Consider the following 230,686-nt stretch of genomic DNA (forward strand, 5'->3'; position numbering starts at 1 on the left):
CTGCAGGTGCACGCCGCTCATCACGCCGTTCTCATCGCCGTCGCGACCGATCGCCAGGAGGTAATCGTCGCTTAAGGGGTGCAGGTAGCTGGAGAAGCCGGTGATCTTCAGCTCACCGAGCACTTTGGGGTCGTTGGGGTCGGAGAGATCCAGGGTGTAGAGGGGGTCGGTCTCGCGGAAGGTCACGATGTAGCCGCGGTCGCCCATCATGCGCGAGCTGTAGATGCGCTCGGTCGGGGCGAGGTTGCGCACCGAGCCGGTCTCCACGAGTTCACCGTTCTCTTCTTTGACGACGATGACGTGGTTGCCTCCCGCGTCGGTCTGCTCGCCAGTCTCCTGGTCCCAGTCCCAGCGGTTATCGGTGGTCGCCACGCGCAGGTGACCTTCGTACTCGCTGAACGAGAACTGGTTGAGCAACCAGCCATCGACCTTGCCGCTGGCGCGGTACTCGGGCTGACCGTCGGAATGCAGCGCGAATTTGTGGATATGCGACTCATTCTGGCGACCGTTGCCACCCCACCACCACCACCAGCGGCTGCTCATCGCCACGTAGAGGTTGTCCTGGGAGGCGTAGACCTGCCAGCCATTGGCCAGCAGACCGGTGGAGTCGATGGAGGTCTTGGTATCGAGATCGAAGCTGGAGATCGAGAGCACGCCAAGCTGGTTGGCGTTATCGGTCATGTAGATCTCATTGCACTCATAGAGAGGCTCTTCGAGCAGCACCGCACCGTCGTGGTCGAGGATGCGCTGGCGGGGGAACCAGCTCTGCACATCTTCATCAGCGAGCTGCTCGGTGAGGAAGGCTTTCACCAGGGGACGGGCCTCATCGCGCATCACCTCGAGCTCTTCGAGCGTCGTCTCATAGTCGCGCTCGGGCAGCCCGGGGATCTCGTCGTTGTACATGTACTGCCAGATGTTGATGTTGCGCATCCCGCCGTTGCTGACCACGTAGACCTTATCGTCGATCATGCGGCCGTTGGTGTAGTTGCCCTCGATGTCGACCTGCTTCTCGATGACCGGGTTGGTGCGGTCACTGACATCCAGGATCGTCAGGCGGGTACCGTAGAAGGGCTCCACGTACTCGCCAGGCTCGCTCGGCTCGCGATCTTCGCCGGGCTCAACGCCGTCCTCGGAGCCGACCTCGTCGTAGTAGTAATCGTTGTGCTGCCAGACGTAGCTGAAGACGGCGACGCGATCGCCCTTCAGAAAGAGGCTGTGCGGGTAGGCCTGCTCCGGGAAATCGAAGCGACCGACGCGGTCGGTGTCCTCCGGCGGCCAGCTCTTGAGGATCTGAAGCGAGCCGTCGGCCACCGTGTAGATGTAGTCCCCGTCGGTCTTGACGATATCGGGCTCATCGACCCCCTCCTCCTGCACGTTGGTCTCGGTAAACTCCGAGGGGCTCTCGCCGCGGTCGCCGCCGGCGCTGTCGTCACCGGCTTCGGGCGCGCCGGGCTCGGGCTCGCCGGCATCAAAATCGACATCGCCCCACCAGTGCTGGCTGTAGCGGTTCTGAAGCACCTGTTCGGTGAGCGAGTCGACCACATCGTCGCGCACATCCTCACAGCCCTGGGCGGGCATCAGCCGGTAGCTGGCGCTGGAGGTAGTATCGCGGCGAGGAGTGTCGTCTCCCTCACCACAGGCGGCGACCATGGTTACGGCGCCGACCGTGGCGGCAACGCGCGGCAGCCATCGATGCCATCGTTCAGAATTTTGAGACTTTTTCATCGCAGACCTCTCAGATTTTTTGGGGGTTAGCGTCATGGTGTCGTCGTCGAAGTGCGTCAATCGCCTTATTTCATGCCACGTTGCGACGATTTGGGGCGTTTCGTATCGAGCATCGTCGCGGTGATGGCCCCAGACTAGAGCAATCTCGATGCCAGGATCGCCTAAACGCACAAAATAGATCGTATTTTTCGACTATTCTTCGTCTGAATGACGTCGCTCGCTGCCTCAGTCGTGAGGAGTTTCGCGACTTCCCGGGCTTTCAATAGCGATGGCCTTTGATGACCCTGGGTTGAGCCCGGGGCAGGTTTTATGCGGGTGCCAGGTGACCCCGGGTCGACTTGAATCATAACCCACGGTCACCTCCACAGTCGACCCACGGTCAACTCCACAGACGACCCACGGTCATTTTTTGCGATGACCCTCGGTCACCCGTAAGACGGTTTTTTCGCGCCCGTAAAATGACCCTCGGTCACCTCCACAGACGACCCTCGGTCATTTTTTGCGATGACCCTCGGTCACCCGTGAGACTGGTTTTTCGCGCCGGTAAAATGACCCTCGGTCACCTCCACAGACGACCCTCGGTCAACTCCACAGACGACCCTCGGTCAACTCCACAGACGACCCACGGTCATTTTTTGCGATGACCCTCGGTCACCCGTGAGACTGGTTTTTCGCGCCGGTAAAATGACCCTCGGTCACCTCCACAGACGACCTACGGTAACCTCCACAGACGACCCTCGGTCGCACCTGGGCCTGTAGGTATGCGCCCGAGAGGTGACCCCGGGTTATCCGCTCCGGGGCAAACGTATGGCGAGGCCGCGCTCAGCGACGGCAGTTCTCGTTGTCGGGCTCGCGGTTGGCGAGGACTTCGGAAAAGGTGGGTGCGGCCTCGGCGCAGGAGATGGTGCCGTCGGCATTTTCATCCAGGTTGATGGCCCCGCCCAGCCCGTCGATGCGCACCATCGTGAAGGCGCTGTAGGCGTCGTTGGGCTCCACATCCGGCGCGATGGCACAGAGGGAGGCCGAGGCGCCGTAGACCTCCATGCGCGTGGTCGTGGCGCTGCCGCCTTCAATGCGGTTGGGAGCGGTGAGCTGGCCTGTGTAACGCACGATCTGGCGCTGGGCCATGTAGCGTCGGCAACCGCTGCCGGCGATCTCGAGCGTGACCCCGGGTTGGCCGTCGTTGTCGGCGTCGACCACCGCCGGGTTGTCGGCTTCGGCGGGAATGGAATCGCCGGTCGGGTCATCGAGCTCAAGGCCCCACAGCCCCACCTCGGTCGCCGAGGTGTAGGCCCCGCCGGTGGTGGGGCGCGTCACAAATCCCTGGTCGATGTGCGGGGTGGCGATGCTCTCAATCACCGCGGGAGGGACCACGGGGCGAAGCCCCAGCACGGGGCTGAGCTCCAGCTCACAGAGGGCGCGCTGCTCATCGAGGAGCTCGCCATCTTCGGCGATGGTGACGATGTAATAGCCCATCGAAACCTGCTCCTGACCCAGCACGCAGCTCGACGCGCGGTGAGCCTGAAGCCAGATTCCACCCAGGGTGCCCGCGCCACTGCCATCGCCCGGACCTACATCTGCGGAGGGCCCGACCTCGGGAAGCCCCGCATCTTCAAAGACCTGCGCCTCAAAGTCGCTGTCGCCCCGCTCCACCTGGCAGCCCGTGACACCTGCCAGGAGCATGCACGCCACGCCCACCAACCTCTTTCTCTGCGCTCTTTTTCTCATCGACCTGCCTCGACCACGACGAACCCGGGCACACACAACGCCAAATACACCTGCAAAACCAACACCTTACAAACCCATCCACACCGAAAACGCGCACCTGCGCTCAATAATGAAGCTCAAAGCCCACCGCGCCGAGCCAGCCCCCGGAGCTGAAGCCGGGAAACCCGGGGTTTCCCGTCTGCAGGCCCTGAGCCTCGGCGTAGGGCTGGCCGGTGCGGGGGTCTCGGGTAGCGTCGGGGACCTCATCGCAGAGTCGGGTTTCACCCGGGGTGCAGGCCGGGTAGGCGTCGAGCTGCGCTTTGTCGGTGGTGCGGTAGAGCAGGTGTTGGGCCTGCACGTACCAGGCAGCCACGACCTCGCGCTTCCAGAGGGCGAAGCGATGCTCCGCGCCGATCGACGCCAGGGCGCGGTGGTTGTCGACGTAGTTGGTGCGACCGGTCTGTGCGGGCACCGGCGAGGGCACAAAACCCAGGCCGGCACGAAGACGCGTATCGGCAGCGCCCTGCCACTCGGCGCCCAGACGAGCTTCCAGGGTGTCGTGGAAGCCGGCATCCTGGCCCTGCGTATCGAGGTGCCCCGACCAGAAGGTCAACCGGGCGTCGGCGGTGAGCACGATATCGCCGGGCGACCAGGCCAGCCCCAGGCGCAGCGAGGCCGGCGTGGAGGTAGGAATCCAGCCGATGACCTGGCGGGTGTCTTCACCGGAGCCCGCCCCGCGCACCTGCACCTCGTTGCCCCCCTCGATCGCAAAGGCTACAGGTCCCCGGTAGACGAGCCCCAGACGAAGATCAGCGGGCAAATCCAGCGTCGCGCCGGCCAGCAGGCCCCAGGCGTTGGTGGTCTGAATATCGGCGTTGAGGCCCACATCGGATTGATCGGCCGGATCGCGCACGTACGCCTCGGTGGTGGCGCGCGCGCCGGGCAGGTAGGTGCCGCCGATGCCAAAGCTAAGCCAGTCGGTGAGCTTCCGCGCGATCCCGGCCTCGATCACCGGACGTCGAAGGCGCTCGCCAATCAGCTCAACATGAAGCTGGTTGCTAAACGCCCGCTCCCGCTCATCGGCAAAATGGGTCTGCATGCTCAAGAGCCCGTTGGTCGGCAGCATCACCAGCGCCCCGCCGCGGGTGCGCTCGGTGCCAAAGTCGGTCACCGCGCCGATCATCACCCCGTAGAGCGGCGCAAGCCCGGTGGTATCGGAGCGCTCTCTCCGCGTCTGCTCGGAGGGGAGCGCCGGGGAGTTGCCATCGAGGTCGGGCACGTCATAGCCCGCCGGGCGATCTTTGAGCAGGATCTGGACCTGGCCCAGGGTCGCAAACGCTCCCAGGCGAATGCCCGGACGCGCAGAGGCCAGCTCGGCCACGTTGTCGTACACGGCAGCCGGCCCCTCCGCCGAGGCCACCTGAGCGCCGGCCATCGCGGCGGAGCGCGCCCCGGAGCCATACACATCAAAGGGGTTGGCACCGGCGACAGAAGGAACCGTCAACAACGCCAGCCCGACAAGCGCCGAAGGCAACGCACGACGCGCCCGGGATATCTTCGTTTTCAACGCGCCCTCACATGCACACCACAAACCACTGAAACCAAAGGATTTTCCGCTACACAAACCAGCTCCAATCGCCGAGCCGCTCTCACTGCGTGGCGAGCGCGCGCCGTGGCGAGATTCCACCCGCCCTCTCGCATCCCGGAGGGGCTTGATGCGTCGAACCTACCCCACACCGGCGCCCGTCTCCAGCGCTCAGCGTGGCCGGGAGTCAGGTACCACGCATCAGGGCCAAAAGGCTCGCCAGCATCCGTCCGAGAGACAGGCCTCGACCGCATCTTTACCGGGCGAGCGGTCAATCCCCAACAGACATCGACCTCGCCGCACACGCCGTACCCGACCCGGGGTCAGGCGACCGACCCCGTCCGTGGGAAAAAAAATGCCCCCGCGACCACACGTCGCGGGGGCATATCAAGCATGCACGCTCGGCATCGGCTCTCAGCGCGAGGAGCCCACCTCACGCTTGAGCACAACCTGGTCGCTGGGGGCGAGCACCGTGCTGTGCGACTCGGCGGTAACGATCATCGAGAAGCTGGGGAAGGGGGTGGTGAAGGTGACCGCACCGGTGCGATCTTCAGCCAGGCGAAGCTGCCCCATATTGTAGTTGTAGTTGGTGCCCTCCGGCGAGATCCACACCACGAAGGTGGCCATGGAATCGTCGAGTTGACCGGGACGCGGGAGGTGCGCAACCGAGAGGGCCACCACGCGGTTTCCGTTCTCATCGGAGCTCACAGCCACCATACCTTCAGCGCCGGCGGTACGCTCGCCAGATTCCATACGGTACTCATTGGCTCCCGAACACGCGCTGAGCACCAGGCCAAGAGCCATCACCACCATCAGCACCGTTGAATGCACGTTTTGAATCTTCATGACATCACTCCTTCAAGGTAAGAGTTTTCAGCGCGTCGGAGAGCCATACGCCGCGCGCCACAGCATGTGCGTCAGCAGAACTACAGCCCATGTGTACGCCCCATATACGGCATCATCCACCAGGGCGAGGATCCATTCCAGAGTTGCCGACGAGCAACGTTAAATCAGCGTTATCGTGCCACAGGACGCGGCGCAGGTCGACCCGAAGCGCGTCGTGGGAAGAGGAAGTATGTCCGGCCTCGCGGGTTCGCAACCGGCAGTGAGCGTGATAACCTTTTGCGACCAATGGCCCCTGCCCCCTCCACCATCCCCCGGTCACTCGCCTATGGCACGCCCCCAGTCTGCAACGTCGCCCGAACTCACCCCGATTCTCTGGTCCAACGAGAACTTCGATCCCGCACTCTGGGAGGATCTTGCGCCGGGACGTCGCGCGCCGCTCGATGCGGTGGAGCGGGACGAGGGCTACATCAGCACCCCCGATCATCAGCAGCTCTACTGGCAGAGCTGGCGCGCCACCGAGGTGCCACCGCGCGCGGTGGTGGCGCTGATGCATGGCTACGCCGAGCACAGCGCCCGCTACGATCATGTGGGCATCGCCCTGGCCCGGGCGGGCTATGCGGTGATGGCGATCGATGCACGCGGCCACGGGCGCAGCACCGGGCGACGCGGCCATGTGGAGCGTTATGCGGCTTACGTCGACGACTTCGAACTCTTGATTCGCCGCGCCACCCAGCGCTGGCCCGACCTTCCCCTCTTTGTTTTGGGACACTCCAACGGCGGGCTCATCTCGCTTCGCCTGGCGCTGCGCAAACCTCAAAACGTGCGCGCCTTTGTCGTCACAAGCCCCCTGCTCGGGGTCGCCCCCGACCTCTCTCCGATCATGCAGAAGGTGGGGCTGGTCGCCGCGCGTATGATGCCGACGCTCTCGATCGCCTCCGGCATCGATCCGGGCGCGCTGACGCATCTTCAGGAGGTGATTGATCACCACGCGCGCGACCCACTCAACTTCCCCACCGCCACCGCCGGGTGGTTCTCCGAGGCGGTCGGGGCAATGAAGGATCTGCACCGGCGCGCCGGCGAACTTGAGCACCCGGCGTTGCTGCTGGTGGCGGGCGATGATCGCCTCGTCAACGCTCGCGAAACCGAGCGCTTTTTCCACCAGATGGGCTCTCACGATCGCCAACTTGAGCTTTTGCCCGGGCTCTACCACGAGGTGCTCAACGAGGAGCCCTGGCGCGAACTTCTGGCGCGGGCCCTCTTCTTTATGGAAGCACGCCGCGCCCCCGCCAACGATTGAGGCCGCTTTGAACGCTGTGTCCACTCGCTATTCTGTGCTCCTGCGCACCCTGATCGTGATGGGGCTCGCCGTAGTGATGGCGTGCAGCCCCGAAAGCCTGCGCGAAGGTGAGAAGGAGACCATCGACGCCATCCTGCGCAGCGGGCTGGAGATGGGCGATGATCCCTTTGTGCGCGCCGAGACGCTACGCGCGCTCGAGCTCATCGATGATGCGCGCGTCGTGGAGCTGGCCGAACCCCTGCTCGATGATTCCTCGCCGATGGTGCGGGTTGCGGCGCTTCGGCTGATGATCCTTCACGATCATCCCCGCGCCCGCCAGGAGGCGATGGCCAGCTACAATCGCGCCGACGACGCCGAGAAACGTCTGATCGTGGCCACCGCCCTGGAGTTGGGCAGCGACACCCTGAGGCGCACGATGATCGGCCGGGCACTGCGCGCCGAAGATCCCCGCCAGCGTCGGATGGCCTTTGAGGCCGGACCTTACGCCACGGTGGAGGCGCTTCAGCAAGCCGGCGATGAGACCACCTTAAGGCGCACCGCGCTGCCGGAGCTCGGAGGGTTTGTCGAAGATCCCGATCCGGATATTGCCGCGATGGCTCTGGCCCGCCTCACCGAGGCCGGCCAACCCGACCGGGCCCACGCGTTCATTGAGCGCTTCGCCGACGCAAAGCAGCCCCTTGAGGCACGCCTGGACGCCGGGCGTATTCTGGTGCGCTCACGCTCGCAGATGGCCCGCGAAACCTTTGCCGAGTTGCTGGAGCGCGCCGGCGTCTATGACGCCGAGACGCTGGGGCTGCCTCAGCGTCGTATCGATCCGCAACTTGTGCGCGTGGCCGCGCTGGGGCTGACCGCTCTGGGCGATGAGACCTACGTGGCCAATGCCCAGGAGTATCTGCGCGGTGCCGAGGTCGAACCCACCATCGAGGTCCTCAGCGCGCTGGCAACCAACCCCTCGGATGACGCCGCGGTAAGCCTGCGCATCGCCATGCGCGATGCGCGTGAGCCGGTGCGGCGCGCGGCGATCAACCTCTACGCCGCACGCGACGATGCCCAGCCCGACGCGCTGATCAGCGCGATGCGCATCGATGATTTTGAGAGCCGGAAGCTCATCGCCGGCCAGCTCGTGGAGCGTTTCGCCCAGGCCTGGCAAGAAACGCTGAGCGCGCGCCTGCAAAACGAGGAACAGGCCGCCGAGACGCTGCGCACCCTGCAGATGGTGCTTCGCACCGAAAATGAGCTTGAGCTTATCGTCGCCCCTCTCACCCCGCGCCTGGAGGCACTGGCAGCCTCAAGCAACGCCGAGGTCGCCGCGCTGGCTGCCTACCTTTTGCTGCGCGTCGACGCCGACGGCGAGCTGCCGGAGGCCATCCGCGCGAGCACTGACCCACAGACCCGACAGGCCTACCTGGAGTATCTGGCCACCAGTGAGACTCCAGCCCGGTACCTGGATGAGCTTCGGGCCAACCTCTTTGAAGATCTTTTCGTGCTGCGCCTTTTCGCCGCCGCCGGCATGTGGCGTGCCTTCCCGGACCAGGCCCGGACGTCGGCGACAGCCGGTGCAGATCAGGCTGCATCTGGCGAGGCGTCCCCCGCGCAGGCAGCGGAGGCAGGCAGCAAATAAGCCCGCGTTCAGCGGGCGTTGATGGCCCAGTCGTACTCCGAAAAGCTCACCGGAGCCCCTGCCTCCAACGCCTCTCGAAGCTCGGTGTTGCGCACGTAGCGCAAGAGGTAGGCCTGCACTGAGCCGGCCGACTTCACAAAGTCTTCGGCAAACCAGTTAAAGAGCTGGCTCGTTTCCACACCGGCCTCGGTGCGACGCGTGGCGGCCGGAACAAACTCACGGGCGGCCGCGTCGAGCTGACGTTCCAGGGTGGCTGCGCGCATCGGATCCTGACGCAGTCGCGGGCAACTTTTGGCCGCGCATACCAGTACAAAGTGAATGCGCGGCTCGTTAAACTGCGCGCGGATCACCCGGCTGTGCTCCAGCTCATCGAGGGTGAGCGACTGGCCGGCGACGCGGTGTTTGGCCGTGTCGAAGAATCCCTCGGCCTTCATCACGCTTTCCACCGGCCAGCGCTCCAGCACGGCGTTGAGCACCAGTGCGTTGTAGGCGTTGATGTAGAAAGCCAGACGCGCGTCAGCGCTCTTACCCTCCACGTTCGCCTGACCAATGGACTCGACCACCTGGCTCAAGCGCCGACGACCCTCCTCACTGGCATGCCAGCGGGCGTAGTCGACCTGGCCACGGGCATCGACATAACGCTCCAGCAGAGCCTTAAAAGGTGCCGGGTCGATAACCTCGACCCCGGCCTCCGAGGCGCTCTTCTGCGATACTTCGCCCTCGGTCGCATGCGGAGCGCGCTCCTGGGCGAGCGCGGGCGGCATGGCGAAAAGAAAAGCCGCGGCTGCGGCGCTGATCATGATCGGGTGCTTCATCGGCGACTCCGGTTTCGGAATGTCGGGAGGGCAACTCGCACAGCATACGCGCAACGGCCCTCCACGCCCAACATCCTCAGAGACGTCATGCTTCCCGCAGGCATTCATTCGGATGCGCATTCGAGAGCTTCGACCGACCTCGACGAGGTTGGCTCGGCGCGCGGGCTTCAGCGCGCCCCACTGCGTTGGAGATGAGCGCTTCCGGGCAAAAAAAAACGCCCTCGCCCCGAGTTTCGGGGCGAGGGCGATGTCGGTCCTGCGCCGTCAACAAGCGCCGCCCGAAGGGCGGCGCGGCGTCGATTAGCGAAGCTCGAACTTGTACTGGGTGGCGCGCGCCAGGTTCTCGGCGACGTTTTCCCAGTTGACCACGTTCCACCACTGGTCAACGTACTGACCGCGGGCGTTCTGGTACTTCAGGTAGTAGGCGTGCTCCCACACATCGAGGGCCAGCACCGGGATGGCGGTGAACTGGGTCTGCTTCTGGTGGTTTTCCGCAGCCAGCGTCACCAGCTGCTCACCGGCGGGCTGCCAGCACAGAAGGCCCCAGCCGCTGCCTTCCACGGCCTTGGCCGCCGCGCCGAACTGCGCTTTAAGGCCATCGAGGCTACCGAAATCTTTGTTGATCTGCTTGATCAGATCGCCGGAGGGATCTTTGTAGTTATCGGCCGGGGTCATGTTCTGCCAGAAGAGGCAGTGGTTGAAGTGACCCGATCCGTGGAAGGCCGCCAGGCGCTCGAGATCGCGAATTTTACCGAAGTCGCCGCTCTCACGAGCTTCTTTAAGCCCCTTCTCCGCAGCGTTGAGGCCGTTGACGTAGCCCATATGGTGCTTGCTGTGGTGCAGACGCATCGTCTGCTCGTCGATGAAGGGCTCCAGCGCGTCGTAGGCGTAGTTAAGCTCGGGAAGGGTGTGGTTTCCAGCCATGAAGAACCTCCTTAAAATGGGGTCATTGCGGTCAGTAAAAGGTGCATTTTCAGCGCCATCATGTGCCGGCTGCAGCGTCGCCCGCGCCGCAAAAAAGCGAGCCCGGGAGCGGCGGATCGCCTCGATTCATCGGTGCGATAGGCCGGGAGCCGGCGTCAAAGCAAGCGCGAAGATAAACCGCCACCGAGTGAAGTCAAGCAGCCCCTTTTGAGGCGATCGTCAGGATGATGTGAGAGCGCCCTCTCAGGGCAGCGCGCAGTAGCGCGTGCTCACTTCCACAATACCCTCAAGGCCCCGGCGTTTGAGCGAGAGCGCGCCATTGTCGCAGCCCTCCACCGGCCCCAGAAAGACAAAGCCCGAGCCAAAGCCGATCACCTTTTCCTGGCCCTCGTCGGTCAGCCCAAGCACCTCCAGAGGCTCATGAGCCATCGGCTCGGAGGCGCATAAGGTCACCGAGCCTGTCAGCGCGAGCCTGTCGGCGATGCGATCGAGTTGATCGAAGAAGTCCAGGGTGCAGGCGCTTGTGAAGACGCCGCGCTCCCCGAAGGCTTCCACCGTCTGGTAGAGGCGATTACCGGGGTAGGCCGCTCCAAGCGTACTGCGGCAGACCGAACGCACCACCTCGCCATCCTCATAGCTCACGCCGGAGGGCGGGCCGCTGATCACGGCAAAAGAGATGCCCTCGGGGCTCTCCGCGCTGGCGAGCAGCTCCTCGACCAGCGGGACGATCTCGCGTCGATCCTCGGCGTTCCAGGCGCAGACATCGCGGCTGGCGCCCTCTCCGCCCGGAGTGGGGCCGGAGCAATCATCTTCGTTGCTCACGACCAGAATGAGCAGGCGCGCCTCCTCGCGGCGAAACGCGCGCAGCGTCGAGGCCTGGCCAAGGACGTTGGTCTCAATCACGTCGAGGGCCTGCTGAAACCCATCGCCCCCCTCGCCCTGCTGCACGTTGCAGGCAGCCGCGCGCACCCAGCCCTCGGTGCCGGAGTAGGCCACCTGAAGGGTGTTGCTTTCACAGCCCTCCACATCGCGTACGATCGGCGCCAGACCCGCCCCGTCACGCGCATCGGTAGTGACCACGCCCACCTGCACATCGAGGCGGCCCTCGCCCTCCAGTCGCTCCAGAAAGCCCGGCATCGCCTCGGCCAGCGCGCGCTGATACGCCTGCATCTCGCCGGCGTTATCCATCACCACGAGCACATCGAGGAGCTCCGGGCGCTCAAAACGATCGAAGAGTTCGCTGCGCTCAATGCCGGCCCGACAGTCCTCGGGCAAAAGCGGATCGCCCTGGTAGGCGGGGTTAGGCTCGGTACACCCGAGCACGCTCAACGCCAGGGTGAAGGCGGCGACGATCGAGGAGCGTTTCCGATGTCGTCGGCTGACCATGGTTGCTCCTCCAAAACGTCGGCTGAGCCTGAATGGCTCAGCGGCGGATGCTGTCCGCGACCTGCGCGAGTTTGCGACGCCCTTCCACCACAGCGAGCATCTTTGAGAAGACGCGGGCCTCCTCGCCCTGAAGCCGCATCGCGACGGCTTCCCAGGACTCAAAGTCCCACATCATCGGCACGACCTCCGGGGTGCGCTCCAGCTCCTCAACAAAGGTGGCTGAAAACTCGCGCGAAAGCTCTTCTTCCCCGGCGATCGAAGCGCACACAAAGCTGAGCATCGCGCGCACCGACAACCAGCGGTCGTCGCCGCTATACGCCTTCTGCAAAAAAGCCCTGGCCGGGGTGCCACCTTCGAGCTTCAAAAGCTCTTCGGCAAACGCTCCCAGCCACTCAGCGTCTACACCCAGACGCTGGGCCTCCTCGATATGTTCAAACGCCGCGGCCCGCTGCCCGTCAATCAGCTCCGCGACGGCCAGCGCACCGACGGCCGAGGAGCTGTCCGGCGGCTCCTGCTCCAGCAGTTGCTCCAGGACCAGGCGCGCCTCTTTGACCCGGCGGCGCTCCAGAAGCAGCACACCCAGGTTGTACTGCGCCTCCATGTTCTCCGGACCAACCTCGATGGCGCGGCGAGCCCAACGCTCGGCCGCTTCGGTGTCTCCGCTCTGGTAGGCAGCCATGGTAGCGCCGTTGAGCATGGTGACGTCATCGCCTGCGTGTTTGACGCCTTCCTCAAAGCTGCGCAACGCCTGCTCAAGTTGACCCAGCAGAAGATGGGACTGACCAAGCTGCCCCCAGCCCACCGCACTCTCCGGCTCCAGCTCGACGTACTCCTCAAAGGCGTCGACGGCGTCTTCAAAGTCCTGATTCACCTGATGGCAGAGCCCCAGGTAGAGCCAGGCCGAGGTGTTTTCGGGATCTTCCTGAAGCACGCGTTTAAAGGCGTAGGCCGCATCTTCAACGCGCCCGGCCTCGAAGTAGGCCGTGGCAGCCATCTCCCAGACCATGGGATTGTCGACGGCCTGGCGCGCGGCGATGCCAAAGTAGTGCGCCGCCTCATCGAACTCCTCGCGATCAAAGAGCAGATGCCCCAGCCGGAACGCCACATCGACGGCCTCCACGCCGCGGTCGACGGCCTGGCGGTAGCAGTCCATCGCCTCGTCTTCCGAGCCCATATCCAGGTACATATCCCCCATAAAGGCGTGATGGCGAGGCTCTGCGGTGCTCACCGAGCCCATCGCGTCGAGCAGAGCGGTGGCCGCATCAAACTCGCCCATCACAATCAGGGCCTCGACCTGGCTGAGCTGCAGAGAGACGTCCTGAGCATGGTGGGTCAGCGCGCGGCGAATCACCCCGAGCGCCTCATCGCAGAGCTGGCGACCGACCAGCAAGACGGCATAGGTCAGCGCCGCCTCCAGATCGGTGGCGCCCTGCTCGGCGTAGCGCGCGTTGGCGACCTTGAGCGCCTCCGAATAGTTGTCACGCTCCAGAGCGCGGCGCAGCTCGCGGGTCAAGCCCTCAAGGCCGCGGGGCAAAAGCGCCTCCAGGGTCATCAGCGCCGGGGTGGTCTGGCCGTCTTCTTCCAGGTCGAATTCGTCTCGCATCGTCCACATCGTGGTAGGGCCTGTTTCAAGCGATCTTCCAAGGGTGCCCCGCCCCGGCACAGGGCCGGTCGGCGCACAACTGGCAGGCTTACCCTAAGTTTTGCACAACATAAAGCGCGAGCGGCCCGGTGACGGGACCGCTCGCGCACACGTTTCGCTATCTTATCACGCCCTGAGGCCGGGGTGACGCCTTTGCATGCGACGCAACACTCCGCTCCCCCTCTCAACGTCTCGACGCTCAGAATCCCGGAGGGCGCTCCACAATAAAGTAGTTGAGGCACATCTCATCGTAGGTCCCCTCGCCCCAGCGCACCTCCTGAGGAGGCCGCCCATCGGGCTGGTTGGCCGGGGAGTTGTCGTAACGGCACTCCAGGCGCGGGGTCACCGGATAGCGCAGCACCTGCGGCTCCTCATAGAGATAAAAGCCCTGCCAGTTGAAATCCCACGCCGGGATATCCATCAAACACACCTCGCCGGTGCCCGTCTGCGCGGTGACGTTGATGCTCTTACCCAGAAGATGCATATGCGGAGCGACCCCGTGCAACGTCAGCGAGATGGGGATCTCCGGGCCCTCCTCAACAGCCACCGCGTCCGGGTCGCCCGCTTCGATCTGCAGACCGAGCTCAGCCAGGGGGATGATCACAAGCTCGGTGACCCGGGAGGTCTCATCCTGGTCGACAAAATAAAGATCGAAGAGGGAGCGATCGCTGCCCTCGGTGTCGTTGACCGTGTTGTAGTGCATCTGCACCACGATCTTTGAGCCCGCCTCAATGCGCACCCCGTGGCCTTCTTCAAACTCCAGGGGCATGGTGCCGGGCACCCAGCCCGAGAGCAGCCAGGGATCGGAGGTTCGCGGACCACCGAAGCAGGTGTAGCCGGGGCGCTCATCCTCGGCTTCGAGCTGCGCCAGGCGCGCGGCCTGATCTTCGGAGACCGAGTAGACCAGCGCGTGGTGCACCACCCGGGTGTTTCCGGGGCGAGTGCGCACGGCGTTGAGGAATTGGTCCTCATGAAGTTCGGGATCGATGACAAAGCAGCGGTAGTCGTCGACCGCCTCGGCCAGCGGAGGCTCGGGCGTGTACTCAAAGCCCCAATCCAGAGTCAGGTCGGGCGTGCCGCGCTCAAATACCGGCGCATTCTCATCACCCTCAAGCTCAGGGGCATCGCCCGACTCACCCTCGGGGTAACCCGCCTCGACCCACTCACGAAAGAGCGCGATCTCCTCCTCGCTGATATGTCGGCGGTTCTTGAGCGGCGGACCACACTCCTCCGACGGCGGCCAGGGCGGCATCACGCCGGTCTCCATCGCCCCGAGCGCCAGCCGCCCCATCTCTTTGATCCCCTCGTAGGTGTCCAACGCCATCGGAGCGATGGCGTCTTCGACGTGACACTCGTTGCAGCGCGCCGCCATCATCGGACGAATATGCGCGTAGTACGTCGGTCCGCTCAGCCCCGCATCATCTTCGGAATGTGCGTCTGTATCGGCATCACCGGTGCCGTCTTCGCCGGCATCATCGCCGAGCACCACATCGGCGTCTTCGGCCTCCGGTGATTCGGTGCCGCAGGACGCAGCGCTTAGCAGCAGGGCCACTGCGGCCGCTCGCCAGAGAGGGTTGTGCCAGATCGTCATCGCCGCGCTCCTCGCTCATATAGGGTCAGGGGAAGTCTCAGTGTGACGCGCCATAAAGGGCGCGACAATGCCTATCCAGGGTGATGCAGCGCTTTGATCGGACGCGATCTGTAGGGCCCGATGGACACAACTCAAACGCTCAAAACGCGAACATATCCAGGTCGTACTCCACCGGCGCCTCCGCGCTGATCGCCAGGAAATACGTGCCTGCCTCGGCGGCCACAAAGTCAAAGTCCACCGAGCGAGTGCCTGCCTCTCCCACCGCCACACGACCGCCTCCCTCATTGAAGACATCAAGCAGCACATCCTGTGCGCTGCCGCGGTTGACGACCATCTGCCCCAGCACGCTCTGGCCGGCCTCCACCTCAATGGAGAACCAGTCTTCCAGATCGTTGCAGAGCTGCAGATTGGCCTCCGAGACGTCCAGCACCAGGGCGGCCGCCTCGGGCAGCCCGTGATTGCCGGAGAACGCATCCACATCGTTGCAGATGCGCTCCACGGCCAGATCGTAGGTGTTGGGGCCGTTCACACTCTCCACGCGCAGATAATAAAAGCCCGAGGCCTCCGCCGTGTAGCTGAACGCTTCATCGTCGTCGCTCGACCAGGCACCGGCCACGCCCTCTTCCCCCAGGGTGGCCAGGGTGGATTGCTCAGGCGCGTAGAGCGTCAGGTCGATGTCACCCTGGGCGTGAACAAAGGACGCAAACACCTCCAGATCGTCGCCGCCAAAAAGCTCCACGGCGTAGATGTCCACATCATCGGCCTCGCAGATGGCCAGCTCACTCAACCCCACAAACGACTCGGTCAGAAGCGTAGCCATCGCCGCGGCGTCGTTGGGCTCGTAGGCCGCATCAGGGCAGATGTTTTGCTCCAGGCTGTAGGCACCGATGTGGTAGGCGGCCTCATCGCCGCGGGCGCGCACCACGTAGGTGCCCGGGGTATCCAGGATGGCTACCGCCAGCCCGTCGCAGCCCTCGCGCTCAAACGTTGCGCTTCCTTCCACAAAACTCAGCTCCAGGTCGGTCCCTGGCGAGTGCGCAACCACGACTTCGAGAACTTCGCCCTCCCCCACCTCCACGCGATGATGCTTATCGGCGCTCCGACAGAGGCGATGGTCACTGTAATCCTCGCGCACCATCGGGGCAGCCTGCGACGCAGTACTCAGATCGACGCCGTCATCACGACACACGGCATCATCGGGGGAGTAGGCCGCAAAGCGCCAGTAGGTGTAGGGCGGCGCGCAGACCACGGCCTCGTCCTCGGAGGCAGGCTCGGCCTCCACCGCGCAAATCGTATACGAGATCATGGCCGACTCCCCGGGCGCGGGCAGCGGGTTGCCAATCGAGGCCCGGGCGACCTTGCCTTCGAGCGTCATCGGACGGCTCTCAAAGTCGGCGCTCTCGCTGAATGGATCGTCGAGCGTCCAGTAGAGCACCACCTCCGAGAAGCGGGTGGAGCCCCCGGCAATGTCGGCCTCAATCCCATAATCGCCCACGCCTCGCCGCGTGCTCAGGGCGGTGTGCACGATGGGGCCCTCCACCTCGCAGCGATCTTCAGAGGGAGGGGTCGGCGAGGTCCCGGAGCGCTGCACGATGATCGTAACGATGAATTCCACCGGCTCATGCACAAAATCCTCCGCCACGAAGGTCACCGTGTGCGCGCGCTGCTGCAGCTGGGCCGGGGTCGGAAGCCAGGAGAAGACCCCCTCAAAAGCCTCCACCTGCTCAAAACTCGCGCCCTGCGGGGCGCTCGCTGCCGGCATCGAGAGGCTGACCTGGTTGGAGTCGTCATCGCGCACCCGCACCTCCAGACGCAGGGGCTGACCGCCGCGCGGGTCATAAAGTTCGCTCTGCGAGCTCACAAAACGGGGCTGGCCGTTGCCCGAGAGGATGCGCACATGCACCACCCGCTCGGCGACCTTGCCCACGCTGTTCGTCGCCGAAAACACCAGCCGCCGGGTGCCTTCACCAGTCGCGTCACTGGCAATCGGATCCCAGGTGAAGACCGCCGCGTTGCTAAAGGTCTGAAACCTCGCCCGCTCCGGCATATCGGCCACCGCGAAGGTGAGATCCAGCCCCGACGGATCGCTGCCGGTGAGGTTGATCTGAATGACATCTTCGCCAACGGTGTAGGTCTCCTCCGAGCGCACATCGAGGGTGAGCAGCGGCGAGCCGGCCTCCACCAGAGGCTCGGTGCAGCCCCCGAGAAGCAGCGCGGCGGGCAGGGTGGTGGCGAAGATTAAAAAAGAAGCGAATATTTGCCGAAGGTTCATCGTCTACCATCTCGAGAAGCAGGACTTTCTGCGCAGAGGGTTTACGCTAGCAGATGCGCCCCGCGCCCAAAAGAAAAGGGGCTACCGGGGCGCTTGTTCTTCGCCAGAAGACTCTTACACTGGCCAGCCGTTGAACGGGCGCCAGGCGCATCACCGCCCCCTCCGGCTCATGTGTGACTCTGGCGCGAGACGTCGCCCGCGACCGACCCCACGATGATGGTTGCCCCTAAAAGGATGAGACGCCGTGAAGACTTCTACCCTCCGCCTCCTTCGACTGCCGCTCCTCTCGGTGCTCGTAATCGCCACGCTCAGCGCCTGCGGAAGCCCGCAGTATGTGCGCGACACCGAGGAGCCCCGCATCGACGAGTACACGATGAGCCTTCGTTTTGATCGCGAAGACCTCAACCGTCTCTACGATGAGAACATCGACCAGCTGATGCGCAGCTCCATCGTGCGCCAGTGGGACCGCGGGGATTCGCCGGTGGTGGCGATCTTCCCGATGCGCAACGAGACCAGCGAGCATATCGGACCGCAGCTCGACACCCTGCTCTCGAAGTTTGAGACCGACCTGGTCAACCAGACCGCCGCCGCGGTGGTGAGCTGGGAGAGCCAGCCCGATCTTCTCAATGAGGTGCGCCGCCAGCAGTCCGACGCCTACGACCCCACGCGCCTTGCCGCCTACGGTCGTCAGCTCGGTGCGCAGTACTTTGTCACCGGCAAGGTCTACGACGTGGCCGAGCGCATCAACGATGAGCGACGCGTGCAGTACTTTATGTTCGTGCAGGTCATCAATGTGAGCACCGGTCAGATTCATTTTCAAAATGAGTCGGCCATCACCAAGGGCTTGATCCGCTGAGGCGTCGCGCCGACCGCCTCGCCGCCTACCTTGCCTCGCCACCCCGGGCGCACCTTCCGGTGTCCGGGGCGGCGGCGCTTGTCCCTCCTCGTCTTGACCTCGCCAGTACTGGCTTGCGGCCTTCTATGAGCGTCTTCAGCTCCCTGACAGCCCGGATCCACCGCGCGCATCGCGCCAGCTTCCAACGCTGGTGCCGTGTGGCGGCGTGTGTCTGCGTCATCGTCGCAAGCGGATGCGCTTCCTACACCGAGACGCTCCAACCCACCCGCCAGGCCCTCACGATCGGCGACGCCGAGGGGGCGATCGCCGAGCTCAACGCCCGCCTGGACGTCGAAGATGCGAGCGAACTTCCCGAAAACCTCAACGAAAACCGCGCGTTGATGCTTCTTGAGCGCGCCACACTCCTGCAGGCCGCCGGCCACTACGAGCAGGCCGCCCGCGATCTGATGCACGTCGACGATCACCTGGAGTGGGTCGACCTCTCCGGTGAGGGCGCAGCCCGGGTGATGCGTTTTATCTACAGCGATGATGCCGGTCAGTACCGCGCCCCGGCGCATGAGCGCCTGCTGCTCAACACCCAGAACATGATCAACTTTCTGGCCGCCGGCCGCCTGGGCTCGGCCCGGGTGGAGGCCCGGCGTTTTTATGTACTGGCGCGCTTCTTCGTCGACGAGGGCACCCGCGAGCTCGTGCCGGGCATCCTGGGGCTGGGCTACTACTTAAGCGGTGTCACCTACGAGGCCTCTGGCGAATACGAAAGCGCCGCGCGTTTTTATGCACGGGCCTACCTCTCGGGAGTATGGCCGGAGGCCGGGCCGGAGCGCCTCGAAGACCTGATCGCACTGACGGGCTACCGCGGACGCGATCTTCAGGACTTCGGCATCGCAGACGATCACCCCCTCTTTGCCTCGGTGCGCAGTGGCGAGCGCCTGAGCGGAGTGGAGTACCGCGCGCGTCATCAGCAGGGCGATGTGCTGGTGGTGGTGCAGAGCGGGCTGTCGCCCTACCGCCAGGCCGAGCGTGTCGGTATGGACTGGGCGCTTCGCTACTCCCAGTACTCACCCTACTCCGGGGTGTATTTGAGCAGCGATCAGCGCAACAAAGCACTGAGCCTGCACGCCAGCGGAGTCTTCAACACCCTGAACTTCCCGGTGCTCACCACCGCGGGGCTGCCTCCCCGGCGGCAGGTCCGGCTGAGCGTGGACGGTCGCGCAGCGCAGCGATCGGCACGTGTGAACGTGGCCGATCAGGTGCACGCCAGCTGGACGATGGTCGGGGCCACCGCGGCTGCCGCCGCCATCTCGCGCGCGGTGGTGCGGGCGGTGGCCGGCGAGGCCAGCCGCCAGGCCACCGACGCCGCGCTTCGCCAGGGCGGCACCGAGGCGGCCGCCGCCGGCGCCATCGGGTTTCTGGCCGGCCTGGCCGTCAAAGGCACCTTAAGCGCGCTGGATACGCCCGACACCCGAAGCTGGACCACTCTGGCCGCCGACATCGATTTATTTCGCATAAAATTGCCCGCCGGACGTCATACCCTCGCCGCCGACGTAGGATCCCACGCCGACAAGCGCGTGGTCGACGTGCTCAGTGACGACTTTATCCTGCTTAACTTCTCAGCGCTGCGCTGACCCTCTCTCGGGATCACCTGCTGCAACAGCGCCCAACTCCTTTGCGAGGTCTTGTGATGCGACGCACCCTGCCCCTCTTACTGGCCATGGCGATCTTCCTGGTGAGCGCTCCGGCGATGGCCCTCGACGGCTATAAAGATCGACGAGGCTCCTACTTCGGTCTGGGTCTGGGTGGCGGCATCGGCTCGGTCTTTGTCGAAGACGAGACCTTCTCCACCGGCCTCGATGAGGGCGGCGATCTGGGCCTGCACCTGCACGCCGCGTTCGGCGGCGGGGTCACCAACAACCTGCTCTTTGGCGCGGAGCTCAACTCCTGGATTCGCACCACCGACGTCTACGGGCAGGAGCTCAACCACCAGCACTGGTCGCTCAACGCAGCCAGCACCCTCTTTATCGTCAGCGGCCTCTTTGCCGAGGCCGGCGTGGGTCTGGCCTACGGCATCAGTGAGGCCTCCAACCCCGCCGGCGATCATCGGCGCTACCAGGAGATGGGCCTGGCCCTAAAAGGCGGTCTGGGCTTTGAGTACTTCGTCAACGGCACCGTCGCCCCGGGCTTTCGCCTGGGGTATACCCGCCACTTCTACTCCACCAGCGACTTCGAGACCTTCCACGGCGCGATCACCCTGCGTTGGTACTGATCTTTTTAATCAGGGGGCTGGCTGCACATAAAGCTGTTGCACACCCGCTTCCGCTCTCGCTCAGCATCAAAAAAACCTCGCCAGTGGCGAGGTTTTTTTGTGGGCCGCAGGTGTCGAAGAGCGGGCGACGAGTCTCGCTCTCTCGTTGTAGCAAAGCCTGCTGAGCTGACCCACGGTCACCTTCCAGCATGACCCACGGTCACCTTCTTCTGCGACCCACGGTCACCTTCCAGAATGACCCACGGTCGTTGCTCAGCCTGTTTTCATGCGCTCGAGACCTGACCCACGGTCACCTTCCAGCACGACCCACGGTCACCTTCCAGCATGACCCACGGTCACCTCCCAGCATGACCCACGGTCACCTTCCAGCATGACCCACGGTCACCTTCCAGCATGACCCACGGTCGTCGCTCAGCCTGTTTTCATGCGCTCGAGACCTGACCCACGGTCACCTTCCAGAATGACCCACGGTCATCGCTCAGCCTGATGTCATGCGCTCGAGACCTGACCCACGGTCACCTTCTTCTGCGACCCACGGTCACCTCCCAGCATGACCCACGGTCACCTTCCAGCATGACCCACGGTCACCTTCCAGCATGACCCACGGTCACCTTCCAGCACGACCTACGCTTGTCACTCGGCCTCCTGGCACGCCTTCAAAACGCGACCTACGCAAACATGTTCCGCAGTGGAGCAGACGCCATCCAGCCGCCGGCCTCATCAGCCCCCCGTCTCGGCCTGATCGCCCCCGAGATCGCCGGTGCCCATCGTCAAATTCCCCCTCTCTGGTGACCGGACACACGCCCACCGGCTCCGCTGATCGCAAAACATCGCAACATAAAGCGCCGTCGCCCCCTCTCTCCTAACTGCCCGTGAACACTAAAAAATCGGCGTCAATGCAGGCGATCGCCGCCCTCATTCCTCCCGAATCCAATGCAAAGGAAAGTAGACGGCCCCCCGAAATCGACTATATTTAAAGTAGAACCTCGGCAGCGGGTCGGAGCAGCCACACTGTAATTTTCTCCGGCACGTTGAATATGGAACGCTTCCTGCACGTTAAAGACTGTGAAGGGCAGCCCGGCATGTCAGGGCAGTACGCGAGGCCAGTTGTCTGGATAACTCACGCTCTTCGAGCGCAGGTGTCCCCAGCCCAAGGATGAAGACCATGCTGCCGGATTACATCATCTACGATCAGCTCAAAAAAGAACGGGCGCGCCAGCAGGAACAGGCTGACCAGCGCCCCCAGCTGGAGATCCCCCGGCCGCTTCCCTACTGGCCGGAGCAGGAGCGCGAGAGCCCCAAACCCTCTGAAGATCGCGCCGAGCGCGGCGTCGAGATCTTTCAGATGTGAGGAGCGTCCCTGCCGGGACGCCTCCCCCCTCGAAGCTTCTTCGAACACGAGATCTTCAAAGCGCGTCAAAACGCCCGGGAGCCAACGCTCCCGGGCGTTTTTGCTCCAGGTGTACGCGCCACGACACGACGCAAAATCACGTCTTGACGTGACCCTGGGTCACCCCACATACCCCGCGACACCTGACCCTGGGTCACCCCACATACCCCGCGACACCTGACCCTGGGTCACCCCACATACCCCGCGACACCTGACCCTGGGTCACCCCACATACCCCTCAGCATGCGACCCTGGGCCACCCTTCTCCCGCATCGAATCTCATTGTTCCTCAACCCTGGGTCACCTCATATACCCCGTGAAACGCGACCCTGGGTCACCCCACATACCCCGATGGCCACGCCCCACGGTCACCCCATATACCCCTCGGCAACGCGACGCTCGCTTCAGAGCGAGCGCAAAAACGCCAGCAGGTCGTCGCGCTCGGCTTTTGAGAGATGCCGAAACCCCTCGCGTGACGCTTCGGCCTCACCGCCGTGCCACAGGATCGCCTCGGCGATGGTGCGTGCGCGCCCGTCATGCAGGTAGCCCGAGCCGGGCAAAACCGTCTGCGCAAGCCCCAGCCCCCACAGAGGAGCTGTGCGCCACTCCTGCCCCGTGGCCTCAAAGTCCGGGCGGCCATCAGCCAGCTCCTCGCCCATATCGTGCAAAAGCAGGTCGGTGTAGGGCGCAAAACGCTGGTAGGCCAGCGAAGGATGATCGGCAGGGCCGCTCTCAAGCTCCGAGACATGGCAACCCGTGCAGTTCAACTCCTCAAAGAGCACCTCGCCACGGGCAATCGCCTCCCGCCGCTCGGGCTCAGCCGGCACAAAACGCTCCGGGATCGCCAGCGACTGCGTATAAAAGACCGTCGCCTCAAAAAACGCCGCGTCGATCTCAGCGTGCACACCATCACCGTAGGGCGTGAGCACGCCCATATCGTTCACAAAGGCATCGGCCGTCTGCTGGGTGAGGTTGGGTTCATTGGCCTTAAGACCAAAGCGCCCCAGCACAGCCCGCTGCGCGCGCACATCCCAGACGCGGTTGGGCCGCCCGCTGATGCCATCGCCGTCGGCATCGTCCGGGTCAGCCAGAGCCAGCAGGGTTGCCTCGGGCACCGCCTCCAGCAGTCCCAACCCCACGATCGGCGGCGACTGACGAAGCGATCGTTGCACCTCATCGGGAAGCTCCGTGCCATCGGCCAGAGTGATCGTCATCGTCGGGCGGCGCAGCTCATACGCAGTGCCATCGGCATAGCTCCCCGGCACACTCTCCCACTGAAGATCGATCGAAGCCTCCGGCTCCGCGCCACCGATGGCGTGATCCTGAAGCTGCACACCGAGCTCCCCCACCGGCACCGCCCCGCCGGGCACCAGGGGCTCCCCCTCGGCAAGACTCACCCGCACCAGCATCGAGGAGCGAAGCGAGGGGTGACCCACCACCGGCATCCCTCGCCCGTTTCGGATATGGCAGGCCGCGCAGGCATTGTTATTAAACCCCGGCCCCAGCCCGGCGTTCTTCGGTGATCCCGGGCTGACAAACTGCGACTCAAAGGCCAGATCGCCCTCCAGATGCAGCTCCAACTCTTCGGTGTTGAGGTTGGGGGCCGGCTTGGTGAACGCATGCGAGGTGCGATCGATGATCGTCAACTCACCGCCTGAAGCCAACCTCGACGCCGGCCCCTCATCCTGACCACAACCTGCGCCCAGCGCGAGTGAGGCCGCCGCATACACAACTGCCCGGAGATCCGTTCTCGAAGGTGTTGGAATCATCTCTTCCTCAACGCCACAGACATCGTGTTAATCTCAGACCCGCAAAGCTCGGCCCCCGCACCACCCTCCCCGTTGAGGGCGGTGCGGAGCCCGAAAGCAAACATCCTTACTGGCCGAGGACCAGCGGCTTAACTTCGCCATCCAGGGTGTTCATCAGCTGCAAGATCGCCGCCTGAGCCGCCTCAATGTGGGTGGCCTGCGCCTCATCGGTGATGGAGTCACGGAAGGGCTCGGCGATCTGATCCAGCGCGTCGATCGTGGCCTGAATCTCGACCTTGACCTTGTCGTCAAGCTCAGAGTCTTTGGCCGACACGAACACCGTCAGGCCGCTGCCGCTGGTGCTGGCCGCTTCGACTCGCCCCAGGTAGGCGTTCTGCACGCTGCGCATGTTGTCTTTGAAGTCCGACAGTGAGTTGAAGGCAAACTGGCTCTCCACCAGCAGGGTGTCCTGCTCGGTGTAGGGATCGCCGATCTTGCCGTTGGCAACTTCATCGAGGATGCCCACAAGCCCTTCGACGATCTCCTGAGCGGCCGCGGCGCGCGAGGGGTAGACGGCGTTATCGGCGTCACCCGCGCTCACGAAGATATCGCGGTAGGCCGGCTGCCCGTCGACGCCTTCGGTCCAGGCGTCGGCCAGGTATTCGGTGTTGGCCTGCAGCTCGTTGGCGCTGGCGACCAGGTAGTCAAACTCGCGCTCGGTGAAGTCGGCTGCGCTCTTGGTGCTACTCTGCCCGAAGAGCAGGTACTCCACCGCGTGAAAACCCTTCTTATTCACATCAAGCGAAGCCACGTAGGTCTCGGTGAGCTCATCGTCGCTCGCGAGCACGCCGTCGAGCTCGGCTTTCTCCACCGGCCAGCTGTCGAGCGCCGGATCGATACCGGCAGCATCCACCGGACCGAACAAAAAGCCTTCGCTCTGCTCCCAGGGCTCGCGGGTGGCCTTCCAGGCATCCTGCGCCGCTTCCAGGGTGATGTCGGTCGGGGCGAGCACAAAGGCATCGACGGCGACGACGAGCGCGGAGGCGCGGGTGTTGAGAAGTTCGTAGGTGGGAACGATCACCTGGTCGGCGGTGTCGATGAGGATCTGCTCGTTGTCGAAGGCTTCGCCCTCCACAACCGTATCGCCACCATCGTCGCCGCAGCCCATCATCAGGCCGGCACCCAGGGTCATCATCGCGATGGAAGACTTCTTGAATAACATCATGGTCGTACTCCTGTTCGTTTTCTCGGGCTGATCCGGGCCCCTTCGCACATCGAAGGGAGGTCAGAAGACAAATCCCGCCATCAGCTCCAGCGTGTTCTCCTTATGGAGATCCGTGTTTCCAAAGGTGCGATGGCTCAGGTCGAGCTTGAGCACCATCGCGTTGAGCAGGGTGTAGGACACCCCACCGGTCCACAGCGTGCGCTCAAATCGCGGGTTAGCCGCAATCTCGGGCGCGGTGCGAAACATCGTGTTGTAATGATCAAGGCGTACAAAGGGCTCCAGGCGATGCGCGCTGGAGAGCCCCAGCCAGGGCGCCACGTTGAGGCCCACCTCTCCCCAGGTCGCGAGCGCCTGATCGGCGACCTCGCTGCGCAGGGTGCCCAGGTTGTTGGAGAGGCGCTTATTCAAGCGCGAGATCTCGGTGGCGTTCTCCAGCTGCCCCCACATCACCATCCCCTGCGCGCGCACCGGCCCCAGGTGGAGGTTGAGGTGGGCGTCGACGATCAGAAGCGGCGCTTTGACGTAGCCACAGGGCGCAACCTGACGCTCGCGCCCCTCGCTGCCATCGGCGCAGGCCGCCGCAAAGTCGGGCTTGGGGCGGTTGCGGGTGGTGTTGCCGTAGTAGACCGAGCCGCCCAGCTCCACCCCTTCGATGATCGTCCAGTCGGCCCGAAAGACGCCGGCAAGATCACTGGCGCGAATCAACTCAAAGCGCCCCTGATGCCCCGAGGCCACCCAGCGTTGGGAGCTAAAGCCTGTGGAATCGAGCCCGTTGACCGCCTGGGCGGTCAGCGCCACCGGCCCCATATCAAGCTCAGCCGAGAGCCCCATCTCATCCCAGACCGCCGGCAACACCGTGGTCTCGGCCTCCGAGCGCCGCCCGGCCAGATAGTCTGTGGGGCGGTAGTTGCTGGAGAGCTGCCCCACAGCCACATAGAAGCGCCCCAGCTTCAGCTTGAGCCGCTCCTTGAAGAAGGTCTTGCTCACGTAGAGCTCTTCAACGAGCACCTCCCCGCCCTTCTCCACCTCGTGCTCGTACTCGCCGAACTCCTCCCACTCCAGCTCCAGCGCGCTGCCGGTGCCCCCGTGCTCAAACTCGATCTCCGCCTCCAGCCCAAAGCCGTAGGGCATCTCGCCATCGATCTTGGTCACAAAACGCGACTGCTCGAAGACCGCGCGCAGATCCTCGCGCGAGCCCCCCGGGCGAGTGGGATCGGGCCCAAAATCATGGCCGGCGAAACGCAGCTCGCCATAGCCTGAGAGCTCAAAACGAAAGGGTGAGCCTTCGCTCAGGCGAAAGACCGGCTCCACGCTCTCCAGGGAGTCGGCCGACGCCTCAAGGGCCGGCTCCTCGTCTGGCGAGGCCTCCTGCGCCTGTGCGCTCGCTGCGCTCATCACGAGCGCGGCGAAGGCTCCCATCACCACGATTTTACCCTGCGGGCCCACCTGTCTCGGCGTCATTTGAATTGGCATCGCGTGTCCTGCACCTGAGCGTGTTCACCAAAAGAAATTGAAAAGCGTTTTCAATTTCAACGCCGAAGTAAGGCAGATCACGAGCGCCGTCAACCCCCCGTTTTGTTCAACCCCGCTGCAACCCTCCAAAAAAACACCATAAAACCATTAAAAATCGCCAACTTACGGATCCAGGAATTCCCAAAACCTCGCTCTCGTGCAGCGAAAACATTGAAATTGAAACTGATTTTCATTTACAAAACAAAGAGCAGCACGTTAGGAGGCCCCTCGATCTTCCGGGGTGTGCCACCACAGCGCCCCCTTGTCTGCTCGCCACCGGCGTCGCCAACGACGCCGCATATCGATGGAGTTTTTGATGTCGACGTATCTCTCAAAATCCCTGCCCCTCTGCGGCGCGCTCATCATACTACTGGGCGCCTGCACCTCCGATGAGACCCCCGATCCGGTTGATGCCCCCCTGCCCACGCAGGCACCGGGCGTGGCCATCGCGTCACCCGACAACGGTGCGGAGCTCAACGACGCGACCGTCGACGTGACGCTCGCGTTGAGCGGAGACGTGGCCGCGCTGCGCTACGCGCTCAATGACACCACGCCGGCGGAGATCCTCCTCGACAGGGTCGTCGCCGACTACACCTTCGAGCTCAACGCGAAGCCCGGAAGCAACGTGCTCTGGGCCGAGGCGATCGCCTCCGACGGTCGCACCGCTCGCGATGAGATCGCCTTCTGGCTGAGCGAAGACCTCGCCCCGGAGATCGTCTTTGAGACCTCCGCCACCGCCCCGATCCTGGAAGACGAGGTTTTGCTGATCGCCACGATCACAAGCCCCGGCGGCGAGCTCGACGCGGTGGAGCTTCGCGTCAACGAAAACGACGTTGCCTTCAGCGAAGACGCCCTCACCCTGCTCGACGAAAACGCCTACACCTACAGCTTCGAGACGACGCTGACCCTGGGTGATGGCGAAAACCTCATTGAACTCAGCGCGCACCATGGCGAGGCCAGCGTCACCGAGACGCTCCTTCTGACGCGTGGTCAGGACACCGAGGCTCCGACCCTGGCCGGGATCAATCTGCCGGACGGTGCCAGCGTGGAGAGCCGCCAGCCCTGGTTGAGCGGACGCGTCACCGACAACGTTGAGGTGGCCGAGCTTCGCCTGCTCAAAGAGGGCGCCGATGCGGCGATCCTCACGGTGAACGAGGACGGCACCTTCGGCGCTCCGATCGATCTTCTCCCCGGCTCCAACGCCTTCACCCTGGAGGCCGAAGACGTTTTTGGTAACACCACCTCGCTTGAGCGTTCGCTCTACTTCGGGGCGCGCACCTCCGCCGGCGGCTCGCACACCGGGGTGATCCTCAACGGGCAGATCTTTGCCTGGGGCCGCAACAACAAGGGCCAGGCAGGTGTGGGCTACACCTCCCGCCTCGGCGACAGCGACCCGGCCCACCCCGATGCCCCGATGCCCGTGAGCCTGGGTGAAGGCGAAGAGGCCGTCGCGCTGGCCTTCGGCCAGAACAGCTCCCTTGCGCTCAGCGCCTCGGGCCAGGTCTACGCCTGGGGCGACAACGGAGACGGCCAGCTCTGCGTGGGCACCCCCGGCAGCGCCGAGCTCGACGAAGAGGACCGCCTTGAACCCACGCTCGTCACTCTTAATGAGCCAGCCATCGCCATCTTCCGTGGCAACAGCCACTCGCTGATCCTGGGCGCCTCGGGCCAGGTCTACGCCTGCGGTGATAACGGAAGCGGCCAGCTTGGCGACGGCACCACCGAGAGCCGCGACCTCCCCACTCCGGTTGAAGGTCTGGAGGATGTCATCGCCATCCGCGCCGGATCGGCCTCCTCCTACGCCCTGACCGCCTCAGGCCAGGTCTACGCCTGGGGTCGCAACAGCTACGGCAACCTCGCCAGCGGCACCGACGACAGCGATGCCCACCCCACCCCCGCGCTCATCGAAGGGCTCGAAGAGGTTGTGGATCTTGCCAACGGCCGCGATCACGTCGTCGCGCTGACGCGCACCGGCGAGCTCTTTGGCTGGGGCCTCAACGCCTCGAATCAGCTCGGCGAACACCCCGACTGGGACGATGGCGAAGTTCATCAGGTTGAACCGCTCACCACCATCAACGCCTCGCTCAACCTTGCGCGCGTGGGCGCCGGCGGAAACCAGAGCTTTGTCATCACCGCCGAGGGCCTGGCCTACGGCTGGGGTCAGAACGGCTTTGGCAACCTGGGCACCCCCACCGAAGACGATCTTAACCATGCTCAAGACCCTGTCTTCGGCCTTGTGGGGCTCGACGATCTGGGCGTGGGCGCGCTGCACTCGGTGGCGCTTCGCAACGACGGCCGCATCTTCACCTGGGGCTGGAGCTTCCAGGGATCGCTGGGTGCTGGCGAGAGCGCGATCAACGCCTGGAGCTACCGGGTGCCGGTGCTTGTGGACGTGGAGGCACCCTGATGCGTGTTTCGTTTTTTGTTTCCGCGCTGCTGCTGGCCGGGGGGGCCAGCGCGGCGTGTTCTTCGCCCGAGGTTGATCACCTTCCCCATGATGTAGATGTGGATGCGGAAGACTCCGGCGACGATGTTGATGCCGCCGCGGACCCGGGGTGGGGCGATGCCAGCGATGCCGACGTGAACACGACCGATGCCGATCGCCCCCTGGAGGAGGCAGACTGGATCGTCGCGCTTTTTGACGAGGGCGCCCCCCTCGGCGGGCCCCTCACCAGCGCTCCGGGTGAGAACTTCGCCTTTCTGGAGATCGCCGACGCCATCCCCGTCGAGTTGACTCAAAACTTCTCGGTGGGGCGAGAGTTGTTTATGGCGGATTGGGACCCGGCACCGGGGCCGAGGGCGGTGCTCGACGGGCTGGGTCCGCATTTTCATGAGACCGCGTGTGTCGGCTGCCACCCCACCTCGGCCGGCCGCCCGCCCACCCTGCTCGATGACGGCGACGTCGCGCCGGGGCTTTTGATCCGACTGCGCCGCCCCGACGATGGCCACTGGGTCGGCGATCCGCATTATGGCGAGCAGTTTCAGCCCCGCGCCCTCGCCGGCGTCGCCCCGGAAGGAGCTGTTCACTGGCAGCCTCATCCCGACGATCGGGGACTCATCTCGCCAGAAATCGTGCTCACGACCTCCGAGGATGCCCCCACGCTGCACTCCGAGACCCGCGCCTCCGCGCGAAACTCCCCGCAGATTGTGGGCATGGGGCTTCTGGAGGCCATCGCCGACGACGATCTTCGCGCGCTGGCCAACGCGCAGTCCGAAGGCGGTCGGGTGAGCGGTCGCGTGCACGTTCGCCCCGATGGTCGGGTGGGCCGCTTTGGCTGGAAATCCCTGCACACCACCGTGCTCGCCCAGAGCGCCGCAGCGTTTGCCGAAGACATCGGCATCACCTCAGCGCTGCACCCCGATCAGAGCTGCACCCCCACCCAGCTCGATTGCCTTGATGCCCCCTCCGGCGGCTCGCCCGAGCTCGCCGACTCCGGCCTGGAAGCCGTCGCCGAATTTCAGCGCTACATAGGCGTGCCCGCCTTTCGCGCCACCACCGACGACGCGCAGGCCCGAGAAGGTGCCCGCCACTTTGACGCCATCGGCTGCGCCGACTGCCACACCCCGCGCCAGCACACCTCCCCGGACGCCGCCGAGCTTCTGGCCAATCAGACCTTCTTCCCCTTCACCGATCTTCTCCTCCACGACATGGGGCCGGAGCTCGCCGATGCGGTAGGCGAAGGCGATGCAACGCCCTCGGAGTGGCGCACCCCACCTCTGTGGGGGCTGGGCCTTGTCCTGCAACGCTCCGACGACGCGCGCCTTCTGCACGATGGTCGCGCCTCCACCTTTCATGAGGCCATCCTCTGGCACGGCGGCGAAGCCCTCGACGCTCGCCGGAGCTACGAGGCGCTCTCACCAGCCGAGCAAGAAGCGTTGGTTCACTTTCTGGGGCGGCTTTAAATGGTGACCCACGGTCACCCTTCTGCCTGGCGGCAGGTGACCGTGGGTCACAGATCCCACCGACCGAAAACGGAACCTTCCGCCCTTGGAGCCAAAAATTTACCCCGTGGGGCGGAACCTTCCGCCCTTTGAGCCAAAAATTTCACCCGTAGGGCGGAACCTTCCGCCCTTTGAGCCAAAAATTTTCACCGATGGGGCGGAACCTTCCGGCATGTGCCGCAAAATTTTCACCGATGGGGCGGAACCTTCCGGCATGTGCCGCAAAATTTTCACCGATGGGGCGGAACCTTCCGGCATGTGCCGCAAAATTTTCACCGATGGGGCGGAACTTTCCGGCCATAGCGCCAAAAATTTACCCCGTGGGGCGGAACCTTCCGCCCTTGGAGCCAAAAATTTCACCCCTGAGGCGGAACCTTCCGCCCGGCCAGACAAACGTTTGTGGCGACCGAGGATTGAACCCGGGCCATTTTTCTTTCAGCGATGTGAACCCCAATCAGCCCCTGCGGCATCCTGACGCAGCGCATCATTTAAATGTGACCCGCGCGAAAATTTCCTCGTATCTTTCCGTTGACACAAGAATGTGCGCTTTTATCATCCCGTGCCTAACGCTCGTTAAGCTAACGGACGTTAAACAAGGCCCGCCCCATCCCTCTCTGTCGTACCGGCTTTGCTTCATGAGTGCCCCCTCCCCTCCCGAACCGCCCTCCGCATTGATGGAGACCCTTGTTGAGAGCGGTCTCAACGAGAACGCCGCGCGCATCCTCATCGCCGCCGCACGTCTCTTCAGTCAGAAGGGCTACGCCGCCACCAGCGTGCGCGAGATCGTGCAGGAGGCCGAGGTCACAAACCCCATGCTCTACTACTACTTTGAGAGCAAAGAAGGGGTCTTTCAGCGCCTGCTCACCTTTGTCGTCGACGCACTTCATCAAGCGATTGAAGACGCCATCGCCAACCACACCACGACCTATGCGCGCCTCGACGCCATCGCCCACACCTTCTTCGACGGGGTGGAGATCGCCCCGGAGCTTGTGCGCTTTGTCTACGCGGTGCTTTTTGGGCCGGTGCAGAGCCGGCCGGTGGCCGACATCGTCTGTGTGCAGCAGAAGACCCACGGTCTTCTGCGCCAGGTCTTCGACGATGGAATTGCCCATGGCGAGTTGGTACTGCACCCGGGTCGAAACACCCACTTCTTGAGCGATCAATTTATCGGGATGGTCAACAACCAGATGATGATCGCTTTTGGCATCCTCGAATTTATCGACGACGCCACCGAGTGTCGCCGGTCGCTCGACACCTATATCGGAGCAGGTGCCCGCGCGCGCCTGTTGGATTTCTTTTTTCACGGCGCGGGAACACTCGCCGCTCAGGAGACACCATGACCCCGATTGCCTCGACTTCCCCTCTTCGACGCGCGCTGATGGCGCTGGCGCTCGCCATGCTGGTGGGCGCGTGCAACTCCGAGGCCGCCGACACGCCGGAGCAGGCCCGTGTGGAGCTTCCGCCCACCCCGGTCAACGCGCTCACGCTTGAGGCGACTGAGTTTACCGACACCTTCGATGTGCTGGGTACGGCCGAGCCGGTCGACGCGGTGCGCCTGATGGCGGAGGTTCCCGGCCGCATCCTTAACGCCTATGCGGAGGAGGGCGAGGAGGTGAAGCGCGGTCAAAACATCTTCCGCATTGATGTGGAGCTGGATGCCGCACGCATCGACCTTATGAACACCCAGGTCGACGCAGCCGATCGTGAACTACGCCGCCTCCAGCGCCTGCGCTCCGAGGGTCTGGCCACCCCGCAGCAGATCGACCAGGCGACCACAAGTCTGGAGAGCGCCCGCCAAAACCTGCGTCAGACGCGCATCGGTGTATCCAAAAACCGTGTGAAGAGCCCCCTGGACGGCTACCTGGTCAACCGCACCGCCGAGCCCGGCGAATTTGCCAACCCCGGGGTGGCCCTGGCCGAAGTCATTGTCTACGACACCATCGTGGTGCACGCCCAGGTGCCCGAGTCGGAGCTTCGCCACTTAAGCGACAGCGAGACCATCGAGGTGCACTTCCCCGCCCTGCAGAAGTCCTTTGAAGGCACCATCCACCGCGTGGGCCTGCGCCCCCTGGGCGCTACCAGCACCTACCCGGTGGAAATCCGCATCGCCAACGAAGAGCTCGAGATTCGCCCCGGGATGCGCGCCAGCCTGCGCTTTGAGCGCGAGCATTATGAGCAGGTCATCATGGTCCCGCGCGAGGCCGTGCTCGAAGGCTACAACGCCCGCGAGACGATGGTCGTTGCCGAAGACGGCACCGCCGAGCTTCGCCGCGTGGAGATCGGCCCGGGTAACGCCACCAACATCATGATCACCGAGGGCCTCAACCCCGGCGACCGCCTCATTGTGCGCGGCCACCGCGCGCTGGTTGCCGGCACCCGCGTCGATATCGTCGATGATCCCCACGCATCGGCTTCGCAGGCCAAGGAGACGCTGTGAGACTGACTCGTTTTGCCATCGATCACGCCGTCGCAGTCTATGTGTTGATCGTCTGCATCATCCTCGGCGGCCTGCTCAGCTACCGCAGCCTCCCCAGGGAGGCTGCCCCCGACATCGCCATCCCTATCGTCATGGTTTCCACCCCCTACTTCGGGGTCTCGCCGGCCGATATTGAGACGCTGGTCACCCAGCCGATGGAGCGCCAGTTTAAAAACCTGCGCGATCTCAAAGAGATGACCTCCACCAGCGCGGAGAGCGCCTCGCTCATCGTGCTGGAGTTCGATCCGGAGGTCGATATCGACGAGGTCCTCCAGCGCATTCGCGTGGAGGTCGACAAAGCCAAACCCGATCTTCCCCCGGACGCCGAAGATACCGAGGTCATGGAGATCAACTCCAGCGACTGGCCGATCCTTGTGGCCAACGTCGCCGGCGATCTCGACCCGGTGCGCCTCAAGGCGCTGGCTGAAGACATGCAGGAAGATCTCGAAGCGCTCCCCGGCGTGCTGCGCGTCAGCCTGGCCGGCGGAGTCGAGCGCGAGATCCACGTGCTCCTCAACCCCGAGCGCATGCGCCAGCTTGGCGTCTCGGCCAACGACGTCAGTCAGGCGCTGCAGAGTGAGAACATCAACCTGCCCGGCGGCTCCATCGACATCGGCTCGATGAAGTACACCGTGCGCGTCGCCGGCGAGTTTGAAGAGCTCGAGTCGATGCGCCACATCGTGGTCAAATCGCCCGACGGAAACCCGATTTACCTGCGGGATGTCGCCGAGATCGAAGATGGCTTTGAAGATCCCACCACGTTTAGCCGGCTGACCGTCTGGAAAGAAAACGCCGCTGGCGAGCGCGTGCCGGTGACCAAGACCAACGTCAGCCTGGCCATCGTCAAGCGCAGCGGTGAGAACATCGTGGCGATCGCCGAGGCCGCCAAAGAGGTCATCGACCGCTACGATCAGCAGGCCGGCGAGAGCGTGCAGATCACGATCGTCAACGACATGTCCAAAAATATCGCGGCGACGGTGCGCGAGCTTGAGAACAACATCATCAGCGGCATGATCCTGGTGCTGCTGGTGCTCTTCTTCTTTATGGGCGGCGCGCGCAACGCGCTCTTCGTGGCGGTGAGTGTGCCGATGAGCATGCTCATCACCTTCCTGGTGCTCTCGATGCTGGGCATCACGCTGAACATGGTCGTGCTCTTCAGCCTGCTGCTCGCGCTGGGGATGCTCGTCGATAACGCCATCGTCATCGTCGAGAACATCTACCGCCACGCCTCCAGCGGCAAAGATCGGGTCACGGCAGCCTACGAAGGCACCAAAGAGGTGGGCTGGGCGGTCATCGCTTCGACCGCCACCACGGTCGCCGCCTTCTTCCCGATGCTCTTCTGGCCGGGGGTAATGGGCGAGTTCATGGGCTTTTTGCCCCTGACGGTCATCATCACGCTTCTGAGCTCGCTCTTTGTGGCGCTGGTCATCAACCCCACCCTCTGCGCCACCCTGCTCAAGGTTCAGGACGGCGTCTCTTTCGATGAAGACTCAGTGCCCGATCTGTGGCTCTACCGCGCCTACCGCAGCACTCTGGAGTTCGCGCTCAACCACCGCATCATTGTGGCGTTGATCGCGGTGGGGGTCTTTGTGGGCACGTTTATGATCTTTGGCGCGACCTCGCGCGGGGTGGAGTTCTTCCCGAAGACCACCCCGGAGCAGTTCAGCGTGCAGGTTACGCTTCCCGACGGCACCAACATCGAGGAGACCCGCAACACGCTTGAAAGCCTGCAGGGTCCGCTGGCCACCGCCCCCGATCTGGTGACGGCCTGGATCACCGATACCGGCACCCAGGGTGGCGGTCAGGCTGGAGGCGGCGGTGAAGCGCCGCATTACGGCCAGATCACCGTCGAGCTCAAGTCGATCGAAGAGCAGCCCGGCGATCCCAACGTCTTTATTGAGAAGCTGCGCCAGCTCTTCTCAAAAGTCCCCGGTGCCGAGATCATCATGGCGACCCAGAACATGGGTCCGCCCACCGGCGCTCCGGTCTCCATTGAGATCGCCGGCGAAGATCTTTCCACCCTGGCCAGCATCTCTCAGCAGGTCTTGCAGGAAGTTCGCACCATCGAAGGCGTCATCGACCTGACCGACAACCTGGAGCTGACTCGCCCCGAGATCCATGTCGAGATCAACCGGGCGCGCGCCGCCGTCCTCGGTCTGAGCACGCATTCGGTGGCGCAGACCGTGCGTACGGCCATCAACGGCAGCGAGGCTGGCGTCTTCCGCGAGGCCGATGAGGAGTACGATATCCTGGTGCGTCTTCCCGAAGATCGTCGCCGGGCCATCGCTGACATCAGCCAGCTGACCGTCGTCAACAAAGACGGCGTGCACATCCCGCTTGTGGAAGTTGCCGAGGTCGTGGTGCGCGGTGGCAGCGGATCGATTCGACGTAAAGATCAGGAGCGCGTGGTCACCGTCAGCGGCAACGTCGCCGACGGCTACCTGCCGGCGGTGGCGCTGGCCGAGGCTCAAGAGCGTCTGGCCGACCTCAAACTCCCGGCTGGCTACGAGATCCGCTACACCGGCGAGAGCCAGGATCAGGAAGAAGCTGCGGCCTTTTTGGGGAACGCCCTGCTGGCCGCCGTCTTCTTGATCCTGTTGATCCTGGTGACGCAGTTCAACTCCATCGCCCAGCCTTTCATCATCATGTTCACCGTCTTCTTGAGCCTCATCGGCGTGCTCTGGAGCCTGATCGTCACCCAGGCCCCCTTCGGCATCATTATGACCGGCATCGGCATCATCAGCCTGGCCGGGGTCGTGGTGAACAACGCCATCGTGCTCATTGACTACATCAACCAGCTGCGCGCCCGCGGCTGGGACCGCCGCGATGCGCTGATCCAGGCCGGTCTGGTGCGCTTCCGCCCGGTCATGCTCACCGCCATCACCACGATTCTGGGACTTCTGCCCATTGTCCTCGGTGTGAGCATCGACTTTATCGACCAGTCGGTGACCTTCGGCGGGGCATCGGTGGAGATGTGGGGCCCGATGGGCGTGGCGGTCACCGGCGGCCTGCTGGTGGCCACACTGCTGACCCTTGTGGTGGTGCCGGTGCTCTACTCCATGTTCGATAGCCTCTCCGACCTCTCGCGACGCCTCTTTACGCGGGTGGCGGCGGCCGGGCTTGTGCTCTCACTGGTGATGCTGGTGCTGCCGGCCCTCGCCACCGCCCAGGATGCCCCGGCCGGAGACGATGCGTCCGCGCAGACGCAGTCCGACGATGAGGCAGAGCTCTTCCCCGAAGTCGACGATCCCGGTCAGATCGAGCGTCGCTCCCTGGACGACGCCGAGATCGAGAGCGCGGTCAGCATTGAGGTTGCCCGCACGCTGACACTCGATGAAGCCCGCCAACGTGTGCGCGAGCAGTCCTTCGATGTGCGCCTGGCGCAGAACCAGGTCGACTCGGCCAACACGGTGATTCGCCAGGCGTACAGCGCGCTCTTTCCCCGCTTTACGGCCAGTGGCGAGTACACCGTCAACCAGGAAGAGGTGGTGCTGGACTTCGGTGAGGGCCTTCCCCCGGGCATTGAGGTGCCCCCCTCGGTGATTCGGCCCAAGACCGACTACCGCTGGAACGTGGCGGCGTCGATGCGGGTGAACTTCCGCTCCTGGCCCCTGATTCGCCAGGCTTACGCCCAGCGTGATCTGGCTCAGGCCCAGGTCGAGATGACCCGCGAAGCGCTGGATCAGGCCGCCGTCTCGACCTACTTCAACCTGGTGATGGTGCGGCGCATGATCGACATCAGCGTGCAGCAGGCGCGCTCCGCCCAGACCGTACTCGGCTTTACCGAGGCGCAGGTTGCCGCGGGCACCGCCACCGAGTTTGAGCTCACCCGCGCGCAACTTCGCGCGGTGCAAACCCAGAAAGAAGTCGACCGCGCCCGCCAGCAGTACATCCAGGTGCGCAAAGCCTTTGCCGAACTTCTTCAGACCGGGGACGACTTCGACGTCGAGGTGCCCGAGCGCCCCGAGGAGGTGCAGGGCGACGATCTTGTGGAGCGCGCCGAGGAAAACCGCGCCGCCTTTGAGGTCAACCGCCTGGCCATGGAAGTCGCCGACCTGGGCATCGAAGATATCTACTACCAGTACCTGCCCTCGCTCTCGGCGACCTTTAGCTACGGCGGCGGAAAATCGACGGCGCTGGCGCCCGGCGACCCGCGCTGGGTGCTGATCCTGGGCGCCGAGTGGACGCTGTGGGACGGGGGGCTGCGCGAAGCGCAGCTCAAGCAGGCCCGCGCCCAGCGCGTCGCCGCCGAGCTGCGCCAGGAGCAGACGCGCCACCAGATCGCCTCGGAGATCGACCAGGCCCGCGCCGACGTCGAAGCCGCGCGCATTCAGCTCGACAGCGGCGTCACCGAGCTGGAGCTCGCCCAACGCGGCGTGGAGCAGGCCGAGACGGCCTTTCGCTACGGCGTCGCCACCCAGCTCGACGTCATCAACGCGCAAGATCAGCTCCGCCTGGCCCAGCTCGCCCGAGTTCAAGATGAGCTGCAGCTGGAGATGGCTGTCTACAACCTTCAGACCCTGGTCGAGGGGCTTGACCCCTGATCGTTGCCCCCGCACGACGCAGGTCGTGCGGGCAGAAATTCCCCCGAAAGGGGGAGCAATCTTTGACCTCTATCCCACATGTAATTACAGTGTGGGAGAGCAACCGCCTCTCTCAACATCAAACCCCTTAGAGATGGAATGCCTCCGGACGGCCATGACGTTTACCCGGCGTGTCTCGTTGGCGGATCCGAACCAATCTTAGCAAGGCGTTACTTGAACCTGAGAGCAGGTGATCAGACAAACGGAAGCTGATGAAGCCGGGGTTGGGGAAGATTCGTTATCAGCTCACCCCAAGAACTTCTCGCCACGAAGCGACAGCCTGTCGCACCGGCGAGGCCCGTCCCCCTATCAAGCCTGCTAACTTCGCGTTGTGGGCCTTCTCGCCATAGATTGTAGATGTACGATTCCTTCCACCTTCGCCAGACTTTGTGCGATCTGGGGTCTTACCACTACTTATCCGCTCCAAGGCGATATCTTCTCCAACCCCGGCTTCATCAGCAGGTTCGCTAACCCGGCCCCTCGTAGGTACCTCGTTTCATGTATGGAGGATGACATGCGCATCACTGCAGTGCTGAAATCGTCTCTTATGTTCGCCCTGGCCCTTCCCCTCTTCAGCTGCGGAGAGCCCTCGCGCGAGGACTACCGCGATGAGGCGGCCGATACCTTCTGCGATCGCAGCGACGAGTGCGGCGACATTGGAGAAGGGCGTGACTATGCGACCTACTCCGATTGCGTCATCGATCAAAAAGACCGCTTCAACGACATCTGGCCGGCCGATGATTGCGGCAATGGTCGCATCAACGAATCGCAATTTGACCGCTGCCTCAGTCGCCTTGAGATCGCCGCCTGTGACGGCAACTGGCTCGACCAGCTCTCGGCGCTGGATGAGTGCCGCAAAGGCAACGTCTGCACCAACTAAGCGCATGCTCAACGCGGGGCCGTAGGTCTTCACATATGAGTCCGTGCGTGACGAGAAAAGCCCGCGCCACCTGATGAGGTGGCGCGGGCTTTTCTGATCTGTACCGCCCTGCCCCGATACCTGCACACTCCCGGGCCGAACGATGAAGGCTTTGAGGCCTCGCGATCCACTGCTTAGAGCGCAGCCTGGCGTGTGGAACGCTGCCGAAGGTCTCTTCTTTGCCGCCCCATACACGAGGAGGCTCCCGAGAGGAATCTGTGCCCTGCGGCGGTCAACCGACGGCTCCGGAGGCTGTGCGCGGAGTGCGAAACGCCATCGGAAGTCTCCAGATGCCTGCGCACACATGAAGCGGGGCTCGGGAGACTCCTGATGCCGACACGCGGTACCCGGGAGCGTTCAGGACACTTCCGCTCGCAGCTCCGGTGCCTTGAGCTCTTATCGGGAGGCTTCCGAACGCATTTTTCAAAACGTACGACCCGATCGGAAGCGCATAAACACAGGCGGATCGCCTTGCAGAGACGATTTTGGTCCGCCGAGCGCTGACACGCGTCAACGGCCCACCAGAGCTCTCGCGCGGAGGGCAAGCGCCACGGGCCCATTACCGAGCGGCCCGTGGACCACTCAGCCCTCTACCACCCCCGGGCTGTCGTAGAGCGCGCGGCAGAGCGCCAGCGCGCGCGGGGAGCGAATACGCCAGTCCATGAAGTTCATTGCATAGCCGATGGCGATCTCTTCAACCGGGTCGGCCCAGCCCAGCGCGCCGCCCATCCCCGGGTGGCCAAAGGATTCGGGGTTTGGCGAGAAGAGGTGGCGCTCCTCTTTGCAGAACCCGTGCGACCAGCCGATGGGTTTTTGCAGCACGAGATCGTTAGGCGACCAGCCCTGGCGAGCATACACCGGCTTGAGCGAGGTGGCCTTGAGGAAGCGCCGCCCCTCGAACTTACCCTTCGACGCGAAAGGCAGGTACGCGCGGGCCACACCGTGGGCGCTGCCGGTGGCCGAGGCCCAGCCCAGGACAGCGCGGCGCGCCGGCGGCTGATTGTAAACGGTCACGTCATCGCCGGGGACCTGCGGGTTCAAGAAGGCGCGGCGCATCGGCGAGCCCCGACGCACGAACTGGCCGAGCACGCGGGCTTCGGTCGATTGAGGCTGGGTGAGCGCGTTGGTGAGCATCTTCGCCACCCGTGCCGGTTTGGCCGGCGGATAGAGCGTGGCGATGTCCCGGTCGAATTCGGCCGGTGTGCCCAGGTACACATCGGAGCCCAGCGGCTCAAAGAGCTCCCGGCGCAAAAACTCCCCGAGATCCTCGCCGGGGCAGATGCGCTCAAAAAGCTCGCGGGCATACATTCCAAAGGTGATGGCGTGGTAGCCCTGATCGGCGCCGACCTCCCACAGGGGCGACTGCGACTCAAGGGCCTCCAGGAGCACCGCGGCACGCGCCGGGCTGGTGACGTCATCCATCGTCAGCGGGGTATCCAGGCCGGCCAGCCCGCCTCGGTGGCCGAGCAATGTGGCGACGGTCATGCCTTCTTTGCCATTTCGAGCAAAGCCGGGCCAGTACGTCTCGACCGGCGCCTCCCAGTCGAGCAAGCCCCGGCTTGCCAGAAGATGCAGCGCCATGGCCACAAAACCTTTGGTCACCGAAAAGAGCACCACGCGGGTATCTTCACGCCAGGGTGCCTGCGACGCCACATCGGCCATGCCTCCCCAGAGATCGACCACACATTCGCCGCGCCGATACACCGTGAACCCGGCGCCGACCTCCTCGCCGCGCTCCAACTGGCCGGCGAAAGCACGGGCGACGGGTTCGTAACCATCCGCATAACTACCCCGTGCAGGGTACGGGGCGAGGTTGGGGAGTTTGTCGTACATATCAGACCTGTGAGGCGAGGAGGGTCAGGGGGTGAAATCGTGCGGCGACAGCCTAACCCCGGCCCCTCCCGTAGGAAAGTCACATCCGATGGTTGCCCCCTTGAAGACGATAAAACGCATGAAGAGCTCGCGTCTGGTGGCGCTCACGCCCTCCTGAAACGCCTCACCCCTGCCTCGTTTAAGATGACCGTGGGTCAGCTTTTCGCTCCTGTCTATGCGCCCCTGACCTGACCCACGGTCATCCCACTCACGACCCACTGTCATACCAATCACCCCTGACAACGCCGGTAACGTGCCCCCTCAACTCAGTGCTCGTCCGCGCCCAGATCAGGAGCCGTACCTCGATCGCGAGGCTCCCCATCGATATCCAGCCCGGCCTCCTCAAGCTCGACTCCCTGGTCGATGGCATCGCTGGCCGAGGCGCGTAAGTGGAAGTTCCGGCCGGTAGCGTCTTCAAAAAGCTCCGCGCCGATGCCCTCCAAATTATGATCCACCTCTCCGACTGCCTCGTTTCGGCGAGTGATACGGCCGACGAGGTTATTGCGAATCTCCACAGACGAGTTGGGGAAACGGTAGTCGATGGAGCTGAAACGGTTCGCTGCGTCAGCATCAAAGATGGTGTTGTGGATCACGCGCGCCCCGTGGGCCTGCGCAAGCTCGATGCCCGTGTCGTAATAGTCGATGTCGGCAACGATCACGTTGTTGCGAACCACCCCATCGATATGCCCCATATATCCGCTAACCTGCGGGTAAGGGTCGTCGGCGTAGGCGCGATCGCCCCCGCTTTGAAGAAGGCCAAAGCCGACGCCGCGTGCGCAATTTTCGATGAGGTTGCGCTCCACTACCGTGTCGCGCGAGGCCGACCAGAAGTGCACCGCGTGCTCCGCAAGCCCCTCGCCGGCGCAGTAGATATCTTTAAAGTGGTTGTCGCGCACCACCCAGCCGCGTGCGGCGTGGGCGTCAACGCCGCCGGTGTAACAGCCGGTTCCACTACGATCGACGCGGGGACGACCGGCATCGGTGAGCTCAAAATACGAGCAGGCCACAAGCCCATCGTCCACAAACGCGCTGCGCGCGCCATTGGGGTTGATCTTGATGAACTGCTGGGCTCCATCGACGATGCGTACCCCGTAGATTCGCGTGCCGGTGATCGTTTCCGGCGCGTCGCCGCCTCCCGGGGAGACATGAATCGGGTGGTGCAGGGCCCGCGTCAGCGTGAGATGGGCCACGGTCACCTCACTGGCCTGGATCAGGAGCAGAGAGTTGACGTTGTAGCCGCCATCGATCACCACGCTCTCGGCATCATCGTTGGCCGAGCGCAGGGTGGTGCCCTCGGCGCGCACATGCAGCGTGTCGGCGATCGCGTAGGTGCCCGCGGCCAGCACGAAGGCCGTATTGGCCTGGGCCTGACGCACAAGCTGCGGAAGCTGCGCGGCCATGGAGGGATCGACCTCCACGATCGTGCCTCCGCTCTCGGGCAGCGGCGCACAGTCCACCGCGCCCGGCGTATCGGGCTCTTCGGGGTCGACGCCCCCATCGACCTCCGCGTCGCGCTCACCGCCGGCGTCATCGGTCGAGGTGTCGGGGTCATCGAGGCTCCCATCGTTGGAGGTATCCTCCAAAGAAGCATCCGGAGCGCCGGCGTCGATGCCCGCGTCCAACGCGCGTCGGGCGTCCGAGTCGCCATCCCCGCAGGCCAACCCGGTGCTGGCGATCATCACGACGATCAAGGTCCTTTGAAACACGGCGCTCCACGGCAACATCGTATCTCCTCATCTCGGAGTGGTTATCGTCCCCCGGTGACGAGGACATCGGCATTCCTTCGGTGCGATGAGGATGCGCAAAGCAGCGCAATTTCTCCAGCGTCCCGGTGTATCGATTCGCAACATCAGGAGGCGTTTCCAACCCCATCATGCTCCTCGCCGCCCCCCCTCCCGAACGACCGTGGGTTGAGCTTCAGCCACGATCGACGCGGGGTAGCGATGACCCTGGGTCGTTCACAGGCAGCGCAATTCCGTGACCCTGGGTCGTTCACAGGCAACGCGATTCCGTGACCCTGGGTCGTTCACAGGCAACGCGATTCTGTGACCCTGGGTCGTTCACAGGCAGCGCAATTCCGTGACCCTGGGTCGTTCACAGGCAACGCAATTCTGTGACCCTGGGTCGTGCACAGGCAACGCGATTCTTTGACCCTGGGTCGTGCACAGGCAACGCGATTCTGTGACCCTGGGTCGTTCACAGGCAGCGCAATTCCGTGACCCTGGGTCATCTCAACATACCGGCATACAGCCTCAGATCTCCCACTCCCAAAACGACCCTGGGTTGTCTCTCAACCAACATGGATGCGGGTGATCGACGACCCAGGGTCGTTTGATTTCCCCGTAGCGTCTTGGGGAATGAGGCTCCCCCTCCTGCGCCGAATACGCTTCCGCCGGCGCGCAAGGTTCTATCTGGTTGAACCTATCAGGAGACGCTCTCGCTCTCGGCCCCGTCAGGCGGAAGGTTCTGGGCCGGCCGCGCATCGCCGCGCACCGAGGGGCCACGGCGCTGGTAGGGGGTTCCCAGGATACGGCTCAGCGCGGTGCGGGTACGCGTGGAGAGGTAGCAGCTCACAAAATCCACCGAGGTGCGTGGGTCGAGATAAGGGTTCTGGGTTTTGCCCAGCTTCACGAGCATCAGAACCTGCTCGGCCACGCTGACCGGGCAGCCGGCGATGCGCATCACATCGCTTTTGCGCGCGCCCAGGAACTTCTGCTCCACCTTGAGCATCTTTTTGAAAATGTCGTCGACTTTATAGGTCTCCGGGTTGAGCTCAGAGCGGTCGCGATAAAGGCTGTCGATCTGCACCTGCTGGCCACCGATCTCTCCCTGATAGGTCGCGCAATCGCCCATAAAGACGACCTTCTCGCCAGGTTTGGCGTCGATCTCCCCTTCGTAGGCGCCGAAGACGATATGCATCGGGGGCATTTTTTCGTCGGTGGACGCGTCGTAGACCCTCAGGATCTCGATGGCCTCCTCCAGCGCGCCGGGGCAGCCGCCCCAGCAGTAATCATCGGTCTGGCTGGGGGGCCGACCGGAGTAGGCGCGGATGTTGGTGCCCTTGAAGTACTCTTCGACGCGGATCAGCCCGACTTCAAAGTTTGCTGCGCGCTCCTTTGCCTCATCCAGCGAGACGTCACCGATGATGCGGATCTGCGCCAGGTCCACCGGTCCAAAACCGCGCTCATGGGCCAGGCGAATATGATCGACCGTCATCGGATCGACGCCGATGATGTGGCAGCAGACCGCATCAAAAGCCACCTGGTTGTTGCCCATCAGCATCATATCCAGCCGATAGGGCAGCGGCGTGAGCATGCGCCCCTCCCCGGCGATGATCGCATCGGTGGCGATGAACTGCGGCTGGGTGATGTACTGCAGGTCGGCGACTTTATAATTGAGCGCATGATCGTGATCGATGAGGCGATGACGATCATCCTGGATGCCGATGTAGTTCTTCATACTGAAGGTGACCGTCGTCCAGGGATGCGCCTTGAACTTGGGGCAGTTCACAAAAAAGTCGGCCTGCGCCACCGGCTCCGGCGTATAAAAGGACTCGCGCAGCCGGCCCTGATGGTAGAGGGGAATCTCCACCTGGGTGGACTCCTCAAAATGGTAGAGCTTCACGTCGCCCACGCGCCTGGCCATCTCGTAATACCCCGCGTTTTTGAAGGTATAACGGGTGGGCACGGTGATGCCGCTGCGCTCCCCGACGGCGAGTTCTTTGATGTTGGAGCCACGCTTCTTGAGGGCGCGTAGGATGCCCTCCACAAACTCCGCGCGGGTGTAGGCATGCGGGAACATCTCGCCAGACGCCACCACGTTGGGTTTGACCAGCGTGCGACCGTGGGGTTGCAGGCCCAGCGTATCGAGCCCCTCCACCGCCAGGCGCTCAATGCGCTCGGGCTCATAGTCGGGGCAATGCCTTAAAATCACGGTGGGCATAGGGTCGGTCATCGCATCACTCCATCAGGGTTGAAGGCAAAGGCGCAGGCTGCACGTAGTGTAAACGGTCGGGCGCCGGGGTCCAATCCCGCTGCCTTTTCGGTCGTGAATCACCCGCATGCAACGCGCCCTCCTCGCGCTTGCGACGGGGTCATTTAATGACCGTGGGTGGCACCTCAAGCGCATGGATACTGGCGAAGGTCCAACCCCGGGTCATGTTCGGCGAGTGAGGTATGAGACGGAGGCGGGGGGAGATGGCGTTTGGCGATGCGTTGGGGACGCGACCCACGGTCACCTCTCATAACGACCGTAGGTCTCGCCGATCCATGACCCACGGTCACCTCGAAGCCGCATAAACACAGGCGATGGTGGAACCTACGGTCACCTCTTCCACCTGACCCACGGTCACCTCTCACAACGACCGTAGGTCTCGCCGGCCCATGACCCACGGTCGCCTCGAAGCCGCATAAACACACACGATGATGCAACCCACGGTCGTCTCTCCCTCCTGACCCACGGTCACCTCTCACAACGACCGTAGGTCTCGCCGACCCATGACCCACGGTCACCTCGAAGCCATGACCCACGGTCACCTCGAAGGCGCATAAACACACACGATGGTGCAACCCACGGTGATCTATCAGGCGCTGACCTATGGTCCTTTGCGGCACGCTGGATAGCCTGCCGCCAGCCGGCACACTGGCCGGCATTCAACCGGTCATTTTGTCGCGACAGCCCCCTCTGTACCTTCCCCAACTCCCGTTGTATGCTCCCGCGAAATTGGCCCATCGCCGCCTCGTATGTGTTGGATTGAAGGCGGCGCGCTCACTGAATCATGTCGTTTGCAGGACCTACTTTATGGTGATGGATATCACCTCCAGCAACGCCCCGACCTCCCGGGCGGATGCACCTCCGGCGCCGGCCTTTGCTCCGGCGCAGCTTCGCGAGGCGGCCCTCCGGGTGCGCGAGACTGCCTATATCGTGCGTGAGCCCTCCGGGGGACGCATCGGCGTGAGCTTTGATGTGCGTCACCTTGATGCCACAGGCGGCTACGAACATCTGGCGACTCTGCCGCCGATGTACCCGGAGTGGCTCGGCGACCGCGCCTTCTGCGAGACCCACGGACTGCGCTTTCCTTACGTGGGCGGCGCGATGGCCAACGGCATCACCAGCCCCGAGATGGTGATTCGTCTGGCGCACGCCGGCATGCTCGGTTTTCTGGGCACCGCCGGCCTCTCGCTTGAGCGTATGATCGATTATATCGACCGCACCGCCGCAGCCCTCCATCCTCAGAGACTGCCCTTCGGTGCCAACCTGATCCACTCCCCCCAGGAGCCCGGGCTGGAGATGGCCACCGTTGAGCTCTTTTTGAGCCGCGGGGTGCGCCGGGTCTCCGCCTCGGCCTTTATGCGCCTGACCCCGGCGGTGGTGCGCTATGCGGTGAGCGGACTTTTTCGCGACGCTCACGGTCGTGTGCAGCGCTCCAACTTTCTCTTTGCCAAAATCTCGCGGCCGGAAGTCGCCGAGCCTTTTCTGAAGCCCGCTCCGCAGAAAATGCTGGAGCAGCTGGTCTCCGAGCGGAAGATCACGGCCGAAGAAGCAGCGCTGGCCCGGGAAGTTCCCGTGGCCAGCGATATCACCGTGGAGTCGGACTCCGGCGGTCACACCGACCGCCGCCCGCTGGGGCCGCTTTTCTCGGTGATCGCCCGACTGCGCGACGATCTTCAGCGCGCGCACGGCTTTACCACCCCGGTGCGCCTGGGCGCGGCCGGCGGCCTGGGCACCCCGCAGGCGGTGGCTGCGGCATTTGGGCTGGGCGCGGCCTTTGTGCTCACCGGCTCCATCAACCAGGCCAGCGTCGAGGCCAATCAGTCGCCGACAGTCAAAGCCATGCTCGCCCAGGCCCGCTTCGCCGATGTCACGATGTGCCCGGCCGGCGATATGTTTGAGATGGGCGTCGAAGTTCAGGTCTTAAAGCGCGGTAACTTCTTTGCGGCCCGCGCCAAACGGCTTTTTGAGGTGTACTCGACCTACCCCTCCATCGAGGCGATCGAGCCGGAGGTTCGCGAGAAGCTCGAGCGCGAGATCTTCCAGCAACCCATGGAAGAGGTCTGGCAGAAGACGCGCGAGTTCTTTACGCGCCGCGATCCGCAGGAGATCGAACGCGCCGAGCGTGACCCACGCCATCGTCTGGCGCTGGTCTGCCGCTGGTACCTGGGGCTCTCCAGCCGCTGGGCAATTGAGGGGGTGGAGGGGCGCCAGCTCGACTACCAGGTGTGGATGGGCCCGGCCCAGGGCGCCTTTAATGACTGGGCGCGCGGCACCTTCCTGGAACCTCTGGAGGCGCGCCACGTCGACCAGATGGCGCTCAACCTGATGGAGGGTGCCGCTCGCCACACGCGCGCCTCCCAGCTGCGCGCCTTCGGCGCGGCCATCCCCCCCGATGCCTTTGATCATCGGCCGCTCCCCCTGGCTTGACCAGGCCTGCCCGGCGTCCACACTCCCGACGCTCGGATCCCGTCGTTTCGAACTCGAGTCTCGCTGACCCCCGGTCGGCGCTTTTGACGCAGTAGGATTTATGCCTCTTATCCCCACGTCTTCTTCGGCCCCCTCCTTGCCAGATGCCGGCACCTCGCAGGATGAAAACCTGCACCACGGCGGCGACCACCCGCCGGTGGCCATCGTTGGCTTGAGTGCGCTCTTCCCGGCCTCGGCCTCCCCGGGGCGTTTCTGGCAAAACATCATGGAGGGCAACGACCTCATCACCGAGGTGCCGCCGTCGCACTGGCTGATTGAGGACTATTTCGATCCGGAGCCGGGCGACGCCGATAAGACCTACTGCAAACGCGGCGGATTTTTGCCCGATGTGGACTTCGATCCGGTGGCCTTTGGCATCCCGCCGACGATGATCCCGGCCACCGACACCACCCAGCTCCTCGCGCTTATCGTGGCGCGCCAGGTGCTCGACGACGCCTTTAAAGGCCAGTTCGAGTCGATGGATAAGGAGCGCATGAGCATCATCTTAGGGGTGACCGCCGGTCAGGAGCTCTTGATTCAGGCGGCCTCGCGTCTGCAGCGCCCGCAGTGGCTGCGTGCACTGCGCGAGCAGGGCATTGGCGAGTCCAAAGCCCAGGCGATCTGCGACCGCATCGCCGCGCAGTACACCCCCTGGCAGGAGAGCACCTTCCCGGGTCTTCTGGGCAATGTGGTGGCCGGGCGCATCGCCAACCGCTTCGACCTTGGCGGCACCAACTGCATCACCGATGCGGCGTGTGCGTCCTCGCTCTCGGCGATGGCGATGGGGCTCAACGAGCTTTACCTCGGCCACTCCGATGTCGTGATCACAGGCGGGGTGGACTGCTTTAACGACATCTTCATGTACATGTGTTTCTCCAAAACCCCGGCGCTCTCCCCCAGCGGCGACTGCCGCCCCTTCGCCGACGGTGCCGACGGGACGTTGATGGGCGAGGGCATGGGGATGTTTGCGATGAAGCGCCTGGAGGATGCGGAGCGCGATGGGGATAAGGTCTACGCGGTGATCCGCGGGCTGGGATCTGCGTCCGACGGTCGTTCTTTGTCGGTGTACGCCCCCCTTCCCGAAGGCCAGGCCAAAGCGTTGCGTCGCGCCCATGAGCGCGCCGGCTTTGCGCCCGAGACGATTGAGCTTGTCGAGGCCCACGGCACCGGCACCCGCGCCGGCGATGCCGCCGAGTTTGAGGGGCTTCGCCTGGCCTTTGGCGGCAAAGACACCTCGGAAGACGTTGAAAACACTCAAGAAACAACCCCAATGCCCTGGTGTGCGTTGGGGTCGGTCAAAAGCCAGATCGGCCACACCAAGGCCGCTGCCGGCGCCGCCGGGCTCTTTAAAGTTGTGATGGCGCTGCATCACAAGGTGCTCCCGCCCACCATCAAGGTCGGCCAGCCCAACCCGAAGATGGGCATCGAAGAGAGCCCCTTCTACCTCAATACCGAAGCGCGGCCCTGGGTACGCGGTGAGGATCATCCGCGACGCGCCGGTTTGAGTTCGTTTGGATTTGGCGGCAGCAACTTCCATGTGGCGCTGGAGGAGTACTGCGGGCCGGCCGCAAAACCCGATCGCCTGCGCGCGCTCAAAACCGAGCTTTTTGTCTACGGCGCCGAGGATCTCGGCTCGCTCAAAACCACGCTGACTTCGCTTCAAAAGAACCTTGAGGTGCGGCCGGACGATGAGGGCGACAAACGCGAGCTGCTGGCCTTTGAGGCGCATGCCTCGCAGTCGAAGTTCAACCCACGGTCATCGCATCGCCTGGCGCTGGTCGCCGCATCGCTCGACGATCTCGGCAAGAAGATCGCCCAGGCGCTGGCGAACTTCGACGCCGAAAAGATCGACTTCGATCTTCCCGGGATGTGGGCGCGCGCCGGCGAGCCTGTGAAGGGCAAGGTCGCCTTTTTGTACCCGGGTCAGGGAAGTCAGTACGTGGGCATGGGAGCCGATCTGGCGATGGCCTTCGACCGCGCCCGCAAGGTCTGGGATACGGCCGCACCGCTGGGGCTGCATCATAAGGTGTTTCCGCCCCCGGCGTTTGGCAAAGACGACAAAGAGGCCCAGGAGCTTGCGCTGCGCGAGACCGAATGGGCTCAGCCAGCCATCGGTGCCGACAGCCTGGCGCGTCAGGCGATGTTGCAAGCGCTGGGGCTTAAGCCCGAGATGGTCGGTGGTCACTCCTACGGAGAGGTCAGCGCGCTGCAGGCCGCCGGAGCCTTCGACGCCACCACCATGCTGAACATCGCCGCGCGCCGCGGCCAGCTGATGGCCGAGGCCGCCACCACCACAAGTGGCGCGATGTGCGCGGTGCGCATGTCGGCCGACGAGCTTCGCGATGTTCTGAGCACCTGCGACGCCGACGTCGTGATTGCCAACGACAACAGCCCCACTCAGGTGGTGATCTCGGGCTCGGTGAAGGCGATTGAGGCGGCCGAGAACTTCCTCGACGAGCAGCTCATCACCTTCATTCGCCTGCCGGTGGCCACCGCCTTCCACTCCCCGATTGTGGCGGAGGCGGCGCCGGCGTTCGGCGAGTTTCTTGGCGAGCAGGCGATTGGGGAGCTGAGCTGCCAGGCCTTCGCCAATGTGAGCGCAGAGGCCTACACCCCCGACGACGCCGACGCGATCCGCCAGAGTCTCCAGAATCAGATCAGCTCGCCGGTGCGCTTTGTGGAGATGATCCGCGCGATGCACACGCAAGGCGCTCGCTGCTTTGTGGAGGTCGGCCCCCAGGGAGTGCTCAGCGGGCTGGTCAAACGCATCTTAAGCGGGGAGGAGTTCGAGGCGATCGCGCTCGACGCCCGCGGCAAAGATGACGTCACGGCGCTTTTTGAAGCGCTCGGAAAGCTGAGCGCACTGGGCATCACGCTTGATTTTGCAGCGCTCTGGGAAGGCTACGCCCTCCCGAGCGACCCGCGTGAGCGCCCGCGCTCGAAGTTTACGATCAAGCTCAACGGCGCCAACTACGGCCGGCCCTACCCGCCCGAAGGTGGCGCGGCGGCGTTGCCGGCGCCCAACCCCGATGTTGCGGATCGCCCCGAGTTTTCAACGTCTTCGGGCACTTCAGATATCTCAAACACTTCGAACACTTCGAACACTTCGAACACCTCGACCGTTCGAAGCGACGTTGCTCCGGCGGCGCATTCCACCCGCGACGCGAGCCACAACTCTACCAGGGACAACACGACGATGAGTGAGCAGCAGTATACGAATGGTCAGCCGACCGCACCGGGTCAGGCGGCAGCGCCCACGCAGCAGACTTATCGCAGTGGGCAGGCGGCAGCTGCCGGTCAACCGGGAGCTACGGCGTCGGCACAGGCGTTTGCGGAGTATCAGCGTGCGATGGCCGACAGCCATATGGCCTACCTCCAGCTGATGGAGCGCTCGGTGGCCCAGGCGCAGATGGCATACATGCAGGCCATGGAAACCTCCTTTGCGCAGTGGTGCCAGGCTGGCGGACAGACGGCGACCACCCCTTCGATTCCCGCGCAGCATGCGACTCCGGTGCAACCCCCGGTCATGCAGCAGGCCCCGATGAATGGCTACCACGCGCCCGTCCACACCCAACCGCCGGTCATGCAGCAGGCCCCGGTGAATGGCTACCAGGCCCCGGTTGCACCGACGTTTTACAGCGCTCCCAACGGGCCTGGCGCCAGCCTCAATGGCCACGCGACCACCCCTGCCTCACCCGCACAGAATAAGGCGTTGGCGCAACCCACGGTCATGTCGCAACCGCCGGCGCCCTCCCAACACATGGCACCTCCGGCGCCTTCGGCTGACCTTACCGGCACCTTTATGGACGTCGTCGCCGACAAGACCGGCTACCCCGCCGAGATGCTCGACCCCTCCATGGCTCTTGAGGCCGACCTGGGCATCGACTCCATCAAACGCGTCGAGATCCTCTCGGCCGTCCAGGAGACGTTGCCCGGGCTTCCCGAGCTCGACCCCTCGAAGATGGCCTCGCTCAAAACACTCGGCGATATCGTCGCCTATTTGCAGAGCACCGCGCCGGCGCAGAGTGGTGGATCACCCGCACAACACAACGCTCAGGCGCAACCTACGGTCACCCGGGTGACCTCGGCGAGCACGCCTGCGACCGACCTGACCTCCACCTTTATGGGCGTCGTCGCCGATAAGACCGGCTACCCCGCCGAGATGCTCGACCCCTCCATGGCTCTTGAGGCCGACCTGGGCATCGACTCCATCAAACGCGTCGAGATCCTCTCGGCCGTTCAGGATAAAGTGCCCGAGCTTCCCGAGCTCGACCCCTCGAAGATGGCCTCGCTCAAGACCCTCGGCGATATCGTCGCCTATTTGCAGAGCACCGCGCCGGCGCAGAGTGGCGGATCACCCGCACAACACAACGCTCAAGCGCAACCTACGGTCACCCAGGTGACCTCGGCGAGCGCACCTGCGGCCGACCTGACCTCCACCTTTATGGACGTCGTCGCCGATAAGACCGGCTACCCCGCCGAGATGCTCGACGCCTCCATGGCTCTTGAGGCCGACCTGGGCATCGACTCCATCAAACGCGTCGAGATCCTCTCGGCCGTCCAGGATAAAGTGCCCGAGCTCCCCGAGCTCGACCCCTCGAAGATGGCCTCGCTCAAAACCCTCGGCGATATCGTCGGGTATATGAACACGCTCGGCACCACCACCGTTGCGGAGGGTAAAAGCCTGGGAAAATCTGAACCGTCGGCGGTGACCGTCCCGCTCCCCACCCGCTATGCGGTGGAGCGTGTGGCTGCGCCGTCGGCGGGTTTGACCTTTTTGAGCAACGCCCCGATCACGCTGATCGACGATCAGGGAGGCGTGGCCTCGGCGCTTGCCGAACTTCTCGGCGAGCGAGGCTATGAGGCGGAGGTGGTCAACGACCTCGCTGAAGACCGCGTGGTTGCGCAACTTCTCGACCTTCGGGGGCTGCGCGAAACCCCGAGCGTTGACAGCGCGCTGCAGCTCCAGCGCGACGCCTTCGCCTGCGCGCGATTCGCCGCCCGGACGGGCGCGTTGCAGACCTACGCGCTCATCCAGGACACCGGCGGCTCGTTCGGGCTGAGCGATGCCCCGCAGGGCCCCCGCGCCTGGCTCGGAGGCTTAAGCGCGCTGGCCAAAACGGCAGCGCTGGAGTGGCCCTCCACGCTCGTCAAGTCGATCGACATCGCCTCCCAGGGTCGCGCTCCGCAGGCGGTGGCGCGCCGCCTGGCTGATGAGCTTTTGGGCGGAGGCCCGGAGCTTGAAGTGGCTCTGGCCGCCAACCTCTTGCGCTACACGCTGCGTGCGACACCGACCGATGCCCCCACCGAGGGTCCCCTGACCCTGGGCACCTCCGACATTCTCATCGCTTCGGGCGGCGCCCGCGGTGTTACGGCGCACTGCCTCATTGAGCTCGCGAAGGTGGCGCAACCGACCATCATCCTGCTCGGGCGCACCGCGCTTGACGAGGAGCCCGCAGCGCTGCAAGCGGCCCGGACCGACGCCGACATCAAACGCATCCTTCTGGAGCAGGCGCGTGCCCGCGGCGAGTCGCCTTCGTTGAAGGAGATCGGCCGCAAAGCCTCCAGAACGCTTGCACAGCGCGAAGTTCGCCAGACGCTTGCCGCCATGGAAGCCGCCGGCGCTCGCGCCCGCTACCTGGTCGCCGATGTGCGTGATCGCGACGCGCTGCACCGGGCCTTTGAGACGGTTCGCAAGGACCTTGGAGCCCCCACCGCCCTTTTGCACGCTGCCGGAGTGCTGGCCGATAAGACCATCGAGCAGAAGTCCGATGACGATTTTAACTTCGTCTTCGACACCAAAGTCGACGGTCTGCGCGCCCTTCTGGAAGTCAGCACCGACGACCCGCTGCGCTTTGTCGGCGCATTCTCTTCGGTGGCCGCTCGCACCGGTAACGTCGGTCAGGTCGACTACGCCATGGCCAACGAGACACTCAACAAAGTCGTCGCATCTCTGGCCGCCGAAGGGGCCAACAACCACCCGGACCGCCCCGCCCTCTTGACCCGCTCGCTGGGCTGGGGCCCCTGGGACGGTGGCATGGTCGACGCCTCGTTGCGCGCCCACTTCGAGTCGCGCGGCGTCTCGTTGATCGATCTTCAGGCCGGCGCCCGCGCCTTCGTCTGCGAACTTCGAGACGATTCGGCGGGCACCGAAATCGTGCTCGGCGACGGCCTTCTTGACGATGCGCTGCGCGCTCGCGCCATCACCTTCGTCAGCGCGCGCACCCACGGATTCTTGAGCGGCCACAGCGTCCAGGGCCACCCCGTGCTCCCGGCGGCGGTCGCCCTGGACTGGCTGCAATCCATCGCGCGCCAGGCTCTACCGCACGCCGACGCGCTCTGCCTGCGCGACTTCAAGGTGCTGCGCGGCCTCACCCTGGAGCACTTCGAGGCGGCCGATGCGTGCTGGCGCTTTGAACTTCGCGCAACCTCACAACCCGGCACCGAAGACCTCCTTCTGGAAGTCCTCGACGATCAGGGCAACCGCCGCTTCAGCGCGAAAACAAAGGCGGAGACGCAACCCACGGTCACGCCGCTGAGCATCCCCACGCGTTTTGAAGACGCCACCCTGGGCGTGGATGCGATCTATGAGCGCTGCCTCTTTCACACCGGAGCGTTTCGCCTGATTCGCGCCGCCGATGGCCTGGGGCACCCCGAGGCCTGCGCCACGCTCTTGCGGGCCATCGACGCCGGCTGGCAGACCGCCGTCTGGGCCGGCGATCCGGCACTGGTCGACGGAGCATTGCAGCTGGCGCTGACCCAGGCGGCCCTCTCCGACGGTCGCGCCAACCTGCCGACGGCCATCGCTGAGTTTGTGGATCTGGGTTTAAGCCAGTGCGACGGTCCGGTGGAACTTCTGGCAAAGACCCGCGAGGTCAACGCCCACCGCGCCATCTTCGATCTGGATCTTCGCTGCGCCGACGGCCAGCTCGCCGCAACCATTCGCGGCCTTGAGATGTACTTTCGCTCCGAGCAGCTCCTATGAGTCGCCCCACCCCTGTGGCCATCGTCGGCCAGTCCTGCGTCTTCCCTGGCTCTCTGTCGCCGGAGACCTTCTGGCAAAATCTGCTGGCGGGCCGCGACCTGCTCAGCCCTCCCGACCCTGAGCGCTGGCGTGCTGAGCCCGCCGTCGCAATGGGCAAACCCGGCTGGAGAAACCCCGGGGGCTACGTCACGGGCTTTGACGAGGTCTTTGAGCCTCAAGACTACGCGCTTGACGCTGACCTCCTGCGCCATCTCGACCCGCTGGTGCAGTGGTCGGTGCATTGCGCGAAGCAGGCCTACCTTCAGGCGCAGAAGGGCGATGAAGGCCGCCTGGCGATCTTTTTGGGCAACCTCTCGCTTCCCAGCGAGGGGATGGCAATGCGTGTCGAGGATGGCCGTCTCCCCGAGGCGGTGCGCGACGCCCGCCAGGCTTCGCGCAGCGAGGCGGCGAACCTCGCAGGGCAGCTCGACCGCCATATGAGCGGACTTCCCGCCCATCTCATCGCCCGAGCCCTCGGACGGCCCGAAGCACCCGCGACCGCGCTGGATGCGGCCTGCGCCTCGTCGCTCTACGCCATCAAACTTGGCATCGAGCGGCTGCGCGCCCATCAGAGCGATCTGGTGCTGGCCGGCGCCGTCAACCGGGCCGATCCTCTCTTCTTGAACATCGGTTTTCAGGCCCTTCAGGCCCTCAGCCCCACGGGACAAAGCCGCCCCTTTCACCGCGACGCCAACGGGCTTGTGCCCACCGAGGGTTGCGCCTTCGTCGCGCTCAAACGCCTCGACGACGCGCTGGCCTGCGGCGACACCATCCTGGGCGTGATTCACGAGGTGGGCCTCTCCAACGACGGGCGCTCCGACGGATTGCTCGTGCCCAGCAGCGAGGGGCAGGTGCGCGCACTTCGCGCAGCCTACCGCGGCCTCGATCTTCGCCCCGCCGACATCGGCTATATCGAGTGCCACGCCACCGGCACCGCACTCGGAGACGGTCGCGAGCTCAAAAGCCTGCAGGCCCTCTTCCCCGATCGCCACGACGAATCGCTGCCCATCGGCTCGCTCAAATCGAATATGGGCCACGCCATCACCGCCGCCGGCATGGCCGGGCTGCTCAAAATCCTGGCGTCGATGCAGGCCAACCAGCTCGCGCCCACCATCCACTGCGACGCGCCGATCGACGCCCTCGATACGAGCGCGTTTCGCGTGGTGCGCACCCCGGAGCCCTGGGAGCCCGCCCGCCAGGTGGCCGCCCTCTCGGCCTTCGGATTCGGGGGCAACAACAGCCACCTGATCGTCGAGTCCTGGCCCTCGTACGCCCGTGCCTACCCCGAGGCAATCGCCGGAAACACCTCGAACACCCGCATAAAATCTGGACATTCCTCAACCCTGGGTCACACTCCCGCCCCACAGAATGCCGAGCCTGTAGAGGTCGCGGTGGTCGCCCTGGCCACGCTTTTGCCCGACGCCCGCACCACCGGCGAATGGGCTGCCACCCTGCTCAACGCCCCATCCGGGGGAGAGCGTACGGGAGGCAAGGGCGGCAAACTCCACACGCTGACCCTGCCCTTCAAAGGACTGCGCTTTCCGCCCCGCGACCTCGAAGTATCGGTGCCGCAGCAGATCGCAATGCTTCAGGTCGCGCAAGAGGCCGCCGCCTTTGTCGGAGGGCTGCCCCGGGATCGCACCGGCGTGTTTGTCGGCATGCAGACCGATCCGGACGTGGTACGCCACGGGGTTCGCGCCCGCCAGGCGCACCTCTCGAACGCCGAGAAAGACGCCATCGCCCCTCCTCTCTCGGCGGCCGCCGTCATCGGGGGGCTTCCCAATATCGTGGCCAACCGCATCAACGCGCACCTCGACCTGGGCGGCTATTCGCTGACTATGAGCGCCGAAGAACATTCAGGCATTGTGGCGCTTGAGGAGGCCGTGCAGGCGATTCGCCGAGGCGAACTCGACGCGGCGGTGGTGGGTGCCGTCGAAGTTGCTGATGATCTTCCTGAAGATGCCGCCGTGGCCCTCGTCATCAAGCGCGCCGACCTTGCGCGCGACCAGGGCGACACCATCCTGGCCACGCTTCCGGCTGAGACCGACCTGCGTGACGCCGTCTCTCTCGACGCGCATCTTCCCGACTGCGGCAGCGCCCGGGGGCTGCTGGCCATCGCCGCGGCCATTGCGCTCCCGGAGTTTGCCTTAAAGCGAGGCGGAGAGGCTACCGGCCTGCGCGCCACCGCCGTCGTGGCGACCTCCGCTGCGCAGGCCTCACCGCGACGCACCGCCCTGAGGCGCGCCCCCCTCCCCGTGGCCCTTGATGCTCCGAAGGTCCACCGCATCGACGCCCCCATCCCCGCCTTCGTCGTCGCATCCAGCCCCGAAGAACTCGCCGAAAAACAAACCCGTCTGACCCGTTTTGCAGCGGGCGGCGAAGCCCCGGGCGAAGGCATCTACCCCCTCGACGCGATCGACGGCGAGGTCGCCCAGGTCTTCACCGGGGCTGCAGCCGCCTACCACGGCATGGGACAGGGACTTTTGCTGGCCTTCCCCGATCTTCTCGACGATCTGCGCGGGCGTTTTGCGCGCGTCGACGCAGCCACCCGCTGGATGACCCACCCCGATGCGCAGGCACAAGCAACCCCGCTCGATAAGCTCTTTGCTGCGTCTACCCTGGCCCAACTTCATAGCGATCTGACAACCGAGTTTCTGGGCATCGACTTCGACGCCGCCATCGGCTTCAGCAGCGGGGAGACCAACGCGCTCTTTGCCACCGGCGTCTGGCGCGACTTCGACGCGCTCTACGACCAGTTCTCCAGCAGTGGCACCTTCACCCGCGCGCTTGGCGGCACCTTTGATGTGCTCAAAAAAGCCTGGGCCGAGCACCTGAACGAAGACGAAGCGCCGCAGTGGGAGACCTGGCGGGTGGTCGGCCCGCGCCAACCCCTCGAAGATGCGCTGGCCGAGGAGCCCCTGGTCCACCTCACCCTCATCAACGCCCCCGACGACCTGACCATCGGGGGGCATGCCCCGGCGATCGCCCGCGTCCTTGAGCGACTTCCCCGACATCGCGCAAGCCACCTGGACTACGACATCGCCGTGCACATCCCCGAGGTCGCCGGCTTTCAGGAGCGCTGGCTTAAGTTGCACACCCGCCAGAGCTTTCCGAGCACACGTCGTCTCTACAGTCACGCCTTCTTAAGCCACTACGAGCCGACCAGCATCACCGTGGCACAGGCGCTGCTGGGCCAGGCGTTGCGCACCGTCAACTTCCCGGCGCTGATCAACGCCGCCTACAATGACGGAGTACGCATCTTTGTGGAGCACGGAGCTCGCACCACGCTCGGCCCCTGGATTCGCCAGATTCTCGGCGAACGCCCCCACCTCTGCGTCTCCCTCGACTCGGCGGCCGACTCCGGACTTCGCCCCCTGGCCAACGCCATCGCTCGCCTGGCCGCTGCGGGCGTCTCCGTCGATCTCGACGCGTACAACGCTCGCATGGAGCACGCGCAAAACCACCCGCTCTTCATGACCGTGGGTCGCGCGACCAGCAGCAACGACGCCACCTTGAGCTTCCCGGCCCACTGGCCCTCCTACCAGATCTCGCCAGCAGCGCCCCCCTCCCGCGCCGCTGCACGTGCGCCTGAATCCGCTCCCTCTTCTGCCCCCGAGCAGCCGATGTCTCAGATCACCATTCTGCCCCCGGCCCCCGCGCTTCCCCGGGTCACCGACGCGGCGATCAATGCCCCTGCCCGGGTGCAGCCGACCTTCGACGCGCCGACACATGCGAAGCAGCACCCGCCGACACAACCTCCGGTAGCGACACACCCCGTGGCGAGCCAACCAGGGGGTGGGGCGCAGCATGACACGTTGCATGCAGTCGTCCCCTTGTCCCCGGTGCAGCCTCGGAGCACCTCGACCGCGGCATTGCCCCCCTACTTCGAGCTGCAACGCCAGGCGTATGAGCGCTACCTGGGCGTGCTGGCCACGCAGGCCGAGGTTCATAAGGCCTTCCTGGCCCACTCTCAGCGCGCCTGGCAGATGGCGAACCAGCCGGGGCATACTCCCGGGCATCCCTCGAACCCCATGACCCAGGGTCGGCCTTTCGCAAGCAATGACGCCGACTTTTCGACGTCGGGGGTCGTTCTGGAGTCTCACACCTACCCCGCGACGCCCAACGCTTCGAGCATGACCCAGGGTCATCACGGTGTGACCCACCGTCACGGTGTGACCCACGGTCACCCGAACATGACCCTCGGTCACCCCACAGAAACGACCCTGGGTCACCCGAACACGACCCTCGGTCACCTCAACAACACGACCCTCGGTCACCTCAACAACACGACCCTCGGTCACCCCACAGAAACGACCCTGGGTCACCCCGGCAACACGACCCACGGTCAGAAAAACACGACCCTGGGTCACCCCGGCAACACGACCCACGGTCAGAAAAACACGACCCTGGGTCATCCTCGAGAGACGACCCAGGGTCACTCAAACACAAGCAATAGCGTCGAATTATCGACCTCTCCCCCCGCTCCCACCCCCGTCGGCCCCACCTTCGATCGTGCCGATCTGGAGGTGCTGGCCAGCGGCAACATCTCGCAGGTCTTCGGCCCTCTTTTTAGCATCCAGGACGACTTCCCCCGCCAGGTGCGCATGCCCGAGCCGCCGCTCTTGCTCGCGGACCGTGTCACCGGCATCGACGCCGAGCCCGGGGTCGTGGGCACCGGCACCATCTGGACGGAGACCGATCTCACCCCCGACGCCTGGTACCTGCACCGTGGACACATCCCGGCGGGCATCATGATCGAGGCCGGCCAGGCCGACCTTTTGCTCATCTCCTGGATGGGCGCCGACTTCCAAAACTGTGGCAAACGCATCTACCGCCTGCTCGGTTGCGAACTCACCTACCGCGGCGGTCTCCCGCAGGCCGGCGACACGTTAAGCTACGACATCCACATCGACGGCCACGCCAACCAGGGCCCGATCCGCATCTTCTTCTTCCATTACGACTGCCGCGTCGGCCAGGACATTCGTCTCTCGGTGCGCGAGGGTCAGGCGGGCTTTTTCTCGGACGCCGAGTTGGCCGAGTCGATGGGCGTGCTCTGGACGCCTGAGAAAGAAGCGCTCGACGAGGCTCCCGCTCACATCAGAAGCCTCATCGATACCGAGCTTGTCCCCTCGAGTTTCAGCGCCGCGCAGGTCCAGGCTTTTGCCGACGGCGATCCTGCCGCCTGCTTTGGGCCGGGCTACGAGCGCCTGCTCACCCACACCCGCACCCCCTCAATCCACGAGGGACGCATGTGTTTGATGGGCGAGGTTGAAGAACTTAACCCGAGCGGCGGTCCGTGGGGACGCGGCTATCTGCGTAGCCGCCTCGACATCACCCCGGACCACTGGTTCTTCGATGGTCACTTTAAAAACGATCCCTGCATGCCCGGCACCTTGATGTTCGAGGCCGGCATGCAGGCGATGAGCTTCTATATGGCCGCCTGCGGCCTGACGCTTGCTCGCGACGGCTGGCGCTTTGAACCTGCCCCTGACATCCCCTACCAGCTTCGCTGCCGCGGCCAGGTCACCCCCACCTCAAGGGTGCTCACCTACGAGATCTTTGTCGAAGAGCTCAACGACGCCACCTCCGGCGGCCGCCCCGCCCTTCGCGCGCATATTCTGGCGACGGTCGACGGTCTCAAAGCCTTCCACTGCCGCTCGATGGTCATGCATCTCGTCCCCGACACCCCGATGGGTGAGCGTATTGCGTGTGAGGGGATGCCCGAAGATCGCGATTCGAGGGCGGTAGAGTGTGGTGGCGTGATCCATGACCGCTTCGCCCTGGAGGCCACCGGCATCGGCCCGGCGACCGCCTGCATGGGCCCGGCCTACCAGCGTTTTGAAGACGCCGGGCGCATGCCGCGTCTGCCCGGCGATCCCTTCCAATTTATGACCCGCGTGACCGACTTCAGCTCCCAGCCCGGCCAGAGCGCACCGGGCGATGAGGTCGTCGTCGAGTACGACCTTCCCGAGGATGCCTGGTACTTCGATCATAACGATCGCGCAGTCGTCCCCTACGCCGTACTGCTGGAGGCGGCGCTGCAGCCCTGCGGGTGGCTCTCGCTGACTTCCATGGCTTTTGCGGAGGCAGCGCAGCCCCTTTATTACCGCAACCTCGACGGGCAGGCGACGCTTCTGCAGGAGCTGCTGCCGGCCGGCGGCACGTTGCGCACGCACACGCGCATGACCAACCAGTCGATCTCCGGCTCCATGATCATTCAGAGCTTCGAGGTGCAGTGCACCATCGACACCGTGCCGGTCTACGAGCTGACGACGACGTTTGGGTTCTTCCCCCACGCCGCGTTGCAAAACCAGGTCGGACTGCCGCTCACCGACCTCGACCGTGAGCGGCTGCAGGCAGCCCCCGAAGTCACGATCAACCCCGAACTGCGCGCCTCATGGTCAACCCAGGGTCGGAGTGAGACGGGTCGGAGTGAGGCGCTGGAGTTACCCCCGGTGGTCGACCTCACGACACCTCCCGACCCCGAGCACCCCGAGCTCTGGCCCGACGCAATGCTGCGCATGATCGATCGCCTCACCTCCTGGGAGGAGTCGGCCACCGGCGTGCGCGTTCGCGCCGAAAAAGACGTCAATCCGGCCGAGTGGTTCTTTAAAGCCCACTTCTTCCAGGATCCCGTCCAGCCCGGCTCGCTCGGAGTCGAGGCGATGATCCAGACGCTGCGCTACGCCCTGCTGCGCCTGGGGCTTCATCGCCGCTTTGAGCGCCCGCTGATTGAACCTCTGGCATTGAACCAGGCTCTAACCTGGAAGTATCGCGGCCAGGTCATCCCCGAAAATCAGAAGATCACCATCCTCCTCGATCTTCACACCGTTGAGGAAAACGACCACGACACGCTCCTCATCAGTGATGCCTGGCTTCTGGTCGACGGACTGAAGATCTACCATACCTCCAACCTGGCGCTGCGCGTGCGCGAGGAACGATCATGACGCAGCCCGCATCTTCCCTCACTCGTGTGCTCACCGGCGAGTTTCGTCGAGTGGCGATTCTCAACCGCGGCGAAGCAGCGATGCGTTTTATTCGTGGCGCCAAGACCTGGAGTCGTCGCGAACGTGTGCCGCTGGAAACCATCGCACTCTACACCTCCATCGACGCTGACGCGCCCTTTGTGCAAGCAGCCACCCACGCCGTCGCGCTGCCCGACCCGTCCCCGGGCGAAGCCTCGCCCTACGTTAACATCGATCTTTTGCTGGATACCGCCCAGGCTGCCGGTGCCGACGCCATCTGGCCTGGCTGGGGCTTTGTCTCCGAAGATCCCGCGCTGGCGGATGCCTGCCATAAGCGGGGCCTGATCTTTCTAGGCCCCCCGGCCTCAGCCACCCTCCAGGTGGCCGACAAGATCCACGCCAAACAACTCGCCGAGCGCTGCGACGTGCCGGTGGCGCCCTGGTCAAAAGAGCCCGTTTCCGACTCAAAAGCTGCGCTGGAGGTCCTGCACACCATCGGGTACCCGGCCCTCCTCAAGTCCGCAGCCGGAGGCGGGGGCCGGGGCATCCGCCTGGTTCATGCCCCCGATCAGGTCGAAGATGCCTTTAAGAGCGCCTCAACCGAAGCCCTGATCAGCAGCGGCAACCCCGCCCTATTCATCGAGCGCTACATCACCGAAGCCCGCCACGTCGAAGTCCAGGTGCTCGCTGACACCCATGGCAACGTCTGGACGCTGGGCACTCGCGACTGCTCGGTACAACGTCGCAACCAGAAACTTCTTGAAGAAGCTCCGGCCCCGGGACTCCCCACAGAACTCAGCCAACGCCTGGAAGCCTGCGCCCGCCGCATTGCCCGGGCCTGCGCTTACGTCGGCGTGGGCACTGTCGAATACCTCGTACTTCCCACAACCCTGGGTCATGCTTCGGCACATGATTCTGCGGCGACTCAAACGACCCTGGGTCATGCTTCGGCACATGATTCTGCGGCGACCCAAACGACCCTGGGTCATGCTTCGGCACATGATTCTGCGGCGACTCAAACGACCCTGGGTCACTCCGCGCAACCAACCCAGGGTCATCGATCCCCCTCACAACAAGAGGGCGATCTCACCTTCGTCTTCCTCGAAATGAACACCCGACTTCAGGTCGAACACACCGTCACCGAAGCGATCTTCGGCATCGATCTTGTTGCCGCTCAGATCGATGTCGCGCGTGGCCTGGACCTGAGTTCCAGAGCTCGCCCGGAGCCGCGTGGGGTGGCTGTAGAGGCGCGCCTCAACGCCGAAGATCCCGACGACGGCTTCGCTCCGCGCACCGGGCAAATCCTGCGCTTCGTCGCCCCCGATGGCCCCTGGATCCGCGTGGATAGCGGATACGCCGAGGGCAACACCATCCCCTCGGCCTTCGACTCGAATGTCGCCAAAATCATCACCTGGGGCATTAACCGCCGGGACGCGCTGGCCCGCCTCCACAGCGCCCTCGATGACACCGTGCTGGCCCTGGAGACCGGCCTCTCCAACCGCGCCCTTTTGCGCGAACTCGTCGCCGACTCCGATTACCACGATGGCCCGGTCACCACCGCGTGGCTCGACGCATTTCTTGCGCACAGGCCCCGCGCCCACCAGCGTCACGAACTCGCCGTCGCGCTGGCAGCAGCGGCGATCGGCGATCACCTGGCGACCCGTCGTCAGGAGCTGCGCCTCTTCTTTGCCCAGGCTCTTACCGGCCTCCCGCGGCGCCTCTCTGCGCCGGGCCCCCGAGAACTCAGCTACCGCGTCGACGGCACTCCCATCGACATCACCATCGCCACCCTTGCTCCGATGACCTACCTGGCCTCCTGCGGTCCCTGGGAAGCGATCCTTGAGGCACGCCCCACCGGCAACGCCCATATGGTGTTGACTATCGGCAACGACACCTACCAGGTCATCCGCGTCGCCCGCCCCGATCATGTCGTCCTTGAGGTCAACGGGGTAGCTCATCGTCTTGAAAAACGCTCCGACGGCAACATCACCGCCCCCATCCCGGCAGCCATCAACCAGATTCACGTCGAGCCCGGTCAACGCGTAAGCTCCGGCCAGCGCCTCATTACGCTGGAGGCGATGAAGATGGAGTTTCCCGTCGTCGCCCCTCTCGATGGCGTGGTCGAGAGCATTCTCACCGCGCGCTCATCCTCGGTCGAAGCTGGCCAACCTCTTCTTCGACTGCAACCCGACAGCGATGCCACTTCCGAAGGCGCTCCCGTCGTCTCGCTCTCACTTCCAGGTCTAAGCCGCCGCGCACTGAACACCGCCGAAGTCCTGCACGCCCAACTTCTCGGCTACGACGTCGACCCGGACCTGGCTACCACCGCGCTCGACACCCTGCTCGATTCCCCCGAACGCCTGCAGCGTGATGAGCTCCTCGACCTCTTTGCGACCTACTGTGCCGGCGAGTCCCTCTTCTGGCACGGTCGCGAAGACGACGCGGCGAACTCTGCCGGCGACTCCAGCGCCGAACAGCTCGCCCGCTTTCTGCGTCAACGCCACCTCGACGACGAACGTCTCTCGGAGCGTTTTACTGCCAAACTCCGCCTCTATCTGGCCTCGCACGGCCTCAAACGCGACCATGAATGTCGGCCTGGCGAGCGCCTCGATCACGCGCTGATGCGCCTGTTACAGGCGCGTAAGGAGCGCAAACTTCGCGACCGCCTCGCCACCGAAGTGCTGCGCGCCCTTCTTAGTTCAACGCGCAACGCCGAACACCTCGCATCACCTTCGTCGCTTCAGCAGCACTTCGGCCCCTTGCACACCACGCTCCCCACCCTTCTGGAAGCCCTGGCCGGCGACACCACACGCAGACGTCGCTGGGAGCTGGCCGCATTGGTCTGGCAGCTTCGCCACGCCCTGGAGTCTACCGCGAGCGCAGCGCCCGCGCCGCCCCGCCCGACCTTCTGGGACAACCCCACCCCATCGCTCACCCCCACCCCATTTTGCCTCACTCCCACACAACCGGGGGTTGAGCCATCGTCAGATATGGCGCTGCGATCGTGGGCACTCACCACGACCGACGATCCCGATGACAGCCGTCTCTGGGTCGAGGTCTGCGTGGCCCCCAAAGGTGATGACGATCTCGATCTACTCTCTCTTAAACGCGCCTTTTTGCAGGCCGCTACAACTCTGCGTCATCACATCGCAAAGACCACTGCGACGCCCTCATTCAACCGCATCATCCTCAGCTATATCGGCGAGCTCAACGCCACCAACGCCTCGATCACCGAGCTCGCCGAACAGCTCAACGCCCAGAGCGCCGACCTCGCTCTCGAACTTACACTTCTCCGCTCCAGCGCCGGGCTGACGCTCAACAAACGCCCCTGCAACGCGATTATCTTCGGTCCGGCAACCGGCCTCGGCGCCTCTTTTGCCGGTGTCGAGACTCTTCCCCCTGCGCCTCCACTATCCTCAGCCGACCGCGGTGCACTGCAGGCCCACCGCCGAGGCCTCTTCCACCCCTCGGAGGTCATCGCCTGGCTAACCGGGGGTCAGACCTCACCCATTGTTCATGCAGCGATCGCGACATCATCGCCTTACACAGGCACCTTTCAGGAGTGGGATTTTGACGCCCAAAACAACTTCGCCCCCACCTCCCGGGCTCCGGGCCAACATCAGGCCAACCTGGTCGTTGGGCTCATCACCAACTCACTGCCCGACGCCTCCACGCTGACCCGGGTTCTCATCATCGGCGATGCCACCCGTACGATGGGCTCACTGGGCGAGGCCGAGTGCCGCCGTATTTGCCTGGCACTGGACCTGGCCCGCGAGCGAGACCTGCCGGTGGAGTGGGTTGCGCTGAGTTCCGGCGCGCGCATCGCCATGGACTCCGGCACCGAGAACCTCGACTGGACCGCGCGTGTGCTGCGCCGCATCGTCGAGATGACGCAAAACGGACACCCTATCCACGTCATCGTCGATGGCCCCTGCGTCGGCGCCCAGTCCTACTGGAACGCCGAAGCCACCATGCTCATGCACTGCAAGGGCGCACTCATCATGACCCATCGCGGCTACATGATCCTTACCGGTCGCAAAGCCCTGGAGTTCTCCGGCTCGGTCAGCGCCGAGAGCAACACCGCGCTGGGCGGAGCTCCGATCATGTTCCCCAATGGCGAGGCTCAGTACGAAGCCAATGACCTTATCGACGCCTACCGACTGCTCTTTACGCACTATCGCCTGACTCGCCCCAGGGGCGTAGATCACCGCATATTTGCGCCGCCATCCTCAACCCTCGGTCATGCATCACAGGCCGAAAACTCGCCGCCATCTTCAACCCTGGGTCATCCCGCTCAGGCCGAAACTCGTGGCAACTTCACCCATTCTCCCCCTTCCTCGAACGGGTCCTCTGCCGAGCTCAACGCGATCTTCGATCCCGACCTGAACCCCGGCAAAAAGAAGCCCTTTGCGATTCGCACCTTGATGCAAGCAGTCCTCGACTCGGGCGCGCCCACCCTGGAGCGGTGGTCTGCGCTACAGGGGGGCGAATCGGCGGTGGTGTGGCTGGGAGAGCTCGGCGGGCAATCGGTCACGATGATCGGCGTTGAGTCGCAACCCATCCAGCGTCGCGGACCGGCCCCGGTCGACGGTCCCGATACCTGGATGAGCGGCACCCTCTTTCCCCACTCCTCGCGCAAAATCGCGCGCGCCATTCATGCCGCAAGCGGGGTGCACCCCCTGGTGATCCTCGCCAATCTAAGCGGCTTCGACGGCTCTCCAGAATCATTGCGCGAGCGTCAGCTTGAATGGGGCGCAGAAATCGCCCGCGCCGTCATCAACTTCGAAGGGCCCATCCTCTTCAACGTCGTGGCGCGCTATCACGGCGGGGCGTTTGTCGTCTTCTCCCAGGCTCTCAACGAAAACCTCCATGCCACCGCCCTTGAGCACACCTTTGCCAGCGTCATCGGGGGCGCCCCGGCTGCGGCAGTCGTATTTCCCGGTCTCGTTCAACGCCGCCTGATCGCGCACCCCGACTATCCGCAGGCCGATGCCAACGCGAACCCCGCTCAACGCCGCGCCGATCTCCAGTCCCTGCGCGCTCGCATTCAGGCCGAACTCGCCAGCGAGTTCGACCACATTCACAATGTCCACCGTGCCCGCGAGGTCGGCTCGATTCACGACATCATCACCCCCGGACGACTGCGCGAGCATCTGATCAATCGCCTGGTCGACCCGATAAAATAACGACTCTCCCATTGACCCAGGGTCAGCGATCGCCCGGTAAATCCAGGCCGATCCGACCTCTTTCTTCCGTCCCCTGTCACAAGCGAGTCAATTTCCAGACAACACTGGCAGCGATCCATCGATAATAGAACGTCGTGGTACCACACTGACCTACACCACGGAGTCCATCGATGACGCTTCCTCGCCGCCAACTGCCCAATGAAGTCGTCTCCCTTGTCCGTCACACCCACCAACACGAGCACACGCTCACCCCGTGCGACACGACCAACGAAATCATCGCGTATCAGATGGCCTGCGCCGCAACGGAGCACAACCAGAGCGTCCACACGGTCGTAGCGATGTGCGATCACATCCACACCATCGTCCACGACCACAACGCTGTCCGAAGCGACTTCATGCGCGACCTCAACGCCGGCATTGCCCGCGCCATGAATCACTCACGGGGAACTCGCGGCGGTTTCTGGGACCGCACCCCCTTCAACGAGGTGCTCCTGCTCAACCTCAACGCCATTGAGCAGCAGATCGTCTACACCTGCCTCAATCCCGTCGCTACCGGCGAGGTTGACTCCCTCGACGCATGGCCCGGATTCGTCATTCGCCCCCGAGACTGGGGCAAACCCATGCGTGTCCCAAAACCAGAGTGCTTCTACGGCGATGACCGACCCGACGTCGTCGAGTTCATCCCTCAACCACCTCCCGGCTACGAGAAACTCTCGCTCGAAGAGGTGATTGAGCACTTTGAGAACCTGATCGAAGAAGGCCGGCAAACATTGCTGGCCGCGAGGCCTGCCGCTCAGCCCAAACCCAACATGTTCGTCCCTCCGGCTCCCCAGGAAGATCCCAGAACGCCTGTACTGCGCAAGCGAACTCGTCCGCGCTTTGCAGCCGGTGACCCGGCACTTATCGCGCAAGCCAGAGAGCAATATCGAAGCTTTTTAGAGGTGTACCGCCGCCAACGTAAGAAGTGGCTTAACGGGGCCAAACCTCGACGTTGCACCTTTCCTGCCGGGACGGTCTGGCTGCGCAAAAACTCTCCCGTGCTCTGTGCGCCTCCCCCGGCAGTCTCACTGGGTGTCTTTCTCCCCCGCTCAGCAGCGGAACCGCCGGTGGCAGCCTGATCGCCAGAAATCTGAGTTTCCGACGACAGTCTGATAACTGGCATCGCTCTTCAAAAGCGAACACACGCTCACAACGCCCCCCCCCAATATGCGAGCCTGTGATTACGCGCTCAACCTGGCACAACGATCGCCACGTTTCAGACGCGTGAAAGATAACGGCCCCGGTATCCCCGAGGATATCCAACTCCGACGATCCGAGCCTTTTTCACACGCGAGCTGATCAGCAGGCCGCCCGTCTCGGGCTGACCTCCAAGGCGTTGTGGCATTGAGCGTCGGGGCACCGTCGACGATGGCACCTCTCTGGTGTCCCCCATCCCCAGCCGAGCCAGGCATGCCCTGGCGCACTTCAACGGGCCATTTCACGGCACGATATCTCAGCCTGGCTCGACCGACGGTTATCCAACAACCTACGGTCATTCTTCCTGGCTCGACCTACGGTTATCCAACAACCTACGGTTATCCAACAACCTACGGTTATTCCGCGACCCACGGTCATTCTGCAACCGCGACCCACGGTCATTCTGCAACCCACGATCAAACACACACCGCGGTCATTTTCCCCTACATCAACCCGGATCACACACGCCATCGCAAAACCGCTCTACCCTCCCGCTCTCTAAAAACTCCCCGACCTGCGCCCGATACGACTCCAGCAGACGCACATCGTTATGCACGTCATTCTCCTCGGCAGCCACGTTGCCGGGAGGATGCGCCTCTACCCCCAAATCGTAGATCTCATACCCCACACGCACATCTCCCTCGACAAGCGACGACGCCTCCACCCGAGGCACTTCCCAGACTTCCTCCACCCCTGGCAGCACCTGGGGCACTCCTGCCGCACCGGCCACCCAACGTGAGACCATATTGGCCACCTGGGAATCATGCAGCGCCTCCACCACCAGCAACTCCGGCCTGGCATCCATCCCCTCAAGACGCTCCTCGAGCAATAGCTCGGCGTAATTCAACGAATCCACCGGATCGAAGATCTGCTGCAACATCGAGACCCCCAGCTGCAACTCCGCCCGGTTGCGATAGCGTCGCGTAAAAAGTCCTCCCAACGTCGGCCACTGCGCAGCCCGTTGCAGCATATGCGACCATCCCCCGCCGGGCACAATCAACGCCCCCCGCTTGAACGCTGGCGATGTACTCATCATCACAAAACCCTGCGTACCCCCGTTACTGATCCCCATATAGGAGATCGCGTCGCCGTCCAGCGGCTGATACGCCCCCTCCCCGAAATCAACCTCCAGCTCGGCCGCCAGATGATCACGGAGCATGTTATGCACCACCGTAAAGTTCGCCTGCGACTGACGCTGCAAGTCAATCACCCCGACCAATCCCTGCAACGAATCCGCTGCGAGCACCCCGGCGGTATCTGCCAGATCGGCCTCCGCAAACCCGTAAAAACGCGTCGTCACCGCTGCCATCTCCCACTGCTCAAGCCCCCCGAAGAGATTTCCCCAGGTTGATTCTTCAATCGCGCTGAAAAACCCGTGGCCAAAAAGCACCACCGGACGCCGTCGATCGACGCTGCGCGGCACCGTCACTAAAAACTCCACAAAGCGCCGCTCGACCACCTGCGGCGTCCCCGCCTCATCGAGCACAACCCGATCCTCCCCATCGAGGAACCAGGGCACCTCCACCTCTCCGTAAACCAGAGCCCGATCCTCTTCATACACAACATCTTCCAGGCGGTAGTTCGAGGCGTCCGCCTCGTTCGCGATACGCTGCATCGCGATGAGAGCCGAGACGACTTCATCGCGATCCCTCACCCGGAAACTCCACGCCTGCACAAGCCCCTCCACATCCTCCCCCATCAGCCCCAGCGCCGCCCGCATGGCATCGGCACCACGCACAACCCAGGCCTCCTCGGCCTCATCGGCAGGCTCCCCGCCCACTACGCGTGCCAGCGCCTCCGAGCTCCCATGCTCCACACATGCCTCCGAGCCCTCATCGTCCACACACGCATATGTTCGTAACCCGCGCCGAAGCCCCACCACCACCTGCGCACCAGCCGGGAAAGGCCGATGCGGCCGAATCAAGAGCGTCGCCTCGCCGGGCTCCCTTGCGGTCAAATCCATCTCAGCCAGCACCGGCCAGCGCCGTGGTTCTTGCCCCTCTTCCACAACAACCACCTGCACCAGACTCTCCTCGCCAAGCGTCGCCCCCCAGTCATCAGCGTCCGGCAAACCCCGCGGATCGATCCCTCCCTCCAACCAGGTCACCATCGGGGCAACTCGACTCGCTCCGCTTCCTCCGAGGAGCTCCCCGTCAAACCCCGCCGGAATCAACGCCTGGGCCACGCGCACCTCAACGCCATCCTCACCCGCCTCCTGGTACTGAGCCGCCGGCCAGGGCAACAACACATGCCCCCCCTGCCCCATCGCATTGGCCATCGCAGAGGGATCTTCGACGACCTCGCCAGTATCACCAGCGTCCCCGCCATCGGCGACATCCCCCGCATCCTCCCCGACCTCCACATCGACGGGCTCCAAAGGCTCATCCCCCCGGCATCCCGACAACGCCAGCATCAACCCCAATCCGCTGTAAATCTTTGAAAATCGTCCCATCGCTCCACTCCCAAATCTTTCAGCAGCGCGATCCGATCATCGATTCACGCCGACATACCAACCACTTAGCACTACTCCAAGCCCGACCCACTAACGACCGTCGACAGTTGGAGTCCCTCTTGCGAACCCGGCGACTTCCAGCCAGAGTTCAAGAGGTCGTGAACGCCACATCCTTTGCTCCTATCTCACCACCGGACACGCCATGAGTCCAGCCCGCTCCCTCGACGCCCCCGAAAAACCTCGCCTCCGCGGCCACATCCACTACGCATCGGCCTTCGCCGCCCTCGGCGCCGGCATCATGCTCGTACTCTTCGCCTCAAGCCCCCAGGCGCGCCTGGCCACGGCCATCTACGCCACAAGCCTGGTCAACCTTCTGGCCACAAGCGCCACCTACCACATCATCAACTGGCCCCCGAAAGCGCGCGCCCACATGCGCAAACTCGACCACGCCGCCATCTTTATCCTCATCGCCGGCACCTTCACCCCCATCTGTCTGCTGGCCATGAGCGCCGCCGGCGGCAAAGCCCTGCTCATCCTCGTATGGTCGGGCGCCGTCCTGGGCACCCTCAAAGAATTTCTGTGGCCACGCGCCCCCAAGTTCATCACTGCCCTGATCTGCGTCCTGCTCGGCTGGACCAGCGTCCCGGCCGTCCCCCGCATCTACGCCGACTACGGCTTAACGACGGTCCTTCTGATGCTCGGCGGTGGCGTCGCCTTCACGCTCGGCGCCCTTGCCTACGCCCTTAAACGCCCCAACCCCGCCCCGGCCACCTTCGGCTACCACGAGGTCTTCCACACCCTGGTCGTCATCGCCGCCGCCATGCATTTTGCCATGGTCACTATCGTTGCGACCTGACCCATGGTCACTCGAGCACCCCACTAAAAAACCACCTCGTGCGCCCCACGGTCACGTAAGCACCCCGTAGATGTTGCTTCACAACCAACCCTCGGTCATCGTCGCGCCCCCTCATAAACACACGACTTCGACCGACCCACGGTCACCTTTTCTACCGCCCCACGCTCACCCGAACACCGCGCAACGACTGCCCCACAACCAACCCTCGGTCATCGCTGCGCACCCTCATAAACCCACGACTTCGACCGACCCACGGTCACCGAAACACCAACCCACGGTCACCGCAACACCGCATAAATACTGCCCCACGACCAACCCTCGGTCGCCGCTTCACCAGAGCAGCCCCCCCCCCTTTCATCCTCCCTTAACACATCTTCATCTCCCCGAATTTGACGATCCCCTCGACGAATCCTACCCTTCTGTCGGCCCGCAAAACAGCTCTTCCGACCACGCCGCTGATAGACGTGGTCCCCCTTTGTTGCTGATTTCCCTGTTTGCCCGATGAGGACACGCATGATGTTGGCTCCGCGGACCCCACTCGCCATTGCTCTGACCCTCGCCACCCTCAGCGCCACTGCTTGCGGCACCGACCCCTACATCTCTCCCTACACTGAACCCCTTCCCGAAGACGCCAACGAAGAAGATGCCGCGCTGGCCTCTCCGGAGCTCACCAGGGAGGGACACGTCATCCTGGGCGATACCCGTTATCGCTCCGTGGCCGACTTCCACCAATCCGATGAGTTCCGCAACAGCGGCCGCCGCTGCGCCACCGCCCACGATGTCAGCGCGGCACAACTTCCGCTGAGCAACCGCTCGGCAGCCTCGTGCGGTTATAACTACACCTCCATAAACCCCCTCTACGCCCCCGACGAGATCCTTGAGATCCCGGTGGTCTTCCACGTCATCCAGCGCACTGACGGCACCGGCTATATATCCGACGCTCTGATCCGAAGCCAGATCGACGTCCTCAACGAAGACTTCCGCGCGCTGCCAGCCACCCCGGGCCGCAACGGCGTCGACGCCCGCATCCAGTTTATGCTTGCCAGCCAGGCCCCCGACGGAAGCGCCACCAACGGCATCAACTACCACACCAACAACTCCTGGTTTGTCGACCCGGGCTACGGCGTCACCCCGATGAAAGCCGCCCTGGCCTGGGACCCGGATCGCTACCTCAACATCTACACCAACGACGCCAGCGGCGCTCTCGGCTACGCCACCTTCCCCCAGACCTCGGCTGGCGACGGCGAAGATGGCGTCGTACTCGCCTGGAACGTCGTGGGCCGCAATGCCCCCCAGGCCGGTATGTTCAACCAGGGGCGCACCGCCACCCACGAGGTCGGCCACTACCTGGGCCTCTTCCACACCTTCCAGGACGGCTGCGGGAGCGCCTCCAGCCCCTACTCCACCGGCGACCTCATCGCCGACACGGTCGCCCACCGCGGCCCCGACTACGAATGTCAGGTCCGCTCCAGCAGCTGCGGAGGCGGCACCAACCCCATCCGCAACTTCATGAATTATACCCCCGACAGCTGCATGACCGGCTTCTCCGAAGAGCAGGTCAACCGTATGCGCTGCTCGCTCATCAACTTCCGCAATGGACTCTTCACCACCGTCGGCAACACCCCGGCACTTCCCCCCGATGCCGACTTCACCGGCAACGTCAACGGGCTCACCGTCTCCTTCTCCGATCAAAGCTCGGCGGGCGACTCCGCCATCACCTCCTGGCTGTGGAACTTCGGCGACGGGCAGTCCTCCAACCAGTCCTCCCCCACCCACACCTACGCCACCGCTGGCCAGTACACCGTCACACTCACCGTCACCGACACCGATGGCGACACCAACTCCGCCTCGGCCACCGTCACAGTCAGCGTCTCCAACCAGCCCCAACCCTCAGACGCCCTGATCGACGGAGAACCCCGCACCAACGTAAGCGGCGCCGCCGGCTCCCAACGCTTCTATTACATCGACGTCCCCGAGGGCACCGAAAACCTCCGCATCGAATCGGCCTCCGGCTCCGGCGACGCCGACCTCTACCTGCGCTTTGGCAGCCGCCCCACCGAGTCGACCTACGACTGCCGGCCCTATGAATCCGGCAACAATGAAGTCTGCTCCATCAACACCCCACAGGCCGGCCGCTGGTATATTATGCTCAACGCCTACCAACCCTACCAGGGCCTCACCCTTAGCGCGGAACTGACCGAAGGGGCTGTCCAGCGCCCCTCGCCCCAGCCCACCGTCGCCGAACTCACCGACCTCTCCGCCGGCTCCGGCCAGCAGCTCCGATACACCATCGCTCTCCCCCAGGGACTGCACTCAGCCACCTTCGAAACCATCGGTGAAAACGGCGACGCCGACCTCTACCTGCGCCTCGGTCAGGCTCCCACCACATCCACATTCGACTACCGCCCCTTCCGCTACGGCAGTAACGAATCGATCACCCTCGAAAACCCGCAAAGCGGCGAGTGGCATATCCTGATCAACGCTTACGAGGGCTTTAGCGGTCTCACACTGCGTGTAACCTACGAATAATCCCGCGCTATCGCCTCACACACCGAGAGCCACTTCCCCGGGAAGTGGCTCTTCCTCATTTCTTGCCCGCTGAAACACCCGCCGCTCAACCTTAGATGAACCCTCCTCAAAACGACCCACGGTCACATCTCAACCGCATCATTCCTCGGCCTCCATCAACCCACGGTCACACATCAACTGCATAGTTCCTTGGCCTCCATCAACCCACGGTCACATCTCAACCGCATAATTCCTCGGCCTCCATCAACCCATGGTCACATCTCAACCGCATAATTCCTCGGCCTCCATCAACCCACGGTCACACATCAACCGCATAATTCCTCGGCCTCCATCAACCCACGGTCACACATCAACCGCATAATTCCTCGGCCTCCATCAACCCTGGGTCGGCCTCCACGGCATCAATAGCCACATTCTCAAATCCCTCCGATCACCTCCCCCTCTCGGTCACCTCCCCCTCCTCCCCGCCCCAAGCATCTCTTTTTGCGTTACAACACCTTACGCCTGCTCCTCTTGAGATCTCCCGAAACTTCCGCCACCATCGTCACCAGACTTTTCGTCTCACAACTCGCCGATTTCCCAACCTGATCGATGAACGGGCAGGAGCCATGTATGTTGAACTCTCGCGCTCTCCTTACCTTATGCGCGGTGCTCTCACTCACCCTCATCCCCCTGGGATGCTCCGATGACGTGACCGACACCGACACCGACATCCCCGCAGACTCCGGAGACCCGAACGACTCTGGAAACCCGAACGACTCCGGAACCCCCGACGCCACCCCCGATGACTCCGGAACCCCTGACGCCGACGCCGATGACTCCGGAAACCCTGACGCCGACACCGGTCCCACCAATCCGACCGAACCCGTCGAGGATCCCGATCGCTTTGCCTGTGCTGGCGAGTACCAGCTGATCTGCGACGAGGTCTGCACCAGCCCCAAGGTCGACCCGGATAACTGCGGCGGATGCGGCAACGTCTGCGGCGAAAACGAAGCCTGCTCCGGCGGCTTCTGCATGCAAGAGTGCCGCCCCGGCGAAAACATCTGCGATCGCGCCTGCGTCGACTTCCAGACCGATAACAACAACTGCGGCGGATGCGGTATCGCATGCGGCGAAGGCGAAGGCTGCGTCGAAAGCGCCTGCGTCCCCGCCCTCACCTTTGACGAGCCCGACTTCTGTGCTGGTGGAGGCCCCCCGATCCGCTTCGATGAAGTTGACGGTGATCTCTGCGCCGGCGACGTCGCCGAAGAGACCTTCCGCTGGGCCATGTGCACCTGCAGCGACTCCCGCTTCACCGCCGGCCTGACCACCGACGCCTTCGACAGCCGCGAAGGTCCCTACCTGCCCGGCTCCCTGGGCGGAAGCGTCGGCTCCAACGGCGACTTCAACACCAACAGCTTCGTCGACATCGGCGGCTCGGTCTGGTTGGGCCCCAACGGCTCCATGGGCTTTAACGCCGCCCAAAACACCATCCGCGGCGAGCTGCACGTAGGCGGACCGGACGCCACCAGCTCCGCGCTCACCACCGTCAACGAAGACGCCTTCATCGCCCGCTCGATCGGGGGCTCCATCGCCATCGAAAAGCGCCTGACCATCCCCCAATCCGGCATCATCGGCGGCGGCGTCTCCTACAACGATCTCGTCCGCGCGCCCGTCTCGGTCCCCGACCCCTGTGGCTGCGCCGAAGATGAGCGCGTGCCGGTCGAAGCGCTGGTCGCCCAACGCTCCACCTTCAATGACAACGACGTCATCGGCCTGCAGCCCAACGCGCTGATGGGCAGCAATTACAACCGCCTGGAGCTCCCCTGCGGTCAGTACTACCTCGACGGCATCAGCGTCGGCGGTGAGCTGGTCATCCACGCCACCGGACGCACCGCGCTCTTCATCGGCGGCGATGTCGACGCCGGCCGCCTGGTGATCAAAGCCGCCCCCGACGCCGAACTCGACGTCTTTATCGACGGCGCCATCAACGCCAGCGGCATGGAGCTGGGCTCGGCCAACTACCCGGCCAACACCCGCTTCTACATCAGCGGAGAGCGTCTCCAGATCACCAGCGATGTGCTCGTCGGCGGCTTCATCTACGCCTACCCGGGCCGCATCCAGATCGTCGACAACGTCGAGATCTTCGGGGGCCTCTTCGCCAACGAGATTCAGATCACCGCGCCGGTTGCCATCCACTATGACCGCCAGGTCCAGCGCTCCGGCGATGTTTGCGAGATCCCCGTCGTAGATCCCGACCCTGATCCCGATCCTGCCGACCCTAACCCGGATGCCGGTGACACCGATCCCGACCCCGACGCCGGTGATACCGATCCCAACCCGGATGCCGGTGATACCGATCCCGAGCCCGAGCCGGTCTGCTCCAGCCTTGATGAGGCCTGCTCCTCCAGCGGCGACTGCTGCGCCCCGCTGAGCTGCGAAGAAGGCTTCTGCGGAACCGCCTCCTGTCGCACTACCACCCAGCCCTGCGTCTACAACAGTGACTGCTGCAGCGGCATGTGCGCTCGTTCCGGCGACAGCGGCATCTGTATCGTCGGTTAACCCCTACCGCACGCCATACACACACCGCCTTCACCACGAGCCGGGCTCCCTCAGGGAGCCCGGCTCGTGGCGTTTTGCGTCCACAGATTACCTCACCCCCGGATAACCCACGGTCGTCTCTCGACCGCATAAAACCTCGTCCTTCCGCAACCCCGGGTCAGCCTCAGACATCACACGCCACAGGCTCAAGATACCCCACAGTCATTTCTCACCAGACGCCCCATCATCACCGCTCGATCGACACACATCCCTACGTCCTGCCCCAACGACCAAAAATCACCTCCCGACTGCATAGCCCCTGAACATCGCCCAACCCGCGGTCGTGCATCCCCCCCTCCAACTCCCCGGCAACAAAAAACCCACGTCCAATTCTAGACGTGGGTTCAGCTTCAAACCATCTGCACTTTAGTTATGAGATATCTCAAAGGCGGTTGCCATTTGCTGTCAACGTGAGCATCCCGCCGGGTCCCGAGAGCGTCGCATTCATCGCAAACACATTGCCCACGACCGTGCCATTCCCCTGGGCAGTTACCGTATATGCATTGCCGTTACGATCGGTCATGGGCAAACTCTGAGAGTCGATCGTAAATGTTGTATCACCCTGAACCGTCGCCCGAATATTGCGAAGATCATCCACCGAAATCAGCAAGTCCGCCGTTGTTCCCGCCGTCACAATAATGTTGGACGTGAAGGTTTGAGACCCCGAACCACTCAGCGTCGCCGACCCCTGATAGGTTCCGACGAAATGATCGGTATCAGGCTCACCTAACTCGCCACATCCCGACATGCACACACATACCGCCATCATAAACAGCACATAAAAATGCCCCTGCCTCACATCCATACGCATAACTTTCCCCACTTAAAGTTGCGCCGACCGCACAGCAGCGGCTGACATGGTTAACCCACATTGGTTTTGCGATGCCTTAGAGTTAGCGAAGTGAGCCGGCGACGTCAACACGCACCGCGGCGACCTCTCAGCCCACCGTCATCACACAACAGCCAACCAACGGTCTTCCTATGGCTCACATCGGCCCCTTGACCGCACGAAGCCATAACGTCGTGAGCCCATGTTGACGCCGAAGGCTACGAAGCCGAGAGCGTCTCGGGCATGGCGAGAAACAAAAGGCGATGCTCTCGCATCGTCGAGACGTTGCAACGCACTCCGCTGTGTTTTTGATGCAGCAGACATGACGTCAACGCTGGCTCACGGCTTGATACCAGCCCTCAGCCATGCGAGTCCCACGCGCGTTGACCCCCCAGCTCGACCACCGCGCCCCCTCCCTCGCCCTCTCGACCTCCCCCGCCAGCATGCTACATTGGCGCTCCGACCCCACGCGCTCCTTTTGTCTTCGCATGTCGGGCTCGCTGCCTTCGCCTTCCCCTGACTCGCCACGATGATGCCAAACATGCCCTCTCCTCGCCCACGCGCCGCCCTCCTGGCATTGCTCGCCAGCATCGGCCTGCTCTCCTCCTGCGAGCGCAAGGGCATCGACTCCACCGACGCGCCCCCACGCCCCGCCACCTCCCTCTTTCTGATGTCCGCGGAGCACGCCTGCGCGCTCGGCTCCGACGGAAAGGTCTGGTGCGCCGGTGCCAACGCCGCCGGGCAACTCGGCGACAACACCCACACGACGCGCGGCGAGCTCCAACCGGTCGAAGGCCTCCAGAACGCCGCCGGCGTCGCTCTCTCCCCCGTCCACAACAGCTGCGCCTGGGACACCGAGGGCGCTCTGTGGTGCTGGGGCGGCAACGAAAGTGGCCTGCTCGGCGCGACCACCGACGCCGACAACAGCCCGATGCCCGTACGCATCGCCGACCTTCCCCCGGTCACGGCCGCCGCGCTCGGCGCCTACCACGCCTGCGCCCTGAGCGCCGACGGCCGGGTCTTCTGCTGGGGCGAAAACCGTCGTGGACAGCTCGGACGGGGCTCCGCCTCCTCACCCGACCCCACCCCACAACCGGTTGAACTCAACAAAAAAGCCATCGCCCTGACCGCCGGCCTTGAGCACACCTGCGCGCTCACCGAGACCGGTGACGTCTTCTGCTGGGGTCATAATCGCCACGGTGCCCTGGGCACCAGCACCGAAGGCGACATCGCCCCGGCCCCTCTTCAACTGAAACTCTCCGAGCCCGCTCACGCCATCGCCGCCGCCGGCTACCACACCTGCACCGTAACTGGCCCGGAGCGCACCCTGACCTGCTGGGGCGACAACTCCTTCGGCCAGCTCGGCCTGGGCGACCGCCTTCCCCGCGCCGAGCCCACCCCCATCCCCGGCGCCCTGGCACTCGCGGAGCTCGCCACATCCGGGGCAGCAATCTGCTTCCGAACCATCGACGCCACGGTCTTCTGCGCCGGCGGTCCGCCCGACGCCCCCGCAGACACTGCAACCCGCTTCAACGCCACTCCTCTCCTCTCCCGAACCCGAGCCATGCACGGCGCAATGGGCGGCATCTGCGGCATCCAGGACGACCACCAGATCGCCTGCCGCAAACTCGAGAATGCCACCGACTAAAACACCTCATGCTGCCCCCCTTCGGGCAACCGTAGGTCACCCCTCAACCGCATCATGGCCTCACCTGGGACGACCCTCGGTCATCCTCACACCATGACCGTAGGTCGCCTCTCAACCGCATCATGGCCTCACCTGTGACGACCCTCGGTCATCCTCACACCATGACCGTAGGTCACCTCTCAACCGCATTATTGCCTCACCCGTGACGACCCTCGGTCATCCTCACACCATGACCGTAGGTCACCTCTCAACCGCATCATGGCCTCACCTGTGACGACCCTCGGTCATCCTCACACCATGACCGTAGGTCACCTCTCAACCGCATCATGGCCTCACCTGTGACGACCCTCGGTCATCCTCACGAACTGCCAGAACTCACCCAACCACCATGACCGTAGGTCACCTCTCAACCGCACAACTAACTCACCTGCGACGATCCACGGTCATCCCCACACCTCGCGACATCCCCTTAAAGCCCCCCTCACCTCCCGCACTTGCCCCCGTCTCGATTCGTCCCCACGTTCAACGCGCTCACCCTCCTCTCGACCCCGGAGCGCTCCGATGCACCCTCTTCACCTCCTGCGAAATATCTTCGTCTCAAGCGTGTTTCTTGTCTCCGCGGGAGCCTGCGCCTCTACCTCCCGTGCCGATGAGGAGCCCGCCCCCCCTCCTCCCTACACCGACCCCTGGGAGGGAGTCCCTCAACCCGACGTCGACGAAGACCCCGCCGATCAAGAGCCCGAACCCGACCCCGACCACCCCATAGAGGTCGAGCCCCTTGAGGGCCCATAACGCCTCACAATCCTCCCCACCAGGCCTGCCGATGTACCGCTCGCCATACCCCTCCCTCGCCATGCTTTTGCCCCTGGCGATGCTGTTCATGAGCCCCACCCTGGGAGCCTGCGCTACAGCCTCAACGACCGGCGCCCAGGCCGAAAAGCAAGCCGAAGAGCCCACGAGAAAACGTCGGCGCTTCTACGACCCCTGGGGCCAGCCCTTTGAGGAAAACACCCCCGACGACTCTCCGCCTCAGATCGAGTACGAAGAGCCCGACGAGCTCTAAGCGCTCCTCCGCCTCAGTCTCAGTCCTCGATCCCGTACTCCTTCATCCGCCGCCACAGAGTGGTGCGGCTGACACCCAGCGCGGCGGCAGCATCTTCGCGGCTGCCCCCTGCCGCCCTGAGCGCCGCCACGATCTCCTGGCGTTCGCTGCGCCCGCTCTCCCCACCGTTGCGCTCCACCTCCCGGCTGTCCACCGGCCCCTCGCCACGCAGCTCCGGCGGAAGGTCCTCGTACGCCAACACCTCTCCCTCCCCGACCACAAAGGCGTACTCGATCACGTTACGAAGCTCCCGCACATTTCCCGGCCACCCGTAGCTCTGCAGCGCCTCGAATGCCTCCTCGCTCAACCCCTCAATGCGCCGTGGCATCCCCTCCCGCGCGTTGAACTCCTCGATGAAGTGCCACACCAGGAGTTCAATATCGCCATGACGCTCCACCAGAGGCGGCAAAAAGATCGGAACCACCCGCACCCGATACATCAGATCCTCGCGAAAACGCCCCTGCTCCACCTCCCGACGAAGCGCCTTATTCGTCGCCGAGATCAGACGCACATCCACCTTCACCGCGTCCGTTCCCCCCACCGGCACAAAGCGCTGCTCCTGCAGCACGCGCAACAACCTGGCCTGCACCTCCAGCGGAATCTCAGCGAGCTCATCGAGAAACACGCTCCCACCATCGGCCAGCGCAAAGAGCCCTCGCCGGTCTTTGACCGCCCCGGTGAACGCCCCCCGCACATGCCCGAAAAGCTCGCTGGCCAGCAGCTCCGAGTTGAAACTCGCGCAGTTCACGGCCCGAAACGCACGCCCTTTTCGCGGCGAGAGTTCGTGAATGGCCCGCGCCACAAGCTCCTTGCCGGTGCCCGTCTCCCCGCGTACCAGCACGCTTACATCGGCCCGGGCCACACGCTCCAACAGCCCGAAGAGCTCCTCCATCTGAGGGGCCCCGCTGATCATCCCGAAAAAGTTCCTTCCCCGTCGCTGCGGCCGCTTGATCATCCTCGTCTCACCCTTTGCTCAGACCGAGTTTCATGTACGTTGCATCCGTTGCACCATGTTTCGTTTCAACACTTAAACGATTTCGAAACAATAGTGGAACAAAAAACCCCTCACGGACCTTCATTTTCTCAGGCGGATCCCCGAATCACCGCATAAAATAAGCGCATGCTCATTTTTTCGTCACATTGGCACGCATCTGGCAATTAGTAGAGTTCGACAACGCCTCGAAGGCGAACACACTCAACTCGGAGGTTTCGCATGACCATCAAAACCCGGCCTTTTTATGATGCTCGCACCAACACCCTGACCTACGTCGTCTACGACCCCGAGACCCGCGACGCGGTGCTCATCGATCCGGTTCTCGACTACGAACCCCACGCATCAGCGATGTGGACCGAGTCGGCCGACCACGCCGTTAACTTCCTCAAAGAGCAAAAGCTCACCCTCCACTACATCCTGGAGACCCACGCCCACGCCGATCACCTCTCCGGTGCCCAGCACGTCAAAGTCCACTTCCCCAAAGCTCGCCTGGCCATCGGCGCCCGTATCACCGAGGTCCAGCAGCTCTTTAAAAAGGTCTTCAACCTCCCGGACGACTTCCCCACCGACGGCAGCCAGTTCGACCTGCTGCTCGAAGAGGGCGAGGTCCTGGAGGCGGGCTCGCTGAAGATCGAAACGATCTACACCCCCGGACACACCCCGGCCTGCTCCACCTACCGGATTGACGACGCCATCTTTACCGGTGACACGATCTTCATGCCCGACTTCGGCACCGGCCGCTGCGACTTCCCCGGCGGCTCCAGCCAGGCGCTGCACCACTCCATCACCGAAAAGCTCTACAAACTCCCCGATGAAACCCGCGTCTTTGTCGGCCATGACTACCAGCCCACAGGCCGCGAGGTGCAGTTCATGAGCACCATTGCCGAGCAGAAAGCTAACAACGTGCAGCTTCCCGAGGGACGCTCCGAGGAGGATTTCGTGGCGATGCGCGACTCCCGCGATAAGACCCTCGCAGCGCCGAAGCTTCTCCTGCAGAGCCTGCAGGTCAACATCGACGCCGGCTCCCTTCCCCAGCCCGAAGATAACGAAAAGCGCTACCTGCGCATCCCCGTGAACGTCTTCCGCCCGGCCTCCACGCCGGATGCCGACCTGACCCTCGAGGAGGTCTGATCTCATGGTTGTCGAATTTACCCCCATCAGCGCCGCCCTCGGCGGCATCATCATCGGCCTTGCCGCCACCCTTCTTCTGGCCACCGAGGGTCGCATCGCCGGCATCAGCGGCATCCTTGCCGGCCTTTTTAAAGGCGGCTCCGACAAACTTGGCGCGCTGCCCTGGCAGGCCTTCTTCGTCGCAGGCATGGTCGGCGGAGGCATCCTGCTCCGCTTCCTCGCCCCTGAACTCGTCGCCACCGACGTGCAACTCAGCGCGGCGTGGCTCATCCCTGCCGGCCTTATCGTCGGCGTAGGCACGCGCGTCGGCAACGGATGCACCAGCGGACACGGCGTCTGCGGACTCTCCCGCTTCTCGGCGCGCTCCCTGGTGGCAACCCTCTCCTTTATGGCTGCCGCCATGATCACCGTCTTCATTACCCGCACCCTGGCCGTTGGAGCGTTCGGATGATTCGACACATCGCTATCGCCCTCTCCGGGCTTATCTTCGCCATCGGGCTGGGCGTCTCCCAGATGACTCGCCCCGAAAAAGTCCTTGGCTTTCTCGACATCTTCGGCAACTGGGACCCCTCCCTGGCCTTTGTGATGGGTGGCGCCGTGCTGGTCTACACCATCAGCTACCCCCTCATCTCCAAACGCCATCGTCCCCTCTTTGCGCCGCGCTTCTACCTGCCCACGCGTAAAGACATCGATAAGCGCCTGGTCATCGGTGGTGCGCTCTTCGGTATCGGCTGGGGCCTGGCCGGCTTCTGTCCCGGCCCCGCCCTGACCACCGCCTCCGGCGGCTTAACCTCCGCCCTGATCTTTGTGCCCGCCATGCTCGTCGGAATCCTTGTCGCCGACCGATTCTTTGCACCGAAAACCGCATGATGCAGCGCTGATCATCGGACGATGATGACCGCCATACCCCGGCCCGGATCCTCAACCTGAGGATTCGGGCTTTTTTTTATGACACAGGCATTCTTGTGCTTCGCTGGCATCACGTTTGCTTTACACAAGGAGACTCGCCGGACTTGCCCGGCGCCTCCCCCACGGAAACACCTCTTCCTACGGAGCACACGATGAGCGGCAACCCTTACTTCTGGCTCCCCCTGACCCTGGCCATCGGCCTGCTGACGGCCTGCTCCGGGGAGTCTGACCCCGTGCTTAAGACCTTTGAGAACGAGGGCGAGGTCTGCCTCAACCGCTTTAGCTTCGCTGATGATGCGTCGCTTGAGGTGGAGACTCCCATCGAGGTGATCGTCGAGCTCCCGGGCTGCCTCTCCTCGAGCTGCTCCTCCGACTCTCGGGCCTCCTGCCAGGTCGCGCTCGACGCGACCCACAACACCATCACCCTCACCTCGGAGGGCTCCTACCTGGACACCAGCACCGCGTATGGCAGCTGCACCGCTGACTGCGGCCTCCTCCACGCCGAGTGTGAAATCCCCGCCCTGCCCGAAGGTCAGTACACCCTGACCCACGGTCAGGATACCTACACCTTCACGGTCCCCTCCGAGCTCTCCGGATGCCTGGAGGCAAACGCCTCTTAAAGAGCATTGCTCCCCCGAGAGATGTCAATCTTCTGACATATCCACCTTAAATTTCTGAAGGGTTCACCATGCTTTCTACCCGCCGCCTCGCCATCAGCCTGCTCGCTCTCCCCCTCATCGTCGCCTGCAGCGAGGCGAACGAGGACCCCGAGCACATCACCTTTGAGAACGAAGGCACCGTCTGCCTGCACCTGGCCGACGACCCGCAGGACTACAGCGAGCGCCAGATCCCCTCGCTCAGCGTCACCCTGCCGGTCTGCCTCTCATCGAGCTGCTCAAAAGCTCCGCAGGCAAGCTGCCAGGCCAGCGTCGAGGGCACCACCATCACGCTCACCTCCTCCGCCTCTTACCTCGACACCAGCACCGCCGGAGGTGCCTGCACCGACGACTGCGGCCAACTCCAGGCCACCTGCGCCATCCCCGCGCTGGAGCCCGGCGAATACACCATCAACCACGGCGATGAGAGCTTCACGCTTCAGGTCGACGCCGCACAAACCCCCACGGTCTGCCATGGCGAGCAGCGTTTTTAACTCTGCCCGGCTTCCCAACGACCGTGGGTCACCTCTCAACCGCATAAACAGGGCATCTGATGCGACCCTCGGTCACCTTCAAACACGACCCTCGGTCACCTGCTACGACGGCATCAAAATGACCGTGGGTCACCTCTCAACCGCATAAACACGGCGTGAGATGCGACCTACGGTCACCTTCAAACACGACCCTCGGTCACCTCCTGACAGAGCATCAAAATGACCGTGGGTCGCTTCTCAACCGCTTAAACACGGCGTGAGATGCGACCTACGGTCACTTTCAAACACGATCCTCGGTCACCTCCTGACAGAGCATCAAAATGACCGTGGGTCGCTTCTCAACCGCTTAAACACGGCGTGAGATGCGACCCACGGTCATTACCCCCCAACGATGATCTGAGCTCAGCGCTTACGCACCGCCGCGCCGGTCGAGAGCATGATCAGCACATTGGAATCTTCGGGTTCAATGCGCTCGGTATGGCTCTGCTCCAGGTACACAAACGCGCTGGTGCGCTCCTCGGGCAGATACTCCGTCAACTCGGCCGGAATCACGTAGCGCCCGTTGTCGGCGACCTCACACACGATCGTCACATGCGAGCCATCCGCACCGCGGGCGTCCACATCCAGACGCACCTCGGAAGCATCGGCGTTAGGCGTCCAGCTCAGCTCCATCGCTTCGCCCGGAGCGATGGGGTCGTGCGAAAAATCGGCGGGCGCGATCGTCTGAATGGTGCGGTTGAACGCCGGAAACTCCGCCTCGACCTCCCCCTCGGTGCCCGCGGAGATCACGCGCAGCTCCGCCTCTCGATCAAACAAAAACTGCCCCACCATCCCCGAGGGCGGCTGATAGCACGAGCCGAATTCGCTCGGCGTATACGCCGCCGGGTTGACCGGATTGAGCCCGACCAATGTGACCGGACCGGCATCATATGCCGTGATCTCCGGCGGCTCGCTGAGCCCCTCGCCATACACACGGCAGCGCTCCCCCTGGGCCAGCGCCACGCGCGGGAGGCTCCCGCTCGTCTCACTCGCGCTGGCGCACACCAGCACTCCCCGCTGCTCCGAGGCCAGCTCCCCATCCCGGTAGGACTGCAAGTCCTGGGTGTAGACCAGCAGCGTCGGCACCACTTCGCACTCCCCGCTGGTCTTGTTGGCCCGCTGCCCCGAGGGACAATCATCGGGCACCACCACATCGCCGGCGTCATCCTCCACATCGGCGTCGGGACCGATGTCGTTTTCCACATCGGCATCATCACCGACGTCCGAAATCACATCGCTGTCTTCCCCTCCGTCATCCTCCACATCGCCGGCGTCCCCGCCCGCGTCCGAGACATCCCCCACATCCTCCCCGCTTACGTCGTCCTGCCCCACATCCTCGCCACCACAGCCGGCCACCATCACCGCGCCGCTGAGTACCGCGGCCATCCACCACATCTTTTCTCGCATGCTCTACTCCGCGCTTTCCTCAAAAGTTGGTCGCCCCCCACGTCGAGGCCCAGCTTGCTACGCCCCGGTGAAATGTCAAGCACGCTCACCCCACCCTCAAATCCCCAAAAAGCACGACGCCTCAACAACTTAGACTCATAACCCAACCTACTCCTCGGCATCCTTCGGTCACACGGCATACGACCTTCGGTCACCTTCAATCACGGCCCTCGGTCACCTCAAAACCGCATAAACACTCGACCGCCGACGACCCTCGGTCACCTCCAGACATGACCCTGGGTCGCCTCCAAGCCGCATATTTACTGCTCCAACCATGACCCTGGGTCATCTCCAGCAACGACCCTCGGTCACCTCAAAACACGACCCTCGGTCACCTCAAAACACGACCCTCGGTCACCTCCAATCATGACCCTTGGTCACCTCCATAAACGACCCTCGGTCACCTCAAAACATGACCCACGGTCACCCCCATAAACGACCCTCGGTCACCTCAAAACCGCATATTTACTGATCCAACCATGACCCTCAGTCACCTCCAGCAACGACCCTCGGTCACCTCCAAGCCGTATAAACACTCGACCGCCGACGACCCTCGGTCACCTCCCATCTCCCTCCTTGAACAAAAAGATCTAGACCCTTCGTCGATCCCGCCGCACCTTCTTCGACAAGCTATTAACCCACTCGCCCGGCCCCACTCGGGCCATCTTCTACACCCCAACGAAGGAGCACATCATGCGCGTGATGGTCATCGTCAAAGCTACTCCCAACTCCGAAGCCGGTACCATGCCCACCGAAGAGCAACTCACGGCGATGGGCAATTACAACCAGCAGCTCGTGGACGCCGGCGTGATGGTCGCCGGCGAGGGCCTGCACCCGAGCCGCAGGGGGGCGCGCGTGCGACTTACCGAGAGCGGCACCTCCGTCACCGACGGCCCTTTCGCCGAAACCAAAGACCTCATCGCCGGCTTCTGGATCTGGCAGGTCGACTCCATGGAAGACGCCATTGCCTGGGCTCGCCGCTGCCCCTCCCCCATGCCTGGCGAGGAGGCGGAGCTGGAGCTTCGCCCCATCTTTGAAGACGAAGATTTTGGCGAGGAGTTCACCCCGGAACTGCGCGAACAGGAGGCGCGTATGCGAGAAAAACTCCAGCAGAATCCGCCCTCCTGAACCGACGTGCGACCCCCTGTCGCATTGACCGTGGGTCGCCTCACACCCGCACTACACCTTGTGATCAGGCGACCCTGGGTCACCTCCAATCATGACCCAGGGTCATCTCAAAACACGACCCTCGGTCACCTCCAATCATGACCCTGGGTCACCTCCAATCACGACCCTCGGTCACCTCCAAACACGACCCTCGGTCATCTCCCAACCGCATAAACACTCGACCGCCGACGACCCTCGGTCACCTCCAAACACGACCCTCGGTCACCTCCCAACCGCATAAACACTCGACCGCCGACGACCCTCGGTCACCTCCAAACACGACCCTCGGTCACCTCCAATCATGACCCTCGGTCACCTCCAATCATGACCCTCGGTCACCTCAAAACATGACCCTCGGTCACCCCCAAACCGCATAAACACTCGACCGCCGACAACCCTCGGTCACCTCCCAACCGCATAAACACTCGACCGCCGGCAAACCTCGGTCATCTCCCTCCCCCGAAACCACAAGCCCGGCTGGCATCGCACCCACCTCCGTGCCAATCTTCACTCCCCACAGATCCCGCAACTTCCCCGCGCCAACCTGTGCCCCCACAGAACTCGCCACCGAGCCCACGATGCCCCACCTCCCTCAACCTCTACGCCAGACCGCCCTCCTCCTGCCCCTCATCGCCACCCTGACCCTGCTCAGCACCCCGGAGGCTGTCGCCCAGCCCACCTCCAACTCCCGCTGTCAGACCGTCGCCGCGATGCCCGCCCCCGGCGAGTTGTCGTCGCTGGTCGAGCGCCTCGACGCTGGCCACCCCACCCGAGAGTCCATGCAAACCCTGGAAGCGTGGCGCACCGGGGCCCTGGCCTCGTGCGAAGCCACTGGCGAGTTGCAAGACAACACGGACTTCAACGCCATGCGCCACCGCGCCGATTTTCTGCGCGAAGCCAGCGCCGCGCTGCCTCGCCAGGAAGACTACCACCGGCGCCGCCACGAGCTTCTCGACCAGGCCCTGGCCACGGGCGAACTCACCGAGGCCACCCTTGCCGGCCTTCGCACCGAGCTCGACTCCTGCTTCGACCCCACCTTTGCGAACCTTCCGGCCGGCGAAGGCGGCGCGGCCCAATTTCATGCCTGGAACACCCCCATCGAGCGCTGCTTCAGCGCCTTTGACATCGCGCTGCGCGACCACCTCAACGCCCGACCCTCCTCCGGCGCTCTTTTCTGGCTGCTGCTGACCGCCACACTCGCCCTCTCCACCGCCGGCGTGGGCATCGCTTACGCCAAACACCGCAAAAACGAGCGCCAGGCCCAGCTCTAACCCGAGCAATCGCATCCGAATCTGAACATCCGTTCAACATTTGTGATGAAAAACATGCCCTGAAGCACTGCTTTTTCGATGCGATGAAGCGCCCGAAGGCTCGCGAGCCTTTCGCGCCCTCATGGATGAAGAGAATCAAGGCTCGCGAGCCCTCCTCTCGCTCCTCCGATCCCGAAAAAAGGGCTCGCGAGCCTTTCGCGCCCTCATGGATGAAGAAAATCAAGGCTCGCGAGCCCTCCTCTCGCTCCTCCGATCCCAAAAAAAGGGCTCGCGAGCTCTCCTCTCGATCCTCCGATCCCGAAAAAAGGGCTCGCGAGCCTTCAACGCAACGTCCATCGTCAACGCCCGGAGCACCTGCACCTGCACCATCACCAGCTTGAGACCGAAACCGAGCACCTGCTCCATCACGAGCACCTGCCTGACCCCGATCGACGCCCGAACCTCGGAGCACGAGCCTCGCTGCGACCTGCCCTTTCGCGCCGAGGGTTTTCGCGGCATCATTCATCGCGAAGCCATCCAAGCTCGGCCCCGCACCCTGGCCGTCCGCCCGAAGTTCGCCGACGCAGCGCCTTAGCCTCTGGCGCGCACGTCGGCCTTATTTGAAAAACGCCGCTGATGAGGACTCCCATGCACCGCACCCACCTGCTCTGGCCCCTGGCGCTTAGCGCACTTCTTACGGCCTGCTCCGAGCCCGCCGACACCGAGACTCCCGACGCGGGTCTTCCAGACAGCTCCGAAGACGCTGGCTCCGACGCCGATACCGACACAGGGCCACTCCCCACCGCGCGCACCACCGACTGCGACGCGCTGATGCCCTCGTACTGCACGCTGCCCTGGCCCTCCAGCCTCTACCTTCAGGAGGACGAGAGCCGCCCCACCGGCTACACGCTGGACTTTGGCGCAGAGAGCCTCCCCAAAAGCCGCACCGGCCACATTGCCCCCGACGCCTACCGCCGCCTCGACGGCTACGGCCTGGGCACCCCCATCACCGTGCTCTTCCCCGACATCGACACCTCCCGGATGCCCGCCGAAGACTCCATTGAGCGCTCCCTCGAAGACGACGAGCGCCAGATCCTGCTTCTGCGCGTCACCGAGGAAGGCGTCGAACATGTGCCCTTCTGGGCTGAACTCGACTCCAAAGCCCCCTCTTCCGAGACACAGGTCCTCTACATCCGCCCGGCGGTGATCCTGGAGCTCAACAGCCACTACATCGTGGCCCTGCGCAACCTGCAGAACACCGAGGGGCAGCCCTTTGAGCCCTCCGATGCCTTTGAGGCTTACCGCACTGGCGAGGCCGCAGAGGATCCGGAGCTGGCCTGGCGCCAGCCCCGCTTCGATCGCCTCTTCGACATCCTCGAAGACGAAGGCGTCTCGCGCGACGAACTCACCCTGGCCTGGGATTTCCACACCGGAAGCTCCGAGAGCCTCCACGGCGATGTGCGCGCCATGGTCGACGATGCGCTCAGCGCCATCGACCAGACCCCGGTGGAATTCACCATCGATATTCTCACCGAAAACACCCCCGAGGAGCACCCGCACATCGCGCTGGACATCCTGGGCACCTACACCGTGCCCTCCTTTGTCACCCGCTCGGAGCGTGCTCCGGCCAAAGGCTTTCTGCTCAACCGCACCGACGAGGGCACCATCCTCCAGGACGGCACGCTGGAGGCCACCTTCTGGCTGCGCATTCCCCATTCTGCCCTCGACGGCACCCCCCACGGCCTTGTCACCTACGGCCACGGCATGCTCGGCAGCGGCGAAGAGATCACCTACGGCTCCAACGACACCGCGAAGATCGCCAACGAGAACAACCTGATCTTCTTCGCCACCTCCTTCTCCGGCTTCTCCTCCGACGACATCGCCCTGGCCAGCTCCGCGCTGCAGCACGCCACCTATTTTGAAGAGCTCGTCGACCGCATGCACCAGGGCATCGTCAACTACGCCGTGCTCACCCGCGCGATGCGCGAAGGACTCAGCGCGATCGATGAGCTCCAGCCCTTCAACATCGTCGTCAACCCCGATGAGCACTACTACATGGGCATCTCCCAGGGCGGCATCTTCGGGGCCACCTTCCTGGCGCTGACCCCCGACATTGAGCGCGGCCACCTGGGCGTACCCGGCATCAACTACGCCATGCTCATGGAGCGCTCGGTCAACTTTGGCACCTACTTCGCCTTTTTGAACCTGGGCTACCCCGACCGCGTCGACCAGGGCCTGACCATCGCCGCCATTCAACTGCTCTGGGACACCATCGACCCCATCAGCTACATGCGCCACATCCACCACGCCCCCTTCTTCGAAAGCAACAAGCGCGCCCTGCTCGCCCCGGCCAAAGGCGACTACCAGGTCGCCGTGGTCACCAACGAGATCGTCGCCCGCACCGACATCGGCATCCCCCTGATGGCGAACTACGACGTCGACCGCCAGCCCTACGCCGCCCCCACCACCTCCTACCCCCATGAAGGCTCCGGGGTGGTCCTCTACGACTTCGGAAACCCCTGGCCCGCCATCGGCCACCAGCCCCCCGAAGACGAATTCGGCGACCCCCACGGCCTTCCCCGCCGCCTCGAAGAGCACCAGCAGCAGATGATCGAGTTCTTCCGCACCGGCACCATCGTCGACGTCTGCAACAACGCCCCCTGCGTCTTCCCCCGCTGATCCTTTCAGCCAGCCCCCCAACACCACCGAAGGCCGGAGCTCGCTCCGGCCTTTTTTCATGCCCCCCCAACCCCAACACGCGCACCAAAAGCCGCCCTCACGAATTGACCAACATCGCCCCACAACACGCGCACCAAAAGCCGCCCCCACGAATCGACCAACACCGCGAACCACCGCGCCCCTCAACCACCCAACCACAAATCGCCCAACACCCGCGAACCACAGCGCCCCTCAACCACCCAACCACAACACGCGCACCAAAAGCCGCCCTCACGAATCGACCAGCATCGCGAACCACCGCGCCCCTCAACCACCCAACCACAAATCGCCCAACACCCGCGAACCACTGCGCCCCTCAACCACCTAACCACAAATCGCGCACCAAAAGCCGCCCTCACGAATCGACCAGCATCGCGAACTTCAACACCTTTGGGAAAGAGCCGCCGGCGCCTACCTTCTAAAAGCCTGCACAACCTTATCGAAACACCCGACGCCGAGGCCCCGATGAAGATCCTTCTGGCCACCGACCTCTCCCTGGAAGCCGAAAGCGCCGCACGCTGGGCCCTTGACCTGCGCGAGCGCATCCTCAGCTCCGAGCGCCCCGCGTCCCTGAGCGCCCTCTACGTCGCGCCCCCCGAGTATTACGCCATCCACGCCGGGGAGCGACTCTCCGAAAACCCCGATATCAACGCCCGTCAGACCCATCAGCTCCGCGACTGGTTGCGCACCTTAGACCCCCACACCGACGACATCGACATCCTCCTCGAAGAGGGCAAACCCGCCGCCGTCATCACCGACTACTGCACCAAACACCACGTCGACTGGCTCGTGCTCGGGACCAACGGAGCCGGCAGCATCAGCCGCGCCCTGCTCGGCTCCACTGCCATGAAGCTCGCCCACCGCGCCCCCTGCAAGACCGTGCTGGTGCAACCCGAACACGACACCCTGAGCGCGACGCCCCGGCTGAGCGTTGCCGTTGACTTTCTTCCCGGCTCCCAGGCCGCCCTCTTCAGCGGAGCACACCTGGCGCATCTGACCGGCGCGCAGCTCGATCTGGTGCATATTCTCCACGACACTCCCACCCCCACGCTCAACACAGGCCTGGTCAACTACCTCTCCCCTCAAGACATCGCGCAGCTCACCGAGCGCACCCGCGAAGGCCTGATTGAGCTCGGCGTCCAGGTCAAAACGCTCTACCCCGAGCTGACCTTCGCCTCCCACGTCTACACCGGCCCCACCGTCGCCACCCTCACCCACCACTGCGAGACGCAGCCCGTCGATCTTCTGATCCTGGGTAAAAAGAGCCGCTCCGCCCTTAAGGACCGCGCCCTGGGCTCGATCGCCAGCGCCATGGCTCGAAAACACCCCACCTCCTTGATGCTCGTGCCTCCTGAGGAACACCTCGACACCTGAGCGCGAAGCCCGCTCGGCTACACCTGCTCCGTCGACGCAGCCACCCTGGGACGCGTCGCCAGCGTCTTCAACTCCGGCGGCGCTTTCACCTCCAGGGTGACCTGCATGGCCAGCTCATGATGATGGTCGTCCATCTCAAGGGGGGCTGCAGCCGGAACCAGCTTCGCCCCGTGACGCTCCCACCACGCCTTTGCCTGCGCTGCATTCCAGCGATCGCTGGCCACGCACGCCTCCAGCGCCTCACAGAGCTCGCGCATCGTCGTTGGACGCTCACCAGCCTTGCGGCTCAAACACCGCATCACCAGATCTTCGAGATCCTTATCGAGCGCGCGCCCCACCACCTCGGAGGGCCGCACCGGATCTTCGTTGATCTGCTTGAGCATCACCTTCACCGCCGAACTGTCCTCATAGGGGTTCTGCCCGCAGAGCAGCACGTAGGCCACCGCCCCCAGCGCAAAGATGTCCACGCGCACATCATCGGCGCCCTGCCCCAGAATCACCTCCGGCGCCATAAAACCCGGAGAGCCCTGCAGGATGTCCTGACCTGTCAGCTGAACTTCGCGCGGAGCGTGAATGTCTTTCACAAGGCCGAAATCCAGCACTTTGACAAAATCCCCAAGCCCCCCGCGCTCGCCGACCACGATATTGCCCGGCTTGATATCCCGGTGAATCAACCCGGCCTCATGCGCCTCCTGCAACGCCCCGCACACCTGGCGCAACAGATAAATCGTACGCCCCTCATCGAGCGGCCCGCAGAAGTTCAGAAGCTCTAAGAGCGTCACCCCGCCGAGCAGCTCCATCGCATAGTAGAAGACCCCCTCGGTGGTTCGACCGTAGTCGTAGATCGTGATCGTGTTGGGGTGCTTCAGCTTGCAGGTCAACTGCACCTCTCGCTCAAAACGTCGCACCGACTCCCGGTCGTAGAGCTCCCCCTTGAGCAACTTCACCGCCGTGGGCCGCTGCAACATCGCGTGGCGAGCCCGATACACCGTGCCCATGCCCCCCTCCCCGATCTTCGTCTCCAGGGTATATTGCCCCAGACGCTGGGCCGCATCGATCACCTGCGCAAAGCGGCGCCGGTACGAGCGCGAGGTCCGCACCCCCACCAGCACCGCAAGTCCCAGCGCCAGCAGCGTCAGCCCCAGCGTCATGTTGCGCTGACGCTCGATCACCCCGGTAAAATCGGAGCGCGGCACCACCGTGGCGATCGTCAGCTCGCGCGGGCCAAGCCCCACCGCCCGAAACCCCGTCCAATAGCGCTCTCCCGAAGCCCGCACCTCCACGAGGTCCTGCCCGCTTCCCCCGTCACGCCACAGCTCCAGCGCCTCCTGCAACTCCCCCAGGCCCAACGCCGAGATCGACTTGAGCACATCAGCCCGAATCGCCTCCGCGGCCTCGTAGCGCCCGTTCGCCGGCAGGCCCATCACCGTCTCATCGCCGGCGAGTACGGCCACATAGCCGCGCTCGGTAGGGCGAATGCCGGTGGAGAAGGCCGAGACATCGCTGAGCATCACATCCAGCGCCACCACCTGCGCGCCTCCATCGGGCGCCTCAAAGCGCGTCGACGCGGTGATGCCCGGATCCCGGGTCGTAAAAAAGGTATAAGGCTCGGTCCAGTGCACCTGACGCACGCCGGCCGACATCGCCCCGATGTACCAGGGGCGTTTGCGCGTCTCGTAATCGCTCTTCTCCTCCCAGCGCTCCACCACCCTGCCATCGGCGTCGCGGCGCACCCAGCGCACCACATCGCCGCGCCTCTCCCGATCGACCAGACGGTTGACCCAGCCCTCCCCCTGCTCCAGGAGCAAATACTCGCGCCCCCGGGCGTCGGCGTAGAGCACCGAGGTCACCTGTTCAAGCCTTCGGAGCACGGGCATCAACCGCGCGTTCATCGCCTCGACATCACTCTCATCGAGGCTCAGCTCCCCCCCGGCTCCCCAGTCGGCAAGCACGTCCAGCTGGGTGGAGACCGGCCCAAAAAAGCGGTCGAGCTCGGCGTCGGCCCGCTCCACCGCCTGATCGATCGCCTGCTCCGAGAGCTCCTCAACCGCCCGGTACGAGCCGATCAAAAACACCATCGCCACCGCCCCGGCCGTCAGCAACGTGAGCAAGACGAGGTTGCGCACCAGCTGGTGCCGCAACGTTGTATCCCGCTTCCCCACGCCGATGTTCTCCAGGCGGCTCATCTCGCGCCTCGCAGCAATGGTGCTTCGTGGTACCGCTCAGACTCTCTTCAACCCCTCTTCCCACAACTCCAGATGCATATTGCGCCGCTGCTGACTCATCGCCGGCTTAAAGCGCGCATCTTCTTTCCACGTCTCCCGAATCGCGTTGAAATCACTGAATATCCCCGCACCCAGACCCGCCAGAAGCGCGGCCCCCAGCGCGGTGGTATCGGTCATTTTCGGACGCACAATCTCCCGATTCAAAAAGTCCGCCTGGAGCTGCATCAACAACCCGTTCGCACTCGCCCCACCGTCAACGCGCAACACCTTGAGCTCTTCGCCCAGATCCTGCTCCATCGCCTTGAGCAAGTCCACATTCTGCAGCGCGATAGCCTCCAGCGCGGCCCGTGCGATATGCGCCCGGGTCGTGCCCCGGGTCAGCCCCCAGATCACCCCGCGCGCCCCCGGGTTCCAATGCGGCGCGCCCAGTCCGGCCAGGCTCGGGATGAGCACCACCCCGTCGCTCGAATCCACCTTCCCGGCCAGCTCCTCGATCTCGGCGGCCGTCTCAAAAAAGCCCAGCCCGTCGCGCAGCCACTGCACCAGCGCGCCGGCGATAAACGCGCTTCCCTCCAGCGCATAGGTCATCTTCCCATCGATCTTCCAGGCCGCCGTCGAGAGCAGACGATGCCGACTCATCACCGGCTTATCGCCCGTATTCATCAGCAAAAACGCCCCGGTCCCATAGGTGCATTTCGCCTCACCCGGCCGGTAGCAGACCTGCCCGAAGAGCGCCGACTGCTGATCGCCGGCCATCCCGCAGATCGGCGTCCCATCGGCCAGCCCCTCAATGCCCTGAACATGGCCGTAGACCTCGGCGTTGCCCACGATCTCGGGAAGCATCGCCCCCGGTACCCGAAAAAGCTCCAGCAGGTCCTCGTCCCACTCCCCGGTATGCAGATTCATCAAGAGGGTGCGCGAGGCGTTGGAGACGTCGGTGGCATGCACCTTACCCCCGGTCAGCCTCCAGAGCAGAAAGCTGTCGATCGTCCCGAATTTGAGTTCGCCACGCTCCGCGCGACGTCGCGCCCCGCCTACCTGATCGAGGATCCACTCGATCTTTGTGCCCGAAAAATAAGGGTCGAGAATCAACCCGGTGCGCTCGCGCACCATCGGCTCATGCCCGTCGTCGGCCAGCTGCTGAATCCGCCCCCGGGTGCGGCGATCCTGCCAGACAATCGCGTTATGAATCGCCTCGCCAGTCTTACCATCCCAGACCACCGTCGTTTCACGCTGGTTGGTGATGCCCACCGCCACAATCTCTTCGGGCCGCACCCCGGCCTGCGCCACTGCCGCCTTGATCGTGTTGCAGGTCGAGCGCCAGATCGCCTCCGGATCGTGCTCCACCCACGACGGTTTGGGAAAGATCTGCTCAAACTCCTCGCTCACTCGTCCCACAACCTCAAGCGAGTCATCCATAATGATGACCTTTGTTCCCGTCGTACCCTGATCGATGGCGCAGATATAACTCGTCATACTCTCCCCGCGTCGCGGTTATCCAAACGTTCCCAAAAAGCTTTTAGGGCGCCGTGGGCCAGCGTTGATCTCACGTAGATCGCGGCATCGCGCACACCTCGTGCGGCGTGGCGAAGCCCCGACGATGTCTGGCCCGTCGCCCACGTTTTGCGCTTTGCCAGATTTCATCACGCTTGTCCTCGCATCCAACGGCATCAACTTCTGCTCATGGCTTATGGCGTTTATAAGGGATTCAATCTTACCAGCTGGCCGCTCCTCTGACTATGAAAGCGCCGCCTCACCCCACATAAAAACGCCCCCCGAATTCACTGAACTCGAGAGGCGACGACTCACACGCATCCGGCATCACCAGGATGCGATCGCTTATTTTGCGTCGGCGATCTCAAAACTCTCCGGGTGCTTGTCGCGCTGGCCCCGCAAATGGATCTTCTTCTCGAAGGTTTTCTCCAGATCCTGGATCGTCTTGCGCTCCGCGCTCAGCATATGCGAGACGACCTCGGAGTTGGCCTCCACGTAAATGTCTTTACTGGCGAAGGCACGCGCCTCTCGCCGGATCTCACGCACGATCTCGGCGCTCACCGTCTCGGCGCTCTTGACATGCCCTAAGCCCTTGCAGCGCTCACACGGGTCGCACATGTACTGGACCAGCGACTCCCGCACCCGCTTGCGCGTCATCTCCACCAGACCGAACTCCGAGATGGCCAGCGAGTTGGTCGTCACCCGATCTTTTTTGAGCGCGGCCTCCAGCGTGCGGTAGACCTTCTCGCGGTTTCGGGCATCTTCCATATCGATAAAGTCGATGATGATGATGCCCCCGATGTTGCGCAGCCGCAGCTGGTAGACGACCTCCTCGGCCGCCTCCAGGTTCGTGCGCAAAATCGTCTCCTCAAGATCGGAGCCGCTCCCCACAAACTTGCCGGTGTTCACATCCACCGCGGTGAGCGCCTCGGTCTTATCAAAGACAAGGCTTCCACCGCTGGGCAGGGGCACCTCTCTGGCCAGCGCCCGGTCGATCTCCACCTCGATGCCGTACGCATCAAAGATGGGCTCATCGGCACCGTACATCTCAATATTATCGGCGAACGAAGGCATATAATGCTTCGTAAACCCGCTGACCCGCTTGTAGGCCTCTTCATCATCCACGATGAGCTTGCCCACATCGGTGGTGAAAAGGTCGCGAGCAGCCCGCAGGAGCAAGTCCGGCTCCTCGTTGAGCAGGTAGGGCGCCTTGACCTGATTGGCCTTATCGAGGATGTCGGTCCACAGCTTGACCAAAAGCTGCATATCGCGCACCAGCTTATCTTCACTGATGTTCTCGCTGACGGTACGCACGATAAAGCCGGTGCCCGGCGGTCGATTCTCCTCGACGAGCTTGCGCAACCGCTTGCGCTCCTTCTCCGACTCAATCCTCCGGCTGATTCCCACATGCGAGACCGTGGGCATAAACACCACGTAGCGCCCCGGAAGCGAGATATGCCCGGTGAGCCTGGCACCCTTGGTACCCATCGGCTCCTTGGCCACCTGCACCAGAACCTCCTGCCCCTCCTTGATGCAGTCGGAGATGTTGATCTTGCGGCTGATCTTGCCGCGGGAGGGCGGCGGCCACTGATCGCCGTCTTCTTCCAGAAGGTTGATATCCTTCTCAAAGTTATAGAAATCGCTTACGTGCAGAAAACCCGCTTTCTCCTGGGCCACATCCACAAACGCCGCCTGCATCCCGGGAAGCACGCGCAACACCTTCCCCTTATAGATGTTGCCGGCCACCCCGCGGTCGCGGCGGCGCTCCATATAGATTTCGCTCAAGAGCCCGTCCTCGATCAGCGCCACGCGCGTCTCGGAGCGGGTCGAATTGACCACCAGAATGTTGGACATGTCACCTCATCGCGAACCCCCGCGTGTCCTCGATCATCTCACCGGCAAGCCGTCCTCCTCGAAAGCGTCCGCGTCCTCCAAAAGGTCGCCGACCACCGCCGAGAAGACGCACCGCCACCGGGCGTCGATCACGACACACAAAAGCTCGTCTCTATCGGGTTGAATCGCGCTCAAATCGTCAAATTTCGCTCGGGCGTCCCGAAACACTCGCCGGCCCAGGCCCGCTCTTCACCTGCCTGACCGGCGCCCTCTCCGGGGCCCTTAACACCTTGAAAAACGTTGATAAACTCGCTGCTCACAGCCCCCGAAATCACCTCATCCGGAACGCCGGAAGGCATGCCACAGCGCGCTCTTCTCTTCACCCCGAGCTATATCACAGCCCCAGATCGCCGACTAGCCACGATCCTTTTGCCCTACTTTTTTGCCACCTCTGGAGTAACGCTTAACCAGGCGGAGAGCCCTCGCCACGCCACAACGCCCGATATCTCCCCGAAATCAACGCTGGCACGCCATCTGCATTACGCTCTCCCACCTGAGACGGAGCGGCGAATGTTCCCCAACACTCCAGAGCGCTCCCGGGTTTGCGACGGGCACCCCGCTCCCCACGGGGTGCCCGCGCCTTTTCTTGTTTTTTTAATGACAAAATAACGACCGCCCCCAGAGCTCCACCTCCCTTTTTACGCCCCCCCCCAAACCCGAGCGCATCCAGCGCCGGGGCGCTCGCCGTCCCTGCATACGAAAAGATCCGAGCGCATCCAGGGCAAAGTCCAGCAAGGAGCAAGGAGGAAGCTGTGGCAGCGCCACCGCGACGACGCAGCGACGACGCTGGCTTTGTCCTGGGGCGCTCGGCAGCGCCGCTCGGCACTCCCGCATACGAAAAGATCCGAGCGCATCCAGGGCGGCGTCTGACAAGGAGGCAGGGATGAAGCTGTAGCAGCGCTACTGCGAATCCCTGTCGACGCCGTCAGCGTCGTCCTGGATGCGCTCGGCACACAGGCACTACTGTTGACAAGCGGCCAACAACCCCCTAAACATTGAAATTATCGTCATCGCGAATAGTTCGCCCCTCGACAGTGTTCATCTCCCACGAACACCTCGAAGCTCGCACGGGCCTGTCGCGCTCGTCGACGATCCAACACGCTTCAATCCTCCGCGCCGCCTCGCGCTGTGCTGCCCGCCATCCTCGGCGCAACGCCCACGCAAACGCATTTCGGCGCAACCCCCGCTCGACCGCCTCACTCCCCGTCTTCCACCCCAGATCCTACCCACGCGCCCCCATCACCGGCCCCCGACCTCATATGCACGGTCTTCTGCCCTGATCCTTCAAGGCGCCCCAGATCCCTCTCGTTTTCCCCACCCTTTTCTGATCCTGATCTGTCTATCTTCAAGACGCCCTCCCAAGGAGAACACCCCGATGAATCTGAAAGAACTCAAGGAGAAAAAGATCGGCCAGCTTACGCAGATGGCCAAAGAAGCCGGCATCGACGGCGCCGGCAACCTGCGCAAGCAAGAGCTGATCTTCGCCCTCCTGCAAACCCAGGCTGAAAAAGACGGTTCCATCCACGGCGAAGGCGTCCTGGAGATCCTCCCCGATGGGTTCGGATTCTTGCGCGCCCCGGACTACAACTACCTGCCCGGGCCCGACGATATCTACGTCTCCCCCAGCCAGATCCGCCGCTTTAACCTGCGCACCGGCGACACCGTCAGCGGCCAGATTCGCCCGCCCAAAGAGAGCGAGCGCTACTTCGCGCTGCTCAAGGTCGAGCAGGTCAACTTCCAGGATCCGGAGCACGCCCGCGAGAAGATCCTCTTCGACAACATCACCCCGCTCTACCCCGAAGAGCGCCTGCAGATGGAGACGGCCAAAGACGGCTTCTCCACCCGCATCATCGACCTGCTCACCCCCATCGGTAAGGGCCAGCGCGCGCTGATCGTCGCGCCGCCTCGCACCGGTAAGACCGTCCTGATGCAGGACATCGCCAACGCCATCGGCGACAACCACCCCGACGTGGTTCTCATCGTGCTGCTCATCGATGAGCGTCCCGAAGAGGTCACCGACATGCAGCGCTCGGTGCGCGGCGAAGTTGTGTCGTCGACCTTCGACGAGCCGGCCCAGCGCCACGTGCAGGTCGCCGAGATGGTCATCGAGAAGGCCAAGCGCCTGGTCGAACACAAGCGCGACGTCGTTATCCTCCTCGACTCCATCACCCGTCTGGCCCGCGCCTACAACACGGTGGTGCCCCCCTCCGGCAAGATCCTCTCCGGTGGTGTCGACTCCAACGCCCTGCACAAGCCCAAGCGCTTCTTCGGCGCGGCCCGTAACATCGAAGAGGGCGGCAGCCTCACCATCATCGCCACCGCGCTTATCGACACCGGTAGCCGCATGGACGAGGTCATCTTCGAAGAGTTCAAGGGCACCGGTAACTCCGAGCTGCACCTGGACCGCAAGCTCATGGAGAAGCGCATCTTCCCCTGCCTGGACATCAACCGCTCGGGCACGCGCAAAGAAGAGCTGCTTATGGAAGACAGCCAGCTCAACCGCGTCTGGATTCTGCGCCAGCTTCTGCACCCGCTCAACGTGGTCGACTCGATGGAGTTCCTCATCGACAAGCTCGGCAAGACCGACTCCAACGCCGACTTCCTCCAGTCGATGAGCGGCTGATCCTTGACGTAACCCCCTGAGAACGCCCCGGAGCTTCTGTGCTCCGGGGCGTTCTCATTGCACTGACCTCCCCCCCTCTCTGATTGTTGGGCCTGAGCCGAATCCCATGTTCGAAAAACTCAAAGAAGTCGAGGCGCGCTACCACCAGCTCAACAGCCAGCTGGCCGACCCCGAGGTTGCCTCCGACCCCAACACCTTTCGAAAGATCGCCAAAGAGCAGGCGCTTCTCCAGGAGGTGGTCACCACCTTCCAGCGCTACCAGAGCGTCGAAGACGAGATCGCCGAGAACCGCGAGCTCCTCTTAGAAGATGATGATGACGCTATTAAACAGATGGCCAAAGTCGAGCTTGAGCGCCTCAATCCCGAGCTTGAGGCGCTGGCTCAGACGCTCAAACGCCTGCTGCTTCCCCGCGATCCTCTTGACGACAAAAACACCTACCTGGAGATTCGCGCTGGGACCGGTGGCGACGAGGCGGCGCTCTTCGCTGCCGACCTCTTTCGCATGTACGCGCGTTATGCGGAACGACTGGGCTGGAAGATCGAGATCGTCTCCACCAATGAGACGGATCGCGGAGGCTTTCGCGAGGTCATTGCGCTGATTGAGGGCGATAGCGTCTACAGCCGCCTCAAGTTTGAAGCCGGCACCCACCGCGTCCAGCGCGTGCCCGACACCGAGAGCCAGGGCCGCATTCACACCTCGGCGGTCACCGTAGCGGTGCTGCCGGAGGCGGACGACGTGGAGATCAACATCCAGGACAACGATCTCAAGATCGACGTCTACCGCTCCTCCGGCCCCGGCGGGCAGTCGGTCAATACCACCGACTCTGCGGTGCGCATCACGCACCTGCCCACCGGGCTTGTGGTGATCTGCCAGGATGAGAAGAGCCAGCATAAAAACCGCGCCAAAGCCCTGCGTGTGCTCCAGGCGCGGCTTCTGGAGCGGGAGCGCGAGGAGCAACGCCAGGAGATCGAGGCCGAGCGTCGCGGTCAGGTGGGCTCCGGCGACCGGTCCGAGCGCATCCGTACCTACAACTTCCCCCAGTCGCGCATTACCGATCACCGCATCGGCTTTACCACCCACCGCCTCGATGAAGTCTTGAGCGGAAACGTCGATGAGCTCATCGATCCGCTCATCGCGCACCATCAAGCTGAAGCGCTGCAGAACCTGGAGTAAGAAGCGCGGAGCCGGTCGCCGACGCTACTCCAGGCGACGTTTGATGCGGCCGCTGCTGCCGTCTTCAGCCTCGATGCGACCGGCCCAGGACACGCGCAGCTGCGAGCTTTTTTCGACCCCGGCGCGGTTGTCGACCATCGCCTCGGGCCAGCGCACATCGAGGATGAGCGGAAAGCTCGCCAGGGCCTCCTGGTTGCCCAGGCAAACCCCTCCGCCGGCCTCCCCGGCGACGTTCTCGGCGATCTTCACGTCTTCAATCACCACGCGAAACGGAAGCTCATAGCCCGGCTCACCGATGCGTTCGGCCAGCTCCCGATCCGGGACGCTGACGGCCAGCACCCCGCCGCCGCACTCGCCGGCGCGGTTCTTAAAGAGGCTGCAGCCCAGCATCACCTTCACGCTGGCGTTGATCGCGGCGATTCCGCCTCCGCCGCCAGCGGCCTGATTGGTGCTAAACACCACCGACTCAAACTTCGCCTGCCCGCCGCCGCGTACCAGCACCCCGCCGCCATGACCATCGCCGGCGCGGTTCTGACTGACCTCGCCACCGTCCACCTGCAGCATCGCGCGGCCCACAGCGGCGAGTCCGCCGCCATGTTCGGTGGCCAGGTTGTTGAGCACAGCCACATCATGTGATTTCACCAGCGCGGCCTTGCCATCGCGCCCGATCGCCACAATCCCCCCGCCCAACTCGGCGCGATTCTCAAAGATCATGCAGCGCCGCTCTCCGGTGGCTCGAATGACAAGACGCCCGCCCATCACTGCGATCGCCCCGCCGGCACCGCGCGCATCATTGCCATCAAACACCGTATCGACCACCCGGGCCAGCCCACCATCGAGCCCCAGCGCTCCTCCCCAGCCCCGGGTTGTCTCGCTGTCTTCCGACCCGCCAATGGCTCCCAGCGCGCGGTTGCGCTGCATCATGCAACGCTCCACCACAAGCGGTTTGGCGAGCTCTTCTGCCCAGATTGCGCCTCCCCGCCCCGCGCGGTTGCTATCAAAAATACTCGCGACGACCTTCACCACGCTGCGCCGGACGCGCAACCCGCCCCCGCGCTTGGCCGAGGCGTTGCCTTTCCACATACAGCCCACAAAGCTGATATCGCGCCCGGGCAACTCCTCACCGGCGTCCTGTACCTTGACCGCCCCCAATGAGAAGCCCTCAAAGGCGCAGTTGATCACCGCAAGCGCGCGACTTCCCATCACCTCCATCCCCCGCTGCGCCACGCCCTCGCGCCCCACCAGATAACATCCTATCACCCCCTGCGACTGCCCGGCGCGAATCTTCAGCGCGCAGCGTTCCTCACTCGGCGCAAGAATCGTCACCCGCTCCTCATGATCGGGCATCGCCTGGGCGCGTAACCATGCCAGCCGCGCATCAACGCTCTCCCCTCCCGGCATGCAATCGTTGACGATGACCACCCGGTCCGGCACCTCCAGCGCCTCCTGATAGACTCCGGGACGCACCCGCACCACCACCGCCTTCTTCTGCGTGACCACCTCCCCGAACGCTCGCCGCACGCCCTCGGCCAGCGAGGTGAAGGGCCGACGCATACTGCCATCCGACACCTCCCCCGGCTCGCCATCAAACGCACCATCGACATAGACCACGGGAGCAAGCTCCATGCCCGGCGGCACATAATAGTCGAGACGCTGCGCCTCCTCACGCACCTGCTGGCGAACCTCCTCTTCATACTTCGCGCGGCGCTTCTCGCCGGCCTCGTCATGCACAAAGGCCATCACCGACTCGCTGGCCCCCTCCTCGGCAAACACAACCTCGGCCGGTGGCTTGCCGAAGTCGAGATCCGCGCCAACCTCAATGGCCTCGGGCACCTCCTCGGAGCTGCCGGCGAGCATGTCGGCGCGCAACATCGGGGTGCGCCTCACCTCACGGCCCACATGCTCCACACGCCGCTCCAGCTCCTCGGCGTCTTCGGCGCGCTGGCGCGCCACATCCCGAAAGATCACGCCGACGCCCAGGCTGAGCATCCCACCGAAAAAATACAACGCGGCGCTGCCCAGCGGATGCTCGCTCACACACTGGCTCCAGCCAGCACTCTCCAGAGCCAGATACTCCGGCATCACCTCGGAGAGCCGTGCCGGCAACACTCCCAGGCTGCCCAGCCAACATCCCACCACCGGGATCAGGCCCACCGCCATCAGCAGGGCTCCCAGTCCCAGACAGCGCCACATCCACGCCCGCGCTCTCTGCTCCGCAACTCCCATCACTGCCTCCCGACCGCGCCCATCAGTAGCGCCTTCTGGCAAGCATCCACATCGACATCATCACACCCACCCCACCTGTCGCCGCCACCGCGGCAAGACGCCCCGCCCCGGCAAACACATCGACCGCCTCTCCTCCGAACGCCTCTAAACTCGCATACGCGCTGGAAACTGGCACCCACCAATTCGCACCGGCCCATCCCAACGCCGCAAGCTGCGCTCCCACCACGCCTGCCACGACCGCCCAGGCCATCGGGCGCGCGCGCATCGCTGTCGCCACGAGCACACCGCTGCCCAGTCCGCTGAAGAAGAGCGCCAGCAACACCAGCGCCAGCCATCCCACCGGCGGCGATGAGGCTCCCATCATCACCGCCACCGCCACAAACCCCGCCGTAAACAGCACTCCCAGCAGTCCCGTCGCTCTCAATGCTCCCATCACCTGCGAGGTTGCGCCGACGCCCAGCGCCCCCTCCCGCACCCAACGCCCCCACTCCGAGCGCACCTCCCCACAGGCCACCCACGCCCCGGTCCCATAGACCACAGCCGACATCGCCTCCCACGCCTCCTCCCCCCCGGGCGAAATCCCCATCACCCCCAACGCCAGAAGGGGCCCGGCACACACCCACGCCCAGCTGCGCATACCCCCGGCCAGCAACGCCTCCAGCCGGCGGTCCGCCAACACCGCCGCCTCATACCCGTCCCACCTCATCATGCCACCTCCCGGGCCACAGCCACCGCCCCGCCCACCGGCTCCACCCCCTCAAGTCCCACTGCGCTGCCGCTGATCGCAAGCACCGCCCCACCTCGACAGACCTCCTTGAGCACCTTGAGCTTCACCTTACGGGCGGCCTCATCCCCCTCGATCATCACCACCCAATCCCGCGCTCCCAAAAGCGCGCACTCCCCGACCTCGACCTTCCAGCGTGCCAACGCGTCGAGATCGCGAAGCCTTCGGGCACGCACCTCGCCCAACCCCAACGTGGCGATCATCGCCTCGACCCGCTCACCGCGCACCTCCACCGGCTCATCACGAAGCCCCAGCTCGGCGGCGTAGCCCAGCAACCGCCCCACCTGAAGTCCCTCGTAACGCCCACCACGCTCCCCCCGGACATACCCCACTGCATCCCTTTCGCTCCGAGCCCCCCGAGCCTCTCTTGCCGCAGCCTGCTGCGCGATCAACGCACTCATCACCTCGCGGCAAGCCTCATCACTCCCCCCCACAAACGCGCGTAGCTCTCCGGCCCTCACCTCAAAACTAACCTCGTGCATGGTGCCCGACGCCCCCGCATTCACCCTGAGTTTTGTTGCCCGAATCACCATGCTACCCTCCGCCACGCGCCGCATCGGCCGCGCCGACCTCACATCTCCCTACGCCAACAGCCTGCCTGCTATGACCTCTCGCGACCAGCTTCTCAAAACCCTCCACGATGCCATCGCCGCCTGGAATCCGACCGACGATCCGCTGACCTGGCCCGAGCAGCGCGTCCTCGACCTCGCCAGGCCGCTCTTCAACTACCAGTACACCCACAACCTCGCCTACCGCACCCTCTGCCGCAACCGCGGCGTGGGTCCCTCGGCCGATCTTCGCCTGGAGCAGATCCCGGCGGTGCCCACCGACGCCTTCAAAGCCCTCAACCTCTTCAGCGGCCCGGAGAGTGTGCGGACCTTCCGCACCAGCGGCACCACGCAGGGCGCGCGCGGTCAGCATCATTTTGCCACCCTTGAGCTCTACCGCGCCGCCCTGCACCCGACCTTTGTGCGCTTCTGCAACCCGGAGAAGTCCGCGCTGCGCCTGATCATTCTGGCCCCCTCCCCGGCCGATCTTCCCGACAGCAGCCTCTCCTTTATGCTCGGCGAGCTCATGGAACGCTGGGGCGCACCGGGAAGTTGCTTTGTGGTGGAGCTTCGCGAGAACGCCTGGCACCTCGATCCCACCACCCTGGAGCGGGCCCTCGATGAGGCCAGCACCGGCACCACCCCCACCATGCTGCTGGGCACGGCCTTTGGCTTCGTTGAACTTCTCGATCGCACCCGCGCCTGCTGGACGCTCCCCGAAGGCTCGCGCCTGATGGAGACCGGCGGCTTTAAGGGACGCTCGCGCACCGTCGACAAGGCCGACCTCTACCGCCTCTTCGAAGAGCGCCTGGGCATCCCGGCGTCGCGCTGTATCAGCGAATACAGCATGACCGAGCTCTCCAGCCAGACCTACACCGACGCCCTGGCCAGCCCCGAGCCTACCGGTCGCCTCTTTGCCCCGCCCTGGCTCAACCTCTCGGTGGTCGATCCGCTCACGCTTCAGCCCTTGACTGAGCCCAGCACCACCGGCCTGATTCGTTTTATCGATCTTGCCAACCTCGACAGCGTCATGGCCATCCAGACCTCCGACCGCGGCATCCTCCACCCGGATGGCTCGCTGGAACTTCTGGGGCGCGCGCCCGATGCCGAGCTGCGGGGCTGCAGCCTGACCATCGAAGAGATCGTCGAGGGCGTCGACCCGCGCTGAGTCGCGTCCCGGAACGCTCAGAGCTCGGAGCACTCCACCACCCTGACCCAGCTCAGAAGGTTGGCCTGGCCATCATGCCACCAGCGCAGCGGCACCTGCTGCATCTGGCCGGCTGGCGCCACGCGCGTCGCCCCCAGCGAGGCGACGCGCTCCACAACGCCCGACCGCTCCTGCCAGGCCCCGGCCAGCGCCACCCCCTGGACCTGCCCCTCGCGGACGCCCACCGCCCGGGCGATATCGTCAACCTCATCGACCCGGTGCAGGCTCACCGCCTGCGGTGAGGACTCACCCGTCTCAAAGGGCTCCGCGGCCAGGCGCACATAGCCCACCCCGCGCACAAAGACTGCCCCGGTCATCTGAGCAAGGGTCAACGCCTGCGCCCGCGCCGAAACCGCCCCTTCATCAGGGGTATCGGCCCCGAGACGCACCTCAACCTGGGCGATAACTTCGGCCAACCTTTCGCCAAAGGCCCGACACCGCTCTTCTTGACCAACAAAAATCACCGCCCGCACCGAAAAACACCCGGCCTGACGCCACATCACCACATCTTCGGCGATCTTCTGCGCCTCCCGGCGAAGTTCGATCGTCGGCCCGTCGATCATCACCGCAAAACTGACGCGATGCCCGTAACCTACCACCCGGGCGCCTGGCACCCGGGCGCGTACTTCACGGAGCGTTTCGTCGCTGCCGCTGACAACCACCACCGGGGCCTCGCGCCATCTCTCCCCCTCCAAAACCTCCCATCCCGCGAGCTCGCACACCGTCTTCCCGAACGCCTGCCCTCGCCGCGACACCTTCACTCCCTGGGGCACCCCCATCATCGCTCCGAGCAGCACCGGCCCGACCCCCGCCCCGGGAAGCGCCGGCCAGATATGACTCACCCGTTGTGGCCACATCAGATGCTGGCCCGGCCCCACCGCCTCAAGCTCGCGGCGGAGCGCTTCGGCGGCCCCCTCCACCTCCCAGCTCCGCATGTGCATCGCGAGCCCCTCGCGCGCCATCGCCTCCGGCCACCCGTCGGTGACCATCGCCTCAATGAGCGCATCCTGCTCTGCGTTAAGCCGTGCCACAATCGCGCGCCCCGCCTTCACATCCACTCGCTGCGCCATACTCACTTCGACTCCTGATCGCCTGCCGTCCGGGGCACCTCGTCGGCGATGGTCGAAGGGACGGCGGCCGAAGGGGTGCCGCCCGCCCAGGCGTCTTCCAGCCAGAGCACCACCTGCGCGCGGTCGACCCGCTCGCCAACTCCGGCGCGCACCTTCACCGCCTCAAAGGGCGTAAGCCAACGCGCCAGATCCTCGGGCCCCTTCTCCTCAAAGATCCCCCGGAGCGCTCCCAGCTCCACATAGATGCCCCCGCCGCTTCGACCGGCGAGCATCCCCTCGAGCCCGCGCCCCTCCATCAGACCGCCCTCGGTCTGCGGACTACGCTCCCAGCGGTTGGCATGGTCAAAGGCCACCGCGCTGTCGACCAACAGCACGTGATCATCGCCCAGAATCAGCGCCCACTTCAACTCGCCATCCTCGATCCAGGCGTACTGAATCATATGACGAATCACCTGGCGCTGCAGCTTCCCGCGGCTGACCTGGGTGAGTGAGTTGAGCATATCTTCCACCGGACGCCGCTCCTTGATCGGCAGGAGCACCGCATCCCGCGTGCTCTTCAGCCGTACCAGCCGGGCCAGCGCCTCAATGCCCTCCTGCTCAAAGAAGCTGCTCTCCAGTCCATAGATCACCACGAGCGCCTGACCGGTGAGCTGGCCGACGACATTGCCCATCACATCGACGCGAAGCTCCTCATTGAGCTCTTCGATCCATTGGTCGAGGCGCTGACGATCATCGGCCGAGAGCGAAGAGCGCACAAACTCCGCGAAGCGCTCCGGCGAGGCCGAGATACGCACCGCGCCGAGCACTCCGGGACGCACCAGGCCGCCGACCGGGGGAAGATCGCCTGCGGCCTCTCCCAGATCTTCGATACTGGTGGCCACCCCACGTACACCCGGAGTGCCCACCTCCAGCTCCACCTGGCGCCGGGTCGCATCGAGCCCCGCACGCACATGCACCCACCCCAGCTCACGGGCCATCCTCTGCGCCAGAATGCCGGCCTGGCCTTTCCCGCTAAGCCCCTCGGCCAGCCTGCCAGCCGAGATCATCGCCGAGATCGGCCGCTGTTGACTCGTCGTCAGGAAACGCCGATGCCCCTCCACCTCCAACGAGCGCTCCCCCAGGGCCAGCACATCCTCATCGAGGCGCGTCTTCGCCTCCTCATCCACAAGCCAACCCACCGCCCAGCGCCGCGCGTCCATCACCGCCCAGCCCTTCAATACCCCCCGTCCATCATGGAGCCGAAGCGCTCGTTGCGCCCCCTCCACCTCATGCGCCCGGGCCTCCATGCCCCACAACTCGCCAGCCTCCTCAACCTCGACGCCCGGCTGACGCCACCCGGCCAACACCACCTGCCCGTGCGCCAGATACCCCACCGCCGGTAGCCCGGCCCCGGCCCCCACCGACGACCACACCTGATCCAAGACCACCCCTTCAAGCGCCTCACCAACCACCGGGGCCCGATCCATCACCCCATTCAACGCGCTCTCCAGCGACGAGAGTTCCTCGGCAAAGATCACCACCTGCGCCGTCTGCGGGATCATCTCCCCCAGCAGTAACGCCCCCTCCTGGCCGGTCGGCGGGGCCGGCCTCTGACACCCATCACATCCCGCCCCGGCCAGCATCACCAGCACCAGCAGCCCCGCGATACCGCGCGGCAACACCCCGGATCTCATCATGTTCATCGTGTCCTTCAATCGCTCTTGGGACCATTCTCCTTTACGACTATACTACAGGGAAGAAGACACCGACCACCGCCCCGGTGATCCCCTGCTCATCCCTGTAGCGCCCGCCGGGCGCCTCGACTTCCTCAACCGCGAGCCGCCTGTGAAGAGCACCCTGATCGAGCTCCCCCCTGACTCCCAGGGCCTTGACGAGGACAGCATCGACTTCATCCGGGCAAACTCCGTCGAGGAGCTCGCTCAAAAAACCGCCATCAACTCCCAGGCGGTGCTCAACCGCGTTCTGCTCCCCGGAAAACGCTTCGGTGTCTACCACATCCTGGGCTTTGTGGCCGCCGGTGGCATGGGAGAGATCTACGCGGCCCAGCGCCTCAAAGAAGACGGCTCCCGCTCCCAACCGGTCGCCCTCAAAGTTATCACGGCCGAGTTCGCCAACGACTGGCGCATCATTGAGCGTTTCAAGCGCGAAGCGCGTATCTCCAAAGCCATCCGCTCCACACACGTGGTTCGCGTCTACGAGTTCGGCGAATCCCCCGACGGCCACGCCTTCCTCTCCATGGAGCTGCTCACCGGCGAGGAGCTCTTCGACAGCCTGCACCGCAATCGGACCATCCCCGCCGATGAGCTCGCAAAGCTCGCTCTGCAGGTCCTCAAAGGCCTCCACCAGATCCATCAATCGGGCTTTGTGCACCGCGACATCAAACCCGAAAACATCTTTCTGGCCCGCACCCCCGAGGGCGATGAGGTCGTCAAAATCCTCGACTTCGGGATCGCCAAACGCGCCGACCAGAAGTCCGATCCCCTCTTAAGCGTCGTCGGCCAGATCTACGGAACCCCGCAATATCTGGCCCCCGAGCAGGCCGTAAACCCCGACGTCGACCACCGCGCCGACCTCTACTCGCTCGGCGTCGTCCTCTACGAATGCGTCACCGGAAGCCTCCCCTTCGATGGCGACTCCTCCTACGCCCTGATCCTCGCCCACCAGAGTCAGGAACCCCCGCCCTTGCCCTCCTCGGTCGATCCGGAGTTTGCGGCGATCATTACCCGCGCGCTCGCCAAAGATCCCGACGATCGCTTCCAGAGCGCCCTGGAGATGGGTCAGACTCTCAAGCGCTGGCTCGACACCGACCACTGGGCTCGCCAGCGTCCGGTAGCGGACATCGGACACACCCCGCCGGTCATCGACACCTCGATGGACGATCTTCTCTCCACCTCACCGCGCCCCCCCACCACCGATGACAACCTCAACCTCACGCTCATCGGCGCTCCGGCCCACGCCCCCGAACATGCCCCTACCGCGGTGATGGCCCCGGAACATCGCGAGCCCGATCGGACCGACACAGCCGATCGGGTCGTCGGACCGCCCCCCGAAGACTCCACCGAACTTCGCTCCCCGCAAAGCGACGCTCCCCTCTCGGCGGCCGACGCCCAGAAAGCCCAGATCATCACCGGCATTGCACTCGGCCTGATCATCCTGGCGATTGGCTACGCCCTCTTAACCTGGGCCTGATCAGCGCCGCGTCGCAAAGGTCGCGCTGCCACCCGGCGCCACAAAGACCTCCGAGCGATAGAACTTCAGCTCCTCGATCGAATCCTTGATATCGTCGAGTGCCCGGTGGCTCTGCTCCTTGCGCGGCGGCATCGCCACCCCGGCCGGATACCACCGTCGCACCACCTCCTTGACCGAGGAGACATCGATGATGCGGTAATGCAGGTAGTCTTCAAGGCGCGGCATGTACTCCGCCAGAAAACGGCGATCCTGCCAGATCGAGTTCCCACACAAAGGTGCGCTCTTCGGGCCGCAATGCTCCTGCACAAAGGCCAGCGTCTGAGCCTCGGCCTGCGCCAACGTCAGCTTTGAGGCTTTCACCGCCGCAGTCAGCCCGGACTTGCCATGGTGCTCGGTGTTCCAGGCATCCATCGCGTCGAGCACCTCGTCGCTATGATGAATCACGAGGTTGGGCCCCTCGGCCACAATCTGCAGCTGAGAATCCGTCACGATCGTGGCGATCTCCAGGATCGTGCACGTCTTCGGATCCAGCCCGGTCATCTCCAGGTCCACCCACACCAGATTTCGATCACTTGCCATGCGCCCTGCTTTTTCAATGGTGAGTCGTCGTGCTGCGCCGGCGACCATCGCCAGCGCACTGCCCCCTGCCCTACCAGCCCCCCTGCAACCAACGCAACCTTCCCCATTCCATCCCGCCACGGCATCCTCTACACTACGTTACACCACAACCTCTCCCCCCTCCCGTGGCACCTCCTATGGCGATCTCCCTGGCAGACTTCACTCTCAACCGTCCCCTGGGCCGTGGTGGCATGGGCGAGGTATGGCACGCCACCCATAACCCCACCGCTACCGAAGTTGCGATCAAGATCATCACCAGCAAGCGCGCCACCGATCCGCACTTCTTAAAAAGTTTCCACCACGAAGTTCGCTCGGTGGCCCGCTTGAGCCACCCCGGCATCATCCGCGTCTTCGACACGGCCACCGTCTCGGCCGCCGAGGCCGCCCAGGCTCCCTCGCTGCTCACCCCGGACTCGCCCTACCTGGTGATGGAGTTGGCCACCGGTTCACTGCGCGAGTTCTCCGAACAGGCCCTGAACTTCGCGCAGCAGCGCGGCATCCTCCTGGCCATCCTCGACGCCCTGGCCCATGCTCATGCCCGCGGCGTGATTCACCGCGATCTCAAGCCCGAAAACGTCCTGATGGTGCACGGCCCGGCGGGCCCCACGCTGAAGCTCTCCGACTTCGGCCTGGCCCACGCCCTCGACGATCATCCCGACGCCGGGCAAAACACCCGCGTCGCGGGCACCCCGCGCTTTATGGCCCCCGAGCAAATTCTGGCGCGCCTTCGCGACCAGGGCCCCTGGACCGATCTCTACGCGCTGGGTTGTCTGGCCTTCTGGCTGGCCAGCGGCAGCCCGCCCTACTCCGGTACGACCACCGAAGACATCCTTCACGCCCACCTCCACCTCCCCCTTCCCCCGCTGGAGACAGACGCCGATCTTCCGTCTCCCTTCGGGGCCTGGATCGGGCGCTTGCTCGCCAAGCACTACGCCGATCGCTACCAGTTCGCCGCCGACGCTGCCTTTGACCTCCAACGCCTGGCATCCCCCTCCCCGGCCTCCCCGCTTCCCCCGCTGCCCTCGATTCCCACGCCCTCGCGACGCCCGCCCACAGCCACCCCCGAGGAGCCCACCGAGCTTGAGGCCACCCTCACTGCCCTACTCGAAGACGCCACCTTCGACCCGCCGGCAACGCTCTCCCGAGCCCCCCTGGACACCTCGCACACCCACGCTCACGGCCCCCTCTTCCCGCCCACCTGGGAGTCTCCTCGCGACCGCATCGCCCTGCGACCCGATCACCTGCGCGGCACCGGCCTCGGCCTCTTCGGGCTTCGCCCCATCCCTCTGGTTGACCGCATCCCGGCCCGCGACGCCCTCTGGCGCGCATTGCGCGAGGTCCACACCACCGCCGTCCCCCGGGCCCTCGTGCTCAGCGGCCCCTCCGGCGTGGGGAAAACCCGCCAGGCGACCTGGCTCTGCCAGCGCGCCCACGAGCGCGGTGTCGCCTTCGATCTGCACGCCCCTCACAGCCCCATTGCATCGCGACTTCAAGGTCTACCCGCACTACTCAACGACCTCTTTCGCTCCCACAACCTCCCCCATGACGCCCGCATCGAGCGCGTGCGCGACACCCTCAGCCGCATCGCTCCCCTGGGCCCCGATGAGCTCGCCGACTGCATCGAGCTCGCCGCCTTAAGCGCTCCGGGACACCTCCCCCGAAACCACCCGGCCGCTCAGAGTAGCCCGCGCCAGCGCTACGCGCTGATCGCTCGTACCCTCAAGCGCATCTTCCCCCACCGCCCCCTTATCCTTCACCTGGACGATGTCCACTACGGCCTCGACACCCTGCGCTTTGCCCTCTTTCTGCTCGATCTCCCCGAGGAGCTGGCACCGTCCACCCTCATCGTCGCCACATCTCGCGATGATCTTGTGGCCACACGCCCCGACGAAGCCCTGCTGCTCGATCGTCTCAAGGCGCATCCCCGCAGCAGCGAGCTTGCGGTGGAACCCCTGGCCGAAGACGATCATCGCACCCTGGTCCAGCATCTGCTCGGTCTGAACAGCGAACTCATCGAAGAGCTCGTCGAGCGCACCCGCGGAAACCCTCTCTTCGCCGTACAGCTCGTCGGCGATTGGGTCGCCCGCGACATCCTCACTCCCTCTGCCGAGGGCTTTCATCTGCGCCCCGGCGAGCAGGCCCCCTTGCCGGACTCCATCGACGCGCTGCTTCGCGACCGTATCTCGCTGCTCATCGCCTCCCTGGGCGCTGCCCATGAAAAAGACGCGCTCTTTGCCCTGGAGATCGCCGCCGCACTCGGCCAGGACATCGACCCCGGCGAATGGCAGGCCGCCTGCATGAACGCCGACGTGATCATCCCCCGGGATCTTCTCGAACGCCTCACTCTGGCACGCCTGGCCGAAACCGCCCCCGACCGCTGGCGATTTCTGCACGGCGCGCTGCGCGAATCCCTCCAACGCCTGGCCTCCGAGCATGACCGCTGGGCCGAGCACAACCTTCACTGTGCCCGCGCGCTGCAGGCTATCTATCCGGACATCACCCCGGAGCTCGATGCCCGCATCGGCCGCCATCTTCTTACCGCCGGCCACCACGCTGCAGCTCTGGAGCCGCTGCTTCGCGCCGCCGAACGCAACCGCCTCACCAGCGACTTCGCCAGCGCCCTGCAGCTTCTCGACCTGGCCGAAAACGCTCTCAGCCATCTCCAGCCCCCCGATGACGCCATCCACCTGCGCCTGACCACCGGCCGCGCCCGCACCCTGGTCAAGCAGGGCCACTCCGACCGCGCCCAGACCCTCATCGACGCGCTCCCCTCACACCCCGACCCACGGCTCGACGCCCAACGCCTTTTTACCGCCGGCGTCATCGCCCGCACCCGCGGCGAAATTCGCACCGGCCTGACCCTGGCCACGGACTGTCTTGAACGCCTCCACCCCCTGGCAACCTCCGACGCTCCACAGGCCATCGCCCGGGACTTCGCCAAAGCGCTTCAGCTCTTCGCTGATCTCAACTACTCCCGCGGGCACCTCGACCAGGCCAAAGACGCCTACCACCGCTCCCTGCTCTGGGCCCGGCGCGCCGACGCCCTCTCCGACCAGGCCTCCAGCTGGCTCGGACTGGCCTCCGTTGCACTGGCCGGCGCACACCCCCGCGATGCACTCACCCCCACCCAGACCGCTCGTCGACTCTACGAAGAGACACAGGATCTCTACGGCGTGGCTCAGTGCGACAACGCCCTCGGTGAGATCTACCGGCTGCTTCACCAACCCGGCGAGGCCCTGCATTTCTACCAGCTGGCGATCGATACCCTTCAGCGCATCGGCGTCTCTCAAACAGGCTCGATACGCTTTAACATCGGAATGTGCCTGGCCTCACAGCTCGACTTTGTGACCGCTCGCCCCCACTTCGAGCACGCCCTCAACGCCATGGAAGCCGCCAACGTCTCGGGCTACCTGGGCGTCGCGCATATCGCTCTGGCAGCCTGCGCCGCCTACACCCCCGACTATGACGCCTTCGACCATCACCTCCAGCGCGCAAGCCTCGCCCTGGTCAGCTCCGGGATGGTCAACCTCGACACGGCCACTCTGGCGGAGCTTGCCACCGACCAATGCCTTCGCCACCACGATCCGCAGCGCGCTCGGGCGGTGGCCTCCATCGCCCTTGACCAGCTTGAGCGCCTGGGCCTCGACGCTCGCGTCGCAGCCCTGCGCACCAAACTCCCCCCCTCCTGAGTCTCAGAGCGCCGGGAACCCCGCATAGACCCGATCGTGAATCTCAATGCTCTGCTCCGGCCAGATAATGTCCCCAACTTCCCAGAACTGATTGTTGGTGATGCGACGGCGACGCATCTCCAACTGCAGCTCCCCGCCCAGATAAATCCTCACGGTCGCGTAGCTCTCCCCGTAGCCGTGATCCGAGAAGTAGTACACCCCCACCCGGTACCGCACCCCACTCTCCGGCTCATTGAGGTTGATATTCTCCGGCCCCCACCCCGTCACATTATCAATATCGAGCCCGGGGTTATCGTTGGTGGCGCCCGCCACACCCCAGTCCGGGGTCTTGTTCTGCCAGTGACAATCCCACGGTGCGCTATTCCAGTCCCCGCCACGCCCGTCGCGAAGAAGGTGCAGGTCCACATCGCTTCCGCTGCGATCGTCGCGCCTGGTGTCGCGAGGCGTATCCCAGACCAGCTGCACATGAATATCCCGATCGGTACGCGTCTGGATCACCATCCGTGCCGGCTCGCAGGAGCGCGTACCCTCGGCATCGATCACATGCAGTTCGACCACATAGCGCCCCACAAGCTCCAGATAGAGCCGTTGTAACGAGGGGTCTCCGTTCTCGGTGAGCGAAACCGCCGTATCTCCCGGTCGCTCCGCCAGCGTCCACTCATAACCCACCACCGGTTGCCCGTCGGCCGCAATGCTCCCGCGCCCCGTCAGCTCAACCGTCTCCAGCGGGCGTCCCAAAAACTCACCGCGCGGCGCAGCCTCGGCGCCTCCCTCGAGCCCTCGCACCCCGATCTGAGCAATCGGGCAAGCCGGCGGCGCGCCCTCACCCACAAGCTCAACCTCGCGCTGGGGCTCCAGAAGATCATCGCTGTTCAGACGTACGCGCCCCCGGTACTCCCGCGACTCCGTCGGCGTAAACACCATCGGGATGAGCACCGTTTCCCCGGCGGCCAGCACCCGCTCTTCGCCGTTCGCATCTGCCGCGTCGGCCATCGCAAAACCGCCATCGCCCTCAAGCTCCTCTACCCACACCCGAGTCTCTACCTCGCGGCTGCAGTTGGTCGCCCGCAATGCCCGCTCAACCGGCCGCCCCCGCTCCACCATCCCGAAGCGAAGCGGCCCCACCGGCAAGAGCTCCAGGCAGGGAAGATCCGTATTGGCCAGAAGCTGAATCTCATGCTCAGCCTTCTCCGGATCATTGGTGCGTACTCGCATCACCCCCTGCACACCCTGATCGCTCTCAGCCCTGTAGCTTACCTGCACCAACACCGACTCCCCCGGCAAAAGCTCCCCGGGCAAACCGTCGAGAAACTCCGGGTAGTGCAGCTCAAAAGGCCCTTCTACGCTCACCGACTCCAACTCCAGACGCGCACGCCCCACGTTGATAAGCTCGGCATCACGAAACTCCTCCTGGTCCGGCGCCACGTCGGCAAAGATCAGACGAGTCGGCGCCTCCAATTCGGGCTGGCCATCAAACTCGTAGGGGCTCATGTCCCAGGGCACGAAAAAATCGCTGTAAGACACCACCACATCATCGGAGGGACACCCCGACAGCAGCAGCGCCAACATCCCGAGAATCACACCCGAAACCACAGCCGGTTTATGCATGTTCTGCTCCGCGCTCATATCGTTTTCGCTCGCCAGCTCATACCCTCAGGGTGCCGACGCTCATAAATTTCCTAACACGGCCCGATAGCTGTGCAACATTCATTCCCGACGCACATCGCCACGCTCGCCATCGCTGGACTTCCCGCCGCAAACACCATTTAGTAAGCTCTTATACCACATTGACAGTCGCAGGGATAAAATATGCCGCACCCCGGCCACCACCCTACCCACATCATCACTCGCCACGCCCCTCGCCAGCTCCTGATCTTCGTGCTCATCACGAGTTCACTCACTGTGGCCTGCGCACCCAATTACGCCTCCACCACGGCCTCCAGAAACGCACCAGCGCTGCTCAAGCTCGACGTGGAGCCCGACACCGCCGAGATCTACCTCAACGACGACTACCACGGCGTCGTCAACCGCTGGCGCGACCACACCTTAAACCTCACTCCCGGCGCCTACCGCCTCGAACTCCGAGCTCCGGGCCACATCCCCCAGCGCTTCGACCTCGATCTCCCCGCCGACCAGATCACCCGCCTGCGCCTGCGCCTGGAGCCCGATCTTCACAGCCCCGAGCCCGCAGACGACGCTCCCTCCACCGACCCGCTCCATCCGCCTTCTCCCCCTGACTCCGGCTCCCCCGATCTGCCATGACATCCTCCTCGCTCGACGCTGACATCCGCTCGCTTCCCGCACTGACAAAAGCCCTGGGGAACCCCCAAACCTCCATGGTCATCCTGCGTCCCGACGGCCACTGGCACCTCGAGCAAGGCAGCACACTCGCCTTCCAGAACACCCCGCTCTTGCCGACGACCGTCAACCGCATCCTTGAACATCTCGACGCTCATGGCCCCTCAAGCTGTCTGAGCCGCTGGTGGATTCAACCTCTGCCCGGCTCTCCACAGCCCTTCGCCCTACTCACCCCCCGGCCTGATATCGCCCTGTGTCCCCTGACTCAGAACACCCGAGAGCTGCTTCGCCCCCGCCTTAGCTCCCCCATCAACGGCCTGATCTTCAGCCCCACTGCCCTCCCACGTCAGAGCCTGCTCCTGTGGCTGACCACCCGTCTTCCCCATGAACTCCTGCTCTACGTCTCCCCCGTCCCCCCGATCGCGCCATCCAGCGTCCCCCTGATTCATCTTCAGCCCCCCCACGATCCCCACAGCCGCGCCCACCTGGCCCGACTCGCCAACAGCGCCTCCGCGCTGATGTGGGACGCACCTCTCGAAGCTGCCGATCTGCCGCTGCTCTACTCGCCACACAGCCCCGGCCACCGCTGGCTTGCCACCGACCTCGACCTGCTGCCCACTCGCCACAAAGACGCCATCCTCCCCCATATTGACCTCCAGATCGGGCTGCAGGCCAAAAACAACACCGCCTCCATCACCTTTTTGGCCACACGCCGCCCCGAGGGCTGGGCGACCCTCCTCGATCTGGAAGAGCGCGACGTTGCCGTCAGTTTTCCCATTCCTACAAACCGCGCCAACGATCCTACATCTCCGCTGACCCACACCCACCCCACCCGCGCCGAGATTTCCACGGCCGCTATCCTGCAAAGCGGTGAGATCGACCTCGACGTCCTCTCAGGCGATCCCCTCGACCGCCAGGAAACGCTTCAAAATATCACCGCCCCCAACCTCCAGGGTGAACGCCTCGATCGAACCCTCTCCCACCTCAAGGCCGACGTGGACATCGACGCCATTGAGATCCCCGACATCGAACTCGACCAGCTCCGCCAGACCGTCGAGAGCAAGGTCGCCCTGGACTCGCTTCGGGAACTGCGTGCTCAATCTCTCCACCGCACCGATGACACCACCGACGATACCCCCATCGAAGCCACCGATGAGATCGACGTCCCCGAAGCCATCGCTCGCCTCCACCACCAACGCACCTCCAAAGAGTGAGACGACGCAACATCTCGAGGGCTTCCAACTCAGCTGCTGACCTGCTCCACACGCACCCCCAGCCTGCCCTCCACCTCCACGAGCTCACCGCGGGCAATCTCCTGCGCGCCCACCATCAAGCGCACCGCAGCGCCCACCGGCGAGCCTGTCTCCAGCACCTGCCCCACCACCAGCCGGCTGAGCTGCCCGAGTTCCATGCGCACCTCACCCACCACAACCTCCACCTCAACCTCGGCACGTTCCACAGCCTCACTCATTGCAACCTCCCTGGGTTCATCATCACGCTCGGGTTCATCTACACACGGTTCACCAACCTCAAAAACCCACTCACGTCCCTCTCCCTCCCGCAAGGCCCCGGCCCAGCGAGCCTGCGCTCCAAACCTGAGCTTCGCGCCCAGACGCACGCCCTCCCTCCGCTCTATCGCCACGCCAGCCATCACCACATCGCCCGGCTCAAGCCCCCGGACCTCCTCCAACGTCAGCCCCACACACCCCACAGACAACCTGCCTACCCCGGGCATTGCTGCCCAACGTGCCAGCTCGGCCGCCGGAGCACGAAGCTGACCACGCACCATCCGCACAAGCGACCAGGGCATCGCCAGACGAAGCTGACCGCGAACCTCGCCACACGCCACCTCCAGCACCCACGCCACATAGGGCGGCCTTGAGGCCCGCATCAATTCCACCTTCGCCCTCCCCGCCAGAGGGTTAACCCCCCAGGTTACCTGCGGCCAACCACAACGTCGCATCGCCCCGGAGAACACCTCGCCAAGCACACAGCACACCGCCCCGTGGGCCTGCTCTCCGCCCAGATGCCTCAGCTCCAAAGCCTCAAGCCACCTGCGCGCCAGCCCCTCATCCACCCACACAAGCCCCCGCTCCCACCCCGGCATCACCCGCCACCAGGTCGAGGCGCCGGCGCTCAACGTCTCCCCATCATCGTCCCAATGCACCCCCACCCGGGCTCTCCCCACCCCGCACCAACGCTCACCGATCGAGGCCTCCATACCTCGGAGCACCTCCTGCCCCAGCCTCTCCCCGCCGATCACCTCAACCATATCAGCCAGCGCCTGCGCCTGCGCCTGAGTCACCGAGGCCAGCCGCATCCGATCCCAGGGACGCACCTCTCGGCTGGCCAGCGCAGCCTGCACACGCGCTCGACGCCCCGCCCCGGCCTGCGCCGCATCGATCACCGGGCGCGTCTTCGCATCAAGCGAGGGCATCGTCACCGTCGCCTCATCCGCCCCGGCCACCTCCACCGCGGCGCGCGCTGGTCTCCCGGGCCCGGCCACCGCGTCAACCCGCACCGTCACCGCCTCCAGAACCTCAGAGACCACCACCGTCGGCTCATCGTCGAGCTGCGCCTGATGCTCCCTGCGCATCTCCTGAAACCACCCGGGTAACTCCAACAGCTGCGTCTTCTCATCCACCTCAGACCTCATCATCACTGGCGTTGAACATCCAAACACACCTCCATCCTCTCCCCGAGCGCACAGGCCACCTTCATGCTGGCGTTTTGCTGCTCTTCACGCCCGCGGCGGCGCTACGTCACCACCTCAACCGCGTTGAAGCGCACACCCCGGGCCCCCGCCCCGCGCACCATCTCCGACTGTGCGCTCAACAGCTCCCGCGCCAGCCCCTCGTCGCTGGCCCGCATCCGCACCGCGTACCCGTCATGCTCCTTGAGCAACCTCACCCGCAATGTGCCTCGCCCGGGTACATCCAGCTCCAGAAACATCACCTTTCGCCCCTGGGCGTCCTCACCAGCCTGGGCGGCCTTGACCATCGCCTCCACGATCTCCCCGAGTTCTGCCGGCCCCTCGCCGACACCTTCACTTCTGGCCTCCCCCACATCCCCCACTCCGCGCTCCGGCCGAAATCCCTCCTCCGCCATCGCCGCCGCATCCTCCCCACCCTTCACATCACCCCTCGCGCAGCCTTCCTCGAGCGCCTCTCTCCTCCCCTTCACCCCCTGGCCGTCCCACTCGTCACCGCGGACCCGACTCCCCTCGGCTCCCCACTCCTTATCGCCCCGCTGCACCGCCCCCTGCTCCACCGCCCGCTCGTAGTAATCCCCCTCCAGGCGCGCATCCTGCTCACCGGCAAGCCGCCCCCCCTCTTCTGCGGCCAGGGCGTCCTTCAACGGCACATCCTGTGATGGCGCATCCTTGAAAAGCGCATCTTTTGAGGGCGCATCCTTTGAGGGCGCATCCTTCAAGAGCGCCGCAAACGCCCCCGGCTCCCCACCCCGACCGTCAGCCTTCGCCCCCGGAGGCACCGCCCCCCGGCTCCCCCGCACCTGCGCCCCATCTGGTGTCGACTGCCCGATCTTCAGCCCCATCAAACGTCCCTCCAATAGCAAGGCACACGCATCCCATCCCTGCGCTCACCTCCCTATTATCGAGCACCACGCATCAGTCTTGCGTCAGACCCCCGAATTTTTTGCAAAAAAAAGCGAGGCCCTCTCAGACCTCGCCCGTAAAACGCCCGGTGCACCTCCCTCAAAGGGAGGCTTCACCACAACGCTCAGAGAAGATTGATCACAAGCCCGCTCAACACCTTCGGATAGAAGAAGGTCGACTTCTGCGGCATCTTCCCGCCCGAGAGACACACCCGGTTGACCTGCTCCACCGGTGTGGCGTTCATAAACACCACCATCTGATGGCCTGGCTCATCGAGCGCAGCCCGCGCCTCCGCCCAACCCTTGACATAGGAGAGGTTCGACTTGGCCTCCTGCGCGGCCCGATCGATGCCCAGCATCCGATCGAAAAGCGCCTCATGAAGCACCGCCACATCGAGCCTGCGCACCTCCTCGGGCGTCTCCTCATCGAACACCGGCGCATCCACCCCGCCCACATACTGCACCAGCAAAAGCGCCTTATCGGCCTCCATCGCCACCACAAAGCTCGGATACTCCCGGCCGGCCGCCTCCAACTGCTCCCGCAACCCATCGAGATCGTCCAGGAGCTCCCATCCCAGCTCCTCCACCCGGTAGAGCCCGGCGTTCTCGAGTTGCGCGCGCAGCTTTGCGCCCTCAAAGCCCTCGACCGAATGCACCACCCGGTGGGTCGGAAACACCTGCAACCCCGGATCGTGCATATTGACCAGAAATCCCATCACAAACTCATAGGGCGCATCCGCATCGCCCTCCTCGGCCACCTCGCGGCGAAAATCCCGATACGCCAGCGCCGTCTCGTAGCGATGATGCCCATCGGCGATCAACAGTGGCCGCTCTTTAAGCCCTGCGGCCACCGCCTGTTGCACCTTCGCATCGCGCACCGCCCAGAGCTGATGGCGGATCCCATCCTCGGTGCGTATATCCAGCGCGGGCTCCTGCCCCTCCGTCGCCCCGTAGAGCGGTCCGTCGACCTCCCCTTGCTCATCATCGTAGAGAAAGAAGATCTGGCTGAGGTTGGCATCGGTGGCCTTCATCAACTCCAGTCGGTCGACTTTGGGCCCTTTGAGCGTGCGCTCATGCGGCAGCACCACCCGCTCTTCGTACTCTGCCAGACGCACCAACGCCATAAACCCCTGACGTCGATAGACCGTACCGGCCTCGTCCTCAAACTCCTGCACATGCACATAGATCGCCGGCTCCGGCTCCAGGATCATCACCCCCTGTGCGAGCCAGTCGAACATGTAGCGCCGGGCGCGCGTGTAGCGGTTATTCTCCCCATCATCCGAGGCCTGACGGCGGTTCAGATCCAGACGCACTACATTCTGCGGATGTCGCCGATACAGCTCCCCCAGCATCGTCTCGTCGATCACATCATAGGGCGGTGCCACAACCCGGGAAGCCTCATCCTCACCCATCGACTCCCAGTCGTACCGCACACCTCGAAACGCCTTTACTTCCACCATCGCCTGTCCTTCCTCGTCTCAAGTCTTCCGCTCAGTCAGCGTGCACCACCGCGACCGCCTCTTCGCATCCCCCGCCACTAACACACCCCCTCCCACCCCGTCGACACTCGCCAGCCCAACACGCGGCCCGCTGCAGACCTTCCCCCGAGTGCCAGGCCTTCAAACATACCGAATATGGTCGGGTGCCAGGCGTTCGTGCGCGCCTGGGAGGATCGGGTGCCAGGCCATCGATCATGCGCGATCGGGTGCCAGGCCATCGATCATGTGCGATCGGGTGCCAGGCCATCGATCATGCGCGATCGGGTGCCAGGCCATCGATCATGTGCGATCGGGTGCCAGGCCATCGATCATGTGCGATCGGAGGCTTCGTTCGAATGCCTGGCACCCGATCCCTCCTCATCAAAAAACCGGCCCTCACAGGCCGGTTTTTCGTCCATCCTCTTCTTAATCTACCCTTTAAAAAGGCCAGATAATCTCCGCGGCCTCGAAGAGCGGCTCCTCCCCGACCTCGCCACGGCCCAATTCCCCGTCGCTGTTATCACCCCAGCATAACAGGCCCTTATCCGAGGCACGCACCCCGCACGTATGCAGCTCTCCGGCGCTCACGCTCGCCCAGACCTCCTCGCCAGCCTGAGCCGGGAAAGGAAACTCGGTGGTCACCGGATCAAAGCCCAGCTGCCCGCGCAGATTCTGCCCCCAGCAATGCATGGTGCCATCAGCAGCCAGCCCACAGCTATGCACATCGCCGCTGGTCACCGACATCAACTCCACCGACCCCACCGACCGAGGCTTCGGCGCATTCTCCCGGCGCGTCTCCGCAGTTCCCAGCTGATACGAACCCCCTTCGCCCCAGCAATACACATCATCCGGCGAATCCCCGAGATCCAACACCCCGCAGGTATGCACGTCGCCCGCCGAAAGTGCTACAAAACTCAGCTCTCCCTCATACACCCGCGGCTCCAACACATCCTCCCCGTTCGTCCCCACAACGCCGGCATCCGCGCGTCCCCAACAATAGAGCACACCGGCGTCGGTTAGCGCGCACGTAAACCCGGTACCGGCGCTCACCGCCGACCAGGCGCCCACGCCATCAGCCTCCACCAACACAGGCTCGGCAGCCTCACTGACGTCGCCCCCCAGCCCCGTGGCTCCTTCACTGGAATCCCCCCAGCAATAGAGCGCACCACCGGCGCGAATCCCGCAGCTATGCGTCCCGCCAGCGCTCACGCTCTCCCAATCACTCTCCGCGCCCACCTGCGCCGGCGAGTCGGCAGACGTTTCGCCGATCCCCAGCGCCCCCTCCACGGAAGTGCCCCAACAATAAAGCTCGCCCGCATCAGAAATCGCACAGGTATGCCGGGCCCCGGCATCCACCGCAGACCACATCCCATTCACGTGGCGAGCCTCCGCCGAAGACGTCATCGCCCCATCCCCGAGCTGTCCCTCATCGCCCCGCCCGAAGCATACCAGGTGCCCGTCGAGCAAGATCGCGCAGGTATGACCTTCTCCCCCGCTCACCGCAGACCACTCCGGCGGATGCACCTCAAAGCTACGCGAGGCCGCAACCTCCCCATCGACCACCGCGTCGAGCTGATACGTCCCGTACTCCAGCCCCTCCAGATCAAAGGCAACCCCGTCCTCACACGCCACAGCCTCAGCCTCTCCCCCATCCAGGCTCAACTCACACGCCACCTCGCAGCTCTCCTCACAGCTGACCACCACCCCGCTCACGCTGCGGAAATACGTACGCCCCTCAGGAGTCCCACTGACGTCCACGCCCCCATCACTGCCACCACCATCGCCGCCGTCTTCCTCTACATCCGCATCCTCGCCACCATCCTCGCCCCCCACATCTCCGGCATCATCGTCACCCCCCACATCTTCCACCCCAACATCCTCTACTGGGTCCTCCTCCGGCTCCCCGCATCCCCACGCCGCACACAACCCCACCGAAAGCCCCAACGCCACCAACAGTTCACGCTTCATCTCGTCTCCTCCGACTCGAAATATCGATTCAGCACACACGCTAAAAAGGTCGCCAACCTTATCCCCAACCCGCTCTCCTCACACAAGTTTTGATTCGTAACACCCCGGTCGAAGGGCTGGCACCCGATCCTTTCAATGATGTACGGGTGCCTGGCACCCGTTCCTTTCAATGATGTACGGGCGACTGGCACCCGATCCTTTCAATGATGTACGGGCGACTGGCACCCGATCCTTTCAATGATGTACGGGTGCCTGGCACCCGTTCCTTTCCGTGATGTAAGGGCGCCTGGCACCCGTTCCTTTCCATGATGTAAGGGCGCCTGGCACCCGTTCCTTTCCATGATGTACGTGCGACTGGCACCCAGAACGAATCAGCGCGTTCGATGCCCTGGCACACGATCTTCTGGAACGAATCAGCGCGTTCGATGCCCTGGCACACGATCGTCTCGATGATGCTCGGACGCCTGCCCCCCCTCAACGTCCGCGCCCCCTCAACCAGAGACCTAAACGATCATCTCCTCTTCAGGGCAGAGCCCGGCATCGGGCAAGGACGAAGCGACTGCAACGCTACCGCAGATCCGCAGCGACGCCGCCGGCTTCGTCCCGCGGTGGTGATGCACTTCGTTCTGCGGAGGTGATGCGCTATATGGTCAACCTCCTCTTTCGTGGTCACCTTCTCCACATCAGCGACTGCGACGCACTCACTCCTGAGGCAACCATGGCCCAACACCTCCAGTTCTACTGGCCCCCCTTCACCCGCAACATCAAGATCACTCTGGTGGGCCTCTTCACCCTCTGGTTCGCCTCGGTCATGATCGCCCCGCTGGGGGCCTTCGTCGACGACTACATGCTGCTCTCCCGCAGCGCGGTCATCGACCAGGGCCAGATCTGGACGCTCCTTACGTATGCGTTCTGGCACGCCGACTTCACCCATCTGCTCTTTAATGGCTTTGTCCTCTGGATGTTCGGCGCCGAGCTTGACCAGCGCTGGTCGGCCGCACGCTGGTGGCGCTTCACGCTCCTCTGCGCGTTGGGCGGCGGGCTGACCATCCTCGCAAGCCAGCTTATTTTATCCACCAACTTCCCCACGCTCGGCTTCTCCGCTGCAGTGATGGGGGTGGTCGCCGCCTTCGCCTGGCGACACTGGAACGACCGTCTCAACCTCCTCTTTTTGCCCGTCACCGGAAAAACGATGCTGCTGGTCTTCATCGGCCTCGACATCCTCTTTGTCGTCGCCGGCCGCGAGGCCATCTCCATCGCCGGACACCTCGGTGGCATGGCCACAGGACTTCTCATCGCGAGCGACTACTGGCGCCCCTCACGCATCAAACGGGCCTTTATTCGCCGCCGCCAGCGCCGAAACTTAAAACTTCTGCGCGCTAAAGATGCCGACAAAACCCCCTCCGATCGCTCCCGCTTCAACTAGCTCTTCGCTCCGCTACAACCTTTGACGCCCCTGCGGGAATCTTTGTTCCCGCTCACCCCTTCTCCCCTCTAACCCGGGCCCCTCCCTCACTCGACAAAGCCCGACACTATCAGTAAAACCCTGCAACTTCGCGAAGCGCCCGCGCGCGCGCCAGCGCCGGCCCGCATCTAAAAAAAGGATGGCATTATGAAAATCACCCGTGACTTTATCCACCGCATGCCCAAGACCGACCTGCACGTCCACCTCGACGGCAGCATGCGCCTCTCCACCATCCTTGAGCTGGCCGAAAAAGAAGGCATCGCGCTCCCCGGCAACCCCCAGACCGACGATGAGCTCGCGCGCGCCATCAACATCGGCGCCATCTGCGAAGATCTCACCGACTACCTCAAAGCCTTCGACGTCACCTTGAGCGTCATGCAGACCGAGGAGTCCCTCTACCGCGCGGCCTTTGAATTGGGCGAAGACGCCGCACGCGAGAACGTCAAGTACATGGAGGTGCGCTACTCTCCGCTCCTTCACACCCGCAACGGGCTCTCCTACCCGGTCATCGTCGAAGCGGTCGCCGAAGGCCTGCGCGAAGCCAAGCGACGCTACGGCCTGATGAGCGGCCAGATCATCTGCGGCATCCGCCACATGACCCCCGAGAGCTCCCTGCGCATGGCCGAGCTCTGCGTCGCCTTCAAAAATCGCGGCGTCGTCGGCTTCGACCTCGCCGGCGCCGAGGCCGACAACCCCGCCAAAGATTACCGCGAAGCGTTCTATCTGATCCGCAACAACAACGTGAATCTCACCATTCACGCCGGCGAAGCCTACGGCCCCGAGTCCATCCACCAGGCCATTCACCTGGGCGGTGCCCACCGCATCGGCCACGGCACGCGCCTGCGCGAGGACGGCGACCTGCTCAACTTCCTCAACGATCACCGCATCCCCCTGGAAGTCTGCCTGACCAGCAACGTGCAGACCCGCGCCGCCAAGAGCTTCGAGTCTCACCCGCTGCCCTTCTACATGAGCTACGGTCTGCGCTGCACCATCAACACCGACAACCGCCTCATCACCGACACCACCATGACCGACGAGTACTGGCGCGCTGTCCAGCACTACGATCTCAACATCGGTGACCTGCGCAAGCTGATGATCGACGGCTTTAAGTCGGCCTTTATGCCCTACCGCAAAAAGCGCACCGTCACCGCCCAGGCCTGCGCCGAGTTCGACGCCCTGGTCCGCGACTTCGAAACTTCGTCTGGCGAAAAGGCCACCACCGACCCCCGCGTCGCCCAGGAGATCGCCTTCCAGAAAGCCAGCGCCGACGCTCGCACCCCCTTGATTTACCATATTCAGCCCGAAGATCGCCGCCCCGAGTCCAGCGACGCCGATGCCGACGTCGACTCCGACCACGAGCAACCTTCACCGGCCGAATAACCGAGTTCTATCAAACACATAGCTTCACACCATAACCCCACCGTCGGGCAGCGGCCGTCGAAGAGCCCGGCGCTTTTCCCTCCGGGAGAGCCATGAACCCTTCGACCCCTTTTCAGTCGCTGATCCTCGCCGCCGGTATGGGCACCCGCATGCGCTCGGACACCATCAAGGTGCTCCACCCCCTGCTCGGAACCCCGCTCATCGGACACGTGACCCGCGCCGCGCTTGATGCCGGCGCGGCGCGCGTCGTCCCGATCCTCGGCCATCAGCGCGAACAGGTCGAAGCCTGGCTTCGCACCCAGAGCTACGCCGAGGCCATCCACCCGGCCTTCCAGGACGAGCAGCTTGGTACGGCCCACGCCGTCGCCTGTGGCCTGTCCGCACTCGCCCCCGACATCGCCTACACCCTCATCCTCTCCGGCGACGTCCCCAACCTCGACGCCGAGACGCTCATCGCGATGGTCAACGACGCGGCCGGTGCCGGCTGCGATCTGGCCGTGATGACCGCCATCCTCGACGATCCCGCCTCCTACGGCCGCATCATCCGCTCGGAGCAGGGTCACCTCAACGCCATCGTCGAGTTCAAAGACGCCACCGAAGATCAGCGCGCCATCACCGAGATCAACGCCGGCATCTACCTGGCCCGCACCGCATTCTTGCTCGACGCCATCCCCACCATCATGGACGCCGGCACCGACAACGCCCAGAACGAGTACTACCTCACCGATCTGGTCGCCCTGGCCGCCAAAAACGAGCGCGCCATCGCCTGGCCGGTCGCCACCCCGGAGCTTGTGCAGGGCGTCAACGACCGCCTCGATCTGGCCCGCGCCACAGACTTTGTACGCCGCCGCACGCTTGAGCGCTGGATGCGTGCCGGTGTCACCCTCATCGACCCGGCCCGCACCACCATCGAGCCCACCGCCACGCTGGAGCCCGACGTCACCCTGGAGCCCGACGTCACCATCCGCGGCAGCTCCCACATCGCCCGCGGCGCCCACATCGAGCAGGGCTGCCGCATTACCAACAGCCACGTCGGCCCCGGCGCGCGCCTCCTGGCCTACTCCTACCTGACCGACGCCCGCGTCGAGCAAAATGCCTCCATCGGCCCCTTCGCCCACCTGCGCCCCGGCGCTGACATCGGCCAGGATTGCAAAGTCGGTAACTTCGTCGAGATCAAAAAGACCCGTCTCGACCAGGGTGCCAAAGCAAGTCACCTCACCTACCTCGGCGATGCCCACGTCGGCCGGAACGCCAACGTCGGTGCGGGCACCATCACCTGCAATTACGACGGCCAGAACAAGCACCGTACCACCATCGGAGAGGGGGCCTTCATCGGCTCCAACACTGCGCTCGTCGCCCCCATCTCCATCGGCCAGGGCGCCTATGTCGGTGCAGGCTCCACCCTGACCGACGACGTGCCCGCACGTGCGCTGGGCATCGCCCGCGGACGCCAGAGAAACATCGAAGACTGGGCCGATCCCACCCCCGAATGATCGCCCTCTGCGATCACCGCGGGAACATCTCGCGCGCCCACCCCGGTTCATCTCCTCGGGTGGTCCCTATGGCCTCAGCGCTGGCATTCGCACTGGAACTGGCGGCATCCCGGCTTAGCTTCTATCGTGGCACAGCACCTCTGCCATCGGCCCCCGAAAGAGAAATGCGCCAGGAGTTTGAGTTAACTCGGCCATTCCTCTATCTTTTTTAGGTCGCTTCGCCGGCGAGTTATCGACCCTGTTAGCGTTAAGGAGATTTGACTATGGCTATCACCCCTCGGACGATCCTCACCAGCGCGGCACCTGCCACCGTCGCTGTCGTCTCCCTCTACGTATTCACCGTCCTGGGAACCGCCGCCTATCACGCGGCTAAATCGTCCCACACGCCACAGGCCGATACCCCCGCAGCCCAGGCACTCGCCGGCGATCGCAGCTGCGACATCGTCTTTGATCACTTCGGCTCCGACCAGACCTCCTGGTCGGAAAACGCCTGGATTCACTTCGCCGCCTGCTACGACCACCAGGATCGCTCCGACATGGTCGTCGAAGTCACCCGCGAAGGCCTGGCGCATTACCCCCGCTCCGAGGTCCTCTACAACTTCCAGGGCTACCACCTCATCGAGCAGGGCCTCTACTCCCAGGCCATCGATACCCTCCAGCGCGGCCTCCACCACGTGCAGGTCCAGCGCACCGGCACCATGGCCAACAACCTGGCCTGGGCCAGCCTCTGGGACCAACGCTCCATCCCTCTCGATGAAGCCCGCGGCCTCTACCTGCGCGCCCTCTCGCTCAACCCCAGCTCCTGCGAGACCCTCCACACCGGCCTCTTCGTCGAGTACGCCATCGCGCAAAAGGCCCACGGCCTCGATCGTTTCGAGTCCCTCAAGCGCTTTGCCGACCTGCGCCAGAAGTACAACAGCTGCCTCAGCCGCCTGGACTACGGCGATGATAAGACCGCCCTGGAAGTCGTCGGTGCCTCCGTTCTCTTCGAGAGCATCGACTCCAACAACCCCTCGGTCGTCTCGCCATTGACCCGTCAGAGCACTGCGAAGCTCTCCGAGTTTTTCCGTGGCCAGACCGTTGACGTCATCTGCCGCGACGCCATGCCCATGGCTGACATGCACCACCACTGCACCGAGACCCTGACCACCGCCGTTCGCGCCAACCGTGCTGACAAGCTCGCTCACGCCGAGCGCAACGAACGCGCCCAGCGCCAGATTCAGGTTCTCAACCAGGACGGTCAAAACGTGCGCGTGATCCGCTCGCAGCACTCCATACCGACCACCATCGAGTGCGGAACCAACCGCTAACCCTCCGCGCTCGACAATAAAAAGCCCGCCCTCATCACGAGGGCGGGCTTTTTTGTGTTCTGAAGTCATGTCCGAATGCCTGGCACCCGATCATGACTTCGTTCGAACGCATGGCATCGATCTTTGGCCAACCGATCGAATGCCTGGCACCCGATCATGACTTTGTTCGAATGCCTGGCACCCGATCATGACTTCCTTCGAATGCCTGGCACCCGATCATGACTTCGTTCGAACGCATGGCACTCGATCTTTGGCCAACCGATCGAATGCCTGGCACCCGATCATGACTTCCTTCGAATGCCTGGCACCCGATCATGACTTCGCTCGAACGCCTGGCACCCGATCATGACTTCCTTCGAACGCCTGGCACCCGATCTTTGGCCAATCGATCGAACGCATGGCACCCCTTCACTCCTCAAACGCCATCCACATTCCCTCACCACCTTTCCCCACCACCTCGCCCGCACCTTCATCCAGGCGCCGAAACACCTCCTTCCCGTTCACCCATGTGCGCACCGGCCACCCCATCAAATCTCGCCCCGCGTAAGGCGTCCAGCCACAGCGCGTTCGCTGGTCCTGATCCTTAACCCGCCTCATCATATGCGGATCGATCAGCACCAGATCGGCAAACGCCCCCTCCACAATGCTCCCCCGATCCACAACCTGATGCACCCGCGCGGGCCCTTCGCACATCCAATGTAAGACATTCTCGTAGCTGCACACGCCTCGAAACGCCGCATCCAACATCAAGGGCAGACTCAGCTCCACCCCGGGCACCCCGCTGGGTGCCTGCCCGTAAGGATGTGCCTTTTCCTCCGGAGTATGTGGCGCATGATCAGTGGCGATCATCGTAATCTCACCACGCCCCAACGCCTCCCACATCGCGTCACGATCCTCTTCCTGGCGCAGCGGCGGGTTCATCTGCACCCGCGTCCCCCAGAACTCATAATCGTGCACATCCATAAAAAGATGATGCGGACACACCTCACAGGTGATCCGACCACCACTGCCCTCCTCCTCCAGCCGAGCTCGGACCTCTTTCAACGCCGCGAGCTCCGCGCGCGTTGAGAGGTGCAGCACATGCACTCGCCGCCCGAAACGTGCCGCGAGCTCCCCGGCCACCTCCACCGCCCGCGCGGCCGTCTCAGCATCGCGAATCTCCGAGTGCACGCCCGGATCTTCGCGTCCCTCAAACATCGCCTCCCGCTCACGCATCCGATCGGCATCTTCGGCATGCACGCAGATCCGCCCCGAATACGCCTCAAAGATGCGCTCTAAATCCTCATAGCGATCCACCAGCAGATCGCCGGTCGAATCCGCCATAAAGATCTTCAGGCCCGCTACAGCAGCTTCGCCCCTCGAGGCCAGGATCGCATCCAGGTTCTGCGGGTTGGCTCCAAAGTAGAGCCCCACGTTGCAACGCGACTTCGCCCGCGCCACCTCCCGCTTCTCCCTCAACCTCTCGACGCTCGTCGTAGACGGGGAGGTGTTGGGCATATCGATCACCGAAGTAACCCCGCCGCTGACCGCGGCCGCGCTCCCCGAATCCCAGTCTTCCTTATGTGTGGCGCCAGGCTCGCGAAAGTGCACATGCGCATCGATCACTCCCGGCCACAACCACCTCCCCTCGGCGCGAACCTCCCGGGCTCCGCCCGCATCACCCACATCACCCACCTTCGCAATGCGCTCGCCATCCACCAGCACGTCCCCCTCCACTCGCCCGGCCTTGCCAGAGATCACCGCATCCCGAATCACCCATCGCGTCATCGCTCCCCCTTTAACTTTCGAGTGTGTCGATCACCTGCGCCACCATCCCCTCCCAGGCCTCGGCCTCCTGAGGCTCACCCAACAGGTACCCCTGCCCGAGCGCCACCCCCATCTGACGCAACACCTCCAGATCGTCGAAGGTCTCAATCCCCTCGGCAATCAACTCCGCCCCACTGCGCTGGGCCAAATCCTGAAGGTACTGCGCCAGCGCCCGCTTGCGCTCGCTGCGCGCGATCCCGCGGGTCAGCTCCAGATCCATCTTGATATAATCCGGCTCCAGCTCCGCCAGTAGCCGCAGGTTCGCCGCCCCCGTCCCCACATCGTCGAGCGCAAAGCGATACCCCTCTTCTCTCAACATACGCACCGTGGGCATGATCCTCACAAACTGCTCGTAGGTGATCTGCTCGGTCACCTCAAACACCAGCTGATCCGCCCGCATCCCCGCCCCCCGCCAGCTCTCAAGCATCGCCCGAAGCTCCGGGTTCGACGCATAAAACGTGGGCGGAAGGCAGTTGATAAACAACTTCCCCTCCTCCCCGATCTCCGGACGCCGCTCCACCGAAAGCGCCCGACAGGCCTGATCCAGCTCCCCATCGAGCTCCGCCCGCGAAGCCGCCACAAAAAGATGCACCCCCAGACGCTTCGCCGCCCCTCCCTCCGCCCGACTCAACGCCTCAAACCCCTCCACGCGCCGATCGTTGAGGCGTACCACCGGCTGAAACAACGTGCGGATCTTTCGCTGCGCGATCAGATGCCCCACCACCCGACTGCGGCGACGCTGCTGATCGTGATAGCCCACCTGCGCCTCAGCCCGTGCCCGCCGAATCGCCCGGTAGATCTGCCGTCGCGGATCCACCGACGCATTGGCCAGCACCATCGCGCTCCCCAGCGCAATGCGCTCCAGCGCCTGCTGCACCGCCATCTGTGCCCGATCAAAGGCTCCGAGAAGTCCCCCATGTAAGGCCTCCAGTGCCCCCTCATCCACCAGCCCATCCCCCATTATAAACACCACCAGCGTATCGGCCCCGTCCGCCTCCACACACGCCACATCCCGGCTGCCCTTCACCCCCTCAACCGCCTGTGAGAGCCTCCCCATCAACGCATCAAAGGCCCCTGCCCCGTGCTGGCGCTCCCACCCCTCAAGCTGGCTCGTGTCCACCACCCACAACCCCGAACAACGCCGCGCGGCGACCGCCTTCCCCACCTCGTCGAGGACCTCCCCCAACATCGGAAGACGCCCCCGAAACTGCGAAACCTCCTCATCGCGCACCGCTTCCGAGAGTTCTTCTAACGCTTGCTGCTCCATACCCCCGAAGGGATCGTCTTCCCACATCAATCCAGCTCCCGTCGCGTCGTCCCGCCATCGTCATTCATGAAGGTTGTAGTCTACTTCGACGCTAGAAAGAGCGCCCCCCGCTGTCAATTCAGACCTTCATCTCCGCCCACCACCACCTTGTCACCGCGACGCCGCTCCGCTAACTTCCCCACCGGTACTCGTCACGTTAACTTTCCACTCCCCCTAAGACTCAGGGTGTCCCATGACCCACTCCTTTGTGGTCCCCCGCGTCCCCTCGGTCGACGCCGTCGCCGTTGAGGAGCGCGCCGCCAAGTTCCGCACGCGCAGCATCAAGAAAGACGCCAAGATCAAAGGCCTCAAGCTCGTCGCCTCCATGATCGACCTGACCACCCTCGAGGGGATGGACACCCCGGGCAAAGTTCAGATGCTCTGCCAGAAGGCCATCTCCCCCGGCTCGGACTGCCCGCAGGTCGCCGCCATCTGCGTCTACCCCACCATGGTCCCCGTAGCCAAAGCCGCGCTGAAAGGCAGCTCCATCAAAGTCGCCTCAGTCGCGACCTACTTCCCCAGCGGTCAGGCCTCGCTCAAAGAGCGCACCGACGAGGTCCGCCGCGCCGTCGACGCCGGCGCCGACGAGATCGATATGGTCATCAGCCGCGGCGACTTTCTGGCCGGCCATTACGCCAAAATCGACGAAGAAATCCGCGCCACCCGCGAGGCCTGCGGCCCGGCCCACCTCAAGGTGATCCTCGAAACCGGCGAGTTGCAGACGTATGATAATGTGCGCCTGGCCAGCCAGATTGCGATCGATGCCGGTGCCCATTTCATCAAAACCTCCACCGGTAAAGTCTCCCCCGGCGCCACCATGCCCGTAACGCTGGTGATGCTGGAAGCCATCCGCGACCACTTCATCAAAACCGGCAAGATGGTCGGCATGAAGCCCGCCGGCGGCATCCGCGACTCCAAACTCGCCATGCACTACCTGGCCATGGTCAAAGAGACCCTGGGCGACGCCTGGCTCTCCCCGGACTGGTTCCGCTTCGGCGCCTCCTCGCTGCTCAACGATGTCCTCATGCAGCTCGAGAAACAGCGCACCGGACGCTACCACTCCGACCGCTACGTCAGCATGAGCTAACTCCACCGCAATCCACGCGCCGCCGCGGGCATCCCCCGGCGCCGCTCGCCAGACTTCTCTGCCCGACACGCCACGGAGAACCACCTATGGGTAAGACGGCCAACACTTCAGTGCGCGACCTCCTCTTCGGCGACCTCTGGGACTACGCCCCGGCGCCCGAGTCACGCGATCATCTCACCATCCACGAGCGCTACGGCCACTTCATCGACGGCAAGTTCATCGAGGGCGAAAACCACTTCCCCTCGATCAACCCCGCCACCGAAGAGCAGCTCTTCGAGGTCGCCTCGGCCGATGAAGCCACCGTCGACACCGCCGTCAAAGCCGCCCGCCGAGCCTACGACAAGGTCTGGGGCAAGATGCCCGGCTCAGAGCGCGCCAAGTATCTCTACCGCATCGCCCGCATGATCCAGGAGAAGGCCCGCGCCCTGGCCGTGGCCGAATCGCTCGACGGCGGAAAGCCCATCAAAGAATCCCGCGACATCGACATCCCCCTGGCAGCCGCCCACTTCTTCTACTACGCCGGCTGGGCCGACAAACTCGAGTATGCGCTCCCCGGTGCCACACCTTCGCCCATCGGTGTGGCCGGCCAGATCATCCCCTGGAACTTCCCGCTCTTGATGGCCGCCTGGAAGATCGCCCCGGCTCTGGCCGCCGGCAACACCATCGTCATCAAGCCCGCCGAGACCACCCCGCTGACCGCGATGATGCTCGCCGAGATCATCCAGGAGGCCGATCTTCCCCCGGGCGTCGTCAACATCGTCAACGGTGCCGGCCAGACCGGCGCGGCCATCGTCAACCACCCCGACATCGACAAGATCGCGTTTACCGGCTCCACCGACGTCGGAAAGATCATCCAGCGTGCGCTTGCCGGCTCCCGCAAAAAGCTCACCCTGGAGCTCGGCGGCAAAGGTGCCAACATCATCTTCGATGACGCCTCGCTTGATCAGGCCGTCGAAGGCATCATCAACGGCATCTTCTTCAACCAGGGCCACGTCTGCTGCGCGGGAAGCCGCCTGCTCGTCCAGGAAAACATCGCCGAGGAGCTCATGCACAAGCTCCGCCACCGCGTCTCCACCCTGATCGTGGGCGACCCCCTCGATAAGAATACCGACGTCGGTGCCATCAACTCCCGCGAGCAGCTCCAGCGCATCCAGGAACTCGTCGCCGCCGGCCAGAACGAGGGGGCTCAGATCTTCCAGCCCTCAAGCCCGCTCCCCGAAAAAGGCTTCTTCTTCAAGCCCACCGTCTTCACCGAGGTCACCCCCTCGCACCGCATCGCCCGCGAGGAGGTCTTCGGCCCGGTCTTGAGCGTGCTCACCTTCCGCACCCCGGAAGAGGCCATCGAAAAAGCCAACAACACCCCCTACGGCCTGGCCTGCGGGGTCTGGACTGACAAAGGCTCCCGACTCTTCCGCGTGGCCAACGCCCTGAAATGCGGCATCGTCTGGGGCAACACCTACAACCGCTTCGACCCGACCAGCCCCTTCGGCGGCTACAAAGAAAGCGGCTTCGGCCGTGAAGGTGGTCTCCACGGGCTTCTCCCCTACCTGGAGGTGCGCTAATGGCCAAATCAACCCCCACTCGTCTGCGCGTCCTCAAAACGTTTAAGCTCTACATCGGCGGGGCCTTCCCCCGCACCGAAAGCGGACGCTTTCTCCAGGAACACAACCCCAAGGGGCAGCTCGTGGCCAACTTCTGCCGCGCCTCGCGCAAAGATCTCCGAAACTCCGTGGTCGCCGCCCGCAAAGCCCAGCCCGGCTGGGCGGGGCGCACCCCCTTTAACCGCGCCCAGATCCTCTACCGCATGGCCGAGGTCCTCGAATCTCGCCGCGAGTCCTTCGAGAGCGCCCTGATCGAGCGCGCTGGCACCAAAGCCGCCGACGCCCAGGCGGAAGTCGACGCGGCGATCGACCGCCTGGTCTGGTACGCCGGCTGGGCCGACAAGTTCGTGCAGATCATGGGCACCACCAACCCGGTGGCATCCCCCCACTTCAACATCACCAGCCCCGAGCCCACCGGCGTGGTCACGGCCTTTGCCCCCCGCAGCGCCCCGCTGCTCGGCCTCATCACCGCCATCGCGCCGGTGATCGTCTCGGGCAACGCGCTGGTGCTCGTCGTCGAGAACGAGCACCCCTCCATCGCCATCGATCTGGCCGAGGTATTCCACTGCAGCGATCTTCCCGGCGGCGTCGTCAACATCCTCACCGGCCTGCGCGATGAGCTCGTCCCCCATGCCGCCAAACACATGGATATCGACGCCATCGCCACCTTCGACGCCACCGACGAGGAGCGCCGCCTCATCGCCCTGGAGGCCGCCGAGAGCGTCAAGCGCGTTCACAACTTCGAGACCCCGACCAAGAGCGACTGGTCGCAGGCCAGCGCGCAGAGTCCCTACCACATCTTGCCCTTCGTCGAGTTCAAGACCGCCTGGCATCCCATTGAGAGCGGCGCGGCCATGGGCGCCAAGTACTGAGCGAACAGGCACCGCCGGGTGCCAGGGCTTCGATCATCGTGCCGTCGTTCGGGTGCCTGGCACCCTTACATGACGATGTAGATGATCGGGGGCCTGGCACCCTTACATGACGCTGATCACGATCGGGTGCCTGGCACCCTTACATGACGCTGATCACGATCGGGTGCCTGGCACCCTTACATGACGATGTAGATGATCGGGTGCCTGGCACCCTTACACGACGCTGAACACGATCGGGTGCCTGATCACGATCGGGGGCCTGGCACCCTTACATGACGATGTAAATGATCGGGGGCCTGGCACTTAAGTAGGGCACCCGAGCTTCGGACAACAAAAGACGCGACCGCCCTCCGGTGGTCGCGTCTTTTTGTTCACTCCCCATCACGTCGCAACGATCGAAGGCCCGCAACGATCGAAGGCCTGGCACCCGTTCACAACACTGATTTCGATCGAAGGCCAAAACGGATCGAACGCCTGGCACTCGATCACGACGCTGAAAACAATCGCATGCCTGGCACCCGATCACCCTACCCCTGATCGAAATACCCCCACGCCCTTCTCACCGTCTCCGCGATGCGATGCGCCGAAGGCTTGCCCGCATACCCCGCCTCGGGAATCGGACTGCCGATCCAGGGCAACACCAGTCTCGATGCCACAATCGCCCCCTCGGTATGTCGCTCCTGATCGTCTTCAACGCCGGTCGACTTGAGCACGTCCACCAGAAACTGACCCAGCACATGCAGGGTCAAGAGCGGCGCCAGACGAGCGGCGAAGACCGCGGCCTGATGGGCATAGGGGTCGCCGTGAATGACCATCGCCAGCAACGCGCTGGCCCGCTCGCTCAGTCCCTGACGCACCGCCAGCGCACCGGCTACAAGTTTTGCCTCGCTTTTACCGCCCTCCAGCGTGCGCCGCACCACACGCTCCACCGCCCCATCGAGGCGCTCGACCAGCCCGGCAAGCAGCTCGTCCAGCCGCTCGGCTTCCGCCTCACCAAAGCCCTCCCCAAACGCCAGCAACGCCAGAAGCTCCTCGTTGCACAAAAGCGCCTGATCTTCTTCGCTGCGGATCACCTCCGCCCGCCCGTACGCCTCCCCAAACGCAACCTCCATTCTACGCGCGAACATCGCCGCCGGTGCCGTGTCCAGATAACGCGCCAGTATTTGTGCCACACCCTCCACCGACTCCCGCTCCAGACGCTTTCGCACAAGCTCATACTTGTGCAACTCCGCATCGTAGCGCTGACGCAGCCGCTCGGCGCGCTCCGCCAGCGCACCGGCCATCCACCGCCCGAAGAGCGGCGCGAGTTCCGAGAGCGCCTCGGTCAACCGCGCCTCCAGCGCCGCCGGCACCTCCCCCGCGCGCAGCGAACCGGCCACCACCGGATGCTCCACCACACAGAGCACCACCCGAACATCGAGGCCTTCTCCACTCCCCTGCTCTCCCAGAACCTCCAGCAGCGCACCGACCGTCCCCTCATCCAGCCTGCCGCCTCCCAGGATCGCATCCACCGCGTCCATCAACGCCTTTGCATTCGCCTCATACTTCACATCGTCCTCGCCAGTCGGGCTCTCGTTCTCGTCGTCTCGTCGCGTCACATCACCCTCACGGCTTTCGGCGCAACGTCGACGTCACGCACCTCAAAGGCTTTTCTCTTTAAAAAAAATCGGCGCTCACGCGCAACTTCTCCCCGCGGCTCTCGACAACAGAAAGCAGGCGCACCGTGCCCGCTGTCCACGCCGAACTCTGACCCGCAAGGCCAGCACCTTCCCACGCCGGCCTCAAGGAGGACATACCATGCAACGCATCATTTGCTCTTCCGAAATCCCCAAAACGCCTGCCTCCTTTCCTACCGATCGCCTCCAATGCCCCGAGGCACGCCCCTGGCGCGCCACTCTGGAACGCCTGCGCATCCTCACCGCCCGGCATACGGACCTCCCCTGCGAGTGCCCCCACCGCCTCGATCACCTCGCCATGGACGGGCCGCATCAACAACGATCGCTGCCGGCACTCATCCTCCGGCATGCCCGCGCCCTCTCGCCACCAGATCGCCACTGGCTCGCCGCCCTGACCACCGCCCACCTCGACCTCTTCACGATCGAGGGACTCGATGGCACCACCCCCATCGCCCGCCACATCCTTGACGATGCCCTCTATCCCCTTCTCGACTGGGAAGACGACCTTCCCCTTGCCCCCGGCCAACTTCTGGCCACTCGACAGGTACGCTCACCCTCCCATCCGGGCTGCCTGGCCACCTCTCCCATCCGCATCCCCCGCGCCCTGGCCGACGATCTCCTCGCCGCGCTCTGGCGTGCTCTGAGCAAAGGCCCCCACCGGAGCTGGCGCCCCTTTATGCGCGATCTCGGTGCCCGAATTCTCTTAAGCTACCTGCACGCCTCCCCTCCGACCGACCCGCAGGACACACCCATACCTTCGGCAGAGTGGGCCGCCCTGGAAGATGCCTTTCACCGTTTAGAGAGCGCCATCTTCAACGGCCGGCTCTCCCCACGTCTGCCCGCCAACCTGGGTTTTGGCCGCCAGGCTCGCATCCTCGATCTTGCGCCAGGCCCCATCCTCCTTGTGCAACATCATGGCGGAAGCGCCGCCCGCTCCCCCTGGCTGCGCGCGCGCCGCGCTGACCCGCATCACCTCGACCCCGACGCCCTCGATGCCCTGCTCGACGCCGGTCTCAACCCCTCTGAGCAGGGTGCCATCATCGTCGAAGCCACCGACCTGCTCGGCCACCGTCGCGATCTTCAGGGAGACGACCTGCGCGCGCTCACCGCCGCCTGCCTCACCCTTCTCTCCCGCGCGCCCTTCTCCCGGACATCGGCTTCCACGCCGCCGCAACGTCAACACCCCACACACCGCGCAGCTTAAGCGCTCACCCATCGTAGGCGCACCGAAACCCCACATCGGTGCGCCGCGCGCTCGCTTTTCGTTCCACCCGAGCCGTGGTGCGCAACTCAAAGGGATTGCTCACCCAGCTCCCCCCGCGCACCGCTCCTAAAAGCGGGTCCTCACCCTCAACCCACTCGGCCACATTACCCGCCATCTCCCAGACCCCGGCCGGGCTCACGCCGCTCTCATAGCTTCCCACCGGCGCCGTCCACACATAGCCATCCAACGCCCCGGCCACCGGTCCGCCCACCACATCGCGCTCTCCCCAGTTCGCCGACTCGCTCTCCCAATGATCCCCCCACGGATACACCCCGCCATCGACGCCTCGCGCCGCCCGCTCCCATTGATCATGACTCGGCAACCCGCCTCCGGCCCACCCGCAATACGCCCGAGCCTCATCCCGGGTCACACACACCACCGCACGCCCTTTCTCTTTGAGCACCCGCGGCACCCTCAGGCTGACCTGAAACCCCCGGGGCGTCCATACCTCGCACCCCTCATAATCAATGGCCTCGCACCCGCCTTCATCCACACAGCGCTGGTACGCCTCCACGCTCACCTCGAGCCGGTCGATCGCGTACGCTCCCAACGCCACGGTGCGCTGCGGATACTCCCCGGCCAGAAGCTCCTCCTGCTCACAACGCTCCGGCTCATCGCGCTCAAGCTGATGACAGCTCAACATCATAAAGGACTGCGCCTGCTCGCTGAGACCCCGAAGATATGGCCCCGCCTCAACCTCCACTCGCCCCGCCTCCCCGCGCGTTGACGGCTCTACCGCCCCCTCAACCACCGCCGCCCGCTCCAGGTACACCCAACTCATCCACGCCAGCGCCACACAGCACACCGCCGCCGAGGCCCACACCACCCCGCTGACGTCTCCGCTCCAACCCCGCAGTTCGCCATCCCCCCCACGTACACGCGCCTCATCCCTCTCCGAGGAATCCTCACCACGCTGCAGCCCCTCCCAGCGCGGAATCGCGCGCATCCCCTCCATCACCGTGCGCGCCTCTTCGGCCGCCCACAGCCCGCTGCTGCTCGTATCGCCTGTGGCCGCGCGACGCGACGCCCCCCCCTGCCCCCCCTGGGACGCGCGACGCAACGGCGACATCCCCTCGCGCACCGTCTCGGCCGGTCGCATCCGATACCCGCACCGCCCACAAAACGGTGCCCCCGACGACTGCTCCGCCCCACACTCCGGGCAACTCACCTGACTGACTTCGCTCATCGGCTCATCGCTTGCGCCCCTTAAGGCGACCGTCTACCATGCCGCCCGGCTTCCCGGGCACCTTCTGAGTTGTGTTCCCCTCCCGGGGCCTTCCTTCGGTCCGATGACCTTTGTAGAACCTGTCGATAGCTCGCGGCAACCGCCCACCTTATTTTTAGGAGCCTCTCATGCGACGTTCACTGCGCGCCCTTTCCCTCGCCATCATCCTCGGCACCTCCTCGCTCGCCTGTGATAGCGAGCCCGCCGAGGAAGCCCCCGCCGAGGCCAGCGACCAGGCTCCCGCCGCTGATGAAGCCGCAGAAGAAGGCACCGAAACCGCCAACGAAACCGACGAAGAGAACATCGAAGAGCTCGCCAGCGGCCAGTGGGTCCAGAGCGATCTTTATGCGGTGCGTTTTCGCGTGCCCGGCGACTGGGACGTCCGTCGAACCGCCGAGGCCGTCTCCGCCACCGCTCCCGACGGCTCCACCACCGTGCTGCTCGCCGGCTCCGAATCCGACAACACCATCCAGGCCGCCATCAACGACCTCAAGACCGAAGTTGAATTCAAAGACATCAACTTCGACAACAGCGGCCTGACCACCATCAACGGCATGCCCGGCACCCGCGGTACCGGCTCGGCCGTCATCGTCGAAAAAGATGGCGATCGCGAAATCCAATTCCTCGGCTACGCCGTGCGCGTGGGCACCAACAACGTCACCCTGATGGTCTTCAGCGACGCCGCCATGTACGAAGCCCAGAAAGATGTCATCGACGGCATCGCCCAGACCCTCACCCGTATCTAACTTCAACGAGGTGCATGCTACGCACGCCCCTCACCATCTCCAAAACGCACAAGGCACATCCCCATGTCCGAACTCTTTGCACGCATCAAAGACGACGTCAAAACCGCGATGAGGGCTCGTGATACCGAGCGCCTCAGCACCCTGCGCATGCTTCAGTCCACGATCAAAAATCAGGAAATCGATCTGAAGCGCCCGCTGACCGACGACGAAATCACCGACGTGCTGGCCACCGAGATTAAAAAGCGCCGCCAGTCCGCCGAAGTCTACGAATCCGGCGGACGCCCCGAGCTTGCCGAAAAAGAGCTCGAGGAGATTAAAGTCCTCCAGGATTACCTCCCCGCGCAGCTCTCCGACGAAGAGGCCGCCACCATCGTCGCCGATGCCATCGCCGAGGTTGGCGCCGAGTCCCGCAAAGACATGGGCAAGGTCATGGGCGTGGTCATCCCCAAACTCAAAGGCGTCTACGACACCTCCAAAGTCAAAGATCTGGTCCTGGCCAAACTCGGCTAAGGGGTAGAACCTACCCTGACTTCAAGACCCCCGCTCACCCCAGAGGTGGCCGGGGGTTTTTCGTTGAACGCTCTCGATCGAACGCCTGGCACCCGATCTTCTGTACTCGATCGAACGCCTGGCACCCGATCTTCTGAACTCGATCGAACGCCTGGCACCCGATCTTCTGACCTCGATCGAACGCCTGGCACCCGATCTTCTGACCTCGATCAAATGCCTGGCACCCGATCTTCTGACCTCGATCGAACGCCCGGCACCCGAGCTCGATCGAACGCCCGGCACCCGAGCTTCAGTACTCGATCGAATGCCTGGCACCCGATCTTCTGAACTCGATCGAACGCCTGGCACCCGATCTTCTGAACTCGATCGAACGCCTGGCACCCGATCTTCTGAACTCGATCGAACGCCTGGCACCCGAACTCCCGAACTCGATCGAACGCCTGGCACCCGACATCCCCCCCTGATTAAAACGATCAGTGCATGCCGTCGTCACCGAAGTCCGGCGTCCGGAAACCGACCTCATCGAGCAACCCGAAGATCTCGGAGGTGCACTTTAAGCCGCTCGACGGAAACTGAATCCCGCTCCCCTCAAAACGCGCCAGAAACAAAATAGGATCGGCCCCCCGCGTATACCCCAGCTGCACCAGCGTGGCCTCCGGGATGAACTCATCGCGCGAGATATGAATCCGCTCCCCCAGCACATACAACCCCTCCGGCTTGAGCGGAGTGAGCGTGGAGACGTAGGCCGGATCGCGGATCAGATAGCCCTTCTCATGAAAACTCCACCGGTTATGCGCGTTGGCCGCCGGAAGCAGCAGGAGCGGCGGTCCCTGCTGAGAGTGGTTATGAAAATACACCAGCAGGTTCTCCCGAACCCACTGCTCTTTGCCGGGCAGAGCCTCGGTGGTGCGGTACAACCCGCAGGGGGGTAGACTTACATGCATCAGCTTGGTTCTCGCGTCAGAGGCATCCAGGCGGGCTTTAACGTCCACCACGCTTGTTGACCAGCGTCTTGGCCATGCGTTGGACCTGGTGGGAGACGTTTCGATTGCGCGTTAAATCACGCAGCTCTTTGGTGCGAAGATGGTTCAAAAAGCTCATCACATCGCTGAGCGGTGTCTTCGGGTTCATCGTCAGACTGACCATCACATCGTAATGCCGCGTCCAATCGCGGTTCATCGCGATGTATTTAATGACACCCTCGGGAATCGATTTATTCGAGGCCAGCTGCCGAATATCCGCCGGGCGCAACCGCGGTGAGCGAATCGCCGCCAGGTGCACAAGTTTGTTGGAGTCTCGCACCAGGATGTTAATCGCCTCCTTGCTTCCCACCGACGCCAGGCGGATCTTCTGCGAGAGGTTCATCTGCGCAATCTGGCTGTAGAGGCTGCCCTTACGACGGCGCTCCTCAACAACCTCGTCCTCCTCATCCTCATCGTCGCCCATCAGCTCGCGTTGCATCCGCTCCCGCTCCGAGCGGGTCAGACTCGGATCATCGAGCTTCGAGAGCATCGCCTCCTCGGACTTGCGACGGGTCTGCTCCTGCTGCAACACCCCGGCAAAGGCCTCATCATCGAGTCCGCCCTCACTGCTCAGCGGCTCCCCGCTGCGCAACGCCTCCTCAAGCCCGGGAAGCCCCGACAGGTTCACGTCGTTGCGCCTGGCGAGATCGATGAGTTTATCGACCGTTGCCATCCGCGCACGCGTATTGGTGTAGAGCGCCTCAATGATCGCCGGGCTGCGCAAGACCCGCACCTGATTGTTGGCGATGATCTCGCACACCTCCGCGCTGGCCTCCTGGGCCAGGCGCACGATCGTGCGGTCATCCGTCGCCTTGTTGAGCGCAATGGCCTGCGCCACCGGCTCACTCGCTCGAAGCTCCGCCACCCAGTCAAGCACACCGGCCGGCTGATCGGCCTGCAACGCCGGCAACAACACCGCCTCGGGCATCCCGTCGAGCGCCTCGGTGACGGCCGGCGCCAGCGCCCCGTCAAAATGCAGCTGATAAAACACCCGAATCAACTGATCCGGCGGTGCCGGCACCATCCCGCGCGCCGCCATCATCTTCATCGGCGCCGGTGCCTGCGGCCCCACATGCGTTCGCAGATTCGGTGCAAAACTCTCCAGCGCCAGCGGCTGGCGTTCAAACTCCTCACTCATTGAGCGTCCCGGTCCTTAAATAATGCGTTCCCAGAGGGCTTTGGATTGCTACCTCCACCTTAAGTGCGCCCCCTACCTTTGGCAACGCGCCTTCCTCGTTCAAGCGCCTGGCACCCGCGCGACTCGATGAGATGCGATCGCCTGGCACCCCTGCTTTGCGAGCATGTTCGAACGCCTGGCACCCGAACATCGGCCCCCCGAATAACTCCGATATCATTCCTCCCGACCACGCCTTCTTGCCCCTGCAAACATCCCCACCAGCACCCACCACCACAAACGCTCCGGCGCACCACCGCCTCCTGCGACCACACACCCTCCCTCACCACCTCCATCTGCACCGGTGCCAGGCGACCGAACCGTCTCCTCCACCTCCAGCCGAAACTCCCTCAAGCTCTCATCGACCGAGATATACGTCAGCACCACCGGCTCACCATCCGCCCCGCTCACAAGCCCCAACTCCACGCCCACGGCCAACCTCTCCCAGTACCCCACCGCCAACCTCTCGCCATCATCCACGCTCCGAAGCTCAAGCACCCGCTGCCCGTCCGAGGCCTGCCGCAACGCGGCAATATAACCGGCCCCCACCCACCCCCGCGCCACGTCACTCAGCGGCACCCACCGACCCTCAAGCTCGCCATCAAACTCCAGCTCACGATCGAAGATCACCTCCCCCTCCCGCACCCGCGTCACACCGCTGACTGCCTCCCCCCGCACCCGCCAGAACACCACCACCGAACCATCGTCGAGCGTCCGCACACCTCCCACCACCTCGCGCCTCTCCCACGCGTCAATCGACGGTGAAAAGCTCTGCCAGCCTCCCGCACCGTCATAACTCCAGAGCTGCCTCCCCACCCCCTGCAGCTCCTTGAGCGTCACCCAGAACCCACCCGACGTATCGGCAGCAACATCATCGATCACCTCCCCCTGCCCCCCCTCCGGACGCGCTCCCACCACCATCACCTGGCCATCATCCACATTCACACCGTGCAGCTGCACCGTCTCCCGCAGACGCCCCCCCACTGACTCCTGCGCCTGAGTGAGCACCGCCACCATGCCGCTCACCGCATCAAAGGCCATCCCCCGCCCGGTCGCTTCCCACGCCCCCACATAGTCCTCATCCTCGGCAATCTGGCGATCTTCCACCGCCCAGACCTCCTCCCCGCTGCGCGCAATCCGCGCCACAAAACCCGTGGCCAGCCCCGCCGGAAGATCCATCCGATCCCCGCGCACCACAAACCCCGCCCCCCCGGGAAGCACGAACGCATCTTCACAGCGCGAGGGCGCTCCGGCCCGACGGTACCCATAGCTCAACGCCTCATCCTCATACGCGACCACCACCACACAACGGGACTCGAGCTCCTCGCCCGCACTCATCACCAGCAGTGTGGTGCCCTGACCATCGTCGCGCACCTGTGCAAGCCGCGGATCCACTCCGGTGGGCGCATCCCAACTTCGCAGCGAACGCGAGCTCAGCTCCTGCGCGCCGGCCACACTGCCCACCAGCATCACTGCTGCCAGCGCCACACCCCACACCCCGGCTCGCCATCTCGCCAGATTGATCTGCCCTGCCACCATCCTCATTCCCCTGCTCAACCCATAAAAAAAGCTCGCCGGCATAGCGCCGACGAGCTCTTATCATAACCTCATCCCCCCCGAGGGAAACCCGCGAAGTCGCCCACACAAGCCTCCCCCGAGAAACTCACTCGCGATAATGCGCCACCCAGCCGTCCTTCGACTCAAACACACGGATGCAGGTGATCGTCTTATCCTCGCACAGGTCAAACCAGTGCCAGGTCCCCTCCGGCACCACCAGAAGATCGCCAGGATGCACTTCCACATCAAAGACCTTGTCGTCTTCGCTGTGAATCGTGAACACCCCGCGACCATCGACCACAAAACGCACCTCATCCTCGGTGTGCTCATGCTCCTTGTCGAACTTCGCCAGCAGCGTATCCAGGTTCGGCGTCTCGGGCGTCAGCGCGATCACGTCGGCCGACTGATAGCCTCCACGCTCTTTGAGCGCGGCAATCTCGTCGGCGAACACTTTGAGGATGCGCTCCTGCTCGCTCTCGGCCTGCATCGCGCGAGCCTCCTCGGTGTGCAGCTTGGAGATATCCCAACGCTCGTAGCCCAGCCCGTACACCTTCACAAACGCGTCGATCGCCGCCGCGTCCGTCAACACCTCATCCGTCCCACGCACTCGCAACTCGGCCATCGCCTTCCTCCTGATCACATCGTTTATGACCCGCTTATGCGGGCCGGGCGTCTTCGCATCAAAGACGCCGGTTAATCCCTATCACTCGGCTGGGTTTTACCTGCAGCAGCATCCTCGCCGCAAGCCATGCCCTCAAACTTTCAACGCCCTCCCTCTCTTCCCCGCAACACTCAAAATAAACGCGCCGCCGATACCCACCGACGACGCGTTTTTTCAATCCCTATTCACAGCGCACGCGCCGATCAGAGCCGGAAGATCAAAAACTCCAGGATCCGCTGCATATCCTCACCCAGGTTGCTCTGCTCCTTGTTGTGGAACGACGTAAACACCACCGTCCCATAATTGGGCTGCTCGCGCTGCGTCACCAGGAGCGGCGAATCCTGCACAACTGACGTGCCCGTCTGAGCCGCACCACAGCTCGGAGTGCACCGGGACACATCTCCGCTGAAATGCACCTGGGCGTTCGGCCCGACCGAGCGCGCCACCACCCACTGCACGTCACCCGACGAGAACTGAATGCTCGCCGTCGAACCGTTCAACAAGGTCTGCATCTCCGTCGAATCCACCGACGCATTCACGGTCTGCGGCGCCGACCCCACCCGGGCCTCCGACAGCGTCGACCCCTCAAACGCAATCATTCCCTCAAACACCTCGCTGATAAACGGGTGTGCCCAGTCCGAGACGTAGAGGCTGTTGCCGTTGGCCACAAAGTCACGCAGGTTCTGCGCGATAAGCGTCATATCCGCCCCCCGCGACTGTAAATCTCCCCAGAGCGTGCCGCACTCAATAAACAGAATCCGGAAGTAGTTCAGCTGGGCCGGATTCTCCAAAAAATGTTTGGCGCGATCCACCCCCGTCGAACCAAACACCGACGCGTCCTGCCCCATCAACGTGTACTCCAGATCCAGGCTCTGCAAGATCTGGCGCACGTTATCATACTGCCCCTGCAACACCGCGATGGGCACCTCACTGGCGTCCACGCACAACTTATCGGCATCCGCCGTCAGATCGGTGGTCTGCCCGTTGTACACCGTCACCTGGCGGGTGTTCGAGAACGACCCGGAGCTCACCTCCACCTCGTGCAACCCCGCCGGAACATCGGCAAACTCAAAGGTGCCATCGCTGCCGGTGCGGGTGCTCATCTCAAAGGGCTCACCCTCACAGTTCACACCTCGAATCGTGGCGTTGGCCGCCGCCAACACCTGACCGTTGGTCGCACACGCCCGAGCGATCAGCTGGCCCGGGCCGCAATCTTCCGGCGGCTCCACAACATCGCCACCGCCGTCCGGCTCACCGGCGTCCAACCCTCCATCGGGGTTGCCGCTATCTTCAGGCACATCCACTTCCGGCGCATCATCCGGCGAACCGCTGTCTTGATTACCGGCATCCTGCTCAGGGTCCCGGCCAACATCCTGACCCGGCCCCGTCGGCACACACAGACCGCTGACCGGGTTAAGCTGCATCCCCGGCTGACATGCATCCTGCTCGCCATCGAGCACATCTTCGGCGCACCCCGCTCCCAGGCTCAGCGCTCCCACACACATCAGCCCGATCATCCACCGCTTGATCACCTTCATAGCTTCCTCATAACGTGTATCATCCCTCCACCCCACACCTGCGCGCTTTTCAGGTTCCAGCACATCGTCCACCGGACACATCGGCGCAGCATCGCCGGGCGGCGAGTCTCATCTTTTTTCCTGAGCAATCTCAAGCGACGTAGATTAGCAATTCCTTAGTTTCTCTGCAATTCCCCCGCAAAACGCGTCACTTATCCTCCTCACCTTCCTGACCGATCGATAAGTCCTGCTTGAATCCCTGACGCGACGCCCTCACCATAGGCCCATGGCCATCACCGTGCGTCTGAAACATGACGCCCCAGCTCCTCAGACCGGCTGAGCCCCTCATGCACACCATCTCCCTGCGCCTTACCAGCATCGCGCTACTCGTAAGCGCCACGCTCCCCGCCTTCTCCTGCTCCTCCGGCCCGGCCGCATGCGCCGACGACGACGTCGCCTGCCAGCTCAACATCGCTCCGGTCTGCGAGACGTCCAGCTCCGCCTGGTCGCCTGGCACCCCGATCTTCAAAGACGTCTCCGAGCAGGCCGGCACACCCGCCCTTGGGGCGGTCGGCACCCGCATCTCTGTGGCCGATGTCAACCACGATGGCCTGCCCGACATCCTGGCGCGCCGCCCCGGCGGCGCCTCCGACGACTTCTCCGAAGAAGGCACCCGCCACACCTGGCTGCTTATCAACCGGGGCGACGGCACCTTCGAAGACGCCACCGAATCCTCCGGACTCCTCGCCACCCGCACCCCCTCCGACCCGCCACGCCCCGTTGAGACCGTCGCCTTCGGCGACGTCAACAACGATGGCTTCCTCGATGTGGTCACCGCCTTCACCAACACGTCCTCGCCACTCTCCGACCAGGGCGCCGAAGTGATGCTCGGCGACGGCCAGGGCGGCTTTACGCTGGGTCCTGTCTCACTCGCGCTGCAGAAGGCCGGAGAGCTCAGCGTACGTGGCGGCCTCTCACTCACTGACATCGACCGCGATGGCAACCTCGACCTCTGGATCGCCAACGGTGCCGCCGGCGCCGACGGCCCTCAGCAAGACCAGCTTCTCAAAGGCGACGGCCAGGGCGCCTTTGCCGACATCACCGCCGAGGCAGGCCTTACCACCGAGCCCTGGACGATCGGTGCCCTCAACGAAGCCCGCGCCCACTCCAACGCCTGGTCCGGCGCGGCCTGCGACCTCAACAACGACGGCACCCCCGAGCTCCTCGCCGCCTCCTACGGCCGCGCCCCCAACCACCTCTGGCTCGGCTCCCAAACCAACGGCAATCTCGCCTTCACCAACCACGCCATCCTCTCAGGCTACGCCTTCGACGATCGCACCGACTGGAGCGACAACGAGTCCGCACGCTGCTTCTGCAAACTCAACCGCAGCGCACAAGACTGCGCCGAGGTCCCCGATCCCCGCGTAGTCTGTGAATCCCAGGCCGACATCCTGCGCTGGAACCACGCCCAGGATCGCAACCCCTTCCGCCTTGGCGGAAACAGCGGCACCACCCTCTGCGCCGACCTCAACAACGACGGCCACCTCGATCTTTTCACCACCGAGATCGTGCACTGGGACGTCGGCTCCTCATCCGACCCCTCCGAGATCCTCTACAACACCGGCGGCGACACACTCCGCTTTGAGCGCCCTGGTCCTGAGTTCACCGGCCTCGACCGTCCGCGCCAGACAACCTTCGACGACGGCGACATCACCGCCGCCACACTCGACTTCGACAACGACGGCCGCCTCGACATCCTCATCGCCTCCACCGACTACCCCGGCACCCGCGCGCACCTCTACCACCAGCAACCCGACGCCACCTTCGTGCTCGTCAGCCCCGAAGAGGGCATCGACCTGACCAGCGCCCACGGTGTGGCCACCGCGGACTTCAACCGCGACGGCGCCCTCGATCTGGTCGTCGGCCACTCCCGAAACCGCTGCTCCTCCGGCGACCACTGCCGGGAGTCCGCTCACGTGCGCATCTTCGAGAACACACTTCCCCCCGACAACTGGCTGCAAATCCAACTCGAAGGAGCCCCTGGCATCAACACAAGCGCCATCGGTGCCCACATCACCCTCACAACCCCCGACCACACTCAACTCGCGGAGGTCCAGGGCGGCCACGGCCACTACGGCATGCAAAACGATCTCACGCAGCATTTCGGCCTGGGCGACCACTGTCAGGCCGAGGTCACCGTGCGCTGGCCCGACGCCGAGCTCACCACCGAGACCTACACCCTTCCGGCCGGCTATCGTTTCGTGCTGAGCCCCGGAGCACCTCCCAGGGTCGCCCCCTGATCGAACGCCTGGCACCCGTACGCTTGCATGATCGAACGCCTGGCACCCGTACGCTTGCATGATCGAACGCCTGGCACCCGTACGCTTGCATGATCGAACGCCTGGCACCCGTACGCTTGCATGATCGAACGCCTGGCACCCTCACGAAGATCGATGCCCTGGCACCCTCACGAAGATCGATGCCCTGGCACCCTCACGAAGATCGATGCCCTGGCACCCGTACGCTTGCATGATCGAACGCCTGGCACCCGTACGCTTGCATGATCGAACGCCTGGCACCCTCACGCTTGCATGATCGAATGCCTGGCACCCTCACGGAGATCGATGCCCTGGCACCCCGGTCGCGCTCAACCTGAGCGAACGCCTGGCACAACATCGTGTTGCCCCGCGTCTTACACCCCCGATCATCAACGTTCCAGAGCGACATCCAGCAAGGAGCAAGGGGGCCACTGCAGGAGCACAACCAACACGTCCTCAGCAGCAACGCGGACTTCGTGCTGGCACGTTGATGCCACCTCAATTACACCGCACCCATCCCCCCTCAAACGAATCCCCCTCCACAAACCCTTTCCTCTGCGGATAATCCTTCCCCGGACCGGCCTCCTGCCAATCGCCCACCTCCCGCCCGACGTCCTCCGCCGCCGCCCGCACAAGCTCCTTAAGCTCGACGTTGCGTTTGCGATCGTTTCGACACACCAGCATTGAGCCGCCCGGCTTGAGCACCGAAAAACAATCTGCCAGCACCGCCTGATAGTCCCGACGTACCGACCAGAACGCCCCGCTGCCTGCGGCTGCTGTCGGCGGATCGACAATGATCCCGTCAAAGAGCTCTCCGGCATCGACCGCCTGCTTTAAATAGTCGCGCGCATCCATCGCCTCATTCTGGTGCCCCTCCACCCCCAACCCGTTGAGTTGGAGATTCTCATCGAGCCAGCGCAGATAGCGTCTGGAAAGGTCCACATTCACCGTCGCTGCCCCGACCTTCGCCAGCGCCACGCTGAACGCGCCGGTGTGGCAGAAGAGGTTAAGCCAGCGCTGTCCCTCACCGGCACGTCGCTGCGCCTCCAGGCGATTGTCGCGTTGGTCGGCAAAAAAGCCCACGTCGATCCCCTCCCAGGGCTCCACCCGGTACTTAAGCCCCGACTCCTTGACCACGAGACTTCCCCCCGGCTTCAAATATCCCCCGCCGCGCCGTACCACCTCGGCCCGGGGCAACTTCCCCTCGGCCTCACGCACATCGCGCATATGCTCTACCGAAAGAATCATCGCGTCCCGGTCATGAGCCGCCAGCGCCTCATACACCGCCGGGGCCAGCCCGCGCCCACAGCGCCCGGTGATCGTCACCCTCATCACACTGCCCATCTGGTCGACCAGCACCCCCGGCAACCCGTCGGCCTCCCCGTGCACCACCCGGAACACATCGGTTTGACCCAGCTCTCGGTACAACGCCCCGCGCCTGGCCACCGCCTCATCGACTCGCAGTCCCACCTCTTCGTCGATCTTCTCGGCGGCCTCGGCCTCATCGCCCCAGTAGCGCGCCACGATCTCGCCAGTGCCATCAACCACCGCATACACCTTCGAGGGCCCCTTCGGCCCCACCAGGCGCACAGGTGCCCCGGGCTCCATCCCGTCGATCGAGCCCGTATGGCGATCGCGCAATACCCAGGGATGCTTACCTGCCTCAAGAAACTCCAGACTTTTGCCCGACACCTCGAGCGTCCCGACCGCCGTCGTCACCTTCACACCCTTTTTAAACGCCTGTGGCGTCGGACACACCGGAATCGACGGCCGCCATGAACGCAAGCTCGGCCAGCTGTTCGCAAAATCCTCCCCACCAAAGAGGGCACCCAGCCTCAACCTCACCCCGCCCTCCACTGCATAACCGCCCCGCTCCACATCCCCCAGCACTGGCGAGCCCCCCCGGGCCAGCGCTTCAAGCACCCCCTGATAGATGCCCCGCTCCGGGGCCTCTCCAAACTCAACGCTCAGCTGAACCTCCGCCAGCCCCTCCCACGTCATCGTGATCGCATAGCTGACCTTCGCCCCCGATGCCTCCCATACCCCGGTGGCATGCAGCGGCCGCGGCACAATCGCCACCCACGTCTGCTGAACCTCACCCCGCCATAACTTCGCCTCCAACCCCTCGGCTCGCGACGCACTCGTCGCCAGAAGCCACGGCCCGCCCGCGTTACTCGGAGCCTCCCACACCGGCGTAAAACCCTGCCGATCGACCCCCAGCATATCCGCCAGAAAGAGCACCGGATCCATCGGATCTTCCGGGTTAATGGCCCCGGCCATACCCACCGGCTTCTCCACCACCACCCACCCATCGCCCCACAGCAACGCCTCGGCCTCCGGCAGCCCGTAGACCTCCTCCCCATCGCCAACCTCAACCTCGACCTTTGCCCCAAACCCCACGATCTGAGTGGCCTTAAAACAGGTCGCCCCATTGACCTGCACCTCCCCTGCCGCAAAAAGTGCCTCAACCTGCTCACCAGTACCCTGCGGCCAGGCCCGCCGCACCCACTGCCCCACCGGCGTGCGCTGCTCCTCCCCCTCCATCGGCACCAAAAACGTCAGGCTCTTTCCCATCTTCTCACCCATCGGCGTCGGTTGACATCTTGCCCCCTCCCCATCGCCGCCGCACCGGCAACGCTGCAAAAGGCGCTTTCTCCGGCGTCATACCCCCCCACCCCTCACCTCGACAAGATCCCCGACCTCACCCTACGACTTTTCCTGCACCCCGCTCTGCCTTAACTTCAAAGCGTCGCGGATGACGCCGGGGCAATTGCCTGGCACCCGCACGCTCCCTTGATCGAACGCCTGGCACCCGCACGCTCCCTTGTTAGAACGCCTGGCACCCGCACACTCCCTTGATCGAACGCCTGGCACCCGCACACTCCCTTGATCGAACGCCTGGCACCCGCACGCTCCCTTGATCGAACGCCTGGCACCCGATCGTGTCGCATCGCCTGGCACCCTTCCACCCCCAGACCACTCGCGTTAATCTGCCTCGCGGCGACCACCTCCTACTTACTCGGCGCACCAATGACCCCCGACGAAAAACGCATCCTCTACTGGCGCCCGATCGCCCTCTTCGTGGCCGCGTTCATCGGCCTCAACCTCTTCGGGGCCTTCGGCTACCTTGCCAGCCTCAACACCTACGTCGTCCTCATCCTCTCGCAGGTCCTGGTCGTCCTGGGAATCGCCCTGGCATACCGGCGTTTTGTGGCAACCAACGCCCCCGGCTGGCCGCGCCTCTCCCCCCGCGGCCTCTCCCCGCTGGCACTCGTCCTCACCATTTTGGCTGCCGTCACCCTGGGATTCTTCTCCAACCTCCTGGGGGCGCTGATCGTCGAACTCGTCCCCGGCATGCGTGAGATCGCCGAGAACTACCAACAAACCGTCGAAGATCTCCTCCTCCCCGACGATGCCTTCTCGCAGATTCTGGGCGCTGTGGCCGTAGCTCTGGTCGCCCCCATCTGCGAAGAGTTCCTCTTCCGTGCCACCATCCTCCCCGAGCTTGCCCGCACGCGACGAGCCCGCAACGCCATCATCCTCAACGGCATCCTCTTCGGCGCTATGCACGCCAACCCCATGGCGTTTATCCCCCTCTCCATCGTGGGCATTTTTCTGGCACATCTCACCCTGAGCAGCGGCGGCGTCTTCCTGGCCATCCTCGCCCACGCCGCCCTCAATACCGCTAACGGCGTCGTCCTCCCCCGCATCGCCCACCTTGCCGACACCACCCCCGAAGACGCCGGTCTGCTCAGCACCCTGAAAGCCCTGGCCCTGATCACCCCGCTGGCCATCTTCTTCTGGTGGTCGATTCATCGCGAACTCAAGCGAATCTCGCCGAGTTCATCCCCTGACTCGTCCCCTTCCCCCTAAAACTCGTCGCTGGCCTCATCCACCGCGGCCTCCACCTCATCAAGCTCGAGCCACTCCACATAGCGCGAGACTACAAAGTCGTCGGCCAACACATCTGCCATCGCGCGCCTCCCTCCCGTCCAACGCCGCGCCCCGCATAACCACAGCGGCATCCCATCCTGCGGCTCGCACATCTCCAGCTCCGCCAGCTCCGAGTACGCATAACGCGGCTGCATCTGGCGCTGCACATCGATCACCCCCAGGTAGGCGAACGCCCGCTCATCGTACTCCTGGCGATCCCCAAACATAATCCGGCATGTCTTCAGCCACCGGTAATGCACGTACGCATCGGTCGGCCGCAGCCCCACCCGCGCGATCCTCGCCAGGCGCTGAGCCACATCGTCGCGGACACGGGCATCGGGCGAGTTCATCATTCGGCACATCGAAAAAAGCGCCCCCAATCGCAAGTCCACATCATAGTCCGGAAGCCCTTCGGCCTCGACCACTCGCCACGCCGCTGGCTGCCCGTACTCAGCCAACCTCCCCAACGCCGCGCTCATCTCCAACAGCACCTCCACCTCGGGTGAGCCCTCCAGCTGACGATCGATCATCGCCAGCACATCCCCCCCCTGAGCCGGTGAAATCTGTCGGGTGAGCTTCAAACAACTCGTAGGCAGGCTGCCCTGCTGGAGCGCCGCACACCCCCGCAACCAACGATAAAAACGCTCCGTCTCCGGACGATCGCGCTCCTCACGCATCGCATCGACCACCTCGGCCACCAGAAGTTGATGCGCGCCACCTTCAACCTCGGCCCAGAATCCATCCATCGAACGAGCTAGCTCCCCCTCAAATCGCTCCCCGAGGTAACCCCGCACAAGGCAGGTCCACGGTGCGCGCTCACTGCGCCTGCTCACCACCAACGCCAGCGTATCCCACTCCGGCGCATCCGCTCCGGACTCTTCCACATGCCAGCTGCAGATCTTCTCGGTGAGCGCCCGCGGCCCAAACTCAAGCGCCCGCAAACGTTCCTCTTCGTCCAACGCTCCCACGTCGACCGCGTTCACATCCCACTTCGAGAATGCCTCACTCGCAACGTGCGCCTGACGCTCCGCCGGTGAAAGTTCGGCCAGCGGGTCGACCTGCTCTCCTTGCTGCGGCACCACCCACACCCCCCACCCTAACACCGCCACCGTCAATGAGAGCGCAAGCCCACCCCACAACCCTGCATCGAGCTCCCCCTCGCGCTGCGCCTCTTCACCCGGCGCTGGAATCACCAACTTCGCCATCACCTACTCCCAGAACTCGAGCTTCGCTCGATGCTACCGCAACTTCTCGCTATCGCGGCCATCCTATCGACGCCCCCCTTCTCTGTCGACCGGGCGCAACGCGATCGAGCGCCTGGCACCCGAACTTCTCCTTCATGTCAGAGCGCCTGGCACCCGAACCGCTCCTTCATGTCCGAGCGCCTGGCACCCGAACCGCTCCTTCACCTCCGAGCGCCTGGCACCCGAACCGCTCCTTCATGTCAGAGCGCCTGGCACCCGAACTTCTCCTTCATGTCAGAGCGCCTGGCACCCGAACTTCTCCTTCATGTCAGAGCGCCTGGCACCCGAACCGCTCCTTCATGTCCGAGCGCCTGGCACCCGAACTTCTCCTTCATGTCAGAGCGCCTGGCACCCGAACCGCTCCTTCATGTCCGAGCGCCTGGCACCCGAACCGCTCCTTCATGTCCGAGCGCCTGGCACCCGAACTTCTCCTTCATGTCAGAGCGCCTGGCACCCCATACTTTTCTTGCCCACACAGGCTCCCCCCCCTACCATCATCCTCGAACTCTTCAGTGATGCACCACCGACCGGCCCTCGCGCCCAACGGAGCTTCATGACCCGGCCGAAGTCCAACGATTGCTCCCCACGACACGCCGTCGTCAAGCGCACATCGAGCCCTTTTGACCTCGACGTGTTGCGCGGCTGGTCCGAAGAACGCGATCCGGCTCTTGCCAGCCCCCATGCCCTCTCCGCTCTGGCCACCCTTCACCAACGTGACGCTTCCAACACTCCCATCGCCTCCTATCCCATCTTCGGCCCGGCGATCTTACTGGGGCGCTTTCACTCGCAACACTCCCCGGTCGATCTTCTCTTGGACAGCCTCCAGGACCACCAGACGTACCGCCTCGGCTCCCCCCACGCCCATCTCGAATGGCTCCCCTCCGGCCAATGGGGTGTTCAAGCGCTCGCTCCTCAATCCCCCACCCTCCTCAACGACGAACGCATCGACACCCTGGCGACCGCCCGCGAACTGCGAGCCGGCGACCGCATCACGCTCGGTGTAACGACCTTCGAGTTCGAACCTCACGACATCACGCGGGAGCACCACCAGCACCAACTCGACACGCTTCTCACCAGCTGCCGCCCGCCGGCGCTTTTTTTGATGCGTAGTGGCGCGCCCGCCGGCCCCTGCCACCCTCTCGATCCACAACGCTCCTTAACCCTGGGACGCTCCTACCCCCCGGCCAGAGTTCTGCCCAACTCCCACCACTGGCCCCCTCGGCCGGAGCACTTCTGGGACCTGAGCGGCTTGCCGGACATCGAGCGAAAGTTCGTCGCCTTCCAACACGCACGCCTCTTCTTTAAAGAGCAACGCTGGCATATCGAACCTCTCTCAACTCGCCAGCGCACCTACGTTAACCGCATTCCCATCAACGTCCCGACGGCGCTGGAGCCCGGCGACGAGCTCGGCCTTGGCTCCGCCCTCTTCCACCTCCAACTCCCCACAACCCACGTTCTTCCCCGGCGCAACATCACCCCTCCACGCCCCATCAACTGGAGCGAAGGACACCCCCCGGCTGAGGATCCTCAACGATGAGCGCCAGGCCAGACCCTCCGATCGCAATCCTGCCCTCCGAGCCCGATGCGCCCACCGCCTCCATCCTTCAGGGCTCAAACGCTCAGCCCTACCTGCGCTGGTCGGGACCCGCTGACTGGCTCCATGACGTCCGCGAGGCTTTCGCTCCTCCGGGGCACCCATGCCTCCCATCAACCACAGACGTACGCGACGAAACATCCCTCGCTCTCAAACTTCCTTCCCCGGACGCTCAACCCTTCGACGCCTGGGCCTGGCGAAACCTCGCCGACCACAAGGCTGTCGACGCTCTCCTGAACCTCACCCGCGCCATTCAACAACTTCATCACCGTGGATGGACACTTCGAGGCCTGCGCACAGAAGATCTCCTCCTCGACACCTCTCGCGGCACCCTCCTGATCGCCGCTGCTCCTCGCCTCGCGCCCATGCCGCGAACCCCCGACAATGAGACCATCTGGCGCGACATCCGCGTCTTCGCCAAACTCGCCTACGAGAACTTCCTCGGCCACGAGTATCCCGGAGGCCATCACCTGGTCACCCTTCTCCAGGACCGCAACGCCCTGCGCGACGTTGGCCTCACACACCCGGCTCTCCCCCAGCTGCTCGCCGGCTGTGTCACCCCCTACGGCGACCTCGCCTACCGCCACACCGACGAACTCCTCGGCGGCCTCACACACCTGCGCACTGAACTCACACGCCCCTTGCAACTCGAAATCGCCTCGCGCTCCACCCAGGGAAACTACCTCTTCCGTCAAAACAACCAGGACAGCTGCGGGCACATCCTCCTCGACACGGTCTGCGATTCCCAGACCCACCGCATGGGATTTTTCTGTGTCGCCGACGGCATCGGAGGCATCCAGGACGGTGCAGCCGCCAGCACCGCCGCCGTACGCGCGGCCTGCGCCGCCTTCATGCGCGCCTGGGAGCACGCCCCACCCCATGACATCCTCAACGCCCCCACCGAGCTTGCCCGTGCGATCGCCCGCGTCACAAGCCAACATCTGGCCCTTTACGGCGAATTCTCCCCCGATCAAAACCGCGGCGGCACAACCTTCACCGGTCTGGTCATCGCTGGCGAATACGCTGGCCTCTGCCACGTCGGCGACTCCCGCGCCTGGCTGCTACGCGACCAACACCTCTTCACTCTCTCCGAAGATCACACCCTGGCCAACATCTTCGAAAAACTCGACCACATCCCCTCACCTGCCGAACGCGACGCCAGCCATCGCACCATCGCCCGCTTCCTGAGCACCGGCACCGAACTTGACGACGCCCGCATCGACACCTTCAGAAACGACCTCCCGGACCTCCTCAACCAGCCCGATCTTCCCTCCCGCGGGCTTCGCCTCCAGGACGGCGACCTCCTCATCTTGACCACCGATGGCGCACACGGCGAGCTGAGCAACAAAGATTTACATTCCCTCGCCCGGACCCACTACAACGCTCCAGACGCCCTCTGCGAAGCCATCGTCCACAACGCCCTCACACGCGTCGGAAAAGACAACAGCACCGCCATGGTGATCCGCCTGAGCCGACGCACATCAGCCTGACGCTGAACATCTTTTTACTTGTCCATCTCCAGCTCGCTCCTAGTTTGGCTGTACTCGTTTTCAGCCATCCCTCTTTTTGGGAGCATCTATGCGTGGGGACACATCCCGCTCGCCGGTCCTCGATCGGCGGCCTGATATCGACGCCACCGTCGCGCGCTTTCGTGACGTGCGAGGCACCACCGAACGCCTCGCCGAACCGATCCCGGCCGAAGATCAGGTCGTTCAGTCCATGGCCGATGCCAGCCCCACCAAATGGCATCGCGCCCACACAAGCTGGTTCTTTGAAACCTTTGTCCTGGCACCCCACCTGCCCGGCTACCAGCCTTTCCATCCTCGCTTCGCCCTGCTCTTTAACTCCTATTATCAGGGCGCCGGACCTCAATACCCACGCCACCTCCGGGGCACCCTGGGCCGCCCTACCTGCGACGAGATCGCCCGCTACCGTCGCCACGTCGACAGCGCCGTTGAGCATCTTTTTGCCTCTCACCCCGACCGCCTGGACGATGTCACTCCCTTGATCGAAGTCGGCCTGGAACACGAGCGTCAGCATCAAGAACTCTTACTCACCGATATCAAACACGCGCTCGCCACACATCCGCTCCAACCCGCCTACAACGACCTGAGCGAGGCCCCACACCAGGAACCCATGCCTCTGCGCTGGCGATCCTACAGCGGTGGCGTCTACCGCATCGGGCACTCCGATACCCTCAAAACCTTCGCCTTCGACAACGAGCGCCCCCGCCACGGCGTCTTCCTGGAGCCCTTTGCCCTTGCCGACCGTCTCATGACCAACGGCGAAGTACTCAACTTCATCGAGGACGGCGGCTACGATGACCCGCGCTGGTGGCTCTCCGCCGGCTGGGACCTCGTTCAGCGCGAAGGCTGGCGCTCCCCCCTCTACTGGCAGAACATCGACGAGCAGTGGCACACCTTCACCCTCGGCGGCCCGCGCCAACTCCGCCTCGATGAACCCGCCTGCCACCTGAGCTTCTTCGAGGCCGACGCCTACGCGCGCTGGGCCGGAGCCCGTCTCCCTACCGAGGCCGAATGGGAGGTCGCCTGCGCAGAGCTCCCCCTCCACGGCAACCTCCTGGAGAGCAAGGCACTTCACCCCCGCCCCGCCCCTGAAGCCTCCTCCAACGCGCTCCGACAAACCTTCGGCGACGTCTGGGAGTGGACCGCCAGCCCTTACTCCCCCTACCCCGGCTTTGAGCCCTGGTCGGCAACCCTGGGCGAGTACAACGGCAAGTTCATGTGCAACCAATTCGTCTTACGCGGTGGCTCCTGCCTGACCGCGACGGACCATATCCGACCGACCTATCGAAACTTTTTTCCGCCTCAGGCCCGCTGGCAATGCACCGGCATTCGTCTGGCCCGCTGATATCCCCGAATAGTTCCCTGATACTCTCTGCGTGTGAGCCTTTCATGAGCCTTGATACCACCCCCTTCCCCTCCCCAGCATCGCGCTTCCTTGCGGACGTCGTCGATGGTCTGACTCGTTCTCAAAAATACCTGCCCTGCAAATACCTCTATGACGATCGCGGCTCCCAGCTTTTTAACGCCATCTGCGAGCTTCCCGAGTATTACCCCACACGCACCGAACTCGCCCTCACCGAACGCTTCGCCCCGGAGATCGCTCAGCGCATCGGCGAGAGCGCAAATCTCATTGAACTCGGCGCTGGTAGTGGAACTAAAACACGGGCGCTGCTCGCACACCTCGAAGATCCGGCCGCCTACATCCCGGTTGATATCTCCTCGCATGAGCTCTCACGCTGCGTGCGCGCGATCTCCTCACAGTTCCCCCAACTCACCGTGAAGCCGGTCGTGGCCGACTATACCGGAGACTGGTCCTTGCCTCGCCTGGCCCGAAGCGCCCGCTCGCTCTTCTACTTTCCCGGCTCCACCATCGGTAACTTTGAGCCGGCCGCAGCGCGCGACTTCCTCGCCCAGAAAGCCGCCCTCGCCGGCAATGACGGCGCCCTGCTCATCGGCGTCGATCTCAAAAAAGACCCCGCCATTCTCGAAGCCGCCTACAATGACCGCGCCGGCATCACCGCTGAGTTCAACCTCAACCTGCTGCGGCGCATCAACCGCGAGCTCAACGCCGACTTCGCGCTGCACGACTTCCGCCACCAGGCCGTCTACAACGCCGAGGAAGGTCGCGTCGAAATGCACCTGATCAGCGTCCGCGACCAGCAAATCGCCCTGCCCGGTCACACCATCGAGTTCCAAAAGGGCGAGTCCATCATCACGGAACATTCCTACAAATACGCCATCCAGGAGTTCGCAAGACTCGCGGAAGACTCCCACTGGCGCACCCGCTCATTCTGGATCGACCCCGACGGCCTTTTCAGCCTCTGGTATCTGGAGACCACAGAGATGCACTGATGCCCTCGACCCTGCTCTTACTCAAAACTCCCGGGCATACCTCGCGGCCAGAACACGCTCCGAGCCGGATACTCATCGAGTTGACGCTCACGCCACTCACCGCCGTGGCGCGCCGGCCACAACCCGACCCGTTCGGCCTCCGAGGCCTCCCACACCGAAGATTGATGATGATCAAACTCCGGACTCACAAACGCCGCACCAGTGACCTGCTCCCACAAGACCTGCTGCAACGCGGCGACAACCCGGTTCTCCGGTTGAGCCCACGCTGCAGCATCTGCAGGCTCCGCCTGAGCATCCGCCGCTCCCATTCCCTCCCAGCTCGCTCCATCCTTGCGCCAGAGCATCGCCAACCCGGCCGATTCTTCCACCGCGGGCTCTACCCGCACGCGCCACTCCGAGACACCTTCTCCTGGCACACCCGACGCCTCCACCCATACCCCCGGGCCCACCTCCTTCATCGAGAAGATGCGCAGCACCACACCTTCGCGCCCCCCGTCAGCTCGCATAAAAAAGCTCAGCTCAAAACGCGTGGTCTCATTCAACGGGTCCAGAACCATCAGCGCCATCTGCACCGCTTCCGCTGCCGGGCTCGCCCCTTGCCGATCACGCAACGGCCACAGCCCGTGAAACACCACATCCCAAACCTGCTCCCGAAACACCGGGTCCACGACGTCCCAGGCCTCAAACACCACGACCTCAGCATCGTCACGAAGCCCCAGAGGCCACATCTTTTCAACGGGCCGGGCCTCCCATCCCATCCACCCCACGCGCTCATCCTCCAGCCCCAGCAACCCGCCCTCCAGGCGCCCCGATGACCGCTCAACCGGCGCGCCGCTCGCACATCCCGCCGCAACCATCAGCCCCAACAACCACACCCGGCCTGTCCATCGGCCTAACGCCATCGCCACTCCTTCCAACCTGCATCATCACAACCACACGATCCGCTCGCCGACCTTTACGCCTAGTCCTGACCGCCAGCACGATACGCTACACTCAACCCGAGCACCTGCCGACCATACGCCTCACCCACTCCAAACTCCTGCGCATAAAGATCATAGCGAAGCTCCACCTCCCAGTTCTCAGCAACCTGACGTGCCACGGCAACCACAAACGCGTTTCGGTTCTCATCGTCGATCACAAACGTCTCATCGATCAGAACCGGGTCTTCATATCGCGTCCGCTGAACCTCTGCCCGACCCGAAACGAAGATCTCCCACGGTCCGGGCAGGGTCAATGAGGCCTCCACCTGATGGCGACGCAACCCCTGCCCGTAAGAATTGGATTGGTTGCGCTGATAGGCATACCCCAGCTCCGCCACCAACCAACGCCGATAACTCACCCCAGCCTGGACCACGTCGAATACGTCGGCGCGCCGCGCGCCTTCCTCCCAATCCAGGGTCTGATTCCCTCGCAGACGCAGCGGCTCACCCTCAAACCCTCGCCAACTTCGACTCCAGGCAGCCCGCGCCCACATATCCGAACGCAAGCGAAACGCCGCACCTGCCTGCACCATCGGTCCCTGACTGCTCACCTCCGGTTGCGGCTTAAATCCGAAATAGCGCCACCCTCCTCCCCCCCACATCCGCAACGGTCCCCCCGACCACATCACCTGCCCGCTTGCTCCCGCCCTCACATAATCACGTACGCTGACCCGCTCACTGCGATCTTTGACATCCCCCGACGCGCTCACCGCCAGCCCCGACTCAAACCAGCGCGCCCCCGCCACCTGCGCCGCACTCAAAAACGCATCGGCCTCACGCGCCCCCCAGAACACCTTTCCACCGTGCTGGACCTGCCCCCGCACCTGACCTCGTTCTCCCACATCCGACTCAAGCTCAAGCTCCCCATAATAGCGTGTCAGCCCATCGCCCGCGCTGCCCGCCCCCTCTTCCCGGGACGGATTGCTGTCATACTCACTGCCCGCGCGCACCGCCGCCTCCCAGCGAGCCTCCTGCGCCCCGGCCTCAACGCTGAGGCACAGGCCGACCACCCACACCCCGATCCCCGCCCCATGTGCGATCGCCCGAATCAAACACTCCCTTATGGCAACCACCCTCGACTCGTCCTATGCTGACCGCGCACCATCTGCAGTGAGACTCGAAATCACAACTTCCTTATCTTTGCCCCAAGACGACCATGTTCCCTGGCGCTTTTCAACGCTGCTCTCGTGCTCTTCTGCTCACCGGGATCCTGATGCTGGCAGTCGCCTGCACCAAAACCATCCCACCGCCGGACAACGCACTCGAAGATCCTGCGGAGCTGCGCGCGGCCATCGACCAGCGCTACGCCCACGTCAACGACGCCCGCTTCAAAGAAGTCACCCTGGAGTACTTCGGCGAGGGCGAACGCGTCCGCGTCCGACAACTTATCCTCGTTCAGAAACCCGCCAACCTCCGCGTGCAGACACGTTTGCCCGGCTCCGACGAAATCCTCAACCTCCTGGTCAGCGACGGCGAAACATTCGCCATGCACCAGCGCGATACAAACGATTACTACACCGGCAATCCCACCCGTGAGAACATCAACCGTCTGCTCCCCGTCGATCTCTCCGGCGCCGACGTCGTCCGCGTGATGTTCGGCGGTGCCCCCTGGGACCGCTTTGATCGCGAGCCTGGCATCGACGCCCTCGACTGGGACCGCCGCCGCGGCCTCTACAGACTCAGCCGCACGACCGCCTCCGGGGGTACCCTCTCACTCTTTGTTCGCCACACCGACTTCGCCGTCACCGAAGTCCTGGAACAAGGCCCCGACGAGCATACCCTTTACCGTTACACCACCGAGGGCTGGCGCGATCTCGGCGAGTTGGTGATGCCTGCTTACCGTCGCTTTATATGGCCTGACCGTGATCTTGACTTCTCTCTGGATGTGCGTGAGACTCAACTTAACATTTCGCTGCAACAACCTCTCTTCGAGCTTCCGCCACCCGCCGGGAGTCGAGTCATCGACGTCAATGGCTGAGCCTCTTTTCAAAGGCTCGTTGACCCTGCGGCCCAGGCCTCAACGCCCTCATCGGGCCGCGCCCCCCGTCAGATCCCAGGACAGCGTTCTCGATGATTGACGACGCTCAGCTCATCCCCCAGCTGCTCGCTGCGGGTCTCGTCGACCAGACTCGCCTGCAACATGGCTTGCGCCTCGCGCAACGCGATGCAGCATCGCTCTACGACGTCTTGATCTTCCACAAGATCGTCGACGAGCGCGCGCTGGTGAAGATCGCCTCCAACCTCCTCAACGTCCCCTGCCTGCATCTCGAAGAGACCGCCATCCACGTGGAGATGGCCCACCTGGTTCCCGCCCCCATCGCCCATCGCAGCCGCACCCTGCCGGTTCGCTTCGTGGATGATGGCGGAAACCGCGTGCTCCTGCTGGCCATGGCCGACCCCATTGACGTCATGGCGATGGATGAAGTCGCCAGCCATACCGGCGTCAACATCCGCCCGGTGCTCGTCGGCCCGGCCGACCTGCGGCGCGCTCTCGACGATCTTTACGCCCGCGCCGACGCCGAAGCCCTGCCCAGATCCACCACCGTGGAGCATCACAGCGGCCTCTTTGCTGCCTTCGACCAACCCGATGACCAGGTGCCTGCCGACGACGATCCTGTCATCGATCTCGGCGATCCCATCGATGAGCCCGTCCCTGGCTTCGGCACCTCCGCCCGGGTTCCCCCCGACGACAGCTGGGCCGCCTTTTTCGACAACGCCCGCGATCTGGGTGCCGAAGAGAGCTCGGTGATCTCGCAGGAGATGCGCGATCGCCCCCCCACCGACATGTTTGAGGTGGTCGAAGAAGACCTCGACGATCTCGACGATGAGCTGGGCTTCGGTGGCGAACCTCTCCCCTCCTTGCTCGAAGAGTCTGTGGGCACCTCATTGGGCCACCACCTGCCCCTGGACGAATGGGAGCTTGACGACGACTTCGACTCCCCGGCTCCCCTCGCCCATGAAGACCCCGACTCACAGGCTCCTCGCGGCTTTAAGCTCGACAGCTCCGAGGCCAACCGCACTCAGATCGGAGTTGGCCTGCGCGGCCTGGGCCTCGGCTTCGCCGAGCCCCCCGACGAAGAGGTGATGCCTCTTCACACCATGGACGTCGAGCTCCTCTCCATCGAAGAAGAACTCAACGAGCCCGAGAGCGAGATTCCCCCGCTCCCCCCCGGCGACCTCGAAGACCTCGAAGATAGCCAGGCTCCGGAAGATACCCGGCAGCTCGACACGCCTGATGCCTCACCGCAACGGGGGACTTCCGCGCCATCAGATCCGCCCCTCTCACTAAAAGAGAAACTCTCCCTCACCGCTCCCTCCGCGGCCAGAAGTATCTACAACGCCCTCTCCGACAGCCCCGACAGCCCCGACGCCGCTCCAGATAGAGACGCGGCGGACGGAGCCGAAGGCCGCCAGTCGGATGCCCCCGAAGCCGATGAGCGCGAAGGAGTCAGCAAGCTCGGTCGCATCCAGGTCAAGCGCATCGCCGTACCCCGCTTCGGTGGCGCCATCGAAAAACGCAGCGATCTCGACGCCCGACGCGCAGACGCCTCCGATGCTCCCCTCTTCGGTGCCGAAGATGATGCCGACAACGCCGACAACGCTTCGATGAACGACTCAGCCGCCCCTCTGAACATCCCCGACGACGTCGACGCCGCCCTGCTCGCCAGGGCCGCGCTGACCCTCCTCGTGGAACATAACCTGGTCTCCGCCGAAGAGATCCACGCCCTCATCGCGAAGCTGAGAAACTAGGCGTTCGCCCAGGCCCGCAGACGCGAGAGCGCCTTGATGCCCGGCCCCGGCTCCTCGGCAACCAGTCCCCTCAACAACCTGTCCGCCCCCGAAGGCTCGCCAGGGGCCATGCCAGGGGCCATCGCGCAGGCCCCCCGGCTCTCCGTCGCAGAACCCGATCGCCATCACAAAACTGGCGATCCTGATTGCCCACTCGAGCGCCACCCTTTCGCGCTGCGCCCCCTGCCCTGCGCTAACATCCTGGCTCCCTGGAGCGATCCCCTCTCATCCCGCCAACTTCGGAATGCCCCCCCTTCCTGCAGCGTTGTCGCAAGGACGCGAGCCCTGCCCACGTCCTTGACCTCGCCAGGGCTCCATCTTAACTTCCATCAGGGCGCGTTCCAACCTGCGCCCCGCATCACACCAGACCCTCCGGCGGTCTTTTTTCAGGAGCTTCCCATGATCGGCATCACTCCCCTGGCGGCCGACAAGGCCCGCAAAATGATGGTGGACAATAACCTCTCCCCCGAGGCCAACAACGGCATCCGCATCGGTGTCAAATCCGGCGGTTGCTCCGGTCTCAACTACGTCCTCGACATCGTCGACAGCCCCGCTGACAACGATCGCGTCTTTGAACGCAACGGCGTCAAGATCTTCTGTGACCCCCGCAGCTACCTCTACCTCAACGGCACCGAGATCGACTTTGAAGACTCCGTGATGGGCGGGGGCTTCAAATTCAACAATCCCAACGCCCGCCGCTCCTGCGGCTGCGGAACGAGTTTCGCGGTCTGATCGAACGCCTGGCACCCGGGTCAGCACGTTCGAATGCCTGGCACCCGATCAGCAGCACCCGGGTCAGCACGTTCGAACGCCTGGCACCCGGGTCAGCACGTTCGAATGCCTGGCACCCGATCAGCAGCACCCGGGTCAGCACGTTCGAACGCCTGGCACCCGGGTCAGCACGTTCGAATGCCTGGCACCCGGCACGTTCGAACGCCTGGCACCCGGCACGTTCGAACGCCTGGCACCCGGGTCAGCACGTTCGAACGCCTGGCACTCCGATATTGCGTTCGACGTTATTCGACCACCGCGCCATCCTCTCCAAGCGCAGCCCTTCGGGCTGCGCTTGTTTTTTGCCTGAAGACCGAGCCCGATATGCGCCCTGTGATGCAAACGCTGCAACGCCCCATTGTCTACCGCAGCGCCATCGCGCTCTACGTTTTGATGATGCTCGGTCTCATCACTGCCTCAGTTGCCATTGGCAACCGCGATGTCCGCTCGGCCCTTTACCTGACCGGCTCGCCCACCTGGAACCCCCACCGCCCCTACGCCCTGCGAGCCCTCTACTTTGATGCGGCAACAGGCGCTCGACTGGCACCCGACCACTTCGAAGTTCAATGGAGCGCGCCGAACTCTCCCCCGCTGGCGACCGCTCAGGCTGGCCCCGGACACTATCTCCACATTCAACTTCCTCCCAACGATCACCTGGCACCCACACATCCCGCCACTTCGTCCGATGCCCTGGCACCCACACATCCCGCCACTTCGTCCGATGCCCTGGCACCCACACATCCCGCCACTTCGTCCGATGCCCTGGCACCCACACATCCCGCCACTTCGCCCGATGCCCTGGCACCCACACATCCCGCCACTTCGCCCGATGCCCTGGCACCCACACATCCCGCCACTTCGTCCGATGCCCTGGCACCCGAAGGAGACACCACCGCCGAGACACGCGAGATCTGCGCGCTGGCACGCCGACAGACCGTTCCCGACCTCCGAGAATGCTGGACCATCGAGCTTCGAGAGCCCCCTCGTACCCCCTCCGAAGCGCTCCAACATGCCATCGGCTCGCCGACCTCCCGAGACCCCGACCAGAACGAGCGTCGCACGGCTCTCACCGACGATGATCCCACCTCCGAGCTCGCCATGCAGATCGGCCCGGTCGACGGCGAGCTTGTACGAGGCCTGCCCGATACCCTTTGGCTCCGCGTTTTTGAGCGCGACACTGGCCAACCTCGACGGGCCAACCTCGAAATCACCCTGGAACGTGGCCTCACACAGACCCCTCTCCCAACCTCACTGACCACCGACCCACTCGGGCTCGCCAGACTCCCCGTCAACGCGATGACCGAGCTTACGCTGAAGGTCATCGCCCGTCCCTACGCCCCAACCGACGCACCGGCCTCCGCATCCTACACCCTGCGTATTCCCACCGTCGCCGCCCAGTTCGCCGTCTCGCTTCCGCGCCCCTACACCATCGCCGGACAATCCGTGGAAGGCTCGGTGAACACTATTCTCACAGACTCACCCTTTATGACCGACCTCTTCGAGGGCACATCCATGATCGCCGCCAACGCCTTCGGCTCCTCAAAGGGCTCCGGCGGCTTCACCCTCCCCACCCCCGAGGCCAATGCCCCGGGGCCGCTGGCCCGCGTACAGGTCTACCAGAGCTTCTTCGGCGCCGGAGACGCCTGGGATATCGCCCATCTCCTGATCCTCAAAGATGGCAGTCCCCAAACTCTGCGCCAGAGCACTGCACTCCTCCTTGAGCATCTCCATACCACTCACCCCGACGAGCACTGGGGCACCTACCTCGCTCTCCTCACACCACCACACTCCCCCTCCGTCGACACCCCCGCGCGCCTGACGCCGCTGATCGAGTTTGCGCTCAACCGCCTCCCCCGCGACTTTCAATCACCGCAACCTCTGCTCAACACCCGTGAAGAAGACCGCCGCGAGCTCGAAGACTGGAAAAACGAGATCCAGCGCGACCTTTACCACATGATGATCGTCGTTCTCCTGGTTGGCCTTCTCATTGTCGCCTACTTCGCGCTCCTGGGGCTGCGCCGCCTGCGCCGAGAAAGATCCCTCCTGGCCGAGATCGACCTCGAATTCGACGCTCCCCTCACCGACAACTCGGACACCCGACTCGAAGACCTTGTCACGCTCTTCCAGGCCTTCATCGTCTTCGCCACCATCGCCCTCTTCGGCCTTGGAATCATTCTGGTCGTCAGTTATCTATGACCTCGTCTCAGCCTTACGCTATGCGGCTATCCAGCCCTCATGCACCCGTTGAACAACTTTGCTTTTCCTTTCCGATGTTCAGGAGCCCCCATGCCGAAGACGCCCGACGATAACAGCCAGATGAGCTTCGCCGACCTGGCCAACCACGCGAACCTCAACGGCAAGACACTCTACCTCGTCGACGGCTCCTCCTACATCTACCGGGCCTTCTACGCGATCCGGAACCTCTCCAACTCCGCCGGGATGCCTACCAATGCCATCTACGGCTTTACCCAGATGCTCAAAAAACTCATCGAAGACGAAAACCCCGACCTGATCGCGGTTACATTCGACGCCTTCGACGCCGACGAGCACACCTTCCGTAAAGAGCTCTACGACGACTACAAAGCCAACCGCAGCGCCATGCCCGACGAGCTGCGCATTCAGATCCCCTACTTCCGCAAAGTCGTCGAAGCCCTCAACATCCCCATCATGGAGCAGGCTGGCGTCGAGGCCGACGACCTCATCGCTACCGCCACCGTGCGCGCCCGTGAGGTCGGCCTCAACGTCTGCATCATCAGCGCCGACAAAGACCTGATGCAACTTCTCGGCGATGGCGTCTCGATGCTCGACACCATGCGCGGCCGACGCTACTCCCCGGCCGACGTCCTGGAGCGCTTCGCCGTCAGCCCCGATCGCGTCAAATACGTGCTCGCCCTGGCCGGCGATACCTCCGACAACATCCCCGGCGTCCCCGGCATCGGCGAAAAAACCGGCGGCAAACTCATCGCCGAATTCGGCGATCTGGAGACGCTGCTTGCCAACGTCGACAAAGTCTCCGGCAAAAAACGCAAAGAAAACCTCACCGAGTTTGCCGACCAGGCCCGCCTCAGCCTGGAGCTCGTCACCCTGCGCGACGACTGCCCCATCGCCTTCGACATCGAACACCTCCATCTTTCCCCCCCGGACTTCCAGGCCCTCGCCCACCTCTTTCATGAGCTGGAGTTTGAGAGCGTGCTGCACGATCTCAACCGCTGGTTCAAGTCCCGCGGCTGGCTCGACGATCGCGACATCGAAGACCTCAAAGACAGCCTTCTTGACGAAGAGATCACCCGCACCGACGAAACCCGCAAAGACTACCGGGCCATCTTCACCCTCGAAGAACTCGACGAGCTTCTTGCCGCCTGCAAAGACGCCGGCCGCTTCGCCTTCGACCTTGAGACCACCAGCATCGACCCGCTGGAGGCCCAGATCGTGGGGATGTCCTTTGCCTACAAACCCAACCACGGCGTCTACGTCCCGGTGGCCCACAGCTACGACGGTGCCCCGGCACAGCTCTCTCTCAATGAGGTCCTGGCACGCGTCGCCCCGCTTCTCGAAGATCCCGACCTGCCGAAGATCGGGCAGCACTACAAATACGAGTGGCTGGTGCTACACCGCCACGGCGTCAGCTTCCGGGGGGTGAGCTTTGACACCATGCTCATGAGCTACGTGCTCGACCCGGGTAAGAACTCCCACGGCCTCGACACCATCGCCTTTGACTTTCTCAACCACCGCAACATCAAGTTCAGCGATGTGGCCGGAAGCGGCAAAAAACAGCTCACCTTCGACCAGGTACCCCTCGACAAAGCCACTCCCTACGCCTCGGAGGATGCCGACATCACTCTGATGGCCTGCGACGCCCTCCTCGAACGTCTCAATGAAGAGCCCGAACTGCGCAAGCTCCACGACACCCTGGAGATTCCCCTCTCCCGCGTGCTCGGCATCATGGAGCTCAACGGCGTCAAAGTGGACTGCGACATCCTCAACCAGCTCAGCGCCGAATTCGAAGTTGAACTCGAACAACTCCAGGACGAGATCAACGTCCACGCCGGCTCCGAGGTCAACCCCAACAGCCCCACCCAGCTCCGAGAGGTCCTCTTCGAGCGCCTGGAACTCCCGGTGAAAAAACGCACCAAAACCGGCCCCTCCACCGATCAGAGTGTGCTCGAACAACTCTCCGAGCTTCACCCGCTGCCGCGCCTCATTCTGGAGTACCGCTCCTTCTCCAAGCTCAAAGGCACCTACGTCGACGCCCTGCCCGAGCTCATCCGGGAAGACACCGGCCGCATTCACACCGACTTCAACCAGGCCGTCGCCGCCACCGGTCGCCTCTCTTCCTCAAACCCCAACCTGCAGAACATCCCCATCCGCACCGACCGCGGCCGCGAGATCCGCAAAGCCTTCGTCGCCGACGAGGGGCACCTCTTGCTCGCCGCCGACTACTCCCAGATCGAGCTGCGTATCATGGCGCACCTCTCCGGCGATCCGGTGCTTCTGGAGGCCTACCGCGAAGGCCAGGACATCCACGCCCTGACCGCCTCCCAGATCTTCGACGTCGCCATCGACCAGGTCACCTCCGAGCAACGCCGCGCCGGCAAAACCATCAACTTCGGCGTGATGTACGGCATGGGCCCTCGCCGACTGGCCCGCGACCTCGACATCTCGATGCCCGAAGCCAAAAGCTACATCGACAACTACTTTGAGCGTTACCAGGGCGTCGCCTCCTACTTCGAAAAGCTCGTCGCCGACGCCGTCGAGACCGGCTACGCCCTGACCATGTTCGGCCGAAAACGCCTGCTCCCCACCCTTGAGAACAAAGGAGCCGGCCGCGCCTTTGCTGAGCGCGCCGCCATCAACACCCCCATCCAGGGTACCGCCGCCGACATCATCAAACTGGCCATGATCGCCATCCAGGAGCGCATCGAGTCCGAAAACTTGCCGGCCCGCATGCTCCTCCAGGTCCACGATGAGCTCATCTTCGAGATCGCCGAAGACGCTCTCGACGACCTTCGCCCGATCATCTGCAACATGATGGAGACCATCGTTAAACTCGACGCGCCCCTGGTCGTGGAGAGTGGTGTCGGCAAGAACTGGCTCGATGCCAAATAACCTGCACACCCTATCAGCACTGACAAGCACCCTTTCTGTTTTTTCTCGATCGATGCCCTGACACCTCGCGCATACCCACGTGTCGCGGTGCCAGGCGTTCGAGCATCTCACGGGTGCCAGGGCATCGAGCATCTCACGGGTGCCAGGGCATCGAGCATCTCTCGGGTGCCAGGGTATCGAGCATCGCAAGGAATCCTTGAACCGGTGACAGGCGTGTGTACATCTCCTCACGCGCGGGCCCATTCGGCCTTCAATTCGTTCTTTGTTAGCTCTTCTTCACGGAGTTTTTACCCATGGCTGTAAACCCCAAACTCTCTGTGGGCGACGCCGCCCCCGACTTCACCCTCCCCTCCGATACGCAGGGTGACGTTAGCCTGGCCGACCTCAAGGGGCAGAAGTTCGTTCTCTACTTCTACCCCAAAGATATGACCCCGGGCTGCACCAAGCAGGCCTGCGACTTCCGCGATAACCTCGACGCATTCGCCGAGCACGGCTACGCCATCTACGGCGTCTCCCCGGACCCGGTAGAACGCCACGCGAAATTCCGCGAGAAGCACGACCTCAACTTCCCGCTTCTGGCCGACACCGACCACAGTGTCGCCGAGGCCTTCGGCGTCTGGCGCGAAAAGACCAACTACGGACGCACCTACGAAGGCCTGGTCCGCTCCACCTTCTTTATCGACGCGGACGGCACGATCGAGGCCATCCACGATAACGTCCGCGCCACCGGGCACGTCGGCCGACTGGTGCGTGACCTCGGTTAAGCCTCTCTCCAGAGACACCACACGCCCCGAATGCACCTCGTGCTGCGTTCGGGGCGTTTTTGTTCTCGCACCATCGCCTGGCACTCATTCATGTCACTTCGCCTGGCACGCACGCGGCATTCTCTCACCCCGGTTGACCCGATCCCTGCGATCGTCCATGGTGTCCGACCTTCTGGCGCTGCCTCCGCTGGCGCCCTTACGCTTCATCGATTTTGCCTGCCTCGACCATCGTACCATGTCCATTCAACTCGTTTTTCTCGGGACTGGCAGCGGCAAACCCATGCCGCAGCGCAACGTCTCATCGGTCGCGCTCTTTCGCGAAGGAGAGCTCTTTCTCTTTGACTGCGGCGAAGCCACGCAGCTGCAGTTGACCCGCTCCGGACTTCGACCGGGCGCGCTGCGAGCGATCTTTTTAAGCCACTTCCACGGTGACCACGTCAACGGGCTCCCTGGCCTTCTCGGCTCACTGACGCTGAATCAACGCGACGATGCCCTCGATATCTATGGTCCCCGCGGGTTACGACGCTGGTTTAAAACCCTGCACGACCTCCACATTCTTCGCCCGGGCTTTCGAGTGCGTTTGCACGAGATCACCGAAGCCAGCAACGTTTTTAATGGCGAAGGCTTTCACGTCGAAACGCAGGCCCTGAACCACCGCATCGATACCTGGGGCTACGCCCTCGTCGAAGACAGTCGTCCAGGACGCTTTGATCTGGAGCGCGCCCGCGCCCTTAACATCCCGCCGGGCCCCATCTTTGGTAAATTACAACATGGCGAAACCGTCACCCTGGAGGACGGCCGCACGATCGAGCCCTCCCAGGTGCTGGGCCCTGCTCGCCCCGGGCTGAAGATCGCCTACTGCTGCGACACCATTCCCTGTCCCGAGGCCATTGAGCTTGCTCGCGACGCCGATCTCCTCATCCACGAGGCGACCTACGTCGCCGGCGATGAGCGCAGCGCCCATCAGCGCGGACACTCAACCTCCGCCGATGCCGCTCGATGCGCCCGTGACGCCAACGCAAAACGCCTGATTCTGACTCATATCTCCCAAAAGCACCTCAACCTTGAGGAGGTTGTTCAGGGGGCGCGGGCTATCTTTCCCAACGTCGAAATCGCGCGCGATCTGGCGGAATTTACCGTGGAGCGTCGCGATCACTAACGCGATGTACGCATCGATCTCATCGCCTGGCACCCGTGCTTCAGCACCCACAACTCAGTGATGTGATCGAACGCCTGGCACCCATACATCTTCCTGATATGCGAATGCCCGTGATCGAACGCCTGGCACCCCGACGTAAGGAACGTAGTCGAGCGCCTGGCACCACGACACGATATACCCCTAACACAAAAACGCCCGGATCTGCCGATCCGGGCGTTTTGAATTTCTGACGTTTACAGGGCCCTTCGCCCCGGCGCTCAGCTGCGTTCGCGGTACACGTACACGCTCTCCGTGGTCATCAAACCGGACTCATCGCGGGTCACCAGCGAGATTCGATTCATACCTTCAAAGAGGGGCACTCGGGCGTCAAACGATACCTCGTCGCTATCCACGCGCTCGTAATTGAGCTTGCGCGTCTGGACATCGCGCGGACCTCCCTGCCGCTGCACCACGACATAGTAGTCCTGAATCAGGCCCTCATCGCGGATGGTACCCTTGAGTTGCACGGCCGCATCGCCGGTCAGCATCTGGGTAGGATTGAGCGAAACCATCGGCTTCTGGAAACGACTCCAGGTCGCCACGCTACCGTCCGCCGACGCCTCGCCATCGGCCATCGTCGCGTTGTCAGCACTGACCCAGATCTCGCGCTCTCCGAGCTTGAGCTTGAGCCAGTTACCACTGCGCGCTTCGACCTTCAGGCGAGCACCGGGCTCCAGTCGCGCCACCTCGGCACTTCGGGCATGCGCACCGACGTGCGAGACGGCTCCCTGCGCACCGATCGTGGCCACGCCTTCGACATCCTCAACCGGTGCCACATCCTCAATCACCGGAATCTCGAGAATCTTTTGCACAAACTCGCGATAGGCCATGTCGTACAGGTCAAGCTCCAGCCTCGCCACGCCCTCATCCGGGCTCCGACGCACACGGAACTCAAAGTCGAACTGCTCGCTGCCCCCTGCGGCCAGGTCTTCCACCGTGCCACGCCCTCGGTTCAGATAGATCGCATCCCCCGAGAGGTTTTTGAGGTAGACCATCACCTCATCGCTGGGCACCGCTCCGACGTTCTCCAGGTGAATGCGCAGGGTCACGTCCTCCTCAGCCTGCAACACCCCGTCTCCGTTGCCGCCAAGCACCTCGTAGGAGAACGCAAACTGCGGGCGCTCCTGACCTTGAATAGGAAGATCGAAGTGGTGCTCGCCAGAAAACTCCTGCTCGTCGTCGCTGACCACAAACTCCATACGATCGTGGCGGCTGGCACTGTCCTTCGGGATCTCCAGGGTCGTGGTCCACTCGCGGGTCTCGCCAGGTTCAACTTTACCGAAGATGAACTCACGGTGACGCAACAAGAGGTTGTCGGAACGCGTCAGCGCCTTGACCCGGTAGAGCGGCTCGGTACCCCGGTTGGTCAACGCGGCGGTCACTTCAATCTCCTGGCCAGCCTGCCAGGGCCCCTCGGTCGCGGTGCGAACCTCCAGCTCATAATCGGCGTTTGCCACCGGCTCACCGGCGCTCCAATCGACCCCCATCTTGCTGAGCTCGGCTTTGATCTCGCTTAACTCCGTATCAAAGACCGTCTGCAGCTCGCCCTGAAGTTTCTCCAGGAGCGCCTCCCGCCGATGCTCCTCCCCGGCGGCAACCAGCAGCCGCTGGGCCAGACGAATCTCAAAATCTTCGCGGAACTCATCCGGATTGACGTACTCCTCCTCCTCTTCGTTGGAAGCGTCTTCATCCAGATAGCGAATCTGTCGCACCACGCCGCCGGCATCGGGTTGGGTGGTCGGGTTGGCCAGCGTCATCGCCAGATCACTCTCGCGCTGCATCGACTGCGACAAAAACATATTGACCGAGTCCGGCGTCACCACCACAGGGATCGTCCGCAGATCGGGGATGATCCCCTCATTCTGAATCGAAACGCCGCCCGGAGTCAGGTACTGCGCCACGGTCAGCTTGAGCGCCGAGTCGTCCGGGAACTCATAAAGAATCTGCACCGTCCCCTTGCCAAAGGTCGTATCGCCCAGGACCACCGCCCGATTGTTCTTCTGCAGCGCGCCGGCCACGATCTCACTGGCCGAAGCACTACCGCCGTTGACCAGCACCACGATCGGGTACTCAGGCTCGGTTCCCGCACGGTTTGCAGACTTCGTCTCCCGGAGCTTATTACCCACCCCGACAGTGCTCACGATCGTCCCCTCATCGACAAAAAGATCGCTGATGCGAATCGACTGCTCCAGAAGCCCGCCCGGGTTGTCGCGCATATCAAGAATCAACCCCTGCATCCCGCCCATCTGCTCTTTGAGCTCCGCAAGATGCGTGCGCACATCACTGTAGGTATTGGCCTGGAAGTTCTTGATGCGAAGATACCCCACCTTCTCGGCCAGCGGCTTCGAATCCACGCTCTCGATCTTGATCACCGCCCGCGTCACCGTGAACTCGCGCGGCTCCGGCCAGTTCGCCCGCTGAATCCACAGATTCACATCGGTGCCCGGCTCCCCCCGAAGCAGATTCACCGCCTCGTTGAGGTTCATGTTGATCGTCGACTCCTCACCGATGCGCACAATGCGATCCTGAGCCTTAATGCCTCGCTGCGAGGCCGGCGTCCCTTCAATCGGGCTGATCACGGTGAGCTGACCATCGCGAATCGAGATCACGATTCCCAGACCGCCAAAACGCCCCCCCGTCTGGGTCTGCATCTCCTCATAGTAGGTCGGCGGCAAGAGGTTGCTGTGCGGATCCAGCGTGGAGAGCAGCCCGTTGATCGCGGCGTACTCGATATCCTCATTTTTGCGCTCCGGATCCTCGGGCAGATGCTGCTCCACAAACAAAAAGATCTCTTTGAGACGAAGACTCATCTCCCAGAGACTCTCCATGGAGTTGGCCTCAAACTCGCGTCGCTCCGAGCCCACCTGCACCACCACCTTCTCGGGGCTCTGCTCAGGCTCGTCGACCTCATAGCTGACCACAAACTCCGGAATCTGGTTCTGAACCGCCTCCAGAGACGCGATCAACATCTTCGCCGGCTCAATGCGCTCCGGCTCCACATAGTTATCTTTCAGCTGCAAGAGCACCCGGTTGAGGATCCGCAACGACGAGAAGCGATACGCCTCCTCCCCCTCCTGGGCCGAGACCGTCGCCTGACTTAAATCAAACTGCACCCCGCGCTCGCCAAGCTGAACACTCAGCGCAAACGCGATCGTCACGGCGACCGCCGCTACCACATAGCGACCCTGTCGTTTCATAAAGCTCATGTCTTTCCTGATCGTCTCCCCTCGCCACATGCAGGCACGCCGCGAGCGGTTTCCTGTCTCAAATTCACCATCGGGATCTTAGGCCGACGCCTCACCGACCGACAACCCGCGCTGCCCCACCTCAAAGCTCGTTGGCTCCGCTTCATAGAGTCTTCCCGTCCATCAAAGGTGGTCCCCCCGCTGGCAGATTCAACGTCGCCTGGACACCTTACCATTCCCGCCTGGATTGTCCCACATCTTCTTACAGATCGCGCCGGGTGCCAGGCGTCCGTACATCTCGCTCTCGCACGGGTGCCAGACGTCCGTACATCTCGCTCTCGCACGGATGCCAGGCGTTCGTACATCTCGCTCGCGTACGGGTGCCAGGCGTTCGTACATCTCGCTCACGCACGGGTGCCAGGCGTTCGTACATCGCACTCGCGTACGGGTGCCAGGCGTCCGTACATCTCACTCGCGTACGGGTGCCAGGCACCCGTAGATCTTCCTCACAGCCTCCTCCTTTACTCTTGCCACCTCTTCCCCCAGAGGCCATCATGGCACGCCACCCCTGGCCCTTTTTGTAGCTGCCCGTAGATCGAGTTCCTCCCATGGCCCTGATGCCCGCTGCCGGCGACATCGTCGACGATGTCTTCCGCGTCGAAGAAGAGATCGACAGCGGCAACTTCGGCGCCGTCTACAAAGTTCGCGATCTTCTGGAGCACCGCACCCTGGCGCTCAAGGTCCTCAAGCCCGGGCCCCACGATGAAAACGAGCTGCGCCAGCGCTTTGAGCGCGAGGCCAGCCTCATCTACAGCCTGCGCCACCCCCACGTCGTCCAGGTGTACTATTACGGGCAGACCGAGTCGGGTCTCCCCTACATGGCCATGGAGTACCTGCAGGGCACCGACCTGCGCTCGTTGCTCCAGCATCACGGTGCTCTCTCCGAAGCTCTGGCGCGCCGCATCACCATCGAAGCCCTGGCCGCCCTGCACGCCGCCCACGCTACCGGCATCGTCCACCGCGACTTAAAGCCGGCCAACATCTTTCTGGTCAACGACGGCGACCGCGGGCAGGTCAAAGTCTTGGACTTCGGCTTTGCCAAAGCCCTCGATGGCGAGACCGACTTTGAGATCACCAACGCCGGCACCCTGGTGGGAACCCCCGCCTACATGTCGCCGGAGCTTGTGCACAAAAAGAACGTCGGACCTCAGGCCGATATCTACGCCTTAGGGTTGATCCTGGCCGAGATGCTCACCGGCGAAAAAGTCGTCACCATTGAAAACGTCTACGACACGATCGTTTTTCAGGGCTCCAAAAAAGACATCAAACTTCCCCGTGAGCTGCGCCGCTCGGTCTTCGCCCCCATCCTGGAGCGAGCCATCGCCAAAGACCTCGACCGCCGCTACCAGAGCGCCATCGAGATGATCGACGCACTGCGCGCACTCCATCTGGAAAGCGTCGGCCCCTACACCGACGAGGTGCCCCTGACCAGTGCGCCCCCCTCCACCGGGAGCGCTGACCAGCAGGCCCACACACGCCCCCGCTCCGACGGGCGCCCCTCTCTTGTGGAGGTCGATCAGGCCCTGGCCAACGCCTCCGCCCGGCAGCTGGTACTCGAGAGTGAGCCTACCATCGACTACCCACGCCACTCCCAGCCTCCACTTCAGCTTCGCCAGGCGGGCAACCGCCCCACCGCGCAGATGCCTGCCATCTCGCGCAGTTCCACGGCAACCATGGCCACCGCCCTGCCCGAAGAGCCTGTTGAAGAGCAGCGTTCGGCCTGGGTGGACGTCGCGCTGGGTCTGGTCATCGGAGCGATTGCGCTGGGAGCTATCCTCTATTTCTTCGCCTGACGACTCATCGTCTCGCCCCCCACCACCCGCTCGTTTGTCTCACTGATGCGCGTCTTCAAGACGGTGAGCCCTTGGTGACGAACTGGCGAAGCACCTCGCTCTCCCTTAGGGTGGGAACATCGACGACGACCTCCGACCGAAGGTTCTCCCGCGTGCTTACCGCTGCCCCTGCCCACGACGCCCCGCTGGCCCGCCCGGTCTTGCTTCTCGCCGCACTGCTGCTCGCCAGCGTGACGCTGCTCTTCGCACCTGTACTCCACGCTCAGGAGCCTTCCCCGGTTTTGAGTACGCAGTCGCGCAGCGTTCAATATCTCATCGTCATCGACGACTCCGGCTCCATGCGCGTTCGTACCGCCGAGGGGCCCGCCGCCGACCCGGAGCGCCTGGCCATCTTTGCCACCCGCTCGCTCCTGAGTATGCTCGACGACCGCGATGAGGTCAGCGTGCTGCGCCTCAATGGCGCGCGCGAGGGCGAATCAACGATGCCAATTGCTCCCCTGGCCGAGAACAGGGCGCGCCTGGGCGCCATGCTCGCCAATGACGGCCCGGTGGCCGCCTACCCGGGCAAGCTCACCCCCTGCGCCTCGGCACTTGAGGCGGTCCGCGACGAGCTCAACCGTGCGCGGCGTCCCAACACCGCCCAGGTCGTGCTCTTTTTGACCGACGGCGAGTGCAACGATGCGCAGGTAAACACCGAACGCTACCTGGAGTCGATCGACTCGCAAGAAGATGGACTCTTCCAGTTCTACCTGCTGCGCTGGCGTGGCCGCGTCTTCTCTCAGTACCTGGTCGAGCTCGCAAGGAAGAGTGGCGGAAGCATCGGTGAGGTCGGCGCCGATGATCCCACCGACCTGCTCGCCCCCTTTGCCAACGCTCTCTCGCGCTCCCAGGGTTACAGCGCACACCTTCTTCGCCCGGGCACCACCACCATCCCCGCCCACACCGGCGCGCGGCGCATGAGGCTTCTGGCGGTCGCCCCCGACCAGGGAAGCGAACTTCGCCTCAACCTCAACGCCCCCTCCGGCCAGCCTCGCACGCTTGGAGCTTCCCGCACCGGTCTGCACCACTACGAGGATGGCAAGCGCTACCGCTACGTCGCCCTTGACTACGAGCCCGGTACCACACCGGTCACCGTCCAGGTCTCCGGCGGTGCCAACCGCTGGCGGGTGGTGGCGCTGCCCGATTACCGCCTCTTTGTCGAGACCCGTGTTCAGCAGGGACGCTGCGGAAGCCAGGGCGAAGACACCAACTTTGTGCAGGTGGGCTCAGGCATCTGCGTGACCCTCTCGCTTATCAACGAGGAGGGCCAGGTTGTCAGCGCAGACGTCGCCTCCCGAGGCACCGAAGCGGCCATCCTCTATCAGGAGCCCGGTGCCGAGCCGCGCCGTCTGCCGGCGGCCTCCACCGACAAGGCTGCCGTCTTCCGCTTTGAGCGCGTCAACCTGCAGGAGGGCGACCATATCCTCTCCCCGCGCATCACGCTCCCCTCCGCGCAGGGCACCCCGGTAACCCTGCGCGGGGCTGCGCGAACCCTCCAGGTCTCCACCCGCCGCATTTCGGCGACACCGGCAAGCCTTGAGGCCGGGGATCTCTTGCCCGGCACCGATCATTTCCAGGAAATCGTCATCGAGGGCAACTTCCCCGCGACCCGCGCCCGCCTCACCGTGGCCCGCGCCGATGGTCTTCCCGAATGCGTCACCTTCGCGCTCAGCGGCGTGCCCGCAGGCCAGGCACAGACCATCTCCCCGGGCCAGACCTACACCCTGGAGACGCGCGTCGCCCCCTACTGTGGCCCGGTCGATGTGCGGCGCACCATCGACAACGCCCTGCGTCTGGAGTTCGACCGCGGCGCGCACTCCATTCCCATCCCCACGCTGGTGATCCCGGTGCGCGCCGAGCTCATAAGCCAGCTGACCGCCCCTCACCACCTCGAAACCACCCTGCGTGGCGGCCAGAAACGCGACCTGCGCATCAGCCTCTCCGGAAACCACCGCCGCGCACAGCACTTTGACGCCGTCATCCTCCCCACCGATGAACGCACCGGCTGGCCCGGTGACGACCTCCGGCTGACCTTCCTCGACGCCCGGGGCAACGCGCTACCTGAGAGCGACCAGGGCCAGGTCACCACCGAAGTTGTTCATGCGACTGGCACCGATGCTTCCCCCTCCGCGTCGAGCGCCATCCTCACCCTGCACCTGCGCGCCGACGCCTGTTGCCAGGCCGGCACCTACTCCACCGAGGTAGCTCTCGTTCCCCGCCAGGGTGCCAGCTCTCCGCTGCGCCTGCCGCTGACCGTCCATGTCGAGGCGGCCGGCCTGTGGCGCTGCTGGGGCACCACGATCGCCCGCACCCTGGTGCTCGTACTCCTCCTTCTGCTTCTTGCCTACATCGGCAATATGTGGCGCTCCAGCCACTTTCTGGACCGCGACCGGCTGGCCGAACGCCTCGTCCCCCTCTACTGGAGCGACTACGGCGAAACCCGCCCCCAGACCCGCTCCGCCGAAGATGTGCGCCGCATGGTCCGAAAGAGCCTCGGGTTATGGCCGCGCCTCAAAGCCTGGCTTGCTGCCAACCCCCTGGTCTTCGGCCTCCCCGGCCGCGACTACTATGAGAGTGCCGAGCTCGTACTCGACGCTACGCGCAACATCCACCGAAGCCGCCTGCGCTTGAGTCACGAGCGCGAACTTCTCACCGAACTTCGCGCAAACCCTCGCCGCGGCCTGGCCAAGATGTACACCACCGCCCGGGGAGGCATCTCCTTTTACGCGGTGCCTGCCGAGGGCAACCGCCTGGGTGTCTTCGAGCTACAACGCGAGTTCGACGACTTCGCAGACCCCACCATCGAGTTCGAGCCCAAACTCATCAACCTGCGCCGGCGCACCGAACTCATCGCCATGCACTCCGACCGCGAACCCGACACGATGGCCGGCTGGCGCATCGGCTGAACGCGCTCAGCCTGATCGTTCGGGTGCCAGGCGATCGAACGCCTGGCACCCGATCTCACTCGCATGATCGAACGCCTGGCACCCGATCTCACTCGCATGATCGAACGCCTGGCACCCGATCTCACTCGCATGATCGAACGCCTGGCACCCGATCTCACTCGCATGATCGAACGCCTGGCACCCGATCACGGCGACCTGTCCAAAAACTCAAAGCGGCCCATTGCCATGACGTTTCGGTGCGCTCCACTCCCGCTTATTGAGCATCACCCGCAGATGGCGATAGAGCCTGGAGCGCGTCTCACAAGGCTCGATCACCGCATCAATATAGCCGCGCTGCGCGGCAATATTCGGGTTGAGAAAGCGCTCCTCATAGTCTGCACGAAGCTCGGCGGCGCGCGCCTCCGGATCCTCCGCCGCGGCGATTTCACGTCGGTTGAGCACCTCAACCGCCCCGCTGGCCCCCATCACCGCGATCTCCGCACGCGGCCAGGCCAGGTTCACATCTCCACCCACATGCTGCGAGCTCATCACGATATAGGCCCCACCGTAGGCTTTGCGAAGAATCACCGAGAGCTTCGGCACGCTGGCCTCACAGTAGGCGTAGAGCAACTTCGCACCGTGATCGATCACCCCGCCGTACTCCTGCTCGCGGCCAGGCAAAAACCCGGGCACATCCACCAGACTGACCAGCGGAATCCCAAAGGCGTTGCACGTGCGGATAAAGCGCGCCGCCTTGCGACTCGCGTCAATGTCGAGCACCCCGGCGTTGACCAGGGGCTGATTGGCAACCATCCCCACCACATGCCCCCCCAGACGTCCCAGTCCTACGACCACATTTTGCGCCCAGCCGGCTTGCACCTCCATAAACGAGCCCGCATCCACAACCAACTCCACCACCCGACGCACATCATAAGGCTTGCGCGGATCTTCGGGCACGATCGCGTTGAACGCCACATCCATCCGCGCCACATCATCAGCGGGAACCACATAGGGCGGCTCCTCCCTATGATTTGAGGGCAAATAGCTCAGCAGGCGACGCACCTCAGCGAGCGCCTCATCATCATTTGCCCACCGAAAATGGCTCACCCCGGTACGCTCGGCGTGGGTACGCGCCCCACCCAGATCTTCGACCGTGATCTCTTCAAAGGTCACCGTTTTAACCACCTTCGGTCCGGTCAAGAACATAAAGCTCGACTGGTCGACCATGCCCACAAAGTCGGTAAGCGCCGGTGAATACACCGCTCCGCCGGCGCACGGACCGGCGATGACGCTGATCTGCGGGATGACGCCGGAAGCCGCCACATTGCGCCGAAAAATCTCCCCGTAGCCCCCCAGGGCGTCGACCCCCTCCTGAATGCGCGCCCCACCCGAATCATTGATCCCTACAAAGGGGGCCCCGGCACGCATCGCCAGATCCTGGAGGCGCGCGATCTTCTGAGCATGCGCCTGCCCCAGACTCCCCCCGAGCACCGTGCGATCCTGGGCGTAGGCAAACACCGGCCGGCCGTCCACAAGCCCACTGGCGGTGACCACGCCATCGCCCGGGATCTTCTTCTTCTCCAGCCCGAATCCCTGCGCCCGATGGGTGACTTCTGCCCCGATCACCTCCAGCGTCCCCGCATCAAACAAGCGCTCCAGCCGGGCCATCGCCACGCTTACCTTTGCCCGGGCCTCCCAGATCGCCTCGCTTCCCTCAGTACGGGTGCCAGGCACTCGATCTTCTTGAGCGTGCTGACCCTCAGTACGGGTGCCAGGCACTCGATCTTCTTGAGCATGCTGACCCTCAGTACGGGTGCCAGGCACTCGATCTTCTTGAGCATGCTGACCCTCAGTACGGGTGCCAGGCACTCGATCTTCTTGAGCGTGCTGACCCTCGGTTCGGGTGCCAGGCACTCGATCTTCTTGAGCATGCTGACCCTCGGTTCGGGTGCCAGGCACTCGATCTCGAAGCTTCGCGACAGTTGGTAACTCGATCATCTCATGAGACTGACTCATCACAGCACCTCGCTTGCGTTCATCGCGCCCGAATTCCAGCGCATCAACACGTCGTCTTTTCGCACCGTCTCACCGGGACCCACACAAACCTCGCAGACCACACCGGCGTGCGCCGCGTAGAGGGTGTTCTCCATCTTCATCGCTTCGATCACCGCCAGCGCCTGACCGCACTCCACATGCTGACCTGCGGCAACCTCCACCGAGAGCACCACCCCGGTCATCGGAGAGCGCTGAACCTCGGGTGCCGACACCGGCACATCCGCCAGCTCAGAGCGATGTTGCCCGCTGCGACGGAGCACGACTTCACCGGCCGACTGCACCCTGGCGTGCCGCGCCACACACTCCACCCCGGCACGCGCTGGAGCGCCGGCCACCACAACCTCACCTGCAGCTCCCGAGCGCCCGCGGACGTCCAGAATGTGCTCCCTTCCGTTGACCCTCACCACCACACGTCCCCCCTCCAGGCGACCGATCAGCTGCACGGCCACATCCTCGCGAGCACCACCTCTATCGACGGACGCCTTCCACGTCCCCCGCTTCTCCTCTCGGAGCTGCACCAGGTGCTCTCGCCCGCCATCAAGCTCAACGACATAATGTGCCATCATCTTCTCCGGGTTCGTGTCTCTTACCGACGCCTCTTGCCATGCCCTGACGCGAGCCTTCTTCAAACCTTCCACGGGGAGAGCGAGCGCCGTACCACGGGCGAATCCCCAGCAGCCTCGTCACCACTTCCCCAGACACCTCGATGACGCAGCAACGCCACAACCGCAGCGAGCTCATCGTCGCTCAGGGTGTTCGCACCGGTGCAAGGCGCTCGATCTTCTCGACCGTCCGCTTCGGTGCCAGGCACTCGAGCCGCTCGACCGTCCGCACCGGTGCCAGGCGCTCGATCTTCTCGTGCCGCTCGACCGTCCGCTTCGGTGCCAGGTGCCTGTTCCTTTGCGTCACGCAGCCCAGGCCCCCATGCCAGCGCCACCGACTTCGCAAAACCTTCCTCCACCTGAAGCGTCACCCGCATCAACCGCACTCCAAGCTCCACCTGCCTCGCCAGCGCCTGACCGTGCAGCGCAACCTCCACCACAGCACGCACACGCTCACCGGGTACTCGCCATGATCGATTGTCCGCTCCCCCGGCATCCTCCGGGCGCACCGCGACGATCTCGATCTCCGCGGCGCTTAACTGCAGTCCCAGCCCCAGTGCCTTCGACACCGCCTCTTTCACCGTCCAAAGCGCCGTCTCTCGCTGGCCGGCGACCAGTGTGCCGACCTCAAGCAACCGCTCCCCGGCGCTGAAGTACGCGCTACCAAAGGCCTCGGAGCGCGCCTCCAGCGGCTCAAGATCGACGCCGAGGCGACACGGGGCGCCCGGCATCGAAACCACCGCCACGGCCTGCCCGGAGGTATGCGTCAGACTCAACGCCGGCAAGGCCCCTCCCCCCTTTGCCTCGTCGCTCCAACGAAGCTGCGGCTCTCCGCTCTCGCTCTTAAACACGCAGACCGCGCGTGAATCGATACGTTCGCCATAAAACATCAGCGCCCAGCGACGCGCAGCCTCTCGCGCAGCCAGACGCGCGGCCAACCACTCACCCCGCCTCCGCGCACTGCGAAGCCGCTCATACCCCTGAAGTTCAGCCGCACTCAGCACCCCGGCGATGTCCCCTCCCCCGGCGTCGAGCATCGCCCGAGCCTGGGCCGCACTCAGAGCAACCTCCAGGTAATTCACCTCGGGTCCTGGTGCCAGGCGATCGCTCTCGCGCAGGGGCGCATGCGCGATCATCTCCACACGCTCCATCATCTGCAGCAGACGACCATCGTGGCCACGCACCTCCACATCAAAAGCGATCGTGCCCTCGGCCGCATCGCTCAAACGACTCGCCCTCACCAGCAATGGCTCGCCCACCGAGGCCTGCCCCGACGTACGGCTACATCCGATCCCCAGCGGCAGATAGGTGCGCCCGTGGTGCATAAGCCCCCACAAGCCCACCGTCTGCAATCCGAGCTCCCGCACCAGTGGATCGCTCACCCAACGCTGCGCCAGCGTCCCGGCCTGAAGACGATGGTTCGAGATCTCCCCCGTGGCCAGAATCGCCCCCTCATGATGCCAGACCTCCCCGCTGAGAAGCTGAAAACTTCCGGTATGAAAGAAGCGCCGGTAAATCGCCTCACGATCGGGCCCCTTGCACCAGGTCTTCTCCTCGCCAACCCGACACTCCGGCGCATCTTTGCGCGTGAGCGGCGAACCGCAAATCACGCGGGCAAAGAAATGCTCCTGGCGTACGGTTTTTCCGGTGCGCACCACACGCTCCGACCCCACCTGCACGTCCACAGTCGCGCGACCATCCTCCTGCCCCACCACCCGGGCCGTAGCCCGGACACGAATCGGCTCGGAATACGCCAGCTTCAGCGCTCGCTCAAACTTCACATCGCGCACCTCTGCGACGGGCTCCCCGGTCAACATCATCGCCGCCGCGCTCATCAGCTCATAGCCCATCACCCCCGGCACAAGCTCTCGCCCCTCATAGCGATGATCCTTTAAGAAGTAGTCGCGCTGCGGATCGAAGATGCGCTCGACCACCACCTCATCGGAAGCCTTCGCCACCACCCGATCGATCATCGCAAAACTCGTCACGGTGCCAGGCCTTCGATCCTCTTGATGAGTTGCGCGCGTGCCAGGCATTCGATCGCTCGCACGATCGCCATGCCCCCTCTGGCCGCCGAGCTCGCCGAGTTCCCCGGCGACCACAAACTCACCGATCAAGCCACGCTCCAGCGACTCCCCGACCATCGGCGCTCCGACCTCCGGCGGCAAAAACTCCACCCCCTTCGCCTCCAGGATCGTGCGCATCGATCCCTCGACCGCCATGCCCACCTCATCCCAGGCCGTCCAGTCGATCGCCAGCGCACGAGCCCCTCGTCCACGCTCGCGCGTCAGCTGATTGATCTGCATCACCTGGCGAGCCAGTGCATCATTGGCCGCGGCATAATCGGTCTGCCCGGCGTTGCCAAAACGCCCGGCCACACTGGTAAACGCGACGTAAAACACAAGCCCCCGGTCCCCCAGCGCACGCCAGAGGTTGACGCCCCCCACCGCCTTCCCCCGAAAGACGCGGTCAAAGCCCTGTACGTCCTTATCGGCAAGTAGCCGGCTGTCTTCGACGCCCGCCCCATGAATGACGCCGCTGACTCTCCCGAAACACGCCTCCACCTCGGAAACCAGCCGCTGAACCTGAGCCGCATCGGCCACATCGCAGCTGAAGTACTCGGCGCGCGCCCCGGCCTGACGCATGCGCTTGAGGTTGGTGGCGATCTCCTGCTGAGCTTCCAACGGTCGCATCTTCTGGCGTACCGCCACCGGCGTCGCACGCTCACCGGCGGCCTTAAGTGCCTCTTTGATCCGTGTACGCTCTGCCTTCAGATCCACGCGCAGCGGATCGGGATGCGTAAGCGGCGTACGTCCCACCAACGCCAGCGCGCACCGAAAGCGTCGCGCCAGATCGACACATACCTCTGCAGAAATCCCTCGCCCCCCGCCTGTCACAAGAATCACCGAGCCCGGCCCCGGCGCAGGATGCGTCGAGGAAGACGCGCGAAGATCGGAGGCTTCAAGCACAACCGGACGATGACTCAAGCCTCCCGCTAGCCCCACCTCACAATCGCGGCGACCTCCCACCAACTCCCCCAACACCTCGGTGACCAGACGCTGATCCAACGCCTCGCCGGCCACGTCCACCACCTTCACCCGCGCCCACTCCCACTCCCGGGCAAGTGATTTGGTAAAGCCACTGACAGCTCCTCCGGCCACGCTTGGCGACGACCCCGGATTCAGGCCAAAACATCCCCCCATCATCGTTACGCTCATAAAGGCCGCGGTCACGGTGCCAGGCGCTCGATCTTCTTGAACACCCTGAACACTCCGCGCGGTGCCAGGCCCCCGATCATCGCGATGCGCCTGAAACGCCCGCGCCACATGAAAGGTATGGCGTGCGGCGAGGTACACGTCCTCGGCATCCTCCCGGGAGCCGACCACCCCCAGCAGGTTGATCACCGCGTCGACCTGATGGCGGTTGAACCTCTCGCACAACATCGCCTCATCACACAGATCCAGACCGGTCTCATCGAGGGGCCCCCGACGCCGGTCGCTGGCCAGACGCACCACCTGCGCTCCGAACTCTCGCAGCGTTTTGGCAAACAGCTCGGCTACCAGCACCGGCCCCCCCACCAGGGCCACCACCCGACAAGAAAGCTCCCGCTGCAGGCAAAGCACATCGGTCGCATCCGCCCGAGCAGCCTCAATGGCCACCGGCCGCATCGAAAAAGAGGCGTTCTCAGCGCCGGCCACAAGCCCTGGCGCCGGCCGCCGTACCGCATCCATCGACGCCACCGCCGGCGAAGCATTATGCTGCATCACCGCCCCCGGAGCTGGCAGCGGCACCGGTGACGTCAGGGGCAAAGAACGCGTCCGCTCATCACGATCCTCCCGGCCTCCTGGAGGTCGATCCTCAGGTTGAATCGGACGCAGCCTCAACACCCGCGACGCCACCTCAAGCTCAAAGCTCGACGCCCCGCTGACCTCCTCCAACCACTGACTGTAGCGCACCGGATCGAAGACCCGCTGTTCCCGCCGCGCCCGGTACCGGAAAAACGCCAGCGCCAGCTGGCTGCCAAAGCCCGCCGCCAGACGCAATGCATAATCCGCCGGATAGCTCCCCCCCTGGCTCAACCTCAAATCGCCGAGCTCCGGATCGGGCTCTTCAAAATTGGCGATCGGCGGCACCACCTGACGCTGCAACACCTTCATCGCAAGCACATCTTCGATGCCTGCGGCCATGGCATGGCCCGTAAATCCCTTGGTGTTGGCGATCACCACCCGGTTGGCCTTCTCGCCAAAGCTACGTCGCAGCGCGGCGATCTCCGCCGACGCACTGCCGCCGCGAGCCGGCGTGTAGGTCTCATGCGAGATAAACACCGTACGATCGGCGATCGCCTCTCGCCGAACCCCGAAGCGCTGCTCGACCTCTTCGACCAACCCTGAGACTTCTGCGGCGATATGATCGACGTCGAGCCGCGTGGGGTGATGGGCGCTGTTCACGAAACGGGTGGCAAGCACATCGGCAATCGGCTCGATGCCGCGAGCCTCGGCCAGACCGGCCTTCTCCACCACCAGCGAAAGCGCCCCCATCCCGATGATCATGCCATGACGACGTCTGTCAAAGGGTAGCGCCGCCTGACTCACATCGCCCTCGGTGGTCGCCGCTCCGGTGGCAAGAAACCCGCTGCCGATCCACTCCATCAACGTGCTCCCGCTGGCCTCATCCGCCGACAGAATCAACACGCGTTTGCACCGTCCACAGCGAATCCAGTCCTGCGCCATCCCCACCGCGGTGGTCGTCGACGCACACGCGTTGTTGATCTTCGTATTCGGTCCTCGGGCCCCTACAAACTCCGCAAAACGCGAGTTTGCGATCCCCAACACCAGAAGCAAAAAGCGATGGTTAAACTGATAGTCCTCGCTCCGCTGAGCTTGAAGCTCCTCGATCAACGCATCCTGGCCAGCAAATGCCGACGCAAAAATCACCCCCGTCTCCCGCCCCACAGACTCGGGCAGGGTCCACCCAATGGTCACCCGCTTTCCGGTGGTCGTCTCGCGGTAGCGTGGCACCAGCGGCAGCCCGGCATCGCGCAGCGCCTCAAAGCCCGCCGCAAACGCCAGCTGACTGGTCCGATCAAGCGATGCTCGCAGCCGCTCCGGCACCCCCCACTCCTCCAGATCGAAGTCATTGCCCAGACCGGCCAGTTTAATGACCTCGGCCATCTCAGTGACCTGGCGCATCTCACCGCCGCCGCCTTCATGCTTCTGAAGACGTACGATGCGATTGTTGACCATCGCCTCACGCGCCCCCACCGGCACCTGCCCGATCATGTTCTTGCCCTCAAGGAGCTCATCGATGGCATGCCGCCGAAAGATGGCCCCCTCGCCAGGAAGCCCCACCGCACAGCCCGAGATCTCCACATCAGCCTCCACCGCATGGCGATTCGGTCGGTAGGGTAGCGCACCATCAAGCGGCGTCGCCTCGTCCTCACTCTGGGCGATGGAATCAAAGCGATCGAACCTCGTGTCGCGCGGGGCATTGTGAGGAGTTGCATCGATCGTCGCCGCGCGAACATCGGTACGAACGCCTGGCACCCGGGCAGCTTCTTCCGATCGGTCGCCTGGCACCCGATCCACATCCGATCGAACGCCTGGCACCCGATCCGCTTCCGAGCGAACGCCTGGCACCAGGGCGGGTTCAGCCATCAGCCCCACACGCGCCGCCACATAATCCCCCATACGCCTCAACGTCGGATACTCCGAGAGCCGAAAGCTCTCATCCCGCTCCAGACCGTAGAGCTCACGCACCTGCGCCATGATCTCGGCCTGCTTCACCGTATCCACTCCGAGGTCGGCCTCCAGCTCATAGTCGAACTCGATCTCCTCGGACTCATAACCCGTCTGCTCGCACAGAACTCGCATCAGCTCTGCATCGATCGACGCCCGTTCCACCTCAGTTCGAACGCCTGGCACCCGGGCAGCTTCTTCCGATCGGTCGCCTGGCACCCGATCCGCATCCAATCGGTCGCCTGGCATCAGGGCAGCTTCTTCCAATCGGTCGCCTGGCACCATGGCGGGTTCAGCCATCATCCCCACACGCGCCGCCACATAATCCCCCATACGCCTCAACGTCGGATACTCCGAGAGCCGAAAGCTCTCATCCCGCTCCAGACCGTAGAGCTCACGCACCTGCGCCATGATCTCGGCCTGCTTCACCGTATCCACTCCGAGGTCGGCCTCCAGCTCATAGTCGAACTCGATCTCCTCGGACTCATATCCCGTCTGCTCGCACAGAACTCGCATCAGCTCTGCATCGATCGACGCCCGTTCCACCTCAGCTCGAACCCCTGGCACCCGGGCAACATCTTCCGATCGGTCGCCTGGCACCATGGCGGGTTCAGCCATCATCCCCACACGCGCCGCCACATAATCCCCCATACGCCTCAACGTCGGATACTCCGAGAGCCGAAAGCTCTCATCCCGCTCCAGACCGTAGAGCTCACGCACCTGCGCCATGATCTCGGCCTGCTTCACCGTATCCACCCCGAGGTCGGCCTCCAGCTCATAGTCGAACTCGATCTCCTCGGACTCATATCCCGTCTGCTCGCACAGAACTCGCATCAGCTCTGCATCGATCGACGCCCGTTCCACCTCAGTTCGAACGCCTGGCACCCGGGCAGCTTCTTCCGATCGGTCGCCTGGCACCCGATCCGCATCCGCTCGAACGCCTGGCACCCGGGCAGCTTCTTCCGATCGGTCGCCTGGCACCCGATCCGCATCCGCTCGAACGCCTGGCACCTCATCAACGCGAACGCCCGGCACAACCTCACCCGGCCGCCACACCCCGGCAGCCCACATCCCCGCCAACGCCTCATACAACGACGCCACATCCCCCTTCTTCGGATGATTGGTGTGCAACGCCAGATGCGACCGCCCCTCCAGAATACTTCCCACAAACGAGGCCTGCGCCCGCTTCGGTCCCACCTCAACAAATGCACGCGCCCCACCGGCGTACATCGTTTCAATGACCTTGATAAACTGCACCGGAGCGGCCACCTGCTCCGAGAGAAGATCGCGAATCGCCTCCTCACACCCCACCCCTGAGGGGTAATAGCCGCCGGTCACGTTGGTCAAAATCGGCACCCGCGGCGCGCCTACCTCAATATGACCCAGATGCCGACGCAGCGGCTCGCTGGCCGCAGCCACCACCTCGGTATGAAACGCATGACTCACCGGCAAAAACGGTGCCTGAAGTCCCATCTCCTCAAACATGCTCACCGCCTGACGCACGGGCTCACTGAGCCCGGCGATGATCGTCTGCGTCGGGCAGTTGATATTTGCGCAGACCACATACCCCTCAATGCGATCAAGCACCGGCTGCACCACCTCCACCGAGGCACTCACCCCGGCCATCAGCCCGGTGTCGCCGTTCATCGGCGTCACTTTGGCCATCTCCGTGCCCCGGGCGGCCACCGTGCGCAGCGCGTCCGCAAAGCTCATGATCCCGGCCGCCACACACGCCCCGTACTCCCCGAGGCTGTGGCCCGCGACCACCTGCGGAACGATCCCCAGCTCCCCGAGCAGGCGATACAGGGCGATATCCGCCGTCAGCACCGCCGGCTGGGTGATCTCGGTCTGCGTCAGCGCCACAAACGCCCGACGCTCGGCCTCGGCCCCCTCCACCACCCCCGGATCGATGACCTCGCTGAGCCGACGGCCAAGCACCGGCAACATCACCTCATCGGCCTCCTCAAAGGTGCGACGCACCACCTCAAAGCGCTCTTTGAGCGCCGAAAGCATCCCCAGATACTGCGTGCCCTGCCCCGGAAAGAGCATCGCCAGCTTCCCGCCCGCCGGACGCTCTCCCAACACCACCCCTTGATGGGCCAAAACCTTCCAGCCCTTATTTCGGCCGGCGGCGCGCTTTGCCCGCTCCAGGCGTTCCTGCAATTCCTGCACATCGCCAAAAGCTACTGCCAGGCGCACCTGCCCATCGACGCGACGCGCGACACCATCATCATATCCTAAGAGCGGCAAACGCCACTGGGTTACACCCTCTACACCATCGTGGGCAAACCGCTGCATCACCTCATCAATGACGTTCTCCAGCTCCTCCACCGATGCTGCGCTCAGACCGAGAATGCCCTCGTTCGAACGCCTGGCACCCGATCCCAGCTCCGAACCCTTGTTCGAATGCCTGGCACCCGATCCCAACTCCGAACCCTCGTTCGAATGCCTGGCACCCGATCCCAGCTCCGCACCCATGTTCGAACGCCTGGCACCCGATCCCAACTCCGAACCTATGTCCGGACGCCTGGCACCAGGCTCATGCTGTCCGGCCTGATACTCCTCCAACACCACATGAAAATTCGTCCCTCCGAACCCAAATGCACTCACCCCCGCACGCCGCACCTGCCCCGGAAAAACCTCCCAGGGCTGCGCCTCGGTCTGCACCTTCACCCGCGTCCCCTCCAACTCCAGCGCCGGGTTCACTCGCTCCACCCCCAGTGTCGGCGGCAACACCTGATGCTTAAGCGCCATCGCCACCTTAATCACCCCGGCCGCCCCGGCGGCCGACTTCAAATGCCCGATCATCGACTTGACGCTCCCCAGCGCGACCCTCTCGGCAGCCCACTCCCCGGCATCATCCACCAGCGCGGCGCGTAGACTGGCGACCTCCGTCGGATCCCCCACCGGCGTGCTCGTCCCATGCGCCTCAAACAAGCTCACGGAACGCGGCCCAAACCCCGCATCTTCGTACGCCCGATCCAGTGCGCGCCGCTGCCCCTCAGGGTTGGGCGCCGTGATCGCCTTACCCTTCCCATCGCTCGAGCCCCCCACCCCGCGAATCACCGCGTAGATCGAGTCGCCATCTTCGATCGCATCGCTGAGCCGCTTGAGCACCAGAATCCCGGCCCCCTCCCCCATCACAAATCCGTTGGCTCCCTCGTCAAAGGGGCGCGAACCATCCGGCGAGAGCGCTCCGATCTTCGAAAATTTTACAAAGCTCGTCGGCCCCATCGTGCGGTCGGCCCCCCCGCACACGACCATATCGTACTCCCCGCTCCTTAGACCGCGCACCCCGGCCTCAATCGCCGCCAGACTCGACGCACACGCCGCATCCGTCACAAAATTCGGCCCCCGCAGATCAAAGACCTGCGCCACTCTCCCGGCAATCACATTGGCCAGCTCCCCGGGCATCGAGTCCTCACTAACCTCACCAAGCTCCCCCTTAAAGCGCGCCTCCACCTCGGCAAGAAGCGCCTCGCGTTCTCCCCCGCTCAACGCACTCGCCGACAGCGCCATCAACGCCCCCCTGAGCGCCTGATCCATCTTCGGGTAGAGGATTCGCAGCGTCGAATCATCCCGCAAATCTCCCCCGAGAGCGTTACCCAGGATCACCGCACACCGATCCCGCGGAAACTCTCTCTCCAGATACCCCGCGTCCTCCAGCGCCTCATGCACCGCCTCCAGGCACAAAAGCTGCGTCGGATCCACGCTGGCCACGACTCGCGGCGGCATCCGAAAACGACGCCGGTCGAACTCAAAGCCCTCAATCCACCCCCCGATCTTACTGTACGTCTTATCCGGCGCCGCAGGATCCTCGTCGAAATAAAGCGCCGGATCCCACCGGTCCGCCGGAACCTCCTTGATCGCCGAGACCCCGAACAAAATGTTCTCCCAGAACTTCGACGCACTCAGCGCACCGGGCATTTTTGCCCCGATGCCCACAATCGCCACCGCCCGATCCCCGTCGACCAACACGCCATGCGTACGCTCAACCATCGCTTCCCCTTGTCGCTGCATCGATCCCTGATCATCACGGTGTTCGGACGCCTGGCACCCGGACATCTCGTTCACTCCACTCGACATGTCCGAGTGCCTGGCACCCGATCCCAACTCGGTAGACGTGTCCGAACGCCTGGCACCCGATCCGGTACCCGCTCTCGAACCCTGCTCGGTCGCCTGGCACCCGATCGAAGCACTCGCCAACACCGCCTCGTCCGAACGCCTGGCACCCGTCCCAACCTCGTCCGCCACTTCGAGCGCCTGACTCCACGTCCACCGCGCCTGCGCCCATCGCCTCGCCCCCTCGCTCACCTCCTGATGCAACGCAGCAATCGTGCGCGCATCGCACAAGCGCACCCCCTGGCCGCAATGAAAAAGCCCACTCTCAAGCTGCTCCTCCTCACTCAACCTCTCAAAACGCGCTCCGCCCTCGGCGAACACCTCCGCAATCCGCTCCGACTTCGCCGCTGCCCGCAATCCCCCCAGGTTGTCGCGCTCATAAAGGTGCTTGCGCTCACCGAGCTTCACCCCCTCTTTTAAGCGCTCCACCTCCCGGGCCAGCACCCGATCGGCGGCCACGCTCTTGAGCACCCGCGTGGGCGTATTGACCGACTCCCCCATAATCACAGTGCCCGGCGAGCACCGCGCAACCTCCTGATAGGTCCGGCTCACAGCCCCACTCTCCACTGCCTCCCGGCACATCAGATACGCCGTCCCCATCTGAATCCCCACCGCCACTCCTCGACGATGCAACCCGAAGAGCATCGCCGCCGCCGCTGCCGCACTCTCCGCCCCGCTGATTCCCCCGGCCAACACCACCGCAACGTCCGAAGGCTCAACCCCCGACGCCAGCGCCTCCTCCACCACGATCACCCCCATCTGCCACAGCGCCAGCGCCCCAAGCGTCCCCACATGCCCCCCGGCCTCCGCCCCCTCCCAGATAGAGTGACGCTGACCCTGTTTAAGCGCCGCCTCCAACACCCCCGGCGTCGGTGTGTGCAAATAGGTGATCAACCCTTCACGCTCCAGACGCATCGCCTGCTCGGCACTCCCGGCGGCCACAAGCCCCAGAAAGTTCCCACGCCGCCTGCCCACAACGGACATCTCATCGATATGCGAGTCGCGATAGGGATTCGCCTCAAGCCCGATGATCCCCGCCCCAAAGGGCGCATCCCCCAGACACGTCGCTGTCGCCTCAATCACCCCCTGCGCAACCTCGGTCGGCATATTTCCGAGCGCCAGCCAGGGCAGCGCCCCGGCCTCCACGACTGCTTTCGCAAACTCTGGAGTATCACTCACCTGAGCCATCGGCCCCTGATGGATCGGAAGACGGGTCCCGTTCAACCGGGCGATTCCCTTGCCGGCTTCCAGGGGGAAATCACTGCCGATCGCCCCCATGACCCCATCAACATGTTCCCGAACCCCGCGCACCGCCGCACCAACCCGGCCATAGCGCTTCCGAAACACCCTCGCCAGCGCCCCACCCTGCCCCATCGGCCAGAGATCGCGCCGGGGATCAAGCGTCTCCCAACGATCAAAACGCCGCGCCTGCACAGTGGCGAGGTAAGCCTTCGCTCCCTCGTCCTGGTCTGCATCAACAAAATCGATCTCACAGGCCCCAAGCTCTCTCGTAGGCCGCGTAGCCAGGAGCGACCACGCCCGATAGCGCGCGCCCACCACAACTCCCAGACACCGCGTATCGGTTGCCCCCACCCGCTCCAACACCTTCACCGCCTCCGCCGAAGGCTCCATCCCCTCACACAGCCACAACGCCTCTTCCAACACATAACCCGAGGCCCCCGCCACCATCGCCGCCGCAGCTGCGTCCGGCCCCATCGCCCCCCGCACCACCGCCGGCACACCCACTTCCCGCTGCACGCGTCCCAGCAACACCAGACCGGACTCCTCCCCACACAGCCCCCCGGTCTCCATTCCGCAGATGACCACCCCGTCCACCCCAAGATCGGCGGCGACCCGGGCCTCCGTCGCAGAACAAACTTCCACCCAGACACCCTGGCCTGCCTCTTTCAAAAATTGCACTTTACGACGCAGCGCGTCGACATCGAATCGATGTTCACAGGCCAGCACAACACCCGCGACGTCACTCCACACGCTGAGATCTTCATCCGGCTCAATTCGTGCCCAATCGCAGGAAGTGACGCGCTCTCCTGCAGCCTCCCGCGATACCCATACCACGTGCGCGCCGGCCTCCCTGGCCTCAACATCTGCGCCGAACGACTCCCCAACCGACTGAAAATAAACAAAAACCTGAACTCTATCCGTCGACCGAATATCCCGCATCAGTTCCTCGTCCTCTCGTGGTTTACCCCACCCCCGATCTTGCTGAGCGTCTACTCACTAGAGGACGAAATTCATCATGACAAGCGATAAATTATTAATTTTATTGAATGAATAGCCATTCACAAACACCAAAACCATGAATGACACACCAGTCACTACAACAACTTACAAAAGACTGACCAATCAGTTAAACCAAAACCCTGAAAAAAATGAATCATCAGTCAGCATAAAATCTGCACTCTGAATGAACCATCAGTCATTCGCGCGGAGGCCTGGCACCCCTGCATCAGCACCTGTTCGAACGCCTGGCACCCGATCCAAAACACCTCGTTCGAATGCCTGGCACCCGATCCAAAACACCTCGTTCGAACGCCTGGCACCCGATCCAAAACACCTCGTTCGAACGCCTGGCACCCGATCACCCCTTCCGAGCCGAAATAATCTTGCCCACACCGGCCTCCATCCCCGATACTCCCCTCTAATTCACACACGAGACGTCACGGACGACCTCTCGCCAACCCACGGACGGACCTCGCTGCTCCCGCGAGGGGAACCCCTGCCTGCGATCGCATTTAGCGCGACCGCCTGGCACCCTTCCCCTTGCCTCCCAGAAGGCTTCCCCACCATGGCGAACCGTCAAAACCTCGTAGTCGACGAGCTCCTTACGCGCCCCAGCAACGTCTGCCCCACCCTCTTTGTGGGCCTGGGCGGCTGCGGCTGCCAGATCGTCATGCGCGTCGCGCGGCACCTCAAATCACGCCCCGACTACGCCGAGCGCTACAAGGACCTGACAAAATTCGCCCTGATCGATACCAACATCAACGATCTGGAACTTCACCGCGAAGACGCCGATGAATCCTTCCTCATCAGCGACTTTGAAAAAGAGGCCTACGCCAACCTCGCCAGCGGCAAGCTCTTCTTAGAAGCCGACGATTATTTCACCCAGTGGGTTCCTAAAGATTATCGCTTCCGTGCCGGGGATACCGCCGGCGCCGGCCAGATCCGCATCGAATCGCGCCTGGGCTCCTACTACCAGATGAAGCACGGCGATCTCGTCCCCCGCTTCCGCCGCCTGCTTGAATCGCTCAAACGCCATGAGCACGGCCACCGCCGCCTGGACACCTCAGAGATTCGCATCGTGCTCTGCTTCTCCATCGCAGGCGGCACCGGCTCCGGATCCTTCTTGCCCCTGGCCTACATGCTCCGCGACCAGGCCCGCGCGCTCGGCAAACCCAACATGCTCGGCGTCTGCGTGCTCCCGGCGGTCTTCGAAGACAAAACCGGCGCCAACAAAGATGGCACCTTCGCCAACTCCTACGCCGCGCTCAAGGAGGTCGAGCACCTGATGAAGCTCGGCTCCCCCGAGTCCTCGTTCTTCCCGACCGACGGCATCGAGTTTCACTACGATCCCTCCGACACCTCCAAACGCGCCGTCCGCGAGAAACCCTTCGAGTTCCTCTACCTCATCGACAAACCCGAGAGCTTCTCAGTCGACCGCCCGGTCGATGCCGCCGCCGACGGCCTCTACCTCCAGCTCTTCTCGCCACTCTTTGCGGTGCAGGCCGGCGACTACGACAACTACACCCAGCACCAGCGCTTCCTCGTCCCCCACGACTTCGAGGCCAAGGGCATCCCCGGCTTCACAAGTTTCTACGGCTCCTACGGCTCCGCGGTACTGCTCGTCCCCACAGATGGACTGGCCGAATACTGCTCCCGCGCCGCCGCCCTCAACATCATGCGCCAGAGCTTTTTGGGCGCCATCCCCGCCGACCCCCTCTACAACAGCCTGCGCTCCCATCCGGAGCCCTTCTATGAGGTCACCGAACGCGACGACGAAGACGCCCGCCCGGTGAAGATGGCCGACTTTGTCAAAAAAGAAGAAGGCATCCGACATCTTCTGCGCGACCGCCTCTTCCAGAAACGCGTGCGTCTTCTGGCCCGCTGTGAGGCCGACGCCGGCGAATTTGGCAGGTTCATGGCCATCTTCCGCCACGGCCATCGTTTAGGCGAGGTCCCCCGCGAAAACGCCACCTGGGCACTCGACCCCGAGCGCCTCACTCCCGACCGCGAACAGCTCGCCGACCGCGGCATGAACTTCTCCATCGGCGCGCTGACCTTAGAAGCCCTCTGTGGCCCCAAAGCCGGCGCCCAGCCCGGCCTCCTCGCCGCAGCCCGCCGCGCCATCGAGGCCGCCAGCGAAGAGCTTGAGGCCGAAGTTTCGGTCGAGCGAAATACCCTGGCCCGCGATCTCGTCGGACGCGCACTCTACTGGTCCGAAGACCTCAAACGCCGCGGCCAGCGCGTCCTCGACCAGGGCTACACCCAGCACGGCATCGCCTTCCCCGGCCTCGAAGCGCTCCTGGAACTCAACTTCCTGGCCTCCGACACCGAAGACGTCAGCCTCGCGGCCAAACGCTTCGCCGTCCTGGCCATGCGCGATGAGTTGCGCACCGAGATGCGCCAGCCCCCCGCCCCCACCCCCTTTGAGCTCGACGGCATCGACGACGACGAGAAGATCAAAGAAAAAGACGCCCCCGATCTCATTCGACGTCTCATCGATCAGGCCGTCGAGCGCGCCACCCACGAGCTCCTCTCCCACTTCATTGAGCAGCGCACCGCGCTTCGCGACAAACTCGCCGAATCCCTGCGCATCCTGCGCGTGCTGGAGCAAGGCTTTGATGCCTTCGAGCGCGACCAGACCCGCCAGCTTGAGCGATTGCGCGAGCAGGGCGATCACTCCACCAACCAGTTCGTGCTCGACGCCGAGGCCTTCCAGATCGAGAACGGCCGCCGCATGTGGGACTTCTTCTACGCCGACCGCGTGGCCACGATGCCCGAGCTCGCCATGAGCAACCCCCATATCCAGCAACGCTTAAGCGGCACGGTCCGCGACTTAAGCCTGCGCGGCTCCGGCTCCACCACCGCCACGCTCAACCAGCTCTTCGATGCCCTCAAGAGCCTGGCCCACACCCACCTCACCCGCACCCTCTGCGGCGACCCCAAGATCGCCGATCCGGCGCGCCGCGACGGCCTCACCCTGGCACAGGCCCTGGAGCTGGAGGTCGTCTACCGCGCCCTCTACATGAGTAACCTCGAGGCGATTCAGCAGCGCAAAGACGCCGCCATCACCGAAGTCGTCGCCCGCTACCGTGCCCAGCCCGCCGAGCGCCGCATCGACCTCACTGAAGCCATCCACCAGGACTATCTGCGCGACAAAATCCGTCGTGTCGTCAACGAACGCGCCGACCTCCTCGTCAGCTACGACGAGTCCCGCGATCAGCACGGGGGCGTGCGACCCAACCACGTCTTTTTAGCCGCCATCGACGAATCCTTCCGAGACACCACCGTCGAGCACGCGCTCGACGGCGCAAACCTCGGGGGCATGCGCTGGGTCAAACAGGGCTGGCACAACCCCCGTCAGATCGTCTTCTACCGCGCCGTCCTCAACGTCCCTCTCTACGTCTTCGGCCGTATGAGCGAGATGAAGGACCACTACTACCGCTTCAAAAACCTCTCCAAACGCTCCAAAATCCTCCATATCGACAGGTCCTGGGAGAACACCCTCCCCGATCTCGATCCGGATACCGCCCAGGAGCAGCACCGCCAGGAACAGATGCGCGCGAACATCGTCAACTTCGCCGCCCTCTGGACGCTGAAGGATCCCCTGACCCGCCAGGGCTACATCGTCCTCCGTGACGGAACCTACCTTTTGCGCGACCCGCAAAACCCCACCTCGCTGCAAAGCGCCAGCTCCGACACCTCCACAGGCTTCAAACCTCTGGGAGAACGCCTGGCACCCGCCATTAACGCCCTTCCCGGGACGCTCGACGCCGAGCGCGTCAAGTACCTTCCCTACCTCCAGCTCCTGACCGCGGTGCGCGAGGGTATGGCGCCCGCCGTCCTCCAGCAGATCGTTACACTTCCCTTCCAGTGGCGCAAAAACCGCGACGAGTTGCGCACCCAGTACGGCACCTCCCCCTCGCCGCTTCAACAACTCAAACTGAGTGACTTCACCGACGCCTTCAACCGCCTGCGTGAAGCCCTCGACGGCCTGCTCGAGCACCTGCGCAACATCGAAACCGAACGCATCACCCTGGGCGGTGACGCCAGCGCCAACGCCGCCGGCCTCACCCCCGCCCAGGCCGGCGAAAACCTGCGCCAGAGTGTGGAAATCCTGCGCGGCTTCCAGCAGGGCTGGCAATCGATGGAACAACCCGAACGCTCCACCTCGGTGCCCCCCTCCTTCCGCTCGCTCTTTCGCCCCCTGGGCGAGGACGAGCTCCACAACACGCTTGAATCGCTGCGTATCGGCACCTCAACCGCCGAACCGTCGCCGGAGCGAACGCCTGGCACCCGATCATCGGCTGCCCTCGACGAACAGGAGTGATGCACCCGATCATACATGATCGAACGCCTGGCACCCGATCATCGGATTTCGATCGGGTGCCTGGCACCCGATCAGACAGCTTCAAATCAACATGATCGAACACCTGGCACCCGATCAGACAACATGATCGAACGCCTGGCACCCGATCAGACAACATGATCGAACGCCTGGCACCCGATCAGACAGCTCCAGATCAACATGATCGAACGCCTGGCACCCGATCAGACAGCTCCAGATCAACATGATCGAACGCCTGGCACCCGATCAGACAGCTCCAGATCAACATGATCGAACGCCTGGCACCCGATCATCGGATTTCCCTTCTTTATCGCGCAGGAACCCTTCCTCATGCCCGACCGCCCCGCCACACCGAACCTCTACCCCAACCCCACACTCGTGGTCGGAATCGGTCGCGTCGGCCTGGCGCTGCTCGAAGAGCTCGGCCAGGACTGGAGTTGGCTCTCACGCACCGCTGCAAACGACACCTCGGTCAAAAACCTGCGACTGCTCTCGGTTCTCCCCGACCCCGATGTCGATGACCTGCGCTGGCGCCACCCCGAAGCGCGTCACGCCAGAATCGCCCTGCTCGCCGGCGACGACGACCTTCCCACCCTCACCCTGCACTTTGCCGTCATCCGATCCCTGGGGCTTATCCGCTTCCGCGACGGCTCCTACCAACTCGCCATTCCCCGAGATCGCGGTCCCATCGAAACCGGCCACAGCCACACGACCCGCCGCAAACGCTTCTTCGAGTGGCTCCCGCTCGACTCCGACCCTCGTCGCGCCGTCGAACGCCTCCACCGACTCGCCAGCCGCGACCCGGAAGTCGACCTCTTTCTCACTCCCATCGTCGAACGCGTCCTCCACGGACAGAGCCCGCGCCTGCTTCTCAACCTCATCGCCCGCGCCCGCGCCTACGCCCAGGGCCGTGATCCCTCCCCCTGGGCATGGCTCTCCCCTCTCATCCCTCAGGATCGAACGCCTGGCACCCGGCACGAACAGGATCGAACGCCTGGCACCCGGCACGAACAGGATCGAACGCCTGGCACCCGTACTGCGCTCAACCTCACCCCGACCCCCGATTGGGCGCACGAAGACGACCTCCACCCTGGCCTTCAAGCACACCTCGCTCCCCTGCACGCCTCCCCTGACGGTGCGCTCCCACCTATTTCCATCCCCTCTAACTTCTGCCCGGTGCCAGGCGACCTCACAACTCCCCTGCCCCCCCGCCGTCTCCTGAGCGTCGACTGGGAAACCACCGGCTGGGTCGCAAGCGAACTCGACACCCTGGAAACCATCGAGTTCCTCCCCCTCAACGTGAGCCCCTGGCGCCTGGGCCTCTTCGATCACGATGCCTCCCCCGGCTTCGACCACACCACCACCGCCGTAGCTTTACAAGAACTCGGCGAACTTCTTCACCGTGGTCTCTTACGCATCTGGCTCGACCTTCAGCAGGAGCGCCACGAAGATCCGCTCCTCTCCCTCCAGGAGCGCCGACGCCTCAACGCCGAAACCTCCGCCGAGCAATGCCTGGAGCTCCTGGCCGAACTCGTCGTCGAACCCCTCACCCAACTCGGCGACGACTCCCCGCTGCCTCGCATCTCCCACCGCCCCGACCGCTGGGTCGATGGGCCGACCCTGCCCCTTACGCCTTCCCCGGCACTCCGACAGGCCATCGTCGACACCGAAGATGCCCGCTCCTCCCTGGAGCGCCCTCTGCTGCAGCGCCTGCACGCTCTGGGCTTAAACTTCGACCTCGACGAACTTGGAGAGCGCCCCCTCCTGCGCTCCCTATCCCTTCGCCCTGACGACCTCAGCGGGGAGGCGCGCCTGACCCCGTTACGCAGCATCGTCAACCAGGAAGCGCGCCACCTTTTGAGCTTCGACCATCTCTCAAGCTACCGGAAGCGCACCACCCGCCAACCCCCGCGCCTGACCGTCTACCTCGTCGCCGACGCCAAAGAACCTTTCACTCGCCGTGCCCTGCGTCCCGTTTTGCGCGCCATTCACCAGGAACTCATCCGCGCCTACGGGCCGCTCCTCGACACCTGCCGACAGGGCTTCGATCGCACCCTGGCCATCGTGCCCATCATCTGGACGCCCCACCCCGCCGACGCCTTCGGCGGCGAACACCCCCGGGCTAACATCACCGAAGAAGCCTCCATCCTCAAAGCCGTCCACGACCTGCGCCGCTGGGTCGAATCCGTTCCCCCTCCCCACCGCTGCATCCCCCAGATCTTTATCAACAGCCGCGTCACCGCCAGTGCGGTGCTCGGCCTCGACGACGCCATCCGTCAGACCCACGACTTCATCTCCCTGCAAATCCGAAACGAACTCGGACGCGACCCCTGGCTGCGACACACCGCCCAGGGCTTTGATGATAACGACCTTTTTGCCACCTTCAGCTGCATCCAGATCAACTTCCCCGCTGAGCGCGCCCGCGATTACCTCGCCAATCGCCTGGCACGCGAATCCCTGCGGCGGCTGCGCTCCCCCGCCACTCCAGACGCCGCCAGCGGCGAGGTCGCCGAAGAGCGCCTCGCCCCGGTCCTCCCCCCTCCTCGCGCCCTGCTCGATCCGGCCCGCGAGAAACTCGCCCATCTGACCTCCCAGACCGCCTCGCGCATCTGTGCCGAGGTCGACGACCGCCTTCATCTCCTGAAGTCCACTACCTCCGAGGAGCTCTGCGCTCGCTTCGATGATGCCTTCGAAGATCACCTCTTCGCGCAGGTTCACAACGCCTGGCACGCGCTCACCCGCCAGCGCGGCGACATGGACCTGATGGTTAACGCCCTGCGCCAGGACGCCAACCTGCACCTGGGCGACGCGCTCAACCTGAGCCGAAACAATGCCGATCACCTCATCGAGAAACGCGCCTCCGACGGCGGCCTCGCAAACGCCCTGGCCGGCTTCAACCTCCTCCACCAGAACTCCCGAAACCTCCTCGACGAGGCCGAACGCCAGCGTATCAGCGCCCAGGATATCTGCCTCACACACAGCCTTCCCGACCCGACGCACATCGCCCGCGCCCGACACGACCTTATCGAAGCGGCCAACGACAAACCTGATCTCCCCCCCCTGCGCCTCGGCCTTGTCACCTGGGCCATCCTGGCTCCCGCCCTGGGCGCCCCCCTTGCCCACGCAACAGCCCGCGCGCTGAATCTCCACCAGCAGCCCAACCTTATCGAGCCTCTCCTCGGCCCGGCCGGCTGGCTGCTAGGGGGACTTCTCGTCTTCCTTCCCTTATCCCTGCTCCTGCGCGCCCACCTGCGCACCCATCTCAACGCCGTCCACGACGCTATTGAGGCCTTAAGCAACGCCCTGCGCGACGTCGTCGTAGGCTCCTCCTCCAACCCGCTTCACGGCTCCCCCTCGATCCACTCTTTCTTCGCCGCTCGCCTCGATTTGAGCCACGCATTAAGCACCCGCAATGTCTCCGAGCATCTCCACGACCGCGTCGACACGGACCGAAACCTGGCCTTCCGCCTCATCCAGAGCGTCGAGCTTCAGGAGCGCCGCCTCCAGCAGCACGCCGAGTCCCTCGGCGCACGCCCCGCTCCCCCCGACCTCGCCACCGCCTCGGAGCGCCTGAACGACGACGCCCGAAAGATCTTCGCGCTCAACCCGGCACAGGCCGGCGCCGCCCGTCAACACACGCTGCTGGCCCCCGAGCATCTCCTTGAGCACTACCACCGCCACTTCCCGGCCCTGGCCGATGTCGACGCCTGCCTACCCGAGTTCCTCGCCCGCGCCGGCGGCTTTCACCGCTGGCGCGAGCAGGCCTGCCTCGCCGGCACCGAGCATATCTTGAGCTTTGGCCGCGACTACTTTCGCGAACTTCTCACCACCCCGGTCGGCGCCCAGCCGGCCTTCGAACTCCCGGTGGGCCTCAACCTCGCGCGCTTCGTCTCGCACCACTACGCCTCACTTGGCTTCGGCGCACGCTTCGTCGGCTACGAAGGGTTCGATACCTCCGGCCTCCGCAAACTCGCTGACGCCTCCCTGCTCATTCATCCCCAACTTCGCCCCACCCTCGATCGCGCCCGCACCTCCCCCGACGCCCCCCCCACCACCGAGACGCTCGACGTCATTGAGGCCCCCATCCTCCCCAACACCGCCTTCTTGCTCTCGCTGGTCCAGGGCATCGACGCCCGCAGCATCAAAAACCTGCGCCGTCAGGAGTCCTTCTTCGACCGCCTCGATCTTCCCGACCCCGCCACCCCCTGGCAGCACAACCCCATCACCATCGCATCTCGACATCGATCCGGTGCACCCGTCGCATCGCCTGGCACCCTTACAGATGCTGACCCCTCAACTTCTGCACGAACGCCTGGCACCCTTACAGATGCTGACCCCTCAACTTCTGCACGAACGCCTGGCACCCTTACAGATGCTGACCCCTCAACTTCTGCACGAACGCCTGGCACCCTTACAGATGCTGACTCCTCAACTTCTGCACGAACGCCTGGCACCCGATCCTCCCGCACCGCGTCCGACGAGGAGAAGCACTCATGACCATCATCGCTCTCCTGACTGACATCCGATTGCTGCTCTCCCTGCTCAACGAGCTGGCCTGGCGCGCCTTCGCCCTCACCCTCGACGCCCTATCCTCATCCTCGCCACTCCAGATCGCCTTTCTCCTCGTCTCACTTATGGTCGCGCTCTTTGCGACCGCATGCTCTATGCAGTCCGAGCTTAACCGCACACTGAGCCGCGCCCCCGAAACCCGCATCAATCCTCTTGTCCTGGAGCTTCGTTATACCCTTCCAGGCATCGCCCTGCGCGCCTTTATCTGGCTCATCACCCTGCCGGCGCGCATGCTCCGCGCCTTCTTCAGCCTCTTCCGTTCCAGCTCCAACACAGAGGCGCTCCCGGCCGCCGTCCCTCCGCCGGTCCTCGTCCCGACCTTAGGACCGAGCTACCTGTGGGCGATGCTCATCACCGCTGGCATCTTCCTGCTCTCCCTGGCCCTCACGCCACTTCTACGCTGGCAGCTCGAAGTTCCCGCCCACTTCCCCCTCTGGTCCTACCTGACCATCGGCCACCGGCCCGAACTCGCACCTTTTCTTCCGCTGGACTCCTACCCCTGGCTTGCCACCCTGCTCACCTCCACCTTCTGGCTCCTGCTGTGGTGGACCTGCGCTCGCATCGTCCGCCTGACCCACTGGAACGACATCGGTCTCAATCTCATTGACCGCCTTCGATCGCCGGGCACCCTCACCTCCTGGCGCACCTACTTTGCGGCCTCTTCCCTGCATGACCTCGACGCCTCCTTCACGACCTGGGCACGCTGGCTACCTCTTGCCGCCGCGCCTCTCCTCCTGGTCTCCTTTACCGCCCTGGCCGCAGAACCCTACCGCGTCAACACCTCCTCCTTCGCCCTGGCACTGGTCGCGCTGACCTCCTGGAGCCTTCATCTGACCCTCAAGGGTCTCTACCGCCCCTCTGAACCCTCCGAAGACACGAAGCCTCCAGCCCCCGAACCCTCCCCGCAGACGAGCTGGCTCGATGTACTCGACCACCTGCAGACCACACGCAACCTGAGCCCCCCCTCCCAGGCCCGACCTCCGCGTCCCCTGCCCAAACTCGATTTCCGCCCGATCTCCAGGGAGGCCGATGCACTGATCTCACCGCTGCTCACCGAACTTCTGCCAGCACCGGCTCGACTCACCGCCATGCAACACGACGTCCTGACCCACCTCTCCCACAGCTCTTTTGTCCATCTTGAGCCGCCTGCCGACACCCGCTCCCTGGCCCTGGGACAACGCTCTTCTTCGGGCGGCTCCAGGCTCCGACACCGCAACCAACTTGTCATCGCCCCCGAGGGTGCCGGCAAATCCACCCTCGGCATGCTCGCCGCCCTCAACATCGCCCTGACTCATACCCGCAGCACCCTCTTTATCGTGCGCGACGACGAGCGAGCCCGAAACACCGCCGAACACCTGCGTAACCTGCTTACTCCCTCCACCCTGCGCTGGAATCTGCGGACCCGACGCATCGATAGTCACCTCGTCGAGGATCTCGCCACCGGCATCATCCCCGACGTGCTCGTCTGCGATCTCCACGAGCTCACCACCATCATCCTGGCCGATAGTGAGACCTTCCGCCCCCTGCTCACAAACCTGGGACTTGTCGTGGTCGACGAACTCCACGCGTTCTGCGGCCCGGTCGAAGTCCACACCCAGCTCGCCATGCGCCGCCTCGACTTGCGCCTGCGCGCCCTTCGCCGCTCCGACGGCGCAGACGAACACCTGGCACCGCTCTTTCTGATGCTCGCCACCGAAACCATGGACAACCTCCCCACCTTCGCCCGTGCGCTCTGCGGCGTCGACGCAGCCCCCCGTATCTTCACGCTTCATCCCCAACACCACACCGTCCCAACGCCTGGCACCAGGGAGACATCCCCCTCCAATCTGACGCCTGGCACCGATGCATCACATGCCCCCGAAGACTCACCCAACACCACGTCTTCGCCCGGCCAGCACATCATCTACGACCTCGACGCCTTCACCACCACCGGGGGGCACCCCCTCTCGGCGTTTGACATCATCGCAGCCTGCGAAACCCGTGCCGTCCCCTGGCACTGGCGCACCGCCGGCGACGACCGAGCCCATCTCGGCCGCGCGCCCCTTCCACTCCGCGAAGAGCCGCTCCACCACGTCGACGATCCCCTCTATGCTCGCGTCGTCTTCATCGAAGGCCACGCCACCAGCGTGACTCGCCAACTTAACGCATTGCAGCGCGCCGGCGCCCTCCTCTCTCTTCCACATCTCTCCGGGTCCTACACATCCGGCGAACACGCACCAGGCGATGCGACCTCTCCCCCTGGTAACCCCGTCGCACTGATCACCATCATCGATCCGATCGAACGCCTGGCACTCGATCATCTTCCTCCGTCCGATGGCCTGGCACCCGATCTTGAACACCTCGATCGCCCCGCACCACGCATCGATCCCCACATCCTTGCCACTCTGCCTCGCCCCTTTTTACGCCCCCCCGCTGGCGAACTCATCCGACGCCACCTCGCCAGCGAACTGACTCAGCACACCACCGAAGTCGCTTCGCTACTCGACGTCTTCGGCAATGACATCGCCCCCCTTCTACGCACCCTGGCCCGTCGCGGCGAACTTCTGCTCGATCCCCGTACCGCCATCTCGCAGACCACCCGCACCTACGAAGAGCTTCTCTACGTCCGCGCCCTGGAATCCTCCCTCACCCCGGAGCACGCCACCACCGATGGCTCTCTGCCCTTCCCGGTCACTCAGGTCGAAGTTGCCTCCCCGCACCACGTCTGCCTGCGCGAGCGCACCACGCTGATCGAGCTCGGTCGCATCGACTCCCACAGCGCTCGCTTCCTCTACTACCCGGGCCGCATCTTTGAATCGATCCACGGCCGACACATCGTTGTCGCCTACGCCGACGACCAGGCAGCCCAGGGCGCATTCAACGTCGGCGACGTCATCGTCGAACCTTTCCTCGGCGATGACCGCACCTCCCCGATCCGACGCATTCACGTCGACCTCATCGCCGCCCCCGATGAGGGCTTTACCCCCGAGCGGCACTTTTTGGGCGAGCAGCCCCTGGGCCTGGCACACTTCCCGGTACAATGCCGCCTCCACCATCGCGCAACCCGACGCCTGGCACCCGACTCCGCCCGTATCCGCGAGCGCATCTACCCGCGCACCAACAACGAACAGCCCCCCAGAATGCGCACCCGTGCCTTAGGCCTCTTCCCCAACCTGGAGGCTGACGCCTCTCTGACCCTGGCCTCCGCGCGCCTGCTTGCAGCCGCCCTACGCGTGATTATCCCACTGGTCTACCGCGGCGCCGACAGTGCCATCACCACAGCGCTCAGCGTCGCCAATAGCACCCACGAGAGCAGCATCCCCCACGACCATCTCCTCGCCACCACCGACGCGATCTTCTTTATCGATCTTCACAGCGACGGGAACGGTGCCAGCCGATCGATCGAACGCGATGGCGTCTCCCTCTTGCTACGCCTGGCCTGGAACCTCTTGGCCAACCTCGCCTCCACCCACGCGCTACTCAACGCACACGACGACTGGGATGCCCCTCTCTCCGATGAAGAAGCCTCCAACGCCCTTCAAGGCGCGCTGAGCTGGCTTCAAGACCACATCCACGACGGCAATCGCTCATGAAGACCTCCCTCCTACTTCCCGTCTTCTCCGCGGCGTTCTGCCTTCTCGCCTGTGCACCACCCGAGGGGCCCCGGCAGCGTCCCGCACCCCGTCTCGACCTCTCCCAGATCTTTCCCCGGGCAGACGTCACGACACCTCCGGAAAGCGAACTCACCACCCGGGAGGAGCGCTTCCGTCAGCTGGCCGACGCTCCCGCTCCATCCCCGACTGCCCACTCGCGAATCCGCATTCCCCTGGGTGCCTCACTCTCGGGAGAAATCCCCCACGCCCCCGACTGGTCCTGGTCCCGGCGCGCCAACCTCACACTGATCTCTCACCAGAGCACCCCACTTCACCCCGATATTCTCATCCTGGCCCAACCCTACCCTCCCACACGCACTCAACGCCCCTCCCAGGCTCTTCGGAGCTTCATCGGAGAGATCATCCCCAACTCGTCCCCCCTCTCCATGGCGTCGCTCTCTAACAACCTTCCTCAACTCGCCACCGAACTGCAATCCCTGCAAAACTCCCTGACAGGCGGCCGCGGACTGGGCTTTACCCCCTCGCCAGACACCTTCTCCGGCTGGCGCACCATCGGCCAGAACACCTCCCACATTCACATACGCCTGGCCCACTACAGCGGCACGTGGACCTCCCAGCCCAATCTCCCGGTTGGCCTGACTCCCCAGCGTATTTCCTCTCTCTCATCTCAGCTCACCTCAAATCTCCCCGCAGGCCTCATCCCCGAAGATCATCTCAACGACACGCTCAACATACTCAATAATCTGTCCTCTACCGATCAAAACACCACCAACTCGGCTCGTCAGGCACCACGCCGCACCCCGGAGCCTGCCCGTCTCATCGTTGCCACCATCGAAGCATCGCCCTCGCAAGGCGTTCACCTGGCCATCCTCTGCTCCGGAACAACTCACTGCCCCCAAACTCCGCACATCACCCGCTTCTTCGAGAGCATCTCGTCCGCTGTACTCCCAACGTCCGCACCGGCGCTCCCCCTCCCTGAACACTCGCAACAACTCCAGGTTACCCTCCCTTAATACTTTACCCGACACGACCGGGTGCCAGGCCATCTGACACGAACGACCGGGTGCCAGGCCACCTGACACGAACGACCGGGTGCCAGGCCATCTGACACGAACGACCGGGTGCCAGGCCATCTGACACGAACGACCGGGTGCCAGGCCATCTGACACGAACGACCGGGTGCCAGGCCACCTGACACGAACGACCGGGTGCCAGGCCACCTGACACGACGGTGAGCTCCGGACGAATCCACTCCCAGTTAAAAAATCTCTTTCCCCACGCAAACCTACATCCCCCCACACGATAATAGTCCTACGACGTCTCTCATTCTCTTACCTTCAACCACGAGACCGACATGGGACGCCCTCTCCGCATCCAGGACCCCTCATACTGCTACTTCGTAACGAACCGCTGCTTCCAGGAGCGCTTCTTTCTCACCCCCACCCCCGAGATCAACGCTCTGATCCTGGGTTGGCTAGCTCGCTCGGCCAAACGCTACAACGTCAAAATCTTCTTCTTTCTCTTCATGAGTAATCACTTCCACATGGCTGTACGCGCCCCCCATGAAAACCTCCATAACTTCATGGGCTACTTCCAATGCAACCTGGCCCATGACGTCAACCGACTCCTCAAACGCACCGGCTCCCTATTCGAGCGCCGCTACAGCGCCGAGCCCATGCTCGACGGCGACGCTATGATGGCAAAGTGGCGCTACACCATGACCAACCCCGTTGAAGCCAACCTCGTCTCCCACGTCCGCTTCTGGCCCGGCGAATCGTCCTACCAGGCCCACCTGGACCAGACTCCCATCAGCGCGGTGTGGACCGACCGCGACAAACTACGTGCCATGCGCCGTCGCAAGAGTCACAACCCTGACGACGAAGTCCTGGCCGACCAGCACATCGAGCTTCATCTAGCCCCCCTGCCCTTTCTTGAAGACCACACCCCGGCCCAACGCGCTCGCTTCTTCAAGCGCTCACTGAGCGCCCACACCCGCGTGCTCACCAAACATCGCAACGAGCACGACCAAAAGGTCCTGGGCGCCCTCAACATCCGCACCCAGAGCCCTTTCGACCGTCCCAAAAACCCCACCCGCTCCCCGCGCCCCCTCTGCCACACCCGATGCACCATCCGGCGCAACACGTATCGCAAGCTCGTCCGAGAGGTCACCGAAGCCTACCGCGCCGCCAACGCGCTCTGGCGCGAGGGGCTTCTTCCCACGTTCCCCCCGGGAACCATTCCCCCCGGCTGGAGTTGCACAACCTCCGCCCCCGACATCACTCCACCCTACTCCTCCACGTCAGCCTCTTCCGTCCAGTAGACGAAGTTGCCTCGGTAAATCACCGCTTCGGTGTGGATCTGCCCGAAGTGATAGGTCAGATAGCGGTAATGCGGCACATCAAAACACGCCACATCGGCCCGAGCTCCGGCACGAAGCCCCCCGATATCTGTCCTTCTCAGCGCCTTGGCTGCCCCCGCAGTGATGGAGCGCAGAGCCTCGCCAGGAGTTAACTTATAGAGCGTACAACCCAGCATCAGAATCGTCCCCAGATCCTGCGTCATCGCACTCCCCGGGTTAAAGTCCGTTGCCAGCGCAACCTCACACCCCGCATTCAACAGAGCCCGCGCCGGTGCCAGGTGATCGAGCGTCCCCAGAAACAAATTCACCGCCGGCATCAACACCCCCACCACACCGGCCGCAGCCATCGCTTCGATGCCTTCCGGATTCACAAACTCCAGATGATCCGCACTCGACGCTCCGACCTTCGCCGCCACCATCGCCCCCCCCGCGTCAGTGATCTCATCGGCGTGAATTCGAGCTACCAGACCGTACTCCTGACCACACTTTAAAATGCGCTCTGCCTCCTCAGCACTGAACGCTCCCCGATCACAGAACACATCGCAATATGCCGCATACCCCCCTTTCGCCACCTTCGGGATCATCTCCTCACACACCAGGTCGACGTACGCCTCCCGGCGATCGCGATACTCAGCTGGCACCGCGTGCGCCCCCAGAAAACACCCCACCAGCTCACATGGCACTTCCTTCTGAGCCCGCTGCACCGCCTTCAGACACTTGATTTCATCGGCAGTCGTAAGTCCGTAACCACTCTTGACCTCCAACGTTGTCACCCCCTGACGTACCGACAAAAACGCCCGCCGCACCAGCGTATCGGTCAACTCCTGACTCGACGCCTGCCGTACGGCCTCCACGGTCGTCAATATCCCCCCCCCTTCTTCCAGCACTTCGACGTAGGGCTTTCCCGCATTACGCCAGGCAAACTCCTGAGAGCGCTCCCCGGCAAAGACGGCATGCGTATGACAATCAATCCAGCCGGGCATCGCTACAGCGGTCTCGAAAACATCAACCGCCTCACCCCGAGCTGCCTTCGGTCGCTCACTCCATGGTCCCACCCACGCGATCGTTTCATCCTCCACCAGCACGCAGCCATCTTCAATCAACCCAACGATGGCGTCGTCGCGCTCCTCGCCCCCGTCCCCATACTGCGATAGTTGCGCCACGTCCTGCGGCATCGTTAACAACTGCGCGGCCCGAATCACATATCCCATCCTCTATCCTCTCCTGCTTTCACCGTTCAAATCCGCAAACGACGCGCACAAGCGTCTCTCTCTCGACATCCCCGGCCATATACCACAGTCATGACTCGATGCGCCTCAGCGCTCGCCCTGGCAATACCCCCACATTCAACAATCGAACGCCTGGCACCCGTTCAACGCTCGAACACCCGATGATCGAGCGCCTGGCACCCAACCCATCACACTTCAAAAGGATCGAATGCCTGGCACCCCTTCCCCCCATCGCCCCGTATGACGTCTATCCCCCCACACCCCACCCTGCATTGCCCACATCACTCCGTGATCCCAGGAATCCGCACCCCGCGTTCCCGAGCAACCTCTCTGGCCCGCTCATACCCCGCATCCGCATGCCGCACCACCCCCATCCCCGGATCACTCGTCAACACCCGCTCCAGCCTGCGAGCCGCAGCCTCGCTACCATCGGCCACAATCACCTGACCGGCGTGCAGGCTATACCCCATGCCCACTCCTCCTCCGTGGTGAAAACTCACCCAACTGGCCCCGTTGACCGCATTGACCAGCGCGTTGAGAATCGGCCAGTCCGCCACCGCATCACTCCCATCCTTCATCGCCTCCGTCTCCCTGTTCGGGCTCGCCACACTTCCCGAATCCAGGTGATCGCGGCCGATGACGATCGGCGCCTTTAACTCCCCGCTCGCCACCATCTCATTGAACTTCAATCCAGCTCTGGCCCGCTCCCCGTAGCCGAGCCAGCAAATCCTGGCTGGCAGCCCCTGAAACGCCACCCGTTCTTGCGCCAGATCCAGCCACCGATGCAACGACGCTTTCTCCGGAAACAGCTCCTTGAGCGCTGCATCGGTCTTAAAAATATCCTCCTCATCCCCCGAGAGCGCCACCCAACGAAACGGCCCACTTCCCTCACAGAAAAGCGGCCTGATAAACGCTGGCACAAACCCCGGAAAATCAAACGCGCGCTCCACCCCCTCCTCAAAGGCCTCCTGGCGAATATTATTGCCGTAATCAAACACCACCGACCCGGCATCCATAAACGCCACCATCGCTGAGACATGCCGCGCCATCGACGCCTTCGACGCCGATACATAACCCTGCGGATCGCGCTCCCGAAGCGCCTCCGCCTCCTCCAGGCTCATCCCGGCCGGCACATACCCGTTAAGCGGATCATGCGCGCTGGTCTGATCGGTCACCACATCAGGCACCACACCGCGCTTTAGCAGCCCCTCATAGACATCCACAGCATTAGCCACCACCCCCACACTCAACGCCTCTCCGGCATCTCTGGCCTCGAGTACCCACGAAAGTGCCTCATCGAGATCCTCGCTTACCCGGTCCACATAACGCGTCTCCACGCGCCGCTGGGCACGTCGCGCATCGACCTCAGCCACCAGACAAGCCGCCCCATTCATCGTCGCCGCAAGCGGCTGCGCCCCGCCCATCCCGCCCAGGCCTGCCGTCAACACAAGCCGCCCCTTAAGATCCCCGCCAAACTTCTGCCGCGCTGCCTCCGCAAAAGTCTCATAGGTCCCCTGTAAGATCCCCTGTGTCCCGATGTAAATCCAGCTCCCCGCCGTCATCTGGCCGTACATCATCAGCCCCTGCCGCTCCAACTCCCGAAAATGCTCCCAGGTCGCCCATTTCCCCACGAGATTGGAGTTCGCAATCAACACCCGCGGCGCATCCGCATGCGTACGAAACACCGCTACGGGCTTACCGGACTGTACGAGCAACGTCTCATCCTCTTCCAATCCCCGCAGCGTCGATACAATCCGATCGAAACTCTCCCAGGACCTCACCGCCCGACCACTCCCGCCGTACACCACAAGCCGGTCCGGATCTTCGGCAACCTCCGGATCGAGGTTGTTCATCAACATCCTCAACGCGGCTTCCTGCACCCACCCCTTGCAGCTCAGCTCGACTCCTCGTGGCGCGCGTACAGTCCTGGGCTTCGACATCCTCTACCTCGTGCTCGAGTCTATTTCACTTCGTTGTTCCGGTTCGCAATCTGCTCCTCGCCACTACCACATTCCACCCGCTATCGACCACATCCCCGCTGCGGCCAGCTTTATGCGAACGCCTGGCACCAGGACAGAGCGAACGCCTGGCACCAGGACAGAGCGAACGCCTGGCACCCGGTCACACTCAACGGCAGTTCGATCGAACGCCTGGCACCCGGTCACACTCAACGGCAGTTCGATCGAACGCCTGGCACCCGGTCACACTCAACGCTCCACATCCCGAAACGTGAACAAAATATTCACATTGATCGTCCCACTCTCCCCCTGCACTCCCGGGTAATTCCCACGCTCCAACGCCTGACGCGCGCACCGCTCCACCTGCGAATCTCCCACATCACTGTGCATTTGCATCGCCTCTCTAACCTTCCCATCCTGCCCCACAGTCAACTGCACAATCTGCCGACCACTTCCCGCGTACGCATTGCCTCGCAGCCGACTCGCATAACACTGACCGATGCGATCGCCGATCGCCCGCACCGCTTCCTGCGCCGCCGCCGCATCTTCAAATCCATTGGCATACACGCTCGCCAGATCTGCAAAAGGCACGCGACGATAGCTCGATGCATCCGCGCTGAAATCGCGTACACGCACCTCGCCCTCCACCTTATCGACCACATAGATCCGCGCCGAGGTGACCGCCACAACACTCACCCCACCTTGCTCACCAAGCTGCTTGACCAGCGCTGCCTCAACCTCACCGCCTCGCAGAGCGACCTCGGCCAGCGGCGCCTCCTCCCCCGCAACTCCGACGATCTTCAAACTTCCTTCGCCCACCACCACGCGCTCTTCGGCTTTTCCGTCCCCATCAAAGTCAAAACGCTCTTCCCCTTTCAACACAGCATCCGATGCCGCAACGGCCTCATTGAGCTCCGGCGCCTCCCCGCTCATTCCCGCCTCCCCGGGCTCTGCGGTGAGCAACTCTCCGCTATCCGATATCCGGATAAACGCATCCCGGCCCCGCAACTTGCACTCAAAGTCCATCTTCACATTTCCCGTCACATCCTCGACCTGGCACCACTCCAGCGCACGCCCCGGCTGAACCCCCCAGGCAAACTGACCGTCTCCCGTAAACGCCCGTAACTCATTGCGATTCACGCACCCCACATCAAGGCCACGACTGGCCGTAATATCGGCCACAATCAGCTGCTCACAGCCCCCTTCAATCTCAAACACAGGCTCCCCGTTAGCCCGAAGCACAAAACTTGGCCTCCCCGCCCCCACAATCTCGGGCTTGCCATCCCCGAGCATGTCGACAAGACGCAGCCCCGGATCGCGCTCCCCGCTGTTGGCGCGCCAGTCAAAGGCTCGCATCGGCGCACCATCCTTACCCAGAAGCACCACCCCCTCTCCCGCGTTCACCAGCACCGGCGCCTCCGCATCCGGCCAGTCGTACACAGCGCTCTCGGCTGCGGACATCGCCGGAACCATCACCATCCCCAACAGACTCACCAACGCCGTTTTCAACTTCATCTCTATCCTCTCGTCTCTCAGTTCAGACACAACCCGAGCCTCTCCCTCGGGCATATAAATCAGTAACCCCCCGGTCAAAACGCTTCAACCCATGGGCCGTCTTCCATCTGACGTTCTCATCCCACCCCATGGCACATCATAAAATCCGCCTGGCACCCCTACGCTCGAACGCCTGGCACCCTTACGCTCGAACGCCTGGCACCCTTACGCTCGGACGCCTGGCACCCCTACGCTCGGACGCCTGGCACCCCTACGCTCGAACGCCTGGCACCCTTACGCTCGGGTATCCCCCCTCGCACTCCTTAAACTCCCCCAACCACAAGCCCCCAACCACTACTGCATTCGCTCCTCCAACAGAGCGCGCAATGCCTTGACCCGCTCCGGTCGCTCCCGCGCCAGGTTGTTCTGCTCTCCCGGATCCACGCTCAGATCAAAATACTCTTCCAGCCCCAGCGTGAAGTTCACGATCAACTTCTCATCGCCCAGCATCACCGCCCGATGGTGCTCTTTCCAGTTCGTATAGGGCAACAGCTCCGAAAACACCGCACGCTCCGGTACCTCCGCACGCCCCAGCATCACATCGGTCATGCTCCGCCCTCCGAACTCGGTGGGAATCGTCAGTCCGAAGAGATCGACCACCGTCGGTGCCACATCGATGATCGAGACCGGCCCCTCCACCTGGCGCCCGAACCACCCGGGCACCCGCACCAGGAGCGGCACCTTGATCACCGGATTATAGAGCGTCTGACCGTGAAAGTAGTGCCCGTGCTCATTAAACGCCTCCCCGTGATCGCTGGTCAGCACGATCACCACCTCGTCATAGAGCCCCTCTTCTTTTAACTTGTCGATCACCCGGCCCACGTACGCATCGGTAAACGCAATCTCCGAGTCATAATTGTTAATATGACGCTCCCGCGTCGTCTCTCCTCGCCCGAAATCGTACTCCTTATGACCGATCCAGCGCGCGTGTGGCTCAAAAAAGTGCACAAAGAGCGAGAAGGGCTCCGCCTCATCCCCTTTCTCTCGACGCTCCTTACCGAGCTGCTCGATCACAGGCTCCAAACGCTCCCAGGTGCGCGGCGCAGCGATGTCATCGTTGGACTCCGCAATCGAAAGCGCCCCCTCATTATCCCAGCGCTCAAAGCCCTGATGCACATTGCGCCGTTCATCAAAGTAGAAATGACTCGAAAACGCCTGGTTGCGCCAGCCTCCGGCCTCCAGCACTTCGAACATCCCCACATTCTCCGGGCGCACCCGCGGGTAATTATACTGCGCCCCCCACCACATCATCTCGCTGGCATAGTTGCTAAACAGAAGCGGCGGCACAGAGCGCGGCGTATGCGGCGAGGTGGCGTACGCATCTAAAAAGACAGTGGCGTCTTCAGCAAGGGCATCGATCCGGGGCGTCGTCGGACGCTCGTATCCGGCATATCCCATATGATCCTGGCGCAACGTATCGACCAGAATCATCACCAGATTCTTTGGCGGCTCCGGGATCGCCTCAAACCGGTCGTTCTGCGCCTTATCCCCGGCAGCCACCGCCAGTTGCACTGCGCGCCGTGCCGGGTGCTCCGCTGAAGTTAGCGCGACCACCGCCCTTTCATCCGCGCATTCCTCACCCTCCTCACAATCTCCAAACGCAAACGCGTCCCCCCCCTGGCTGCCCACATCCACCAGGCGCGGCGCGATCATCGAAACCAGCGGCGCATCGCGCAGCGTCGCCTGCCGCATCGCCGCACTCGACAACGCCCAACCGGGTGCCAGGGCACCACACACAAACGCCAGCACCACCCCGACGGCCGGCACACCCCAGCGCCAACCCTTGCTTACCAGTGGCACCTTCACCATCGCCCACATAACCACGGGCACCAGCGCCACGCCGGCCACCCCCATCTGCAACGTCGCGCTATCCCAAACGCTGAGGCCCGCTGCCCACCGGTAACCCACCACCAGCGTTCCCACAGCCCCCAATCCGTAAACACCAGCCACAAGACGGGTCCAGGCACCACGCATCCCCAGCCGCTGCAACAGCCAGAGGATCCCGCCGTACACCAGCGGTGATACCACCAACGCCCCGGCGGCCAGGCCCGCAGACGCCAGTCCTAAGCCCAGCGCCTGAAACGACACCCGCACCATCTTCGAGGTCACAATAAGATGCGTGCCCAGCACCCCACCACCGATCATCGCCAGCATCACCGGAGCGCTCAGCAGCACGGCGGCCACCCGACGATCCACCTCCCCTCGCTCCAGCGCCTCACTCAAAGGCCACAAACCCATGCGCCGGCACACGCCCAGGGCAATCGCCACCACCACCCCCAGCGCCGCGCCGTAGAGCACCTGCCACATCCCCAGCAGGCCATACGCCGCCATCACATAACTCGCGCCCAGCCCCTCAACGTCTCCCCACACCGCCGCTGCACTCCACAACGCCAGTACCGCCCCGACAACCACCCCCGCACGCACACCCTCGACTACCGCTCGTATGGCCACTCGCCACTCCTTTCGTCTCGTCTTACTCCCCGTCGCTGCGCATATCTGAGCGCACCGACATCCGCGAACCCGAAGTTCACCGTCGCCAAGGCTGCCATGAATGTGGGACGCTTAAAATAAAAAATCCCGAGCCGGAGCTCGGGATTCCGCTCGCTTTGCGAGCTTAAAATATGTGTGCCCCCGGAGGAGAGAGACTAGCCATAGGACAAGCACCTGACTAACGGCCTGGGGGGAGTGCATGCCGACCGTCCTCCGTAGGACACAGTGGGTACTATAAGTCTGATTAAATAGGCGTCAACTACTTTTCCAAAAAAAGTTTCTCATCCACAGGCTTTTTCCCGGTTTCAGGCATTCGTTTCTTAGCATTTCCCGATGCATAGGTGTCAGGCACCCGTTCCTGGCCCCCCCCTCTCGGTGCCAGCCCCTCTCGGTGCCAGCCCTTCGATCGTTTTCGTTCCACCGATAAACGGGTGCCAGGCACGCGATCCTTTCCCATCCCGCGCGATCGCCTCCCCGCTTCTCATACCCCCATCACGGCCTGCTGGGTCGCCTGGCACCCTCCCCAACCCTCATCTCTGGTGGGTCACTGACGGCGACCGAACAATCCCGGCTCGGCCTCGATCGTCTCCCTCAACCTCCGATCAGCCTCCAACACCCCCACATAATCCGGTGGCCCCTCCCACCCTCGCGTCGCCCCGCCTCCTCCGCCCCGCGGTGCCAACGCTCTCACCCTCCCAAGCAAACGCTCCACAAACCCCGCCGGCAACCCTCCCACCGCCTCACTCTCGTGCGCATCCTCCGAGAGACGCTCGATCGCCTCTGCCCCCAGATGCCGTCGACGAATCAGATCCTGAAACGAATTCGCCAGCTCCACCACCCCGTAGCCATGCTCCCGCAACAGCCCGGCCGCTACCCGCAACACCGGCTCCAACGTCAAACTCTCATCGGCATAAAGCACCAACGCGGCCTGAAAATAATTGGTGATCGGTACCACCCGGGGCCCGTACACCCAGAAACGGCCCGGCGCACTATGCCGATCCAGGTGAATAAAAATCCGCCCCACATTCCCGTCGATCCGCATCCGCGCATAGCGCTCCAGAATCGAGGCCCGCGTCGTGCTGTAGACCCCCGCCCGATCCAGAATCTCAAACAATCCGTCGCGATCGACTTTCCCCCCGGCCAGATCGGCATAAAGCGAATAGATAAATGCGTCCTGCTCCGCATCATCCCCAAATAAGGTCTCAGGCGCCGAAGGGCCTCCCTCCCGAACCTTCAGAAGACTGTCCAGCTTATAGCCCACCTGCCCCCGCACCGCCCGAAAGCGCCCCTTTAGAATATTTTGCAGCGTCGGCTTGAGAACAAACACATCGGGTCGAATCCCATCGAGTTCAAACTTCCTCTCGAGCTTCGGCCGCATCTGCGAGGGACTCCCGCTGATAAAGGTCACCAACGCGCGACTTCCATCATTCTGATGGGTCAACTCCTTGAGCAAGGTCACCACACCGGGCACGTTGACCTTTTCCTCCGGGGTCTGCAGCGCCGTGCGAATCAGATCCCGCCACGTGTCAAAATCCGTACGCAGATACGTCTTATCCAGATCCCACCGATAGATGTGGCGTACCATCAACTCCGACACGTCCCTCTCCCCTCAACCCTGACTCATACCGGTGTCCAGAGCCTCGGCAATCGCCGCTGGCAACTCCGCGCGTACATTCTTGATCGCAAGGCGCAACGCATTGCCCACCGCCCGTCGTCCCGAACGCGGATGGCACAAGATCACCACCTTCTCCAACCCCAGAAGCGGCGCCCCGCCGTAAGCCTCAAAATCGGTGAGTTGTTTGATTTTCTGAAGTCCGCCACTCAACAACTTCAATCCCATCCGCCACGCCACGCGCTCATGGTAGGCCGCGCGTGCCAGATCAAAGGCCGCCTCACTGACCCCCTCCAGGATCTTAATGGCCACATCCCCCACAAATCCCTCACAGACCACCACATCAGCAAGCCCGCGCGGGATCTCGTGCCCCTCGATATTGCCATAAAAATGAATCGCATCATGGCGACTCAACAATTCATGCGCCCGCACCACTTCCGGCGTCCCCATCGTACTCTCGCGGCTGTTCGACAAAAGCGCCACCCGCGGCCGCTCATTACGACTGACAATCCGCGCATACGCCGAGCCCATCAAGCCAAACCCCAGTAATTCCTCGGGCCTGGCCCTCAGACTCGCCCCCACATCCAGAATCAAGCTAAAAGGATCATCCGTCTCCCCCCGCACCCTGGGCGTCGGATACACGCTCGCCAGCGCCGCTCGCCCCAGCCCCCCTACCAGCCCGAAATGACGCGTCGCCGCCAGCACCGCCGCCCCCGGATGCCCCGCCGATACCAGCGCATCGGCCTCTCCAGCCTTGACCAGAGCACAGGCCTGCACGATCGAGGAGTCCGAACGCGCCTCCAACGCCACCTGCGCCCGCTCCCCCATCCCGATGACCGTAGGCGCATGATAGAGCTGAATCCGCTCCGAGTTATGATCCAACTCAAAGAGCGCTTCTGTCATCGCGATCTCATCGCCCACCAGCAAAAAGTTCACCCCCTGACCCACTCCTCCCCTCAGGCTCGCCTCAGCCACCGCCGCGACAAGCGCCGCCGGCGCATGATCCCCCCCCATCGCATCAACCGCGATCGTTATCGACTCTCTGCTCCTCACGATCCTCGCCACTCCCGCTGACCCACGCCACCTAAACTCACTCGAACTCACCCACCCTAACACATACGCGTTCGCCTGGCACCGCGACGTGCCCCCCCACCACTCATGATCGAACGCCTGGCACCCGATCTTCTCAACCATGATCGAACGCCTGGCACCCGATCTTCTCAATCGTGATCGAACGCCTGGCACCCGATCTTCTCAACCATGATCGAACGCCTGGCACCCGATCTTCTCAACCATGATCGAACGCCTGGCACCCGATCTTCTCAACCATGATCGAACGCCTGGCACCCGATCTTCTCAATCATGATCGAACGCCTGGCACCCGTACATCCCCGATCAGGGACGCAACTCCAACTGCGTCATCACCTGCTCCCCATGCACGTTGAAATCGATCACGTTAAAGCGCAACGCGTTGGCAAACCCTCCCGGATTCCCCAGCTGGTGCGTCCCCAGCGCGTAGTCCACCGGCATCACATCGTGCTTATGACCATGCAGAATCAGTGAATACGGATCGATCAGGTCAATCGCCTCGATCAACTCATCCGCGCCATCGGCCGGCTCCATCAAGCCTCCAAATGACTTCGTCGCGCTGCGCGGATGCCAGTCCGAGCTGATATGATGGTGCAACAACGTCACCAGCCGTCGCCCCTCCACCTGAGCCCGGTGCCGCTCAATCCAGTCCAGAGCCTCCGGATAGATCCGCCCCACCGTGTTCGGCAACCACCGCTCCAGATAATGTCGGTCATCCACCGGATCCCGATTGCTGTCCAACGCCAGCAACGCCACGCCACCCGGCAGCTCCTTGAGCATCGGCTCACGCGGTGTCACCACCGGAAAAAAGTGCTCCATCGGCTCACTGGGATAACTCTCATAGATATTAAAACGGTCGTGATTTCCCGGAATCACCGTCAGCCGGTCCTCCCCCCACCACCCGGTCACCTCCAGCGCCGCACGCACATCCAAAAACTCCTCCGCCAGCCCGCAGTGCACCAGATCGCCTGTGATCACCAGGTGGTCCACCCCCAGCCGATGCAGCCCCACCAGCGTCTTGCGCACAAGCCCGTTGTAGAGCTTGCGCGCCGAGCGATAATGATGCCCCACCTCATTGGAGATCGCCGAGATCTCATGCGAGATGTTCTGCAACGAGACATGCGGCGAGATCAGATCGCGGAGTCGACTGACCAGCTCCACCTCCCCGGGCACATGCAGATCGGTGAGCTGCGCCAGCCTCAAGATCGTATTCTCCGGACGGCGCAGATCCCGCGGCCGCGTCTTATCCGTGCAGTCAATCCATTTGAATATTGCTCCCGGCATGCTCATGCCTGGCCCTCGACGCTTTGCTTACAGGTTATCCCCCTCCTCCGATCCGCTCACAACGATCTCAGCCTGCCAGACTCTCCGAGTCTTCTTCCAGACCGATATGGCGCACCCACTCCGGATACTTTCGCTCCAGAAAACGATCGGTCAACACCGCCTGCGCCGCCTCACACAGATCGTAGATCAGGGCCACATTGAGCGACGCTCCCAGCAGCGCCCCCACCACCGGCAACGCCCGCGACGGTGCAGCCTCCACCGCCCGTCGCTGCAAATTGCGCGTCACCGCCCTCTTGGCCATCTCGCCGGCCTGCTGCGCCGCGCGGGCTCCCAGCTGCCGCTCCACTACCTGCGCAAGACCCCGGCCCGCCAGCTGTGTCAGCCCCCCGTGCGCCACCGCCCCCACCATCAGGGTCTTGCGCAACACGTACTCATTGAGGTTCTGCCTTACCAGCATCGGCTCCACCGCCGAGGGCCGACTCCCGCCGAGCGCCACCGCCAGAATCTCCATCGGAAGATCCTTATGCTCACGCGGATCAAACCCGAAATACCAGCAAAAGCGGCTTGAGATGTCGGCCGCAATCGACAACAGCACCGGCACATCGGCCAGCGAGAGCATCCCCCAGCTAAAGGGGGCCAGGCCACCGAAAACCCCGCCGCTGACCGCCCCCAGAAGCAACCTCTGCTTGCGTCGGCGCCGCAACATCCCGAACACACGCTCCACCGGCAACTCCGCGATGGCCTCAAAATCGACCACCTCCACACCGGCCTCGACAAACTCCTCCACAACCTCCTGCCGAAGATCCTGGGCTGCCACATGCGCCTCAAAGCGCTCCATCCCCCGCTCCACGGCCCCGCGTACAAGCCCGATCTCGCTTAACCCGCTCCCCAGCCACTCCACCGGCGTAAACACCCGCTGCACCAGCCGATGCACCCGGTTGGGATCAAGGCGACGCTGCACAAAATACTTCACCCGCGCAGCCGCATGCTTGTCGGCATGCGACATCGTTACCCCGTCAAACTTACAGGTCAGCTGGTCAAACGCCCGCTCATAGTCGCTGACCACCAGATACATCGACAGATCATCCTCCCCCGCGTACGGATTACGCAACCAGTTCACACGCCCCCCCGCCCGACGCACAAGCTGAACCGCGTGGCTATCCAACGCCAGGTTATGCACATACAACCCGATCAACTCCTCTTCGAGCCGATCCAGAGCGTCGCAAAGCCCCAGGTCTTCAACCGCCAGTCGAACCCGGTAGGCCCTGGAGCCCACCCCACGACGTCGCCGTCCTCGCCGCGCCGCCATCAGCTCCAGAAGCCGCTGCGCCCGGGCCGGATTGTAGCGCGCCGTGCGCCCTACCTCCGCAAAAAGCCAGGTCTGCGCCGTGCTCCCCTCCCGCCACAGACTCCCAAGCCAGCTCTCATAAAGCGTCTCCAGCCGACTGTAATCCGCGTCAAACGCCCGCCGGCTCAAATACGCCCGCAACCGCTCCTGACGCTGCGGATCGTCCACGCTCAAGCGCACCGCCGCCTCCAGCGGCCGCTCCAGCCACGCAAAGCTCAGCTGCCCTTTGAGCGTCGCGTCCGCCATCACCTGCAACCACGCCTCCCGCTCCCTGGGCTGAACCTCCGCGGCCTGATCACACGCTTTGACCAGGTTCTCCACCGTCGGAGAATGACGCCGCCCCTTTAAGCGCAGCACCATCAGCGCGCTCAACAACGCTCCCAGCTCCCAGTACGACCCCTTAAGGCAGAGCTCCACAAGCTCCATCAATCCTCGTCCCCCGCCCTCTTCCTTTCCTCCACGTTCGCGGCGCTCATCGCGCTCAAAAACCACCACCACCTCATAGAGCCAGGCCAACTCATCGGGTAGCGCCCGCCCCAGAAGCCGCGCACGAGCCTCCTCAAGCAGCGCCTCCCGCTTGCTATGACGCCAGATCGCCAGCGTCGCCAGCGCTGCCATCGGATGCAGATACGTGCGATGCGGGCTCATCGTACGCCCGATCATCGCCAGCGCCTCTTCCCCTCGCTCACTTAACTCCCCGTACCCCTTCGCCGAGAGCACATCCCACAGGGGCTCACTGACCAGCGTCTTCTGACGACGCCACACCCGAGAGTACCCCAGCGTCTGCGCCATCCAGGCCGTTAAAACCTCCCGACGCCGATCCGGTGCATCCGAGAGTTGCTCGGCCACCACCGCCAGAATCTCATCGATCGGACGTCTGGAGAGCGCCTCCCATAACGCCTTAAAATCATCGAGCGGAAGCCCCACCGCCTGAGCCTCCTCCTCCAGCGCCTCCACCCCACGGGTCTCCGAGCCCGGAGACACCTCCAAGGCCCCGGCCCCGGCCAACTCCTCGCTCTCAGGCTTCACAAACATCGGGCTCATCGGGCCAACCCCATCGTAGAAGTGCTCTCAACCATCGACTCACCTACCGCGCATCGGTCGCGCCGCGGCGTTCTCACCCTAACACGCCGGCGCGGCGAGTTGTTCAACCCTTGCCCTCTCCCCCGAAATTTGAAGTCGCTCTCCCTGCCCCTCACACCACGACAAAGCTACACGCTGTGCGCTCCCTGACCAGCGCTCACACCAGAGATCGAACGCCTGGCACCCGAGCGCCTTCATGAGCCAAAGTCCTCGTTCGAACGCCTGGCACCCTCACATATCCGCGTTCGACCAACCAGGATCGAACGCCTGGCACCCGATCGCCTTCTCAAGGGTTCACAAAGTCCACCGTATAGTGCCCTCTCCCCCGCGTGCGCAGCGTACGACCACCCGCATCCACCTCCAGCGCATACTCCCCGTGGATGTTATACTGCCACGGCTTACTTAACGCCGAAGCCACCAGCCGGGCCGCCCGACCGTAGCTCGCCAGCAAGTCCTTCTTCTCCATCCGATCGCCGCGCATCACAAAACGCATCTGCCCCTGGCCGCTCTCCCCCTCCAGCTGCACCGCGTGCGGCACCTGATAACCCGTCTCTCCATCGCCCCTTACATTGCCCGGGCGCAGCTGCGCATCAGCATCACTGAACACAATACGCTCCCCAACACCCACCATCGCCCAGGTCAACGTGCGCCCCCCGAACTTCTCGCTCAGCTCGATCTCCCGCCAGATCACGAACACATCGTCGTTATAATCCCGAAAGCGCGAAAACCGCTTCGCCAGCTCATAAGGCGCCACATTCGTCGCCACATGATCAGCATAACCGGCCCGAGATGCCCGCACCGTGTGCCACTCTCCATCGATCTGCACCCGTCCCTCCACATCCGCTCGCGGAGAAATCAGCGTAAAGCGGTAATAGTCCTCCCCCTGCCGAATCTGTCCGCTGCCCGGTCGCCACATCGGCATCGTGTTGCGAAACGTCAACTCGACCTTCACATCCCCGTCATGGCGAAGCACAAAGGCATCATCGCCCTGAGCCTCCACCTGAGTTTTGGCAATATCGAGCGCGAAACGATCCTCGGCCGTCGTCCAATCCCCCCGACTGACCCGCTCCCCGTACTCGTAGCGCTCCTGCCCCGGCAGGCGAACCCGTACCTGCGCCGCCCCATAGCCGCTGCGAATCCCCAGGTTCGAGATCGTAAAATCCATCCCGATATGCCCCCCGCCCTCCAGATCCACCGAGAATCCGTAACGCTCCGAATACGCCTGCCCCGAACTCATCCGCGGAATCAAATCCCGCATCGACACCTGTCGCGCTGCCGCCCCCTCACTCCACCCCTGCACCTGAGCGCTCGCCAGGACCGGCACCACGCTGAGCGCACACGCCATCATCAGCCCCATCATCAATGCCGCAGTCCGTCTCTGTCGCATTCTGGCTCCTCAGGCCACATCGTGGCGCTTTATATCTCAGCTCATGTTCACACACATCATTCGACGCGAGTCCCCGGCAGGCATTCATTCTAACACCAGAGACACATCACCGGGCCCCCACTTTCAACCTATGTTCGAACGCCTGGCACCCGTACGTCTCAGGCTTCTTCCTCATGTTCGAACGCCTGGCACCCGCACTTCTCAGACGTCTTCCTCATGCTCGAATGCCTGGCACCCATACGTCTCAGACGTCTTCCTCATGTTCGAACGCCTGGCACCCATACGTCTCAGACGTCTTCCTCATGTTCGAACGCCTGACACCCGGGCACCAGCCCCCGAGTCGAACATGTTCTGCCCGGCATCCGCCCAGGCTACTTCACCGCCGACACCCACCCCCATCCCCGCTGCTCGGCAATCCACAAAAACGCCGGCATCACCAGAATCGTTGCCAAAAACGCCGACGCGATTCCCACAATCGCCAGATACCCCAGCGACTGCAGCCCCGCGTAATTTGTCACCGCAAGCCCCCCAAACCCGATCATCGACGTCACTGTCGTCATCCCAATCGCCGAGCCCACGTGATCGATCACGCTCACCAGCCGGCCTCGTCCCTCCTCCAGATAACGGTGGTAAAAATGCACCCCGTCATCCACCCCGATCCCGATGATCACCGGCAAGATCACCACGTTGAAGAAGTCGAGCTTGATCCCGAACCACCCACAGAACCCGAACATCCACAACGCCCCGACGATCAGCGGGCTCAGCGAGACCACCGCCCGCAACGGACTGCGGAAAAAGAAACTCAGAATCAGCAGCACAATCACAAGCGCGATCCCCAGCATCCGCGCCCCGTCCTCCTTAATCTCATCGAGCATCGCCGTATAAATATACGACTGGCTGGCCACCCGCACATCCATCCCCTCCAGATCGGTGGCCGACTCCACCTCCCCGAGAAAACGCCGCGCCTGCTCCCCGACCATGTGATCAATACGTTCATTGACGTAGATGAGATACTCGTAGGCAAACGCCTCCCCCTCTGCCGGCGCTTTGGCCTCCGGGCCCGCCTCTCGAAACAACCTCTTGGTCCACTCCGGAAGATCCTCGATCCCGATCGCTTCCACCTCCAGACCCTCGCGCATCTCATCGATGCGCTCACGCTGGCTCCCACTCAAAAAACTCAAATCATCATCCAGCGTCGCCCTGATCGCCTCGATCACCTCCAGGCGCTCAGCCTGCTCCTCGTCACTGCCCGGCAAAAACGCATAGATCGACGCCACCGAACTCACCGTCTCAAGCTCTCCGGCTTCCTGACGGGCCTGCAAATGATCATAAAGACGGCGAGCGTCCGCAGCCTCATCCACCAGCAGAAGCGTCGGCGTAGAGGACTGCTGCCCCTTGAGCGCGCTCGTATACTTCGCCCCGGTGCTCAGCTGCTTGCGCTCGGCCACATAGCTCTCCGGATCCGCCTGCTGACGAACGTCCACCGCCCGCCCCTGCACCGCCCGCGCGAGTTGCCGCCCCATCGCCCGAGCCTGTTGCTCGGCCACGTCTTTCGCATCGGGCTCGCCACGCTCCCAGGGCATGATCACCTGCCCCACACGCCGAAAGTTCTCCTCGAATCGCACCTGCCCCACCTGCGTGAGCGCCCAGATGCTGATCAGCGCCGCCGCAAACAACGACGCCGGTGCAAGCCGCAGCAACCGCCCCCGTCGCACCGCCCTTTCAATCGTTCGCTCCCCCTCTACCACCTTCGGTTGATGCGGCCAGAGACGCTGAAACACAAGAATCATCGCGGGCATCGTGACCACCATCGCCACCACCGTCATCAACACCCCGGCTGCCGCCACCTGCCCGAACTGACTCAACCCCCGAAACTGCGCAAACGAGAGCACCACAAAGGTCGCAAACGTCGTCGACGCCCCCATCACCGTCGCCCGCCCCACCGAGTTATAACACGCCCACAACGCTTCAACCGGCTCTCTACCCTCGGCGCGTTCCCGATCGTAGCCGTTGAGCAAATGGATCGAAAAATCGATCCCCAGCCCCAGCAAGATCGCAAAGATAAAGACCGTCACCGTCGTCAGCTCACCGTGGGCCACAAACGCCAGCGCCAGCGTCCACAACACCCCCATCACCAACGGCCCCAGCACCAGCACCACCGCCCGCACTCGCCGAAAATACAGCGCGATCACCAGAAACAACCCCAGCAGCGTAAACAACGCCGAGGTCTGAATATCCCCCACAATCGAAGTATACTCGCTCTGACGCGAAACCAGCCCTCCCCCGTACTCCAGTTCCATCTCCGGATGATAGCTCGCCGGATCAAGCGACTCACCAAGCTCCCGCACCCGATCCAGCAGCCTGTTCGTCGCCGCCAGATCTGTCGACGTCTCCACAAATCGCACCACGATCGTCAGCGAATACCCGTCATCACTCATCAGGTATTCTTTGTAGCTCTGATGCGCCAGATCCTCGTAGCGCTCCTCGATATCCGAGGTATCGATCAACGAATCACTGCGCTCCTTTCGCCCTCCCAACGGCACAAAAAGCGGGTTCTGCGCTCGCTTCTCCTCGCGAATCCGCCGCTTAATCCTGGTGTGCAACTCCTCCAGATCCTCCGTCTCCATATAGAGCAGGCGGTTCTTCTCAAAAAACGCCTTATCATTATGGTAATGCGCCAGAGCGATCTGCGGCTGCTCCCGCAACCGCTGCGCATACGCCTCGGCAAACGCCAGGTTCGCCTCCCGATCCGGCGAATCGATCACCACAAAAAGCGACGACCCCGACCCCACCCGATCGCCAACCTCCTCCATCGCCAGCGCAGCCTCCGAGGTGCTGGGCAAAAGCGCCCGGAAGTCGCTGTTGATGTTCCAGCGGCTGGCGATCACCGCGATCGACAACAACGTCACCACCACGCTCGCGGCCACCACCCAACCGGCCCTGCGACCCACCCACTCACGCATAAAGCGTTCTGCCAACCGCACCGCACCGCTCGCCATCGTCTTGTCTCCAGACCACCAAATCCGTTTCACTCACGTCGCGCCCTCTCCAGCCGCGCCTCACAGCCACCTTGCTCTCATCACAAAGCGTGCTATGAGTGCCCTCGGAGTATCGCACCATGACCCAAAACACCACATCTTCTGCCTCGCTCAACGCCTGCGTCATGCTCGACGCCCGCTACCTCAACGGGCGTCATAGCGGCATTGGACGCTACACCCTGCGCCTCGTCGAGGAGCTCCTAGCTCAGGACGATACCCTGCGCCTGCGCCTGCTGACACACCCCAACAACCCCGCCCCCCTTTCCCATCCCAGGGTGCAATGCCAGACGTTTGATGCCGCCCCGAATTCACTCACCACACGACTTCGCCTGGCGCGCTCGATCGACTTTCGCGGCATCGATCTTTTCCATTCCCCCTTTAATATCCTGCCCGCCGATCTCCCGGTGCCCGCAATCTTTACGCTCCACGACATCATGTGGCTGCTCAACCCCGACTACTGCACCGATGTCTGGTGGCGAAAGCTCGTCACCGGAACGTTTTATCAAAACTTTATCCCGCGCTCCGCCGCCGAGGCCGAGCATATCCTGACCGTCTCCCATACTTCCCGTCAGGCCATTGAGGAGCACTTTCCCGCCATACGCGGACGCGTCAGCGTGACCTACAACGGCCTCGATCCCTTCTTCACCCCGATGCCCCCCGAAGAGGCCTGGCCGCTGCTCGGGCGCTGGCTCGCCCCCCGTTCCCGTTTCGTGCTCGTGGTGGGCCAGGGCTCCCCCTACAAAAACCACCCCGGCGCCCTGCGTGCCTTCATCGAGGCCTTCGCCGACGATCCCCACACTTACTTCGTGCTGGTGCGCCGCCTCGACGAGAGCTCCAACCGCGAGCTCGGCCAACTCTTAGACGATCCTCGTCTGGGCTCGCGGGTCATTCGCATCGGCTACGTCTCCAGCGACGAGCTGCGAGCCCTCTACAGCATGGCGATGGTCTTTCTTTTCCCCTCCTTCTACGAGGGCTTTGGCCTGCCCGCGCTCGAAGCCATGGCATGCGGCACCCCGGTCATCACCTCCGATCGCGGTGCCCCGGCCGAAGTCTGTCAGGGGGGGGCAATGCTGGTCGATCCGCACAACACACAGGCGCTGGCCCGCGCCCTGCGCCAACTTCGCGATGATCCGGACCTGGCCCACGAACTTCGCCATCGCGGCCAGGCTCGCGCCGCCCAATTCACCTGGGAAGCCTGCGCACGGGCCGCTCTGGAAGCCTACCGCCGCGTACTCCACCCTGCCTGAGGAGGCCGCCATGGCCCGCATTCTCATCGACGCTCGCTGCCTTGGCGAGTCCCCCACCGGAGTGGGAAGCTACGCTCGCGCGCTGATCGCACATCTGGCCGAGCTCCACCACGACCACGAACTTGTGCTGCTACGCAACCGCAGTAACACCACGCCCATCACCGACGCAGCTCTCCCCCAGATCGCCAGCGCCGTCCCCCCGGACAATCTGAAAAACCACCTGCTCGGACACCGCGCCCTGGCCGATGCCGCCTCTCAACTCGGCTCGCCCGATATCTACCACAGCCTCTTTCACATCCTGCCCCGCTATACCCGCCAGGCCCTTCCCGGTGCCGGGGTTATCACCACCCTCCACGACCTGGTCTGGCTCGATCACCCCGACGCCTCCCAGCCCACCTGGCTTAAAGCCCGTTCCATCCAGGCCTTTGCCCGCACGGCGATCCCTCACGCCCTCAACACAAGCGATGCCGTCATCGCCATCAGCCGCCCCACCGCCGAGCGCGCCCGCCAGCTCTTGAGTTCCAAATCAACCTCCCTCCACACCATCCACCACGGTGTCCACGCTCGCTTCTTCGAGCCTCCTCCCCCCCTCACCGGTCCCCTCTCCGAGTTGACCGGCCCCGACGCCCCCCCCTTCTTCGTGGCCATCGGCAACCACAAGCCCTACAAAAACCTGCGCCTGCTCATCGACGCCTTCGCCCGACTACCCGCCCACTCTCCTCGCCCCCATCTCGTGCTTATCGGTGACTGCCAGGGCCTCTCCACCCACATCGGCGAGTCGGGGGTCAGTGAACGTATCCACCTGCCGGGCCTGGTCGATGACGAGCTGCTGCGCGCGCTCCTGGGCCGCGCACGCGCCTTCGTCTTCCCCTCCCTCGTCGAAGGTTTTGGACTTCCCATCCTGGAAGCCATGGCCATGGGCCGTCCCACACTGGTCTCCGACCTGGAGCCGATGCGCTCCATCGCCGGCGAGGCCGCGCTGCTCTTTCACCCGCACTCCCCCGACGACTTAAGTCGCCTGCTTCACCGCCTGCTCGTCGCCCCCGAACTGGCAGATCGCCTCTCTCAACGCAGCCTCACCCGCGCCCACAGCTTCCGCTGGGAGCACACCGCTGAGCGCACCCTGAAGGTCTACGAAGAGCTGCTCGCCAGGGGCACATCTCGGCGCTGATCGCTCCGCCTGCTGACATGTCCGAA

General features: G+C 63.8%; 133 protein-coding genes (1 of these 133 running past the window's edge). 72 read left to right on the plus strand and 61 right to left on the minus strand.

Features of this window, described 5'->3' with window-relative positions; genetic code table 11:
* From EA187_RS06910 to EA187_RS06925, 4 genes are all read right to left on the minus strand, one after another.
* On the minus strand, window positions 1-1,725 hold the 5' portion of the coding sequence (locus EA187_RS06910) for a beta-propeller domain-containing protein (RefSeq protein WP_164856073.1). It extends 480 nt beyond the left edge of the window; the window shows 1,725 of its 2,205 coding nt (coding positions 1-1,725); the start codon lies at window positions 1,723-1,725; its stop codon lies off the left edge, out of view.
* An 822-nt stretch (window positions 1,726-2,547) separates the two neighbouring features.
* The gene (locus EA187_RS06915; RefSeq protein ID WP_127779715.1) at window positions 2,548-3,453 is read right to left on the minus strand and encodes a hypothetical protein; all 906 of its coding nucleotides are present in this window, start codon (window positions 3,451-3,453) and stop codon (window positions 2,548-2,550) included.
* 103 nt (window positions 3,454-3,556) lie between these two features.
* On the minus strand, window positions 3,557-4,999 hold the full coding sequence (locus EA187_RS06920; RefSeq protein ID WP_127779717.1) for an OmpP1/FadL family transporter: 1,443 nt from the start codon (window positions 4,997-4,999) through the stop codon (window positions 3,557-3,559).
* A gap of 432 nt (window positions 5,000-5,431) precedes the next feature.
* Window positions 5,432-5,863: a hypothetical protein gene (locus EA187_RS06925; protein ID WP_127779719.1), complete on the minus strand. Its 432-nt coding sequence runs from the start codon at window positions 5,861-5,863 to the stop codon at window positions 5,432-5,434.
* A 325-nt stretch (window positions 5,864-6,188) separates the two neighbouring features.
* On the opposite strand from EA187_RS06925, the gene EA187_RS06930 reads away from it, so the two are divergent.
* A complete protein-coding gene (locus EA187_RS06930; protein WP_164856074.1) occupies window positions 6,189-7,160 on the plus strand; it encodes an alpha/beta hydrolase in 972 nt (323 codons plus the stop codon).
* A gap of 7 nt (window positions 7,161-7,167) precedes the next feature.
* On the plus strand, window positions 7,168-8,781 hold the full coding sequence (locus EA187_RS06935) for a HEAT repeat domain-containing protein (protein ID WP_127779723.1): 1,614 nt from the start codon (window positions 7,168-7,170) through the stop codon (window positions 8,779-8,781).
* An 8-nt stretch (window positions 8,782-8,789) separates the two neighbouring features.
* On the opposite strand, the gene EA187_RS06940 is transcribed toward EA187_RS06935, so the two are convergent.
* The 6 genes from EA187_RS06940 to EA187_RS06965 form a co-directional block, all read right to left on the minus strand.
* The gene (locus EA187_RS06940; protein WP_164856075.1) at window positions 8,790-9,596 is read right to left on the minus strand and encodes a DUF547 domain-containing protein; all 807 of its coding nucleotides are present in this window, start codon (window positions 9,594-9,596) and stop codon (window positions 8,790-8,792) included.
* A gap of 300 nt (window positions 9,597-9,896) precedes the next feature.
* Complete coding sequence (locus EA187_RS06945; RefSeq protein WP_115606490.1) at window positions 9,897-10,520, minus strand: superoxide dismutase; 624 nt, start codon at window positions 10,518-10,520, stop codon at window positions 9,897-9,899.
* A gap of 243 nt (window positions 10,521-10,763) precedes the next feature.
* On the minus strand, window positions 10,764-11,906 hold the full coding sequence (locus tag EA187_RS06950; protein WP_127779727.1) for a hypothetical protein: 1,143 nt from the start codon (window positions 11,904-11,906) through the stop codon (window positions 10,764-10,766).
* A 37-nt stretch (window positions 11,907-11,943) separates the two neighbouring features.
* The gene (locus EA187_RS06955) at window positions 11,944-13,509 is read right to left on the minus strand and encodes a tetratricopeptide repeat protein (protein ID WP_164856076.1); all 1,566 of its coding nucleotides are present in this window, start codon (window positions 13,507-13,509) and stop codon (window positions 11,944-11,946) included.
* A gap of 238 nt (window positions 13,510-13,747) precedes the next feature.
* Complete coding sequence (locus EA187_RS06960) at window positions 13,748-15,139, minus strand: hypothetical protein (RefSeq protein WP_127779731.1); 1,392 nt, start codon at window positions 15,137-15,139, stop codon at window positions 13,748-13,750.
* A gap of 139 nt (window positions 15,140-15,278) precedes the next feature.
* Window positions 15,279-17,411: a PPC domain-containing protein gene (locus tag EA187_RS06965; RefSeq protein WP_127779733.1), complete on the minus strand. Its 2,133-nt coding sequence runs from the start codon at window positions 17,409-17,411 to the stop codon at window positions 15,279-15,281.
* A 244-nt stretch (window positions 17,412-17,655) separates the two neighbouring features.
* On the opposite strand from EA187_RS06965, the gene EA187_RS06970 reads away from it, so the two are divergent.
* The 4 genes from EA187_RS06970 (at window position 17,656) to EA187_RS06985 (ending at window position 21,881) form a co-directional block, all read left to right on the plus strand.
* Window positions 17,656-18,267 carry a penicillin-binding protein activator LpoB gene (locus EA187_RS06970; protein ID WP_115606482.1) on the plus strand — a complete coding sequence of 204 codons (612 nt, stop codon included), beginning with the start codon at window positions 17,656-17,658 and terminating at the stop codon, window positions 18,265-18,267.
* A gap of 125 nt (window positions 18,268-18,392) precedes the next feature.
* On the plus strand, window positions 18,393-19,892 hold the full coding sequence (locus tag EA187_RS06975; protein WP_127779735.1) for a COG3014 family protein: 1,500 nt from the start codon (window positions 18,393-18,395) through the stop codon (window positions 19,890-19,892).
* A gap of 56 nt (window positions 19,893-19,948) precedes the next feature.
* Window positions 19,949-20,530 carry a hypothetical protein gene (locus tag EA187_RS06980; protein ID WP_115606479.1) on the plus strand — a complete coding sequence of 194 codons (582 nt, stop codon included), beginning with the start codon at window positions 19,949-19,951 and terminating at the stop codon, window positions 20,528-20,530.
* A gap of 1,156 nt (window positions 20,531-21,686) precedes the next feature.
* A complete protein-coding gene (locus EA187_RS06985; RefSeq protein WP_146823050.1) occupies window positions 21,687-21,881 on the plus strand; it encodes a hypothetical protein in 195 nt (64 codons plus the stop codon).
* A gap of 443 nt (window positions 21,882-22,324) precedes the next feature.
* Here the strand turns inward: EA187_RS06985 and EA187_RS06990 are convergent, their stop codons facing one another.
* The 3 genes from EA187_RS06990 to EA187_RS07000 all read right to left on the minus strand — a co-directional run bounded on the left by EA187_RS06990 (window position 22,325) and on the right by EA187_RS07000 (window position 26,366).
* Window positions 22,325-23,689 carry a di-heme oxidoredictase family protein gene (locus EA187_RS06990; RefSeq protein WP_127779737.1) on the minus strand — a complete coding sequence of 455 codons (1,365 nt, stop codon included), beginning with the start codon at window positions 23,687-23,689 and terminating at the stop codon, window positions 22,325-22,327.
* Between the two features lie 106 nt (window positions 23,690-23,795).
* The gene (locus EA187_RS06995) at window positions 23,796-24,893 is read right to left on the minus strand and encodes an imelysin family protein (RefSeq protein ID WP_115606474.1); all 1,098 of its coding nucleotides are present in this window, start codon (window positions 24,891-24,893) and stop codon (window positions 23,796-23,798) included.
* Window positions 24,894-24,953: 60 nt separating this feature from the next.
* On the minus strand, window positions 24,954-26,366 hold the full coding sequence (locus EA187_RS07000) for a hypothetical protein (RefSeq protein WP_127779739.1): 1,413 nt from the start codon (window positions 26,364-26,366) through the stop codon (window positions 24,954-24,956).
* 355 nt (window positions 26,367-26,721) lie between these two features.
* On the opposite strand from EA187_RS07000, the gene EA187_RS07005 reads away from it, so the two are divergent.
* The 6 genes from EA187_RS07005 (at window position 26,722) to EA187_RS07030 (ending at window position 38,286) form a co-directional block, all read left to right on the plus strand.
* A complete protein-coding gene (locus EA187_RS07005; RefSeq protein ID WP_164856077.1) occupies window positions 26,722-28,812 on the plus strand; it encodes an RCC1 domain-containing protein in 2,091 nt (696 codons plus the stop codon).
* The gene (locus EA187_RS07010) at window positions 28,812-30,308 is read left to right on the plus strand and encodes a di-heme oxidoredictase family protein (protein ID WP_127779743.1); all 1,497 of its coding nucleotides are present in this window, start codon (window positions 28,812-28,814) and stop codon (window positions 30,306-30,308) included. The genes EA187_RS07005 and EA187_RS07010 overlap by 1 nt, the downstream gene beginning before the upstream one ends.
* Window positions 30,309-30,982: 674 nt before the next feature.
* Window positions 30,983-31,687, plus strand: coding sequence for a TetR/AcrR family transcriptional regulator (locus EA187_RS07015; protein WP_206524213.1), 705 nt, complete (start codon window positions 30,983-30,985; stop codon window positions 31,685-31,687).
* Window positions 31,684-32,784, plus strand: coding sequence for an efflux RND transporter periplasmic adaptor subunit (locus EA187_RS07020; RefSeq protein WP_115606465.1), 1,101 nt, complete (start codon window positions 31,684-31,686; stop codon window positions 32,782-32,784). Before EA187_RS07015 ends, EA187_RS07020 begins: the two co-directional genes overlap by 4 nt.
* Entirely contained in the window at window positions 32,781-37,367 is a 4,587-nt protein-coding gene (locus EA187_RS07025) for an efflux RND transporter permease subunit (RefSeq protein ID WP_127779745.1), read from the plus strand. Before EA187_RS07020 ends, EA187_RS07025 begins: the two co-directional genes overlap by 4 nt.
* 553 nt (window positions 37,368-37,920) lie before the next feature.
* Window positions 37,921-38,286, plus strand: a complete 366-nt coding sequence (locus EA187_RS07030; protein ID WP_127779747.1) for a DUF6184 family natural product biosynthesis lipoprotein — start codon at window positions 37,921-37,923, stop codon at window positions 38,284-38,286.
* Window positions 38,287-38,907: 621 nt separating this feature from the next.
* Here the strand turns inward: EA187_RS07030 and EA187_RS07035 are convergent.
* The 3 genes from EA187_RS07035 to EA187_RS07045 all read right to left on the minus strand — a co-directional run bounded on the left by EA187_RS07035 (window position 38,908) and on the right by EA187_RS07045 (window position 44,151).
* On the minus strand, window positions 38,908-40,158 hold the full coding sequence (locus EA187_RS07035; protein WP_115606460.1) for a serine hydrolase domain-containing protein: 1,251 nt from the start codon (window positions 40,156-40,158) through the stop codon (window positions 38,908-38,910).
* A gap of 305 nt (window positions 40,159-40,463) precedes the next feature.
* Window positions 40,464-41,921 (minus strand): right-handed parallel beta-helix repeat-containing protein, encoded by a 1,458-nt coding sequence (locus EA187_RS07040; protein WP_127779748.1) that lies wholly within the window; start codon window positions 41,919-41,921, stop codon window positions 40,464-40,466.
* A 700-nt stretch (window positions 41,922-42,621) separates the two neighbouring features.
* Window positions 42,622-44,151: a DUF362 domain-containing protein gene (locus EA187_RS07045; protein ID WP_115606456.1), complete on the minus strand. Its 1,530-nt coding sequence runs from the start codon at window positions 44,149-44,151 to the stop codon at window positions 42,622-42,624.
* Between the two features lie 846 nt (window positions 44,152-44,997).
* On the opposite strand from EA187_RS07045, the gene EA187_RS07050 reads away from it, so the two are divergent.
* The 5 genes from EA187_RS07050 (at window position 44,998) to EA187_RS07070 (ending at window position 66,949) form a co-directional block, all read left to right on the plus strand.
* A complete protein-coding gene (locus EA187_RS07050) occupies window positions 44,998-46,617 on the plus strand; it encodes a PfaD family polyunsaturated fatty acid/polyketide biosynthesis protein (protein ID WP_127779750.1) in 1,620 nt (539 codons plus the stop codon).
* 100 nt (window positions 46,618-46,717) lie between these two features.
* On the plus strand, window positions 46,718-53,641 hold the full coding sequence (locus tag EA187_RS07055; RefSeq protein ID WP_127779752.1) for a type I polyketide synthase: 6,924 nt from the start codon (window positions 46,718-46,720) through the stop codon (window positions 53,639-53,641).
* Window positions 53,638-60,627, plus strand: a complete 6,990-nt coding sequence (locus tag EA187_RS07060) for a beta-ketoacyl synthase N-terminal-like domain-containing protein (RefSeq protein ID WP_127779754.1) — start codon at window positions 53,638-53,640, stop codon at window positions 60,625-60,627. Before EA187_RS07055 ends, EA187_RS07060 begins: the two co-directional genes overlap by 4 nt.
* Complete coding sequence (locus EA187_RS07065) at window positions 60,624-65,831, plus strand: ATP-binding protein (protein ID WP_127779756.1); 5,208 nt, start codon at window positions 60,624-60,626, stop codon at window positions 65,829-65,831. The genes EA187_RS07060 and EA187_RS07065 overlap by 4 nt, the downstream gene beginning before the upstream one ends.
* 170 nt (window positions 65,832-66,001) lie before the next feature.
* On the plus strand, window positions 66,002-66,949 hold the full coding sequence (locus tag EA187_RS07070; RefSeq protein ID WP_127779758.1) for a hypothetical protein: 948 nt from the start codon (window positions 66,002-66,004) through the stop codon (window positions 66,947-66,949).
* Window positions 66,950-67,515: 566 nt separating this feature from the next.
* Here the strand turns inward: EA187_RS07070 and EA187_RS07075 are convergent.
* Window positions 67,516-69,519, minus strand: a complete 2,004-nt coding sequence (locus EA187_RS07075; protein WP_127779760.1) for a hypothetical protein — start codon at window positions 69,517-69,519, stop codon at window positions 67,516-67,518.
* A 202-nt stretch (window positions 69,520-69,721) separates the two neighbouring features.
* On the opposite strand from EA187_RS07075, the gene trhA reads away from it, so the two are divergent.
* The 3 genes from trhA (at window position 69,722) to EA187_RS07090 (ending at window position 75,445) form a co-directional block, all read left to right on the plus strand.
* On the plus strand, window positions 69,722-70,375 hold the full coding sequence (gene trhA / locus EA187_RS07080; protein WP_127779761.1) for a PAQR family membrane homeostasis protein TrhA: 654 nt from the start codon (window positions 69,722-69,724) through the stop codon (window positions 70,373-70,375).
* Between the two features lie 513 nt (window positions 70,376-70,888).
* A complete protein-coding gene (locus EA187_RS07085) occupies window positions 70,889-72,904 on the plus strand; it encodes a pre-peptidase C-terminal domain-containing protein (RefSeq protein ID WP_164856078.1) in 2,016 nt (671 codons plus the stop codon).
* A gap of 612 nt (window positions 72,905-73,516) precedes the next feature.
* Window positions 73,517-75,445, plus strand: a complete 1,929-nt coding sequence (locus EA187_RS07090) for a DUF7305 domain-containing protein (RefSeq protein ID WP_127779765.1) — start codon at window positions 73,517-73,519, stop codon at window positions 75,443-75,445.
* A 421-nt stretch (window positions 75,446-75,866) separates the two neighbouring features.
* On the opposite strand, the gene EA187_RS07095 is transcribed toward EA187_RS07090, so the two are convergent.
* Entirely contained in the window at window positions 75,867-76,295 is a 429-nt protein-coding gene (locus tag EA187_RS07095) for a hypothetical protein (RefSeq protein ID WP_127779767.1), read from the minus strand.
* Window positions 76,296-76,854: 559 nt separating this feature from the next.
* Between EA187_RS07095 and EA187_RS07100 the strand changes: the two genes are divergently transcribed.
* From EA187_RS07100 to EA187_RS20335, 3 genes are all read left to right on the plus strand, one after another.
* A complete protein-coding gene (locus EA187_RS07100; RefSeq protein WP_164856079.1) occupies window positions 76,855-77,961 on the plus strand; it encodes an RCC1 domain-containing protein in 1,107 nt (368 codons plus the stop codon).
* Window positions 77,962-78,522: 561 nt separating this feature from the next.
* On the plus strand, window positions 78,523-78,753 hold the full coding sequence (locus tag EA187_RS07105; RefSeq protein WP_127779769.1) for a hypothetical protein: 231 nt from the start codon (window positions 78,523-78,525) through the stop codon (window positions 78,751-78,753).
* Between the two features lie 88 nt (window positions 78,754-78,841).
* Window positions 78,842-79,024 (plus strand): hypothetical protein, encoded by a 183-nt coding sequence (locus EA187_RS20335; RefSeq protein ID WP_164856080.1) that lies wholly within the window; start codon window positions 78,842-78,844, stop codon window positions 79,022-79,024.
* Between the two features lie 19 nt (window positions 79,025-79,043).
* Here the strand turns inward: EA187_RS20335 and EA187_RS07115 are convergent, their stop codons facing one another.
* Window positions 79,044-79,976, minus strand: a complete 933-nt coding sequence (locus EA187_RS07115) for a sigma-54 interaction domain-containing protein (protein ID WP_206524214.1) — start codon at window positions 79,974-79,976, stop codon at window positions 79,044-79,046.
* 300 nt (window positions 79,977-80,276) lie between these two features.
* Between EA187_RS07115 and EA187_RS07120 the strand changes: the two genes are divergently transcribed.
* The 5 genes from EA187_RS07120 (at window position 80,277) to EA187_RS07140 (ending at window position 83,247) form a co-directional block, all read left to right on the plus strand.
* Window positions 80,277-81,188, plus strand: a complete 912-nt coding sequence (locus tag EA187_RS07120) for an MBL fold metallo-hydrolase (protein WP_127779775.1) — start codon at window positions 80,277-80,279, stop codon at window positions 81,186-81,188.
* A gap of 4 nt (window positions 81,189-81,192) precedes the next feature.
* Window positions 81,193-81,639: a YeeE/YedE family protein gene (locus EA187_RS07125; protein WP_115606423.1), complete on the plus strand. Its 447-nt coding sequence runs from the start codon at window positions 81,193-81,195 to the stop codon at window positions 81,637-81,639.
* The gene (locus EA187_RS07130) at window positions 81,636-82,058 is read left to right on the plus strand and encodes a YeeE/YedE family protein (protein ID WP_115606420.1); all 423 of its coding nucleotides are present in this window, start codon (window positions 81,636-81,638) and stop codon (window positions 82,056-82,058) included. Before EA187_RS07125 ends, EA187_RS07130 begins: the two co-directional genes overlap by 4 nt.
* 191 nt (window positions 82,059-82,249) lie before the next feature.
* Complete coding sequence (locus EA187_RS07135) at window positions 82,250-82,717, plus strand: hypothetical protein (protein ID WP_127779777.1); 468 nt, start codon at window positions 82,250-82,252, stop codon at window positions 82,715-82,717.
* Window positions 82,718-82,785: 68 nt separating this feature from the next.
* Window positions 82,786-83,247, plus strand: coding sequence for a hypothetical protein (locus EA187_RS07140; RefSeq protein WP_127779779.1), 462 nt, complete (start codon window positions 82,786-82,788; stop codon window positions 83,245-83,247).
* Window positions 83,248-83,649: 402 nt separating this feature from the next.
* On the opposite strand, the gene EA187_RS07145 is transcribed toward EA187_RS07140, so the two are convergent.
* Window positions 83,650-84,693: a hypothetical protein gene (locus EA187_RS07145; protein WP_115606412.1), complete on the minus strand. Its 1,044-nt coding sequence runs from the start codon at window positions 84,691-84,693 to the stop codon at window positions 83,650-83,652.
* A 732-nt stretch (window positions 84,694-85,425) separates the two neighbouring features.
* Between EA187_RS07145 and EA187_RS07150 the strand changes: the two genes are divergently transcribed.
* The 4 genes from EA187_RS07150 to EA187_RS07165 all read left to right on the plus strand — a co-directional run bounded on the left by EA187_RS07150 (window position 85,426) and on the right by EA187_RS07165 (window position 91,241).
* Window positions 85,426-85,860, plus strand: a complete 435-nt coding sequence (locus EA187_RS07150; RefSeq protein ID WP_127779781.1) for a YciI family protein — start codon at window positions 85,426-85,428, stop codon at window positions 85,858-85,860.
* A gap of 617 nt (window positions 85,861-86,477) precedes the next feature.
* Entirely contained in the window at window positions 86,478-87,170 is a 693-nt protein-coding gene (locus EA187_RS07155) for a hypothetical protein (RefSeq protein ID WP_127779783.1), read from the plus strand.
* A 627-nt stretch (window positions 87,171-87,797) separates the two neighbouring features.
* Complete coding sequence (locus EA187_RS07160) at window positions 87,798-89,828, plus strand: hypothetical protein (protein WP_127779784.1); 2,031 nt, start codon at window positions 87,798-87,800, stop codon at window positions 89,826-89,828.
* A 504-nt stretch (window positions 89,829-90,332) separates the two neighbouring features.
* Window positions 90,333-91,241, plus strand: coding sequence for a universal stress protein (locus EA187_RS07165; RefSeq protein ID WP_115607747.1), 909 nt, complete (start codon window positions 90,333-90,335; stop codon window positions 91,239-91,241).
* 17 nt (window positions 91,242-91,258) lie between these two features.
* Here the strand turns inward: EA187_RS07165 and EA187_RS07170 are convergent, their stop codons facing one another.
* The 3 genes from EA187_RS07170 to EA187_RS07180 form a co-directional block, all read right to left on the minus strand.
* Complete coding sequence (locus EA187_RS07170; RefSeq protein ID WP_127779785.1) at window positions 91,259-93,427, minus strand: protein kinase domain-containing protein; 2,169 nt, start codon at window positions 93,425-93,427, stop codon at window positions 91,259-91,261.
* Between the two features lie 36 nt (window positions 93,428-93,463).
* Window positions 93,464-94,942, minus strand: a complete 1,479-nt coding sequence (glpK, locus tag EA187_RS07175; RefSeq protein WP_115607744.1) for a glycerol kinase GlpK — start codon at window positions 94,940-94,942, stop codon at window positions 93,464-93,466.
* Between the two features lie 363 nt (window positions 94,943-95,305).
* Window positions 95,306-96,814: an Rne/Rng family ribonuclease gene (locus tag EA187_RS07180; RefSeq protein WP_115607742.1), complete on the minus strand. Its 1,509-nt coding sequence runs from the start codon at window positions 96,812-96,814 to the stop codon at window positions 95,306-95,308.
* Between the two features lie 1,414 nt (window positions 96,815-98,228).
* Here EA187_RS07180 and rho point away from each other — a divergent pair.
* Window positions 98,229-99,476, plus strand: a complete 1,248-nt coding sequence (rho, locus tag EA187_RS07185; protein ID WP_127779786.1) for a transcription termination factor Rho — start codon at window positions 98,229-98,231, stop codon at window positions 99,474-99,476.
* A gap of 106 nt (window positions 99,477-99,582) precedes the next feature.
* Window positions 99,583-100,650: a peptide chain release factor 1 gene (prfA, locus tag EA187_RS07190; RefSeq protein ID WP_115607738.1), complete on the plus strand. Its 1,068-nt coding sequence runs from the start codon at window positions 99,583-99,585 to the stop codon at window positions 100,648-100,650.
* Between the two features lie 24 nt (window positions 100,651-100,674).
* Here prfA and EA187_RS07195 read toward each other — a convergent pair whose 3' ends face one another.
* From EA187_RS07195 to EA187_RS07205, 3 genes are read right to left on the minus strand one after another with little or no spacing between them, the layout of a single operon-like run.
* Window positions 100,675-102,876 carry a hypothetical protein gene (locus EA187_RS07195; RefSeq protein ID WP_127779787.1) on the minus strand — a complete coding sequence of 734 codons (2,202 nt, stop codon included), beginning with the start codon at window positions 102,874-102,876 and terminating at the stop codon, window positions 100,675-100,677.
* Between the two features lie 22 nt (window positions 102,877-102,898).
* The gene (locus EA187_RS07200; protein ID WP_127779788.1) at window positions 102,899-103,585 is read right to left on the minus strand and encodes a hypothetical protein; all 687 of its coding nucleotides are present in this window, start codon (window positions 103,583-103,585) and stop codon (window positions 102,899-102,901) included.
* Window positions 103,582-104,193, minus strand: coding sequence for a hypothetical protein (locus EA187_RS07205; protein ID WP_164856081.1), 612 nt, complete (start codon window positions 104,191-104,193; stop codon window positions 103,582-103,584). The genes EA187_RS07200 and EA187_RS07205 overlap by 4 nt, the downstream gene beginning before the upstream one ends.
* On the opposite strand from EA187_RS07205, the gene EA187_RS07210 reads away from it, so the two are divergent.
* Window positions 104,192-105,376: a LuxE/PaaK family acyltransferase gene (locus EA187_RS07210; protein ID WP_164856082.1), complete on the plus strand. Its 1,185-nt coding sequence runs from the start codon at window positions 104,192-104,194 to the stop codon at window positions 105,374-105,376. The two genes, EA187_RS07205 and EA187_RS07210, sit on opposite strands and share 2 nt — an antisense overlap.
* Window positions 105,377-105,393: 17 nt before the next feature.
* Here EA187_RS07210 and EA187_RS07215 read toward each other — a convergent pair whose 3' ends face one another.
* Window positions 105,394-106,485, minus strand: a complete 1,092-nt coding sequence (locus tag EA187_RS07215; protein WP_164856083.1) for an acyl-CoA reductase — start codon at window positions 106,483-106,485, stop codon at window positions 105,394-105,396.
* Between the two features lie 2 nt (window positions 106,486-106,487).
* Window positions 106,488-108,167 carry a hypothetical protein gene (locus EA187_RS07220; RefSeq protein ID WP_127779792.1) on the minus strand — a complete coding sequence of 560 codons (1,680 nt, stop codon included), beginning with the start codon at window positions 108,165-108,167 and terminating at the stop codon, window positions 106,488-106,490.
* Here EA187_RS07220 and EA187_RS07225 point away from each other — a divergent pair.
* Window positions 108,160-109,674: a serine/threonine-protein kinase gene (locus EA187_RS07225; RefSeq protein ID WP_115607724.1), complete on the plus strand. Its 1,515-nt coding sequence runs from the start codon at window positions 108,160-108,162 to the stop codon at window positions 109,672-109,674. The genes EA187_RS07220 and EA187_RS07225 overlap by 8 nt on opposite strands.
* On the opposite strand, the gene orn is transcribed toward EA187_RS07225, so the two are convergent.
* Complete coding sequence (gene orn / locus EA187_RS07230) at window positions 109,675-110,253, minus strand: oligoribonuclease (protein ID WP_115607723.1); 579 nt, start codon at window positions 110,251-110,253, stop codon at window positions 109,675-109,677. It abuts the gene before it with no gap.
* 176 nt (window positions 110,254-110,429) lie between these two features.
* On the opposite strand from orn, the gene EA187_RS07235 reads away from it, so the two are divergent.
* Window positions 110,430-113,981: a serine/threonine-protein kinase gene (locus EA187_RS07235; protein ID WP_127779793.1), complete on the plus strand. Its 3,552-nt coding sequence runs from the start codon at window positions 110,430-110,432 to the stop codon at window positions 113,979-113,981.
* 3 nt (window positions 113,982-113,984) lie between these two features.
* On the opposite strand, the gene EA187_RS07240 is transcribed toward EA187_RS07235, so the two are convergent.
* Window positions 113,985-115,589 carry a hypothetical protein gene (locus EA187_RS07240; RefSeq protein WP_127779794.1) on the minus strand — a complete coding sequence of 535 codons (1,605 nt, stop codon included), beginning with the start codon at window positions 115,587-115,589 and terminating at the stop codon, window positions 113,985-113,987.
* Window positions 115,590-115,790: 201 nt separating this feature from the next.
* On the opposite strand from EA187_RS07240, the gene EA187_RS07245 reads away from it, so the two are divergent.
* Entirely contained in the window at window positions 115,791-116,243 is a 453-nt protein-coding gene (locus EA187_RS07245; protein WP_115607717.1) for a peptidase associated/transthyretin-like domain-containing protein, read from the plus strand.
* A complete protein-coding gene (locus EA187_RS20340) occupies window positions 116,240-117,493 on the plus strand; it encodes a hypothetical protein (RefSeq protein WP_164856084.1) in 1,254 nt (417 codons plus the stop codon). Before EA187_RS07245 ends, EA187_RS20340 begins: the two co-directional genes overlap by 4 nt.
* Before the next feature lie 29 nt (window positions 117,494-117,522).
* Here the strand turns inward: EA187_RS20340 and EA187_RS07260 are convergent, their stop codons facing one another.
* Together EA187_RS07260 and EA187_RS20745 are read right to left on the minus strand one after the other, a co-directional pair.
* Window positions 117,523-118,923, minus strand: a complete 1,401-nt coding sequence (locus tag EA187_RS07260) for a FliM/FliN family flagellar motor switch protein (RefSeq protein WP_127779797.1) — start codon at window positions 118,921-118,923, stop codon at window positions 117,523-117,525.
* A gap of 113 nt (window positions 118,924-119,036) precedes the next feature.
* Entirely contained in the window at window positions 119,037-119,636 is a 600-nt protein-coding gene (locus EA187_RS20745) for a hypothetical protein (RefSeq protein WP_430687893.1), read from the minus strand.
* A gap of 25 nt (window positions 119,637-119,661) precedes the next feature.
* On the opposite strand from EA187_RS20745, the gene EA187_RS21140 reads away from it, so the two are divergent.
* Complete coding sequence (locus EA187_RS21140; RefSeq protein WP_430687894.1) at window positions 119,662-120,033, plus strand: hypothetical protein; 372 nt, start codon at window positions 119,662-119,664, stop codon at window positions 120,031-120,033.
* Here EA187_RS21140 and EA187_RS07270 read toward each other — a convergent pair.
* Together EA187_RS07270 and EA187_RS07275 are read right to left on the minus strand one after the other, a co-directional pair.
* On the minus strand, window positions 120,020-121,354 hold the full coding sequence (locus tag EA187_RS07270; protein WP_127779798.1) for a DUF1015 domain-containing protein: 1,335 nt from the start codon (window positions 121,352-121,354) through the stop codon (window positions 120,020-120,022). The genes EA187_RS21140 and EA187_RS07270 overlap by 14 nt on opposite strands.
* A gap of 456 nt (window positions 121,355-121,810) precedes the next feature.
* Window positions 121,811-123,340 (minus strand): RCC1 domain-containing protein, encoded by a 1,530-nt coding sequence (locus tag EA187_RS07275; protein WP_127779799.1) that lies wholly within the window; start codon window positions 123,338-123,340, stop codon window positions 121,811-121,813.
* A gap of 637 nt (window positions 123,341-123,977) precedes the next feature.
* Here EA187_RS07275 and EA187_RS07280 point away from each other — a divergent pair.
* The 4 genes from EA187_RS07280 (at window position 123,978) to EA187_RS07295 (ending at window position 128,988) form a co-directional block, all read left to right on the plus strand.
* On the plus strand, window positions 123,978-124,766 hold the full coding sequence (locus tag EA187_RS07280; protein WP_127779800.1) for a rhomboid family intramembrane serine protease: 789 nt from the start codon (window positions 123,978-123,980) through the stop codon (window positions 124,764-124,766).
* A gap of 186 nt (window positions 124,767-124,952) precedes the next feature.
* Window positions 124,953-126,185 (plus strand): adenosine deaminase, encoded by a 1,233-nt coding sequence (gene add, locus EA187_RS07285; RefSeq protein ID WP_115607701.1) that lies wholly within the window; start codon window positions 124,953-124,955, stop codon window positions 126,183-126,185.
* A gap of 92 nt (window positions 126,186-126,277) precedes the next feature.
* Window positions 126,278-127,678: a bifunctional UDP-N-acetylglucosamine diphosphorylase/glucosamine-1-phosphate N-acetyltransferase GlmU gene (gene glmU, locus EA187_RS07290; protein WP_127779801.1), complete on the plus strand. Its 1,401-nt coding sequence runs from the start codon at window positions 126,278-126,280 to the stop codon at window positions 127,676-127,678.
* Between the two features lie 263 nt (window positions 127,679-127,941).
* A complete protein-coding gene (locus EA187_RS07295; RefSeq protein ID WP_127779802.1) occupies window positions 127,942-128,988 on the plus strand; it encodes a hypothetical protein in 1,047 nt (348 codons plus the stop codon).
* A gap of 408 nt (window positions 128,989-129,396) precedes the next feature.
* On the opposite strand, the gene pyrC is transcribed toward EA187_RS07295, so the two are convergent.
* Both pyrC and EA187_RS07305 read right to left on the minus strand, forming a co-directional pair.
* Entirely contained in the window at window positions 129,397-130,755 is a 1,359-nt protein-coding gene (gene pyrC / locus EA187_RS07300; RefSeq protein ID WP_127779803.1) for a dihydroorotase, read from the minus strand.
* A 10-nt stretch (window positions 130,756-130,765) separates the two neighbouring features.
* Window positions 130,766-132,088 carry an EAL domain-containing protein gene (locus tag EA187_RS07305; RefSeq protein WP_127779804.1) on the minus strand — a complete coding sequence of 441 codons (1,323 nt, stop codon included), beginning with the start codon at window positions 132,086-132,088 and terminating at the stop codon, window positions 130,766-130,768.
* A gap of 205 nt (window positions 132,089-132,293) precedes the next feature.
* Here EA187_RS07305 and deoC point away from each other — a divergent pair, with 205 nt between their 5' ends.
* From deoC to EA187_RS07320, 3 genes are all read left to right on the plus strand, one after another.
* Window positions 132,294-133,187, plus strand: a complete 894-nt coding sequence (deoC, locus tag EA187_RS07310; RefSeq protein WP_115607692.1) for a deoxyribose-phosphate aldolase — start codon at window positions 132,294-132,296, stop codon at window positions 133,185-133,187.
* An 86-nt stretch (window positions 133,188-133,273) separates the two neighbouring features.
* Window positions 133,274-134,749 (plus strand): aldehyde dehydrogenase family protein, encoded by a 1,476-nt coding sequence (locus tag EA187_RS07315; protein WP_127779805.1) that lies wholly within the window; start codon window positions 133,274-133,276, stop codon window positions 134,747-134,749.
* A complete protein-coding gene (locus tag EA187_RS07320; RefSeq protein WP_127779806.1) occupies window positions 134,749-135,660 on the plus strand; it encodes an aldehyde dehydrogenase family protein in 912 nt (303 codons plus the stop codon). The genes EA187_RS07315 and EA187_RS07320 overlap by 1 nt, the downstream gene beginning before the upstream one ends.
* A 527-nt stretch (window positions 135,661-136,187) precedes the next feature.
* Here EA187_RS07320 and EA187_RS07325 read toward each other — a convergent pair.
* The gene (locus tag EA187_RS07325) at window positions 136,188-137,258 is read right to left on the minus strand and encodes a hypothetical protein (RefSeq protein ID WP_127779807.1); all 1,071 of its coding nucleotides are present in this window, start codon (window positions 137,256-137,258) and stop codon (window positions 136,188-136,190) included.
* Between the two features lie 199 nt (window positions 137,259-137,457).
* On the opposite strand from EA187_RS07325, the gene EA187_RS07330 reads away from it, so the two are divergent.
* A complete protein-coding gene (locus EA187_RS07330; protein ID WP_127779808.1) occupies window positions 137,458-138,540 on the plus strand; it encodes a hypothetical protein in 1,083 nt (360 codons plus the stop codon).
* Between the two features lie 4 nt (window positions 138,541-138,544).
* On the opposite strand, the gene EA187_RS07335 is transcribed toward EA187_RS07330, so the two are convergent.
* The gene (locus EA187_RS07335) at window positions 138,545-139,786 is read right to left on the minus strand and encodes an SUMF1/EgtB/PvdO family nonheme iron enzyme (RefSeq protein ID WP_127779809.1); all 1,242 of its coding nucleotides are present in this window, start codon (window positions 139,784-139,786) and stop codon (window positions 138,545-138,547) included.
* Window positions 139,787-139,953: 167 nt separating this feature from the next.
* Between EA187_RS07335 and EA187_RS07340 the strand changes: the two genes are divergently transcribed.
* Complete coding sequence (locus tag EA187_RS07340) at window positions 139,954-140,571, plus strand: hypothetical protein (RefSeq protein ID WP_115607683.1); 618 nt, start codon at window positions 139,954-139,956, stop codon at window positions 140,569-140,571.
* 63 nt (window positions 140,572-140,634) lie between these two features.
* The gene (locus tag EA187_RS07345; RefSeq protein WP_127779810.1) at window positions 140,635-141,081 is read left to right on the plus strand and encodes a GatB/YqeY domain-containing protein; all 447 of its coding nucleotides are present in this window, start codon (window positions 140,635-140,637) and stop codon (window positions 141,079-141,081) included.
* A 473-nt stretch (window positions 141,082-141,554) separates the two neighbouring features.
* Here the strand turns inward: EA187_RS07345 and EA187_RS07350 are convergent, their stop codons facing one another.
* From EA187_RS07350 to EA187_RS07370, 5 genes are all read right to left on the minus strand, one after another.
* Window positions 141,555-142,025, minus strand: a complete 471-nt coding sequence (locus tag EA187_RS07350; protein WP_127779811.1) for a hypothetical protein — start codon at window positions 142,023-142,025, stop codon at window positions 141,555-141,557.
* A 37-nt stretch (window positions 142,026-142,062) separates the two neighbouring features.
* On the minus strand, window positions 142,063-143,241 hold the full coding sequence (locus EA187_RS07355) for a hypothetical protein (RefSeq protein ID WP_115607678.1): 1,179 nt from the start codon (window positions 143,239-143,241) through the stop codon (window positions 142,063-142,065).
* A 213-nt stretch (window positions 143,242-143,454) separates the two neighbouring features.
* Window positions 143,455-144,822: a hypothetical protein gene (locus EA187_RS07360; RefSeq protein ID WP_127779812.1), complete on the minus strand. Its 1,368-nt coding sequence runs from the start codon at window positions 144,820-144,822 to the stop codon at window positions 143,455-143,457.
* A 118-nt stretch (window positions 144,823-144,940) separates the two neighbouring features.
* The gene (locus EA187_RS07365; RefSeq protein WP_115607674.1) at window positions 144,941-145,456 is read right to left on the minus strand and encodes a 1,2-dihydroxy-3-keto-5-methylthiopentene dioxygenase; all 516 of its coding nucleotides are present in this window, start codon (window positions 145,454-145,456) and stop codon (window positions 144,941-144,943) included.
* 242 nt (window positions 145,457-145,698) lie between these two features.
* Window positions 145,699-147,033: a carboxypeptidase-like regulatory domain-containing protein gene (locus EA187_RS07370; protein ID WP_164856085.1), complete on the minus strand. Its 1,335-nt coding sequence runs from the start codon at window positions 147,031-147,033 to the stop codon at window positions 145,699-145,701.
* A 326-nt stretch (window positions 147,034-147,359) separates the two neighbouring features.
* Between EA187_RS07370 and EA187_RS07375 the strand changes: the two genes are divergently transcribed.
* Window positions 147,360-149,312, plus strand: a complete 1,953-nt coding sequence (locus tag EA187_RS07375) for a CRTAC1 family protein (protein ID WP_164856086.1) — start codon at window positions 147,360-147,362, stop codon at window positions 149,310-149,312.
* Between the two features lie 516 nt (window positions 149,313-149,828).
* Here EA187_RS07375 and EA187_RS07380 read toward each other — a convergent pair.
* On the minus strand, window positions 149,829-151,916 hold the full coding sequence (locus EA187_RS07380; RefSeq protein WP_127779815.1) for a class I SAM-dependent rRNA methyltransferase: 2,088 nt from the start codon (window positions 151,914-151,916) through the stop codon (window positions 149,829-149,831).
* Between the two features lie 444 nt (window positions 151,917-152,360).
* On the opposite strand from EA187_RS07380, the gene EA187_RS07385 reads away from it, so the two are divergent.
* Window positions 152,361-153,203 carry a CPBP family intramembrane glutamic endopeptidase gene (locus tag EA187_RS07385; protein WP_127779816.1) on the plus strand — a complete coding sequence of 281 codons (843 nt, stop codon included), beginning with the start codon at window positions 152,361-152,363 and terminating at the stop codon, window positions 153,201-153,203.
* On the opposite strand, the gene EA187_RS07390 is transcribed toward EA187_RS07385, so the two are convergent.
* Entirely contained in the window at window positions 153,200-154,468 is a 1,269-nt protein-coding gene (locus EA187_RS07390; RefSeq protein WP_127779817.1) for a hypothetical protein, read from the minus strand. The two genes, EA187_RS07385 and EA187_RS07390, sit on opposite strands and share 4 nt — an antisense overlap.
* A 592-nt stretch (window positions 154,469-155,060) precedes the next feature.
* On the opposite strand from EA187_RS07390, the gene EA187_RS07395 reads away from it, so the two are divergent.
* From EA187_RS07395 to egtD, 4 genes are all read left to right on the plus strand, one after another.
* Window positions 155,061-156,044 carry an FHA domain-containing protein gene (locus EA187_RS07395; RefSeq protein ID WP_164856087.1) on the plus strand — a complete coding sequence of 328 codons (984 nt, stop codon included), beginning with the start codon at window positions 155,061-155,063 and terminating at the stop codon, window positions 156,042-156,044.
* Window positions 156,041-157,591 (plus strand): PP2C family protein-serine/threonine phosphatase, encoded by a 1,551-nt coding sequence (locus EA187_RS07400; protein WP_127779819.1) that lies wholly within the window; start codon window positions 156,041-156,043, stop codon window positions 157,589-157,591. The genes EA187_RS07395 and EA187_RS07400 overlap by 4 nt, the downstream gene beginning before the upstream one ends.
* A gap of 88 nt (window positions 157,592-157,679) precedes the next feature.
* Window positions 157,680-158,972, plus strand: a complete 1,293-nt coding sequence (gene egtB, locus EA187_RS07405; protein WP_127779820.1) for an ergothioneine biosynthesis protein EgtB — start codon at window positions 157,680-157,682, stop codon at window positions 158,970-158,972.
* Window positions 158,973-159,016: 44 nt separating this feature from the next.
* A complete protein-coding gene (egtD, locus tag EA187_RS07410; RefSeq protein ID WP_115607659.1) occupies window positions 159,017-159,979 on the plus strand; it encodes an L-histidine N(alpha)-methyltransferase in 963 nt (320 codons plus the stop codon).
* 17 nt (window positions 159,980-159,996) lie between these two features.
* Here the strand turns inward: egtD and EA187_RS07415 are convergent, their stop codons facing one another.
* Together EA187_RS07415 and EA187_RS07420 are read right to left on the minus strand one after the other, a co-directional pair.
* Window positions 159,997-160,881, minus strand: a complete 885-nt coding sequence (locus tag EA187_RS07415) for a hypothetical protein (protein ID WP_127779821.1) — start codon at window positions 160,879-160,881, stop codon at window positions 159,997-159,999.
* A 59-nt stretch (window positions 160,882-160,940) separates the two neighbouring features.
* Entirely contained in the window at window positions 160,941-162,032 is a 1,092-nt protein-coding gene (locus EA187_RS07420) for a hypothetical protein (RefSeq protein WP_127779822.1), read from the minus strand.
* A 140-nt stretch (window positions 162,033-162,172) separates the two neighbouring features.
* Between EA187_RS07420 and EA187_RS07425 the strand changes: the two genes are divergently transcribed.
* The 7 genes from EA187_RS07425 to rnz all read left to right on the plus strand — a co-directional run bounded on the left by EA187_RS07425 (window position 162,173) and on the right by rnz (window position 172,548).
* Entirely contained in the window at window positions 162,173-162,937 is a 765-nt protein-coding gene (locus tag EA187_RS07425) for a hypothetical protein (RefSeq protein ID WP_127779823.1), read from the plus strand.
* Window positions 162,938-163,029: 92 nt separating this feature from the next.
* Window positions 163,030-164,709, plus strand: coding sequence for a GspE/PulE/PilB domain-containing protein (locus EA187_RS07430; protein ID WP_127779824.1), 1,680 nt, complete (start codon window positions 163,030-163,032; stop codon window positions 164,707-164,709).
* A gap of 438 nt (window positions 164,710-165,147) precedes the next feature.
* A complete protein-coding gene (locus EA187_RS07435) occupies window positions 165,148-165,480 on the plus strand; it encodes a HesB/IscA family protein (RefSeq protein ID WP_115607652.1) in 333 nt (110 codons plus the stop codon).
* A 363-nt stretch (window positions 165,481-165,843) separates the two neighbouring features.
* On the plus strand, window positions 165,844-167,715 hold the full coding sequence (locus tag EA187_RS07440) for a hypothetical protein (RefSeq protein WP_127779825.1): 1,872 nt from the start codon (window positions 165,844-165,846) through the stop codon (window positions 167,713-167,715).
* Window positions 167,716-167,805: 90 nt separating this feature from the next.
* Window positions 167,806-170,625, plus strand: a complete 2,820-nt coding sequence (polA, locus tag EA187_RS07445; protein WP_206524215.1) for a DNA polymerase I — start codon at window positions 167,806-167,808, stop codon at window positions 170,623-170,625.
* A 293-nt stretch (window positions 170,626-170,918) separates the two neighbouring features.
* A complete protein-coding gene (gene bcp, locus EA187_RS07450; RefSeq protein ID WP_127779826.1) occupies window positions 170,919-171,389 on the plus strand; it encodes a thioredoxin-dependent thiol peroxidase in 471 nt (156 codons plus the stop codon).
* Between the two features lie 157 nt (window positions 171,390-171,546).
* Window positions 171,547-172,548, plus strand: a complete 1,002-nt coding sequence (gene rnz / locus EA187_RS07455; protein WP_127779827.1) for a ribonuclease Z — start codon at window positions 171,547-171,549, stop codon at window positions 172,546-172,548.
* A 257-nt stretch (window positions 172,549-172,805) separates the two neighbouring features.
* Here the strand turns inward: rnz and EA187_RS07460 are convergent, their stop codons facing one another.
* The gene (locus EA187_RS07460; RefSeq protein ID WP_164856089.1) at window positions 172,806-175,784 is read right to left on the minus strand and encodes an MXAN_5808 family serine peptidase; all 2,979 of its coding nucleotides are present in this window, start codon (window positions 175,782-175,784) and stop codon (window positions 172,806-172,808) included.
* Between the two features lie 596 nt (window positions 175,785-176,380).
* Here EA187_RS07460 and EA187_RS07465 point away from each other — a divergent pair.
* Both EA187_RS07465 and EA187_RS07470 read left to right on the plus strand, forming a co-directional pair.
* Complete coding sequence (locus tag EA187_RS07465) at window positions 176,381-177,625, plus strand: serine/threonine-protein kinase (protein WP_115607643.1); 1,245 nt, start codon at window positions 176,381-176,383, stop codon at window positions 177,623-177,625.
* Between the two features lie 74 nt (window positions 177,626-177,699).
* The gene (locus EA187_RS07470; RefSeq protein WP_127779828.1) at window positions 177,700-180,570 is read left to right on the plus strand and encodes a vWA domain-containing protein; all 2,871 of its coding nucleotides are present in this window, start codon (window positions 177,700-177,702) and stop codon (window positions 180,568-180,570) included.
* Window positions 180,571-180,777: 207 nt separating this feature from the next.
* Here the strand turns inward: EA187_RS07470 and EA187_RS07475 are convergent, their stop codons facing one another.
* The 3 genes from EA187_RS07475 to EA187_RS07485 all read right to left on the minus strand — a co-directional run bounded on the left by EA187_RS07475 (window position 180,778) and on the right by EA187_RS07485 (window position 195,244).
* The gene (locus EA187_RS07475; RefSeq protein WP_206524216.1) at window positions 180,778-182,283 is read right to left on the minus strand and encodes an acyl-CoA carboxylase subunit beta; all 1,506 of its coding nucleotides are present in this window, start codon (window positions 182,281-182,283) and stop codon (window positions 180,778-180,780) included.
* Window positions 182,284-182,564: 281 nt separating this feature from the next.
* A complete protein-coding gene (locus EA187_RS07480) occupies window positions 182,565-183,167 on the minus strand; it encodes an acyl-CoA carboxylase biotin carboxyl carrier protein subunit (RefSeq protein WP_164856090.1) in 603 nt (200 codons plus the stop codon).
* A gap of 62 nt (window positions 183,168-183,229) precedes the next feature.
* A complete protein-coding gene (locus tag EA187_RS07485) occupies window positions 183,230-195,244 on the minus strand; it encodes a type I polyketide synthase (protein WP_127779830.1) in 12,015 nt (4,004 codons plus the stop codon).
* 625 nt (window positions 195,245-195,869) lie between these two features.
* Here EA187_RS07485 and EA187_RS07490 point away from each other — a divergent pair.
* The 5 genes from EA187_RS07490 (at window position 195,870) to EA187_RS07510 (ending at window position 210,131) form a co-directional block, all read left to right on the plus strand.
* Entirely contained in the window at window positions 195,870-199,631 is a 3,762-nt protein-coding gene (locus tag EA187_RS07490; RefSeq protein WP_164856091.1) for a tubulin-like doman-containing protein, read from the plus strand.
* Between the two features lie 348 nt (window positions 199,632-199,979).
* Window positions 199,980-204,146: a hypothetical protein gene (locus EA187_RS07495; protein WP_127779832.1), complete on the plus strand. Its 4,167-nt coding sequence runs from the start codon at window positions 199,980-199,982 to the stop codon at window positions 204,144-204,146.
* Window positions 204,143-207,790, plus strand: a complete 3,648-nt coding sequence (locus EA187_RS07500; RefSeq protein WP_127779833.1) for a DEAD/DEAH box helicase — start codon at window positions 204,143-204,145, stop codon at window positions 207,788-207,790. Before EA187_RS07495 ends, EA187_RS07500 begins: the two co-directional genes overlap by 4 nt.
* Window positions 207,787-208,824, plus strand: a complete 1,038-nt coding sequence (locus EA187_RS07505) for a hypothetical protein (RefSeq protein WP_127779834.1) — start codon at window positions 207,787-207,789, stop codon at window positions 208,822-208,824. Before EA187_RS07500 ends, EA187_RS07505 begins: the two co-directional genes overlap by 4 nt.
* 341 nt (window positions 208,825-209,165) lie before the next feature.
* Window positions 209,166-210,131 (plus strand): transposase, encoded by a 966-nt coding sequence (locus EA187_RS07510; RefSeq protein ID WP_127779835.1) that lies wholly within the window; start codon window positions 209,166-209,168, stop codon window positions 210,129-210,131.
* Here EA187_RS07510 and hutI read toward each other — a convergent pair.
* The 10 genes from hutI to EA187_RS07560 form a co-directional block, all read right to left on the minus strand.
* Window positions 210,098-211,381 (minus strand): imidazolonepropionase, encoded by a 1,284-nt coding sequence (hutI, locus tag EA187_RS07515; RefSeq protein ID WP_127779836.1) that lies wholly within the window; start codon window positions 211,379-211,381, stop codon window positions 210,098-210,100. The two genes, EA187_RS07510 and hutI, sit on opposite strands and share 34 nt — an antisense overlap.
* A gap of 299 nt (window positions 211,382-211,680) precedes the next feature.
* The gene (gene hutU, locus EA187_RS07520; protein ID WP_127779837.1) at window positions 211,681-213,339 is read right to left on the minus strand and encodes a urocanate hydratase; all 1,659 of its coding nucleotides are present in this window, start codon (window positions 213,337-213,339) and stop codon (window positions 211,681-211,683) included.
* A 267-nt stretch (window positions 213,340-213,606) separates the two neighbouring features.
* Complete coding sequence (locus tag EA187_RS07525) at window positions 213,607-214,872, minus strand: AgmX/PglI C-terminal domain-containing protein (RefSeq protein ID WP_115607624.1); 1,266 nt, start codon at window positions 214,870-214,872, stop codon at window positions 213,607-213,609.
* A 333-nt stretch (window positions 214,873-215,205) separates the two neighbouring features.
* On the minus strand, window positions 215,206-217,362 hold the full coding sequence (locus tag EA187_RS07530) for a sulfatase family protein (RefSeq protein WP_127779838.1): 2,157 nt from the start codon (window positions 217,360-217,362) through the stop codon (window positions 215,206-215,208).
* Between the two features lie 583 nt (window positions 217,363-217,945).
* The gene (locus EA187_RS07535) at window positions 217,946-218,998 is read right to left on the minus strand and encodes a phosphatase domain-containing protein (RefSeq protein WP_115607620.1); all 1,053 of its coding nucleotides are present in this window, start codon (window positions 218,996-218,998) and stop codon (window positions 217,946-217,948) included.
* A gap of 12 nt (window positions 218,999-219,010) precedes the next feature.
* Window positions 219,011-220,129, minus strand: coding sequence for a phosphate acyltransferase PlsX (gene plsX / locus EA187_RS07540; protein ID WP_347343334.1), 1,119 nt, complete (start codon window positions 220,127-220,129; stop codon window positions 219,011-219,013).
* Window positions 220,130-220,408: 279 nt separating this feature from the next.
* The gene (locus EA187_RS07545) at window positions 220,409-221,392 is read right to left on the minus strand and encodes a metallophosphoesterase family protein (RefSeq protein ID WP_115607617.1); all 984 of its coding nucleotides are present in this window, start codon (window positions 221,390-221,392) and stop codon (window positions 220,409-220,411) included.
* 61 nt (window positions 221,393-221,453) lie between these two features.
* Window positions 221,454-223,769 (minus strand): EcsC family protein, encoded by a 2,316-nt coding sequence (locus EA187_RS07550; protein ID WP_127779840.1) that lies wholly within the window; start codon window positions 223,767-223,769, stop codon window positions 221,454-221,456.
* 334 nt (window positions 223,770-224,103) lie between these two features.
* Window positions 224,104-225,204 (minus strand): hypothetical protein, encoded by a 1,101-nt coding sequence (locus tag EA187_RS07555; RefSeq protein ID WP_127779841.1) that lies wholly within the window; start codon window positions 225,202-225,204, stop codon window positions 224,104-224,106.
* Between the two features lie 371 nt (window positions 225,205-225,575).
* The gene (locus EA187_RS07560; RefSeq protein ID WP_127779842.1) at window positions 225,576-228,203 is read right to left on the minus strand and encodes an efflux RND transporter permease subunit; all 2,628 of its coding nucleotides are present in this window, start codon (window positions 228,201-228,203) and stop codon (window positions 225,576-225,578) included.
* 119 nt (window positions 228,204-228,322) lie between these two features.
* Here EA187_RS07560 and EA187_RS07565 point away from each other — a divergent pair, with 119 nt between their 5' ends.
* Both EA187_RS07565 and EA187_RS07570 read left to right on the plus strand, forming a co-directional pair.
* A complete protein-coding gene (locus EA187_RS07565) occupies window positions 228,323-229,489 on the plus strand; it encodes a glycosyltransferase family 4 protein (RefSeq protein WP_127779843.1) in 1,167 nt (388 codons plus the stop codon).
* A gap of 10 nt (window positions 229,490-229,499) precedes the next feature.
* Window positions 229,500-230,660, plus strand: a complete 1,161-nt coding sequence (locus EA187_RS07570; protein ID WP_164856092.1) for a glycosyltransferase family 4 protein — start codon at window positions 229,500-229,502, stop codon at window positions 230,658-230,660.
* Window positions 230,661-230,686 lie beyond the last annotated feature (26 nt).

The organism is Lujinxingia sediminis, assembly GCF_004005565.1.
Lineage (GTDB): Bacteria > Myxococcota_A > Bradymonadia > Bradymonadales > Bradymonadaceae > Lujinxingia > Lujinxingia sediminis.

What these genes read in the sequence shown, in the direction of transcription:
- glmU (WP_127779801.1), top strand. Translation starts at nt 126,278, where the DNA reads ATGAACCCTTCGACCCCTTTTCAGTCGCTGATCCTCGCCGCCGGTATG.
- EA187_RS07555 (WP_127779841.1), bottom strand. Translation starts at nt 225,204, where the DNA reads ATGCGACAGAGACGGACTGCGGCATTGATGATGGGGCTGATGATGGCG.
- hutU (WP_127779837.1), bottom strand. Translation starts at nt 213,339, where the DNA reads ATGTCGAAGCCCAGGACTGTACGCGCGCCACGAGGAGTCGAGCTGAGC.
- EA187_RS06945 (WP_115606490.1), bottom strand. Translation starts at nt 10,520, where the DNA reads ATGGCTGGAAACCACACCCTTCCCGAGCTTAACTACGCCTACGACGCG.
- EA187_RS06960 (WP_127779731.1), bottom strand. Translation starts at nt 15,139, where the DNA reads ATGACGATCTGGCACAACCCTCTCTGGCGAGCGGCCGCAGTGGCCCTG.
- EA187_RS20340 (WP_164856084.1), top strand. Translation starts at nt 116,240, where the DNA reads ATGACATCCTCCTCGCTCGACGCTGACATCCGCTCGCTTCCCGCACTG.
- EA187_RS07075 (WP_127779760.1), bottom strand. Translation starts at nt 69,519, where the DNA reads ATGGGACGATTTTCAAAGATTTACAGCGGATTGGGGTTGATGCTGGCG.
- EA187_RS07345 (WP_127779810.1), top strand. Translation starts at nt 140,635, where the DNA reads ATGTCCGAACTCTTTGCACGCATCAAAGACGACGTCAAAACCGCGATG.
- EA187_RS20335 (WP_164856080.1), top strand. Translation starts at nt 78,842, where the DNA reads ATGAGCCCCACCCTGGGAGCCTGCGCTACAGCCTCAACGACCGGCGCC.
- EA187_RS07465 (WP_115607643.1), top strand. Translation starts at nt 176,381, where the DNA reads ATGGCCCTGATGCCCGCTGCCGGCGACATCGTCGACGATGTCTTCCGC.
- EA187_RS07105 (WP_127779769.1), top strand. Translation starts at nt 78,523, where the DNA reads ATGCACCCTCTTCACCTCCTGCGAAATATCTTCGTCTCAAGCGTGTTT.
- EA187_RS07070 (WP_127779758.1), top strand. Translation starts at nt 66,002, where the DNA reads ATGACGCTTCCTCGCCGCCAACTGCCCAATGAAGTCGTCTCCCTTGTC.
- EA187_RS07490 (WP_164856091.1), top strand. Translation starts at nt 195,870, where the DNA reads ATGGCGAACCGTCAAAACCTCGTAGTCGACGAGCTCCTTACGCGCCCC.
- EA187_RS07295 (WP_127779802.1), top strand. Translation starts at nt 127,942, where the DNA reads ATGGCTATCACCCCTCGGACGATCCTCACCAGCGCGGCACCTGCCACC.
- EA187_RS07280 (WP_127779800.1), top strand. Translation starts at nt 123,978, where the DNA reads ATGCGCTATATGGTCAACCTCCTCTTTCGTGGTCACCTTCTCCACATC.
- EA187_RS07180 (WP_115607742.1), bottom strand. Translation starts at nt 96,814, where the DNA reads ATGTCCAACATTCTGGTGGTCAATTCGACCCGCTCCGAGACGCGCGTG.
- EA187_RS07095 (WP_127779767.1), bottom strand. Translation starts at nt 76,295, where the DNA reads ATGCGTATGGATGTGAGGCAGGGGCATTTTTATGTGCTGTTTATGATG.
- EA187_RS06930 (WP_164856074.1), top strand. Translation starts at nt 6,189, where the DNA reads ATGGCACGCCCCCAGTCTGCAACGTCGCCCGAACTCACCCCGATTCTC.
- EA187_RS07100 (WP_164856079.1), top strand. Translation starts at nt 76,855, where the DNA reads ATGCCCTCTCCTCGCCCACGCGCCGCCCTCCTGGCATTGCTCGCCAGC.
- EA187_RS07245 (WP_115607717.1), top strand. Translation starts at nt 115,791, where the DNA reads ATGCCGCACCCCGGCCACCACCCTACCCACATCATCACTCGCCACGCC.
- deoC (WP_115607692.1), top strand. Translation starts at nt 132,294, where the DNA reads ATGACCCACTCCTTTGTGGTCCCCCGCGTCCCCTCGGTCGACGCCGTC.
- EA187_RS07510 (WP_127779835.1), top strand. Translation starts at nt 209,166, where the DNA reads ATGGGACGCCCTCTCCGCATCCAGGACCCCTCATACTGCTACTTCGTA.
- EA187_RS07380 (WP_127779815.1), bottom strand. Translation starts at nt 151,916, where the DNA reads ATGGGTGAGAAGATGGGAAAGAGCCTGACGTTTTTGGTGCCGATGGAG.
- EA187_RS07565 (WP_127779843.1), top strand. Translation starts at nt 228,323, where the DNA reads ATGACCCAAAACACCACATCTTCTGCCTCGCTCAACGCCTGCGTCATG.
- bcp (WP_127779826.1), top strand. Translation starts at nt 170,919, where the DNA reads ATGGCTGTAAACCCCAAACTCTCTGTGGGCGACGCCGCCCCCGACTTC.
- EA187_RS07130 (WP_115606420.1), top strand. Translation starts at nt 81,636, where the DNA reads ATGATTCGACACATCGCTATCGCCCTCTCCGGGCTTATCTTCGCCATC.
- EA187_RS07495 (WP_127779832.1), top strand. Translation starts at nt 199,980, where the DNA reads ATGCCCGACCGCCCCGCCACACCGAACCTCTACCCCAACCCCACACTC.
- EA187_RS07460 (WP_164856089.1), bottom strand. Translation starts at nt 175,784, where the DNA reads ATGAAACGACAGGGTCGCTATGTGGTAGCGGCGGTCGCCGTGACGATC.
- egtB (WP_127779820.1), top strand. Translation starts at nt 157,680, where the DNA reads ATGCGTGGGGACACATCCCGCTCGCCGGTCCTCGATCGGCGGCCTGAT.
- EA187_RS07060 (WP_127779754.1), top strand. Translation starts at nt 53,638, where the DNA reads ATGAGTCGCCCCACCCCTGTGGCCATCGTCGGCCAGTCCTGCGTCTTC.
- EA187_RS07545 (WP_115607617.1), bottom strand. Translation starts at nt 221,392, where the DNA reads ATGAGCATGCCGGGAGCAATATTCAAATGGATTGACTGCACGGATAAG.
- EA187_RS07320 (WP_127779806.1), top strand. Translation starts at nt 134,749, where the DNA reads ATGGCCAAATCAACCCCCACTCGTCTGCGCGTCCTCAAAACGTTTAAG.
- EA187_RS07045 (WP_115606456.1), bottom strand. Translation starts at nt 44,151, where the DNA reads ATGACCGACCCTATGCCCACCGTGATTTTAAGGCATTGCCCCGACTAT.
- EA187_RS07140 (WP_127779779.1), top strand. Translation starts at nt 82,786, where the DNA reads ATGCTTTCTACCCGCCGCCTCGCCATCAGCCTGCTCGCTCTCCCCCTC.
- EA187_RS07155 (WP_127779783.1), top strand. Translation starts at nt 86,478, where the DNA reads ATGCCCCACCTCCCTCAACCTCTACGCCAGACCGCCCTCCTCCTGCCC.
- polA (WP_206524215.1), top strand. Translation starts at nt 167,806, where the DNA reads ATGCCGAAGACGCCCGACGATAACAGCCAGATGAGCTTCGCCGACCTG.
- EA187_RS07035 (WP_115606460.1), bottom strand. Translation starts at nt 40,158, where the DNA reads ATGTACGACAAACTCCCCAACCTCGCCCCGTACCCTGCACGGGGTAGT.
- EA187_RS07485 (WP_127779830.1), bottom strand. Translation starts at nt 195,244, where the DNA reads ATGCGGGATATTCGGTCGACGGATAGAGTTCAGGTTTTTGTTTATTTT.
- EA187_RS07215 (WP_164856083.1), bottom strand. Translation starts at nt 106,485, where the DNA reads ATGGCGCAGCGAGTGGATGTGAAGGCGGGGCGCGCGATTGTGGCACGG.
- EA187_RS07115 (WP_206524214.1), bottom strand. Translation starts at nt 79,976, where the DNA reads ATGATCAGCGGGGCCCCTCAGATGGAGGAGCTCTTCGGGCTGTTGGAG.
- trhA (WP_127779761.1), top strand. Translation starts at nt 69,722, where the DNA reads ATGAGTCCAGCCCGCTCCCTCGACGCCCCCGAAAAACCTCGCCTCCGC.
- EA187_RS07170 (WP_127779785.1), bottom strand. Translation starts at nt 93,427, where the DNA reads ATGAGCCGCCTGGAGAACATCGGCGTGGGGAAGCGGGATACAACGTTG.
- glpK (WP_115607744.1), bottom strand. Translation starts at nt 94,942, where the DNA reads ATGACGAGTTATATCTGCGCCATCGATCAGGGTACGACGGGAACAAAG.
- EA187_RS06985 (WP_146823050.1), top strand. Translation starts at nt 21,687, where the DNA reads ATGAAGACCATGCTGCCGGATTACATCATCTACGATCAGCTCAAAAAA.
- EA187_RS07195 (WP_127779787.1), bottom strand. Translation starts at nt 102,876, where the DNA reads ATGGGAGTTGCGGAGCAGAGAGCGCGGGCGTGGATGTGGCGCTGTCTG.
- rho (WP_127779786.1), top strand. Translation starts at nt 98,229, where the DNA reads ATGAATCTGAAAGAACTCAAGGAGAAAAAGATCGGCCAGCTTACGCAG.
- EA187_RS07145 (WP_115606412.1), bottom strand. Translation starts at nt 84,693, where the DNA reads ATGCGAGAAAAGATGTGGTGGATGGCCGCGGTACTCAGCGGCGCGGTG.
- EA187_RS07120 (WP_127779775.1), top strand. Translation starts at nt 80,277, where the DNA reads ATGACCATCAAAACCCGGCCTTTTTATGATGCTCGCACCAACACCCTG.
- EA187_RS06925 (WP_127779719.1), bottom strand. Translation starts at nt 5,863, where the DNA reads ATGAAGATTCAAAACGTGCATTCAACGGTGCTGATGGTGGTGATGGCT.
- EA187_RS07570 (WP_164856092.1), top strand. Translation starts at nt 229,500, where the DNA reads ATGGCCCGCATTCTCATCGACGCTCGCTGCCTTGGCGAGTCCCCCACC.
- EA187_RS07065 (WP_127779756.1), top strand. Translation starts at nt 60,624, where the DNA reads ATGACGCAGCCCGCATCTTCCCTCACTCGTGTGCTCACCGGCGAGTTT.
- EA187_RS07090 (WP_127779765.1), top strand. Translation starts at nt 73,517, where the DNA reads ATGTTGAACTCTCGCGCTCTCCTTACCTTATGCGCGGTGCTCTCACTC.
- EA187_RS06955 (WP_164856076.1), bottom strand. Translation starts at nt 13,509, where the DNA reads ATGCGAGACGAATTCGACCTGGAAGAAGACGGCCAGACCACCCCGGCG.
- EA187_RS07430 (WP_127779824.1), top strand. Translation starts at nt 163,030, where the DNA reads ATGATTGACGACGCTCAGCTCATCCCCCAGCTGCTCGCTGCGGGTCTC.
- EA187_RS07135 (WP_127779777.1), top strand. Translation starts at nt 82,250, where the DNA reads ATGAGCGGCAACCCTTACTTCTGGCTCCCCCTGACCCTGGCCATCGGC.
- EA187_RS06915 (WP_127779715.1), bottom strand. Translation starts at nt 3,453, where the DNA reads ATGAGAAAAAGAGCGCAGAGAAAGAGGTTGGTGGGCGTGGCGTGCATG.
- EA187_RS07235 (WP_127779793.1), top strand. Translation starts at nt 110,430, where the DNA reads ATGGCGATCTCCCTGGCAGACTTCACTCTCAACCGTCCCCTGGGCCGT.
- EA187_RS07210 (WP_164856082.1), top strand. Translation starts at nt 104,192, where the DNA reads ATGCTACCCTCCGCCACGCGCCGCATCGGCCGCGCCGACCTCACATCT.
- pyrC (WP_127779803.1), bottom strand. Translation starts at nt 130,755, where the DNA reads ATGACGCGATGGGTGATTCGGGATGCGGTGATCTCTGGCAAGGCCGGG.
- egtD (WP_115607659.1), top strand. Translation starts at nt 159,017, where the DNA reads ATGAGCCTTGATACCACCCCCTTCCCCTCCCCAGCATCGCGCTTCCTT.
- EA187_RS07525 (WP_115607624.1), bottom strand. Translation starts at nt 214,872, where the DNA reads ATGAAGTTGAAAACGGCGTTGGTGAGTCTGTTGGGGATGGTGATGGTT.
- EA187_RS07550 (WP_127779840.1), bottom strand. Translation starts at nt 223,769, where the DNA reads ATGTTTGTGAAGCCTGAGAGCGAGGAGTTGGCCGGGGCCGGGGCCTTG.
- EA187_RS07390 (WP_127779817.1), bottom strand. Translation starts at nt 154,468, where the DNA reads ATGGCGAAGTTGGTGATTCCAGCGCCGGGTGAAGAGGCGCAGCGCGAG.
- EA187_RS07270 (WP_127779798.1), bottom strand. Translation starts at nt 121,354, where the DNA reads ATGGTGGAAGTAAAGGCGTTTCGAGGTGTGCGGTACGACTGGGAGTCG.
- EA187_RS07435 (WP_115607652.1), top strand. Translation starts at nt 165,148, where the DNA reads ATGATCGGCATCACTCCCCTGGCGGCCGACAAGGCCCGCAAAATGATG.
- EA187_RS07370 (WP_164856085.1), bottom strand. Translation starts at nt 147,033, where the DNA reads ATGAAGGTGATCAAGCGGTGGATGATCGGGCTGATGTGTGTGGGAGCG.
- EA187_RS07150 (WP_127779781.1), top strand. Translation starts at nt 85,426, where the DNA reads ATGCGCGTGATGGTCATCGTCAAAGCTACTCCCAACTCCGAAGCCGGT.
- EA187_RS07500 (WP_127779833.1), top strand. Translation starts at nt 204,143, where the DNA reads ATGACCATCATCGCTCTCCTGACTGACATCCGATTGCTGCTCTCCCTG.
- hutI (WP_127779836.1), bottom strand. Translation starts at nt 211,381, where the DNA reads ATGGGATATGTGATTCGGGCCGCGCAGTTGTTAACGATGCCGCAGGAC.
- EA187_RS07375 (WP_164856086.1), top strand. Translation starts at nt 147,360, where the DNA reads ATGCACACCATCTCCCTGCGCCTTACCAGCATCGCGCTACTCGTAAGC.
- EA187_RS07340 (WP_115607683.1), top strand. Translation starts at nt 139,954, where the DNA reads ATGCGACGTTCACTGCGCGCCCTTTCCCTCGCCATCATCCTCGGCACC.
- EA187_RS07020 (WP_115606465.1), top strand. Translation starts at nt 31,684, where the DNA reads ATGACCCCGATTGCCTCGACTTCCCCTCTTCGACGCGCGCTGATGGCG.
- EA187_RS06990 (WP_127779737.1), bottom strand. Translation starts at nt 23,689, where the DNA reads ATGATTCCAACACCTTCGAGAACGGATCTCCGGGCAGTTGTGTATGCG.
- EA187_RS07220 (WP_127779792.1), bottom strand. Translation starts at nt 108,167, where the DNA reads ATGAACATGATGAGATCCGGGGTGTTGCCGCGCGGTATCGCGGGGCTG.
- EA187_RS06995 (WP_115606474.1), bottom strand. Translation starts at nt 24,893, where the DNA reads ATGATGTTATTCAAGAAGTCTTCCATCGCGATGATGACCCTGGGTGCC.
- EA187_RS07005 (WP_164856077.1), top strand. Translation starts at nt 26,722, where the DNA reads ATGTCGACGTATCTCTCAAAATCCCTGCCCCTCTGCGGCGCGCTCATC.
- EA187_RS07040 (WP_127779748.1), bottom strand. Translation starts at nt 41,921, where the DNA reads ATGTTGCCGTGGAGCGCCGTGTTTCAAAGGACCTTGATCGTCGTGATG.
- EA187_RS07030 (WP_127779747.1), top strand. Translation starts at nt 37,921, where the DNA reads ATGCGCATCACTGCAGTGCTGAAATCGTCTCTTATGTTCGCCCTGGCC.
- prfA (WP_115607738.1), top strand. Translation starts at nt 99,583, where the DNA reads ATGTTCGAAAAACTCAAAGAAGTCGAGGCGCGCTACCACCAGCTCAAC.
- EA187_RS06940 (WP_164856075.1), bottom strand. Translation starts at nt 9,596, where the DNA reads ATGAAGCACCCGATCATGATCAGCGCCGCAGCCGCGGCTTTTCTTTTC.
- EA187_RS07200 (WP_127779788.1), bottom strand. Translation starts at nt 103,585, where the DNA reads ATGATGAGGTGGGACGGGTATGAGGCGGCGGTGTTGGCGGACCGCCGG.
- EA187_RS07015 (WP_206524213.1), top strand. Translation starts at nt 30,983, where the DNA reads ATGAGTGCCCCCTCCCCTCCCGAACCGCCCTCCGCATTGATGGAGACC.
- EA187_RS07205 (WP_164856081.1), bottom strand. Translation starts at nt 104,193, where the DNA reads ATGGTGATTCGGGCAACAAAACTCAGGGTGAATGCGGGGGCGTCGGGC.
- EA187_RS07240 (WP_127779794.1), bottom strand. Translation starts at nt 115,589, where the DNA reads ATGCATAAACCGGCTGTGGTTTCGGGTGTGATTCTCGGGATGTTGGCG.
- EA187_RS07360 (WP_127779812.1), bottom strand. Translation starts at nt 144,822, where the DNA reads ATGAGGATGGTGGCAGGGCAGATCAATCTGGCGAGATGGCGAGCCGGG.
- EA187_RS07315 (WP_127779805.1), top strand. Translation starts at nt 133,274, where the DNA reads ATGGGTAAGACGGCCAACACTTCAGTGCGCGACCTCCTCTTCGGCGAC.
- EA187_RS07010 (WP_127779743.1), top strand. Translation starts at nt 28,812, where the DNA reads ATGCGTGTTTCGTTTTTTGTTTCCGCGCTGCTGCTGGCCGGGGGGGCC.
- EA187_RS06975 (WP_127779735.1), top strand. Translation starts at nt 18,393, where the DNA reads ATGAGCGTCTTCAGCTCCCTGACAGCCCGGATCCACCGCGCGCATCGC.
- EA187_RS06965 (WP_127779733.1), bottom strand. Translation starts at nt 17,411, where the DNA reads ATGAACCTTCGGCAAATATTCGCTTCTTTTTTAATCTTCGCCACCACC.
- EA187_RS07350 (WP_127779811.1), bottom strand. Translation starts at nt 142,025, where the DNA reads ATGCATGTAAGTCTACCCCCCTGCGGGTTGTACCGCACCACCGAGGCT.
- EA187_RS07480 (WP_164856090.1), bottom strand. Translation starts at nt 183,167, where the DNA reads ATGGCACATTATGTCGTTGAGCTTGATGGCGGGCGAGAGCACCTGGTG.
- EA187_RS07305 (WP_127779804.1), bottom strand. Translation starts at nt 132,088, where the DNA reads ATGTGGGAAGACGATCCCTTCGGGGGTATGGAGCAGCAAGCGTTAGAA.
- EA187_RS07505 (WP_127779834.1), top strand. Translation starts at nt 207,787, where the DNA reads ATGAAGACCTCCCTCCTACTTCCCGTCTTCTCCGCGGCGTTCTGCCTT.
- EA187_RS07440 (WP_127779825.1), top strand. Translation starts at nt 165,844, where the DNA reads ATGCGCCCTGTGATGCAAACGCTGCAACGCCCCATTGTCTACCGCAGC.
- rnz (WP_127779827.1), top strand. Translation starts at nt 171,547, where the DNA reads ATGGTGTCCGACCTTCTGGCGCTGCCTCCGCTGGCGCCCTTACGCTTC.
- EA187_RS07400 (WP_127779819.1), top strand. Translation starts at nt 156,041, where the DNA reads ATGAGCGCCAGGCCAGACCCTCCGATCGCAATCCTGCCCTCCGAGCCC.
- EA187_RS07415 (WP_127779821.1), bottom strand. Translation starts at nt 160,881, where the DNA reads ATGGCGTTAGGCCGATGGACAGGCCGGGTGTGGTTGTTGGGGCTGATG.
- EA187_RS07335 (WP_127779809.1), bottom strand. Translation starts at nt 139,786, where the DNA reads ATGAGCGAAGTCAGTCAGGTGAGTTGCCCGGAGTGTGGGGCGGAGCAG.
- EA187_RS07395 (WP_164856087.1), top strand. Translation starts at nt 155,061, where the DNA reads ATGACCCGGCCGAAGTCCAACGATTGCTCCCCACGACACGCCGTCGTC.
- EA187_RS07365 (WP_115607674.1), bottom strand. Translation starts at nt 145,456, where the DNA reads ATGGCCGAGTTGCGAGTGCGTGGGACGGATGAGGTGTTGACGGACGCG.
- EA187_RS07560 (WP_127779842.1), bottom strand. Translation starts at nt 228,203, where the DNA reads ATGGCGAGCGGTGCGGTGCGGTTGGCAGAACGCTTTATGCGTGAGTGG.
- EA187_RS07125 (WP_115606423.1), top strand. Translation starts at nt 81,193, where the DNA reads ATGGTTGTCGAATTTACCCCCATCAGCGCCGCCCTCGGCGGCATCATC.
- EA187_RS07050 (WP_127779750.1), top strand. Translation starts at nt 44,998, where the DNA reads ATGGTGATGGATATCACCTCCAGCAACGCCCCGACCTCCCGGGCGGAT.
- EA187_RS07355 (WP_115607678.1), bottom strand. Translation starts at nt 143,241, where the DNA reads ATGAGTGAGGAGTTTGAACGCCAGCCGCTGGCGCTGGAGAGTTTTGCA.
- EA187_RS06950 (WP_127779727.1), bottom strand. Translation starts at nt 11,906, where the DNA reads ATGGTCAGCCGACGACATCGGAAACGCTCCTCGATCGTCGCCGCCTTC.
- add (WP_115607701.1), top strand. Translation starts at nt 124,953, where the DNA reads ATGAAAATCACCCGTGACTTTATCCACCGCATGCCCAAGACCGACCTG.
- EA187_RS07330 (WP_127779808.1), top strand. Translation starts at nt 137,458, where the DNA reads ATGCAACGCATCATTTGCTCTTCCGAAATCCCCAAAACGCCTGCCTCC.
- EA187_RS07425 (WP_127779823.1), top strand. Translation starts at nt 162,173, where the DNA reads ATGCTGGCAGTCGCCTGCACCAAAACCATCCCACCGCCGGACAACGCA.
- EA187_RS07055 (WP_127779752.1), top strand. Translation starts at nt 46,718, where the DNA reads ATGCCTCTTATCCCCACGTCTTCTTCGGCCCCCTCCTTGCCAGATGCC.
- EA187_RS07385 (WP_127779816.1), top strand. Translation starts at nt 152,361, where the DNA reads ATGACCCCCGACGAAAAACGCATCCTCTACTGGCGCCCGATCGCCCTC.
- EA187_RS07165 (WP_115607747.1), top strand. Translation starts at nt 90,333, where the DNA reads ATGAAGATCCTTCTGGCCACCGACCTCTCCCTGGAAGCCGAAAGCGCC.
- EA187_RS07275 (WP_127779799.1), bottom strand. Translation starts at nt 123,340, where the DNA reads ATGAAGCGTGAACTGTTGGTGGCGTTGGGGCTTTCGGTGGGGTTGTGT.
- orn (WP_115607723.1), bottom strand. Translation starts at nt 110,253, where the DNA reads ATGGCAAGTGATCGAAATCTGGTGTGGGTGGACCTGGAGATGACCGGG.
- EA187_RS07000 (WP_127779739.1), bottom strand. Translation starts at nt 26,366, where the DNA reads ATGCCAATTCAAATGACGCCGAGACAGGTGGGCCCGCAGGGTAAAATC.
- EA187_RS06980 (WP_115606479.1), top strand. Translation starts at nt 19,949, where the DNA reads ATGCGACGCACCCTGCCCCTCTTACTGGCCATGGCGATCTTCCTGGTG.
- EA187_RS07085 (WP_164856078.1), top strand. Translation starts at nt 70,889, where the DNA reads ATGATGTTGGCTCCGCGGACCCCACTCGCCATTGCTCTGACCCTCGCC.
- EA187_RS07160 (WP_127779784.1), top strand. Translation starts at nt 87,798, where the DNA reads ATGCACCGCACCCACCTGCTCTGGCCCCTGGCGCTTAGCGCACTTCTT.
- EA187_RS07225 (WP_115607724.1), top strand. Translation starts at nt 108,160, where the DNA reads ATGTTCATCGTGTCCTTCAATCGCTCTTGGGACCATTCTCCTTTACGA.